Below are 229977 nucleotides of genomic sequence, written 5' to 3'. Positions count from 1 at the left end.
CGACCTGGTCACCAGGGACATCGCCGCCAGCCACGGCCTGTCGGCGAGCACCTATGATGTCGAGGACCTCGGTCCGTCGCTGGGAACGGCGAAGTGGGCCCGCGATCTCGACGGCCAGGCGCGCGCTATCCTGGAACAAATCCTCGCCGCCGACGTGCTCGTCGTGGGCTCGCCGACCTACAAGGGTAGCTATACCGGTCTGTTCAAGCATTTCTTCGACCTGATCGATCCGGCAGCGCTGCGAGGAAAGCCCATCGTGTTGACCGCGACCGGAGGTGGCGAGCGCCATGCCTTGATCGTCGAGCATCAGCTGCGGCCGCTGTTCGGCTTCTTCGAGGCTTTCGCGCTACCCACCGCCGTCTATGCCACCGACAAGGATTTCACCGACGGCGTGCTGCGCTCCGAGGCGATCCTGAAGCGTGCGGCGCAGGCGGTCGACGAGGTCGGCTTCGTGCTGGCCAACCGCTCGGCCGGCAGGATCGCCGCCGAATAGGCTTTGTCATCAGATAGCGTTGGGAATAGGCGAGGGCAGCGTCCTCGCTTACGCGCAATTTACGACCGCCCGCTAAAAACGTTCCTGTCTGATTCGTCTGGGACAGGAACGTCATGAGCAAAGCCCTCACATCCTTCGCACTGGTCGCCGTGCTGACCGCCTTGCTCATGGCGTTGAGCCTGGCTGTCGCCAGGCACGGCTATCCCTATGGCGCGATCGGCGTCAGGCGCCTTGACGGCATTGCCGACGCGGGCGTGTTCATCCCGATTGCCGCTCTCTATTTCTTCAGCGCGATGCTGATGATGATCCTGCCGATCAGGGCGGCCGGAATCGTCCTGACCCATGCCGCCGACGCCCTCTTCTGGACCGTGATCGCGCTGTTTGCGACCATACTCGGCTGTCTGGTCGCCAGATGGGCGTTCGGCCAGGGCAGTGCCGTGTGGGCATTGCTGAATTGGCGGTTCCTGTTTGCAGCGGCGATCGTCGGTTGTCACTTCGTCATGAACGAGCTGCGCCGCAACGTCCTGCTGCGCAGCCTGTTCTTCGTGATCTTTGCCGCCGCGACGCTGGCCTGCCTGTTCTGGTCGTTCACGCTCTGACGTGTCGCCGGCTAGTCGTCTGATCCGGCGGCGATGTTGCCGGCCGCCGTTTCCATCCATGTCCAGAGATAGGCGGCAAGACCACGGTCGACATGGATGCGCAGCTTGCCGTCATGACGATAGACGACGGCGCTGATGCCGGCGAAGGAAAGCGCTGCACTGGCACTTGGCTTCGCGGGATCGAGCGTTGTCCCGCGCGCGATGAAAGCGTCGAGCGCCATGCCCTCGACTTCGAACATTTGCAGCCCGGCGCTGATCGCCGTCACCGCGAACCCTTCCGCGTGCCAGCCCATGGCGATGGCAAGCGGGCTGTTCGAGACGACAAGCAGCCGGTCGCGCGCCAGCCGCGCCGCATAGCGGTCGCCCTGTGCGGGACCAAAAGCGCCTACGCCAGTTCCGTCGACACCGGAAGCCCGTGCCCACGCGTCGAGGTCGCCGCTGACCAGCAACTGGTTGAGGTCGAGGACTGCTCGTATCGCAAGGCCTGGCGTAGCGATGACTGCGTTCTGCCAGTCCGGCGCAACGGACCATTTTTCCGCGAGATCACGCATGCAGCCGGTCTCCTGCCGGGTCGAAGGCGCAAGGGGCGGTAATCGTCGCCTTGCTGATTTTGCCGAGATGCTGGGTGTCGATCGTCTCGCCGTGCCGCGTCGCGCCGCGCTCGATCAGCCCAAGCGCAACCGGGCGGCCGAGCGTCGGGCTTTGGTAGCTCGAGGTGACAAAGCCCTGGCTGCGCAATCTGCCGTCGATCCGTTTGATGCCATGCGCGCCGGTCGGCAGCGGCGCTTCGCCTTGCGGCACCGCTAGCCCGACAAGCTGCATGCGGTTGTCACACGAGGCCTCCTCTGTGAACAGCGAGCGGCGGCCTACGAACTCGGTCTGGCGCTTGACGCGCGGGCCGTCGACGCCGAGATCACGCGGCAGCGTGGTGCCGTCAGTGTCCTTGCCAATGACGATAAAGCCTTTCTCGGCCCGCAGGATCATCAGCGCTTCGAGGCCGATGACGACGGCGTCGAACGCCTGGCCCGCCTGGCGCAGTTGCGCCCATAACGGCTCGGCGCGATCGGCCCGGATAGAAATTTCGTAGCTCCTGTCACCGGTGAAGCTGACGCGGGCGACGCGGACCTCGTCACCGGCATAGCTGCCATGACCGATCGCCATATGCGGCAGGTCGGCGTCGTCGAGCGAGAGGCCGAGGCCAAGCGTCTCGAGCAGTTTTCGAGAGTTTGGCCCCGAGACGGTCAGCGTCGCCATCTCAGCGGTGGCGTTGTGGATGTAGACGGCGCCGCGGCCAAAACGGTCCTGGCGCCATTCCTCCAGCCGCGCATGCACGGCTGAGACATGCGAGGACGAGCACGACACGACGAAGCGATGCTCGTCCAGCCGCACCAGAACGCCGTCGTCGAAGACCACACCGTTCTCCGACAGCATGAAGCCATAGCGGCAGCGGCCAGGCTTCAGCGTCGACATGGTGTTGTAGTACAGGAAATCCACGAATGCGGCCGCCTGCGGCCCGATCACCTCGATCTTGCCGAGCGTCGAACCATCGAACAGCGCCACGGATTGACGGGCGCGCCGTGCCTCGTCCGCGATCGAACGCTCCGCATCTGCGTAGCCGCCATAGTGGGCCGGGCGCAGCCAGCCGCCATACTCCTGGAAGACGGCGCCGCTGGAACGGTGGACGTTTTCGAGCGGCAGCCGGCGCACCGGCGCCATCAATTCACCGACGCGCGCGCCGGCAAAGCTTGCCAGCGGCACCGGGGTGAACGGCGGACGATAGGTGGTGGTGCCGACCTCCGGCACGGTGCGGCCGGTGATGCCGGCCATCAGCGCCAGGCCAGGCAGGTTGGAGGTCTTGCCCTGGTCGGTCGCCATGCCAAGCGTGGTGTAGCGCTTCAGATGTTCGACCGAGACGAAGTTTTCGCGCGCTGCCAGTTCGACGTCCTTCACCGTCACGTCGTTCTGGTAATCGATCCAGATGCGGCCTTTCGAGCCCAGAATCGGCCATGCCGGGAGAATGCCTCCCGTCGCCTCCGGTCCGGTGCTGCGCGGTAGGGGAGCCTTCGTCTGACCGAGCGGTGCAAAGGCGGGGCCGGCGCCGGTAAACACATCCGACAAGGAGACCGCGCCGGCTGCGGCGCCGACCACGGCGATGCCATCGACCGGATCGCCCGGCAGGAAGGCCGCGCGCGCCTCGCTCCAGGCGAGCTTGCCCCTGGCTTGGCCGAAGAGATGGATGGTCGGCGTCCACCCGCCGGAGACCAGAACGCAATCGGCATCGAACCTCGTGCCGTCGTCGAGCGTCACGCCGTCGACGCGCAGCTTGCCGCTGGCGGAAGCGAGAGAACGCCCTTTGACCAGCGGGACATTGGCCGGCGCGGCAGGCATGCCGTCGCGCCGGATGTCGACAAGCCTGACTTCGGCACCGACCTCGGCAAGCGCCCCCGCCACCTCATAGGCGCTGTCATTGTTGGTGGCGACGACGATGCGGCGGCCGACAAGCACAGCGTGGCGCCTCAGATAGGCGAGTGCCGCATCCGCCGACAGGATGCCCGGCAGGTCGTTGTTGGCGAAAGGCAGCGGCCGCTCGATGGCGCCGGCCGCCAGCACGATCTGGCGCGGCCTGACCCGCCACAGCGTATCCGGCCGGCCGTTGAAATGGCGTTGATTCAACCCGGCCAGATTGTGGTCGTAAATGCCGAAGGCGGTGGTCGAAGGCAGGATGAGGTGACCGCCAACGGCAAGCTCGTCAATCGTCTCCTTGACCCATACGGCCGCCGGCTTGCCGTCAATCTCACCGGCACGGTGGCCGAGCGATCCGCCGGGGCTCTGCTGGTCGTCCACCAGTGTGACGGTCAGGCCAGCACCAGACGCCAGTCTTGCCGCCGCCAGCCCTGCCGGTCCCGCGCCCACCACCAACACGTCGCAATGATGGTTGATCTGGTCGGCCGTACCCGGCGAGGTCCAGTCCGCATCGACCGTGCCCAGCCCCGCCATGGCGCGGATGCGCGGCTCGAACCTGTGCCAGTCCGGCCACATGAAGGTCTTGTAGTAGAACGCCGCCGGAATGAAGCGCGCGAAACGGTCGAGGAAGGCGTTGCGGTCGGTCAGCGCATTGGGCGTCGCGTTGACGCTCTTCGCCACCAGCCCGTCGCGCGCCGGCTCGGTCGTGGCGCGGGTATTCGGCGTCGCCCGCGGGCCGCCGATATCGACCAGCGCGTTCGGCTCTTCCACACCCGCGCCCCAGATGCCGCGCGGCCGGTGGTATTTGAAACTGCGGCCGACGACCGCGACATCACCCGCCAGCAGCGCCGAGGCGATGGTGTCGCCGGCAAAGCCGTGCACGGTGGCGCCGTCGAAGCTGAAGCGGATCGGGCGCGAGCGGTCGATGGCGCTGCCGCCAGTGGCAAGGCGCGAGGCGGTCAAGCGACGTGCTCCCCGTCGAGAGCGGCCGAGGACAACACCTTGTGCGTGACCGTGTCGCGTTCCATGACGAAGAACTCGCCGCAGTTCATGTGAACCCAGATCTCGCGCGCCGCGCCTTTCGGGTTGCTGCGCAGATAGAGATAGTTTGCCCAGCGATCGATCGGCACGTCGGCGCCATCCGGTCTGATGTTGCCGGCATCGCCACCATAGTGGAATTCGGTTTCGTCGCGCGGACCACAGAATGGGCAAGGAAAGAGCTGCATAGGAACCTCTAGTGCGCGATGCCGGAGCCGGCCGCTTCGTCGATCAGCCGCCCGCTGGCGAAGCGATCAAGGTCGAACGGACGGCTGATGTCGTTGTGCTTGCCTGATGCCAGCAGGTTTGCCAGCAGCGTGCCGCCGGCGGGAATGGCCTTGAAGCCGCCCGTGCCCCAGCCGCAATTGAGGAACAGGCCAGGCAGCGGCGATTCGCCGATGATCGGCGAGGAATCCGGCACCACGTCGACGATCCCAGCCCATTGCCGCATCAGCTTGAGCTGGCCGAAGATCGGGAACATCTCCAGCAGGCCGGCAATCACCGTCTCCAACGTCGGCAGGTTGCCGCGCTGCGCATAGGAGGGAACGCGGTCGAGCCCGCCACCGATGACGATCTCGCCCTTGTCCGACTGGCTGACATAGACGCCGCAGCCGGGCGACAGCACGACCGTGTCGAGGATCGGCTTGACCGGCTCGGAAACGCAGGCTTGCAGCGCATAGGAATTGATCGGAAGCCGGAAGCCGGCCTTGGCCGCCAGCACCGAGGAATGCCCGGCTACCGCCATGCCGATGCGCTCGGCACGGATCGCGCCACGCGAAGTCTGGACGCCGCGGCAGCGGCCGCCCTCGATGATGAAATCGGTGATCTCGCAGTTCTGGATGATGTCGACACCGAGCCGGCTCGCGGCCCGCGCATAGCCCCAGGCGACGGCGTCATGGCGCGCCGTTCCGGCCCTGCCTTGCCAGATGCCGCCGAACACCGGGAAGCGTGCGTCCGGCGAAAAATTGTAGATCGGCGCCACCCGGCGCACATCGTCAGGTGAAAACAGTTCCGCATCGATGCCGTTGATCTGCATGGCGTTGACGGTGCGCGCGCCGATCTCCATCTCGGCGGTCGAGTGGCACAGATTGACCATGCCGCGCTGCGACAGCATGACGTTGTAGTTCAAATCCTTGGCCAGCCCCTCATAGAGCCGGTGCGCCAGCCCGTAGAGCTCGACGCTTTCGGGATAATAATAGTTGGAGCGCACCACGGTGGTGTTGCGGCCGGTGTTGCCGCCGCCGATCCAGCCCTTTTCCAGCACCGCCACCCTGGCGATGTTGTGGTTTTTTGCCAGATAATAGGCGGTCGCCAGTCCATGGCCGCCGCCGCCGATGACGATCGCGTCGTAGGACGGCTTCGGCTCGGGCGAGCGCCAGGCCGGCTGCCAGCCGGTCTGGCCGGCCAAGCCCTCCTTGAAGAGCGACAGAGCGGAATAGCGTCGGGTCATGGCGTGCCGGACAGGCCTGATTTTCGGAAAGGAGCGTGGATCATCGAATGGTCTTTTACAGGGATGGCGCCGGTTCGATCGGTCATGCCCGCATCGCCTTGCCCAGTGGATCGTATGGCGACGAAGCGATGACGCGCGCACCTCTTTCGACGCCGACGATGTGGGTTGTCAACTCAGTATCGATATCGGCCGCCTCGCGCTCGACCAGCGCCATGACGAGGCTCTTGCCGACCGTATGGCCGTAGCCGCCGGAGGTGACGAATCCGGCCAGCTTACCCTTGTTCCAGACCGGCTCGTAGCCGCTGGCATCGGCATCCGCCGCGTCGATTTCGAGCGTCACCAGCGTGCGCCTGGATGGAGCCTTCTGCTCTTTCAGCGCCGCCTCACGGCCGATGAAATCGCCCTTGTCGAAGGCAATCCAGCGGTCCATGCGGGTCTCATCAGGCGTATAGTCCTGCGTGAACTCGCGCGACCAGATGCCAAAGCTCTTTTCGAGCCGCAGCGAATTGACCGCGCTGAAGCCATATTCGGCCACGCCCAGATCCTTGCCTGCCGTCAGCAGAACGCGGCGCAGCGCCGAATGCTCGTTGGCCTGGCAATGAATCTCGTAACCAAGTTCGCCGATGACCGACAACCGCCCGACCTTGGCCCGCACCAGTCCGACATCCAGCGTCCTGCAGGCGAGGAAGCCGAAGGCCTCGTGCGAGACATCCTGATGTGTCAGCCGCTCAAGCAGAAGGCGCGCATTGGGACCGGCGAGCGAGAAACCGACGACGGCGTCCGAAATGTCGCGGACGGTGACGCCGTCGCTGAGATGCTGTTCGAACCAGCGCATATGCCACTGGCGCAGATAATAGGACCCCATGATCCACCAGGAGCCATCGCCCCAGTTGAAGACGGTGAGGTCGCCCTTGAGCTTGCCGTTTTCACCCAGCATCGGCGCGAGTTTGGCACGGCCCGGCTTGGGCAGCGAACAGGCAAGCAGCCGGTCGAGCCAAGCCTCGGCCCGCGGGCCGGTGATCTCATAGCGCGAGAAGGCGGATATATCGAGCAGGCCGACGCCTTCGCGCACCTTGCGGCACTCTTGCGCGACGATGTCGAAGGCGTTGGAGCGCTTCAGCGTCGGCGTCTCGACGAAGCCTTGCGGCGCGAAATAGAGCGGCACTTCCATGCCCCAGGAATTGCCCCAGCGCGCGCCCGCGGCGTCCATGGCGTCATGCGCGCCGGCCGTCTTCAAGGGTCGTCCCGCCGGCAGCTGCTCATTGGGATAGCTCATGACGAAGCGGCGCGAGTAGAACTGGCCAGTGGTCTGCTTGATGTATTCGCGGTTGGAGGCGAAGTCACCATAGCGGGCGATGTCCATGCCGTAGACATCGGCTTCCGGCTCGCCATGGATCATCCATTCGGCAAGCGACTTGCCAACGCCGCCGCCTTGCAGGAAGCCGGCCATGACGGCGCACGCCACCCAGTAGTTGGGAACGCCGCGCACCGGGCCTACCAGCGGATTGCCGTCCGGCGAGAAGGTGAAGGCGCCGTTCACCCAGCGCTTGATGCCGGCATTCTCCAGGCAAGGGTAACGGCTGAACCCGAGCGCCAGCTCGTCGGCGATGCGGTCAGTGTCTTCCTGGATCAGCTCGATGCCGTAGTCCCACGGCGCCCCGTCCATGTTCCAGTGCTTGTGGTTGATCTCGTAGATGCCGAGCAACAGGCCTTTCTGCTCTTGGCGCATGTAGGTGAAGCCTTCGAGATCGACGATCAGCGGCAATTCCTTGTCCAGCGCCTGGATTTCGGGCAGCGCCTCGGTGACGAGGTAATGGTGCTCCATCGGCGACACCGGCAGGTCGATGCCGGCCATCCGGCCGACCTGCTTGGCCCACAGACCGCCGGCATTGACGACGTGCTCGGCGATGACCGTGCCCTTCTCGGTGACGACATCCCAGCTGCCATCGGCACGGCGGTTGAGTGCCAGCACGCGGTTGTGCTCGATGATGTCGGCGCCGCGCAACCTGGCCGCCTTTGCATAGGCGTGCACGACGCCCGAGGGGTCGATATGGCCTTCGCGCGCGGCATAAAGCCCACCCAGCATGCCGTCGGTGTTGAGGATCGGGCAGCGCTGCTTGATCTCATCGACACCGACCAGGTGGACATCGTCGATGCCCATGGTCTGGAAGATGCGGTAGGAGGCCTTCAGCCATTCCCAGCGCTCCGGTGCCGAGGCGACGGAGATGCCGCCGGTCATGTGCATGCCGATGCTCTGGCCCGATTCCTTCTCGATCTCGGAGAGCAGGTCGATCGTGTAGGCCTGCAGGGCGGCGATGTTGGGATCGGCGTTCAGCGTATGGAATCCGCCGGCCGCATGCCAGCTCGATCCCGCTGTCAGTACCTCGCGCTCGATCAGCGCGACGTCGCTCCAGCCGAGCTTCGCCAGGTGATAGAGCACCGAGGCTCCAACCACGCCGCCGCCGATGACGATCGCCCTGTATTGGGATTTCATCCTGTCGCACTCCACCCAGTCAGTGTGGTGTACCCTATCGGTATTGTACATATGTGTCTAGAGCTTGGCGGACGACGGAATGAACGGCCCATGACGCCGCTCTGCGCCGATGCGGCAGAGGGGCGCCTCTGCTGCTGCCGGCAGGAACCGTGCTTGCTATTGGGCCGATGCGCTAAGCGAAATCGCCAGGCCGCGGCGGCCGAGCGGGCCATGCTATCGGTTGCGTGAAAGCGTCTTCTCGACATAGCGCGAGAAGTCCTCGACATCCTCCGCCGGAGGCTCCTGGCCGGTGAAGCTGCGCAGATAACCGGCGACGTGAGGCAGGCGGCTGCTCATCGGCTCGTTGAGCTCAAGCGAGTAATAGCCGATCTGCATGAAATACAGCACACGGGCGCGCACGAAGGCGTCCTCTTCCTCATAGCCGTGGCGCGTGAACATGTCGCGAATGGCGTTGACGCGCTCCTCGTCGGCCTCGTCGAGCGCGCGCCGAATGGCGGGCGAGCGGCGGGCCCAGGCCCTGATCGCGAAATCCAGCTGCGGATCGAACAGCCTTTCGTCCACCCAGCATTCGAAAATGCTCATCACCCCGCGGATGACGGTCGCGGAAGGCCGCCTGGCCCGTTCGACGATGAATTTGGTGTTGGTCTGCCGCCAGTAATCCAGCAATTGGTCGAGCAGATCCTGCCGGCTCTTGAAATACCAGTAGAAGCTGGAACGCGACACATCGAGCTTCTGTCCAAGCGTCAGCACGCGGACGCGTTCGACACCGTCAGAGATCAACGTTTCAAGCGCAAGCTTCAGCCAGTCTTCGCGAGTGGCCTTGATGTTGCCGGTGGCGCCGGCGCGCTGAATCGTCGTTTCAAGAGCTGCCATCGACACGACGCATGACACGCTGCCTCAGGCAAATCAAGGCTATGGACATGAGTGTGCAGAGTAAATCGGCCCAAGCCGAACGATGCGTCATGGATGTAGGCCGCATCGAGGCTCGATGAGGCATTGTCGTCACCCCGCCATCCGCGCGGCGCAGGCGGGGGATTTTTGTCGCGGCTGCTGGTTCACTGTTTGCTTTCCCGCGAGGCAATTGTCTGGCAAATACCAGTTCAGACAGATGCCCGCGCGGCCAACAAGCAGGAACACACGATATGACGCTGTTTCGAAAGAACCTCATCGATGGCGAGTGGGTCGGCGACGCCGGTTCGCGCAACATCAACCCCTCGGATACCGGCGACATCGTCGGCGACTATGCCTCGGCGGGTGTCGAGCAGGCCAAACAGGCGATCGCGGCGGCCAAGGCGGCGTTCCCGGGATGGTCCCGTTCCGGTCCGCTGGCGCGCCACGCGGTGCTGAAAAAGACCGCCGACGAGATCATGGCGCGCAAGGATGAGATCGGCCGCAATCTGGCGCGTGAGGAAGGCAAGACACTGGCCGAAGGCATAGGCGAGACCATTCGCGCCGCCCAGATATTCGATTTCTTTGCCGGCGAAACATTGCGTTTGACCGGGGAGGTCGTGCCGAGCGTGCGGCCGGGCGTCGGCGTCGAGATGACGCGCGAGGCCGTCGGCGTGGTCGGCATCATCACGCCATGGAATTTTCCGATCGCCATTCCGGCCTGGAAGATCGCCCCGGCGCTGACACACGGCAACACCGTCGTCTTCAAGCCGGCTGAGCTGGTTCCCGAGAGCGCCTGGACCATCGTCGACATCCTGCATCGCGCCGGCCTGCCAAAGGGCGTACTCAATCTCGTCATGGGCAAGGGCTCGGTCGTCGGCCAGGCGATGCTCGACAGTCCCGATGTCAACGCCATCAGCTTCACCGGCTCGGTCGGCACCGGCAAGCGCGTTGCCGCTGCAAGCATCGAGCACATGCGCAAGTTCCAGCTTGAAATGGGCGGCAAGAACCCGCTGGTCGTGCTCGACGATGCCGACCTCGCGATCGCCGTCGATTGCGCGCTCAATGGCGCCTTCTTCTCGACCGGCCAGCGCTGCACCGCGTCGTCCAGGCTGATCGTGACCGAGGCCATCCATGACCGTTTCGTCGATGCCCTCAAGGATCGCATGAGCAAACTGATCATCGGCGATGCACTCGACGCGCAGACCCAGATCGGTCCTGTCGTCGACGCGACGCAGTTGAAGCAGGATGAGGACTATATCGCCATCGGCGTCAGGGAAGGTGCCACGCTCGCCTTCGGCGGCGAGCGGCTCGACCGCAAGACGCCGGGCTTCTACCTGCAGCCGGCATTGCTGACTGAGGCCACCAATGCCATGCGCAGTTCGCGCGAGGAGATTTTCGGACCTGTCGCCAGCGTCATTCGCGTCAAGGACTATGACGAGGCGCTTTCCGTCGCCAACGACACGCCCTTCGGCTTGACCTCGGGCATCTGCACCTCGAGCCTCAAGCATGCCACCCACTTCAAGCGCAATTCGGAGGCCGGCATGGTGATGGTCAACCTGCCGACGGCGGGTGTCGATTTCCATGTCCCCTTCGGCGGCCGCAAGGGTTCGAGCTATGGCCCGCGCGAGCAGGGCCGCTATGCGGCGGAGTTCTACACCACGGTGAAGACGGCCTATACATTCGCAGGCTGATCGGCCACTGGCGGATCATGCCGGGCTGATCGGCCGTCGAGTATGCCGGCAACCCGCCATGCACATCTGGATTGGAGCGGCGCGAAGGGATGACAGTGCAGAACCTGACCTGGCTTAACCCGCCGCCGCACCATTCTATCGACGGCGACAGCGTTCGTGTGCGCACCGGCAAGGAGACCGATTTCTGGCGCGAGACCTTCTACGGCTTCTGGCGCGACAACGGCCACTTCCTGCACCGGCCGGTCGAGGGCGATTTCAGCGCCGAAGTCACGGTCAAAGGCGACTACGAGGTCCTCTACGATCAGGCCGGGCTGATGATCCGGCTCAGCGAAACGCACTGGATCAAGGCCGGTATCGAGTACACCGACGGCCTTGCCTATTTCTCCGTCGTCGTCACCAACGACACGTCAGACTGGTCGCTGGTCGCCATTCATGCCGGTCCGGACGGCGTCAGGATTCGGTTGACCCGTCACGCCGAGACGATCCGTGTCCAGTACCTCGATGCTTCCGACGGCCACTGGAAGCCTGTGCGGCTCGCCTATTTTCCGATCTCCAGGACGGTTGATGTCGGCATGATGTGCTGTTCGCCGCAGCGCGAGGGTTTCGAGGTCACGTTCTCCGATTTCTCCGTCGGTCCGCCAATATCGCGGGAATTGCACGATTAACGCCTGGCGTTGATGCATCCAGGCTAGGGGTTGTCGATGGCCAAGTTGCGATGGGACCGCGTGAAAAGAGCCGTCTATCCCAAGGCGCTGAGGTTTCTCGGCGTTCCGCCCGTGCTGTGGTCCCAGGGCATCGGGCATTTCTGCGATTTCGCCGGGCCACCCTGGTACCGCTGCGCGCCAACTGCATCGACACAGAGCGAGGCATTTTTCCGCCAACACTTTAGCGGTGCGCACGGCATCGTCTGGCTGCGCCTGAGCACCTTGTCCAGGGATGCTCAAACCTGCGACCTCGACACGTTCGTCAGGATCGTGCTGCCGACGATCACGGCACCGTTCACGCTGCTGACGACCGATGGGGATGCTTCGGTGCCGTCGGATCTGGCGAAGGGCACCGTCGACCAGCTTCTCGCCAACCCTTTCCTAGTCTCCTGGTACAGTCAGAATTGTGATGGCACTCATCCAAGGATCAAGCCTTTTCCGATTGGGCTCGATCTTCACACACCTCGGTCCCTTACCACGCCGGCAGCGCTTGTGAAGCAACTGGAAATCATACGCGCCCGGCAGGATCATGTGGGCCGCCGCCCGCCGAGGCTGTTTTCTGATTTCAGCATCAGCAATGGCTCGAGACAGCGCCGGGAACTGCTTGATGCCCTGGGCGGATGTCCGCATGTCGATTTCCTGACGAAACGCGTCTCGCAGCGCTCGATCTGGCAACTGTACTCGCAATACCCGCTTGTGCTGTCCACCGAAGGCAACGGCCTGGACTGCCATAGGACGTGGGAGCTGTTTTATCTCGGCTGCATCGTCGTCACCAGGACCTCGCCGCTCGACCCGCTCTACCAGGGCCTGCCGGTCATTATCCTCGACGACTGGCACGAGGTCAGGGACCCCGATGCGCCGAGGCGCTGGATAGAGCAGGTCGCGCATCTGACTGACCGGGACCATGTTTGGGGGCGCTTGCATCCACAAGCCTATCTCGAGCCCATTCGGCAAGAACTTCAGCGCGCATCCTGATAGGGCAGGCCACGAAATTCCGGTCAAACGCTGTGCGAAGCGGGGCTCCTGCAAGCATGTAGAGCGATGTCGCTCCTCCATATCTGGTGGAGGCAGGGATCATGCGCCAGCCTCGTCCACCCCCAGCCCGCCGCGGACGGCATCGCGGATGGCTTGGGGGCCGAACCTTGCCCAAACCGCTTGATGCGATGGCCGATGAACAGGACCAGCGGAAAGCTTTTGCCGGATCCGGGCTCGGCGGGCAGCGTTTCGGGACTGTGCCCTGCGTGAGGAATTCCGTTTGGAACGACATCGATCGGCAGCTTGTGCCGGGAAAGCGCCATCAGCCGCTCTCAATCCTGGCTTGAGCTGCGGCAGGCTGCCGGAATGTCACCATCGCCTGGACCACGCCAACCAGCGGCCGGCCAGATGCTTCCACGATGAGGTGAGCCTTGTCCGCCGATAGGCGTCGCCGGCCATCTTGATGCCTTGCGCCTGCGTCGGAAAGGGATGGATGACGTCGGCCAGCGCGCGCAATCCCATGCCCGATTTGATCGCCAGCGACACCGCATTGATCATCTCGCCGGCATGGCTGGCGACGACCGTGGCGCCCAGGATGCGGTCGGAGCCCTCCCTGACGTGGATTTTCACGAAACCCTCTTCCTCGCCGTCCATCACCGCACGGGCGACATCGTGCATCAGCACTGTATAAGTCTTGACCGGGATGCCGTTCTGGCGTGCCTCCGCCGGATAGAGGCCGACATGGGCGATCTCCGGATCGGTATAGGTGCACCACGGAATGACCAACTCGCTCAGTTTCCTGCGTCCGAGAAACAGGGCATTGCGCACGACCATGCGGGCTGTCGCCTCGGCGGTATGGGTGAATTTGTAGGCGAGGCAGACGTCGCCCGCCGCATAGATGCGTGGATTGGCGGTTCGGAGATAATCGTCCACCTTGATGCCGTCGGCATCATATGCCACCCCGGCGTTCTCCAGGTCGAGACCGTCGACATTGGGCGATCGGCCGATGCCGGTGATGATCTCGTCGACGGAAATCGTTGTCGTGATGTCGTCGCACACCAGGTCGGCGAGCTTCTTGCCGCCTTCCGTTCGTACCGCCACCACCTCGGTGTTGAGGCGAACCTCGACACCTTCGCGCGCCAGCGCGTCCGAAAGGATCTGGGCGGCATCGCGTTCCTCGCCGGGCAGGAACATCGGTTCGCGCTGCGCCTGGATGACCTTGGCGCCCAGCAGGCAGAAGGCCTGCGCCGCCTCGCAACCGAGCGGCCCGCCGCCGATGACCAGAAGCCGCTTGGGACACTCCGTGAGATCGAACATGGTTTCGTTGCTGAGATAGCCGGTTTCGGCAAGGCCTGGAATCGTCGGCAGGCTCGCCCGCGCCCCCGTCGCGACCAGCGCCTTCCTGAAACGCAAGGTTTGTCCGGCGACCGTGACAGCGTCCCGTCCGGAAAACCGCGCTTCGCCGAAATAAAGGTCGATGCCTTCGGAAACCAGGCCCGCTGCCGAATCGGCACGGCTGATCCGCTGCCGGATCTGCCGCATCCGCGTCATGGCGCGCTGAAAATCGACGTGAAGACGGTCCGGCATGTCGCCGCCGAAATTCTGGGCATCGCGCATGTCGGCATAAAGCCTTGCGGTGCGGATGATCGACTTCGACGGGATGCAACCGACATTGACGCAAGTTCCGCCGATCAGGTTGCGCTCGATGAGCGCGACCTTTGCGCCGAGGCCGGCCGCCTCGTAGGCGGCGGTCAGCCCAGCCGGCCCGGCACCGATGACGACGAGGTTGTAGGGACCGTCCGGCTGCGGGTTCTTCCAGTGCGGCGGATGGGCGCTCTTGATCAACTCGATGTCGTTGTGATCGACAGGAAAGGCGGTGGTCCTGGTCCGGTCACGCGACATCGCCGCCACCTGACGCCGGGCTTGCCGGCTGAGACAGCCAGCCGCCATTGAATCCGGCCTTGCGCAGGCCGTTGCGGATGTGCCGGTTTGACCGCATCAGTCTCCAGATCAACCCCGACCGATGGTTCTCGATCATCAACGCCACGATGCCTTGATCCAGCCCGTAGTGGCCTTCCGACACCCAGCCGTGCCTCCCGAATTTACGCCGGTTCGCCAATGTCGGATTGAAGCCGCTCGGCAACCGGAAATTGTCGATCACCTCGGGGTAGCGATCACCGAGATGGCGCAGCGCCGCCAGGCAGATCTCCGGGGCGAAAGGCAGTGATGCCGGATAGGACCAAGGCGCGATCGTCCCGTCATCGGGCCCGAACGGCGCGCCGCGCGCGGCATAGCCGGAAAACCGTCGGCGCTGTCGCTCCACGCTGGTGCGAAAACCGCCTGGCCCGTCGCCCGCCGAAAGCCCCCAAAGGTTCTCGTCGTAGCCGCTATAGCTGTAAGGGTTGTGGCGCGCATAGTCGCGATGCAGATAGGTCGAGCGGCGGCTGTTTTCGAAATAGTCCGAGTTCTTCTCGCGCATGAAGGCGTCGCGGATGCCGGCGAAATCGATCCAGGCATGCGAGAACTGGTGCATGAACAGCGGACCGCCATACAGCACGTCATAGCCGTAGATGTTTTCCCACTGATAGGTCGCCGTCCAGCCCTCGTAGCTGTTGTCCGAAGTCGGGCTGTCGGGCGAGGCCATCGACAGCACGTACAGGATCGTCGCTTCGTTGTAGCCCTCCCAGCCATAATGCAGAAAGCCGCTCTTTGGCTTCCAGCCTTGCCGGAGCGTCGGGCTTGAGCCTTGTGCCCACCGCCAGTCGACGCGCCGGTAGAGCGTCTCGGCCAGTTGGCGGATTTCGGCTTCTTCGCCATTGTCGCCGGAGAAATAGGCGCTAGCCACCAGCATGCCTGATATCAGCAATGCCGTATCCACCATCGACAGTTCGCAGCGCCAGACGCGCAGGCCGGTCCGCATATCGAGGAAATGATAGTAAAAACCCTTGTGACCGGTGACCTCGTCGCCATTGCCTTGCGGGCTGGTCGAGAAGAAACGCAGCGCTGCCAGCGTCAGCTTCGCGGCGGCATCGCGCGCCATCCAGCCGCGCTCGACACCGACCGGATAGCAGGACAGTGCGAAGCCGACCACAGCGATGCTGGCCGGCGAATTCGGCCGCGACGTGTCGGCGACCAGTCCGTTTTCGGGGTTCACGTTCTCGATGAAATAGTCGAAGGCGGCGCGCTGATAGCGGTCCAGAAGCTCGTCATCGGACAGTGCGGCAGGCTCCGCTCTAAGCAAAAGAAGCAAGCTCCCGCCGGATGGCTGCATCCCCTGTCATGATTTCCCATCTTAGCTTCGTTGCGTCATTGTCGATTCGAAGTCTGGGACTATACGCCCGTGCGCTCCCGTTCGTTGCACCGTCACGCGGAATTGAGATTCGCTCTGCCTCAGTAGGTGGCGCGGCCGCCGGAAACATCGAACACGGCGGCCGTCGTGAACGAACACTCTTCCGAGGCGATCCAGCAGATCAGCGCCGCCACCTCGTCGACCTCGCCAAAGCGCGCCATCGGGATCTTGGACAGCATGAAGTCGATGTGTTCCTGGCTCATCTGCTTGAAGATCGCGGTGCGTACGGCCGCCGGCGTCACGCAATTGACCGTCACCCTGGTCTTGGCCAGTTCCTTGCCGAGCGACTTGGTCAGGCCGATCACCGCGGCCTTCGAGGTGCTGTAGGCGGAGGCGTTGGGATTGCCTTCCTTGCCGGCAATCGAGGCGATGTTGACGATGCGGCCATAGTTGCGCTCGAGCATGTGCGGCACGAGTGCCTTGTTGCAGTAGAAGACGCCGTTGATGTTGATGTCGATGACCTTCTGCCAATCCTCGGTCGTATAATTCCAGGTCGTCATGTTGGGGCCGGTGATCGCGGCACTGGTGACCAGGATATCGACACCGCCAAGCGCTTCGAGCGTCGATCGTGCAGCGCGCTCCACACCGGCGGCATCGGCAACGTCGATAGCGATACCGTGAAGGCTGGGGATGACGGCCTTGGCCTGTTCGATCTGGGCAGGATCGCGATCCCACACCGAAACCCGTCCACCCTCCTCGACGATTCTCTGCGCCACTGCCAAACCAATGCCCGATGCGCCGCCGGTGATGACCGCCGCCCGACCGTTGAATCGTCCTGCAAAATTCATCGGCATCCAATTCCCCCCGTCACCTGAACCCTATGGACACTGACGACGCGCGACCGCCATACCATCGACTGCGACTGTGCGGTCACCATCAGGCAAGTTCAAGCCGGCATGCGAGGCCCATCGTCTGGGCCAATCCCGCTATCCGGGATTTCCCTCAAGTTCACTGCCCAGTGCTTTCACCATCGCCACCAGCGCCGGTCCGATCTCGGCATGCGCGCGGTCCTCGGTGATGATCTCGCCGATGCCGCCGCAGGTGATGGCAACCAGTGGCGAGCCGTCACGCGGGCGGAACGGCACGCCGACTGCATGGATGTAGCTGTGCCAGGCGCCGAACGACGTCACATAGCCCTTCTCTGCATATTGGGCGATCGCATCGTCGATCGCCGTCGCGATCATAGCTGTCTTGTCCGGCTCCGCCTCCTGCAAAGCCCGCACAAGGTCGGCGCGATCCTCGGGTGAAAGGGCCGCCGCATAGGCCAGTCCCATCGATGTCTTCCAGATAGGCAGATAGGAGCCTGGATTGAGCCGCAGCGTGACAAGGCTCTCCGACCGGCAGTTGGCGAGATAGACCATGTTGAGGCTGTCGCGCGTGCCGAGCGCCACCGCCGCACCCGTCAAATCGGCCAGCGGCTGCATCAGCGGCCTGGCGACGTGAACGACGGCGCTCGAACTGAGCGCCGAATAGCCCAGCGCCACGGTAGCCGGTCCCAGGCTGTAGCGGCCGAGGTCCTTGTCGTAGAGGAGATAGCCGAGCGCGCTCAGCGTATAGGTGATGCGCGAAACCGTGGCTTTAGGCAGGCCGGTGCGGGCAATGATGTCCTGGTTGCCGAGCGAGGCGTCGCCCGGCCGGAAGGCGCGCAGGATGCCGAGCCCGCGCACCAGCGACGACGAAAGCTGCCCGCCTTCGCCTTCAAGCTCCGTCTCGTCCCTGGTCGCTCGTTTGCGCACGCTGCTGGTCTTTCTGGCGGCGTCGTCCGCCTGTCGGGCCGGTGCCACCGGCGCAATCGATCAAAAATGAAATTAAATTCCATTTATATTGACAGCGGCTTTCGCGGGCTGTCAATATGCTTCCATCGATGGCATGTCCCAGCGCCTTGTGCCATCTTACGAAGCCCCTCCTTGTGAAGGTAGCCACGTGTCTCGCTATATTTTGCGCCGGCTTATCGCAATGCCGTTTCTGGTGCTCGGCATCGTCACCATCGCCTTCCTGATCACCACGGTGACCAAGGGCGATCCCCTGACCGCCATTGTTGCCGAACAGCAGATGAGCAACCCGGAAGTCGTCGCCGCGGCCAAGGCGCGCTGGGGTCTCGATCGGCCCTTGCCGGAACGCTATATGATATATCTCGGTAATCTGCTGAGCGGCGATCTTGGCACCTCCTTCATCACCAAGCGCAATGTCGGCACCGACATTCTCTACCGCTTGCCGGCAACGCTCGAACTGGTTTTCGCCGCGATGATCTTCGGCACCACGCTCGGCATCGTGCTTGGTGTGCTGGCCGCCTATTTTCGCAACAGCCTGATCGACCATGGCGCGCGGCTGTTCGCCTTGTTCGGCTCGTCGCTGCCCGTGTTCTGGTCGGGGCTCGGCCTGTTGTTCATCTTCTCGGTCACGCTGAACTGGCTGCCGGGGCCGGGCAGGGTCGATGCCCGCCTGGCATTGCCGCCCGGCATCACCGGTTTCCTCACCATCGACTCGCTGCTGGCCGGCGACTGGACCGTCTTCAAGGACGCCCTCTGGCACCTGCTTCTGCCGGCCTTCGTCCTCGGCTGGACGGTTTCCGGCACCATATCGCGGCTGGTGCGCGCCAACATGCTGGATGTGATGAGCCGCGAGTTCGTGCTCACCGCGCGCGCCAAGGGGGCGAGCGAATTCCGCGTCGTCATTGTTCACGCATTGCGCAACACCATGGTGCCGACCTTGACCGTCATCGGCTATTCCTTCGCCTATCTGATCACCGGCGCGGTGCTGACCGAAACCATCTTCTCCTGGCCGGGCATGGGCTCCTATGCCGTCGAGGCGGCGCGCGCGCTCGACTTCCCGGCAATCATCGGCGTCACCATCGTCGGCGGCCTTGCCTTCCTGATCACCAACCTCATCACCGACATCCTCTACGTCGTGGCCAATCCGCGTGTGAGGTTGAGCTGATGTCGGCGGTCACAACCAAATCCCATTCCGCCGCTGTTCCTGAATGGCTGACCGCGCCATTGGTCATCGGCACGGTCGTCATCCTGTTCTGGCTGTTCATGACCGTCTTCGCCAATCTGGTCGTGCAATTCGATCCGCTCGAAATGGTGGCGCGCCGCTTGCAGCCGCCGAGCTGGGCGCACTGGCTGGGCACCGACGCACTCGGCCGCGATGTGCTGGCCCGCACCTTGCACGGGGCGGCGCATTCGCTGCCGATCGCGGTTCTGGTCGTCGTTTCGGCCGTCATCATCGGCTCGCTGCTCGGCGCCATTTCCGGCTTCGTCGGCGGGCTGACCGGTGCGGCGATCATGCGGCTTGTCGACGTCACCTTGTCGTTCCCGCCGATGCTGCTGGCCATGGCCGTCGCGGCGTCGCTCGGACCAGGCCTCGGCAATGCGGCCATCGCCATGGTGCTGGTCTGGTGGCCGGTCTACGCCCGGCTGATGCGGGCGCAGGTGCTGGAGGTGAAGGAGCGCGAACATGTCGAGGCGGCGATCGCCGCCGGCGCCAGGCCGCGCCGCGTGCTGCTCACGCACATATTGCCGCTTTGCTGGACCCCGGTGCTGATCAGCGCGACCATGGATCTTGGCCAGGTCGTGCTGCTTGCCGCGTCGCTCAGCTTCATCGGTCTCGGCGCCACGCCGCCGACCCCCGAATGGGGGTCGATGATCTCCGATGGCGCCGTCCATTTCTACCAATGGTGGATCGCCTTCGGTCCGGGCGTCGCCATCCTCACCATCGTGCTCGGCTTCAACTTCATCGGCGACGGCTTGCGCGACATTCTCGATCCAAGGTCGGACTAGGCGATGAGCGCACAGATATATTCAGCGCAGTCCGGCGCAGTCGACAAGGCAGGCGAGCGCGCGCCGCTGCTGTCCATACGCGGCCTGCGGGTCGGGTTCAGGCGGGCGGGCGATCAGTTCGAAGCGGTGCGCGGCATCGATCTCGACGTCGCCAAGGGCGAAGTGGTCGGCATTGTCGGCGAGTCCGGCTCGGGCAAGTCCGTCGGCATGCTCGCCGCGCTCGGCCTGACGTCGAAGAACGCGGTCGTCACCGGTTCGGTCCGCTTCAACGGCGACGAACTGGTCGGCAAACCGGCGCGCGAGATGCGCAAGATCAGGGGCGCGCGCATCGCCATGATTTTTCAGGACCCGCTGTCCTCGCTAAACCCGGTGATGACCGTCGGCGCCCAGATCGCCGAGGCGGTCAGGCTGCATCAGCGTGTGACCCGCAAACAGGCCATGGCGCGCGCCGTGGAACTGCTCCATCTGGTGGCGATCCCGCAGCCGGAGCGCCGGGTCAACCAGTATCCGCACGAATTCTCCGGCGGCATGCGCCAGCGCGCGGTCATCGCCATGGCCGTCGCCAACGATCCCGATTTGCTAATCGCCGACGAACCGACCACGGCGCTCGATGTCACGGTGCAGGCGCAGATCCTGTCGGTGCTGCGTTCGTTGCAGGAGCGGCTCGGCCTTGGCCTGGTGCTGATCACCCATGATCTCGGCGTCGTCGCCGGCCATGCCGACCGCGTCGCGGTCGTCTATTCCGGCCGCGTCGTCGAACAGGCTGGCGTATCCGAGCTGTTCGCCGATCCGCGCCACCCCTATACGCGCGGCCTCATCGCCTCGATCCCCAATCTCGAGGAAAGCCGCGAGCGGCTGTTCTCGATTGATGGCTCGCCGCCGGCACTCGGCCGCTTGCCGGGCGGCTGCGCGTTCCATCCGCGCTGCATCTACGCCGAGGCACGCTGCCGGGCCGAGGATCCGCCTTTGCACGATATCGGCGGCCGGTTCTCGGCCTGCCATTTCGCGACGACCTTGCCGCCCTTCCACAGTGCTGTGCTGGCGACGGCAAGCCTGGACAATGGAAGCGTGGCCCCATGAGCGCAGCGGAGCAACTCCAGGCGGAAAGCAAACCGGCGCCGGCATTGTCGGTGCGCCATCTCGTCAAGGACTTTCCGGTTCGCGGCGGCCTCGTCTTCGACCGCGCCGTTGCCCATGTCCGGGCGGTCGCCGATGTCTCGTTCGACGTAGCGTCAGGCGAAACGCTGGGCCTCGTCGGCGAATCCGGTTGCGGCAAGTCGACCCTCGGGCGCTGCCTGATGCGGCTGATCGAGCCGACCAGCGGCGAAAGCTGGTTCCGTGGCCAGAACCTGCTCGCGCTCAACCACGAAGACATGCGCCTGATGCGGCGCTACATCCAGCTGGTCTTCCAGGATCCGTACGGGTCGCTGCATCCACGCATGCGCATTGCCGACAACATCGCCGAGCCGCTGCGCATGAGCGACATGTCGGCGGCCGATCGCCGCGCGCGCGTCGCCGAATTGCTCGAACTGGTGCGGCTCAATCCCGAGCATGGCAAGCGCTATCCGCACGAACTGTCCGGCGGCCAGCGCCAGCGTGTCGTCATCGCCCGCGCGCTCGCGCTCAATCCGCAAGTGGTGATCCTCGACGAGCCGGTTTCGGCCCTCGACGTTTCGGTGCAGGCCGGCGTGCTCAACCTGCTCAAGGACATCCAGCAATCCTTCGGCACATCCTATCTATTCATCGCCCACGACCTCTCGGTCGTGCGCCACATCTCACATCAGGTCGCGGTGATGTATCTCGGCAAGATCGTCGAAATTGCGCCAGCGGCCGAACTCTACTCCAGGGCGCTGCATCCCTACACCCAGGCGCTGCTGTCGGCGGTGCCGCTCGCCAATCCCGAGAAGGAGCGCAAGCGCGAGCGCATCGTGCTGAGCGGTGACGTGCCCAGCCCGCTCAACCCGCCCTCCGGCTGCCGCTTCCGCACGCGCTGCTTCAAGGCGCAGGCGATCTGCGCAGCCGTCGAACCACCGCTCGATCCGGCTGGCGGTTCGCATCGCGTAGCCTGTCATTTTCCGGAGCCGGTCAACACGTTCAAGACCGTCTGATCGGTCCTCACGGTTGCTGTACCCACGAAGGATATTATCGTGACTGAAGCCCAGACCGACGATGCCAGCACGCCTGACCGCGCGCGCTTGCCGCTCGAAGGCATCAAGGTCCTCGATCTTTCGCGCGTTCTGGCCGGTCCATGGGCGACGATGAGCCTTGCCGATCTCGGCGCCGAAGTCTGGAAGATCGAGAACATCGATGGCGGCGACGACACCAGGGCGTGGTCGGTTCCAAGCTACAAGGGTGTCTCGACCTACTATCTCTGCGCCAATCGCGGCAAGCAGAGCATCGCGCTCGACATGAAAAGCCCGCAGGGGCTGGCGATCGTGCGCGAGCTGGCGGCCAAGGCCGACATCGTCGTCGAGAATTTCCGCTCCGGCACCGCCGATCGCCTCGGCGTCGGCTTCAAGCAACTCAGCGCGTCAAACCCGCGCCTGATCTACTGCTCGATCTCCGGTTACGGCCAGACCGGACCCGATGCCGGACGGCCCGGCTATGATTTCGTCATGCAGGCCGAAAGCGGCCTCATGGCCATCACCGGCGAGAGCAATGGCGAACCGATGCGTGTCGGCGTCGCCATCACCGATATCGTCTGCGGCATGGTCGCCACGCAGTCGATCCTGGCGGCGCTTTACGAGCGCGCGACGACCGGCAAGGGCCAGTTCCTCGACCTGTCGCTGATCGACTGCGCGCTCAGCCTGCTGATCAATGTCGGCAGCGGCTACCTTAACACCGGCCAAGAGGTCGCCCGCTACGGCAATGCGCATCCGACGGTTGTCCCCTATCAGATATTCGAGGCCTCCGACGGCGGCTTTGCGCTGGCCGTCGGCAATGACCGCCAGTTCGCGGCGCTGTGCGAGAAGGTCGTTGATCTGCCACATCTGGCTGGGGATGCGCGCTTCATCAAGGCAGGCGCGCGCGCCACCAACCGCGAGGCGTTGATCCCGCAACTTGCCGCCGTCTTTCGGACGCGGACGCGCGCGCACTGGATGGCAGCCTGTGCCGAGGCCAGTGTGCCGGCCGGCACTGTAAAATCGATACCGGAAGTCTTCGACAGCCCGAATGTGCGCGAGCGCGGCCTTGTCCAGACCTTGCCGCATCCGCATCTCGGCTCCGTTGCCATGGTGCGCCCGGCACAGGGACTTGCCGCGCAGCTGACCGCCGACTTCACCGCGCCGCCGATGCTGGGCCAGGACACAGCTGCCGTGCTGGCCGACGTGCTCGGCTACAGCGCCGAGACCATCGACCAGTTGATCGGCTCCGGCGCTATCGGCGTCTACACGCCCGCCGCCGAACCGATCCCCGCCTGATCTTCCACGGAGCGTGACAGCCCTCGTCTCGCATTTGCGGGTCGACTGAGTGGTTCTTCACTTCATGAGCGCGAAGGGCCGTTCCCGGAATTGCTCGGCCGGCTACTTCTGCTGGCCGTAATTCTTGTAGCGCCCGCGAATGGCGGCGAGCTCGCTGCCCTTGATCAGCACCGGCGTGCCGGCGCTGCGCGCCAGAAGATATTGCCGCGCCAGGGTTTCCAGCTTGATGGTGCGGATTAGCGCTGTGTCGAGATCTGCGCCGAAGGCGATCATGCCATGATTGGCGAGCAAGCAGGCTGATCTGTCCTTGAGTGCGACGACGGCGACCTTCGCCAGTTCGCTTGATGCGAACAGCGCATAGTCCGAGCAGCGCACATCGTCGCCGCCGAACCCCGCCACCATGTAGTGGAACAGCGGCAGTCCTTCGCGTAGGCACGACAGCGCCACGCAATGGTCGGGATGGGCGTGCACGACGGCGCCGGCCTCGGGAAACGCCTTGTAGATTTCGGCATGCATTTCCCATTCGCTCGACGGCCGGAACGCACCTTCCCAGGATCCATCGAGCTGCATCGCCACCATCTGCTCCGGCCGCAAGGCGCTCGTGGCTATTCCCGTCGGCGTGATCAGCATGCCGCTTGTCGTGCGCACGCTGATGTTGCCGGTGGTGCCGACATTCATCCCGCTGGCGTCCAGCGTCTGCGTCGCGTTGATCAGGCTCGTGCGCTCGATTTCGAGATCCATCACGATGCTCTCCTTGCCGGGGGCCATGTGTCGATTGCCGGCGCAATAGTGCTCGGCCGTGTCATGTCTTGCAAAACGTCGGTGAAGATATCGGGGCCGCCGAGCTTTCCCGATTTCAGCATCAGCGCCAGCGGATCGGAGGGCCGGCCGGGGAGGTGGGCTATGGCGCGCGACAGTCCGGGGCCCTCATAGGCGCCCATGGCGATGCGGTCGATGCCGAGCGCCTTGACCACCGAACCGGCGGTCTCGCCGCCGGCGACGACCAGCCGCCGCACACCGAGATCGAGCACAAGAATTTGTGCGATCCCGGCTAGGATCTCTTCCGCCCTTGTTGCCACCACATCGCGGCCGTGCGCCTGCTGCAGCGCTTCGACCGTCGCTTGCGGCGCTGTCGTGGCAATGGCGATCATCGTGCCGGGCAAATGCCGCTGGGCGAAGGCACGCGCTTCGGCCATGACATCGGCGCCGGCAAAGGCGCGGGCAAGGTCGATCGTCAGCAATGGATTGTTTTGCGCAAAACGCTCGAGCTGTTCGATGGTGCGGTCGGCGACGCTGCCGGCCAGCACCGCTGCCGGCCCTTCGACGGCCGGCAGGCTGGCGGCAACCAGATCATCGGCCTTGATCAAACCATGTGCGAGCCAGGCCGGCGGCAGATGCGCGGCGACCGAGGAATTGCCGGTCATCAGCGGCAGGTCGAAGGTGGCTTCCGCGATCGCCGCCAGGTCGCGTTCGCGGATCGTGTCGGTGACCAGCAGCGTCTCGCCGCGCCCGCTGCGCTCTCGTACGGCGCTGCGGATGGCCCCGGCGCCGGCATCGACGACGAGATAGGGCACCAGTCCGACCTTGCCCTTGCTCTGCGCCTGCAGCACGCGAACCAGATTGGAATCGATCATCGGTGTCAACGGATCGAAGCGCTTGGGCGATTCACCCAGCAATTGGGCGCCGCCGAACATGTGTCCCTGATAGACGGTGCGGCCGGTCTCACACAGCGCCGGAGTGAACAGCGTGACGCCGCCGCCAAGGCGCTCGAGCAGCGCCTCGGCGCAAGGACCGATGTTGCCGGCGGGCGTCGAATCGAAGGTAGCGCAATATTTGAAGAAGATCTGCCGCGCGCCCGCTTCCACCAGCCGGTCCGCGGCCTCCAGCACCTGGCGCACCGCATCGCTGGCCGCGATGACGCGGGTCTTCAGCAGGATCACATGGACAAGGTTGCCTGATGGGATCGGCGCGTTCAGCCCGACCGTGCATCCCGTTGAAATGCCGCGCGCGACCAGCATCGACGCCAGTTCTGTGCCGCCGGTCAGGTCGTCGGCAATGGCGCCGAACAGCAGGGAAGGCATCGACGCGGTCATGCGGCCCGTCTCATGTCTGTCGGTTTCGGGGTGGCCCGTCTCTTGACTGCTCGCCTCATGTCGGTGGTCAGGCCATTCGTGGTATCATATACACAGCCCACGCGACGCAGGCGACGCCTGCGCTGTTGCAAGAACGGAGAGCGGATGTGACTGCTTCTATCGCGCCGATCGCGCGCGACAATCTGACGACGCGTGTCTACGAGGAGCTTCGCCGCGCCATGATGGAAGGCCGTTTCTGGCCGGGCCATCGCTTCAAGATCCGCGACCTTGCCGCCAGCCTTCAGGTGTCCGAAACGCCGGTGCGCGAGGCGCTGATGCAGCTGGTGCGTGAAAAAGGCCTTGAGATGGAGGCGGGCCGCTCGATCACCGTCGCCCAATTGTCGCTGGCTCAGTATCTGGAACTGCGCAGCATAAGATTGCATCTCGAAGGCATGGCCGGTGCCGCGGCAACGACGCGCATCGAGCCGCGCGAAATCGACCGTCTGGCTGCGGTGCATGAGAAACTGATTGCCAACGAGGACAATGGCCATTGGTTCGAAGCCGTCCGCGACAATTGGGAATTCCACCACTCTATCTACGAGGCGGCGCAAATGCCGGAGCTGCTGGCGATCATCGAGGGCATCTGGCTGCGCAACGGTCCGCTGGTGAACTATCAGTACCCGCACGCGAGGCCGACCTATGACGGCCGCCACCGGCATCTCGACATCCTCGACGCGCTGCGCGCCCGCGACGAGAACGGCGTGCGCAAGGGCATTCAGCAGGACATGATCGAAGGCGGCCGCCTGTTGGTCAAGGTGCTCGAGCGGCTGAACGACGGTGCGGTCACGCCCGAGGAACTGCGCCGCGCGGCGCAGAACGGCCGACTGGTGTCGGCCGCCGGCTGAATGAACTTTTTCTCCGAACCGCATCGGCGCCGGTCACGCCACTTGCGCGGCTGCGGCCATGCCCGCATCGGCAGCCTGCAGGGCGAGATCTATGTCTTTTGCGGTGTGCGCGGCGCTCAGGAACATGTTGTGCCGGGGATGGAAATAGGCGCCTTCGCGCAAGGCGGCCGAGCAGAAGGCATTGGCCAGCTTGAACTCGGCATCGCCGTCGAAAAGCACCATCGGCATCGACACCGGGCCGGTCTGGCGAAGCGACAGGCCATGCTTCCTGGCAGCCGCATCGAGGCCTGAGCGCAGCCTGTCGCCGGCTTCAGTCATCCTGGCGATGGCGTCGGTGTCGCGCAGCGTGTTGATGGTGGCGATCGCGGCGGCCATGGCGACGGCGCCATACCAGAACGACCCTGTCACATAGACCTTGGTCGCGGCTTCGCGGAACCGGTCGGTGCCGGTGATCGCGGCCAGCGGATAGCCATTGGCGATCGCCTTCGAGAAGGCGGACAGATCCGGCCGTACGCCGAGCGGCTCCCAGCTGCCGGCGAGGTCGATGCGGAAGCCGGCCCTGACATCATCGACGATCAGCGCTGCATCGGCGGCGGTGGTGAGTTCGCGCGCCCGTCTGGCGAAGGCGGCGGTCGGCAGTTCCTGATCGCGGGCGATGTCGTGCCGGAAGGCGGTCACCACGACCGCTGCAAGATCATCCCCGGCCTGCTCGACGGCTGCCTCAAGGCTGGCAACGTCATTGTAGTCGAAATGGATGAGATGGGCGCGGTCCTCGGCGGTGACGCCGGCCAGCGAAGGCGTGCACCACGGCACGGCGCCGTGATAGGAGCCGCGCGCGACCAGCACCTTGCGCCGGCCGGTGCCGGCGCGCGCGATCGTCACGCAGGCCGTGGTGGCGTCGGTGCCATTCTTCTGCAGCATTGCCCAGTCGGCATGCGCGACGGTCTTGACCAGCAATTCCGCCAGTTCGACCAGCACTTCACCCGGGCCGTTCATCGCATCGCCTAGGCGACGCTGCCGCGCGGCAGCCTCTTCGACTGCTTGATGATGGTGGCCGAGGATGTTGGGACCCCAGCTGCACATCAGGTCGATGTATTCGCGCCCATCGACGTCCCAGACCCGGCAGCCGTCGGCACGCTCGAAGAACTGCGGATAGGCGGAGCCGAGATAGCGCGTCGCCATGTGTCCCCACATGCCGCCCGGAATGACCGAGGCCGCACGCTCGCGCAGCAACTGGTCCTTGGAGTTGATCAGGGAAGGCATCGCGAGGTCTCCGCACATTGATATATCATATATTGAATTTGGCGCTGGAAGAACAGGATTTGCTGATCGTCCAGGAGGAGGAAGCGGGAGGCGGCTGGGCCGCCTCCCGCTTTTTTCGCTCAGTGGCTGAGTTCTGCCAGCGGCAGGTTGCAGCAGGCGCTGTAGCGCACGCCCTTGACGTCCGACTTGTAGGCCAGGATCAGGTTCGGGCTGATCAGCGGCAGGATGATCCTGTCCTTGATCATCTCCTCGCCAGCCTGGTGCCACAGCTTGGCGGCCTCGTCGCCGCTTGCCGCAAGGGCTGCCTTGTAGATCTCCGCTTCCTTCGGATTGAGCACCGACGGGTCGCGCTCCGCGCCGGCGCGGCGCGCCCACGGGCTGCCCTTGGTCATGGCGAAATAATCGATGTATTGCGAGGTGCCGTAATAGTCCGGCGCGTAGAACACCGCCGTCATCGGGATGCCGTCGCCATTGACGCGTTCGCGCCAGTTGGCGAAGGGGATCGGCTGCAGGTCGAGCTTGATGTTGATCTTGGCCAGATCCTGCTGGACCTTCTGCATCAGAAGCGACAGATCGACGCCATAGACGTTCATGCCGGGGAACGCCGCTTCCATCTCGAAGCCGTCGGCATGGCCGGCCTTGGCCAGAAGTTCCTTTGCCTTGGCGACGTCATAGGGCTGCGCCTCGAAGCCCGAACCGCCGGGGAAGCCAAGCGGGATCGGCGCGCTGATCAGCTGGCCCTCGGAGCCGATGGTGAAATCGAGGATAGCAGGACGGTCGAGACCGAGCGAAATGGCCTCGCGCACTTCGGGCGTCAGCGGAACCTTGTTGGCCTTGGCGCCGGGCGACAGCGCCACATAGATGAAATTGTAGGACGGCACGGTCTCGATTTTCACGTCGCTGCCGGTCATCGTCTTGGCCGTGTCCGGATCGATCTGCATGGCGATGTCGGCGGTGCCGCTCTGCAGCATCTGCGCCTGCGCCACCGCATCCTTGGTCTGGCGGATGACGACTTCGCTCAGCGCCGGCGCCGTGCGCCAGTACTTGTCGTTGCGCGCCAGCCGCAGTTCCGAATTGGGCTCATAGGATTTCAGCACGAACGGCGCGCTGCCGGCCGAATGCGCCAGGAACCAGGCCTCGGCATTGTCTGTCGTCGAAGCATCCGCATCGGCCTTGGCGCCGGCTTCGGAAGCGACCTTGCTGTTGACGACCGCCGCGTAGGGTGCTGCCGCGATGTTGAGGAATTCGGAGCTCGGCGCGACCATCTTGACGACGACCGTATGCGCGTCCGGGGTCTCGATCGAGGCGACATTGTCCATCAGGAACGAGGCGCTGCCCTTGAGGTTCTTCAGCCGCTCCCAGGACCATTTCACGTCCTTGGCTTCGACCGGCGAACCGTCCGAGAATTTGGCGGCCGGGTCGAGCGTGAAGGTGAAGCTGCTCTGATCGGCATTGCCTTCCCACTTCGAGGCGAGCAGCGGGATCAGCTTGTTGTCCTTGTCCAGCGTCAGCAGCGATTCATAGACGCTGGAATTGTAGATCTGGCAGGTGTCGCAGAAGGCGCGGTGCGGATCGAGCGAGTTGAGGTCGATGTTGCGCGCGATAACCAGCGGCTTGCTGTCCTGCGCGAAGGTGGCCGGTGCCCAGAAGGCGCTGGTGGCCAGCAGCATCGCTGCCAGCATCGTCGCCCTGGTCTTGTTTCTCGGTAGGATGGTCATGTCAGTTCTCCCATTTTCTTGTCGGATCTTGTGGCAATGCGTTCGCTCTATCCACCCACGGCAGTGAGGGATTGAAGCGCGGCCTTGAGCTTTTCAGCGCCGCCCAGTGCGGCGCGGTTGAGCGGGGCCGATACGACGGGAGCCGAGAGGCTTCCCGTCACATGCAGGATCTCGTGATCAAGATAATCGAACACGCGATCCTGAATCTCTTGTGTCAGCCGCCCGCCAAGCGACAGCCCACGCTGCACCTGTTCGACGACGGCCACCCGGTTGGTCTTGCGGATCGAGGCTTCCACGAGCGCCCAGTCGAGCCCGGTCGGATCGAGGCTGCGCAGGTCGATGATCTCGGCATCGACTCCGGTCTCCTCGACCACTTGGCCAGCGACGGCAACCATGCTGGCACTGGTGAGCAAGGTGCAGGCGCTGCCCGGCCTGACGATCTTCGCCTTGCCGAGCCGCACGCAATAGTCACGGTCGTCGGTTGGAACAGGACCCTCGCTCGGGAACAGTCCGACATGCTCGATGACGACCACCGGATCGTCGCATTTCAGCGCTGAATTCATCAGGCCGATATAATCGAAGGGCGTCGTCGGGGCGACGATGCGCCAGCCGGGGAACAAAGCGAACAGGCCGGACGGATCGCCGGAATGCTGCGAGCCGTAGCCGGTGTGTGGCGAGACGCGCACCCTGACCACGATCGGCACTGGAAAGCCGCCGCCGAACATGTGGCGCACCTTGCTGACTGCGTTGAACAGTTGGTCGGCGGCCACCAGGCAGAAGTCGCCGAACATGATCTCGACGATCGGCCGCAGGCCGCAAAGCGCTGCACCCAGCGCCACGCCGACAAAACCGTTCTCGGCGATGGGCATTGCCAGCACGCGCTCCGGCCAGCGTTCCAGCGCACCTTTTGTGGCGCCCGAAACGCCGCCGCGCAGCCGGTGTACATCCTCGCCCATGATGATGATGCGGGCATCCTGCTCCATGGCGCGCGCAATCACCTCGGACGCGGCAACCATGAACTTGACCGGCCTGGTGTCGGCCGGCGGCACGTCCTCGATCTCGAGGAAGCGCTCGCCCTTCAGTTCGGAAAGATTACCGCGTATCTGGTTGTCGACGCCGCCTGGGTCTGGCCACAGATGGTCGGGAATGCGCAGCGCGTTGCCGCTCATTTCGGTGAGCGAATCGGCAGCGGTGTTGACCACCTCCATGACGCGCTGGTCGAGTGTGCCGAGGTCGGAAGCGTTCAAAATGCCCATCGTCTTCAGACGAGCGGCCATCGTGACCAGTGGATCGCGCGCCTTCCAGGCGTCTTCTTCGGCCCGCGTGCGGTAGCCGAATTCGCTGCCCGGGCGGGCGCCGCTCTGGTGTAGAAACCGGTAGCAGAGCGCCTCGACCAGCACCGGGCCGCCGTCTTCCTCGATCGTCCGGCGCGCCTCGCGCATGGTATGGTGGACTGCCACCACATCCATGCCGTCGCATTCGATGCCGCGAAAGCCGAGCATAGGTCCGCGCGAGGCCAGCCGCGTCTCGCGCGTCTGTTCGTTGATGTGTGTCGAGACCGCATAGAGATTGTTTTCGGCGAAAAAGATCACCGGCAGCCGGTAGAGCGCAGCGATGTTCATCGCCTCATAGGCCGGTCCCGCCATCATCGTGCCGTCGCCGAAGAAGGCGACCGAGACGGTGCCGGTGCCGAGCAGCTTGTCGGCGAGCGCATAGCCCGCCGCGTGCGGCAGGTTGCCGCCAATGATCGCACTGGTGCCCGGGATGCCGGAGGCATCGTCACGCATATGCATCGAGCCGCCACGGCCGCCGCAATAGCCGGCATTGAGACCCATGATCTCGGCCATCAGGCCGCGAACCGATCCCTGCATGTCCGGGTTGAAAGCGTCATGCAACGGGTCGAATCCGCCGGGCGTCTGCGCGTTGACAAGCTTGGCCAGCACCTGGTGATGGGCGCGGTGGGTGCCGTTGATGCGGTCGCCCGTACCGAGCACGGACATGGCGCCGACCGCCGTCGCCTCCTGGCCGATGCTGGCGTGTGCCGGACCATGCACCAGCCCGGCATTGGCGAGGTCGAGCACTTTTTCCTCGAAACGGCGGATGAGCAGCATCTGGTGATACCAGCGCACTAGGCTCGAAACCTCGGCATCGTTCCAGTCCGAATCGTCGACGTCTAGCCGCAACCAGGGCGCCGATGGCTGGATCGATGTCTGCTGGACCATGTCGGCTAATTCCGTTCTGGTAGATGATATATCAAATATTTTCTCAGTCGATCGCGGTCGGCATTTTTTCTTCGAACGGGCACGGTCTGCAGACTCGTCAACAAATGGAATTAAATTTCATTTTCTACCCGAGGCGAGACTAAGCCGGGACGCCGCCGTTCCGCAAGAGGAATTTTGAGGCCTGCTTTCGGGTCATTCGACTCTTGAAACCGAATGCCGGATTGGTGAAAGCAACACCCATAAGCAAGCATGTCGGCATCCTCGCGGGATGACGGCGCCAGATTTTCGGGTGCGGTCCCGCGTCGGTGTGATATAATCATACCGACGCTGTAGGAGAAATCATGGCCGCTACCGAAAAACGCACCTTCAGCCTGCCAACAGAGCAGGCTGCCTTCATCGACCGCCTCGTTGAATCAGGAACCTATGCGACCAGCAGCGAAGTGATCCGCGCTGGGCTTCGCGCCCTGCAAGAGCGCGACGCTGCCGTAGAGCGCTGGCTCCGCGAGGAAGTCGTGCCGACCTATGACAAATGGAAGGCAGATCCTTCCCGAGTGATCCCAGCCGACCAGGGTTTTGACAGTATCCGCGCTCATCACGTTGCCCGTCTCAAGGGGGATGTGTGAAGCGCCGGCATGTTGTTCTGTTGCCGGAAGCCCTAGCGGACTTACGATGGATATACGACACCATTGAGATCGCCGCCGGCAACGTCACGGCCATACGCTATATCGAGCGGCTCGAAGCCTACTGCCTAGGCCTCGATTACGCATCGGAGCGCGGAACACGCCGTGACGATCTGCGGCCAGGGCTTCGGATCATCGGTTTCGAGCGCCGTGTGACGGTGACCTTTACCGTGGAATCCGACCAAGTGGTGATTTTCCGCGTGTTCTATGGCGGTGCCAATTGGGAGGATGAGCTCTAATCCGCAACAGAAAAGAGCAGTAACCGCCTAGCTGCCCGAAACTCGACTACCGCTCCGCTCGATGTTGAAAAAACTGCAAGAACAATTCCCGCTCCGTGGTGATGTCGAGCTTCTCATAGATGCGCCGGCGATGGTTCTTGACGGTGCCGACTGTGATGCCGAGGCGCTCGGCGATGTTCGCTGTCGGGTGACCGGCCAGGATCAGCTGGACAAGTTCGCGCTCGCGCAGCGACAGCTCCGGCCACAGGCTGGCCGGGATGGTCGGCTCCTGCCGGGGCGAGGCGCCGGGGCCGGTCGGCGCCGACGTGCGGGAGAACTCGGCTCCCCGCGCTTTGATGTCGAGCGCATGCAGCGCTGCGAATACCGGCAGCCGCTCATCCAGCAGGGCAATCTCGCTGTCCTTGAAGGAAGTGGTCGAGCGGTCGAGAAAGATGCCGAGGCACCAGTCGCCGCCATCCGCCAGCATGATGCCGACCTCGTCGCAGATTTCCGACTGCGCCAAGAAGCCGGCAATGTACTGGCCGCGCTTGGCCTCGTCGTCGGCAAGCCGTTTCAGCGGCATTATGCCCAGCCTTCGCTCGCGCCGCCACGAAGCATAGAACGGGTCGAAGACGTAGTAGTTGTCGAGATAGCGCCGGACCATCTCGTCCGAGAAGCGCCGGTGCTTGATGAATTCGGGTGTCTGCGTCGCTGAATAGCGCGTCACCGTGACGAGGTCGTGCTCGATGTCCGCGCCGATCAGGTCGATCAGGCAGTCGACATGCCTGTCCGAGCCGGTGGCGGCGATCGCCCTGGCGAGCGGCGCCCAGATGGTCCCCATGCGCATGCCCTTTTCTCGGCGATGTCAGCCCAACCGTCATTGTGTCTTTAGGCATATGGCGCGAAGCCGCCCATCGAATCTAGCCTAGCGTCAACCTAGACCAGATCCCGAGGCGACCGTGACCCAACCCAACCTCACCGCCCCCATCGTCGGCAATCCAATCGTCATCGGCATCGACGCCGGCGGCACCATGACCGACACAATCCTTGTCGATCAGGACGGCCACTTCAAGATCGGCAAGTCTGCAACCACGCCGAAGAATGAAGCCGAAGGTTTCCTGGCCTCGGCCGAGGACGCGGCGGATGCCTGGGGCATCTCGCTGGAATCACTGTTTTCCGGCGTCAACGTCGTGCTCTATTCCGGCACCGGCATGCTCAACACGCTGTTGTCGCGCACCGGCCGCCGGCTCGGCCTCATCACCACCAAGGGTCTCGAGGACATGATCCTGATGGGCCGCGGCCTGCAGGCCTGGGCCGATTATTCCTACGCCGACCGGCTGCATGCGGTCACCCACCATCATCCCGATCCGCTGGTGCCGCGCCGCCGCACCCATGGCGTCACCGAGCGCATCGACCAATTCGGCGACATCGTGCTGCCGCTCTACGAACATGAGGTCTCCGCCGCCGCGAAAAAATTGATCGCCGACAAGGTCGAGGCGATCTGCATCATGACCATCTTCTCGCATGTCAATCCGGTGCACGAGAAGCGCATCGCCGAGATCTGCCGTGAGGAGGTCGACAAGGCCGGCGCCGACATCATTGTCTACACCAGCCACGAGGTCCGCCCGGTCATTCGCGAGCAGTCGCGGCTGAACTCGGTGCTGATCGAGGCCTACGCCACCTCGCGCGGCCGCAAGCAGCTTAGGGGCATTGAGGACGTCTCGAAGAAATACGGCTTCAAATATGGCGTGCAGACGCTGCTCTCCTTTGGCGGCCTGACCTCGATCAACCATCCGCGCCTGCATGAAACCATGATCTCCGGCCCGATCGGCGGCATCCTCGGTGCAGCCTATGTCGGCAAGCTGATCGGCAACGACTCGCTGATCTGCTCGGACATGGGCGGTACCTCCTTCGATATGGGCGTCATCTCCCGCGGCCAGACGCGCATCGAGAACGAGCCGCTGATGGACCGTTTCAAACTCAACGTGCCGACGCTGCATCTCGATACGATCGGTGCCGGCGCCGGCATGATCCTCAAGGTCGACCCGCTGACCAAGAAAGTTTCGCTCGGGCCGGAAAGCGCCGGCTCCGATCCCGGCCCGATCTGTTTCGATCGCGGCGGCACCGAGCCCACCATCGCCGACTGCGACGCCATTCTCGGCCGCCTCAACCCGCACTATTTCCTCGGCGGCAAGGTCGTGCTGCAGGTCGAAAAGGCCCGCCGCGCCTTCCAGGAGAAATGCTCCGACATCCTTGGCGTCGGGCTGGAGGAAGCCGCCGAAGGTATGATCGACATGCTGGAGTCCGATGCCAACAACGCGCTGCGCCGCGTCATATCGGGCCAAGGCATTCACCCGTCGGAGTTCACGCTGCTGTCCTATGGCGGCTCCGGCCCTCTGCATCTGGCCGGCTGCTCCAGGGGCATCGGCTTCAAGGACATCATCACCTTCCAGTTCGCCGCCGCCTTCTCCGCCTTCGGCTGCACCACGGCCGATTTCATGCGCCGTCATTCCGTCTCGACGCAGCACGACATTCCGTCACGCGCCGACGAGGCAACGCTGGCCGCCTTCGGCGCCAAGGTCACCACGGTCTGGAACGACCTGACCAAGGCAGCGGTCGACGAGATGATTGCCGACGGCCATGCCCGGGACAAGATCAAGACCGTGCCGTTCCTGATGATGCGCTACACCGGCCAGCTCGAGGATGTCGAAGTGATGGCGCCGCTGGCCGAGGTCAGTTCGGCCGACGACATGCGCAGAGTTATCGACGAATTCGAGGCGGTCTACGCCAAGGTCAACCACCGCGTGTCGCGCTATGGCGAAGCCGGCTTCACCATCACCGAACTTGGGCTGATCGCCACCGCCGACAAGGTCAAGCCGGTGCTGCTCAAGCGGCCGCTCGGCAAGTCAGATCCGGCAGCCGCCCACAAGGGCGTGCGCGAGGCCTACATTGGCGGGCGCTGGCACAAGGCCAATCTCTACGAGATGGATCTGCTTCAGCCCGGCCATGAAGTCATCGGCCCGGCCATCGTCGAACATCCCGCCACCACGCTCGTCGTTCATCCGCAGGACCGCGTCCATGTCGATGAATGGACGCTGCTGCACTACACCCACGCTTGAGAGGGCGACCGCCATGTTGGACAAACCTGCCTCGGCCCTGCGCCTTCGCGAACGCCTGCTCGATTCCGAGCGGCTGATGGAAGAGACCGGCTGCTATGACGGCATCACGGAACTCACGCTGCGCAACCAGGATCCGCTGAAATTCGAGACGCTGCACACCAAGCTGCGCGCCTATTGCGTCTCGGCACGCGAAATGGCCCGCCGCATCTCAGCCTCGCCCGGCGTGCGCGAGGTCGGCGAAATGGTGGTCGCCATCTACACGCCCGAGGGCGACGCCATCGCTCTCTCCAACGGCATTATGGTGCACGTCCATACGATGAGCCGCTTCATCAAATGGATGATCAAAAACGGCTACGAGGACAACCCTCGCATCCGCGAAGGCGATATCTTCGCCAACAACGACGCCTTCATCGGCACCGTGCAGGTGCCCGACGTCATGGACGTGGTGCCGATCTTCCATGAAGGCACGCTGGTCGGTTGGGCCGGCGCCGTCTGCCACGAGTTGGAAGCCGGCGGCATCACGCCGGGCGGCGACGTCTGTCTCGCGCAGGAGCGCTTCACCGAAGGCCTGTTCGTCTGCGCCGAGAAGATCGGCGAGAACGACGAGATCCGCCGCGACTACGTCATCCGCTGCGAGCGCAATCTGCGCATGCCGATCTACTGGGTGCTGGACGAGAAGGCCAAGGTTGCCTCCTGCATCGACATGCGCGAAAGCGTCAAGCAGCTCATCTCGGAGATCGGCCTAGACTACTGGATGAAGGTGTCGAAGGAGTTCATCGAGGAGGGCCGTCGCGCCCAGCTCGCCCGCACCCGCCAGCTCACCGTGCCCGGCATCTATCGCGGCCACACTTTTTACGGCCACGTCACGGCGGGAAAGCCCGGCTTCCAGCTGCTCGGCGACCCCGACTGGCTCTACAACATCCCGATCGAGATGGAGATCACCACCGACGGCAAGATCACCATGGACTTCGAGGGCACGCAGCCCTGGGGCTACCATTCGATGAACTGCACGCCGGCCGGCATGGATGGCGGCATGTTCGTCACCTTGACCCAGCACATGAATTTCGAAGGGCTGGTCAATGACGGCGCCTGGATGGCGACCGAGCTGAAACTGCCGCACGGCACCTGGACCAACCCCGACAACGAGATGGTGGCGACCGCCACCTCATGGGCGCTGCTGCTGCCGGCCTATGGCGTCTTCCAGCGGCTTTTGTCGCGCAGTTTTGTCGCGCGCGGCTTTGTCGAGGAGGCCTTCGTCGGTCAGGTCAACAGCCCGATGATCGAGATGGGTGGCGAAAGCCAATACGGCACGCCTTTCGGCATGGCGCATTTCGAATGTGCCGCCGCCGGCTCCGGTGCGCTCGCCATCAAGGATGGTCTCGACACCGCCTATGTCGGCTGGAATCCGGAATCCGACATGGGCAACATCGAGGTCTGGGAACAGTCGATGCCGATGGTCTATATCGGCCGCTCGATCGTGCCGAATTCCGGCGGCGCCGGCAAATATCGCGGCGGCTGTTCGTTCGTCTCGACCTGGCTGATCAACAAGACCTCGCACCTGCGGCTCCACACCTCGGAGCACTCCTCGCGTGTGTTCGACAACGCCGGCATGTGCGGCGGCTATCCGGCGCCGACCTGCCAGAAGCATCGCGCGGTGCGCAACTCCAACATTCACGAGCTGGCAGCAAAGGGCGAACCGCTGGCGCATGCGCCCGGCATCGACCCGCATGTCTCGGATTACGAGCGGAACATCGGCGGCGACCATGTCGTGGTCGAGGGGCCCTACATCACCTCGCCGCACAAATCCGGCGACATCTTCAGCCATTCCTACAATGGCGGCGGCGGCTATGGCGACGTGCTGGAGCGCGATCCGATCAAGACGGCCTGGGATGTCGAGAACGGCTTTCTCACCCGGCAAGCTGCGGACCAGGTTTTCGGCATCGTGCTGAAGGACGACGAAGACGGCTATCCCATCGCCGATATCGACGCCACGGCCGAACGCCGCGTGGCCATGCGCAAGGAGCGCCTGGCCAGGGCGATTCCGGTGGCGGACTGGATCGCCAAGGAGCGTGGTCGTGTCGAGAAGGCCGCTTTCGCCCCCGAGGTGAAGAAAATGTATGCCAGCGCGATCAAGCTGTCGTCGCGCTTCACCAGGGAATTCAGCGATTTCTGGAACGTCCACGCCAGATCGATCTTCACGCCGGGAGCAAGGCCATGACCTCATACAGCAAGGAAGTCCTAGGCGATCTGGCTGCCGGCAAGCTGCCTTGGCCACAGACAAGGCGGATCATGAGTGCCTACAAGGACGATGACCGTTTCTTCAAGATGGTTGCCGTCTATCAGGATCGTGTCGCCTGGAAAGATCCGATCCTGCTGCCGGTTTCCGACCATCTGTTCATCTGCCAGAGCGGCGATGAGCGGATCACCCGGTGCGAATGCGGCCATTCCTTCGGCGACTATCGCAAGAACTGGAAGCTCAACGCCGCGATCAACGTGCGCAACACCGAGGAGGCTTTGCGCGAGATCTATCCGAACAGCGATCTCCCCGATCCCGAATGGATGGAAATCCGCGAATTCATCTGCCCTGAGTGCGGCACGCTGCACGAGGTGGAAGCGGCGGCACCCGGTTATCCCATAGTTCACGATTTCGAGCCCGACCTCGAGGGGTTCTATCGCGAATGGCTGGGCAAACCACTCCAGGAAACATGAACCGTCGTCGATGGAGCCTGTGCCGGTGTGATTGCCAAATCCTGTCAGGCCTGATTGCCTGCCCGGAACGAAGCGGAGAGCGTGCGCCATGAACAATCTTTCCGGCCGCAGTGCCATCGTCACCGGCGGGTTCTCGGGCATGGGCTTCGCCATTGCCACCGCCTTGGCCGAGGCTGGGGCCAATGTCGCCGTCGGCTCCTACATCGCGCCCGCCGGCTCCGACAGATCAGACGCCGCCTACTATCCAGGCGCGGACGAGATCGGGCGCGTGCGTTCGGCCCTTGCCGCCCACGGAACCAAGGTCCACGCCGCTCACCTCGACGTGCGCGACAGCGACGTCACCAATCGGTTCGCGGCGGACGCCGAAGCCGCCATCGGCCCCGCCGACATTCTGGTCAACGCCGCCGGCACCACCGCCGAGCAGCCGGTCTGCGGCCATTCCGACGCGCTGTGGGACAAGATCGTCGACACCAACCTGACCGGCGCCTTCCGCGCCACCCGCGCGGTACTGCCGGGCATGATCGAACGCGGCTGGGGCCGCATCGTCAACATCGGCTCGACCGCCGCCTCGGTCGGTTGGAAGGACAACCCGGCCTACTGCGCGTCCAAAGCGGGGCTTCTCGGCCTCACACGCTGCGTGGCGCTGGAAGGGGCAGCGCATGGCGTCACCTGCGTGATGATCAGCCCGACCTGGGTCGAGACCGAACTGATGCGCCGCAATGTGGCGCAGGTCGTCGAGCGCGAAGGCAGGGGGCGCACCGCTGAGGAAGCGATGGCCGAGATCGCCAAAGGCAACCCGCAGCAGCGCATGCTGCAGCCACAGGAGATTGCCGCACTGGCGGTCTTCCTGTGCTCAGATCTTGCCAAGGGCATCACCATGGAGAACATCCAGATCACCGGCGGAGCGCTTTGGTAGCGTCTCGGACGCGCAACCGGCTGATCTCTCCGCAGATGCCTCGCTGTAAGACAAGGTGACCGGATTTACCATTGAGCGCCGGGCGCAATAGGTTATATTGCACTGCACAATGGAGACGCCGTTTATTGCACGCCCATATTTGCGAAGATTCCGGCCGGATCATGGCTTGCCGGCCCTGGGTCGTGTCGGCGGGACTCTGAGATGAAGATTCCAAAGTCCCTGCTGATCGATCGCGAGAAGAATTCGGTCTATGGCGCCTTTGCCGTAGCCGTTTCGATCTGGGCATTTTCCTATTCGGTCATCTTCGGCCAGATATTGATCCTGGCCTATTATGCGGTCTGGCTTCCGCTCATCCTGGTCGACTACCGGCGGTTTCTGCGGCATCTGTCCAGCGCCTGGCTGCCGCTGCTGTTTGCGGCCTATGTCTGCTTCTCGGTTTTCTGGTCGCAGGCTCCCGGCGTCACCGCAAGGACGTCGGTCCAGTATTTTTCCCATATTGCCTGCGCCTACATAGCTGCGCGCACCGTCAGCGTGCGCACGCTGACCATAGGGGCGCTGATCGGGATATTCGTCGTCCTCATCTATTCGCTGAAGGTCGGGAACTATTCCGAGGATGTCCTCGACGGCACCGTGAACTTCGTCGGCGCCTTCGCCTCCAAGAATCAGATCGGCTTTGTCGGCTCGCTCGGCATCTATTTCTGCGTTGTCTTCCTTGCCTTCTACAGGCGCGGCCGGCTGAGCTTCATCCTGGCGGTGCCCGTCGTGCTGCTGTCGGCCTATGTCTTGGTCGCCTCGCATTCCGCCACCTCGATGGCCTCGATACCCGCGGTTCTGGCGCTGGTGGCGCTTCTTGCGATGAGCAAACTTCTGTCACGCCGCTATCGCCGGGTCATCTTCCTGATCGGCGCCGGCCTGCTGGTCGTGACGGCCTTCGTCGCCTTGAATCTCGGGCTGATGGACTTCGTCCTCGGCCTCTTCGGCAAGGATTCGACGCTCACCGGGCGAACCTATCTGTGGGAGCAAGGCTGGAACGCGGTGCAGAAAGCACCGATTCTCGGCGTCGGCTATGCCGCCTATTGGGTGCAGGGCTTCGCCGAAGCCGAGCGGCTGTGGAACGAATTCTACATCACCACCCGCACCGGCTTCCACTTCCACAACACCTATATCGAGGCCCTCGTCGAACTCGGCTTCGTCGGAGCGACGCTGGTGTCGCTGATCATGCTGCGCACGCTCTACGGCCACGTCTCGGCGGTGATCTTCAAGGCATGGCAGGCGGACTCGGTGATCCTTTTCGGCGTGATGGTGCTGCTGCTGATCCGCTCCTTCGTCGAGGTCGAGATTCTTAACCCCTACATCATGGGTTCTTTCCTGATGTATTTCAGCTTCTTCAAGCTGGCGCGGCTGCCCGTTACCCGCAGGCGGCGGTCACCGGCTCTGGAGCCGGCTGACGCGGCCGGGGGCGAGACTGACTGGCCTCGGTATGCCGGCCATCCGGCGGGCGCAGGTCCCTCATAAACTATCATCTCGCGGGCTGAGGGAGCGGCGGCTTCCTTTTTTGAGCAAGCATGTGCTCGGACGGGAAGCCTCGATCCCGAGACGGCTATTATGGTTTCCGCAGGGAGATGTTCAAACAACTGAGCCAGAGCCTCATCCCGATTTGTCGGGTGAGGCTCTGGCTCGAAACACTGGATCGTGTTGGAAGTCGGTCTACTGGCTGGCCAGCGGCGCCAGCTTGATCTTGATCACATCGCCAGGCAGCACCGGCGTGTCTTCCTTGGCGGCTATTTCGGTGGTCTTGCCATCAAGATTGCGCACCAGTGAATAGAGCAGGGTAGGTTGCTGATCGTTTGTGATAGCGGCCGCCATCGCGGGATCGCTGGCCTGAGCTATCAGGCCTTTCTGCATATTCACCTTCAGCGCGGCTTCGTTCAAGTCGGCTTCGGTCTGCTGCCGGTCAGTGGCGAGACTTGAACTCAAGGTGTTCTGCGCATCGATGGCGTCCTGCTTCGCCTTGCTGATCGCCTGCTTGGCGGTGAGGATGGCGGTTTCGTAGTCCAGGATCTTGCCCTGCAGGTCGGCCACGGACTGGCGCGAATCCAGCAGTCGGGCATTGGCGATCAGGCCCTTTTGCGCGAGCGGACCGATGCTGGCGAGTTGCTGCTGTGCCAGGTCGACCTGCTGCTGCTGATTGACGATCTTCTTCTGCAGCGATTCGATCTCGGACTCCAAGACACCTTTCAGATCGTCGAGCGCCTCGAGTTTCAGCTTCAGCGCCTTTTGGTCAGCCGTCAGGATCGTCATCTCGTCCGCGACGATGGCTGGCAGCCTCGGATCGCCCTCGACCTCCTTCGGCACGTCGAAACTCGCCTTGCCGGCCATATCCGCATCGATGCGGGCACGCCTGACGATCAGTCGAATGCGCTGGTCGTCGGAGATGTCGAACATGCCCTTGGCGGTGACCAGGTCCTTGCCGAGCTGGGGGCCGTAATCGGCGTTGCGCCTGATGCCGCCGGCGACGCTGATTGCCTTCAACACCGTCAGGTCCGGGACATAAGGAAATTGGCCTGGGTTCTGGACTTCGCCCGAAATGTAGAATGGCCGGAACTGCGCCATCTCGACCGAGGCCTCAGGTCTGTCCGACAAAGCGAGCTTTTTCTGCAGTGCCTCGCCGATCGCCGCCGCGATTTCGGACGTGGTCTTGCCGGATGCCGGCAACTCGCCGGCGAACGGCACCGACAGTGTACCGGATGGACCGACCGTATACTCGCCATTCACCGCCGACCAGTCACGAAATGTGCCTTCGACGGTCTGCCATTCGGCGACGCGGATGGTGAGCTTGTCTTGCGAGCCGAGGCGATAGTCGCCGGCGGCTGCGATGTGGGGAACGACGAGCGACACGGCAAGGCATGTGGCCAGCAAACGCGCCCGCCGCAGCCGGCCGGAATCCGGGCTGCTGCGAAAGGCTTCGAACAAATCTGTTTTCAACTCAACGTTCCGATCCGCTATAGCCCCATCGCCCGATGAGCTTGCGTCGAATGACCGATGCCGATGTCCGGCATTGGCCACCGGCCGGTCAGTAAGAACCGCGCGACATCCAGACGGCCGGGACGGTCTTGATGATGATGCGAACGTCCTCGAACAGCGACCAGTTCTCGACATAGTGGCGATCGAAGGCGACGCGGCTGTCATACGACACATCGTTGCGGCCGCTGACCTGCCACAGGCCAGTCAGGCCCGGGCGGGATTTCAGGTAATAGACGGCGGACGTTCCATAGATCTCCAGCTCGTCGCGCACGACCGGACGAGGGCCGACAAGGCTCATGTCGCCCTGCAGGATGTTGATGATCTGCGGCAGCTCGTCGAGGCTGAGTTTCCTCAACACGGCTCCGACACGGGTAACGCGCGGATCGTTCTTCAGCTTGCGGGTGGCGATCCATTCCGCGTTTGCGTCCGGGTTGGTGGTGAGATAGGCTGCCAGCACCTTGTCGCCGTCCGGAACCATGGTGCGGAACTTCAGGCACGGAAAAATCCGCCCGCCGCGTCCGATTCGCCTGTGGCCGTAGAAAATCGAGCCGCCGTCGGAAAACTTGACGAGCAGCGCTATCATGACAAACAGCGGGCTGAGAGCGATCAAGCCAATCAGTGAACCGGTGATATCGAAGCTGCGTTTGAGCAAGCCGCCGATCGGTGGCGGAAAATCGATGTCAGCCTGCGAAAAGCTCGCCGTGGCCGACTTGGCAACGTCCCTCATGCCGTAAACTCCATGCGTTGAACGAATGGTTCACTGCACGATACCAAAAAAATGCTGCAGCGCAACACACAATTTACCACCCCATTGAAATAGTCACGTCATGAATTGACTAAATAATAAGCTTGCCATGCACAAATTTCGGCATATTTAGCACATTTGTGACAATAAATGGGCACAGTTGAAAAAATAGAGGCCTTTGTGGGGCGGTTTTTAGGCGGACCTACCTATCTGCCAAGGCAACGCGCAAACTAGTGCTTTATCATGCCGTGATACTTAGTGGAAACCGTATAAAATACTACTCAATATTGCTAATTTTACTGAAAAATGCCGAGCAGAGGATATCGGCTTAGCTCCCGTTGCGTGCATTGCAGCATGGCGGAGTCGATCGCAAAAGCTCGATCAAAAATATCCGAAGTTGCCCTTGCCGCCTATTGCTCGCCTTAATAGAATTGCAAATTATACCTGTCACGGTGACGACAGGTGGAAAAGGCCGGAAGCAACCGGTCGAGAGTGGGCGACCTTAACAAGCCCACGTGACAAGGGACGGCGCTCGGGTGGGGCAATCGCGATAATACCCGAGCCGGTTTATGGGCTGTTGGGTATGGCACTTCCAAAATTCATCCTCGGGATGATTTTCGCTCTGGCGATCGTCGTCGGCTGGTCCTGGCTTGGCGGTGCGTCGATAGGCACGATATTGGTGCGCGTCATCATCTGCGCCGTGATCATTCAGGCGGGCTATTTCGTGCTCATCTACACCATGATCGCCAGGAGCGCGCCGACGCCTGCCGACATAGCTCGTGACGCCGAGCGCAAACTGAGCGCACCCGAGGTCGCCGAAGGCGAGAAGCTGGGCAGCGCCAGGCGCAGCCTGCATTGATGCAGACTGCTCAAACGTGGCCTGGTTTGGAGGCAACGGCATGCTTCGAAACAAGAGACTAAGCGCCGCGTGAATCCGTTTCGGCGCGACGCGTCTGGTCGCCGGCTCACGCCACATCAGCGGGTTCGCTCTCCGACTGTTCCCCCGACAGCATCCTCGACAGCCGGCTGCCGTTTTTTTCCTTCAGCCGCTGATATTGGCCGACCTCGACGATACGGCCGTTTTCCATCGCCACCACCCAGTCGGCGAAGGCGATCATCGACGGCCGGTGCGCGATGGTCAGGATCGTCATCGTGCCGCGCAATCCGTCGATCGACCTGGCGATCAGCGACTGGTTCTGCCAGTCGAGCGCGCTGGTCGCCTCGTCCAGGATGAGCAGCGACGGCTTGCGCAGCAGCGCGCGTGCGAGCGCGATGCGCTGGCGTTCGCCGCCCGAGAGCCGCACGCCGCGATCGCCGACCACCGTCTCGAGCCTGAGGTCGAGTCGTTCGACAAACTCGCCGGCGTGCGCCTGACGCAGCGCGGCCCACAGATCGCCATCGCTTGCCCGCGGCGCGGCGAGGCGCAGGTTCGCCGCGATCGTGTCGTGCAGGAGGAACACGTCCTGCGGCACATAGGCCACCTGGTCGCGCCAGCGACGGCGGTTGCTGGCATCGATCTCGACGCCGTCGACAAGCATCTTGCCGGTGGTGGGCTCTAGCAGGCCAAGCAGCATGTCGGCGATCGTGCTCTTGCCCGATCCGGACGGACCGATCAGGGCGGTGACCTTGCCGGCCGGCAGGCCGAAGGTGATGCCGCTCACCACCACCTTGTCGGCAGCATCTCCGTAGGCAAAGGAGACGCCGCGAATATTCAACCCCGTATTGAGGGAGAGTGTCCCGGCGTCGGCGAACTCGGTATGGCCTGGTTCGCGTTCGGCGTCGAAACGTGCCTGCAGGCTGCGCATTGCCGTAAAGGCGGGCAGGTTGATCAGCACTTGCTGGGCCTGCGTCTGCATGTCCATGAAGCGCGGCGCGATGCGCATGAAGACCAGGAGCAGGACGACGATCTCGGCCAGCGACAGGTTGAAGCGGACCAAAGCCACATAGATGAACAGGCTCAGGCCCACGACGCTCGCCACCTGGAATACCGCGGTGCCGATGGTGCTGTTGCGCACATAGTCGATGTTGTCGGCCTTCATCCTCTCAAGCGTCGACCGCAGCTGCGCGAAATAGCTGTCCTCGACGTTCAGGCTCTTGGCCACCTTGATGCCGCCGAGAAATTCCGAGACCGTCCGGTACTGATCCTGCCGATTGGCGGTCAGCACACGGCCGAAGGCAGTGGCCCGTGCCCGGAAGGGCCGCAGCGCCACGAACATCAGGATGCCGATGACGACGGCAAACAGCGTCATGACCGGCGAGATGAACACGGAAACCAGGAGATAGCCGGCCAGAAGAACGGCGATCTGCACCAGCATCAGCAGTGCGAAAGCCGCGCCCTGGACGCGGTCGATGTCGCCGGTCAGGGCATGGTCGAGGTCGGAACTGCGCATGCGTGTAAAAACGCCCCAGCGCGCCTTGCCGATGCTTTCGAACAGGTTCATGCGAACGCGATTGATGAAATCGAACAGCAATTTGGCCATGTAGACCGACTTGAAGCGATTGAACGCCGCCTGCGCTGCAACAAGCCCGACCAGCGCGCAAAGCACGGTCGTCAGCTGCAGCGTGCCATCAGGCACCAGCCAGCGCACGAAATCATTGTTGGGCAGCCGAACAGCGAAATCCTGGTCGGGGCGTCCGACCAGATGCAGCAGCGGGACGAGCAGCAGGATGGAGATGCCCTCGGTCAGGCTGCCGAGGGTGAGGAAGAACAGCGCCGTCCATGTTCGCCGGCCGCCGATCCGGGCAATGGCAGCGCCGAATGCGGCAATTTCCCGAAACAGCGACAGGCGAAGGATTGGGGGCTTCGACATGGTTGCGCTCACGACCGCCGGCTGCCAGCCGACAGATCCTTTTCGATCAGTTCCACGGCTTCGCCGATCCTGTCCAGGCCCGTCGGGACTTCCAGCCGGTACACGCCGATATGGTTAGCAATCCATGAACATTGCCGAAGATGCGCCGCCGCGAAGTCGTCTGGCAGGGCCGCGCGGCCGAAGCGCGTCACATAGGAGAATTTGATGACGGCCGGCAGGGCGGCAATGGCGGGCAATGGCGTGATGTCAGCCCTTTCGCCGCGCTTGAGGATATAGATCCTGGTCGCCGGCACCTTGTCGCCCGAAAAGCCACCGTTCAGGCGATGCTGCATCTTGTCGATCGCTGGATGCACTTGCGGCCGCACTTCGGCTTTCTCGAGCGAGATCGCCGCCGCGGCGTCGGCCGCCAGCTTGATCTGCGGAAAGCCCGGAACGGTCATTGGCTCCCTCGGATTGGTGAGGTCCAGCGCCACCACGTCATCGGTAAGCAGTCGATGCCCGGCCCGGATCATCGCACTTGCGGTCGTCGACTTGCCGGCTCCCTTGTCACCCATGAAGATCGCGCTCGTGCCGGCGACGGCGATGGCACTGGCATGCAGGACAAGCAGGCCGCGCCGGTGCAAGAGCAGCGCCATGACCGGGCCGAGCAGCGGAAACGCGAGCAGCGCATCGTCGACGCCGGGCGCCGGTTCGATGTCGATACGGCTGAAATCGCTGATCAGGAACGCGCCCACTGCATGCCAAGCCAGATATTGCCGGTCCGGCTCGAAGCGAAAGTCGGTCGCGGCTTCGGGCGAGGGCTTTGGCAGGTCGATCGCGCCGACGGCGATCACGACATCCGCCGCCCCCGGCGCCGCCGGCTGCAGTTCGGGCAACATCACCTCCGACGCGATGGTCAGGCCATAAGCCCGGTAGAAGCGGCGTTCTCGCTTGGCCCGGCCATGCGAAAAGGCATCATCATTGCATAGAGCGAGCGGCTCGTTGCGCGGCATCACGTGGGGCTCCCGCCATGCTGGAGTTGCCGCAGCCAGAGCGACAGCGAGGCCGAGCGCCAGACATACTGGACATCCAGGGGGGCTGCCTGATCGGGCTGGCGCAGCAGCCGCGCATAGGCAGCACTCACTTGAGGCAGATTGACGTAAGGCGCGATGCGGTTCGCATCCGAAACCAGCAGCTGTTCCAGGAGGTCGCGATGGTTGCGCAGCATGCCGTTGACGAGATTGGCGGTGAAGTCGATCTTGTCGCGCCGCCACTGCACCGCCTCCGGCAATACGCCTTGCATGGCGCGGCGCAGCACATAGCGGCCAAAACCGTGGCTCAGCTTCTCCTCGCCCGGCAGTGCCAGGCAGAATTCGACCAGCGGTTTGTCCCAGAAGGGGTAGCGCGGCTCGACCCCGAAATTGGCGGCGGCCTTGTCGAGAACCTCGAAAGCATGCGGGACATAGCCGTTCGACAGGATCCAGCGATGGCTCAAGGCATCGCTGGCCTGGACGCCGGGCGGCATATAGCCGGCCCGGTGAAACCGGTCGACAAGCTCGGTGCGCTTGGCCAGGTCCGGATTGATCAGGTCGCGCCAGCTTCGTGCGCGCGGCACTTGCGCGGGCTTGCGGATCTTGTTCAGGGCACGGTTGGCCATACGCCTCAGCCTGGCGATGCGCCAGGCCGGCCCGTAGAGGGTCAGGAACTGGAGATACAGGCCAAGCGTGCTGTCGCCATAGGTGTTGGAGGCGCTGCGGACCTCGCGCCACAGATCCATCCATCGGCCGCCATTCGCAAGCTCGTGCAAGTGGCCGTGGCCTTGTGAAACGACCTCGTCGCCGCCGTGGCCGTCCAGCAGCACCTTGATGCCCTTGGCGCCGGCGGTCCGGTAGATGCCGCGGGTGAGCGTCAGGCCCGGCGCCAGGAACGTTCCTTCCTGTTCTTCCAGCACGCGCTCGAATTCGGCGAATGGGGCATAGTTGCCGACCGGGATCAGCGTCGCGTCGACCTTCTGCTGGTCGAGAACGGCATCGATGAAGGGCCGCTCGTCCATCGGCGAGCCCTTCTCGAAAATCAGCGAGAAGGTCGGCAGCTTCGGCTTGCGCGCGGCGGCATTCTGCAGGCCGGCGACACAGGCGATAGACGAGGAATCGAGGCCGCCACTTAGCATTGCCCCGACGGCCGAGGTTCCCCGCATGCGGTTGCGCACCGATTGCGAGAACAGATGGGCGAATTCCTCCGAAGCATCCGACCGCAAGGGCCGCGCCGACGGCTCGATCTGCCAGTATCGGCGCAGCATCACCTGTTGCGGGGTGACGGTTAGGCTGTGGCGGGCCGGCAGGCTGAATATATCGCTGTAGGGGGTCGACTGCGGGTCGTCGGGAAGCCCGGCCAGGAAGCCGGAGATCTGGCGCTCGCTGACACGTGCGCGGATACCCTCGACGCCCAGGATAGGCCCGATCTCCGACGCAAAGGCAAAACGCCGATCCGCCGCGTGGTAGTAGAACGGCTTGACGCCAAAATGATCGCGCGCGCAAAACAGCGATTGCCGCTCGTCATCCCAGATGGCGAACGCGAAATCGCCTTGCAGATGCTCCGGACAGGCTTCACCCCAGCGCAGATAGGCCCGCATCAGCACGATCGCGTCGGCCACCGACGGGTCCCGGATACCGAGCCTGGCCAGCAACTCGTCACGGTTGTCCAGCCGGCAATCGGCAGTGATGGCGAGCCGGCCGCCAGCCATCGTCAAAGGGCCTGGACCGACCTCATCCAATGTGTTGAGCCAAGCGTGGCCAAGGGCGATGCTGGTGTCCAGCCACCATGAACTGCCGTCAGGACCACGATGGCGCATGCGCGCCAGCATTTGCTGAATGTCGGCCGCCGCGACCGCCGGTGCGTGTGCTCCGCGCAGCAGGATTCCGGCGACGCCGCTCATCGACTGCCGTGGTCGACGAGATGGGCGAAGCCGTCGATCGATCCGCCAAGCACGATATGGTTGTCGCTGACCAGCCAGGCATGTGCTTTCAACTGCTCGCCCGTGCCACGTTCGATGCCGATGCGTATTGTCGATTCATTGCCTTGGCGGGCGAGAATATACTGGCCGGAAAGCGCCTGGGTCAGGCACGTGGCGTAAGGGACGAAACGGGCCGCGGCGGCAACACCCCAGGCGACACGCCGCAGTTCGCCCATTGAAGCGCACTGCGGCGTGTCGAGGCGCGTCACCAGGCTGCGGACACGATTGTAGGACAGCAGCGTCAGCCCCAGCCGGACTGCCGCCACCACCAGCAGGCAATGGCCAAGGAAGATCATTTCCGAGCCACTCAGGGAGAAAATCCTGACCAGCCCGCGCCGGCTTCCGCCGCGCTTCGTCTGCTTGAAGTTTGTTTCCCTCGCGGGTTCCTGCCGTAAAGCCGTGGCCCGCGAAGCCAAGGCCCGCGAAACCAGTGCCCGTGGAACCAGGACCTTGTGCTGGACCGGCTTAGACAAGTGCCTCATGGTGCCGTCTCGCAAGCCCATTTTCGACCAGGCCCTTCAGCAATGCGTCGACATCGGCCTGGCAGCGCACCGGGTCGACATTGTAGCGCGCAAGCACGGCGCCGCGGATGTCGCCGATCGACCGGGGTTCCTGGATCAAATCCCAGATGAAGGCGCCGACGCCATTCAGACTGTAGTAGACATTGGATTTGAGATTGAGCAGCGCCAAGCCATCGCCGAACTCGCAAGCCACGGCATCCTTGGTCGCACTCACGCTATCGTGGTCGCCCAGATCATCGTCGGATAGCTTCCGGTACATCCCCAGACCTCGCTGACAAAACGCTTCGACATCTCCAGGTGGCGCAGGAGAAGTCGGGAGGCTGGCCCCCCGACCCCTCTTACGTCTGCTTTTGATTCCAGAGTCCCAACATGTCACTCTGGAATCGGCTATAAGTCTCAGGAGAACGTCAGGTCGCCGATCGGCGTATGCGCGGGGAACGATGCGTCGATCGCCGTGCTGCCGCCGCCGCCCTGGGTGATGGTCTCAATCGAACCATGGACCGTCAGGCTTGGCGTTTCGTATTCATGCTTTTCAACATTCTGTTCCATTTTACTCTCCGATTTAGGACTGGAAACGGCCTGTCGAGTGCCGGCAGCACTTTTATGCTGCAACGCAATAGCTGCATGGCAGCATTTATGAGTCAAGGCTGTTTTACTTTCTGTTAATCAATTACGGTTGCTGGCGTCCCCATATGAGCGGCAATGCCTAAAACTTGTCATTTTTTAGCCGATTCCTTGTGCATGACGGTCGTGTCTGCGCTGATTCTTTAAGCATTTGATTTTGCATGCATAAACCGTTTGCGCTGTGCCTATATTTAGGCCTCGCTAATGAAAAGAATTTCCATCTGAAAATCGGCCGGAGATGGGTTAAAACGACGTGGCAAGGGCCATTTCAACCGCGGTTCTCACTCCTTCCGACGCGACCGCAATAGACGTTTCTGGTTGCAAAAAACCGCTCGGCAAAAGGAAAGGCTTTACGGCATCGAGGTTTTTGGTGATGCTTGCTTCGCACTTGCAGCATAAGTGTCCGCGCGAACCGCTTTCTTGGGAGATTGTGCGCTAAATGGCCTTGCCGGATGGCTCATACGAACGATTGCGCGCCGCCGGCTGTGCCGACGAGGTGGCCTATGTGCAGGCGTGCCTGCGATTGTATTTCGCCGGGCCGCGCGCGGGCGACGTTTCGATGCGCGATCTTGACGGTGAAAAAATTGCCGACATTGCCAGGCTGAACAAGGTCGCCGTCTTTGTCCTCAAGGCCCTTTCGCGCGCACCCGCGCCAAGGCCGCCTGAGCTTTTCCAATGGCTCGACACCTACCGCAGGAAAACGGTTGCGATGAACGCGTCTTGCATCATGGATTCGATGGCGATCCATGACGTGCTGTGCGCCAGCGAGATCGATTTCGTTTTTCTCAAGGGTCCGTTCCAGCAGCAGCTTCTCTATGACGACCACTTCATGAAGCCCTCGGGCGATGTCGACATTCTGGTTTCGCCGCTCGGATTTTTCAGGGCGCGTGATGCCCTTCGCAAGATCGGCTATGAGGTATCCGGCAAGTCGAGCTCCGTCTGGTGGGTCCGCTTTCTCGGCGAACAGCACATGACCCGGGGCGACGGGCCGAGGTCGTCCACCGTCGATCTCCACTACCGCCTCCAGCAGCCAGGCTCGCCAAGCCCGCGCGACGCGGACGGGTTCCTGCGGCGCAAGCGACAGGTCGAAATCGCCGGTGCGACGGTGCCGTTCACCTCGGTGGCCGATACTTTGCTTTTGTCCTGCATCAGCGTCGCCAAGGCACTTTTCAACCGGGAACCCTGCGCCGGCTACGTCTGTGATATCGGCGCCAGCGCTGGCCGCCTCGACGAGGCGGATCAGCAGCGTTTGCTCGATGCTGCAACCGCGCAAGGTTTGGACGACACGCTGCTGCTTGGCCTGCGCGCCGCCGATGTGCTACTCGGCGGTGCCGGCACGCTGCTGTCGCAGCGCGCGACCAGGATCCTGTCGCGCATCGGCAATGAGGATCTGCTCAGCATGGTCATCGCGCCGTGGCTGCCGTCGCTGCGGTGGCCACAGCGGCGAACGGTGCTTTGGGAACTGTGCGGTCGCGCGCCGGTCCGCTATCTGGCCGAAGCAGGCTGGGCGGCGTCCGCCGATATCAGCCGCCGCATCTTCGAGCGGCCGGGCAGTCGCTGAATGAAGGCAAATTGGGTGCGGATGACAATTCTGTAGGGCATCGAACGAGTACGGGGCGAGGGCAAATCGATATTACCTGTACGAGAGGCAAATCCATGTCGATGACGAAATCCGAGGTCTGCGTGATCATCGCGGCAAAAAACGCCGCAGCGACAATCGCCGTGGCCATCGCATCCGCGTTGCGCGAACCGGAAGTGGCGGAGGTCGTCGTCGTCGACGATGCCTCCACCGACGACACCGCCGATGTCGCACGATCCGCCGATGATGGCAGCGGACGGCTCTCCGTGATGCGCCTCGATGTCAATCGCGGCCCCTCCTTTGCCCGCAACGCAGCCATCGCCGGCTCGAAATCGCCGTTCATCAGCATTCTCGATGCCGACGATTTTTTCCTCGAAGGCCGGTTTCGCAACCTGTTTGCCGGCGCCGATTGGGATTTCGCGGCCGACAACATCATGCTGATCAGGGACGATGCGACGGGCGACGCGACGAAAATCGTCGCGCCGCAATTTGCCGCCGATCCGGAATTCCTCGATTTCGAGCGCTTCGTCGAAGGCAACATCTCCAGGCGCCGCGTGCAGAGGGGCGAACTGGGCTTTTTGAAGCCGGTGATCAGCCGTGCCTTCCTCGACCGCCATGGGTTGAGCTACGACGAGAGCCTGCGGCTGGGCGAGGACTATGAACTCTACGCCCGCGCGGTCGCCTGCGGGGCGCGGTTCAAGGTCATTCGCTCCTGCGGCTACGGCGCCGTCGTCCGCGCCGATTCCCTGAGCGGCCGCCACAAGACCCAGGACTTGAAGCGTTTGGCCGATGCGGATCTGGCGCTGCTGGCCATCGACAGTCTGCCGGAAGGCTCGAAGGCGGTGCTGCGGCGGCATGAACGGCACGTGCGCGACAAATATCGGCTGCGCAATTTCCTTGACGTCAAGGCCGAGCGGGGGCTGGCATCGGCCGCGGCCTATGCTTTCGCCAGCCTGTCCAACCTCGTCCCCATCGTCCAGGGCGTGGCTTCCGACAAGCTCGAGGCGCTGTTTCGTCGCGTCGGCCTTGTGTCCAGCCAAAAGCCTGTGCCGCCACTGCGCTTTCTGATGGCCGGAACCAGCACGGGCAAGGAACGCTGAGAGCGGACCCCGGTGCTTGCGATTTGCCCGCTCGCGGCACGTCATCACGCAAACCATTTCGGCCGGATTTATGAGTTTACGAATTGGGTGGTTGCCTCGCGGCTCCGACGATGGCAGTCTATGTTGCGGTGCAGCATAGTGGACGACCAGCCGAACTGGCCCCCGATCGGATTGGTCATGCCTCTCCCTCAAAAGGAGCAGGACAACGCAACACGAATTTTTGAGCCCCGGCTGCGGGGATCGGCCAGAAGCCCGGCCCACAAGCCGGCGATGACAGGAACCTGAGTTCATGGCCTCGATATTCGGTTTCAGATCAAGGGATCCGGCCCGCGACCGGCAGGCCGATGTTTCACGTCTCGATCGTCTGGCAAAGCTGTTCGAGCAGATTGCGGCCGAGATCGAGGCCGAGAGAACCGGGCTTGAGAATCGCTACCGGACGACGTCGACCAACGCCGCCTTTCTGGTCGAAGCGATGGAAAACGGCTCCGCTTCCGACAAGCGGTCTTCGGAAGTCAGCGCACTGACGCAGTCGATCCTGAATTGCGAGCGCCGCATCGCGGCGCTGTCACGCCAGGACGGCATGATGAAAGAGCTCCGTCATTCGCTGGATACGGTCTTCGACGAGGATGCAGATTCGGCCGCCGCGGCGGAATTCGCCTGGCCGGCAGGCGCCGGCAGAGGTTGAACGTGAAGGCTCGGAACTGTTGCAACAGATTTGATGCAAGGCGGGAAGCAATCGAGAGGGTCACAAGGGAGGTCAAGGTTGGCCCGTTCAGGAGCGGTTCGAACGTCGACTTTGGGTTGGGGACACACAGCGCAAAGGTGAGTTTGGTATGAATTCGAATTCGAAACCTACGACAGGAATTGACGCACCGCCTCTCGCATGTCGGAACGGACAAGCCGCCCGGCGGCGGCTGGGGTCGCTCGGTGCGTTGCTGCTGGCTGCTCTTGGCGCTTTCGTGGCAACCCCTTCCTATGCCCAGGACATTCCGACATCGCCGTCCTTTGTCGACGATTTCAAAAGCTTCGACCGCGCGCGCTGGTATGTTTCCGACGGCTGGAACAATGGCAGCCATCAGAATTGCACCTGGTCGAAAAATATGGTCGACCTGTCGAATAATGTGCTGTCGCTCGGCTTCGAAAAGCAGACGCTGAAGGATCGCGACTACGTCTGCGGCGAGATCCAGACCAAGCAGCGCTTCGGCTACGGCACCTATGAGGCACGGCTGAAGACCGATACCGGCTCCGGCCTCAACGCTGCGTTCTTCACCTATATCGGTCCCAGCGACAAGCAGCCCTGGGACGAGATCGACTTCGAGGTCCTGACCAAGGACACCTCCAAGGTGCAGGTCAACGCCTATATCGCGGGCAAGGGCAAGAACGAGAAGCTGGTCGACGTGCCAGGCGGCACGGAGAACGCCTTCAACGACTACGCCTTCGTCTGGCAGAAGGACAGCTTGCGATGGTACGTCAACGGCCAGCTGGTGAACACGATTACCGACCCGGCGAAGCTGCCCAGCCATGCACAGAAGATATTCTTCAGCTTTTGGGGCAGCGATACGATGAAGGGTTGGATGGGAGCGTTCGCGGATCCGGGCCGCAAGCTTTCCCTGCAGATCGAGCGGGTTGCCTTCACGGCGCTCGGCGAACCCTGTCAATTTCCGGAATCGCTGGCATGCAGTGTAAAGTAGTTGGGAAAGTCGATTTGAACCGGCGGGACCGAAAACGGTCCGCTGCCTTGCATGGGAATGAAACCGAATGAATTTGACGGTGTTTGGAATTGGCTATGTCGGCCTCGTGCAGGCGGCGGTGCTTGCCGAAGTCGGGCACCAGGTGGTGTGCGTCGACATCGACGCCGCCAAGGTCGAGCGGCTCAACCAGGGCCTGGTTCCGATTTTCGAACCCGGTTTGGAAAACCTCGTCAAGGAGAACCATGCCGCCGGCCGCATCAAGTTCACCACCGATGCCGCCGCCGCTGTCAGGCACGGCGAGATCCAGATGATCGCGGTCGGCACGCCGCCGGGCGAGGACGGCTCGGCCGACCTCAAATATGTGCTGGCCGTCGCCGAGACCATCGGCCGCGAAATGGACAAACCCAAGATCATCGTCGGCAAGTCGACGGTGCCGGTCGGCACCTGCGAAAAGGTGAAGGCCAGGATCGCCGACACGTTGAAGAAAAGAGGCCGCGAGGACCTGGCTTTCGATGTCGCTTCGAATCCGGAATTCCTCAAGGAAGGGTCCGCGGTCGCCGACTGCATGAAACCGGACCGCATCATCGTCGGCACCGACAGCGAGGACACCGAGGCTGTGATGCGCGAACTCTACGCGCCGTTCAACCGCAACCACGAGAAGATGATCGTGATGGACGTGCGCAGCGCCGAATTCACCAAATATGCCGCCAACTGCATGCTGGCGACCAAGATCAGCTTCATGAACGAGATGGCCAATTTGGCCGAACAACTCGGCGCCGACATCGAGGAGGTCCGCAAGGGCATCGGCAGCGATCCGCGCATCGGCTACCATTTCATCTATCCGGGCCTCGGCTATGGCGGCTCGTGCTTCCCGAAGGACGTGCGGGCGCTGATCAAGACCGCCGAAGGCGTCAAGTTCGACGCCAAGCTGCTGCGCGCCGTGGAGGAGCGCAACAACGCACAGAAATCGGTTCTCTTCGACAAGGTGGACCGCTATTTCAAGGGCAACCTCAAAGGCAGGACCTTTGCGCTCTGGGGCCTGGCCTTCAAGCCCAACACCGACGATATGCGTGAGGCGCCGGCGCGCGTCCTGATGGAAGCGCTGTGGAAGGCCGGCGCCAATGTGCAGGCCTATGATCCCGAGGCGATGCAGGAATGCCAGGCCATCTACGGGCTGCGCGACGACCTGCTTCTGTGCGGCACCAAGGAGGCGGCGCTGCGCGGCGCCGATGCGCTGCTGATCGCCACGGAATGGAAGAGCTTCCGCGCTCCGTCCTTCGACGCGGTGAAGGATGCGCTGACCACGCCGGTCATTTTCGACGGCCGCAACCTCTATGACCCCAAGGTCATCGCCCGCCACGGCATTGAATATCACTCGATCGGCAGAATGGCGGCATGAGACCGGGCCCTGGCGGACGGATGCAAGACCGATCCGCACACGGCCTGCGGGCGCTGGGACTGAGCGCGTATTTCTGTGTGGAGTTGTAGCTGATGGTGCTGGACGTAAAGCCGGAGCAAATCACCAAGGATCATTTCGATCTCGTCGCGATCGGTTCCGGCTTCGGTTCGGCCTTCTTCCTGCATGAGTTCGCCAAGCGCCGAAAGGCGCGCATTCTGGTGCTGGAGTGGGGACGCCACAACACCCATGAATGGCAGCTCGAACAGAACGTCAACACCGACATCGAAGACGAGACGACCTACAAGACCAATTCCGACAAGCCGTGGAACTACACGATCGGACTCGGTGGCGGGACGAACTGCTGGTTCGCGCAGACGCCAAGATTTCATCCCAATGATTTCCGGCTGAAAAGCAGCTACGGCATCGGCAATGACTGGCCGATCAGCTATGACGACGTCGAGCCGTTCTATTGCGACGCGGAAGACATCATGTCGATCTCCGGCGATCCCGACATGGCGGCGATGCTGCCCCGCTCGAAGCCGTTTCCGCAACCGCCGCATCGCATGTCGACACCGGACAGGATGATGAAGGCGGCGCAGCCCGACCAGCACTTCGTCATGCCAACCGCGCGGGCTCGCGTGCCGACCGCGCAGCGCAGCTCGTGCTGTGCCAATCTGCGTTGCTGGCTGTGCCCGGTCGACGCCAAATTCACCGTCAACAACGGGTTGATGCACGTCTTCGAGCATCCCGACGTCTCGGTCTGCCTCGGTGCGGAAGTCCGCCGGCTCGATCACGTCGGAGGCGCTGTCCGTTCGGTCACGTTCAGCCATGACGGCAAGGAATACCAGGTCAGCGGCGATCTCTTCATTCTCGGCGCCAATGCCATCCAGAGCGCGGCGATCATGCTGCGATCCGGCCTGGGCGGCGAATTCGTCGGCAGCGGCCTGCACGAATCCTACGGCTGGAATTTCGAGGTCTATCTCGACGGCGTCGACAATTTCGACGGCAGCACCATCACCACCGGCCTGAATTTCGGCCTCTATGATGGTCCTCACCGATCGGAGCATGCGGCGGCACTGGTCTATTTCGAGAACCGCTGGCAGCACGGATTGCGTGCCGAAAAAGGGCGGCTGCGCCAGGCGCTGCCGCTTGTCGTGGTCACCGAGGACTTGCTCGATCCCGAGAACTTCGTCACGCTTGACGCGGATGAGAATGCCTTCGTCAGCTTCAAGGCGCCATCGGACTATGCGGTGAAGGGCATGGCGCGCGCTCTGGAGAAATTGCCTGACCTTCTGGCGCCGCTGCCGGTCGAAAAGCTCTTCGACCGCGGCATCCGGCCCACCGAATCGCACGTCCAGGGCACGCTGAGGATGGGCACTGGCCCGGCCGATTCTGTGGTCGACAGCGGCATGATCCACCACCAGCTCAGAAACCTGGTCGTCGTCGGCACGAGCACCTATCCGAGCTGCTCCTGCGCCAACCCGAGCCTGACCGCGGCAGCGTTGTCCCTGCGGGCGGCGAGCCTGATCGCGTGAAAGGAGGTACGGGATGATCGAGATTTCCAGACGCTCGGCCCTGGCCGTCATGGCCGGCGGAGTGGTCTCGACAGGGGTCGCCTACGCCACTGTTTCCTCCTTCTCGGACGAAGATCTGGTGCGCGTCACGCTGGAAAAATACCTTGGCAAGTTGAACATCCGCATCGAGCATCTGCAGCAGTTCGTGCTGGCGTTCCGCAACAGGAATCCGTGGAACTTTCCAAGCGAAAAACTAAGCGACGCCGTCACCCTGGTGGAGGAACTCAAATTGGGTGCCGCACGCCGCTTGCTGCCCCAGCGGAAGCGGGAAGATCTGGTGCATTTCGACCGCTGGGTGGTCGCCGAATTCCATATGCTGACGGACTACGCCTGGCGCAGTTCGCCCAACGACACGATCCGATTTACCGGCTGGCAATCCTGTACCAATCCCTTCGCCAATCTGGAGCCGCCGAAACTTGCCTGACGTCGAAAGCGAGGCGGCGGACTTTGCCTGTTGTCTCCGAGCAAGGATACGAGATGCGACAAGGAGCCCGATCATGAAAGTTCTCTTTGCAGGCGGCAACGGCTACCCGCCCGAGTTCAGTGGCGGCGTTCAGTCGAGCACGCATCATCTGGCCGAACAGCTGATCGAGCACGGTCATGAAGCCGCTGTGCTCGCCGCCCTGTTCGGTGACGGTGTCTTCGGCTTCAAGGCGCGCGCCAAGATGAAGCTGCTGCGGCAGCCGGCGGTTGTCGACAGCTATCCCGGCTATCCGGTGGTGCGGGCCTGGTTTCCCTGGGAAGCGGCGGCCTTTGCCGTCGACAGGCTGAAGCCCGATGTCGCCGTGGTCCAGTGTCACAAATCGGTTCCGATCGGCAAGGCGCTGCAGGCGGAGGGCGTGCCTCTGGTCGTCTATCTCCGCAATGTCGAGTTCCATGAACTGGGCGGCGATCTGCGCGAATTGCATTCAGCGCTTTACATCGCCAATTCTGACTTCACCGCGCGTACCTACAGACAGGAATTCGGCATCGAGGCGGTGGTGATCCCGCCCACCATCAACCCGGCGCACTACTCGACGCCGACGACGGGCCAGTTCGTCACGCTGATCAACCCTTATGAGGAAAAGGGGTTCGAGCTCGCGGTGCGGATTGCCGGCGCCTGCCGCGAAATTCCATTCCTGTTCGTCGAAAGCTGGAAGCTCGACGACGATCACCGGGCGCGGATCGAACAGACGATCGCTCCCTTGGGCAATGTCGTCCTGGAGAGCCGCACCAGCGACATGAAGACGGTCTATGGCCGCACGAAGATCCTGCTTGCTCCCAGCAAGTGGGAAGAGGCCTGGGGCCGCGTCGCGTCGGAGGCCCATTGCAGCGGAATCCCCGTTGTCGGCTCGCGGCGCGGCGGTCTGCCTGAAGCGATCGGCTCCGGTGGCGTGGTGCTGGATTACGATGCACCGCTGGCCGATTGGGTTGCGACCGTCAGGCGGCTGTGGAACGACAACCAGGAATATGACCGGCTTTCAAGCCTCGCCCGCAGCTTCGCCGGGCGCCCGGAACTCGATCCCGATCGCCAGTTCATCACCTTCTTCTCGATACTGGACAGGGCCATGCAGCAGCGTGCGCGACAGGCGGCCTAGAGCAGTTCACCGTTTCCACGGAAACGGCGAACTCCTCTAACTCTTTGTTTTGACGCAGTTCCCAAGGGAAAGCGCTATGCGCTATTCCCGGGAAAACCGTTTCACACTTTTCCTGGAATTGCTCTAGCGGCACGGCCTGAGCATGTCAGGCCGGGCGCTTGACCCGGCTTTTCAGCGTCTCGTAGCCGCGGGCGCCAAGCAGCGCGCGGGCAATGGTCTTGGCGGCGCTCTTGCGGCCCTCTTGCGACTTGATCTGCCGCAGCCTTGCCGGCAGGTTGCGGGCCGCCTGGCCAAGTGCCGGCAGCGACAGCGCGTCGGGAAAGCTGACCATATGCGTTTCGACGCACAGCACCGGCTTGCCTGACAGTTCGGTGATCTTCAGCGCCTGTTCGTGCTCGCTCTCGATGAACAGGATGGCATCGGATTTGCGGTAGAAATCGGCCTTGAAACTGCCATGCGCGCCAAGCCGTTGCCGTTCCGCCTTGCTCGGCAGATCGAGCATGATCAGCTGGTCGTATTTGATCTCATGCTTGGCCAGCCATGCCTCGGTGAGCGCGCGGTATTTCTCCAGCCGGCTGGTGACCAGCCAGCCGATTCTGTGGGTCGCGACATGGAGCGGCCGCGCTTCGCTGAGGAATTTCTTATAGGCCGGGCCGTCGTCGTTTTCCGCCTCTGTCGGATCGAGGCACAGAACGCCGTCAATGTCGACGCAGCATTGCGCCAGGAATTTGTGATGCATGAAGTTCCACTGGAACATGCGCGGATGCGGCACGACCTCGAAGACGAGGTCGGTTTCCTGGTGCAGGGGCTCAAGGCCGAACACGGCGGCAAAGGTGAAGTCCGCCTCGATGCCCGCAGCCCGGATGCGGGCGCGTGCGTCGCGCATGGCGTTGCCGCCGGCGACGCTGTCGTCGATCACCAGCACCTTGCGCATCTCGGAAACCTTGCGGTCGAGAGCTGCACGGCGCTTGGTGACGCCAGACGTATAGATCCGACCTGCCAGGAAGCTGTCGAGATCGGTCATCGGGATGTTCGCGGCAAGGCTGACCAGCGTCGCTGCCAGAACGCCGCTTCTCGGCACACCGACGACCAGGTCGATGTCGCGCGGCAGCCGGTGCAGGCCCCTGACGATGGCGTCGTTCATATCGGAGATCGATCGGTAATGCATGGTTCAGACCTGGTCTTGGAGGAGATGTCCGTAGCAGTCGAAGACGCCCAAATTATTGCGCTTCGCGCGCCGCCGCCGCGGGCAGCCTTGCCGGCAGCATCTTGAGCGCCTCGCGCAAGGCTTCGCGGCCGGAGGCGAATGCCAGTGCGATGACGACGGTGATGAGGTAGGCGAGCACGGCGCCGCTGGCCAGGGCGACGACATGCTGCTGCGGCAGCGCTGGCTTGATGAACCAGATCGCGGCCAGCGCCAGATGGGCGCCAAGCACGAACGGCGCTGCCGCGCGAAGCACATGGTGCGCCTGCAGCGGCCCGCTCTTGCCGACATACAGCCACAGGAACGGCGTCCGCAGATACTCGCTGATCGCATAGGCGATCGCCACGCCCAGCGCGCCATAGGGCAGGCCGAGCATGAAAGCCAGCACCGACGTCACGGCCGTTATGATGCCCCAGCGCATGAAATCGCCGGAGCGGCCCTGGCTGACGAAAAGCCACCCCGCCGGATTGTTGAGCGGCTGCAGCAGCCCGGCAAAGCCGAGCGCCAGGAAAATCGAGGCGCTTGCGCGCCATTGCTCGCCGAGCACGAAGGGGATCAGCACATCCGACATCGCGGTGGCAAAGGCGACACCGGGAAGCGCCACCAGCAGGATCAGCGGCATGACGCGCAGATAGGCGCTGCGGTAGCGATCCGGCTCGTCCTTCAGCCTGGAAAGCGCCGGAACCATCACCTTCGACAAAGGGTTGGTGATCTGGCTCAGCGGAAACAGAAGCAGCTTGTAGGCGCGGTCATAGAGGCCGAGTTGCGCCTCACCCCAATATTTGCCGATCAGCACATTGTCGAGGTTGCGGGCAAAGAAATTGGCGAAGTTGAAGCCGGTGATGCCGGCGCCGAAATTGATCAGTTCGCCGATGCCGGCGACCTTGCGCGGCAGGCCCGGACGCCAGCGCGAACTCGCCCAGTAGCAGAGCGTCGGCAGCACGGCGCCGGTCAGCGTGCCGGCAAACAGGGCCCAATAAGAGCGGTCGATGAAGGTCCAGGCGATCGACACGGCAAGCCCGGCAATGGCGCTGGCGACGTCGATGACGGCCAGCCGGCCGAACTGCATGCGGCGCGTCAAGAGCGCCAGATGCTGGGCGCCCAGCCCATAGGCCATGATCTGCAGCCCGAACGCAGCCACCAGACCCGTCACGCGCGGCTCGCCGTAGAAGGCGGCAACCAGCGGCGCCGCACCCGCAAGCACGCAAGCCAGGATCGCGCTGACCGCGACATTGATCCAGAAGAGGTAGTTCACCTCCTCATGCCGGATGCCTGACTTCTGGATCGTCGCCTGGGTCAGGCCGAAATCCTGGAACAGGGCGATAAAGGCAAGCACCGGGGCGCACATCGCCACGACACCGAAATCCTGTGGCGACAACAACCGCGACAAGACGATAACGGACAGGATCTGTGTCGCGACCCGCACCGATTGCGCCATGGCCGTGACAACCGCGCCGCGCCCAACTGATTTGCGCAAGGAGCCTTCTGGCGGATCGAATGCATTGGCTTCCAAATTCAGGATTCCTGATTTTTTACGTGGATTTCCGAGCCCAAAAATCCACGACCGCCGCCGACCACAAACTACGGCAATAATTTTGCAGTGCAACAGAAAACGTCGATTGGTGCAGCAAAAATGTTGCGATGCAGCAAGAGCTGTACTAGCATTCCCTCGGGTGGGCCAACAGCGGTCGAGTTGTTATGCTGCATGTCTTGTACCTTGTGCACGACGTTTCCGACCCGGCGGTGCGCCGGCGGATCACGATGCTCAGGGCAGGTGGGGCCCAGGTCACCTTGGCCGGCTTCCGTCGCACCGCGAATCCGATTGTGGATATCGAGGGACTGCGGCCGATCGACCTCGGCGCGACGCGTGACGGGCGATTCGGCCAACGCCTTGCGGCCGTAGCCAAAGCAGCCGTTTCGATAGGCTCGAAGCTGGGCGGCATGCCAAAACCGGACGTCATCATCGCGCGCAACCTGGAAATGCTGGCGCTTGCCCGCCGCGCCAGGTCAGCCTTCGGTGCATCGGTTCCGATCGTATACGAGTGCCTCGACATTCATCGGCTTGTGCTGCGCAACGATGTCCTGGGCAAGGCGCTGCGCGCCACCGAACGCTTTCTGGCCAGGGATGTGAAGCTGCTGGTGACCAGTTCTCCCGCCTTCATCGCCAATTATTTCAAGCCGTTCGGCCAGGTCGCGGCACCCATCGAGCTGGTCGAAAACAAATATTTCGAGGCCGCGGCGATTGTGCCCGGCGCTGCCGAGGCCGAAGGGAGCCCGGTCGGCCCGCCATGGCGGATCGGCTGGTTCGGTGCGCTGCGCTGCCGCCGCTCGCTCGAGCTGCTGGCTGATTTCTCCCGCCGCATGGAGGGCCGCTTCGAGATCGTGCTGCGCGGCCGTCCGGCTTTGTCGGAATTCCCGGATTTTCACGGCTTTGTCGAAGCCGAGCCGTGGCTGTCGTTTCTCGGACCCTATCGCAATCCGGAAGACATGGCGTCGATCTACAACGATGTCCATTTTTCCTGGGCGATCGATTTCTTCGAAGCGGGGCAGAACTCCGAATGGCTTCTGCCCAACCGGCTCTATGAAGGCTGCCGTTTCGGCGCGGTGCCGATCTCCATGGGCAACACCGAGACCGGGCGGTTCCTCAAACAGCAGGATATCGGCGTGCTGTTGCCGCAGGCTTCGCCCGAGGCACTCGAAGCCGCGCTAGGCAAGATGGAAGAGCATCGCTTCGCCAGGCTGAAGGGGCGTGTTCTGGCGCGCAACCCGAGAACCTGGAGCTACGATCGCAGCGATTGCCGTGCGCTTGTTGAGCGGCTGTGCAGCCTGACGGCCGTGCCCGGTTCGTTTGCCGCCGAGGCATTGGCGTAGGATGGCCGGGAATGGACAGAGGCAAGATGGACAGAGGTTGATGACGCAGACGGAAAAACCCTCATCCAGCCTGATCGTTATCCCGTGCCTGAACGAAGCCGCCCATATCGGTGCGCTGCTCGATCAATTGCGGCCCGCAGCCGCCCGGCTTGGCGCCCGGATCATCGTCGCCGACGGCGGCAGCACCGATGGCACGCTTTCCATCGTAGAGGACGTCATTGCCCGGGACCCGCGGGTTATCCTGCTCCACAACAAGCGGCGCATCCAGAGCGCGGCGATCAATCTCGCCGTCGGTACCTTCGGCGATGGTGCCGACTATCTCATCCGCATCGATGCGCATGGCGGTTATCCCGACGATTATTGCGACCGGCTGGTCGAGGAAGCCCTGGCTACATCAGCGGATTCGGTCGTCGTTTCGATGCTGACCAGCGGCAGCGGTGCCGTGCAGAAGGCGGCCGCCGCGGCGCAGAACTCCAAGCTCGGCACCGGCGGTTCGAAGCACAGGCATCTTTCGCAGGGACAGTGGATCGATCACGGCCATCATGCACTGATGCGGATATCGGCGTTCGGCGCCGTCGGCGGCTACGACGAAACGTTCAGCCACAACGAGGACGCCGAGCTCGATTATCGCCTGCGCAAGGCCGGCTACAAGATCTGGATGAGCGGTAAGACGCAGATGGTCTACTATCCGCGCGCCTCGCTCTCAGGCCTCTATTTCCAGTATCTCGGCTACGGTCGCGGGCGTGCCAAGAATGTGCTGAAGCATCGCGTCATCCCGAAGGTGAGGCAGATGGTGCCGCTGGCGGTCTTCCCGGTGGTGCTGCTGGCGGCCTTCTCCTTCGTGCACTGGCTGGCGGCGGTGCCGCTGCTGCTGTGGGCGTCGGTGTGCCTGGGCTACGGGCTGGTGACGGCTATCCGCCAGCGCAAGGCCGACGTTGCGCTGGCCGGCGTCTCGGCCATGGTCATGCATCTTGGCTGGTCGGTCGGCTTCTGGCTGCAGCTTCTCGGCCTCGGCTCGCGACGAGGAGTGGCCTGATGGCGGTGTCGGCAAAGAACCGCAGCATCGACATCGGCGTCTGCACGTTCCGCCGGCCGGAGCTGGCCGACACGCTGCGCTCGCTCGACGCCATGGAGATGCCGGCGGGATTCGATATCCGCATCGTCGTCGCCGACAATGACGACACCCCGACGGCCCGTGACCTGGTGGCGGCGCTATCGCGGGAATTGACGGTGCCGATCCACTATCAGCATGCCCCGGCGCGCAACATCTCGATCGCCCGCAACGCCTGCCTCGATGCGAGCACGGCGGATTTCGTCGCCTTCATCGACGACGACGAGACGGCCACGGCTCCATGGCTCGCCCAACTGGTCGCGATGGCGCAGCAAAGCGGTGCCGCCGCCGTGCTCGGCCCGGTCAGGGCGCGCTATCGCCCGGATGCGCCGGACTGGATGCGGCGCGGCGATTTCCATTCGACCTTGCCCGTCTGGGTGCGCGGCGAGATCCGCACCGGCTACACCTGCAATGTTCTGCTGCGGATGGGCTCGGACAGCTTGCGCGGCCGCCGCTTCAGCCTGGCGCGTGGCCAGACCGGCGGCGAGGACACCGAATTCTTCGACCAGATGCATAAGGCCGGCGGCCGCATCGCCTTCTCGCCCGAAGCGTGGGTCGACGAGGTGGTGCCGCGCTCCAGGGCGGCATTCGATTGGCTCGGCCGCCGCCGCTTCCGCGTCGGCCAGACGCATGGCCATCTCCTGGGCAGTAGCGCCAGCGGCGTCGGCCTGGTCAAGCAGGTCGGCCTGGCCTCGGCAAAGGCCATCTATTGCTTCGCCTCGGCACTTCCGGTCGTCGTCAGTCCGGTACGCAGGAACCGCAGCGTGCTGCGCGGCATTATGCATGTCGGTGTCGTCAGCGGCCTCGTCGGCATCCGCGAAATCCGCCTCTATGGCCAGCCTTCGCCACAGGAGGGAGGCAAGCGTGCAGCCTGACGTCAGCTCTGTCCCCGATGTTTCCTTCGTTATTGCCGCCTACAATGCCGAGGCGACCCTTGATCGGGCGATCGCCAGCGCCATCGCCCAGAAGGGTGTCAGCGTCGAAATCATCGTCGTCGACGACAAGTCGCGCGATGCGACGCTCGACGTGGCGCGGGCCTACCCCGGGGATATCGTCCGTGTCGTCGCCCTGGCCAGCAACCGCGGCCCTGGCGGCGCCAGGAATGCCGGGCTCGACGCCGCCCGCGGCAGATGGATCGCGGTTCTCGATTCCGACGACGCGGTCTTTCCCGACCGGCTCGCCAAGATGATCGCGCGCGCCGAAACGGCCGGTGCCCAGATCGCCGTCGACAATCTGCAGGTCGTTCGCGAGGACGGCGTCGTCGAGGACGCGATGTTTCCGCGGCAATATCTGGAAGGCTTGCGCGAGATTTCGCTGGCCACCTACATCGCCGGCAACGTCGTCTTCGAATCCAAGTTCAACCTCGGCTATCTCAAGCCGATCTTCCAGCGCGAGTTCCTGAACGAACACCGGCTTCGCTATGACGAGAAGCTGAGGATCGGCGAAGACTACATCCTGTTTGCCGGCGCCCTGGCCAAGGGCGGAAAATGCGTCGTCGAGCCCGATATCGGCTATGCCTATCATATCCGCAGCGGCTCCATCTCACGCGTGCTCGAGCTTCACCACGTCGAAGCGATGCGCAGGGCGGATGCCGTGTTCGCTCAAACCCATCGGATGGATGAGGCCGCGCAGGCCGCGTTTGCCCGGCGCGGCCGCAGCCTGCGCAAGGCGGCATCGTTTCTGTCACTGGTACAGCACATCAAGGCGCGGTCCCCGCTCAAGGCGATCCGGACGGCGCTCAGCGACCCGGCGGCGGTCAGGCATATGGGCATGCCGATCGCCGTGCGGTTGCGAAGAATGGCGGCACAATTTGCCGTTGGGGCGGGGAGGTGAAGATGCAGGCACATGGAGGGATTTTTCGTGGCCTGTGAACGGATTGAAGTCGATCTCCTCAGAAGGAATTTGCGATGAAGAAAATCAGGAAGGCCGTGATACCGGTGGCGGGGCTTGGAACACGGTTCCTGCCGGCGACCAAGTCGATGCCGAAGGAAATGCTTCCCGTCGTCGACAGGCCTGTCGTGCAATATGCGGTGGACGAGGCCTTCGAAGCGGGCATCGAGCACATCGTCTTCGTGACCGGTCGCAACAAGGCGGTGATCGAGGACTATTTCGACCTGCATCCGGAATTGATCGGCACCCTGGAGCAGACCGGCAAGAAGACCCAGCTCGAGGCGCTCGAAAGCATGCTGCCTGTGGCCGGTGCCACCAGCTTCATCCGCCAGCAATCCCCGCAAGGCCTCGGCCATGCCGTCTGGTGCGCGCGCGAGGTTATCGGCAACGAGCCCTTCGCCCTGCTGCTGCCGGACATGGTCTCCTTCGGCGGGCGCGGATGCCTCGCCGAAACCGTCGAGCTTTATGAGCGCACGGGCGGCAACGTGATCGCCGTCGAGCGTTGCGAACCGAGCGAGACCAACAAATACGGCATCGTTGGCCGTGGCGCCGAGATCGGCGGCGGTTTCGAGGTGACGGCCATGGTCGAGAAGCCGGCGCCGGCCAATGCGCCGTCGAACTTCTACATCAACGGCCGCTACATCCTGCAGCCCGAGATTTTCGCGCTCCTGGGCAATCAGCAGCGCGGCGCCGGCAACGAGATCCAGTTGACGGATGCCATGGTTCGTCTGTCGAAGGATCAGCCGTTCTTCGCCCAGCCTTTCCTCGGCCGCATGTTCGACTGCGGTTCCAAGGAAGGGTTCATCCAGGCCAACATCGCCTTCGCGCTGGCGCGCGACGACATGAAGGGTCCGGTTTTCGAGATGCTTCAGGAGTTCGTCCGGTCGCATGAACGCCAGGAAGAAGCCGCATAATGCCCATTTTTCGGGAGCATTGTCGGACGGCCGGCGAAGAGGGGCCGGCAGGTTCTCGCCGTCTGGCACGACGCTTGCTTCGCTTCTGGCGATGCTCCCGATCTTCGAGGCGCCTGCAAGCCAAGGCATGATCCCGGAAAGTGGCTCCCGGTTTCCGGAAAAGATCATGTTGAAACAGTGAGATAGAGCCCATTGCGATCAATCGGAATAGGACCGGCTCTAGAATTGGACCGAAGATGAATTATGCCAACTTTCCTCTCGACAAGAGGATGCCATTGCCGAATTCGGACGCAGGAGACGGCGAAGACTTCATCGATATCGAGCGGCTGCTTGGCATGGCCGCACGGCAGGCCAAGGTGGTTGCCGTGTGTGCCGTCATCGGTCTCTTCCTAGGCCTGCTCTATTTGCAGACAACGCCGCCCAAATATCAGTCGATCGCCAGCGTGCTGATCGACGAGGGCTTGAACAAGATCGTCGACGACATTTCGGCGACGTCGACAACCATGCAGACCGATTCCGCCATCCTGAGCCAGATCGAGATCCTGACCTCGACGCGGCTTGCCGCCGTGGTCGTCGACAAGCTAAAGCTCGACCAGAACGACACGTTCATGAATCCGCCCCAGTCGGCGCTCGCCCAAGGCATAGGCCTCGTCCGCGGCCTGATCCAGTATGTCCGCCCCAGCTCTTCCATGCCGGGTGGCACTGACTTCAGCAAGCTCGACCCGGCCGCCCGCGATGCGCTGATCGCCACGTCGCGCCGCGACTACGCGATCCTCAAGCTGCAGAACGAGATCCAGGCGGCGCGCATCGGCCGAAGCTACGTCATCGCGCTCGGCTACCAGGCCACGGATCCGGCCTTGGCAAACGCCATCACCAAGGCCTATGCCGATGCCTATCTCGCCGATCAGCTCGATGCCAGCTTCGATGCCACCGAACGGGCTGCGGTCTGGCTGCAGGGCCGGTTGACCGAACTGCGCCAGAGCTCGCAGGTAGCCTCGCTCGCGGTCGAGAAATTCAGGGCCGAGCACGGGCTCGCCGCCAACAGCGATGGCCAGCTGATGAGCGACAAGCAGCTTTCCGACCTCAACGCCCAGCTCATCGTGGCGCAGGCCGACACCGCGCGCGCCAGCGCCCGCTATCGGCAGTACAAGGCGATTGTCGACAGCGGCTCCGAAAACGCCTTCAAGGATGCCGCCATATCGAGCGACCAGCCAAGCAGCTCGGTCATATCGGCGCTCAAGACCCGCTACCTCACGGTGGCCAAGCGGCTGCAGGACGTCGAGGCGAATTTCGGCCCCGAGCACCCGCAGGCGGTGGCTCTCTCCAAGGAGAAGGCCGACATATCGACGCAGATTTTCGGCGAGCTGAAGCAGCTGACCGAAAGCTATCGCAACGAATATGAGGTGGCGCAGGCACGCGAGACCGCGCTCCGAGCCAACGTCGCGGCCGCACAGGGCAAGAGTTCCGTCGACAACCAGACGCAAGTCAAGCTGCGTGAACTCGATCAGCAGGCGACGGCGCTCACCACGCTCTACCAGACATTCCTCGGCCGCTATGAGGAAGCCGCGCAACAGCAATCCTTCCCTGTCGGCAAGATCCGCATCATCTCCGACGCTTCGATGCCGATGGCGGCCTCGAGCCCGCGCACCATCGTCGTGCTCGGACTTTCGCTGGTGCTTGGCCTGCTGATGGGCGCCGGCTTTGGTGGCCTGAACGAGTTCAACGAACGCTTCTTCAGGACCGGCGAGGACGTGCGCGACCGCGTCAACCTGAAATTCCTCGGCTATCTGCCGACGATCGGCGGCAAGCTCGGCAAGGAAGAAAAGCCGGGCGAGACCCGGGTGGACGCCAAGACCACCCAATCGCTGTCGGCGGCCGAAAAGCGTGCGCGCATGCGGGTCAGCATCGATTCTCCAGCCTCGATGTTCTCCGAAACGCTGCGCAGCGCCAAGATCGCCTTCGACGTCGTGATGGAAGGGCAAGGCAGCCGCGTCATCGGCGTCATCTCGGTGCTTCCCGGCGAAGGCAAGTCGACGGTCGCGGCAAATCTCGCCGGCTTGCTCGCCGCCAATGGCTCCAAGACGCTGCTGATCGACGGCGACTTGCGCAATCCCGGCCTCAGCCGAGGCCTTGGCATGGAAACCGAGCAGGGCTTGATGGAAGCGGTGGTCAGTGGCCAGACCTGGCAGTCCGTCGGCAAGATCGACAGGCAGACGAAGCTGGCGATCATCCCGGCGGTGCTGCGCGGTCACTTCTCGCATACCAGCGAACTTCTCTCCTCGGCCGGCATGCGTCGCTTCATCGAGAACGCCAAGGAGACGTTCGAATACATTGTCGTCGATCTGCCGCCGCTCGGACCGGTGGTCGACGCCAAGGCCTTCGCGCCGTTGGTCGACGGTTTTGTACTGGTCACCGAGTGGGGGCGCACCCCGCGCGCGATGGTCAGGTCGATGCTGGAATCCGAACCCTATGTCGCCAACAAGATCGTCGGCGCGGTGCTTAACAAGGTCGATTTGAAGAAATTGGCCAAATACGGATCGTTCGGCGGCTCGGAAAAATTCTTCGATAAATATTCGAGCTACTATCTGGAAAAGTCGGAAGTGCGCGGCAAGGCGCCGGTCTGACGTCGACCGTTGCGCGAGTGGGTCCACTCTGAAGTGTATCGATCTTCTGGCCAGCACACCTGAATATCGCTGCACGTCAGGAGAAGATCAGCCTGCCTTGCTTGTCGGCGATCCTGACGGCGGTCAGGCGTCCGCTCTGGAAGGCGGCTGTGTCGATGCCGAGCCGGCGCCCTTCGAGCTTCGGGACATCCACCGGCGTATGCCCATGCACCACCCAGCGGTCGAGCAGGTGCGTTGCTTCGAAGAAGTCCGAACGGATGTTGATCAGGTCATGGTCGGTTTGCGCCGCAAGGTCGACGCCGGGCCTGATGCCGGCGTGGACGAACACGAACTTCCGCGAACGGACCATGATCGGCAGCCCGCGCAGGAAGCTGACGTGATCGTCTGGAATGATCTCCCTTATGCGCCGATCGATCTGCGCGCTGCTCCCGTAGAGGCTGGTGAGGCGCGCCGGATCGATGCCATAGGAAAACAGGGTTTGCAGTCCGCCCGTCGCCAGCCAGGGTTCGCGGGACAGATTTCCGTCGAGATAGTTCAGCATCGCCACTTCGTGGTTGCCCGCAAGACAAATGCGCTGAAATCCTTTCGGCGGCGGCGCCAGGAGGTGATCGAGCACCCGCGCCGACTGTAAACCCCGGTCGATGTAGTCGCCAAGCATGACGATGATCTTGCGGCTCTGGAAGCGCAGCGAATCGAGCAGGATCTTCTGCTCCAGGGCACGGAGTTCCTTGTAGCAGCCATGCACGTCGCCGATCGCATAGACGACGGCGTCCTGCATGTCGATATCGAGGCGCGCACGCGCCGCGATGCGGGGTTTTCGCTGGAACAGGTTCACGTGCGGGGCGTCTCGAGGCAAGCTCTCATACGGAAGGCATAAGTGCCTGTTATCATGCCCGAAACGGAGAATTCCGCAATCGTGGAAAATGCAGCCCCGCCGGGTCGGGACCGCAATGCATGTCGCTCAGAAATGAGCTCGGTTTTGGGACAACGATCTGTGGAAACAAAGGCCTGAAGCGGGCCTGAATCGCTCAGGCGCGATATGCTTTAGGTCGGCAGCCGGCCCGGTCTGCCGGATCGTCGTCAGGCTGCCTTGAGCCGATAACGGAAAACGGTGTGGTCGAGCAGCAGCCGGATGCGTGGTTCGGCCTCGATCGCCACCAGCCAGCTTGCCGCGATCATCGTCGCGCCGACGACCGCCATCGAGAACAGATGTGGCAGACCGGCGCGAACCAGGATGCCGAGCAGGGCCGCGCCGACGACATCGTGCAGCAGGTAGAGCGGGTAGGTCATCAGCCCGATCCGGCGCCAGCCGCTCCAGGAGAGGTCGAGCCGCAGGGACCATGCCATCAGCGCGATGCCAATGAGGAAGATGAGGATCGGCGGGGCGAACGGCATATCCCGCCCGACCTTCAGGATATGAACGTCGACCGAACTGGCGATCTGCAGCACACCACCGGCCAGGAACAGGGCGCAGAAGGCAAGTCGGGCGCCTGTCACCGCCTTGATGCGCATCAGCCACAGCATGACGCCGGTGGCGAAGAAAACGCCGTGATGCACCAGCAGCAGGTCGAGTGTGCGTGTTTCGGCAAGATCGGCCCAGCCGAGCGGATAGTAGAGGCACCAGAACAGCGTGCTGACCAAGCCGATGGCGACGGCCACAATCTCCATCAGATGGAAGCGGCCAAAGCTGAGCAGGATCCAGACGATGGCATAGAAGGCGATCTCGATGCCCAGCGTCCAGTAGACGCTGTCCACCCAAGGCGCGTACGGAACGAACAGGCCGGTGCGTAGGAGCCTGATGACGGCATCGGTCGGCCAACTGAGCCCGACAAGCAGCAGCACCACCGCGGTGACCGGTGCGCAGATCCAGACCGCCGGCGCCAGCCGTTTCACCCTTGCTTCGAAAAACTGCAGGGGTGTCGACCTTTCGGCGCTGAAGGCGATGACGAAACCGCTGATGACGAAGAAGATCTGGACGCCGACCCAGCCGGATTCGACCCAGGCGCCTATTGCCGGCTGCGGGGGAACGCCGCCCGTGGCGCGCGCCGAAACACCGTCCGGATACGCCCACACCCAGAAGCCATAGTGGTAGACCATGACCATGACGGCGGCGAGAAAGCGCAGGATGTCGACGCCGCCAAATGTAATCTTCTGCTGAGCCATGCGACCTTTGTCGATGGCCCCCCGTCAACGACTTTAGGGTGCATTGCTGCGTCGCACAATAAAAGTATTGCTTGCCGATCGAAAAGGTCGTCCGCGGCCCACCCTTCAGTGGCTCAAAGTCCGATGCCGCGTTCCTTCAAGGCGGCAGTGATCTCGTCGAGGATGACCGGATCGTCGATCGTCGCCGGCATGGTCCATTCTTCCTTGTCGGCGATCTTCTGCATGGTACCGCGCAGGATCTTGCCCGAACGCGTCTTGGGCAGGCGCTTGATCGTCACCACCATCTTGAAGGCGGCGACCGGGCCGATGCGTTCGCGCACCAGGCCGACCACCTCGTTCTCGATGGAGCCGATATCGCGGGTCACACCCGCATTCAACACCACGAAGCCCAGCGGAACCTGGCCTTTCATAGCGTCGGTAATGCCGATGACCGCGCATTCGGCGACATCGGGATGGGCCGAAAGCACCTCTTCCATGGCGCCGGTCGACAGCCGGTGGCCGGCGACGTTGATGATGTCATCGGTGCGGGCCATGACGTAGAGATAGCCGTCCTCGTCGACCATGCCGGCATCCGCCGTCTTGTAGAAGCCGGGGAACTCGTCGAGATAGGCTTGGCGGAACCGTTGATCGGCGTTCCACAGGGTCGGCAGGCAGCCGGCCGGCAACGGCAGTTTGATCACCACATTGCCCAGCGTGCCGCGCTGCACCTCATGGCCAGCATCGTCGAGCACGCGGATGTCGTAGCCGGGCATCGGCACGCCGGGCGAGCCGTATTTCACCGGCAGCAGGCCAAGGCCGGCGGGATTGATCGTCATCGGCGAGCCTGTCTCTGTCTGCCACCAATGGTCGACCACAGGCACATTCAGCTTCTGCTCCGCCCATTTGATGGTTTCCGGGTCGGCGCGCTCGCCGGCAAGAAACAGCGTGCGGAACTTCGAGAGGTCGTGTTTGGCAATGAACTCGCCCTTCGGGTCCTGCCCCTTGATGGCGCGGAATGCGGTCGGCGCGGTGAACAGCGCGACCACGCCATGCTCCGCTATCACCCGCCAGTAGGTGCCGGCATCGGGCGTGCCGACAGGCTTGCCCTCGAACAGGATGCTGGTGCAGCCATGCAGCAGCGGTCCGTAGACGATGTAGGAATGGCCGACCACCCAGCCGACATCGGATGCCGCCCAGAACACCTCGCCCGGCTTGACGCCGAACTCGTTTTCCATCGTCCATTTCAGCGCGACCATATGGCCGCCATTGTCGCGCACGATGCCCTTGGGCTGACCGGTCGTGCCCGATGTGTAGATGATGTAGAGCGGATCGGTGGCCAGCACCGGCACGCAATCGACATTGGCGCCCGCTGCCCGTTCGCGGGCGACGGCATCGGCGTAGTCGATGTCGAAATGCTCCTTCAGCTCGCAGCGCAACTGGTCGCGCTGCAGGATCAGGCACGCATCCGGCTTGTGGCGGGAGATCTCGATCGCCTTGTCGAGCAACGGCTTGTAGGCAACGACGCGGCCCGGCTCCAGGCCGCAGGATGCCGAAATGATCAGCTTCGGCTTGGCATCGTCGATGCGGGTGGCAAGCTCATGCGCGGCAAAGCCGCCGAAGACCACCGAATGCACCGCGCCGATGCGGGCACAGGCGAGCATGGCGATGGCCGCCTCGGCCACCATCGGCATGTAGATGATGACGCGGTCACCCTTGCGGATACCACGGTTCTTCAGCACCGAGGTGAGTGCAACCACCTCGCGCTTCAACTCGGCATAGGTGAACTTCCTGATCGTTCCCGTGATCGCGCTGTCATGGATCAGTGCGATCTGGTCGGCGCGCCCGCCGGCGACATGGCGGTCGATGGCGTTGTAGCAGGTGTTGCAGGTGGCGCCGGTGAACCAGCGGCCATAGACGCCGGCCGTGGCGTCGAACACCTTGTCCCAGGGCGAATACCAGTCGATGGCGCCGGCCGCGTCCGCCCAGAAGCGTTCCGGGTCGCGTTTCCAGCCTTCATAGACCTCGTGATAGCGTGAAGCCATCCGTTCCCTCCCCAGGAAATGTTTTTCTTCCTTCCAGATAGCGCGCTCTACCCTTGGCCGCAAATCCACGCCATTGTGGCGACGGCATCGACCTGGCGCTCGGGGGCAAGCAGCTATGAACTGCGAGACAGGACTGGGGTGGTGATGTCTGCTGCTGTGCGGATCATCGGGCGCTTTTCGCTATCATCGGTCATGGGCGCCGTACTTGCTATGTCCACCAGAACCGCTGAAGCCGGCGATGCCGCGGCACGGCACATCATCGGCTTTTCGCCGGATGGCGCTTATTTTGCCTTCGAGCAATACGGAACGCTCGACGCTGGCGTCTCGGACTCCGGCTGGTCGCAGATCGACATCATCGATACCCGTACGGATCAGTTCGTTGGCGGTAAGCCGATCCTCGTCGTCGACGAGACGGAGGAGGCGACACTGACGCTGGAGCAGGCGAGGGCGCAGGCCGCCGCTCAGGCGGCGCCCATTCTCGCCCAATATGCAATCACATCCCCAGCCGAGCAGGCGGCTTCCGACAAGTTTACCTTCCCGGGCGAAATGGTTGCCTACAACGACATCTCCCGCCTCGAACAGGTGTCGCAGAAATGGCTGGCGACGCTCCATGGCGAAACAGGCATTTCGACCATCCAGCTCGACGAGATCCTGGCGGCCAGCGCGAGCGATTGTTCGGCGAGTTTCGATGTGACGCGGCAGGGCGACCAGTTACTTCAAGGTGAAAAGCCACTTCAAGGTGAGAAGGCGGGCAAGGCACTCGGCTTCCGGCTGACGCTGCAAGGCCAGGATGGCAGGCCGTTCAAGATACTGCACGAGGACAAGACCGTGCCGGGCTCAAGAAACTGCCCGACCTCCTACAGCCTGTCGCAATCCTACGAACTCACCCCGGCCGGCAAGCCGGCCGTGATCGTTGTGCTGGTGCAGCGTTTCAGCCAGGGTTTCGAGGGGCGCGATCGCCGCTTCCTCGCGGTGACCGGGCAGCCACGCTGAGAGGTCACGCCCAGGCGCCGGCAGCCGCCCTGTCTGAAGGTTGTTTCTAGATCGGCAGGGCCACAAGCATGAGGCCAATGCCGCCAGCGATCAAAATGGCTGTAGCCAGCGCTTTTCTGTGACGTTCGAAGCTCGTCGGAGCTCGCTCCCAATTGTAACGCATACGCTATCTCCCCAATACCCGGACAGGTTTTACCTTACTTAAGGGAAGAAATGCAACGTCCGCTGCCGGCAGGCCCACTGCTTGTCACGTTTCATCGATGACTATTTCTGGGACGAATGCGGCCGGGAAGACGCAACCGAGCAGGTTCTAACGCGGCTGGCGCGGAGAATCTGTCAGCAAAGTCGTTGGTCCCGTACGCTGGGCTCTCATGATCGGCTGATAGACAGCGCTCCACCTCCGCGCTATCTGATTTCCGGGATGAACATGGCTTGGAGGGGCGCGGTGGAAATAGTCTCTGGAACCGTTCTGCGGCTGGCCGAGGATGCCTCCGTGCAGCATGTGGGCGATGGCGCAGTCGTGCTTTTGGCGCGCAGCGGCCAGCTTTATACATGCAACGGCACGACCGAAGCCTTCCTCGACAAGGTGGACGGCGCGCGCAACCTCGACCAGATCGTCGACCTGCTTTGCGAGGAGTTCGAGGTCGACAAGGGGACGCTCGATCAGGACATGGCGGCATTGGCCACGGATCTGATTTCGGAAGGTATCCTCGCCGCGCCAGGTGCTTGATGGCTGACGGCCCGCTCCTGCGCGCTCTGTTTCGCTGCCATCTCTGGGCAAGCGCGCGGCTGATGCCGGTCCTTGTCACCAACCGGAGCTTCGAGGAGGTGCTCGAATGGGCCCCGCTCGCCTCGTCGACGCCCTATCGCGGTCTGCCTTCCGCCTACATCGTCGCCAGCGTCAACCGCGCCGTCCGCCGTCCCTGGCTGATGCGTGACCGCAGGTGCCTGAGGGAAGGTCTGCTCGGTCATCGTTTCCTGCGACTGGCCGGCTTCGATCCGGACCTGCGCTTCGGCGTTGATCCGCAATCGATGCAAGCGCAGCGTCTGTCGGCGCATTGCTGGGTCTGCCTCGACGGCAAGCCGGTGGTCAGCGACAAGCTTCCCGGCATGGTCGAAATCTATCGTCATCATGCCGATGCCGTAAAGGCGCGTCCCGCTTGACCAGACCTTCAGCCTGCTATGGCCTCAACGACCTGATCCTCGGCGTATCGGCCGAGCGCCCCGAGCTGTGGCAGGATTTCGACCGGATGCTGGGCATCCTGCGCATAGCGGAACCCGTCGAGCCGGAGTTTCGCCTTGAGATCGCCGAGACTGACACGCTGGACGAGACACCCAATGGATCCCTCGTCTTCGATGGCGAGGTGCCGGAGGATGGTCCCTGCCGGATGATCGAGGATGGCGGCATTGTCCGTCTGATCTTTCCCGGGCGCCAAACCGTTGCGATCAATGGCGGGGAGGGCTGGGCCGAACTCCGGATTCGCACCGGAACGAAAGCCGCCTGGACGCCGTCGATGCTGGTCCTGGACGCTGCGCTCGACGCCGGCGGCCAGCATATGCTGCACACGGCCGGGCTGACCCTGCCTGACCGCGATGCGGTGGTGCTGATCCATGCTCCGAGCGGCACCGGCAAGACCACGACGTCGCTGGCGCTGGCAACACAGGGCTTTGGCCTCTGCTCCGACGATGCCATGATCGTGAAGGTCGCTTCGGGCAAGGTCGTCGCCTGGGGTTTGCCGCGCGCCGTCAAGATCCACCATAAGACTGCCGAAATGATCCCGCAGGTGGCGCCATGCCTTGGCCAGACCTGGGATCGCAACGGCGAACAGCCAGTCTCCCTTGAAAGGCTGGCGGGGATCGTGCGGGTGGAAAACGCATCCGCCCGGCCGGTGGCGGCCCTTCTGCACCTGGCGCGTTCCGGCGACGGCCAGACCCGGCTCGTCGCCATGGCCAGGACCGACGCGATGGTGGCGCTGGCAGTGGACAATGTCCGCACCGGCATGACCGGGCTGCTGCCGATGCAGAAGCGCCGGCTGGCGACCATCGCCGGGCTGGTCAATGCGGTGCCGACCTTTCGCCTCGAAGTGGGCGCGCGCCCGGCTGACGCGGCGGCACTGATCAGCGCCACCCTGGATTGACGTCAGTCAGGCTACTTGCGGCCTGGCCTTGGCCAATCTCTGGATCCACCGGAAGGCGTCGCGGCGCAGGCGCGAGCCCAGTCTGTCCCTGGAATTGACGCCAAGCAGCGTATTCGTGGTGATCAACCGCCTGGCCAGCCGTATGGAGAGATCGGGCTTGATGCGGCCGGCGAGCTCAAGCGCGCGGCTCTCCTCGAACAGCTGGCCGGTCACATTGAGCACAACAGCCAGTTCGAGCTCGATGCCGGTCATGCGGGCGGCGTCGAAGAGGCGTACTTCCGCTTCCGGAGACTGCAGTGCCCGTACGCCTTGCAGCACGTCGACGCAAAGCTGCAGCCGGTGGAATTTGTGGCCGCCGGCGGCGTGCACGATGGCGATCGTCAAAAGGGCCGCCGGCGTGTCCGTCGCTTCGCCGTCGATGACGCGCAATTCAGGGAAACCCAGCGACAGGCGCCGCCGCATGCCGGTGTCATGCACGAGGTCGCCATGCAGTTCGACCAGCAGGCTGGAATTCTCCTTTTCGAGCCATTTGAATTCCTGCAATTCGTAGGATTCGGCCTCGTTGCTGCCAAGCTCGAAGCCGCATGCCGCGATCACCTGGTTTGCCCGCGCCAGGTTGGCGGGTTCGACCAGGATATCGATGTCGGTGAACGGCCTGTCGGCGACGTTGCGGTAGAGCTTTCGCGCGAAGACGGGTCCCTTGACGATCCGTGCCGGAATATTGTCCGCCACCAGTCCCTTCATGATGCGGTCGCCATGATACTTCAACAGCATCGACTGGCCGGTGGCGATCGTCGCCTTCTGGCGCAGGTCCTCCAGCTTGCCGTGCAGGTCCGCATCCGCTGGCAGCCGCGCGTCCCCGCTGAGCTTGCGCAACATGATCGGCAGCACGCCGTGGAACTCGGCATTGTCGAGCAGCGCCGTCAGCGTCTTTGCCGACAAATCTTCGCCGCCTGCCGCAGCCTCGGGGTCAGCGAAGCGCAGCAAGAGTCTTTCTTCGGCTGAAGTAAGTGGTGGCAGCATCAACCCAGCTAGCGTGCGAGCAAGTCAGGAATGGTTGCAGAAAAGCCTGATGTAAGCCAGCTTTTACATACCCCAGCGCAGCGCGACGGTGTGTACCGGCGCATCCCAGAATGCGGTCGTCTCGTCGTCGAGCATGGTGAGTGTGATCGAGCAGCCGGCCATGTCGAGCGAGGTGACGTAGGAGCCGACCAGTGAACGGGTCACCGTGACGCCCTGCTTCTCGAAAATCGCCCGCGCGCTGTTGTACATCAGATAAAGTTCCATCAGCGGTGTACCGCCGAAGCCATTGACGAACAGCAGCGCCGGGCCTGTCGCCCTGTCGCCGAGATCGCCCAGGATCGCGACGCAAATCTCCTGCGCGATCACATCGGCGCTTTTCAACGTGTCGCGCCGGCGCCCGGGCTCGCCATGTATGCCGACGCCGAATTCCATCTCGCCGTCGCCGATGTCGAAAGTCGGCTTGCCCGCCGCCGGCACGGTGCAACTGGTCAGCGCCACGCCCATCGAGCGGGTCGCCGTGTTGACGCGGTCACCAAGCGCCTTCAAGGGCGCCAGCGCCAGCCCATGCTCGGCGGCCGCGCCGACGATCTTTTCCACCACCAGCGTTCCGGCGACGCCGCGCCGGCCGGTCGTATAGGAAGAATTCTCGACCGCGACATCGTCATTGGTCACGATCTGCTGGACACCTTCCGACATCTCGGCCGCCATGTCGAAGTTCATCACGTCGCCCTCATAGTTCTTGACGATGAACAGGCAACCGGCCCCGGTGTCGACGGCTTCCGCCGCCGCCAGCATCTGGTCCGGCGTCGGCGAGGTGAACACTTGGCCGGGGCAGGCGGCGTCCAGCATGCCGTGGCCGACAAAGCCGCCATGCAGCGGCTCGTGACCAGAGCCGCCGCCCGAGATCAGCGCCACCTTGCCCGGCCGCAAGGTCTTGCGGCGGATGAATTTGTGCTCGTCGCCAAGCACGAGAATCTCGGCATGGGCGGCCACGAAACCGTCGAGGCTCTCGGTCAGCACCGTGTCCACCGAGTTCATAAATTTCTTCACGGCCGTCTCCTCCCGAAATAGGCCTGACATCGAAGCAATTCCAGGAAAAGTGTAACGGTTTTCCGTCCGGAATTGCGTACAAACTCCAAGGGGTCAGCCACCCTTGCCGGTGATGCTGGTGATCTTCTGGATGAAGTCATTGACCGCCCTGTCGAGCGCGGCGTTCTGTTTGTCGTCGCCGAAATCCGGCACGACAAGCGAGACATGCCTCGTCTTGCGCATGCCTGCCGCGACCGACATTTTTCCGGGATGCGCCTGGTGGTAGGCGGCGAGGAACTGATCGCGTTCGGCCGGACTGAAGTGGCACACTGAAAATATAGCCGGCAAATGTTTTGACGGAATCGGGATCGAATAGGCTGGACTGGAGATCTGCGTGACGAAGCTTCGATGTTTGCCGAGCGCATCGGCGAGGCGCTGGCGCATGCCGGACGGCCGCTGGTCGATGACCTGCGACAGGATCGTCTTGTAGGCGCGGATCGCCTCTTCGGAACCGGGTTCGGGTGTCCTGTCGACCATATCAGCCACGCCTAGACAGAAACGTCCGCGATGGCTGCCTTGGCCATGGCGAGTTGCGCCGGAGCGACGGAAAGATCGCGCAGGCCGGCCTCGAGCAGTGACGGTATCGAGGCGGGATCGCCGCCGGCATCGCCGCACAGGCTGACCGGTATTTTTTCACGCTCGCCGAAGGCAGCCAAGGCAGTGATTAGCCGCAGCACGGCCGGATTTCGGACCGAATTGAGATGGGCCACGGTTGCGTTGTCGCGGGCGGCCGCCATGACATATTGGGTGAGGTCGTTGGAACCGATCGAGAAGAAGGCAGCCGCGGCAAAGGTGTCCGGCACGATCGCCACCGAAGGCACCTCGACCATGATACCGAGCGGCGGCATCTTGTGAACGATGCCGCGCGTGGCCAGCACCGCCTGCTCCTCGGCGAACATCGCCGCTGCCTGTCTGTATTCCTCCACAACGGCGATCATCGGGAACATCACTTTCAGGCTGCCATGGACCGCGGCGCGCAGCAGCGCCCGGATCTGTACACGAAACACCTCGGGTCTTGCCAGCGACAGCCTGATCCCGCGCAGGCCGAGGAACGGGTTGCCTTCCGCGACCGTGAAGCCGGGCACCGGCTTGTCGCCGCCGGCATCGACCGTGCGGATCGTCACCGGCTTGTCGCCGGCCCATTCCAGCACCTTGCGATAGGCGCGATACTGCGTCTCCTCATCCGGCAGCGTCTTGCCGAACAGGAATTCGGTGCGCATCAGCCCGACCCCGTCGCAGGTGGCGATATCGATGCCGTCGACCTCGGACGGGTCGGCGATGTTGACCTGCATCCGCACCGCCGTGCCGGCCTTGGTCACCGCCGGTCGCGCCAGGAAGGTCCCGGCCCGATCGCGGCGCGCCCGGAATGATGAGGAGGATTGCCGGAAGGCAGCGATTTCGGCCTTCGAGGGCGAAAGCACGATGCCGCCATGTTCGGCGTCGAGCAGGGCGAGGCCGGCAAGGTGAGCCGGGGAAGCACCGAGCCCGACCACCATGGGCACGCCGCGCGAGCGCGCCAGCATGGCGACATGGCTGGCCGTGCTGCCCGCCCTCAGCGCGATGCCGCCGCCGCTACTCCAGTCGGTTTCGAGAAAACGCGTCGGCGCGATATCCTCGCCATAGAGGATGGCGCCGGCGGGCGGCTCGACGTTGCCAACCTCCGACAGCGCCCGCAGCACCTGGTCCCTGATATCGCGTATGTCGGCGGCGCGCGCCCGGAAGTAATCCTGCTCCGAAGCATCATAGCCGGCGATTTCAGCGTTAAGCGCCTGCCGCCACGCCGTGTCGGCCGGCAGGCCGGTGCGGATCGCGGCAAAGGCTGGGCTGCTCAGCGCATCGTCTTGCAGCATGGCGATCTGAAACTCGAGAATGTCGGCGGCATCGCCCTCGGCCATCCCGATCATTGCAGTGAGACGGCCCGTGGCAATGCCGATTGCGGCTTCGAGCGCGGCCTTCTCATCGTCGGCTGTTTCTTTGCTGACATACGAGCCGACAGTCTGGTCGAGGTCGAAGAGCGGCCCTTCGGCATAACCGGCCGAGGCCGAAATGCCTTTAAGCCTAAGCGGTTCGGGCATGGTCCGCGCCTTCGTCGAAATCGCGCCGCACCAGTTCGACCAGCGCGTCGACGGCATCATTGGCGCCGTCACCGCTGGCCCTGATGTGCAGCACCGTACCCTTCGGCGCCTTGGCCGCCATCACCTTGACGATGCTCTTGGCGTCGAACCACGGGCCGTTGGCGGCAAGCGCTATCTCAACCTCGGCGGCAAAGCTCTTGGCCAACTTGGTGAACTTCACCGAAGGACGCGCGTGCAGACCCACCTCGTGGGTGATCACAACAGTCGCTTCGGCGGATGCGGACATGTCTTTTAAAATTCCCGTTCACTCACGACGGCGACAATTCATGCGCTGTCGCCACCACTTCCCGCAGTGACGCGCCGCCGGAGGCCTCGGTCGCCGCCATCACCGCGCCTTCGACGATCGGCGCGTTGCAGACAATGATCTTGTGCGACCGTGGCTCTCCGATCATCTCCACCGCCATTTCCGAGTTGGTCTCGGCGCCGCCGAGATCGACCAGAATGGCGACACCGGCCTCCGACCAGGCCTTGTCGATGGCGCCCATGATCGCCTCGACATTGGTGCCAAGCCCGCCATGGCCGTTTCCGCCGCACCATGCAAGCGGCACTTCGTCGCCCACCATCTGCCGCACCATGTCGGCTGTGCCCTCGGCAACCAGCGGCGAGTGCGAAACGATGACGATGCCGACATTGCTCATGGCTGACCTTCCAGCGTTTCGACGATCGTGCGCACCAGAAGCGCGGTCGAACGTGCACCGGCATCCATGTGGCCGATCGACCGGTCGCCAAGGAACGAGGCGCGACCACGCAGGGCTTTCATCGGCACGGTCGCTTCGGCCGCCGCGTCGGCGAAATCGGCGATTTCCGGCGCCGTCTTTCCCCCAGTCAGCGCGTCATGCACCGGCTGCAGCACGTCGAGCATGGTTTTTTGTCCAATCTGCGATTTGCCCCGCGCGGCCACCGCTTCGATCGCCTTGCCGAACGCCGCCGTCAGATTGGTGCGATCAGGCACCGCTGAAATCTCCTTGCCGAGCGCCAGGAACAGGGTGCCGAACAGCGGGCCAGAGGCGCCGCCGACCGTCATCACCAGCTTGGTGCCGATTGCCTTCAAGGCATCGGGCAGCGGTTTGGCCGAAAATGCTTCGGCTTCCGCGCGCACGGCCTCGAAGCCGCGCTTCATGTTCAGCCCGTGGTCGCCGTCGCCGATCGCCTGGTCGAGCGCCGTCAACTCCTCGGCGTGAGCGGCAATGGTATCCGCAGCGGCCGCGATCAGCCTGGCAAGGTTCATCGCCGCCATGTCACCCGCATTTCCGGTTTCCATCTTGCCGGCAGTATCGAAAGAACGATCATTCGACAACTGGAGCATGAATCAGGCCGCTTCATGCAGTGCGGCGGCGGCCGCGAAGACTTCGGCCACCGCGTGAGCGCCGGGGTCGACCACACCCTGCAATTTGCTGCCGACATAGGCGGACCGTCCGGCCTTAGCTTTGTCCATGGCGGAGGTGGCTTCGGCACCGCGTCGGGCCGCCACAGCCGCTTCGTCCACGCCCTTGGCATCGAGCGCTTTGAGCGCTGGCTCCAAGGCATCGACCATGGTGCGGTCACCCATCCTTGCGCCGCCATAGAAAGTCATTCGTTCGAGGCCGGCAAGCAGCGCCTTGGCCAGGCTCGCGCCGCTATTCAAAGCCTGCGCCGCCGCTGTGAAGAAGATCGACAGCAGCACGCCGCTGGAGCCGCCCATCGACGCGCTCAGAATGTCGCCTATCGCGCCAAGGGTGGCCGCGGGCTCGGCAAGCGGCAGCGCATCAAGCCGCTCAAGAACACTGCGCGCGCCGGTCGCCACCGTCGAGCCGGTGTCGCCGTCGCCTGTCTTGGCGTCGAGCCCGTTCAACGTGGTTTCCAGCGCGATCAGCCGTTCGCAGATAGTGACGAGAAGAGAGCGGGTCCGTGCATCCTGGCTGGGCTTGCGTGCCGCGCTCTGTCCGGCCGCTTTCGCCATCGGCACGACGGCAGGTGAAACAACCGGCTTTGCCGGCATCCAGGCGTGCGGACCGACCGGCGCCTGCAAGGCCGTCTCGCGCGCGGGGTCGAGCCGGATCAGCGACAGCGAGAAGCCGTTCATGTTGAGCGCCGTCATCAGCGGGCCCGGGCCGACCGCCAGCTTGATGGTTTTGGCCAGCGGCGAGGCAAGCACCGCATTGGCTATAACAGACATTTCGAGCGGCGGCACGGAGCCGAGATTGTTGATCAGCAAGGCGTAGGTGGCCTTGGGATCAAGCCGTGCCGCGAGGCGCTCCGCCATGATCGCCACCAGCCTGTCGGCGCTCTGCACCGCAATCCGCTCGACGCCCGGCTCGCCATGGATGCCGAGGCCGAGCTCGCCAGCGTTCTCGCCAAACCTGTCTTCGTGCGGCTGGCCGGGGATCGAGCAGGATGACAGCGACATGCCGAGCGAAACGATATCCTTCGCAGCCGCCCGCGCCGCTGCCGCAACTGACGCAAGATCGTGGCCGGTCTCCGACAAATGGCCTGCGATCTTGTGCACGAACAAGGTGCCGGCAACGCCGCGCGGCTGCGCAATGTCGGGCAGCGCGATGTCGTCGGCGACGATCACCATCTCGACGCGAAAACCCTCGGCGCGCGCCTTCTCTGCCGCGAGGCCGAAATTGAGACGGTCGCCGGTGTAGTTCTTGACGATCAGCAGGCAGCCGGCCGAACCGGTCACCGCGCGAATGGCCGCCAGCACCGCCTCGACGCTCGGCGAGGCAAAGATCTCGCCCGAGACAGCCGCCGTCAGCATGCCCTTGCCGACGAAGCCGGCATGGGACGGTTCGTGCCCCGCGCCGCCACCGGAGACGACGCTGACTTTCGTCCTGTCCCAGTCGGTGCGCAGGATGACCTTGATCTCGGGATAGCCGTCGAGGCGCGCGAGATCGCCTAACCCGATGGTCCGTAACAGACCGTCGAGCGCCTCGGTGACGATCGTTTCCCTGCGATTGAAAAAGTGCTTCATCGAATTCGTCCCGTACTGGCAAAGTCAAAACCGGTGCTGAATCACCGAAAACCGCTCACATCAATCGCTGTCCATCGGCGCCGAAATACAGCGGCGCCCGGTAGCGGATCACCACTTTGTCGCCCTGCGCCAGATCCGTATCCGGATCGGTCAACGTCACCAGCTTCTTGGTCCCCACCGTCACATGCAAATGGTTCTGGTCGCCGAGATGCTCGACCCAGTCGACAACGCCGTCGGCGTGACCATTCGCGGCCTTCGCGATCGTCAGATGCTCGGTGCGCGCGCCGATCGTCTTGGTGCCGGCCGGTGCGCCGCCATCGGGTAACAGCCCGGTTGGCAGAAGATTGATCGCCGGCTGGCCGAGCCTTGCCGCGACATGCAGGTTTGCCGGCTCTGAATAGATGGTGCGCGGCGAGCCGATCTGCACCAGCACGCCCTCGGTGAGGATGCCGATGCGGTCTGCCATGGTCATCGCCTCGATCTGGTCGTGGGTGACGTAGAGCATGGTGGCGCCGAGCTCGGTCTGGATGCGCTTCAGCTCGAGCCTGAGATCGCCGCGCAGCTTGGCATCGAGCGACGACAGCGGCTCGTCCATCAGATAGATCGAAGGCTTGCGCACCAGCGCGCGGCCGATGGCAACGCGCTGCATTTCGCCGCCCGAAAGCTTGGTCGAGCGATTGGTGAGCTTGTGATGGATGCGCACCATCCTGGCCACCTCCTCGACCCGGCGGCGGATCTGGTCCTCCGGCATTTTCCGCGCCGGCGAGCGCAGCGGGAAGGCGAGGTTGTCGAATACCGACAGATGCGGATAGAGGGAGTACTGCTGGAAGACGAAGGCGGTGTCACGCTCGGCCGGCGACAGCGTCGTGGCATTGTGTCCGCCGATCTCGATCGTGCCGGTATCCGGCCGTTCCAACCCGGCGATGAGCCGCAGCGTCGTTGTCTTGCCGGCCCCGGTCGGCCCGAGCAGCACGACGAATTCGCCATCTGCTATGTGCAGGTCGAGGCCGTCGACGGCGACATGGTCGCCGAAACTCTTGGTCACGTTCTTGATGTGCACCTCAGCCATGCTGGGCCCTCCGCTCCGAGGCGACATCGTGGATCGCGGTTCTCACCGCGCGGCCCGATCCCTTCTCGAACAGCGACAGCCGCGCGCTGCTCAGCGTCAAACCGACATGGTCGCCGGTGGACAGTCGGATTTCGGCCGGGACCCGTGCCTTGATGATGCCGTCCGCCGTTTCGACCGCGACGATCTGCGTCGTGCCGAGATATTCGGTGCCGTAGATGGCGCCGCGGAGTTTCGAGCTATCGTCGAAGCGTATGTGTTCCGGGCGGATGCCGAGCGCCATGTCGCTAGGTGCGATGTCCTCGCGCACCTCCGGCACCGCGACCTTCGCACCTTGCACGATGATCTCCCTGGCGCCCTTGGCGAGCCCGCCGCCAAATCCCAAAAAGTTCATCGGCGGCGAGCCGATGAAGTCGGCGACGAACATGGTCGCCGGGCGGTCGTAGATTTCGCGTGGGCTTCCAAACTGTTCGATGACGCCATGGTTCATCACGGCGATCTTGTCGGCCATCGACATCGCTTCCATCTGGTCATGCGTGACATAGACCGTCGTGGCACGGATGCGGTTGTGCAGCTCGCGCAGCTCATGGACCATCAAATCGCGGAATTCGGTGTCGAGCGTGCCGAGCGGCTCGTCCATCAGGAAGCATTTTGGCCGCCGCACGATGGCGCGGCCGAGCGCGACACGCTGGCGGTCGCCGCCGGCAAGTCCAGAGACGGATTTGTTGAGCAGATGATCGATGCGCAGCAGCTTCGCCGTTTCCTCGACCCGCGTGCGGATTTCGGCCGAAGGCATGCCTTGCGCCAAGAGCGGGAAGCCGATGTTCTTGCGCACATTCATGTGCGGATAGAGCGCGAACAGCTGGAAGACGAAAGCGATGTCGCGCTCGCGGGCCCGCAGCATGGTGACGTCGTCACCGCCGAGCAGGATCTGGCCACCAGTCGGCAGCTCGAGCCCGGCGATCATGCGCAAGGTCGTCGTCTTGCCGCAGCCCGACGGGCCGAGCATGACGAAGAACTCGCCATCCTCGACGACGAAGTTGGAATCCTGCACGGCGACGAAATCGCCGAAGGCCTTTCTCAGGTGCTGGACGCGGATTTCGGCCATGATTATTCCGGGAACTTGGAGACGATGATGAACATCACGGTGCCGGCGAGCATGGTGATGAAGGAGTAGGTGTAGAGCGACAGCGCGAAGGGCTGGAACAGCATCAGGAAGCCGATGGCGATCAGCGCCGTGGCGATGTTTTCCATCGATCCGCGCCGTGCCCAGCGAGGCCATGATGATTTCCTGGAGATGGCGGCGCGCGTCATACGTAGCCTTCCTTTTCCATGTCCAAAGGGAGAGATGGCTGCCAGGTGGTTCCCCCGCTCCGTCGCTGCTTCGCAGCGCCACCTCTCCCCCCTCCGGAGGGAGAGGAAGGGAGCCTGGCTGAATTAAGTTCGCGCCCTTCCTCTACCCCGTCGATCGGGGGAGAGGTGTCGAGCGAAGCTCGACGGAGTGGGGGTCGACTTATTCCCACATCAATCATTTGCGCACCGCGCCGAAGGTGATGCCGCGCAGCAATTGCTTGCGGAGCAGGATGGTGAAAACCAGGATCGGCACCAGGAAGATCGTCGTGCCGGCCGCGACCGCCGGCCAGTCCTGGCCGCCTTCGCCGATGATGGTCGGGATGAAGGGCGGCGCGGTCTGTGCCGTACCGGAGGTCAGGAGTGCGGCGAAGGCATATTCGTTCCAGGCGAAGATCAGGCAGAAGATGGCGGTCGCGGCAATGCCGGTGGTCGCCTGCGGCAGCACAGTGCGCCAGAAGGCTTGCAGCCGCGTATAGCCGTCGATCATCGCCGCTTCTTCATATTCGCGCGGGATCTCGTCGATGAAGCCTTTCAGCAGCCAGACGGCCAGCGACACGTTGACGGCCGTGTAGAGCAGGATCATGCCGAGCGCGGTGTCCGACAAGCCAAGCTCGCGGTACATCAGATAGATCGGAATGGCGACGGCGATCGGCGGCATGAAGCGCGTCGACAGGATGAAGAACAAAAGGTCGTCGGCGAGCGGCACCTTGAAGCGCGAGAAGCCGTAGGCCGACAGCGTGCCGAGGAAGACGGCGCAGAAAGTCGAACCGAAGGCGATGATCAGCGAATTGACGAAGCGCGGCAGGAAGTTGGACGGACCGGCGATCACCATGTTGCGCTTGCGCGTGGTCTCGTCGCAGAAGCCTGTCGCCGGCCCCAGCGAGTTGATGTATTCCGGCGTCTGACGGGTCCGCGTCGTGAACAGATTGCAGTAGCCTTCGAGGCTGGGCTGGAACAGGATCTTGGGCGGATAGGCGATCGAATCCGGCGGCGTCTTGAAGCTGGTGGCGAAGATCCACAGCAGCGGCACGATCGAGATCAGTGCGTAAAGCACGATGATCGTGCCGGCGATCCGTTTCGAGTTGCTGCTCGGTGCGACGACCGAATGGGCTGTGGTCAGGCTCATCTCTGCTTCACCTTGTTGAGCGCCTTGACGTAGATGTTGGCGAGGCCGAACACCGCCACGAAAAGAATGATGGCGAAGGCCGAGGAATAGCCGGTGCGCCAGCTTTCGAAAGCCTGCCGCTTCAGCGTGATCGAGGCGACCTCGGTGGTCGAGCCCGGCCCGCCGCCGGTCAACAGATTGACCATGTCGAACATCTTGAAGTTCTCGATGCCGCGAAACAGCACCGCCAGCATGATGAAGGGCAGCGCCATCGGCAGCGTGATCGACCAGAACTGCCGCCAGTTGGAGGCACGGTCGACCTCGGCCGCCTCGTAGATGTATTCGGGGATGGAGCGTAAGCCGGCGAGGCAGATCAGCATCACGTAGGGTGTCCACATCCAGGTATCGACGATGATGATCGACCACGGCGCTAGCGACACGTTGGAGAGCATCTGGATATCGGTCGGCGGGATTCTCGTGACGAAGGAAATCGCGTAGGCGAACAGGCCGATCTGCGGCTCGTAGAGGAAGCGCCAGAAATTACCGACCACCGCCGGCGACAGCATCATAGGCACCAGGATCAGCGTCGTCCAGAAGGCGTGGCCGCGGAACTTCCTGTCGATCAGCCAAGCCAGCGTGAAGCCGATCAGCGTCTGCAACAGGATGGTCCAGAACACGAAATGCGCCGTCGTCTGCATGGCGATCCAGATATCCTTGTCGCCGAGGATGCGCTGGTAGTTGGCAAAGCCGAGGTTCTTCACCACCTCGTTCGGGCGGTTGGCGCGGTAGTTGGTGAACGACAGATAGATCGCCCAGAACAGCGGGAAGATGTTGATGGCGAGCAGCAACAGGATCGTCGGCGAGATGAACAGCCAGGCCAGGCCCTTGTCGCTGATGCCCCGGACCTTGCGGGCCAACGGTTCCGGGGTCGCCCGGGCAACGTTCTCCGCGGTCCGATTGAGCATGGTGAGTCCTGCTTCGGTCACTTGGTCGTCTCTGTCATGGAATTTATCTGAACTGCATCCCGTGCCAAGGCGGCACGGGATGCTTGGGCTTAGCTCGGGAGGAGCCGGTTACATTTTGCCATCGTCCTGGAAGACCTGTGTCCAGTCCTTGACCAGGCCGTCGAGAGCGTCCTTGGCCGAACCCTGGCCGGCGACGACATAGTCGTGGAAGCGCTTCTGCGAAGCCTGCAGCAGCGGGGCGTAGCTGGGCTCGGCCCAGAAGTCCTTCACGATGGCCATCGAGTCGAGGAAGGTCTGCGCGTAGGGCTGGCTGGCCGGAAAGCCCGGATCCTTGACGACGGCGTTCAGGCAGGAATAGCCGCCAAGCGACCACCACTTGGCCTGCACGTCCTTGTTGGCGAACCACTTGATGTATTTCAGCGCCGCCTCTTGCTTGTCGGAATAGGACACTACCGAGATACCCTGGCCGCCGAGCTGCGCGAACTGCTCGCCGTCCGGACCCTTCGGGTTGACGAAGTAACCGATCTTGTCGCCGCCGACATTCTCGTCCTTCTGCAGGCCCGGCCATGTGAAGGCGAAGTTCATGTGCATAGCCACCTGGCCGGATTTGAAGGCGTCGACGCCTTCGCCCATGTAGCTGTTCGAGGCGCCGGGCGGCGTGCAGCAATCATAGAGCGCCTTGTAGAATTCCAGCCCCTTCACCGACTTGTCGGAATTGACGAAGCCTTCCATTTCGTAGGGTTTCTTGGGGTTTTCGTACTGGAAGCCATAGCTGTAGAGCACGTCCATGGCGCCCATGGTGATGCCTTCAGAGCCGCGCTCGGTGTAGATCGAGGCGCCATAGACGGTCTTGCCGTCGATCTCGCGCTTCTGGAAGAACTCGGCGACCTGCTTCAACTGGTCGAAAGTGGTCGGCGGGCCGAGATCCCAACCGTACTTCTCCTTGAATTCCTTCTGCAGCTCCGGCTTGGAGAACCAGTCCTTGCGATAGGTCCAGCCGACGACGTCGCCCATGGCCGGCAGCGCCCAGTAGTTCGGCGTGTTCTTCGGCCATTCCGAATAGCCGACGACGGTTGCCGGCACGAAATCGTCCATGCTGATCTTCTCCTTGTCGAAGAAGTCGTTCAGCTTGACGTAATGGCCGTTCTCGGCGGCGCCGCCGATCCACTGGCTGTCGCCGATGATCAGGTCGCACAATTTGCCGTGCGAGTTGAGCTCGTTGAGGAAACGGTCGGCATAGTTGGTCCACGGCACGAACTCGAATTTCATGCCGATGCCGGTTTCCTTGGTAAAATCCTTGGACAGTTCGACAAGCGCGTTGGCCGGGTCCCAGGCGGCCCAGCACAGCGTCAGGTCTTCAGCGTGCGCGACGTTCGAGACGGCTGTCGACGCGGTGATCGCCGAGGTCAGTCCCAACGCCAGTTTCAAGCTCGATTTCATGACTTCCTCCCATTTGCGAAACGCGCCCGGATGACGGTTTCAAAAACCCTCAACCCCTCTCCTCAGGGGCCCAAACATGGCTGCGCGGTTACGCTGCGGATGTTTAGTAATTTGTTTAGTGATGCAATTTTTACTAAACAAGGCAAGCGAATTCGTTGCTGCGCCGCAGCATGCTTGTGGCGGTCTCTGAAAACGTTGGGAAAAGTGCGGATCACTGGTCGGATCCGCGCGGTCTATCGAAGCCGTGCGGGCTCGTTCCGACCTGGCTCCAAAATCGTAGCGGCTCTCAGTCGACCCGTTTGGTGCTCACCATGACCTTCCGGATCGGCGGCGCCGGCGGCAGCAGCATACGGATATCGGCGAACGGGAACGACGGTTCGAAGCGGAACGCTTCGGCCAGCGAGCCTTGCACGCCGTTGCACTGGCCGGCGCGAAAGGCGTTCTGTGTCCGCGCGATGTCGACGAAGCGGTCGGGATCCTGCGACTGATGCATTCGGATCGCCCCGGCCTTGACGTCGGCATGGGCGGAAATGTCGACATAGTGCGTCGGCGAAAAACCGGTGCCGCCCATCGTGTCGGCATGCAGCACCGGGACGGCGAAAGACGCCGCGATGCGCACGCCGTCCGACAGCGCGCGATGGTCGGCGTGATAGTCGTTGGGCGCATGCGTGATCACCAGATCCGGGCCGGTTTGACCGATCAGTGCTTTCAGAGCTCCAATCAGCGCCGTATCGGCCACCAACTCGCCGTCCGGGAAGTCGAGGAAGCGCAGCTTTGCGCCTACCAGCGCGGCCGCGGCCGTTGCTTCATCGCGACGGACACGAGCGAGAACAGCGGGATCACTCGTGCCGCCCCTGGCACCATCCGTGGCCATGGCAAAAGTGAGTTCTGCGCCTTGCGCGGCATAGGCGGCCATCGTACCGAACATGAAGATCTCGATGTCGTCCGGATGCGCACCGAGCGCCAGGATTTTCAAATCACTCTCTCCCCGGAACTGGAACAACGTGACGAACGGAATCCTGCTCGCCCTGATCGCCTACGCAAGCTATTCGGGCAGCGATGCCGTTGTCAAAAGCCTGGGTGGTCAGCTCACGATCTTCGAGATCGGCTTTTTCATAACCTTGTTCGCGGGCTTCTTCCTGTTCTTCACGCGGCCTGCGGGCGAACGCTGGCGCGATTTCTGGCGCACCAAAAGGCCATGGGCGGTGCAGGCGCGTGCCTGGGCGGGCATCGCTTCCGGCGTGCTCAGCGTCTACGCCTTCACCACCATTCCGCTGGCCGAGTCCTATGCGCTGATCTTCCTGGCGCCGCTCTGCGTCACCATTCTCTCCATGGTGATCCTCAAGGAGAAGGTCGGCCCCTGGCGCTGGCTGGCGGTGGTCGCCGGTTTTGCCGGAGTCATGCTGGTGGTGCGGCCTGGCTTTCGCGAACTCAATCTCGGCCATCTTGCCGCCTTCGGCGTTGCCTTCCTCGCCGCCACCAGCGTCATCCTGATGCGCTCGCTGGCGCAGCAGGAAAAGCGCACCACCATGCTCGGCGTGCTGGTCGGTTGCGGGCTGCTGTTCAACGGCATCGGTGCCGCCGCCACCGCCTTCACTGTTCCCAGCGGAAAGCAGTTGCTGTGGCTGGTGATGGCCGGTGCCTTCACCGCGGGCGGACAATTCCTTCAACTGCTGGCCATGAAATACGCGCCTGCCAACCGGGTCGCGCCGACGCATTATTCGCAGATCGCCTGGGCGGTGATCCTCGGCGCGTTGTTCTTCCAGGAATATCCGGACGGGTTGTCGCTGGTTGGCCTGGCGGTCGTTGGCGGCGCCGGCCTGTTGACCATGGTGCGGGAGGAGGCGCGGCTGGGCACGGTGCGCTGGAACCCGTTTTCGCGCACCAGGCTTTGAACCGACTCTGGTTGCGCCGTGACCGTAACCGCTGATATGCGGGCGCCATGACCACAAAACCCCTGCCGGAGCTTCCTGTATCCGCCGTGCTGCCGGCGCTGAGGGAAGCGCTTGGCGATGGCAACAGTGCCGTGCTGGTGGCGCCGCCGGGCGCCGGCAAGACGACGCTGGTGCCGCTGGCGCTGCTTGACGCGCCTTGGCTCGGCGCCGGCAAGATCATCCTGCTTGAACCACGCCGCCTCGCCGCCCGCGCCGCCGCCCGCCGCATGGCTGAATTGCTTGGTGAGGAACCCGGCGCCACGGTCGGCTACGCCATGCGCATGGAAAACCGCATTTCGGCAAAGACCAGGATATTGGTCGTCACCGAAGGCGTGCTGGCGCGCATGATCCTCGACGATCCCGAATTGCCTGGGATCGCGGCTGTCATTTTCGACGAATTCCACGAGCGCTCGCTCGACGGCGATTTCGGTCTCGCTCTGGCGCTCGACGTGCAAGGGGCCCTCAGGCCGGATCTGCGCTTAGCTGTGATGTCGGCGACGCTCGACGGCGCGCGTGTCGCCAAACTCATGTCGGGCGCGCCGGTGATCGAGAGCGAGGGCCGCGCCTTCCCTGTCGATATCCGTTATGACGAGCGCCCCGCCGGCATCGCTATCGAGGACGCCATGGCCAAGGCGATCCGCGCCGCCCTTGCCGACGAAAGCGGCAGCGTGCTTGCCTTCCTGCCCGGCCAGCGCGAGATCGAGCGAACCGCCGAGCGGCTGGCCGGCAAGGTCGGCACTGAAACCGACATCGTCCCGCTCTACGGCATGCTCGACGGCAAGGCGCAGGACGCGGCGATCAAGCCGCCGCCGGCCGGCCGCCGCAAGGTGGTGCTGGCCACCTCGATCGCCGAAACCTCGATCACCATCGACGGCGTTCGCGTCGTCATCGATTCGGGCCTGTCGCGGCTGCCGCGCTACGAACCGGCCAGCGGCCTCACCCGGCTGGAGACCGTGCGCGTCAGCAAGGCTTCCGCCGACCAGCGCGCCGGCCGTGCCGGACGCACGCAGCCAGGCGTCGCCATCCGGCTGTGGCGGGCCGAGCAGACGGCTGCACTTCCCGCTTTCACGCCGTCGGAAATCCTCGAGGCCGATCTGTCCGGACTGCTGCTCGATTGCGCTGCCTTTGGCGTTGCCGATCCGGCAGGGCTCGCCTTTCTCGATTCGCCGCCGGCTCCGGCGCTCAATGAGGCGAGGGCACTCCTGCGCGCGCTGGACGCCATCGACGAGACGGGGCGCCTGACGGAGGCGGGTGCAGCGATGCGCAAGCTCGCTCTGCCGGTGCGGTTGGCGCACATGGTTGCCGAGGCAGCCGGCAGCGGCCATGCCTTCGAGGCGGCGATGCTTGCCGTTCTGCTCACCGAACGCGGCCTCGGTGGCGACGGCGCCGACCTGGAGCGACGGCTGATGCGCTTTCGTGGGGAAAGAGCTCCGCGCGCTACCGCCGCCAAGCAGCTCGCCGAAAGGCTGGCAAGGCAGGCCGGCGGGGCGAAGGCCAGCGAAGCTGCGGCCGCCGGTCCCCTGCTCGTCCACGCCTGGCCGGATCGGGTGGCGAAGGCGCGTGGCGAGCGTGGCCGTTTCGTGCTGGCCAATGGCTCCGGCGCCATGCTCGACGCCGCCGACCCGCTGGCGGGCGAGCCGTTTCTGGTCGTCGCCGACCTGCAGGGCAAGGCACAGAATGCGCGCATCACGGCGGCAGCGGCGATCGGCGAGGACGATGTCCGCGCTGCGCTGGCGGACAGGATCGAGGCTCGCCGCGAAACGAGCTTCGACCGCGACAAGCGCGCCGTGCGTGTGCGTGAAACCGTGCGCCTTGGCGCCATCACGCTCGCCGAGCGCATGCTGCCGCCGCCAACGGGGCTCGACGCCGACCGCGCCGTCCTCGATGCGGTGCGCCAGCACGGGCTGTCGCTGCTGACCTGGAGCAAGGAGGCGCAAACGCTGCGCCAGCGGCTTGGCTGGCTGCATCGCGGCCTTGGCGCGCCCTGGCCCGATATGGCGGATGCCGCCCTCATCGAGCGCCTCGACGACTGGCTGCTGCCTTACCTCGCCGGCGCGGCATCGCTTGCCGCCATCGATGCGGGCGTTGTCTCGGCCGGACTGGCCAGCCTCGTGCCGCATGATCTGCAGCGCAGGATCGATACGCTGGCGCCGACCCATTTCGATGCCCCGTCGGGCAGCCATGTGCCGATCCGCTATGACGGCGAATGGCCGGTGCTGGCGGTTCGCGTGCAGGAGCTGTTCGGCCTCGACCGCCATCCTTCGATCGCCAATGGCGCCGTGCCGCTGACGCTCGAACTCCTGTCGCCGGCGCACCGGCCGATCCAGACGACGCGCGACCTGCCCGGCTTCTGGCGCGGCTCCTGGGCCGACGTGCGCGCCGACATGCGCGGCCGCTATCCCAAGCATGTCTGGCCGGAAAATCCGCTGCTCGCGACCGCTACCGCCCGAGCCAAACCGCGAGGTACCTAGCGTTTGCCGCTTCGCGGCTGTAATTCATGGCCATGATCAACGTTTTGCGTTCGCCCGATTTCCAGCAGAGCCAGAGACTGCGCCTCAACACGCTGATCCGGTTGCGCTGGCTTGCCATTGTCGGTCAGAGCCTGACGGTGCTCGTCGTCGCCTATGGGCTGAAGTTTCCGCTGCCGGTCAGCCTCTGCTTTGCCCTGATCGCCTGTTCGGCCTGGATGAACCTGTTTCTCGCCTTTCGCTTTCCGGCGGCGCACCGGCTGACCCCGCTTGCAGCCTTCGGCATCCTCATCTTCGACAGCCTGCAGCTTGCCGGCCTGCTCTACATGACCGGCGGCCTCACCAACCCGTTCTCGTTGCTGATGACCGTGCCTGTCGTCATTTCGGCGACATCGCTGCCCCTGCGCCTGACCGCCATCCTCGGCGGGCTGGTCATGTCGGCGGCGACCTTTCTGGTCTTTGTCCGTCTGCCGCTGCCCTGGCATGAGGACGCGCCGCTGGCGATGCCTTTTCTCTATGTCGCGGGCATGTGGATGGCGGTGCTGTCCTCGATCGCCTTCACCGCCATATACGCCTTCCGGGTGGCCGCCGAAGCCCGGCTTCTGGCCAATGCGCTCGCCGCAACAGAGCTGGTGCTGCAGCGCGAGCAGCACCTTTCGGCCCTCGACGGGCTGGCCGCCGCGGCCGCGCACGAGCTCGGCACGCCGCTCGCCACCATCGCGCTTGTCGCCAAGGAGATGGAAAAGGCGCTCGGCAAGGATCCGAAATATGGGGAAGACGTGACGCTGCTGCGTTCGCAGAGCGAGCGTTGCCGCGAGATTCTCAAGCGGCTGACCAGCCTGTCCTCCGAGGGCGAAGCGCATCTTTCGCGGCTGCCATTGACCTCGCTGGTCGAGGAGGTCACCGCGCCGCACCGGGACTTCGGCATCTCGATCAAGCTTCGGCCCGGCGAACGCATCGGCCCAGAGCCGGTCGGGCGTCGCAATCCGGGCGTCATCTACGGCCTCGGCAACCTGGTCGAGAACGCCGTCGATTTCGCCCGCAAAAGCGTCACCGTGCGCTGGAGCTGGGACGAGGCCACCGTCACCTTCTCGATCATCGATGACGGCCCCGGCTTTCCGGCCGAGATCATCGACCGCATCGGCGAACCCTACATGTCGACGCGCCAGGGCAATGAAACCGGCGGCGGTCTGGGCCTAGGCCTGTTCATCGCCAAGACCCTGCTCGAACGCTCTGGCGCCGTGCTCGATTTCCGCAATTCGAGCGGCCTGGGCGAGGGCGCCATGGTCCAGATATCGTGGCCGCGTGGTGTGTTCCTCAATCCGGAAATCACTTCGGCCAGCATGTTCGACACCGCCTGAGAGCCTTGAAGGAGCTCTAAAAATTGGACAATCGGGCTCAGGAACTATATTTGCGTAAAATTAAGGCAGCAGGAATTTTGAGACTATGACAGGCGACGAAAATATTGGCGCAATGGTTGAAGGCGAGGACACCTCGCTACTTGTCGTCGATGACGACAAGCCGTTCCTCACGCGTCTGGCCCGCGCCATGGAAGCCAGGGGCTTCGTGGTCGAGACGGCCGAGAGCGTCGAGGAGGCGGTTGCCAAGGCGCGCGCCAATCCACCCGCCTACGCCGTGGTCGACATGCGGCTCGGCGACGGCAACGGCCTCGATGTGGTCGCGGCCATCCGCGAAAAGCGCGAGGATTCCCGCACCATCATCCTGACCGGCTATGGCAACATCGCCACTGCGGTGACCGCGGTGAAGCTCGGTGCGGTCGATTATCTCTCCAAGCCCGCCGACGCCGATGATATCTTCGCCGCACTCACCCGCACCGCCGGCGAGCGCGCGGCGCCGCCGGAAAACCCAATGTCGGCCGACCGCGTCCGATGGGAGCATATCCAGCGCGTCTACGAGATGTGCGAGCGCAACGTTTCCGAGACAGCGCGCCGGCTCAACATGCACCGCCGCACCTTGCAGCGCATCCTGGCCAAGCGCGCGCCGCGTTAAGGCCGCCGTTTGCCATCTTGCCGATTGAAACCCGCCGAAACAGGCGGCATGACGGAGGCGACATGCAGGATCTGAAGCAGCGGCCGATTTCCGTTTTCCGCGAATTTCTAGATAGCGAAGCGGCCGGCGGCATCATCCTGATGGTGGCAGCGGCACTGGCGCTGATCGTCGCCAACTCGCCCCTCGCCGAAACCTATTTCTCCGCCCTCCACGCCTATCTCGGCCCGCTCAGCGTCTCGCACTGGGTCAATGACGGGCTGATGGCGGTGTTTTTCCTGCTCGTCGGGCTGGAGATCAAGCGCGAAATGCTGGACGGCCAGCTTTCCACCTGGCCCCGGCGTGTGCTGCCCGGCATCGCCGCTGCCGGCGGCATGCTGGTTCCGGCACTCGTCTATGTGGCCGTCAACCGCAACAATGCGGCCGCCCTATCCGGCTGGGCGATCCCGACCGCCACCGACATCGCTTTCGCGCTCGGCGTGCTGTCGCTGCTCGGCAGCCGCGTGCCGGCTTCGCTGAAAGTGTTTCTCACGGCACTGGCCATCATCGACGACCTCGGTGCCGTCATCATCATCGCCATCTTCTACACCAGCGGCCTTTCGCTGGCTTATCTGGGTGCCGCCTTCGCCGTCATTGCCGCGCTTGTCGTGCTCAACCGCATGCGGGTGATGACGCTTGTGCCCTATCTCGTTCTGGGCGTCGTCCTGTGGGTCCTGGTGCTGAAGTCGGGCGTCCATGCAACGCTTGCCGGCGTGGCGCTGGCGCTGACCATCCCGCTCGAGCGCTCCGCCGGGATCGGCCACGATCTCGACCATTCGCCGCTGCACAGGCTCGAGCACGGCCTGCACAAGGTTGTGGCCTTCGTCGTCATCCCGATCTTCGGCTTTGCCAATGCCGGCGTTTCGCTCGCCGGCCTCAGCGTCAGTGCACTGATCGAGCCGTTGACGCTGGGTGTCGCCGCCGGCCTGGTGGTCGGCAAGCTGGTCGGCGTGTTCGGCTCTTCGGCACTTGCCATCCGGCTCGGTCTTGCCGACCTGCCCGCCAATGCCGGCTGGACGCACATGATCGGCATATCGCTGCTGTGCGGCATCGGCTTCACCATGAGCCTGTTCATCGGCCTGCTCGCCTTCGCCGGCGACGTGGCGCTGCAGGACGCGGTCAAGGTCGGCATCCTCGCCGGCTCGTTCATCGCCGCCATCCTTGGTGCTGCCGTGCTGCTCATGGCGCCCGCCAGGGGTGGCGTGGAGGACGATGAAGAGTAGAGCCGGTCATAGAGACTGAAGGACGGCCGTTACTCGCTCTCACCCTCCAGCGCCGGCACCGACACGCCGGCAAGCTCTGCCGCCAGCAGCCGCGAAGCACCGGCCCGCGCGATCCGCAGCATCAGCGCCTTGCGCGTTGCCGCAGCCATGCGGTGCTCGGGCGCATCTCGCAGGATCTCGGCGCCATAGCCGTCGGAAAGGATGAAGCCGCATTCCTGCGGAAAGATCTCCGAGGGTACGCCGGGATGGGTGGCGAAGAAGAAGCGGTCGGAATGCAGCCGGTAGTCGGGCCATTTGCGGTCGACCCTGAAATCCTCGATCGAGGATTTGATCTCGATGATCCAGATATCGCCCTGCCGGGTCAGTGCGACGAGGTCGGCGCGGCGGCCCGTGGCCAGCGACAGTTCGGGCAACACATGTGCGCCCATATCCATGAGCAGCCGCTGTACACCGCGCCGCACCAGCATGGCGCGTTCGGACTGGCGGCCGTCGATGAGAGGATTGATGAGGATGGGGGAGATGATCGGCATGCCAGGCACCATGCCAGATTTTGTTCACGGTTTGAACCTGCTTATTATGGGCGATTATCCGGTTGACAAACCTAGGGCCAATAAAGCTAAACCGACTCATCGGCATGTGGGGCCGGGTGCTGCTGATTTAGCAGTGTAGACAGGGCCGTAATGACTTGTGGTATTACAAACGGCTTGGAGATCATGAAGCTGTCGGGCACGCCTTCCGCAGCCCAATGGGGCGCGCTATCGCCGCTGACATAAACCACGGGTATTGCCAAGTTCGCTCGTCTTACATGCCTGGCTAGTTGCCAACCGTTTTTACCAGCCCCAAGCCGAACGTCCGTAACGAGGGCGCTAAAGCTTTCCGGGGCCCTGTCAAACGCCTCTATGGCCGCTTCAGCCGTTCGCGACCCGACCACCCGAAAGCCAGCCTCTTCCAACCCTGTTTCAAGGTCGAGCAAGATCAGCGGTTCGTCTTCGACGACCAGAACTGCGACATCATTCATTGGAAAGCACCCCTACTCCGGCCACTGCAACGGCTGAACAGAGCTTTAGTTCCATCTAATGTATCACCATTAAGCGCTACCCAAATGCACGTTTGAATTCAAAATAGCGAGGCCGAAACCGGGTTGGCATTGTCACAATAAGGTCAGTGACCCGTATCCACTTGCTGCAACCGCATCGCAGAGTAACCCTCTGCCCCAGCGCCTTCTCTGCTGCCTCAAAAGGCGTTCGCCCTTGTGCGTCGATCGTCGAAACAATGGATTCCCCGTCCATTTCTTCAACACGGTAATTCTTCATCGAGTTGCCTTCAGGCGATGAAACCAAGCGAATCGTGCGGATGAAAAATATAGGAATATTAGAGAGCTCTCAACTAAAGCCCGAGGCGCCTCTAGGCGCGGACCAGCCGTTCTGATGGGGGCGGGCGCCGCAAAATTGAACAGCACTGATGGTGAACAACTGTGGGCCTTTGACCTTGACACTCTGCGCAAGGCTTTCAGAAAGTCCGTTCAGGAGCACAAGGTCACGGCGGCTGATTGGGCGGAACACGCCAAGCAGTTCCTCGAAAAACAAAGAGATCGTCAGCGCGAATCGACGTGATATGCCGCGCAGATCAACTTCCATTGGGTAACTTTACGATAGCAGGAAAAAGTCTTTGCGCGTCACCAACCAAAGTCAGACGCAACCGCTTTAGCTCCGCGAATGTCGAACGGCATAAGCAGGGAGACGTCACTTCGACACTTCCGTGGAGTGCGCAACCCATCTGCGGGTGATGCATGGCTCTGTGTAAATTAGCTAAAGCGAATATAAGCGAAAGGTGATATTTTGGAAGCAGCCGGGGCTCCCCCAATACACCCCGCTCCGGTCAGGCCCGGTGGCGGTCCACCCAAAGGAAGCTACCGGGCCGATCCTGCAACCAACCCCTGCTCCGTTCGTTGATCCCATGCCGGGTTGATCCCCCGGCACTCCAGGACCTGCCCGCTGCCGAGGGGCGGCGGGCCTTTTTTGCCGATTGGATTCAAGCCCGCAGCGATAGCGAAGGCTCCGGCGGATGCCGGAGCCTTCGCGTTTGGTGATCCCGTCAGAAGTGGATCCAGAAGGATCTGCGGAAACATCTGCGGCGCCAAGAACCATTGCGCCAATAGCGACGGCAGACCCGCCTCCACCCGCGTCGGCGACGGCGGCGGTGCCATCTGCGGTGCCGCACGAACTCGACGCCGTCCTGGACATCAGGACCATCCGGGTCGAGAATGTCGTCGGACGGTTTGTCGAGCTCATCGAGAATGCCGGGCCCCGTATTCGGGATGCCGGCCAAGGCGGTGGCAGGACGCGCGATTGCGACGACGGTCGCAGCCCCTGCCAGCCCAAGCATTCCAGTCAGAAACAATCGCCGATCCATGCCAACCTCCATCGTTGATCATTGCGACAAGGGGAGACATAGAGCGGCAGATTGACGCGCCCAGATGCCGAAGAAAATTAGGTTAATCGCTCTGCCGTGCTGGCGGTGGGCCTTTTTAGCGATCTCTGACAATCCACGCGGCCAAATGCGCCTGTTCCCGCTGATCATTCCTCCGACAAGCCGGTCGCCGTTGCGGCCGTTTCGATGCTCACCGGCACGCCCTGGCGCAGGGAGTTGCTGACCGTGGAAATCGCCGCGGCCCTCGTGATGATCTCCGCCGGGTCGGAGCCGTCCAGCGTCGTGCATGAAACCGTCATGGTTGACGAGGTCGCAAGCAAAGGCTTGCCTTCGAGGTTCAGCGTCACGGTCACGGCGATCTTGTCGAGCGTTACGCCCATTTCCGCGGCGACGTAGCGAAGGTCGTTGCAGAAGCAGCCGCCGATCGCCAGGGCGAGCAACTGGCCGCCATTGAAGCCCAGGCCCATGCCGCCGGCCTTGCCTTCGGGCCGGTCGACGATGATCGTGTGGCCGCCGGCCGAGCCCATGGCCGCCTGCGTGTCCTCCACATTGCGCAGTTCGACGGTCATCGAGACCATTGCGGATGTCCTCCCGGCAGGAGTCGACCAGGCGTCGGGCCTCGTCGACGTACGGTCATTGTGCAGGCGCAGAGGCGCCCTTGTCGCTGGGCAACGCCGCGCCCGCCATGTCATCAAGGATCGGACAATCCGGCCTTTCGTCGCCGTGGCAGGCATGGATCAGTTTCTGCAGCGTCGAGCGCATCGACTGCAACTCGCGCACTTTCTCCTCGATCGCCGTGACATGGGCGGCGGCGATTTCGCGCACGTTGTGGCTGGCGCGGCTGCGATCCTGGTAAAGCGCCATCAACTGGCGGCAATCGTCGATGGAAAAGCCGAGATTGCGCGCGCGGCGCAGGAAGGCCAGCCGATGGATGTCGTCTCCGGAATAATCGCGGTAGCCGTTGGCGGCGCGCGCCGGGGCGATCAGGCCGATCTCTTCATAGTAGCGGATGGTCTTGGCCGGCAGGCCGGAGCGGTGGGCAGCATCACCGACATTCATGACGGTTCTCCTCGATTTCCAGGAACCCATGGAGCAGGCCCTTTGAATTTGCTTCACAATCCTGTGAGTCCTGTGGCCAAAATGCCATAGTGATACGCTTACCGGTACGTCAAGGCAGGCATATAGGCATCGCGCGCTTGGCAAGCAAAGCAAATGCCAGCATGAATGACGATGAGAGAGCGGCCGACTCGTGCCGCCGAGTTTGGGCGGGGCACCGGATCACCTGATGCGCATGAAGTCGTTTGCAATCATCGCCGCACTGGCGCTCTCCACTGCTATCGCCGGTTGCAGCACCATCGGCTCGCAGATATTCTCCAACGACTACGGCGCGGTCACCGACGCGGGTTATCAGCTGCCGCGCATCCCGATCGAGAAAGTGCCGATGAAGTACCATCGGCAGGAAGTGAACTATGACAGCCCGGAAAAGCCGGGCACGATCATCGTCGATACCCAGAACAAGTTCCTCTACTTCATCGAGGGCGACGGAAGGGCCATTCGCTACGGCATCGGCGTCGGCCGCGAGGGCTTCGAGTGGCATGGCACCGCCCACATTGCGCTCAAGCGCGAATGGCCGACCTGGACGCCGCCGAGGCAGATGATCCAGCGCCAGCCGGAATTGGAAAAGTTTGCCGGCGGCATGGAGCCGGGCCTGAAGAACCCGCTCGGCGCGCGCGCCATGTACCTGTTCAACAAGGGCGGCGATTCAGGCTATCGCCTGCATGGCAGCCCGGAATGGAATTCGATCGGCAAGGCGATGTCGTCTGGCTGCATCCGCCTGATGAATCAGGACATTATCGACCTCTATGACCGCGCCTCGGTCGGCGCCAAGGTCATCGTTCTCTAGAGGCAGTTTTCGTACGCGGACCGTCTAGGCAACAACGGACGTCCCAAGCAGAAAACCGGGCAATTCGGCCCGGTTTTTTGTTGTTTGCGCGATGCGACGCCTGCTCGATGGTCAGGACACCGCCGAGAACGAGGTGGGAACCAAAATTTGGTTGGTGATTGTCTCGGTGATCTGGCCATCACGCTCGGAATCTTCCCGCGCCTGCGTCCAGGCGGGGTCCTTCACGAACGCCGTCCAGCGCTCTTCGCGTTCGGCCAGCGATTCCCATGCCAGCATGTAGGTCAGTTCGTTGTTCGAAGCACCGATCAGCGTGGTAAAGAAACCCGCTTGGCGGATACCGTGCTTTTCCCACAATTTGAGGGTGATCTTGTCGAAGCGATCAAGAAGCGCCGGCAAGCGTCCCGGCAAAGCCCGGTAAACCCGAAGTTCGTAGATCATTTTGGAGTTCCTTCTGGCCGATGCGCCGGAAGCGAAGAAAATCGGACCAGATGGTCAGCAGGGTAGAATTATCAAAGGGGGCGTCAGGAAACCTGCTCGACCTGCTGTACCTCCGGCACGAAATGGCGCAGAAGGTTCTGGATGCCGTGCTTCAGCGTCGCCGTCGAGGACGGGCAGCCGGCGCAGGCGCCCTTCATGTGCAGGAACACCGTGCCGTTCTCGAAGCCGCGGAAGGTGATGTCGCCGCCATCCTGGGCGACCGCCGGGCGCACCCGCGTGTCGAGCAGTTCCTTGATGGTGATGACCAGCTCCTCGTCGGCCTTGTCGTAGAACTCACCGGTCTGGCTGGTCTCGGCGGCCGGGCCAGCCTTGGCCATGACGGGCGCGCCGGACATGAAATGCTCCATGATGGCGCCGAGGATCGCCGGCTTCAGATGCTGCCAGTCGGGGCCATCCTTGGTCACGGTGATAAAGTCATAGCCGAAGAAAACGCCGGTGACGCCAGGAATTTCGAACAGCCGGCCGGCCAGCGGCGAGGCGACGGCGGCGCTGTCGGCATCGCGGAAATCGGCGGTGCCTTCCAGAAGCACTTCCTTGCCGGGCAGGAATTTCAGCGTCGCCGGGTTTGGCGTCGATTCGGTCTGGATGAACATGGCCGTCTCCGTGCCCGTTTGGGCATCTAGTTTGGAACAATTCTAAATAGGCTCAATTGGCTGGACATTCAAGCGAAACGCATCGCCGGAACAGCTGGCTGGCGGAATGTTTTTTCGAACCCCAGGGACGCGCCCGAAGGTGTGTTGAGATTCAGGTCAGGCCGGCTCACCTGAATATCAGCACACCTCAGGCCAGGCTGTCTATTTCCTCATCCGACAGGTTCTGCGGCACGACGGTCACCGGGATCGGGAAGGCGGCACCCTTGCCGGCGACGGCGCCGACCAGCGGCCCCGGGCCTTCCTTGCCCGCACCGGCGGCCAGCACCAGGATGGCTATGTCCTGGTCTTCCTCGATCAATTTGTGGATCTCTTCCGTCGGCTTACCTTCGCGCACCACCATCTCGGGCTCGATGCCGAGCTTCTGGCGCACCTTGTTGGCATAGCTGTCGAGTGCGGCGCGCGCCGTGGCGTTGGCTTCCTCGCGCATGATCTTCTCGACACCCAGCCAATGCTGGAAATCGTCCGGCACGATGACATAGAGCAGCACCAGCGTGCCGCTGGTGCTCTGCGCCCGTTTCGAGGCATAGGCGACGGCCCGCTCGCATTCCGGCGTGTCGTCGATGATCGTCAGGAATTTCCTGCGATGGCCGGCTTCGCGGCTGAGGCGTTTCGAGACCATGTCTATCTACTCGGTGTCTTGCGGCCGCAATCTGCCACTGCGGCGGACCGGCGGCAAGCCGCCGGCCTTGTGCCAGTGCAGCCGATGTCGCGATCAGCCCTGCAGCAGGCCGATAATGTCGCGCACCGTCTTCATCGTCGCTTCGGCCAGCACGCCGGCGCGCTCGCCGCCATCCTTGAGCACCGCGTCGACATAGGCGCGGTCATCCGAAATGCGGCGCATCTCGCTGGCGATCGGCGCCAGTTTTTCCACTGCAAGATCGGCCAAGGCCGGCTTGAACACGGAAAACTGCTGGCCGGCGAATTCCTTGAGTACATCCGCCTTCGACATCTCGGCGAGACCCGCATAGATGCCGACCAGGTTCTCCGCCTCGGGTCGGCCGGCCAGGCCGTCCAGCTCGCTCGGCAACGCTTCCGGATCGGTCTTGGCCTTGCGGATCTTCTTCGAGATGTCGTCGGCATCGTCGGTCAGGTTGATGCGCGACAAATCCGACGGGTCCGATTTGGACATTTTCTTGGAGCCGTCGCGCAGCGACATGATGCGCGCGGCCGGCCCGCCGATGACCGGCTCGGTCAGCGGGAAATAGCCGTTCACGGTCTCTTCGCCGACCTGCATCTCGACGCCGACGCCAAGGGCCGCGATGCGGTCGGAGAAGTCATTGTTGAACTTCTGCGCGATGTCGCGGGTGAGTTCCAGATGCTGCTTCTGGTCCTCACCGACAGGGACGTGGGTGGCACGGTAGAGCAGGATGTCGGCCGCCATCAGCGACGGATATGCGAGCAGGCCGAGCGAGGCGTTCTCGCGATCCTTGCCGGCCTTGTCCTTGAACTGCGTCATGCGGTTCATCCAGCCGATGCGCGCCACGCAATTGAAGATCCAGGCAAGCTCGGCGTGCTGCATGACCCGCGACTGGTTGAAGACGATGTGCTTCTTCGGGTCGATGCCCGAGGCCAGGAACGCAGCGGTGATCGACCGCGTCTGATCGGCCAGGTCTTCATAAACGAGCTGGGCTGTCAGCGAATGCAGGTCGACGACGCAATAGATGCAATCGGAGGTGTCTTGCAGGGCAACGAATTTCTTGATGGCGCCGAGATAGTTGCCGAGGTGCAGATTGCCGGTCGGCTGGACACCGGAAAAGACGAGTGGCTTGAAGGCGGTCATGATTGTCCTCATGGCTTGTGGAGGGCCGTATAAGCGTGATTCCGAAAAGTTGCAGACTTTTCGGAGCCAATCACGCGGCTGGAAACCGCGCGCGGCGAAAGTCTTGCGACGGCGCGCTTATGGACGAAGACGGCGCTGCGATCAAGGCGGCGCTGCGGGCGTGTCGGGCGCTCTACTCGTCCAGGTCGGTCTTTGCGACCGGTGGCGCCGACTTGCCCGATCCCCGCTTGACGTTGCGCCGGATCATGCCGAAATCGGCGCCGCCTGTGGCAAAGGCCGTGATGAAATAAAGCAGCGCTCCGCCGGCAACCAGCGACAGCAGCGTCGTCGCCTTGACGACCAGCGGCGAACCCGGCCCGAGCCTGACGGCGAACCAGTGTTCGGCAAAATAGAGCGCCGCTCCCATCACGATCGCCGACAGCACCAGCCGCGGAATGCGTTTCATCAGCGGCACGTCGCGGCCCCAATGGCCGCGCCGGATCAGGACGCCGAGCAGCATCACCGCGTTGACCCAGCCGGCGACGGCCGAGGCCACCGCAATGCCGGGCGCGCCCATCCGTGGAAACAGCGTCAGCGCCGTGGTGACGTTCACCGCCACCGAGATGGCGGCAAAGATCATCGGCGTGCGCGTGTCCTCTCGGGCGAAATAGCCCGGGGTGAACGCCTTGATCAGCACGAAGGCCGGCAGGCCGAGGCCGAAGATCGCCAGGATCGCCGCCACTGTCGGCGTCGAGCCGTTGGCGGCGAACGCGCCGCGCTCATAGACCAGCCGCACGATCGGCTCCGACATCACCCAGAGTGCCGCGGCTGCCGGCAGCGTCAGGAACAGCGTGAACTCGACCGAGCGGTTCTGCAGATTGGCCGCCTCGATCAGATTGCCCGACTTCAGCGCCCGCGACAGTTCGGGCAACAGCACGATCGCCACCGCAACACCGACCACGCCGAGCGGCAACTGGTAGATGCGGTCGGCATAGGCGAGCGAGGAGACCGCGCTGTTCTGCGCCGAGGCGATTGCCGTGCCGATCAACTGGTTGATCTGGGTGATGCCGCCGGTGATGGCCGCCGGCAGCGCCAGGATCAGCAGCCGCTTGACGGCGGGCGTCATTTTGGGACGACGGAAGCCTATCGAGATGCCGGCATGGCGCACCGCCACCCAGACGATTGCCAGTTGCACCAGTCCGGCGGCAAGCACGCCCCAGGACAGCCCGTAGCCGACGGTGAGGGCATCCGAGCCCTTGTACCAGGCATAGGCGAGCACGCCGATCAGGATGATGTTGAGGAACACCGGGGCCACCGCGGCGGCAAAATAGCGGCGCAGCGAATTCAGCATGCCCGCCATCATGGCGCCCAGCGACATGCAGATCAGATAGGGGAACATGATCGTCGCCAGCGTCACCGTGGTGTCGAACTTCCCCGGCGTGCCGGCAAAACCCGGCGCCACCAGATAGCGCACGATCAGCGGCATCGACAGTTCCATGATGATGGTCAGCGCCAGCAGCGCCGTGAACAGCACGCCGAACACTTCCTCGGAAAAGCGCTTGGCGCCTTCGGTGCCGTGGGTCTCGATCTCCTTGGCGAACAGCGGCACGAAGGCGGCGTTGAAGGCGCCTTCGGCAAACAGCCGGCGAAAGGTGTTGGGAAACTGGAAGGCGGCGTTGAAGGCATCGGCGACCGGTCCGGTACCGAGTGCGGCAGCCATCAGCATCTCGCGGCCGAAACCGAGCGCGCGGCTCATCAGCGTGCCGGAAGCGACCGTTGCGAATTTCTTGACGAGGCTCATGCTTTTGGGAACTGCCTGCGCAATTGGGACAAAGTGATGGTCGTTGTCACTCGGCCGCCGCCCTGGACTTGCCGCCGCGCTCGGGCACGATGCCTTCGAGCGTTGCCATCAGCCGGTTGCGGATGGTGGCGATGCGGGCCGGGCTGTCTATCTTCTGGCCAGTGAGATCGGTGACATAGAAAGTGTCGATGACCTTTTCGCCGAAGGTGGTGATGTGGGCCGATGCGATGTCGAGCGACAGGTCGGAAAGCGTTCCGGTGATCTCCGACAGCAGCCCCGGCCGATCGAGGCCCTCGACCTCGATGACCGAAAAACGGTTCGACAGCGTGTTGCGGATTTCGGCGCGCGGCGGGATCTTGAACACCTTGGAGCCGCGCCGCGGCTTGGTGCGCTTCTCGATCATTTCCGGCAGCCAGCTCTTGCCCGACAGCACGTCCTCGATCAGCCGGCCGACACGCTCGGCACGCCGGCGCTCGTCCTCGTCGCGATCGAATTCTCTGCTGATCAGGATCGTGTCGAGCGCGCGGCCATCCGACGTCGTGAAGATCTGCGCGTCGACAATGTTGCCGCCGGCTCCGGCGCAAGCCCCGGCGATGACCGAGAGCAGGCGGGGGTGGTCCTGCGCCAGCACGGTGATTTCGGTCACCGCCTCGAACTGGTGGGTCTTGACCATGGTGGCAAGCTTGTTGCCTGACACGTCGGCTTCGCGGATGAACTCGGCATGGCGCAACTGGTCTGCGAGATCGACGGTCAAAAGGTAGTTCTCGTAGTGCTGGCCGACATAGCGCTTGCGGGCCTTGTCCGGCCAGTCGGCAAGCGCCTCGGCCAGACGCTCGCGCGCCGCCGCCGTGCGCTGGGCGCGCGACACTTCCGAAAACCCGCCGGTCAGCAGCAGTTCGGTCTCGTAATAGAGTGTGCGCAGCAGCTGGCCCTTCCAGCCGTTCCAGACACCGGGTCCAACGCCCCTGATGTCGCAGACGGTGAGGATCAAAAGCAGCTTCAGCCGCTCGACCGACTGCACGATCGCAGCAAAATCCTCGATGGTCTTGCGGTCGTTGAGGTCGCGGGTCTGCGCCGTCATCGACATCACGAGGTGGTTCTCGACCAGCCAGGCCACGGTTTCGGTATCGGCAGGCGACAGCCCCATATGCGGGCAGATGCGACGGGCGATCCTGGCCCCGGCCTCGGAATGGTCCTCCGGCCTGCCTTTGGCGATGTCGTGCAGCAGTACGGCGACATAGAGCGCCTCGCGGCTCTTCTTCAGGCCCGGCATCAGCGTGTGCGACAGGGGGTGGACCTTTTCGCCGTCGCCGCGCTCGATCTCGGCCAGCACGCCGATGCAGCGGATCAGGTGCTCGTCCACCGTATAGTGGTGGTACATCGAGAACTGCATCATGGCGACGATCTTGCCGAAATCCGGGATCAGCCTGCCGAGCAGTCCGGCTTCATTCATGCGACGCAGATTGAGTTCGGCATTGCGATCCGAGGTCAATATGTCGAGGAACAGCCGGTTGGCCTCCTCGTCGCGCCGCAGCGACTTGTTGATCAGGCCGAGCGAACGGGTCAGCAGCTTCAGCGCGTCAGGATGGAATTCCAGACCGTGCTTGTCGGCGAACCAGAACAGCCTGAGCAGATTGACCGGATCGCGCTCGAACACCTGGTCGTCGGCGATGTTGATGCGGTGGTTGTCGACAATGAAGTCGGAAGTGCCGGCCAGCTTGCGTTTGCGCCTGGAGAAAGTCAGGAAGATGCGGTTGAAGCCAGGCACGTGCTTGGCCTGCTCTTCCTCCAGCGCCGCGCAGAAGATGCGGGTCAGGTCGCCGACGTCCTTGGCGACGAGGAAGTAGTGCTTCATGAAGCGCTCGACCGCCGACAGGCCGGGGTGCGTGGTGTAGCCGAGCCTTTCGGCGATCTCGCGCTGGATGTCGAAATGCAGCCGTTCCTCGGCCTTGCCGGTGAGGAAATGCATGTGGCAGCGTACCGCCCACAGGAAATCCTCGGCCTTCTGGAATTCGCGGTACTCGCCCTCGGTGAAGACGCCCTTGTCGACCAGTTCCTCGCCGGTGCGCACCCGATAGAAATATTTGCCGATCCAGAACAGCGTCTGCAGGTCGCGCAGGCCGCCCTTGCCGTCCTTGACGTTGGGCTCGACCAGATAGCGGCTTTCGCCGGCCTTGGCATGGCGGTCATCGCGTTCGGCAAGCTTGGCCTGGACATATTCGGGGCCGGTCGTGCGCACCACCTCATGGTCGAACCGCAGCATCAGTTCATCATAGAGCTTTTCCTCGCCCCACAGGAAACGTGCTTCGAGGATCGAGGTGCGAATGGTGACATCGGTGCGCGACAGGCGCAGGCATTCGTCGATATTACGGGTGGCGTGGCCGACCTTCAGCCCCAGGTCCCACAGCATGTAGAGCATGTATTCGACTGTCTGTTCGCCCCACGGCGTCTGCTTGTAGGGCAGCAGGAACAACAGGTCGATGTCGGATCCGGGCGCCAGCGTTCCACGGCCGTAGCCGCCCACAGCGACCACGGCCATGCGCTCCGCCGAAGACGGGTTCTTGACCCGGTAGACGTGGGTGACGGCGAAATCGTAAAGCGCCCGGATGATCTCGTCCATGAGATGCGACAGCCGCGCCGCGCAGGCGCTGCCGCCGCCATCGTCCATCAGCATGCGTTCGGCAATGGCGCGCCCTTCCGCCAGCCGTCCCTTGAGCAGTTGGAGCACGCCGTTGCGCGCGGCCTGCCCTGAGCCGTCGCCCGCCGTGGCCGCGGTCAGCGCGGTCATCTCGCGGCGCAAGGCTTCGCCGTCGATCAATTCATCGAGCTTCAGGGAGATTCTTGCCATATACCCAGCCGGCCTTGCCGTTTCGGCGGCGTCTATAGCGCGTTTTCGCGGCGCTGGGTATGGGGCGTTGAAAGCCGGTTCAAGACCCGGCTGAACTTTGGCTCGGATAGATAAATGGAATGACCATTCTCCGCTTCAGCCGACAGAAATCGACAATGCGCTTGCCTATACGCCGAGCCTCGGCTTTTCCCTTCGCTATGACTGTCTTTCTGCGTCTCGCGGTCCCGGCGGCGCACTGGATATCCCGCTTTTCCCTGAGCAGGCTTGGCAATTGGAGCGCCCTGTCACCAAGGAACTGATCTTGCGCGCAGAGCGCAGGAACAAGCTGGTAGATCGTCTCGCCTCGCAAAACCGAAAACTCCGGGTTGAAGACAAGGTCGTCGACAGCGATGCCGATCTCCTCGGTGGCCTTGATCAGGTCGAGCGCGGTTTGCCTGGAGATGATGTAGCCGGCGGTTCCTATATGTCCGGCGTCGAGTTTGGATGTGGAAAAGCCGTGACCGATGGCAATGCGCTTGCGTCGGATCACGGTCTTACAGAAGTAGCTTTCGAGCTTGACGACTTCGGCATCGGCTGGGATCCAGTCGCTGTCGCGAAGCAATGCGCCGGCTTTTGCGGCAAAGACGATGTCGTCCTCGAAAATCGCCCCGTAGCGAGCGTCGCCTTGCGCGATGGCTGCCCAGCAGGCCCGGTGACTGAGCAGGCAGGCGATCTCGCCGTCAGTCAATGGCAGCCTGTTCCGATATCCGACATTTTGCGGCAGCTGGTCCAGCTCCGGCCGATCCCGTGCGTCGATGGCCTGAACGCGTTCGAATGGGACGCCGATGCGGGCAAACTCCGCCGTCACGCGGGCAAGGCGATCGGGAGACCGATCGAGATTGATGACCAGACGCTTCATTGCCAAAGAAATCTCACCCCCCGGGACGCTCGCTCTCTAGCAGGCGTGGTGTTGCCGCGTGAGACTTTTTCTGGGGTGGATGGACGCGCCGTGAACCGGAGAAGAAAAGTCGAAACAGCCCTTGACCTTCCAGTTACTGGAAGCCCTATCTCCACGTCACACACCGATCCATCGAGGCATTTTCGAATGACGCATTCCGATCACGATCATCACGCGCACGGTAGCTTCTGCTCGACAAAAGGCGCCGTGCCCACCACGAAGAGCGTCGTCCGCGACCCGGTCTGCGGCATGACTGTCGATCCGGCCGCCGGCAAGCCGACGGCCGAGCATGATGGCCAGCTCTATCATTTCTGCAGCCAGGGCTGCCGCACGAAATTCGTCGCCGAACCGGAAAAATTCCTGACCGCCACCGATCCGGTCTGCGGCATGAGCGTCGACCGCGCGACAGCCAGTCACTTTGCCCGCCACGAAGGCCAGGGCTTCTATTTCTGCTCGGCCGCTTGCCAGGCGAAATTCGAGGCGGAGCCGCAAAAATATCTCGGCGGCAGGCCAGCACCGCAGCCGATGCCCAAGGGCACGCAATACACCTGCCCGATGCACCCGGAGATCGTCCGCGACAAGCCCGGATCCTGCCCGAAATGCGGCATGGCGCTGGAGCCGATGGGCGTACCAACGGGTGACGAGGGTCCCAATCCGGAACTGGTCGATTTCACCAGGCGATTCTGGGTCAGTGCCGCTCTATCCGTCCCTTTGCTGGTCGTCGCCATGGCGCCGATGCTCGGCCTGACTTTCCAGGCTTTTGTCGACGAGCGGACGAAGGTCTGGCTTGAGCTGGCATTGGCCAGCCCCGTCGTGTTGTGGGCGGCACTGCCTTTCTTCCACCGCGGCTGGGACTCGCTGGTCAACCGCAGCCCCAACATGTGGACGCTGATCTCGCTCGGCGTCGGCGCTGCCTATCTCTACAGTGTCGTCGCCACGCTGTTTCCCGACATTTTCCCGCATCAGTTCCGCGGCCATGGCGGTGCGGTGCCGGTTTATTTCGAGGCTGCCGCCGTCATCGTCGCGCTGGTCTTCCTTGGCCAGGTGCTGGAGCTGCGCGCCCGTGAAAAGACCGGTTCGGCGATCCGCGCCTTGCTCGATCTCGCACCGAAGACAGCGCGGCTGATCGCCGCCGATGGTTCCGAAAACGACGTGCCCCTCGACGCCGTCAAGGCCGGCGATCGCTTGCGCATTCGCCCCGGTGACGCCGTGCCGGTCGATGGCACGGTGCTGGAAGGGCGATCCTCGCTCGACGAATCGATGATCACGGGCGAGCCGTTGCCGGTCGAGAAGGTCGAGGGCGATGCGCTGACCGGCGGCACGCTCAACAGACAAGGTTCGCTGATCATGCGCGCCGAGCGGATCGGCGCCGAGACGACGCTGGCGCGCATTGTCGAACTCGTCGCCAAGGCGCAGCGCTCACGCGCCCCAATTCAAGGGCTGGCCGATCGCGTTTCTTTCTACTTTGTCCCGGCCGTCGTCCTTGTCGCGATTGCCGCCTTCATAGCGTGGGCCGTGTTTGGACCCGAGCCCAGCCTGATCTTTGCCATCGTCTCGGCGGTGTCGGTGCTGATCATCGCTTGTCCCTGTGCGCTCGGCCTCGCCACGCCGATGTCGATCATGACCGCCACCGGGCGCGGGGCGCATGCCGGCGTGCTGATCAAGGAGGCCGCAGCACTCGAACGCTTCGCTTCCGTCGACACGCTGATCGTCGACAAAACGGGTACGCTGACCGAAGGCCGGCCGAAACTGACCGATGTCGTCGCGGCAAACGGCGTCTCCGAAGACGAATTGCTGGCGCTTGCCGCGGGCCTGGAGAAAGGCTCGGAGCATCCGCTGGCCGAGGCCATCGTCGACGGCGCTGCTGCGCGCGGTGTGACCGTTGCCGAGGCCACCGCCTTCGAGGCGGTCACCGGCAAGGGCGTGTCCGGTTCGGTCTCGGGAAAGACGGTCGCGCTCGGCAATGCCGCGATGATGGCGGACCTTGGCGTCGACATCGCATCCATCTCGGCCAAGGCCGAGGCGTTGCAACTCGAAGGCAAGACGGCGATGTTCGTCGCTGTCGACAAGAAGCTGGCCGGCATCGTCGCCGTCGCCGACCCTATCAAGGCAACGACGGCCGAGGCGATCAAGGCGCTGCATGAAAGCGGCTTGCGCATCATCATGGCGACCGGCGACAATGAACGCACGGCCAACGCGATCGCCAGAAGCCTCGGCATCGACGAGGTCCGCGCCGGCCTGCTGCCGGAACAGAAGGCAGCCCTTGTCGAGGAACTGCGCGCAAAGGGCGCCGGCGTTGCCATGGCCGGCGACGGCGTCAACGACGCACCGGCGCTTGCAGCTGCCGATGTCGGCATCGCCATGGGCACTGGCGCCGATGTCGCTGTCGAAAGCGCCGGCATCACTCTGGTCAAGGGCGACCTCAATGGTATCGTGCGCGCCCGCACGCTGGCCCAGGCGACGATCCGCAACATCCGCCAGAACCTGTTCTTTGCCTTCCTCTACAATGTGCTTGGCGTGCCGGTCGCCGCCGGCGTGCTCTATCCGCTCACCGGCACGCTTCTGTCGCCGATGCTGGCAGCGGCGGCGATGAGTCTGTCCTCGGTGTCCGTGATCGCAAACGCATTGCGGCTGAGAACATTGAAACTCTGATCCAAACCCCCAAATACGAAACCATCCAACAGGAGACCATGAATGACCTTCGCCAAAAAAATCGTGCTGCTGCTGATGGCGGCTGGAATGCTGGTTGCCGTCTTCCTCGAAAGCGTTCCGGCGCAAAGTGAGGAAATGAAACACGACATGGGCGCTATGGCGGATCCGACCAGCCCTTCGACGGAAGGCTACAAGGCGGCGATGGACAAGATGCATGCCGACATGATGGCGTCCGACTATACCGGCAATGCCGACGTCGATTTCGTCAGAGGCATGATCCCGCACCATCAGGGTGCGATCGACATGGCCAAGGTCGAACTTGCCAACGGCAAGGACCCGGAAATCCGCAAGCTCGCCGAAGGCGTCATCGCCGCGCAGGAAGCCGAGATCAAGCAGATGCAGGCCTGGCTCGCCGCCCATCCGGTGAAGTAAGTCTTCAGCCATCGCCGGCGCGGCGAGAACGCCTCTGGATTTCTCGTCCAGCCTGTGATGCGATCGGCCCAAATGGAGCGCGCCATGCCGTCGACCATCAGAACCACCAAACTGCCGTCAGGCGAAGCCGTTCAGGTGCTTGGCCAGGGCACATGGAAGATGGGCGAGGATATCAGCCGCCGTGCCGATGAGGTCAACGCCCTCAAGCTCGGCCTCGACCTCGGCATCACATTGATCGACACCGCCGAAATGTATGCCAGCGGCGGCGCCGAGGAGGTGGTGGCCGAAGCCATTGCCGGGCGCCGCGACGAGACGTTCCTGGTTTCGAAAGTTCTACCATCGAACGCTTCGCGCGCGGGCGTGCAGCGCGCCTGCGAAAACAGCCTGAAGCGCCTGCGCACCGACCGCATCGACCTCTATCTGTTGCATTGGCCCGGCAGCGTGCCGCTGGCGGAAACGGTCGCGGCCTTCGAGGCCCTGAAAAAGGCCGGCAAGATCCGCCACTGGGGCGTCAGCAATTTCGACACCGACGAGATGGAAGAGCTGATTGGCGTGCCCAATGGCAACAATGTCCAGACCAACCAGGTGCTTTACAATCTGGTCCGGCGCGGCCTCGAATTCGACCTGGCGCCCTGGAGCCGGCAGCGCAACATTCCGCTGATGGCCTATTCGCCGGTTGAGCAGGGCGCGTTGGCGCGCAATGCCAGGCTCGACGCGGTCGCCGCTCGCCACGATGCGACCTCCGCGCAGATCGCCCTGGCCTGGGTGGTGCATCAGGAGGGCGTCATCGCCATCCCGAAGGCCAGCAGCCAGGAGCATGTCCGCCAGAACGTCGCGGCGCTCGACATCAAGCTGACGCCGCAGGACATCGCCGATCTCGACCGCGCCTTCCCGCCACCAGCGCGCAAGCGCGGGCTGGAGATGATCTGACTACGTCCCCGCCAACCCTTTTAGCCGGTAGAGCGCTTCCAGCGCCTCGCGTGGCGTCATTTCGTCCGGGTTGATGTCGCCAAGTGCCGCGCCCAGCACGTCGCTCTTGATCGGCCTCAGTGCTTCCCGCTTCACCGCCACCGAAAACAGCGGCAAATCGTCCACCAGCCGGTTCGTCTTGCCCGAAACCTCACCTTCCTCAAGTTGGTGCAGCACTTCCTTGGCCCGGTCGACCACCGCTTCCGGCAGGCCGGCCAGCCGTGCCACCTGCACGCCGTAGGAGCGGTCGGCGGCCCCCTTGCCGACCTCGTGCAGGAAGACGACGTCGTTTTCCCATTCCTTGACCCGCATGGTGACGTTGGAGAGCCGCGCCAGCTTGCCGGCCAGCGAGGTCATTTCGTGAAAGTGAGTAGCGAAGATCGCCCGGCAGCGGTTCTTCTCATGCAGATATTCCACGGCCGCCCACGCGATCGACAGGCCATCGAAAGTGGCGGTGCCGCGGCCGATCTCGTCGAGGATCACCAGTGCGCGTTCACCGGCCTGGTTGAGGATCGCCGCCGTCTCGACCATCTCGACCATGAAGGTCGAGCGGCCGCGCGCCAGATCGTCCGAGGCGCCGACCCGCGAGAACAGCCGGTCGACGACGCCGATATGGGCGGATGTCGCCGGCACGAAGGAGCCGGTCTGGGCCAGGATGGCGATCAGTGCGTTCTGCCGCAGGAAGGTCGATTTACCGCCCATGTTCGGGCCGGTCAAAAGCCAGATCGCGCCGTTCCGGGCAGCTCCCTCCGGCGACAGGTCGCAATCATTGGCGACGAACGGGCCTTCGCCGGAGCGGCGCAGCGCCTGCTCCACCACCGGATGCCGCCCGCCGGCAATCTCGAAAGCAAGGCTCGAATCCACCACCGGCCGGCACCAGGCTTCGCTTTCCGACAGAAGCGCGAGTGCCGCCGATACGTCGAGCACGGCCAGCGCATCCGCACCGGCGCGGATCTTTTCCGCCTCGCCAACCGCTTCCGCCGTCAGCGCATCGAAGGCGGCAAGCTCGATGCTGAGCGCCCGGTCTGCTGCATTGGCGATCTTGGTCTCGAGTTCGGCAAGCTCGGTCGTGGTGAAGCGCATGGCGTTGGCCATGGTCTGACGATGGATGAAGCGCGCCTTGGCGCCATCGCTGCCGGTCATCACCGCATGGTGGTTGGCGGTCACTTCGATGTAGTAGCCGAGCACATTGTTGTGCCGGATTTTCAGCGAGCGGATGCCGGTCTCGTCGATCAGCGAGCGCTCCAGCCCGGCGATCACTTTTCGCGATTCGTCGCGCAGCGCCCGCATCTCGTCGAGATCGGCATGGTAGCCGCTGCGCACGAAGCCGCCATCGCGCTTGAGCAGCGGCAGCTCGTCGCCGAGCGCCTGCGTCAGATGCTGGGCCAGCGCTTGGGGCAGTGCATGGATGGCGGCGAGTGCGGCCGTCAATTCCTGCGGCAAGGCGGTCGCGGCGAAAATCTCGGCGATCGCGCCTGCCGCCTCGAAGCCGGCGCGCAGCGCGCCGAGGTCGCGCGGCCCGCCCCGGTTGAGCGCCAGCCTGGACAGCGCGCGCGGCATGTCGGCGACGCTCTTCAGGCTTGATCGCACCGCCTGGCAGAGCCGCGTTTCGGAGCGGAAGAACGACACCGAATCCAGCCTGGCGCCGATCGCCACCGGGTCGGTCAGCGGCGCCATCAGCCGGTCGGCGAGCAGCCTTGCGCCGCCGCCGGTGACCGTGCGGTCGATCGCCTTGAACAGCGAGCCTTCGCGGCTGCCCGACAGCGTGCGTAAGAGTTCGAGATTGCCGCGTGTTGCCGGGTCGATGAACAGGGTCGAGCCCTGCTCTTCGCGTTCGGGCCGCGACAGCGGCGGGCGCTCGGCCTTCTGCGTCTTCTCGACATAGGCGATGGCGCCGGAGATCGCCGACAGTTCGGCGCGCGAAAAGGCGCCAAAGCTATCCGGTGTCGCCACATCGAAGAAGCGGGCGATGCGTCCGGTGGCCGACGCCGAGTCGAACAGAGACGGCGGCTGCGGGCTGGCAACGCGGCCGAGCACGTCGAACACCGGCTTCAGCTCCGGATCATGGAACACCGGCTCGGCAACGATCAGTTCGCGTGGATCGACACGGAAGATGTCGGCCAAAAGCCGGTCGGCAGTGGTATCCGTAACGCGGAAGGCGCCGGTCGAGATGTCGATCCAGGCCAGCGCGAAGCTGTGATCGGCTCCACCCTTCACCCGCCCCAGTGCCATCAGGAAACTCGATTCCGACGGCGCCAGCAATTTGTCCTCGGTGATGGTGCCCGGTGTCACCAGCCGCACGACGTCGCGGCGCACCACCGATTTGCCGCCGCGTTTCTTGGCCTCGGCCGGATCCTCGATCTGTTCGCAGACGGCGACGCGGAAACCCTGGCCGATCAGCTTTTGCAGATAGTCGTCGGCGGCATGCACCGGCACCCCGCACATCGGAATGTCGAGCCCTTGATACTTCCCCCGTTTGGTCAGAACGATACCCAGCGCCCGGCTCGCCTTCTCGGCGTCGTCGAAGAACAGCTCGTAGAAATCGCCCATGCGATAGAACAGCAGCGAATCGGGGTTCGCCGCCTTGATCTCGATGAATTGCTCGATCATCGGCGTGGCGCCGGCGTGGGCGGTGGGCACCGGCGTCATCGCCTCGGGGGCGTCTGGCTCGTTCGGGCTGTGCATGTTCATGCGCGGCACGCTAGCAGATGTGATGATGCGGTTTAATGCCGGCGCTTCGAAAAACAGGGGACGACGGGAGGCAGCTTGTCCGCAATTGCCGATGCGGACGGCGATTCCGGCGCACTGGCGGTTTACACGCGGCGGCGCGTGGTCTTAATTCGGACCGAAACAAAGCACCCGCTTCAAGGAGGTGCTGCACCGGCGAGGAAATCAAGAACATCATGGCCAGGAAAACCGAGAACAGCGGTCCGTCCGTCAGTGCGCAGGAAGCGCTCGAATTCCACGCCATGGGTCGGCCGGGCAAGCTGGAGGTCGTCGCCACCAAGCCGATGGCGACGCAGCGCGACCTCAGCCTCGCCTATTCGCCTGGTGTCGCGGTTCCGGTCCTGGCCATCGCCGAAGATCCCTCGCGCGCCTTCGACTACACGACGCGCGGCAACATGGTCGCCGTCATCTCCAACGGCACCGCCATTCTCGGCCTTGGCAATCTCGGCGCGCTGGCCTCCAAGCCGGTGATGGAGGGCAAGGCGGTGCTGTTCAAGCGCTTCGCCGATGTCGATTCCATCGATCTCGAGGTCGATACCGAGGACGCCGACGAGTTCATCAACTGCGTGCGTTTTCTCGGCCCCTCCTTCGGCGGCATCAATCTCGAGGACATCAAAGCGCCGGAATGCTTCATCATCGAGCAGCGCCTGCGCGAGTTGATGGACATTCCCGTCTTTCACGACGACCAGCACGGCACCGCGATCATCTCGGCGGCCGGCCTGATCAACGCGCTGGAGATCACCGGCCGCGACATGAAGACCACAAAAATGGTCTGCAACGGCGCTGGCGCCGCCGGCATCGCCTGCATCGAGCTGATGAAGGCGATGGGCTTTGCGCCGGAAAACATCATCCTGTGCGACACCAAGGGCGTCGTCTTCCAGGGCCGCACCGAAGGCATGAACCAGTGGAAATCGGCGCATGCGGTCAAGACCGAGGCGCGCAGCCTCGCCGAGGCGCTCGACGGCGCCGACGTCTTCCTCGGCCTCTCCGCCAAGGGCGCGCTGACCACCGCCATGGTGCAGTCGATGGCCAACAACCCGATCATCTTCGCCATGGCCAATCCCGACCCGGAAATCACGCCGGAGGAGGTCGCCGAAATCCGCACCGACGCCATCATGGCCACCGGGCGTTCTGATTATCCCAACCAGGTCAACAACGTGCTCGGCTTTCCCTACATCTTCCGCGGCGCGCTGGATGTCAGGGCAACCACCATCAATGACGACATGAAGATCGCGGCCGCGCAGGCGCTGGCGGCATTGGCACGCCAGGATGTGCCCGACGATGTCGCCGCCGCTTATCAGGGCAACCGGCCGAAATTCGGCCCCAACTACATCATCCCGGTGCCGTTCGACCCGCGCCTGATCTCGGCCATTCCGATCGCGGTCGCCAAGGCGGCGATGGATTCAGGCGTCGCCCGCAAGCCGATCCTCGATCTCGACCGTTACGCGCAGGAGCTGTCGGCCCGCCGCGACCCGATCGCCTCGACCCTGCAGCGCATTTACGACCGCGTGCGCCGCCAGCCCAAGCGCATCGTCTTCGCCGAGGGCGAGGAGGAGCAGGTCATGCGTGCCGCCGTCTCCTATGTGAACCAGCGGCTCGGCACCGCCATCCTGCTCGGACGCGACGACGTCATCAAGGAGAACGCCAAGCACGCCGGCATCGACCTCAACAAGCAAGCATCGAGATCATCAATGCAAGGCTGTCGCGCCGCAACGGCATCTACACCGACTATCTCTACGAGCGCATGCAGCGCAAAGGCTTCCTGTTCCGAGACTGCCAGCGGCTGATCAACAACGACCGCAACCATTTCGCCGCCTGCATGGTGGCGCTGGGCGACGCCGACGGCATCGTCACCGGCGTCACCCGCAACTATTCCACCGCACTCGACGACATCCGCCGCGTCATCGACGCCAAGCCCGGCCACCGTGTCATCGGCGTCTCGATCGTGCTGGCGCGGGGCAAGACCGTGCTGGTCGCCGACACCGCCGTGCACGATATGCCGAATGCCGAGCAGATCGCCGACATCGCCGAGGAGGCCGCAGGCTTTGCCCGCCGCATGGGTTATGAGCCGAGGCTCGCCATGCTCGCCTATTCCACCTTCGGCCATCCGCAGGGCGAGCGCTCCGAACGCGTCCAGGAAGCGGTGCGCATCCTCGACAAGCGCCGCGTCGACTTCGAATATGACGGCGAAATGGCCGCCGACGTGGCGCTCAATGCGCGGGCGATGGCGCAATATCCGTTCATAAGGCTCACCGGCCCGGCCAATGTGCTGATCATGCCGGCGTTCCACTCGGCCTCGATCTCGACCAAGATGCTGCAGGAACTCGGCGGCTCCACAGTGATCGGCCCGCTGCTGGTCGGCCTGAACAAGCCGGTGCAGATTGTTTCGCTCAATGCCAAGGATTCGGACATCGTCAACATGGCGGCGATTGCGGCGTATACGGCGGGGACTTGAGAGGCGAGCCTTAGCGGTGAGTCCGCGAGGTGTTCAGTCCGGCGCGAACACGCGCGCGGCCTCGACGACCTCGCCCACCTGATCCTGCCGCAGCAGGTCGACGGGAACGCGGCCGTCGAGCTGTGCCGAGGGGCGCGTCAGCCACAGCCACGCCAGTCTTGGATTGGTGATCAGCGACAGCACGTCGCGAATGCCTGCAACCGGCCGTCCATCGACGAACTGCGCCAGCGGGAAGACATGTTTGCGGCCGCCCTTGCGCAAGGCGATGACCTCACCCCGCCGCTGCCAGCGATGCAGCGTCGAGCGGGCAATGCGCAAATTCTCTTCTAGGTAGGTCGAGCCGGCGACGCGGCCCGCCCAGTCCTCGATCAGCATCGATTCGAGGTCGTCGGACTTTGGCAGCGAAGAGGGCTCGACATCGGCCGACAGGGTCGCCGTCGGATTTGTCGCGCCGGCAATACCGGCTTCGCTGCGCCGCGCGGCCTCGGCTGCCAGGGCGCGCACGAATTTCGATGCCAGGCCGGGAAGGTCGGCATGGATGGCGTCGATGGCGCGCTGGTGCTTCGGCGACAGCAAGGTGACGGCGGACGCTATGCTGCCGGCGATCTTGCCGACCGAGACCATGGTGGGCTTGTTGATGGCCTCGTCATAGTGGGCAAGCGCGCGTTCGACGTCCTCCGCGACCATCTCCGCGAAGTCGTCCTGCTTGAGGCCCTGGATCTGGAATCTGTTCATGCATCTGTCTTCCGGGTCGCGCGCTCCTCCCACGGATGCGGCCGATTGTTGAATTTCTAATGCGGAAAACGGAAATCGCGGCGGCAACGAATCCGGCCGCCAGACAGCATGCTGTCTAGCATTCTTGACACCCCAACTGACTGAGGGCGCACCGAAATGTCAGTCGCGGGACGCCCAGATTGCGTGTAGGTGCGATGTGTGACAGCCGCGCGACGGTGAGGGGCGGAGGCGGCCTTCCCTTCTCCCCCTGTGGGAGAAGGTGGATTGGCGCGCAGCGCCAAGACGGTTGAGGGGTGTTGGACGGAGTGCCGTCAGTGCCAAGCTGGAGCACCCCTCATCCGTCGCCTTCGGCGACACCTTCTCCCACAGGGGGAGAAGGGAAGAGTTCGCCCTACAGCAACCCCGCCTGTTCAGCCTCGCGGCGCAGATTCTGCCGTGGCCTGGGGCCGATCTGCTGGATCACCAGGCCGGCCGCCAGTGAGCCAAGGTCGCCGCAGGTCTGCAGGTCGCGGCCTTGCGTGTAGCCATGCAGGAAGCCGGCGGCATAGAGATCGCCTGCGCCCGTCGTGTCGACCAGTTCCTTGATGGCGGTCGCCTTGATCACCACGGTCTCGTCGCCGCGCACGATCACCGAGCCCTTTTCCGAGCGGGTCACGGCGGCGATCCGGCAATCCTTGCGGATCTGCGCCAGCGCCTCGTCGAACGACGATGTCTGGTAGAGCGACTTGATCTCGTGGCTGTTGGCAAAGACGATATCGACCGTGCCCGAGCGCATCAGGTCAAGGAACTCGTCGCGGTAGCGGTCGACGCAGAACGAATCCGACAGTGTCATCGACACTTCGCGGCCTGCCGCGTGCGCCAGCTTCGCCGTCTGGCGGATCGCTTCCTTGGCGCGCGGCGGGTCCCACAGATAGCCTTCGAAATAGGTGACCTTGGCGCCAGACGCCTTGTCGGCCTCGACATCCTCCGGTCCAAGCTCGACGCAGGCGCCGAGATAGGTGTTCATCGAGCGCTCGCCGTCGGGGGTGACGAAAATCATCGAGCGCGCCGTCGGCGGCTCGCCCTTGAGCGGCGTGGTGTCGAAGGCGACGCCCTGCGCATGGATGTCGTGCGCGTAGATTTCGCCCAGCGCATCGTTGGAGACCTTGCCGAAGAAGGCGGCGCGGCCGCCAAAGCTGGCGACGCCGGCCGCCGTGTTGCCGGCGCTGCCGCCGGAGGCCTCGATCGCCGGGCCCATGCGGCTGTAGAGCAGTTCGGCGCGTTGTGTGTCGATGAGGTTCATCGCGCCCTTGATGATGCCGTTGGTCTCGAGGAATTCCTCGTCGCACTGGGCGATGATGTCGACAATGGCATTGCCGATGCAAAGCACGTCATAATCCGGCATCAAAATCTCCGCCAAAAACCCGAGCCGGCTTCTTGCCACGCCGGCCCGGCGCGGGTCTAGCGATTTGAAACCGGTTTGCCTAGGGCGTGACACGCAACTTTGGCCGAACAGGCAAGGCGCATCAGCCGCGAGGCGCTATGACAATTCGACCGTGGCCGAAGCATTTCATCGCCGGATCGCCTACAAGCCTGACGCACCCGATCCCGTTCCAAGGTGAGCCATGTCGACAATGAACGAGCCTGCAAAGAACGACATGACCACCGACCTTGCGCTGCTCGTCGTGCTGGCGGTGCTCTGGGGCGCCTCCTACACCTTCATCAAGATCGGCGTCGAAACCATCCCGCCGGTCACCTTCATTGCCGCCCGCACCCTGATCGCCGGCGGTATCCTGTTCGCCATCCTCCGCTGGCGCGGGCTCGCCATGCCGGGCGATGCGGCAAGCTGGCGCCGCTTCGCCTTCCAGGCCTGCCTCAACAGCGTTATTCCGTTCACCCTGATCGCCGCGGCCGAACGTTCGGTCGATGCCGGCCTCGCCACCATCCTGAACGCGACCTCGCCGATCTTCACCTTCCTCTTGACCGCGCTCATCACCCGCCATGAGCCGGTCACGCTGCGCAAGCTGATTGGCGTCGGCGCCGGCATTGCCGGCATCTGCCTCATCATCGGCACACAGGCGCTGGGTGGCCTCGGTCATGAATTGTGGGCGCAATTGGCCATCGTCGCGGCGACGATCTGCTATGCGGGTGCGGCCATTTTCGGCCGTGGTTTCAAGGGCCTCGACCCAATGCTGCCTGCCGCCGGTTCCATGCTGTGCGGCGCCGTCATACTCGTGCCCCTCAGCCTTGTGTTCGACCAGCCATGGACGCTGGCGCCCTCGACCGCGTCGATCCTGGCCTTGCTCGGCCTGTCGGTCTTTTCCACCGCGCTGGCCTTCGTCATCTATTTCCGCCTCATCCACACGCTGGGTTCGGTCGGCACCACCTCGCAGGCCTATCTGCGCGTACCGATCGGCGTCGGCATCGGCGCTCTCTTCCTCGGCGAAAGCCTTGGTTCGACGGCATGGCTGGGCATGGGTTTTGTCGTGGCCGGGGTCGCTGCCATGACCATACCGGTTCGCAAGCCGGCGTTTGCACGGTAAACACTCGCCCGCTTGTGCTCATGGGCTGCGCTGCCTATCTCGGAAGCATCCGCCTTCTAGGCGGCGTCCGCTAACCGGGGGTGTGACAAGGTGATTTTCGACGCTGCCCGCACTGCGGCCCTCGAGCTGCTCTCGCCTCCCTTTCGGGCCGTGTTCCTCAAGACATTGGGTCTGACACTGCTGGCGCTGGTGGCTCTGTGGTTGGGCTTGACCAGCCTCCTCGAGTGGCTGGCCCTGCCATGGCTGCAGACGCTGTTGCCCGGCATGCCGTCTTGGGCCGGCTGGCTGGGCGGCATCATCGCGGCAATAGCGCTTGCCTTCGGCATGGCGTTGCTCATCGCGCCGGTGACGGCTGTTGTCGCCGGCCTGTTCCTCGATGATATCGCCGAAGTGGTCGAGCACACCGACTATCCCGGCGATCCGACCGGCCGCGCCATGCCGGCGCTGCGCTCGCTGGTGCTGTCGGCGCGATTCCTCGGTGTCGTCATTCTTGGCAACATCGTCGCACTGCTGCTTCTCCTGGTGCCGGGCGTCAACATAGCCGCCTTCTTCATCGTCAACGGCTATCTGCTCGGGCGCGAGTTCTTCGAATTCGCCGCCATGCGCTTTCGCGGGGAAGACGAGGCCAGGGCCTTGCGCAGGCACTATGCCGGCACGGTGTTTCTCGCCGGGCTGCTCATCGCGGCTTTCCTCGCCGTGCCGTTGCTCAACCTGCTGACGCCGCTGTTCGCCGCCGCCATGATGGTGCATCTGCACAAGGCGATCTCGGTGCGGGAAGTGGCTCGCCGCTCACGCGGCTGAGCATTTTCGTCAACGCAACAGGAACCCGCGGCCCAGTTCGTCGTCTGCCTCGACGATGAACTCCGATCGCCCGCAATAATAGGCGCGGCCGCCGACACGGGCGATGATCGCCCCGTGCGGGCCAGCCTTCGCCGTCCGCACCACGGCTCCCGAAAAACGCGAGCCGGCAATGCTTTCGAATGTGCGCGTCTGCCCGATCGCGATCTCGCCCTTGGCATGCATGGCCGCCAGCCTTGCGGTGACGCCGGAGCCGGTCGGCGAGCGATCGACCTCGGCTTCGGCGAAGACGCAGATGTTCTTGGTCACCTCGGCGGAAAACGTGTCGTGGCCATCGGTCAGGATGGTGCCGTAGAGGAAGGCAAGGTCGCCGTGGTCGGGATGCGACAGCGGAAATTCGGCCTTGAGCCTGTCCGTCAGCGCCGTTGCCGCATCGACGAAATCGCGCACCCGGCTTCTGCCGAATTCGAGCCCGAATTGGTGACAATCGGCCAGCGCATAGAAGGCGCCGCCATAGGCGACGTCGAAGCCGATCGTGCCGTGGCCCGCCAGCTCTATCGTCTGCCTGCCGGCGAACAGGAAGGCCGGCACGCTTTCGAACGACACCGCACCGGCCTTGCCGTCCCTGACCTCGACCGAGGCGACGACCAGCCCGCACGGCGCCTCGATATTGACTGTCGTGACTGGTTCCTGTTTCGCCACCAATCCTTCATCTACGGCGTAGCGGCCGAGCGCGACGATGGCGTGGCCGCACATCGTCGAATAGCCCTCATTGTGCATGAACAGCACGGCGAGGTCGGCGCCGGGCAGGTCCGGCTCGACCAGCAAGGCGCCATACATGTCGTAATGGCCGCGCGGCTCGAACATCAAGATTTTCCTGAGATGATCGAGATGGTCGCGCACATAGGCCCGCTTTTCCAGGATCGTGCCCTTGGGGATACCGGGGTAGCCGCCGGTGACGATCCTGAGCGGCTCGCCGCCTGTATGCATGTCGACGACGGTCAGCGTCATGCGATGGGCCCCGTTCAAGCTGAAGACTTGCCGAAGAGGGCCTGCAATTTGTCGAACGGCATGGCGGCGCGGGTGAAGCCGAAGGTGCCGTCCTGCTGGATTTCGCGTGCCGCTGTCTCCAGCATGCCATAGGCGAAATTGGTCAGCCACGGCCCGAGCGAGATGCGCTTGACGCCGGCCATGGCGAGGTCGGCGATGGTGAAGCCAGGCTTTGCCATGACATTGACCGGCTTGCTGACCGCCGAGCAGACAGTGCGGATCATCTCGACGTCGCCGATGCCGGGCGCATAGAGCACGTCGGCGCCGGCCTTCTCGAAAGCCTGCAGCCGCTTGATGGTGTCGTCGAGGTCGGACTTGCCCCATAGGAAATTCTCAGCCCGCGCCGTGAAGACGAAATCGCGCTTCAGCGCCCGCGCCGCCTCCACCGCCGCCGCAACGCGCTCGACAGCGTGCGCGAAATCATAGATCGGCTTGTCCGGATCGCCGGTGTGGTCCTCGATCGAGCATCCGGCAAGACCGGCCGCTTCCGCCGCGAAGATGGTTTCGGCGGCCTGCTCGGCGCTGTCGCCCTTGCCCCTCTCGAGATCGGCCGAGACCGGCAGGCTGGTCGCCGCCGTCACCTCGCGGCAATGATGGATCATCTGGTCGAAGGTCACCGCGCCGTCCGGCAGGCCGCGCGAAAAGGCAAAGCCGGCGCTGGTCGTCGCCAGCGCGGTGAAGCCGAACGAGCCGAGCAGCTTCGTCGTGCCGATATCCCAGGGATTGGGCATGACGAAGGTCGAGGCATGCAGGTCGCGAAAGATCTTGCCCTTGTCCATGGTAGTTCCCCCATCATGTGCGGTGTGGCCAAGCGGATTTTATCCTGCTCCATCTGGCCGGGCAAACGAATGCGGTTGGTTCAGAAGCGTTTGGCGTTCTCTCCTGCCAAATTGTTCAGCGCGTCGGAATCCTTGGCGTAGTGCGACTTTGTCTTGTCCCAATGATAGGTGACGGAGATATCGTGAGATTCAGGCTTGGGCGGCTGGTCATCGCAGCTTTCGTCGGCCACTACGGTGGCATCGGTCACCGTTACCTTGATCGCCGCATGGCGCCGGCCCTCTGCGATGGCTTTAAAGGCAATGTCCTGCGTCCGGCTATAGGCACACACGTGCTCGTCGAACAAATAGATGATGTCGATCAGCTTCAACTTGTCCCTGGCGACCATAATCAGCGGGACGATCATATAGTTCTGGTTTGAATTGGAATGCGAACTCTCGATCATGAGGATATCGTCATTGGCGCCGATGCCGAGCTTGCCGGGCTCGCGGAAATAGGTGTTGCGGTCGAGGGCGACATTGGCGGCGTCGAGCAGCCTTGGTTTGCCCGTAATGTCGTAGAGCGCCAGCACCGCATAGCCTTCGGCGCTGTCTGAGGAATCGCCGAGATCGAACAGCATGGTCAGGCGGTCCTTGCCTCTCACCTTGATGGCAAGCACGGAGGCATTGGAAAAGCCTGAGGTTTCGGGCGGCGAGCCACCGCTGTCGGGTCCCTCGATATGGCGCATCTCGATCGGCAGCCCGCCCCTATAGAAGCCGTCCTTGTCCGCAGCGAGATCCGGAATGACCATCCTCGCGAGGTCGAGATAGGTGACATCCGTGCGGCCGGGCAGAGCGCTGCCGAGCTCCGGAAAGCTGATGGCTTGCGCGCCGGCCGCGGTCCATAGAAACGGCGCCAGCATCAAGGCGAGGATGAGGCGGAGCAGGCTGGGGTTCATGCGTGGCCTCGAGTTGGCGGCGCCAAGCTAGCACGGACAATCGAGGCGTACAGCTGCAGGCTGAAGATCAGGTCAGTGGATCGGCACCAGCCCGGCCAGCTCGCGCATGTCGTCGAACAGGATGCCGCCGGCCTGGATCAGGCCGGCGCGGTCGGAATAGGGATCGGCATGGTAGGAAAACACCCGCATGCCGGCGGCGATCCCGGCCTGCGTGCCGGCGACGCTGTCCTCGATGACGATGCAGTCGGCAGGCGCGAAGCCCATGGTCTTGGCCGCATGCAGGAACAGGTCCGGGAACGGCTTGCCACGCCCGACCATGGTCGAGGAAAACATCGCGTGTTCGAACAGCGGCAGCAGCCCGGTCTGGCCAAGCGTGATGTGCATCTTCGACACCCGGGCCGAGGTGGCGACGCAATAGGCGATACCGGCTGACCGCACGGCCTCGACGAACTCGCGGACATAGGGGATCGCTTCGACGCCGTGGGCAAACAGGTCCGGCAGGCCGGCGTTCCAGCGATCGACGAAATCGGCGCCGAGCCTGACGCTGGTTTCTTCTTCGATGTCTTTCTGCACCGATGCCATGCTGCGGCCGGAGAAATTCTTGCGGCAATATTCGAAGCTTGTCGGATAGCCGGCAGCGGTCAGCCATTCGGCAAGGCGTCGATTGGCCAGGTTCTCTGTATCGACCAGGATCCCGTCGCAGTCGAAGATGACAAGTTTAGGCAGTTCAGGCATCAGGCGGTGCCGGTCGATCCGAACCCGCCCGCGCCGCGCGCCGTGCCGCCGGCCAGGTTGCGCTCTTCCACGGCGGCTTGCGTCACCGCGGCGAAGACGATCTGGGCGATGCGCATGCCGCGCGTCACGGCAAAGTCCTCATCGCCGAGATTGATCAGCAGCACCTTCACCTCGCCGCGATAGTCGCTGTCGATGGTGCCGGGCGTGTTGAGGACGGTCAGGCCATGCTTGAAGGCAAGGCCGGAGCGGGGCCGCACCTGGCCCTCCATGCCTTCCGGAATTTCCAGGATCATCCCGGTCGGCACCAAAGCGCGTTTGCCCGGCAGGATCAGCAGCGGCCGGTCCTCGGGCACAGCGGCGCGCAGATCCATGCCGGCGGCACCGGTGCTTTCATAAGCAGGGAGGGGAAGTCCTTCAGCATGCGGCAACCTGACGAAGCCGACGGTCGGACCGATGACGGAGGGAGTTTGAAGGGCTGCGCGCATAAAATCGATCCTATCGGCGCGAACGGCGATTCGGTCAACTCGACTGTAATTCTATCAACGGCTTTCTTTTGGGCGGCACTGTGACCTGAGGGGTGTTGAGATTCAGGTCAGGCCGGCATCACCTGAACATCAACATACCTCAACGCAGTTCCATCGGAACGACCGTCGTCTCCTTGATCTCCTCCATCACGAACGACGCTGAGACGTCTGACAGCGCCACCTTGGCGATCAGCCGCTGGTAGAGCCGGTCATAGGCCTTCACGTCGGCGACGCGGGCGCGCAAGACATAATCGAGGTCGCCGGACATGCGGTAGACGCCGATGATCTCGGGAAAGCCGGTCACCGCCGCCCGGAACTTCTGCAGCCACTCCGGATCGTGGTTGGACGTGCGGATCAGGATGAAGACGGAAAGGCCAAGCCCAAGCTTTTCGGCATCGACCAGCGCCACCCTGCCGGTGATGACACCAGCCTCTTCCAGCCGCTTCACCCGGCGCCAGCAGGCATTGCGCGACAGCGCCACCCGGTCCGACAGCTGGTCGACCGACAGCGTGCCGTCGCGTTGCAATTCGGCGAGCAATTTCCGGTCGATTTCGTCAATTTCCAGAAGCATGTGGGATGTTTGTCCCATGGATCGCCGAAATACAAGGACATTTTGAGACCGATGAACCAGCGAAGCGTGTCAGGATACTCATATCAGGAACTTGAAGCGCTGAAGGGGAACCAGCATGTCGGTCGCAAGGATTTTCACCTCTCATCCGGCCAAGGTCGGCGAAACCTATTTCAGCCACATGGGGTTTGCCGCCTGGTTTTCGTCGCGCCTGTTGCTGGCGGCTTGTGCTGCGCTCGTTCATGCTTTCTTGCCGTTTCTGTTTGAAACTACCGCCAGCCGAATCGTTCGCGAGCTTTACGAGCGGACGCACAACAGAGGCACACACGCGATCAAGGAGCCTGCGGCTCTTATGGATCGCGCCTAGGGGACGACAGAAGCGATGTGCCGGTGGGCGGCCTATCTCGGTGAAGCGGTCTTTCTCGAAGACATCCTCACGGCGCCCTGTCACTCGCTGATCGCCCAGAGCCATTGTGCCCAGGAAGCGAAATCGCCGACCAATGGCGACGGCTTCGGCCTTGCCTGGTATGGCGACCGCCCCGAGCCGGGGCTCTATCGCGATATCCTGCCGGCCTGGTCCGATCCCAATCTGAAAAGCCTGTGCCGGCAGATCAAATCCGGCCTGTTCCTCGCCCATGTTCGGGCGTCGACCGGCGGCGCCACCAGCCGCATGAACTGCCATCCGTTCATCTCCGGCAACTGGTCGTTCATGCATAACGGCCAGATCGGCGGCTTCGAGAAGATCCGCCGTGCGCTGGAGAACTCGCTGTCCGACGCCGTCTTCGACCAGCGCGAAGGCACCACCGATTCCGAACTGTTCTTCCTGCTGATGATCGACGAGGGATTGGCCACCGATCCGCAAGGCGCCGTCTCCCGCGCCACCAGCCGCGTGCTCGAAGCCTCGCGCCGCGCCGGCCTCGAACCGGCGCTGAAGCTCACCGCAGCCTTTTCGAATGGCCAGGCGCTGCATGCGGTGCGCTACGCCACCGACGCCCATGCGCCGACGCTCTACACTTCTGTCCTGCGCAAGGGCGGCGGCCGCTGCATCGTTTCCGAGCCGTTCGACCGCGAGGGCGGCGACTGGCAGGCGATCCCGCCGGCGAGTTTTGTCACGATCAGCGGCGATGGCATCAGCATTCGCCCGTTTGCTCCGGGTGTGGCGAAGCTGGCGCTGGTCGGGTAGTTGCAAATCGCGGCAACGCCGCGGGACAGCGCCCCCCTCTGTCCTGCCGGACATCTCCCCCTCAAGTGGGGAGATTGGCAGCTTCGCCGCCCGCGCGTTCTTGCAACATTGGAGATTGGCGAAAGCCGTGACGCTATCCAATCTCCCCACTTGAGGGGGAGATGGCCGGCAGGCCAGAGGGGGGCGCCGTAGAGCGCCGACCTCAACAGACTATTGGCACAATTCCGATCCAGCGCAGGCGATCCTCGAATGCTCAACTCCGCTTGAAATCGCGTCGCTATCCGCCATTTTGACCAGGCGAGCGCCGCCAAGCCGGAGCATTCACCATGGACATCGCCTTCTCCTCAACCGTCGATCTCGCCGCTGCCATCGCCACGCGGAAAATCTCCGCTGTGGAAGCACTCGACGCCCACCTGGCGCAGATCGATGCGCACAACGAGGTCGTCAGCGCTGTCATCTCGCTCGACAGGGAAGGCGCCCGCGAGCGTGCCAAGAAGGCGGACGCCGCCCAGGCGCGCGGCGACGCTCTCGGACCTCTGCATGGTGTACCGTTCACGCTGAAGGACATGCACGAAACGTCAGGCATGAGGACAACGGTCGGCTTCCCGCCCTTCGCCGATTATGTCGCCAAGCAGGACAGCCCGGTCGTCATCAGACTGAAAGCGGCCGGCGGCGTGCTGATGGCCAAGACCAATGTCGCGACCATGCTGGGAGGTTGGCAATCGAACAATCCGCTCTTCGGCCGCACCAACAATCCATGGAATCTCCAGCGCACGGCGGGCGGTTCCAGCGGCGGCGCGGCGGCGGCACTTTGCTCGGGAATGACGCCGTTCGACGTCGGCACCGACATGCAGGATTCGATTCGGCTGCCGGCCAGCTTCTGCGGTGTCTATGGCCTGAAGCCGACGGAGCACCGCGTCTCGTTGGCCGGCGCCTTCCCCGATCCTGGCGGTGCTGCGCGCAGCGTGCGGCTGATGTCTTGTCTTGGGCCGCTGGCGCGCGGTGTGGAAGATTTGGCGCTGATCTACCAAATCATCGCCGGCCCGGACGGAAGCGACACCGATCTTGCGCCGGTGCCGGTCCAGGACATGCCGAAGCTCGACCCTAGGACATTGCGCATCGCCTTCGCGCCGTCCTTTCCCGGCTTTCCGGTGGCAGGCGAGATCAGCGCTGCGGTCGAAAATCTCGCAAGGCAGCTGCAGGGCGCCGGCGCCGTCGTCGAAGCAGCAAAACTGCCGAAACTCGACCTGGACGACGATCTGGAGCAGGGCGGCGCGCTGATCGGCATGATGATGGAGGCCGCGCAGGCGGAGCCGCCAGAGGGACCGACACCGGTTTCGCGCTGGTTCGAGGCGCTCGCTCGCCGCGACAGGTCCATTCTCGCCTGGGACCGATTTTTTGAGGACCATGATGCGCTGCTCTGCCCGGTCGCCATGACCACCGCTTTCCCTCATTGCGAGCCGGGCACGCCGATCAAGGTCGATGGCAAGGAGCAGAGCTACTGGATGCTGCCGGCCTATGGCGCTGTCTTCAACTACAGCGGCCATCCAGCCCTTTCCATCCCATGCGGACAAGACAGCGCCGGCCTGCCTGTCGGCCTGCAACTGGTCGGCAAACGCTGGTCGGAGTCACAGCTGCTCGGCATCGCCAAGGCAATCGAACCACTGGCCGGTGGCTTTCACCGTCCGTCGGGCTATTGAGCGAAGCGTGACGATCCATAAGGGGCAAGCAGCGGGTCGCGCTCGCCATCGAGGATTTCCCTTGTGGCGAACAGGCCGACGGCCGGCGCCAGCGTGATGCCGGAATGCATGACGGCGACATAGACACCGTCCACGCCCTCGGCGCGGCCGATGATCGGAAAGCCGTCGATCGGCGTCGGCCGGTAGCCGACCGTGCGGAAATCGAGTTCCAACCCATCGCTGTCGCGCAGCATGGCCTTCATGGCCGCAAACAGCGCGTGGGCGGTGGCTTCGGCATCCATACCCGGATCGGCGCCTCCAAAATCCGAGCCGGCGATGATGCGGCCTTCCGCCGTCTGGCGCATGTGCAGCCGCTCGGCCAGCACCAAGCCGTTGAGCAGTCGTTTGTGGGGCCGCGAATGGACGATCAGGCCGGGCGGCGTTTCTATCGGCAGGTTGATCCCGGCGGTTGCGGCGATCCCCGACGAGCCAACGCCGGCAGCGATCACCACCTCGTCTGATGCAATCAAGCCGTGCGATGTGTCGACACCGGTGATCCTGCCGCCGGTCTGGGCCAGGGCCGTCACCGTGGTGGAGATGATCTTCGCGCCATGCCGCTCGGCGTCGTCCAGCAGCGCTTTTGTGGCTGCAACAGGCTCGGCCACGCCCTCTTCGGCGACATGCAAGGCAAAATCCGGAAGCTCGGTGAGATTGGGCTCGATGCGCGCGGCACCGGCGCGGTCGACTTGGCTGATGCCATAGCCCCAAGCGGAATGTTCCGTGGCGTAGGTTTCCATGTCGGCCGCTGGTAAATCCCAGCACAGGCCGCCGCACCAGTTCAGCGGCAGGCCGGGCAGGTCCTGTGCCAGCCGCGACCATTCGGCCATCGCGCGGGTGCGCAGCCGGAAATACGGCTCCGGATTGCCCCAGCTGGCGTTGATCCAGGCGAACGAGTTTGGCGTTGCCACTCCGCCAGCAGCACTGTCGGCAATCACCGTCACTTGCGCACCCGCTCTGCTCAGATGCCAGGCGATGGAGGCGCCGATGATGCCGGCGCCGATGACGATCACATGTTTCGCCGCAGTCATGATTGCTCCTCTGCCTCGTCATCCCGCGGGATGTTCATCCAGTGCCATCCCGGCAGCCGCTTGCCAACATCGCGCAGCGCAAAATATGCGGCAATGCACTGGCCAGAGCCACAGCACGACTGAACTGTACGCTCTGACGTGACGGTGCGGCGGCGATCGGCAGCGTCCGAGCCGCCGGAGCGGTCGACAGCCTGCCACTGCGCTGCTAGAAGCCCGGCCTGTCACACGGAAATCCCAGAGAATGCCCGAAGCAATAGAAGAAGAAGTGGCGCGCCGCCGCACCTTCGCGATCATCGCGCACCCGGACGCCGGCAAGACCACGCTCACCGAAAAGCTGCTGCTGTTCGGCGGCGCTATCCAGCTTGCCGGCGAGGTCAAAGCCAAGAAGGACAAGATCCAGACCCGCTCCGACTGGATGAAGATCGAGCGCGAGCGCGGCATTTCGGTCGTCACCTCGGTGATGACCTTCGAGTATGAAGACAATGTCTTCAACCTGCTCGACACGCCCGGCCACGAGGATTTCGCCGACGACACCTACCGCACGCTGTCGGCGGTCGACTCGGCGGTCATGGTCATCGATGCCGCCAAGGGCATCGAGCCGCGCACACTGAAGCTGTTCGAAGTCTGCCGGCTGCGCGACATTCCGATCATCACCTTCATCAACAAGATGGACCGCGAAAGCCGCGATCCGTTCGAGATTTTGGACGAGATCGAGCAGAAGCTGGCGCTGGATACTGCCCCCGTCACCTGGCCGATCGGCCGCGGCAAGAATTTTGCCGGCACCTATCATCTGGCGCTGAATGCCGTGCGCAGGGGCGACGCGGAGAAAGAACGCACGCCGGTCAACGGTCCCGATTCCAACCGCGTTGCTGGCCTTTTGCCAGAAAACGAACGCGAAGCCTTCATCGAGGAACTGGAGCTCGCGCGGGAAGCGTGCAGACCCCTTGATATAGAAGCCTTCCGCGAGGGCCATCTGACGCCGGTCTATTTCGGTTCGGCGCTGCGCAACTATGGCGTGCGCGACCTGATCGAGGCACTCGGCGCTTTTGGACCGCCGCCGCGCGCGCAGGAGGCCGACACCCGCAAGGTCGAGGCGACCGAGGAGAAGATGACGTCGTTCGTCTTCAAGATTCAGGCCAACATGGACCCCAACCATCGCGACCGCATCGCCTTCGTCCGCGTTTGCTCCGGCAAGCTCGAGCGCGGCATGAAGGCCAAGCTGGTGCGCACGGGAAAACCGATGTCGTTGTCGGCGCCGCAGTTCTTCTTTGCCCGCACCCGCGTCACCGCTGACGAGGCCTTTGCCGGTGATGTCGTCGGCATTCCCAACCACGGCACGCTGCGCATCGGCGATACACTGACCGAGGGCGAGGAAATCCTGTTCCGCGGCGTTCCGAATTTCGCGCCCGAAATCCTGCGTCGTGTGCGCCTCGGCGACGCGATGAAGGCGAAAAAACTTAAGGAAGCGCTGCATCAGATGGCAGAGGAGGGCGTCGTGCAGCTGTTTTCGCCCGAGGATGGCTCGCCGGCCATCGTCGGCGTCGTCGGCGCGTTGCAGCTCGATGTCCTGAAGGAACGGCTGAACTTCGAATACACGCTGCCGGTCGAATTCGAGATGTCGCGGTTTTCGGTCTGCCGCTGGATATCGGCCGACGACAAAGCCGAGACGCTTCGCTTCATCGAGGCGCATCGCGGCGATATCGCCCGCGATCTCGACAACGATCCGGTGTTCCTCGCCCAGCACGCTTTCTCGCTGAACTACGAAGCGGAACGCTGGAAAGCGATCACGTTTGCCACGATCAAGGACTATCAGGTCCGCGACAGAGCGGCTTGAGCGCTGACTTCCCCTTCTCCCCCTGTGGGAGAAGGTGTCGCCGAAGGCGACGGATGAGGGGTGCTCCAGGGAACGCTAACGCCTCACTCCGCTGGAACACCCCTCAACCGTCTTGGCGCTGCGCGCCAATCCACCTTCTCCCACAGGGGGAGAAGGCAAGATCGCGCAGTTCTCACCCCCTAGCCGCCTCTTCGATCTTGGCGATGTCGATCTTGCTCATCTGCATCATCGCCGACATCACGCGGCCGGCCTTGGCCCGGTCCGGATCCAGAAGCAGGCGCGGCAGCTGCTCCGGAACAACCTGCCAGGAGACGCCGAATTTATCCTTCAGCCAGCTGCATTGCGACGGTTGGCCGCCACCTTCGATGAGCTTGTCCCAGAAATAATCCACCTCTTCCTGCGTCTTGCAGTCGATCGACTGCGACATCGCCTCGGTGTGCTTGAACTGCGGTCCGCCGTTGAGCGCCTGGAATTGCACGCCGTCGAGTTCGAACGTGGTCACCAGCACCTTGCCTTCATCGGCGTGGCCCTCGGGCCAGCGCATCACGCTCAGCACCTTCGAATTCTTGAAGATGGAGACGTAGAAATTCATGGCCTCTTCGGCCTGGCCGTCGAACCACAGGCAGGTGGTGATCTTTTGCATGTCGTGCTCCTCGTGCTGTTTCGGTCGCTGTTGCTGTGAAACGGCTGACTCCGAACATGGTGCCATCTCCTTGCCGTCTGTCCAAGGACGGGCATGCAGCGCGCCATCCGACAGTGCCACGCATTTTTTCTGAGAGAATCTGGCGCATTGCAAAATTGTGGCCAGACCATACTTGCGCGTCTATAACGCCTGCGGTCCGAACTCAGCTCCGCCGCGCCATTCCTGGGCTGCGGGCAGCCACCAAGGAAAAAACATGCCTGCCTATCGCTCCCGCACCACCACCCATGGCCGCAACATGGCCGGCGCTCGCGGCCTCTGGCGCGCCACCGGCATGAAGGACAGCGATTTCGGCAAACCGATCATAGCGGTGGTCAACTCCTTCACCCAATTCGTGCCGGGCCATGTTCACCTGAAGGATCTCGGCCAACTGGTGGCGCGTGAGATCGAGAAGGCCGGCGGCGTTGCCAAGGAATTCAACACCATCGCCGTCGACGACGGCATCGCCATGGGCCATGACGGCATGCTCTATTCGCTGCCGTCGCGCGAGCTGATCGCCGATTCCGTCGAATACATGGTCAACGCCCACTGTGCCGATGCCATGGTCTGCATCTCCAATTGCGACAAGATCACGCCTGGCATGCTGATGGCCTCGTTGCGCCTCAACATCCCGACCGTCTTCGTCTCCGGCGGGCCGATGGAAGCCGGCAAGGTGGTGCTCGCCGGCAAGACGCAGGCGCTCGACCTGGTTGATGCCATGGTGGCGGCCGCCGACGACAGGGTCTCCGACGAGGACGTCAAGGTCATCGAGCGCTCGGCCTGCCCGACCTGCGGCTCCTGCTCGGGCATGTTCACCGCCAATTCGATGAATTGTTTGACCGAGGCGCTTGGCCTGTCGCTGCCGGGCAACGGTTCCACGCTGGCCACGCATGCCGACCGCAAGCGCTTGTTCGTCGAGGCCGGCCACCTGATCGTCGATCTCGCCCAGCGCTATTACGAGCAGGACGATGAGACGGCGCTGCCGCGCAACATCGCCTCCAAAGGTGCCTTCGAGAACGCTATGACGCTCGACATCGCCATGGGCGGCTCGACCAACACCGTGCTGCACATCCTGGCTGCCGCGCATGAGGGCGAGATCGATTTCGATCAGGACGACATCGACGCCCTGTCGCGCAAGGTGCCGGTGCTGTGCAAGGTTGCTCCGGCCAAGTCCGACGTCCACATGGAAGACGTCCACCGCGCCGGCGGCATCATGGCCATCCTCGGCCAGCTCGACAATGCCGGCCTGCTCAACCGCGACCTGCCGACGGTGCACACGCGAACGCTGGGCGAAGCGCTCGACCATTGGGATATTTCCCGCACGACCAGCCAGAGCGTGCGGGATTTCTTCCTCGCCGCCCCTGGCGGCGTGCCGACACAGGTCGCTTTCAGCCAGGACCGCCGCTGGGACGAACTCGATCTCGACCGCGAGAAAGGCGTCATCCGCTCGACCGAACATCCCTTTTCCAAAGATGGCGGCCTCGCCGTGCTGAAAGGCAATCTGGCTCTCGACGGCTGCATCGTGAAGACCGCCGGCGTCGATGAATCGATCCTGAAGTTCACCGGCCCGGCCCGCGTCTTCGAAAGCCAGGATTCCAGCGTCAAGGCGATCCTGTCAAACGAGATCAAGGCCGGCGATGTGGTCGTCATCCGCTATGAAGGGCCGCGCGGCGGCCCAGGCATGCAGGAAATGCTCTATCCGACCAGCTATCTGAAGTCGAAAGGCCTCGGCAAGGCCTGCGCTCTGGTCACCGATGGCCGCTTCTCCGGAGGCACCTCGGGCCTGTCGATCGGCCATGCGTCGCCGGAAGCCGCTGAAGGCGGGCTGATCGGGCTGGTGCAGGAGGGCGATACGATCGAGATCGACATCCCGAACCGCAGCATCCGCCTGGCTGTCGATGAGGCGGAACTCGCTGCGCGCCGGGCGGCCATGGAAGCCAAGGGCGCCCTGGCCTGGAAGCCCGAGGAAAAGCGCAAGCGCAAGGTGACGACCGCCTTGCGCGCCTATGCCGCGATGGCCACCAGCGCGGCCAAGGGCGCGGTGAGGTTTGTGCCGGAATAAGGTTCGCGCCCAGGCCCCCTCATCCGGCCGCTACGCGGCCTCTTCTCCCCGCTGGGGAGAAGAGGCTGGCGCCCGGCGCTGACGATCTCTTCTCCCCTCGGGGAGAAGGTGGCCGCGTAGCGGCTGGATGAGGGGGCCCGGCTCCAACATCCGGAACACCATCACGGCATCAACTGATACTCATAAAGCTTCTGGTAGAGCCCGCCCTGCTTGAGCAAGGTCTTGTGCGGGCCGCTTTCCACCACCTTGCCGGCTTCGAGCACCACGATCGTGTCTGCCTGGTGCACGGTCGACAGACGGTGCGCGATAACGATCGTCGTGCGGCCTTCCGTCAATTGCTGCAGCGCTTCGCGGAACAGCGCTTCCGATTCGGCATCGAGCGCGCTGGTCGCTTCGTCCAGCAGCAGGATCTCGGCATTGCGCAACATGGCGCGTGCGATCGAGATCCGTTGGCGCTGGCCGCCCGACAGCAGGCCGCCATTCTCGCCGACATCCGTCTCGTAGCCTTTCGCCTGCGCGCTGATGAAGTCATGGGCGTTGGCCGCCTTGGCGGCGGCGATCACCTCTTCGTCGGTCGCACCCTCGCGCCCAAGCCGGATGTTGTGCATGATGGTGCCGGCAAACAGGAACGTATCCTGGCTGACATAGGCGATCTTTTCCCGCAGCGATGCGAGCGTCGCATGGGAAATATCCTGACCATCGAACAGCACCTTGCCGCTCTTCGGGTCGTACATGCGCATGATCAGGTTTAGAATCGTCGACTTACCGCCGCCGGAAGGCCCGACCAGCGCCGTCATCTTGCCGGGCTCAAGCGTTAGATCGAAGCTGTCCAGCACCGGCGGCCCGTTCTGATAAGCGAAGTCGACGGCGTCGAATCGGATCTCGCCCGGTCCGGCCAGAAGCGGCTTCGCGTCCGGCTTCTCGACCAGAGTCAGCGGCTGGTCGGCGAGCTCGAACATCATGCGCACGCCGACAATGCCGCTTTCCAGCGATATGCGCACGCGCGCAAGGCGCTTTGCCGGCTCATAGGCAAACAGGAGCGCCCCGATGAAGGCCATGATGTTTCCCGGCATCTGGCCGCCCTGCAAGACCAGGAAGCCGCTGACGAAGATGGCCCCGGCAATTGCCAACCCGGCCAGCGTCTCCATCACCGGGCTTGTCGCAGCCTCCAGCGTCGCGATGTTGTTGGCCCGGTTCTCGACGTCCGACACGGCCTTGTACATGCGGTTGCGCATTGCGCCTTCGAGGTTGAAGGATTTGACGACGCGCACGCCGATTGCCGTTTCCTGCATAACCTGCACGATCTGGCCGACCGAGCGAAACTCCATCGCGGCGAACTTGCGAACACGTTTGAGGATGCGGTTGACCCCGTAGATAGCCAACGGGCCGACGACGAAGCAGATTATAGACAGGGCTGGCTGCTGCCAGACCATGACCCCTACCAGGACAACCAGCGACAACAGATCGCGCACATAGGACGTGACAACGAGGTCGAGCACGTTGCGCGCCGCCTGCGCATTGTTGGTCATGCGTGTGATCAGGTCGGACGACGAGGTCGAATGGTAGAATTCGATGCCTTGCGCCAGGATGCGGTCGTAGATCTTGCGCTGCCGGTCGGCGATGATGGCGTTGCCGACCCGGCTCATGAAATAGGCCTGGATGAAGTTGGCGAGACCCTTGAGAATGAAGATCGTGGCGACCCCTGCCGCAATCAGGTTGACGCGGTCAATCCGTTTGAAGACCACGAATTCGTCGGTGATCTCTTTGAGAATCCAGGCGCTGGCGCCGGTCGTGGCGGCCACCACAAGCATCGACAAGATCGCGGCGCCGTAGCCAAACCTGTGCTGGTAAAAGGATTCCCGGATCAACCTCGCAACGAGGCGCTGGTTTTCCGTCGAGCGGAAGAAACGAAACAAACGGCGGATCCTTGAAACCGGGACAACGAAGGCGGCTTATAGAGGGAGTTGCGGCCGGATGGAACCATCCACGGCCGCCGCGGACAAACCGCTGTTGCAAGTGGCATCGACGGGATGCGATTTTCAGCCTCGGCGATATCAGATGATTCTTTTGACGGGATGACGACAGATGGCTTTCGACCTTATCGTTCGCGGCGGCACGCTGCCTGATGGCAGGGTTGCCGACATCGGCATCAACGGTGAGACGATCGCGGCGATCGAGCCCACTCTGCAGGATTCTGCCCAGACCGAGGTTGACGCCAGCAGCAATCTGGTCTCGCCGCCTTTCGTCGATCCGCATTTCCACATGGACGCGACGCTCTCCCTGGGCATTCCGCGCATCAACGCGTCGGGCACGCTGCTCGAAGGCATTTCGCTGTGGGGCGAGTTGAAGCCGCTTTTGACGCATGAGGCGGTGCGTGATCGCGCATTGGCCTATTGCGACTGGGCGGTGTCGATGGGCCTGCTTGCCATCCGCACCCATGTCGATGTCTGCGATGACCGCCTGCTGGCGGTCGAGGCGCTGCTCGAGGTCAAGAAAATGGTCGCCCCCTATATCGACCTGCAATTGGTCGCCTTCCCGCAGGACGGGTTTTATCGCTCGCCGACGGCACGGGAGAACACCATCCGCGCCTTGGACATGGGCGTCGATATTGTCGGCGGCATCCCGCATTTCGAGCGCACCATGGCCGACGGCACGCGCTCGGTAACGGAGCTGTGCGAAATCGCGGCCAAACGCGGCCTGATGGTCGACCTGCATTGCGACGAGACCGATGATCCGCTGTCGCGCCATATCGAGCAGCTTGCCTATGAGGCGCAGCGCCTTGGTCTGCACGGCAAGGTCGCCGGTTCGCACCTCACCTCGATGCATTCGATGGACAGTTACTACGTCTCGAAGCTTTTGCCGCTGATCGCCGAGGCCGGCGTCTCGGTCATTCCCAATCCGCTGATCAACATCATGCTGCAGGGCCGCCACGACACCTTCCCGAAGCGCCGTGGCCTGACTCGGGTCAAGGAAATGCTGGCGCTCGGCATTCGCGTCGGCTGGGGCCAGGATTGCGTGCTCGATCCCTGGTATTCGCTGGGCACCGCCGACATGCTCGATGTCGCCTTCATGGGTCTGCACGTCGCTCAGATGTCGAGCCCGGCCGAGATGGCGCGCTGCTTCGACATGGTCACCAACGTCAATGCCGCGATCATGGGCCTCGATCATCTCGGCCTGGCGGTCGGCAAGCGCGCCAGCCTGGTCGTCCTCGATGCCGGCAATCCGGTCGAAGCCCTGCGGCTGCGCGCCGAGCGCCTGTGCGTCATCGCCAGGGGCAAGGTGGTGGCGGAGCGGACGAAGCAGGAAACCAGGCTGTCCGTCGACGGAAGGCCGGGAATGGTGAACCGGCGGCACATGTCCAGCTAGATACAGCCGATTCCCGGCGCTGGTCTTACCCATCGCCCGAATTCTCCTCGTCAAGGCAGCCGCTTCCGTCTACGACCCGGCTTACCAGGGAGGAATCGGGATCGGCATGACGCAGCCCGTGGCGCAGAATTCAACGATCAGGAATGTGCTTTTGGCCGGCATTCTGCTGATGCTGGCCGGCGACTTCCTGTTTGCGCTGAACGACGCCATGGGCAAGTGGCTGGTCGCCAGCTTTTCCGTCGGACAGGTGGTGCTGATCCGCTCTATTGGCGCCTTTTTCGTGCTCGGCCCGATGATCGCCAATCAAGGCACGGCCAAGCTGTTTCGCATGGAACGCCTGGAACTGCAGCTGCTGCGGGTGGTGATGACGACACTCGACACCGCGCTCTTCTACGCCGCCGTGATCCATCTGCCGCTTGCCGATGTGATGAGCTTCTACATGGCCGGGCCGATCTATGTCGCGGCACTCTCGCACCTCTTGCTTGGCGAAAAGGTCGGCTGGCGCCGCTGGATGGCGATCCTGCTCGGCTTCTGCGGCGTGCTGATCATGCTGAAACCGTCCTCGGCGGCGTTCTCGCTGTCATCGGGTTTTGCGCTGGTAGGCAGTATCTCCTTCGCCTTCGCCATCATCCTCAACCGCCGGCTGCGCGGCACCAGCGACACCAATCTGGTGACATGGCAGACCATCGGCACGCTGCTGGTCGGCGGCGTCCTGACCATCGGCGCCTGGCAGACGCCGTCGGCGCTCGATCTCGGCGCCATGCTGCTGCTTGGCATCGTCTCCTGCGGCGCCCATCTGATGATCACCAGGGCGCTCAAGCTGGCGCCGGCCTCGACGCTGGCGCCGCTGCACTACACGCTGCTGCTGTGGGCGGTGGTGTTCGGGCTGGTGTTCTTCGGCGACGTTCCCGGCCCGCGCATCCTGATCGGCTCGGGTATTGTCGTCCTCGCCGGCCTGTTCATCTTCCACCGCCAGAAAGTGGTCGAGACCACGGTGCCGCCGGAGAATGTGCCGAAGGGCGTGAATTAGTCCAGGCTCAGCCCTGACGTACAGCCGCCAGATGCCGCGAAAACTCCGGCGTCTCCATGAGCGCCTTGCAGCGAGCGAAACGGCCATCGGCATAAGCGCGAAAATCATCGACTGGGTTGTTGTTGGCGAGCTGGATCAGTCCCCATAGTGTCCACAGCAGATCGCACATTGCCTTGTAGATGACGATGCGGCCGCGCTCCGCCGGCCTGGCCTCGCCGCCGAAATAGGCGCGCATCATCTCTTCGTCCTGCGCCGTGTCGAATCTGCCTTCCACGCTGAGGTCGCCAAGGTCCCAGAGCGGATCGTTCATGCCCGAATATTCCCAGTCGACGATCCACATCCTGTCGCCCGTATCGAGAAAGTTCTCGCACAGCGGGTCGCAGTGGCAGGCGACGATCGGCAGCGGATGGGCGGCCAGCGCCGAGCGCACGCTCTCGGCGTCGTGCACCACGTCATGATAACCGGCGGGCAGGGCGACCTCCTTGGTGGACAGCACCTTGAGGTAATCGTCGATCATCGCGAACAATTCGAAGCGGAAGGGAAACACCGCGCCTGAATTGTGCAGCTTGCGAAAGGCCTCGCCGGCGCGGGCTGGACTGCCCGGCCGTGTCTGGAATTTCTCCGGCGACATGGTTTCGGCGCCGGCGATGTAGCGTGTCACCATCACCCCGGTGGCGGCATCGACATGCAGCACCTCGGGACTGACCCCTGCTTTTGCCGCTTCGCGCGCGGCCACCGCTTCGTTGGCCCGGTTGATGTATTCCTCGGTGCCTTTGCCGGGAATGCGCAGGCAGAAGTCGCCGGCCTTGAAGACGAGGTTGGTGAGGCCACCCAGCCGCTCCAGCGGCTCGCTGTAGCCGGCCAGGATGGGAATGTCGTCCAGCGCCGCACGTGCCTCGTCTGTCACCATGCCTGCGCCCCCACGCTGTTATTTGTCGCAGCGACGGTTCCACAATTTTCGCGCTTTGGCTATCATCACTGCGAGATCAAAAATTGGCGGACTGGATAAAAGTGGCGGACAGCAAACATCAGGGCGCGCTCGGCGCGGCCTACGCGGCAAAGCGGCCCGAAGAGGTGGCCGCACTCTATGACCGCTGGTCGGAAACCTATGACGCCGACATGTCGGCCGCCGGCTATCGCCATCCGACGATCTGCCTTGCGTTGCTGGCCCGCCATCTGCCGCGCGGTTCAGCACCGCTGCTCGATGCCGGGGCCGGCACCGGGCTCATCGGTGAATGGCTTGATATTGCTGGTTACCCGCAAGTCGAGGCACTCGATATTTCACAAGGCATGCTGGATCAGGCGGCCCGCAAGGGCGTCTATTCCGCGCTCCATTGCCTGGCGCTGGGCGGTCATTTGCCCTTTGCCGACGATGCCTATGCCGGGATCATCTCGGCCGGCGTCTTCACATCGGGTCATGTCGGCACTGAGGGGCTGGACGAACTGATCCGCATCTGCCGGTCGGGCGGAGTGATCGTGCTGACGGTCAAGAACACGCTGTGGGATCAGGGTTTTGCCGCGCGCATCGCTGAGCTCGAGGCGCAAGGCCTCGTCACCCGCGTCGAGGAAACGCGCCCTTACGTCTCCATGCCTGGCGAAGCCGACACTGTGCCAAGCCGCGGTCTCGCACTGCGCGTGACCTGACCTACGTTTTGACCCTGGCGCCTGCCGGGTCGTACATCGGCTCGAGATGGATCTTGGCCGGTGTCCTCTCCATCGCAACCACCAATTCATAGTCGCCCGAGGCGAGAAAATCGTCGCTCACCCCGTCGGCGTTGCGCACATAGCCGTAGCCGATGGTCTTGCCCAGCGTGTAGCCGTAACCGCCGCTGCTGAGATAGCCGACCGGTTCGCCATTGCGCAGGATGGTTTCGCGGCCGAGCAGCACGATCTCGGGGTCGTCGACCGTGAAGCCGGCAAGGCGTTTCTTCAGTGCCGCGCCGCTGGTCTTCTCGAGCGCGCGCCGTCCAACGAAATCGGTGTTCTTGCGCAGCTTGACCGCCCAGCCGAGCCCGGCTTCCTGCGGCGTGTCGTTGGGCGTGATGTCGGAGCCCCAGGCGCGATAGCCCTTTTCCAGCCGCAGCGATTCCAGTGCCCGGTAGCCGATCGGGCGGATGCCGTGCTTCTCGCCTGCCGCCATCAGCGCGTCGAAGACTTCGCCGGTGGCCGCGATCGGTACATGCAGTTCCCAACCAAGCTCGCCGACATAGGTGACGCGCAGCGCCCGAATTGTGTGGCCGGCGATGGCAAGCTCGCGCACATGGCCGAACGGGAATGCGGCGTTCGACACGTCGGCTTCGGTCGCCGCCGAGAGCACGTCGCGCGCTCGAGGACCCATCAGCGACAGCGTGCCGAAATCCTCGGTGACGTCGATCAGCGTGGCATCGAGCCCTTCGCCGATATGGTCGCCGATCCACGAGGAATCATGCGTGCGGAAGCCTGTGCCGGTGACGATGTAGAACTTCTCTTCGGCCAGCCGCGCCACCGTCAGATCGGCCTCGATGCCGCCGCGTGTGTTGAGAAGCTGGGTGTAGGTCAGCCGGCCGACCGGCTTGCTGACGTCGTTGGCGCAGATCCAGTCCAGCGCCTTCAGCGCATCGGGCCCGCTCAGCTCGTATTTGGCGAAAGACGATTGATCGAAAATGCCGACTTTTTCGCGCACATGCCGGTGTTCGTCGCCGACCGCCGCGAACCAGTTCTGCCGGCCCATCGAATAGATGTCCTGCGGCTCGACGCCTTCGGGCGCGAACCAGTTCGGCCGCTCCCAGCCGAGCTTCGAGCCGAACACGGCGCGCTGCTGTTTCAGCCGCTCGTAGAGCGGCGAGACGATGCGCGGCCGCCCGCTGGCATATTCCTCATGCGGGAAGCCAATCGTATAGTGTTTGCCATAGGCCTCCAGCGTGCGGTCGCAGACCCACTGACGGTCGCGGTGCAAATTGGAAAAACGCCTGATGTCGACCACCCACAGGTCGAGCGGTGCTTCGCCATCGACCACCCACTGCGCCAGCACCCAGCCGGCGCCGCCGCCCGAGGCGATGCCGAAGGCGTTGAAGCCGGCGCCGACAAACATGTTGGCGCATTCAGGCGCTGTGCCGAGAATGAAATTGCCGTCCGGCGTAAAACTCTCCGGCCCGTTGATCATCTGCTTGACGCCGACGGTTTCCAGCGCCGGCACGCGCGCGATCGCTTGGCTCATGTGCTGCTCGAAATGGTCGTAGTCGTCGTCGAACAGCCTGAATTCCCAATCATTGGGAACGTCGTCGCCGGGGAGACCAGTCGCCCAGGCCTGCGGGTTAGGCTCATAGCCGCCCATCACCAGCCCGCCGACTTCCTCCTTGAAATAGGTGCGTCGGTCCGGGTCGCGGATGGTCGGCGCGTCGGTCGCCAGACCGTCGATCTTCTCGGTGATGATGTACTGGTGCTTCACCGGCTGCAGCGGCACGTTGATGCCGGCCATGGCGCCGACCTGCCGCGCCCACTGGCCGGCGCAGTTGACCACCTTGTCGCAAGCAATGTCGCCCTTGTTGGTTTTCACCGCCGTGATGCGGCCGTCCTTCATCTCGAAGCCGATGACGCGGACATCCTCGAACAGTTTGGCGCCATGCATGCGCGCGCCCTTGGCCAGCGACTGCGTGATGTCGGAGGGGCTCGCCTGGCCATCGGTCGGCAGCCAGGAGGCGCCGACGAGATCGCCGGTCTCCAGCAGCGGCCACATTCTTTTCACCTCGTCCGGCGACAGCAATTGCATGTCCATGCCGAAGCTTTTTGCTGTCGTCGCCAGCCTTTTGTACTCGGTCCAGCGGTCGGCATTGGTGGCGAGCCTGAGGCACCCGGTCATCTTCCAGCCGGTGGCAAGGCCGGTCTCGGCCTCCAGTCCCTTGTAGAGGTCGACGGAGTATTTCAGCACGCGGGTGATAGACGCCGACGAGCGCAATTGCCCGACAAGGCCGGCGGCATGCCAGGTCGAACCCGAGGTCAGCTTACCCTGCTCGAGCAGCACCACGTCGGCCTTGTGGTCGCGCGCCAGATGATAGGCCGTCGAACAGCCGATGATGCCGCCGCCGATGACGACGATGGCGGCCTGGCTCGGCAATGTCATGATTTCTGTATCCCGTATTTTGTCCGGTAGTTTTCCAGTGCCGCGTCGAGCCGGGCGAGGTTTTCCTCGGTGTAGGCGACGTAGTCGATGCCCGGCGCGTCGAGATAGAGCTCGGAGACCATGCTCCACATCGCCTCGCGCAGCAGCGAGGCGCATTGCATGGCCGCGTGCGAACGGCGGATCGCCTCGTCCGGTTCCTTCATGAAATAGGCGGTCAGGAAGGCGAAGGATTCCTCGTCGCTCATGCCGGCGTTGGAGGCGGCGCCTGCGAGATCGAACATCGCCGTGTTGAAGCCGGCATATTCGAAGTCGATCAGCCACAGCCTGTTGCCATCGTCGAGAATGTTGGCCGGCAACAGGTCATTGTGGCCAAAGACGATAGGCAGCAGTTTCTGCGCGCGCTCCAGTTCGTCGGCCAGTGTCAAAAGGCGCGGCAGGTCGCTGCGCTTGCGGCTGCCGCCCTCTTCAAGCGTGCGCGCATAGTCGCGGATGACATGGAACACCCAGAACATGAAGCCGGCGCCCGAGACGTGATTGGGCATCTCCCGGTGGAAGCCGCGCATCAGGGCCGCGACGCGGCCGAGATTGGCGCGTACGTCCTCGGCGAGATAGGTCTTGGCGTCGAGAAACTCCGTCACCAGGATGCCCGGTTCGGCATGGCGGACGGCTGGCGCGAAACCGGCGGCATGCGCCGCCCGCGCCGTCATCACCTCGCGCTCGCGAAAGACATGGTGGAACGGATAGTCCTTGCCGAAGCGCACGACATGTCGTCCGGCCGCGTCCGTAACCACATAATTCGCGTTGCTCAGGCCGCCGGGCAGCGGTGCGATCTCGATGCCGCCGGTCCAGCAGGGCAGGGCGCGGATGCGGTCTTCGGCGGTCACGGAACATCCCTTGTTTGCTGGATTTCGACAAGGCGCCGTGAACAGCGCAACGACGGCGGGGAGAAACGTAAATAATCTCGTCGGTGCGGGACGCCAGGATCGGTATCCCGCACCGCACCGACGAGCCCCTTGGCCAGGTTTTTGAGCCCGGCATCCGCCCCCGCGGATCTGAAATTCCTTGTACAGGCACGTTCCAAACGGCCTGACCACTGAGTTGCGGCTCTGCCCCCAGTCGCAGATCTGAAGCCTGTTGATGTCTTTGATTTCACGCCGGGGTTGCCCGCTTGTCAACAAAAAGGTGTGACTTTTTTTGGGTATTTTGCCCGAAAGGATAAGGTAGTTCCTTTAAAAGCACTTGGATTACCTTAAAATCGGTCACGAGCATCAGTTCGGGAAACCAGATGGCCCAGTCCAAACGACACGGCGAGATCCTGCGGCTCCTGCAGGAAGAGGGCACCGTCACCATCGCCAGTCTGGCCGACCGGCTGGGCGTGTCGCTGGAGACGGTGCGTCGCGACGTCAAGCCGCTGACTGGTGATGGCTCTGTCCTCAAGATGCATGGCGCCATCGGCCTGCCGTCGATGATCGGCGAAGCGCCGTTCGAGCGGCGCATGCGTGAGAACGCCGACGCCAAGCGCGTCATTGCCCGCATGGTCGCCGCCACCATCCGCGACGGGGAATCGATCATGCTCGACACCGGAACGACGACCTCGTTCCTTGCGCGTGAACTGCTCGGCCACCGGCGCCTGACGGTCGTCACCAATTCCTCGGACATTGCCCGCACGCTGGCCACCATCAACGGCAACAAGGTCTATATGGCCGGCGGCGAGCTGCGCAGCGATTCCGGCGCTGCTTTCGGCGCCTCGGCGATCGATTTTGTCAGTCGCTTCTCGGTCAGCCACGCCATCATTTCCACCGGGGGCGTCGACGCGGTGATGGGCGTCATGGATTTTGATCTGGATGAGGCCGAGTTCGCCCGCATGGTGCTGTCGCGCGGCCAGCGGTCCCTCGTCATCACCGATCACTCGAAATTCGGCCGTCTTGGTCTGGTCCAGGTCTGCGGCTTCGACAGCTTTTCCGAACTCGCCACCGACCGCTCGCCGCCGCACGACCTGGCTGCCGCCCTGGCCCAGGCCGGCGCGCGGCTCAGCATCGCCGGCGAGGAAGCCGGGTTCTAGCCGAAGACCAGCGATTGGTGGGCGCAGACGCCCGCAAAGGTGCCAGCCGATACCGCAAAGGCAATATTGTGCATCGAACGTGCCGCGTCGCCGGCGGCGTAGACGCCGGGCACGGTCGTCTGCTGCCTGTCGTCGACTGATATCACCGGGCCGAGGAGGCCTTCGGTGAAGCCGCAGCCGAGCTGTTCGGCCAGCGGGCTGGCCATGATGTTGCGCGGCGCGGTGAACATCGCCCTGACGCCGGCCTTTCGGCTATCGTCGAGGTGGACGATCAATCCGCCGGAGCCGTCTTCCCGCAGCTCGGCAACGCTGGTGGGCTCAAACCGCACCTTTCGGCTCTCGAGCGCGCGCATCTGCTCTGTGTCAGGCTCGAACAGGCCATTGCCGAACAGCGTGACATCGCCCCAATCGGTGATCAGCTGTGCCTGATGCATGGACATCGGGCCGGTTGCGAGCACGCCGAGCGGCCCGCCCGAGACTTCGTAGCCGTGGCAATAGGGGCAGTGCAGCACGCTCTTTCCCCAGAGCTCGGCAAGACCGGCAACCTCCGGCAGGATATCGCGCACCCCGGTGGCCAGCACCAGCCGTGCGGCGCCGAATGTCTCGCCGCCGTCGGTGGTGATTTCGAAATCGTTGCTGCCGGCGGCAACGGCCTTGTCCGCGCGCCCGCTGACAACCCTGGCTGTCGGATAGGCCAGCAGCTGCCGCATTGCGTCACCCAGGATTGCGCCAGGCGAGCGTCCGTCCTGTCCGAGGAAGCCGTGCGAATGCTCGGCAAAACGGTTGCGCGGCTGGCCGGCGTCGATCACCAGCACCTTGCGTCCTGCCCGCGCCACCTGGATGGCGGCGGACAGGCCGGCAAAGCTGCCGCCGACGACGGCAAGATCATACTGCATGGCTGGAGACTCCAATGAGATCAAAACGGCGGCGGAAATCGGCGGTCAGGTCGGCCAGCGTGATGCTGCGCAGCTTCTCCGCCAGCAGCCTTTCGGCGGCGATGCGAAAATCGTCGAGGACGGCGATCACCGCCTGCTCGACGAGGCAGCCGGGGCTTTCCGGCTCGGTGCTGAACGGCAGCAGCGTCTCGCCAAGGGCGACGCTGATCTCGGCCAGAGATATTTTCTCGGGCGCCCGCCCGAGCAGCCAACCGCCACCGTGCCCGCGTGACGAGGTGACGATGCCGGCATCGCGCAAGCCTGCGATGGTGCGGCGGACCACAACCGGATTGGTGTGGATGAAGGTGGCAAGCTGCTCGGAGGTCAGCGCCTGTTCGGGCTTCTCGGCCATGTGGACGAGAATGTGCAAGGTCGAGGACAGTCGGCTGTTGCGTTTCATGTAACTTACTTAGTTACGATTGAGGGAGCCGTCAAGTGTTCGCCGGCCGCCACTTCCCAGCGTCGCCTCCGCCGTGTTTAGTCCGACCATGGCTTTCACCATCCGTCAGCTGCAGTTCTTCATCGCCGTCGCCGAGCAAGGCACGGTCTCGGGCGCCGCGCAGAACCTGTCGATCTCGCAATCGTCGGTCACCGAAGCGATCAAGGAGCTCGAAAGCGATCTTGGCGTCGAACTGTTCGAGCGCCATCCGCGTGGCCTCAACATCACCCATAAGGGCCACCAGTTCCTGCGCCACGCGACGAAGATCCTCGCGGACGTTTCCGACGCGCGCCGCTCTTTCTCCGGCGAGCAGGCGGTGGCGGCCGGCCGGCTGCAGCTCGGCGTTACCTCGCTGGTCGCCGGTTATGTGCTGTCGGATCTGCTCGCCCGCTACCGCCGCGCCTATCCCGGCGTCGAGGTCTCGGCCATCGAGGACAATGGCGATTATCTCGAACACCTCCTGATCGGCGGCAAGCTCGACATTGCCGTCATGGTCACCTCCAATCTGCGCGACCGCACCGCGTTGCAGTCGGAAATCCTCGAAGTCTCGGCCTATCGGCTGTGGCTGCCACTCGGTCATCCGCTTGTCGGCGCCGACATCATCAGCATTGGCGACATTGCCTCCGAAACGCTGATCATGCTGACCGTCGACGAGATCGAGGAGAATACCGGCAAGCTGCTGACGGCGATCGGCGCCAAGCCGCATGTCGCCTTCCGCACCCGTTCCGTGGAGGCCGTGCGCAGTCTGGTCGCCACCGGCGCCGGCGTGGCGCTGCTGCCCGACCTCGTCTACCGGCCCTGGTCGCTGGAAGGCGACCGCATCGAATCGCGCGATATTTCCGGCTCCTTGCCGGTGGTTCAGGTCGGCATGGTCTGGCGGCGTGGCTCCGGTCTGCCGCAGGCCGCGCGCGATTTCATCGGCCTTGCCCAGTCGCAACGGACGGTCCGCCAGCGTCCTTGAGAGATCGGCTGCCCACCTATCGGAAAAACCGATATCGCCCTTCTGATAAATGAATTTGCGAAACCGGAGTTTTCAAAGCACTTTCGGTCCAGGGACCAAAGCCGCCATCAGAGCGGCATCAAGCCCAACGGACGAACTGACAGTTTTCAGTCCGCGCGTGACCCCTAGCGAAGACCGAAACCGGCTTTCAGGGTCAGGCGCCTAAATGGGAGATCGACAATGAATTCATTCCTGAAGTCGTGCACTGCTCTGACGGTCGCGCTGACCTTTTCCGGTCAGGCCGTCCCCCAGGTCAAGGAGCTTGGCAAAGGCGAGGGCCAGGTCAACATCGTTGCCTGGCCGGGCTATATCGAGCGCGGCGAAACCGACAAGGGCTATGACTGGGTGACCTCCTTCGAGAAGGAGACCGGCTGCAAGGTCAACGTCAAGACCGCCAACACCTCCGACGAGATGGTCTCGCTGATGAATGAGGGCGGCTTCGACCTCGTCACCGCTTCAGGCGATGCCTCGCTGCGCCTCGTTGCCGGCAAGCGTGTCCAGCCGATCAACACCGATCTCATCCCGAGCTGGAAGACGGTCGACGAGCGCCTCAAGGATGCGCCGTGGTTCACCGTCGGCGGCGCCCACTACGGCGTTCCTTACCAGTGGGGCCCCAACGTCCTGATGTACAACACCGACGTGTTCAAAGAGGCTCCCAAGAGCTGGAACATCGTCTTCGAGGAAATGAAGCTGCCCGACGGCAAGTCCAACAAGGGCCGCGTCCAAGCCTATGACGGGCCGATCCACATTGCCGACGCCGCCAACTATCTGATGTTCCACAAGCCGGAACTCGGCATCAAGGATCCCTACGAACTGAACGAGGACCAGTACAAGGCAGCGCTCGAATTGCTGCGCGTCCAGCGCACGCTGGTCGGCCGCTACTGGCATGACGCCGCCATCCAGGTCGACGACTTCCAGAACGAAGGCGTCGTCGCTTCCGGCTCGTGGCCGTATCAGGTCAACACGTTGGTCGCCGCCAAGAAGCCGGTCGCGTCCACCATCCCGGAGGAAGGTGCTACCGGTTGGGCCGACACCACCATGATGGAAGCCGACGCCGCCAATCCCAACTGTGCCTATATGTGGATGGAGCATTCGCTGTCGCCCAAGGTGCAGGGCGATGTCTCGGCCTGGTTCGGTTCGCTGCCCGTCGTGCCCGCCGCCTGCAAGGGCAATGAGCTTTTGACCGACGAAGGCTGCAAGACCAACGGCTACGAGAATTTCGACAAGATCAAGTTCTGGAAGACGCCGGTGTCGAAATGCGCCACCCAGAACGATCAGTGCGTGCCCTACTACCGCTGGGTATCCGACTATATCGGCGTCATCGGCGGGCGGTGATTTTTCTTACCCTCCCCCTTGTGGGGAGGGTCGACGCATAGCGTCGGGGTGGGGTCGGCTCGGCGTTTTTCGAGGCACCCCCACCCGCGGCTTTGTCGCGACCTCCCCCGTCGCGGGGGGTAGGACGTCGCGCGACATCAACGCATCAAACCGGCAACGGACTGACAGCCCATGACCTCCGCCGTCTCCTTCCAGAAAGCCTCGCGCCATTTCGGCAGCGTGCGCGCCGTTGATGCGGTCGATCTCGACATTGTGCCGGGCGAGTTCTTCGCCATGCTCGGGCCGTCCGGTTCCGGCAAGACCACCTGCCTGCGCCTCATAGCCGGCTTCGAGCAGCCGACATCGGGCTCGATTTCGATCTTCGGTGAACGCGCCGAGGGCGTTCCGCCCTATCGCCGCAACGTCAACACCGTGTTCCAGGACTATGCGCTGTTCCCGCATCTGAATGTGCTCGACAACGTTGCCTACGGGCTGATGGTCAAGGGCGTCGGCAAGGCTCAGCGGCACAAGGCGGCGGAAGAAGCGCTGTCACTGGTGCGGCTGCCCGGCTATGGCGCCCGCCGCCCCGGCCAGCTTTCCGGCGGCCAGCGCCAGCGCGTGGCACTGGCCCGTGCGCTGGTCAACCAGCCAAAGGTGCTGTTGCTCGACGAGCCGCTCGGCGCGCTCGATCTCAAATTGCGCGAGAACATGCAGGAGGAACTGAAGTCGCTGCAGAAGGCGCTCGGCATCACCTTCGTCTTCGTCACCCACGATCAGGGCGAGGCGCTGTCGATGGCCGACCGCGTCGCCGTCTTCAACGATGGCAAGATCATGCAGGTCGGCACACCGGAGGATATCTATCAGCGCCCGAAGACGCGCTTCGTCGCCGACTTCGTCGGCTCCTCCAACGTGCTGCCGCCGGATTTCGTCCAGCGCTATTCCGGCCAGCATCGCTGGGGGAGTCTCCGGCCTGAATCCATTCGCGTCGGCCGCGCGGCCAAGGGGGTCGCAAGTGGTGAAGGCGTATCCGCCCGCCTTGTCTCGACCAATTATCTTGGTGCCACGACAAAGCTTGCGCTCGACGCCGACGGCCTGCGGCTGCACGCCATCGTCCCGGCCGGCACGGCCTTGCCGACAGAAGGCGAGGCGGTGGTGCTGACCTTCAACCGCGAGCACCTGCATCTGATGGACGAGCCGGCATGAGCCTTGACGCCGCCATGATGCGTGCAACAGCGCCCGCCATCCTGCCGGGTAGCGGCGGTTTGCGCGGCGCGCTGTCGGACCTCTTCTGGCGCAAGCCGAAGGTCCTGCTGCTGCTCATGCTGCTGCCGCCGGTGCTGTGGCTGGGGATCGTCTATATCGGCTCGCTGTTTGCGCTGCTGGCGCAGAGCTTTTTCTCGATCGACGAGTTTTCCGGCCTCATCAACCGCGAGTTCACCTTGAAGACTTATGGCGACCTGTTCCAGGCCGCCAATCTCGACATCATCCTGCGCACGGTGACGATGGCGGCCCTGGTCACGCTGGCCTCGGCCGTCATCGCTTTCCCCATCGCCTATTACGCGGCGCGCTATGCGCGCGGTCGCTGGAAGGCGCTGTTCTATCTCGGCATCATGCTGCCGCTGTGGTCGAGCTATCTGGTCAAGATCTACGCCTGGAAGCTGATCCTGGCCAAGGAAGGCATCCTCACCTGGCTGCTCGCCAAGCTGCATTTGTTGTGGGTGCTCGACGCATGGCTGTCGCTGCCGATCGTCGGCGGCAATTCGCTGTCGGTGTCGTTCACCGGCACCTTCATCGTCTTCGTCTATGTCTGGCTACCGTTCATGATCCTCCCCGTTCAGGCAGCGCTCGAACGCGTGCCGGGCAATCTGGTCGAGGCCTCGTCCGATCTCGGCGCCTCTCCGGGACAGACCTTTCGCAACGTGCTGTTCCCGCTGGCGCTGCCGGGCATTGTCGCCGGTTCGATCTTCACCTTCTCGCTGACGCTCGGCGACTACATCATCCCGCAGATCATCGGCACTTCGCGGCTGTTCATCGGCCAGGCGGTCTATTCGCAGCAAGGCACCGCCGGCAACATCCCGCTCGCCGCCGCCTTCACCGTGGTGCCGATCGTCATCATGGGCTTCTACCTCTGGGGCGCCAAACGCATGGGGGCCTTCGATGCGCTCTGATGGTTCCCAATCGGCTCCGATCGGCCTGAAGATAGCCGCCGCCTGCGGGCTGCTGTTCCTGCACCTGCCGATCCTGCTGATCTTCGTTTATGCCTTCACCACCGAGGAGAAGAGTTTCGTCTGGCCGCCGCCAGGGCTGACCACGCAGTGGTTCGCCGTCACCTGGAACCGGCCCGACGTCTGGCAGGCGCTGTCGCTGTCGGTCAGGGTTGCCGCGATCTCGACCGCGATCGCTTTGATCCTCGGCACGCTCTGTTCGGCGGCGGTGTCGCGGACAAGATTCTTCGGCCGCGAAACCATCTCGCTGCTGGTCATCCTGCCGATCGCGCTGCCCGGCATCATCACCGGCATCGCGCTGCGCTCGGCCTTTTCGCTGGCCGACATCCCATTCTCGTTCTGGACGATCGTGCTCGGCCACGCCACCTTCTGCGTGGTCGTCGTCTACAACAACGCCGTCGCCCGTTTCCGCCGCACTTCCGGTTCGATGATCGAGGCCTCGATGGATCTCGGCGCCGACGGTTTCCAGACCTTCCGCCATGTCGTGCTGCCCAACATCGCCACGGCACTGCTTGCCGGCGGCATGCTGGCCTTCGCGCTGTCTTTCGACGAGGTCATCGTCACCACCTTCACCGCCGGCCAGCAGCAGACACTGCCGATCTGGATGCTGGAAGAACTGATCCGTCCGCGCCAGCGCCCGGTCACCAATGTCGTCGCCATGGTCGTCATGCTGGTGACGCTGCTGCCGATCCTTGCCGCCTATTACCTCACCCGTGACGGCGACCAGATCGCGGGAAGCGGGAAATGAAAAACAGCGAATAGGGAGTAGCGAATAGCGAATAGGGAAGATCGACGGTCAAACTCTACTCGCTTTCAGCTACTCCCTATTCGCTCCTGCCAAAGGAGAATCCAATGGACACCCAGATGCTGATCGGCTCGAAATTCGAGAAGGGCACCGAGACCGAGGAGCCGATCCTCAATCCAAAGACCGGGGCGACCATTCTCAATCTGCCTGAGGCCAGCCAGGCGCAGGTCGAGGCGGCGGTGGCTGTCGCCGAACAGGCGTTCGTCTTGTGGTCGCGCACCACGCCGGCGCAGCGCTCCGGCTATTTGCTGAAGATCGCCGACCGCATCGAAGCCGATGCCAAGGAATTCGCCACGCTCGAGGCGCTCAATTGCGGCAAGCCGATTAATGCCGTGCTCAATGACGAAATCCCAGCGATCGTCGATTGTTATCGTTTCTTCGCCGGCGCCGTCCGTTCGATGCGGGGCGTCGTCGCTGGCGAATACATTCCCGGCCATACCTCGATGGTCCGCCGCGACGCCATCGGCATCGTCGCTTCCATCGCGCCGTGGAACTATCCGCTGATGATGATGGCCTGGAAGCTGGCGCCGGCGATCGCCGGCGGCAACACGGTCGTTTTCAAGCCGTCGGAGCAGACGCCGCTGACGGCGCTGAAGCTGGCAAAAATCCTTGCCGAAATCCTGCCCGAAGGCGTCGTCAATGTCGTTCTCGGCCGCGGTGACAGTGTCGGCAACACGCTGATCAACCATCCCAAGGTCAACATGATCTCGATCACTGGCGATGTCGCCACCGGCAAGAAGGTGCTGCAGGCAGCCGCAAAATCGGTCAAGCGCACGCATCTCGAACTCGGCGGCAAGGCGCCGGTCATCGTCTTCGACGACGCCGATCTTGGCGCCGTGGTCAGCGGGCTGCGTGCCTTCGGCTATTACAATGCCGGCCAGGACTGCACCGCCGCCTGCCGCATCTACGCCGGCAAGAAGATCTACGACAAACTCGTCGCCGATCTCTCCTCGGCCGTCTCGACCATCAAGTACGACCGTCCCGACGACACTGAAAACGAGATCGGCCCGCTCATCTCCCGCCGCCAGCGCGACCGCGTGTCGAGCTTCGTCGAGCGGGCCTCGGAACTGAAGCACATAGAGATCACCACCGGCGGCAAGCCGGGCGAGGGTTCCGGCTTCTATTACCAGCCGACTGTCGTTGCCGGCGCGCTGCAGGAAGACGAGATCGTGCGCCGCGAAGTGTTCGGACCGGTTGTCTCCATCACTCGGTTTTCGGAAGTCGACGAGGCGGTGAACTGGGCCAATGACAGCGACTACGGCCTGGCGTCATCGGTGTGGACCAAGGACGTTTCGCGAGCCATGGCGACGGCTGCCCGCCTGCAATATGGCTGCACCTGGATCAACACCCATTTCATGCTGACCAACGAGATGCCGCATGGCGGGTTGAAACAGTCCGGTTACGGCAAGGACATGTCGCTGTACGCGCTCGAAGATTATACCGCCGTGCGCCATGTGATGATTGCGCATGGGTGAGAAGTGGTCCGCGTAGCGGACGAAAAGCCAATTGCTTGGCTTCTCGAGCTTCGAACGCCCGGAGCCTGCGAAGGGCCGGGCGTGGCTATTTTCCCTTCTCCCCGTTCACGGGGAGAAGAGTCGCTACTCCACAATGCGATAAATATTCCACAGGCTGGTGCCCGACACGACATAGGGCTCGATCTCCTTGCCCCATTTGGCATGCGCGTCGATCTTGCCGATCTTGGCGAAGAACGCCTCCAACTGGGCCAGGCTTTCGACCTGGTGATGGGACTCGACCGTCGCCTCCCGCGCCCCGATGGAACCGGTCATGATCTGGAACTCCAGCTCGGCGAGGCCGACCTGCGAGCCGATCTCGCGTTCCCATTTCTTCAACAGGTCGAGCACGGTCTGCTTGTGTCCGAACTTGGCGTCGATCTGCCATCTGGCGCTGAACATTGTCTTCTCCTCCAGGGGTTAAACAGAGCCCCATCCCGATTCGGTCGGGATGGACAGCTCCATGGTTGACCTACTCGTCCCAGGCCTGCACGACGGTTTGCCTTGCGATCCGCCCGTCCTTCAGCTCCAGCATCGCCGCGCAGAACACCTTGGTGCCGTCCGGATAGGCGCAGGCCTGGGTGAAGGCGAGGCTGTCGCCGTCGGCGATGGTGGTGTCGACCTTGTGGGTCATCGCCCGGCTGCAGATGTCGTCCCAGAATGTGGTGATCGCCGCGCGTCCGCGGATCTCGCGCGGCTTGCTCGGCGGGTTGTTGCGGTCGATCACCCGCACCAGCGCGTCTTCGGCGTAAAAGCTCGACAGCATCTTGCCGTCACGGGTTTCGATGGCCTTCTTGATCGATGCGCCATCCACTGTTTGGGTCTTGGTCAGCATGTCATCCTCCATTGGCCCGTCTTCCGGGCGGTTGATGGTCGAAGTGCTGCCCGGCGCTTGTCGCCAGGCAGTGGTTTTTACTGCGACTTCGCCTTGACGGCCGCGAACACGTCGTCGGCCTGCTTCTTGAAGGTCGTCAGATCGACCTGGCTGCCGTTGAGCATCGTCGACCAGTGGCGCACGATGGCGGACATCGCGACCGCCTCCTTGATCTCCTCGTCGCTGGCGCCGTTGAGCTTGGCCGCCTCGGTGTGGAAATAGATGCAGTACTGGCACGGGATCTGCGCCGCGACGGCGAGGCCCAAAAGTTCCTTGGTCTTGCCGTCAAGCGCCGTCTTCGGGTTGAGCTGCACGCCCTTGATCTCGGCCCAGGCGCCGGCAACGGCCACATCCGGCAGCGTCCTGAACATGTCCGGCACCGAGCCGAGCGTCGCCTCGATGTCCTTGTAGGTCGCCGCCGCGGACGCGTCCTCGGCCTTTGCCGGAGCGCTGGCGAACAGCGCTCCAATGCCTGCCGCTATCACAAGCGATTTGAGTGTCCGGTTCGATATCAGCATTTCCTCCTCCGTTCGCAGCACCTTCCCGGCGACATCCGCCTGGCCTGCATGGAGAGAATTGATAGCGCTTACCCGCCCAAGGCCGCTTCCCCCGAAAGCGCCATGGCTCTCATGGCCCGTGCGGGCCAGGGTGCCTGACTGAGAACGCCGCCGCCGCCGCCCGCGACGGCAGGTCCAGCTTGAGCAGTATGTTGGCGACATGGCGCTTGACCGTGTGTTCGCTCAGCCTCAATTCGGCGGCGATCGCGGCATTGCTCTTGCCGTCGGCGACGAGGCTCACCACCTCGCTTTCGCGCGCCGTCAATGCGGCCGGCTCGGCAGGTTTGGGTTTGGGCCGGCAGGCGGGTTCCAGATGCTGTTCGGACGTCGCATGGACCAGCGCCAGCGGCTCCTCCAACTCGTCGACGCTGATGCGCCCGGCGTCGGTGAAATGCAGGCCCGACCCAGCCGCCAGATCGGCGATCAGACGCGACGCGATAATGTCGCCGCGGCCGGCATGGGCGGCCAGTTGCATCGCCACCCGCGCCGTCATCCCGACGGGCGGACCGCGCATTTCGATCTCGCCGACATGCGCCCCTTGCGCGCTTGCCACGCCGATTTCCTGCGCCGCCTCGCGCAGCGCTGCCGCGCAGCGAATGGCGCGTGCCGGGCCATCGAAGCGCGACATCATCAACTCGCCATGCAGGCCCGCAGAACGCCCGCCATGGCGCCCGACCAGCAGCCGCCAGGTTTCCTGGAAGCGCAGGCTGCGTTCGCTCCACATGCGGTCGCCGAGCCGCGCCGTGTCGTAGATGCGTGTCACCAGCAGTGCGGCCAGCACGCGGTCCACTTCGCACACGGCGCGCTCGCCGGTCAGGAATTCCTCGATCAGGTCGGCCACCCCATCGACATCGCCGGTCCAGATCGGATGGTCGCGTCCGGGAATCTCGACCAGCCGGGCACCGGGGATCTTCTGTGCAAGGAAGCGGCTGGCATCGGGGTCGACCCGCGCATCGTTGCGGCGATGAATCACAAGCGTCGGCGCGCTGATCACGCTCAGGATGTGGCGGATGTCGACGTCGGCGTTCATGCGCGCCAGCGCCGCCGCCGCCGTCGGGCTCGCCGACAATCGTTCGAAACGTGCCCACCACTGGGTGAAATGCGCGTCGTCGACCCGGCTCGGCGCGAAATGGGGCAGCGTGGCGCCAGTGCCCCAGGCTGTCTCCGCCATCTCGATGAAAGCGTCGAGGCGTTCGGGCGACATCACCCATTTGTGGAAATGCGCATAGCCGCCATAGAGCGCCAGCGCCCGCGTCCGCTCCGGATAGGTGGCGGCGAACAGCATCGCCATCGGCGCGCCTTCGGAGGAGCCGAGCAGGGCTGCACGGCCGCTGCCGGCGGCGTCCATAACCGCGCGCACATCGTCCATCCGCGTTTCGAGACTTGGCAGGTTATGCGTGTCGACGCGGTCAGACAGACCCGTGCCGCGCTTGTCGAACAGGATCAGCCGCGAGAATGCCGAAAGCCGCTTCAAGAGCCTGGTATAGCCCTCGTCTTCCCATTGCAGGTCGAGGTTGGAAATGAAGCCCGGCACGAAGACCAGGTCGAACGATCCCTGCCCGACCACCTGATAGGCGATCCGCACATCGCCGCTACGGGCGTATCGCGTCTCGATCGGCCTCACGAGATTTCCATCCCGGCCTGACGACTTCTGATCGTCAAACCATAGCAGAACAGCGCCGATTGCGGCAGCTTAAACTTTAGCGATGACGAATGTAATCCGGCGCGGCTTGGCGATTATTCCTGCGAGACGGCGACGTCGGCAGGGGAGGGCTCGAGTCCGAGTTTGAGGTCGGCCGCAGCCGGCGTGATCGGCCGCCTGATCCTGGCGGAGGCGGCCACCACCAACTCGTTGAAGTTCCCGGTGCCGTCGTCCAGCATTTCGAAGAACTGCCGCCGCATCCTCGGCTCCCAGAACTTGTTGATGTGCTCGGCGACGCCGGCAATGCCTTCCTCGCGCGGCTTGGAATGGAAGAAATCGGCAATCTGGTTTGCCATGCGCACCAGCTTCTCGGCGGTGCTCATAATGTGTTCTTCGTCATGCGACATGCTTGGCAACTCCGCAAACCACCCGGTCGGGGTGGGTGAAAATATCAAAATCGTCGCCGCGAACCAGCGCCACCAGCGTCATCCCAGCCTCTTGCGCCGTGCGGATGGCCAGAGCGGTCGGTGCCGAGACGGCGATGATGAAGGCCGAGCCGATAGAAGCCGTCTTCTGCATCATTTCGACCGAAACCCTGGATGTCACCACGACAGCACCGGATGCGCCATCGATGCCGGCTTTGGCCAGCGCACCGGCCAGCTTGTCGAGCGCATTGTGACGGCCGACATCTTCGCGCACCATGACGATGCCCTTGCCAGGCACATAGAAACCGGCGGCGTGTACCGCTCCGGTCTCGGTGTGCAGCGGCTGCACCTTAGAGAGGAGCTTGACCGAGCGGACGATGTCGTCGGCATCAAGCGTAAGTTTTAACGCACCAACCGCATCGACCGAGCGCATCGCTTCCTCGATCGATTCGATGCCGCAGAGCCCGCAGCCGACCGGACCCGCGAGCCTTCGCCGCCGCGCTTCGAAACGTGTGTTGGCCCGGTCTTTCAGCCGGATCTGAATGTCGATGCCGGCGCCATGGTCCTCGACCTCGATGGCTTCGATCTCGTCAGGCAAGGCGATGATGCCTTCAGTCAGCGAGAAGCCGAGCGCGAAATCCTCGAAATCCGCCGGGCTTGCCATCATCACCGCATGCGTGGTGCCGGCAAAGGAGAACGCCACCGGCGTCTCTTCCGGCACCATGCGGTTCGCGGCCGTCGTCCCAACCGCGCGGTGCGCCAGCCGCGATACCTGCGTCGTGGCTTTGCGGCGCGCGCTCAAGACTACTCCGCCGCCTGCAAAGATGCGATGCGCCGGCTCTGCTTGGCTTGCTCGTCATAGTCGCGCTGCCATTCCGACGGCCCGTTGGAGGCGCCGACCTGTACCGCCGTCACCTTGTATTCCGGGCAGTTGGTCGCCCAGTCGGAGAAGTCGGTGGTGATGACGTTGGCCTGCGTGTCCGGATGATGGAACGTCGTGTAGACGACGCCGGGCGACACCCGGTCGGTAATCAGCGCGCGCAGCGTCGTCTCGCCCGAGCGGCTGGTCAGCCGGACCCAGTCCCCGTCGCGCAAACCGCGGTTTTCGGCATCGTGCGGATGGATCTCCAGCCGGTCCTCCGAGTGCCACATGCTGTTGTCGGTGCGCCTTGTCTGCGCGCCGACATTGTACTGCGACAGGATGCGGCCGGTGGTGAGCAGCAGCGGGAAGCGCGGCCCCGTCCTTTCGTCGGTCGCCACATATTCGGTGCGGATGAACTTGCCCTTGCCGCGCACGAACGCATCGATGTGCATGATCGGGGTGCCGAGCGGCGCCTTCTCGTTGCAAGGCCATTGCACGGATCCGACACGGTCGAGCAGCTCGAAGGAGACGCCGGCGAAGCTCGGCGTCGTCATCGCGATCTCGTCCATGATCTCGGAAGGATGCTGATAGTTCCAGTCCAGCCCGATGGCGCGAGCAAGTTCCTGCGTCGCCTCCCAATCGGCGTAGCGCGCCTTCGGCTCAAGAACCTTGCGCACCATGTTGATGCGGCGCTCTGCATTGGTGAAGGTGCCGTCCTTCTCCAGGAAGGTCGAGCCCGGCAGGAAGACATGCGCGTAGTTTGCCGTTTCGTTGAGGAAGAGGTCGTGCACGACGACGCATTCCATGGCGGCAAGGCCGGCGGCGACATGCTTGGTGTCGGGGTCGGACTGAAGGATGTCTTCGCCCTGGATGTAGATGCCCTTGAAGCTGCCGTCGACGGCGGCATCCAGCATGTTGGGGATGCGCAGGCCGGGTTCGTCGTCCAGCTTCACGCCCCACAAGGTCTCATAGATATCGCGCACGGCTTCGCCGGAGATGTGGCGATAGCCCGGCAGTTCGTGCGGGAACGAGCCCATGTCGCAGGAGCCCTGCACGTTGTTCTGGCCGCGCAGCGGGTTCACGCCGACGCCGGGCCGGCCGATATTGCCGGTGGCCATGGCGAGATTGGCGATCGCCATCACGGTGGTCGAACCCTGGCTGTGCTCCGTCACGCCGAGGCCGTAATAGATCGCGCCGTTGCCGCCGGTGGCGTAGAGCCGCGCGGCACCGCGGATCAGCTCGGGATCGACGCCGGACAATTTGCCGACGGTTTCGGGGCTGTTTTCCGGCAAGGCGACGAACGATGCCCAATCCTGGAACTCCGTCCAGTCGCAGCGTTCGCGGATGAAGGCTTCGTCGAACAGGCCCTCGGTGACGATCACATGCGCCAGCGCCGTCAGCACGGCCACATTGGTGCCTGGCTTCAGCGGCAGGTGGTAGTCCGCTTCGATATGGGCCGACTTGACCATCTCGGTACGGCGCGGATCGAGCACGATCAGCTTGGCGCCCTGGCGCAGCCGCTTCTTGAGGCGCGAGGCGAACACCGGGTGAGCGGAAGCCGGATTGGCGCCGATGATGACGGCGACGTCGGTGAAGTCGACGGAATCGAAATCCTGCGTGCCGGCCGAGGTGCCATAGGTCTGGCCGAGCCCGTAGCCCGTCGGCGAATGGCAGACGCGTGCGCAGGTGTCGACATTGTTGTTGCGGAAACCCTGCCGCACCATCTTCTGGACGAGGTAGGTTTCCTCATTGGTGCAGCGCGACGAGGTGATGCCGCCGATTGCGGTGCGTCCGTACTGGTACTGGATGCGGCGGAATTCTTTCGCCGTATGGGCGATCGCCTCTTCCCAGCTCACTTCGCGCCACGGGTCGGTGACCTTTTCGCGGATCATCGGCGACAGGATGCGGTCCTTGTGGGTGGCGTAGCCATAGGCGAAACGGCCCTTGACGCAGGAATGGCCGTGGTTCGCCTTGCCCTCCTTATAGGGCATCATGCGAACGACTTCGTCACCCTTCACCTCGGCCTTGAACGAGCAGCCGACGCCGCAATAGGCGCAGGTGGTGACAGCCGAGCGCTCCGGCAGGCCCTTGGCAAGCACCGTCTTCTCGCGCAGCGCATCGGTCGGACAGGCCTGCACGCAGGCGCCGCAGGACACGCATTCCGAATCGATGAACGCCTCGTGCATTCCCGCCGAAACCCGGGATTCGAAGCCGCGTCCCTCGATGGTCAGCGCGAAGGTGCCTTGCACCTCTTCGCAAGCTCGCACGCAGCGCGAGCAGACGATGCATTGCGAGGCATCATAGGTGAAATAGGGGTTGGATTCATCGCGGGCGATGTAGTCGACCGCCAGCGAGCCATGGCCAGGCGCCACGCCACCTTCCGGCTTGACGTGGTTGCGGCCCTCGATGCCGTAGCGGTTCTCGGTCAGGCCGATGGACTTCGCCACCGCATCGAACTCGCTGCCGCCAGTTCCGGCCGTTTCATTCCAGCCGGTCGGATGATCGGAGACGTAGAGTTCCATGACGCCACGACGAATGGCATCGAGCCGCTCGGTCTGCGTGCGCACGATCATGCCTTCGCCGACAGGCGTCGTGCACGATGCCGGCGTGCCGCCGCGTCCTTCGATCTCGACAAGGCAGACACGGCACGAACCGAAAGAGTCCAGCATGTCGGTGGCGCAAAGCTTCGGGATCTCGACCCCGCCTTCCATGGCCGCACGCATGATCGAAGTGCCTTCCGGCACGGTGATGCTGCGTCCGTCGACGTTCAGCGTGACCTGCTTCGGCGCCTTCGATTGCGGGGTTCCGTAGTCGATCTCTTCGACGAGGGAAGGGAAGTCGGCCTTGATGTTCATCTGCCAGCTCCTATTCGGCAGCCACGCGCACGGGCGCGGGCTTGAAGTCGTCGGGGAAATGGGTGATCGAGCTCATCACAGGGTAGGGCGTGAAGCCGCCCAGCGCGCACAGCGAACCGAATTTCATCGTGTTGCAGAGGTCGGTGACCAGAGCGAGGTTCTTCTCCGGCTCGATGCCCGCAACTATTCTGTCGATGGTCTCGACCCCGCGCGTCGAGCCGATGCGGCAGGGCGTGCATTTGCCGCAGCTCTCGATGGCGCAGAATTCCATGGCAAAGCGCGCCTGTTTCAGCATGTCGGCGGTGTCGTCGAACACCACGATGCCGGCATGGCCGATCAGCCCGTCCTTGGCCGCGAAGGCTTCATAATCGAATGGCGTGTCGAACAGCGCGCGCGGGAAATAGGCGCCGAGCGGGCCGCCGACCTGCACGGCCTTGACCGGCCGCCCGGTGGCCGTGCCGCCGCCGATCTCGTCGACGATCTCGCCCAGCGTCATGCCGAAAGCGGCTTCGAACAGCCCTGCATATTTGACGTTGCCGGCGATCTGGATCGGGATCGTGCCGCGTGAGCGGCCCATACCGAAATCCTTGTAGTAGGCCGCACCCTTGTCCATGATGATGGGTACAGAGGCTAGGCTGATGACGTTGTTGATCACCGTCGGCTTGCCGAACAGCCCCTTATGCGCCGGCAGCGGCGGCTTTGCCCGCACCATGCCGCGCTTGCCTTCGAGCGAATCGAGCAGCGCCGTCTCCTCGCCGCAGACATAGGCGCCGGCGCCGACCCGGATCTCCATGTCGAACGCGTAGGGTGAACCCAGCACGCTGGCGCCGAGAACGCCGGCCTTGCGGGCCACTTCGACGGCCTTGTTCATCACCGCCACCGCATGCGGATATTCCGAGCGGACATAGACGAAGCCCTTCGTCGCGCCCGCGGCTATACCGGCGATCGTCATGCCTTCGATCAGCACGAAGGGATCGCCCTCCATGATCATGCGGTCGGCGAAGGTGCCTGAATCGCCCTCATCGGCGTTGCAGACGATGTATTTGCGGTCGCCTGCGGTATCGAGCACCGTTTTCCACTTGATGCCGGTCGGGAAGCCGGCGCCGCCGCGCCCGCGCAGGCCCGATTCGGTAACCTGGGCGACGATGGCGGCAGGCGTCAGCGCCAGCGCGTTCGTCAGCCCGTTCAACCCGCCATGCTTCTTGTAGGATTCCAGCGACAGCGGATCCGTGACGCCGCAGCGCGCGAAGGTCAGCCGCGTCTGCTTGGCCAGGAAGGGGATCTTGTCCGGCGCGCCCAGCCAGCGCTTGTGGTGGCCGCCGGTGAGGAAGCCGCTGTCGAACAGGCTTTTGACGTCGGATGGCTTGACCGGCCCATAGGCGATGCGGCCATTGGCTGTCGCGACTTCGACCATAGGCTCGAGGAAATAGGCGCCGCGCGACCCGTTGCGCACGATCTTGGCTTCGATGCCGCGCTCGGCGAGTTCGGCGGCGATCGCCTTGGCGACCTTTTCGGCGCCGAGCGCCAGTGCACCGGAATCGCCGGGAATGTAGATACGCGGGATCATGAGCGCACCTCTGCAACGATCTCGTCAAGCTTCTCGTCATCGAGCCGCCCGATCACCTCGCCATCCAGCATTGCGGCGGGCGAACAGGCGCAAAGGCCCAGACAATAGACCGGCTCCAGCGTCACCGAACCGTCGCGGGTCGTCTCATGGAAGCCGATGCCCAGCAGCTGCTTCAGCTTGGCGGCGATGGCGTCCGAACCCATCGACTGGCAGGATTCCGCCTGGCAGAGCTTCAGCACATGCCGGCCTGCCGGGTGGCTGCGGTAATCGTGATAAAAGCTGACGACGCCGTGCACCTCGGCCCTGGAAATGTTCAGCGCCTCGGCGATGACCGGCAGCGCATCCTTGGGCACATGGCCGAACTCTTCCTGGATGCCGTGGAGGATCGGCAGCAACGGGCCTTCGAGGCCCTTCATCTCCTGGATGATCGCGACCGTGCGCGACGTGATCTCGGTACTTGCAGGCTGCATTGTCATGCAGCGCCCTCCCTATCGTAGCGACCCACACATATCGGCCAAAAGCATCAAGCTGTTTTGGAACAACGACATGCGCGTGCCGCTTTATCGCTAAGTGCTTAAGAAAACAGAGAAAACCTCTGAAATCAATAAAGCGGTTTCGTTGAACGATAGAAATTCTCTATCGTTCCGTTCGGCTAACTCTGTCTAGCGGAACGGTTGGCATGGAAATCGTCCGCCAGCGCCATTGCCTCGTCCAGCAGCGCCGAGACCAAAGGTGTGTGCGGTTCGCGCGGTGTCGCCACCAGGCCGACCGTGTGGCTGGCGTCTGGTTCGATGATTGGAATGGCCCGGATCGGCTCGGAAAAGCCGAATGTTTCCGCCAGGTTGAGTGGCATGATCGACGACCATTTGCCGGTGCGGATGTGCGAAAACAGCACGATCATCGAATTGGATTCCAGCGTCGGTCGCACCTGCACGCCGGCTTCAGCCAGATGCTGATCGATGATGCGGCGGTTCTGCATGTCCGGCGTCAACAGGCACAGCGGCAGGCTTGAGAGCTCCGCCCATGTCACTTTGTCGCGGTCGGAATAGGGATTTCCCATCGCGGTGATCAGTTGGTAGCGCTCGTCATAGAGCGGCACGCTGGTCACCCGCCCCAGCGGCTCGTTGTCGAGATAGGTGATGCCGGCATCGATGTCGAAATTGCCGAGCAGCGACAGCACCTCGATCGAGGTCCGCGACAACACCGAAAAGGTGACGCCGGGATGCTTTTCGCGAAAAGGCGTCGTCAGCCGCGGCAGCATGGCGAGCGCCGTCGGGATGGCGGCGATGCGGATACGGCCCGAAAGTCCGTGGCGCGCCGCGCGCATTTCCTCGCGCATGGTCCTGGTGTCGCCGACGATGCGGCGTGCCCACACCAGCACCTGTTTTCCCTCCGGCGTCAGCCCCTGGAAGCGCGAGCCGCGCAGAACCAGCATGACGCCAAGCTGGCCTTCCAACTGCTTGATGCCGGCCGACAGCGTCGGCTGGGTGACGCCGCATACCTCCGCCGCCCGGCCGAAATGCTCCTCCCTGGCGAGCGCGATGAAGAATTCCAGCTTGTCGATCATGCGATCTTTCCGGTCGTTCGCTGCAAGGTCGGGGAAATCGCGCCTCACCGCAAGCGCGATGCACAATTGTCCTGCATCCACACCTTTAAGCCGGCTACCTGTTTCCCGCGGCGCGATGCGGCGCTATGTGGATGAAACTGGGAGATCGACCATGCTGGGCTGGTTCCGCAAGCTTTTGCCGCGCGAAGATCGCTTCTTCGACCTGTTCGAACGACATTCGCGCACCGTGGTCGGCGGCGCCGAGGCGCTGGAGCAGCTTCTTCAGGGCAGGGATATCGACCTCTGGTGCCAGAAAATCATCGATCTCGAAGATGAGGCCGACCACATCACCGCGGAAGTCCTGCTGGCGGTGCGGCGCTCCTTCATCACGCCTTTCGATCGCGGCGACATCAAGGACCTGATCCAGTCGATGGATGATGCCATCGACATGATGCACAAGACGGTCAAGACGGTGAAGCTGTTCGAGCGCAAGGAGTTCGATCCGCTGATGCAGGAAATGGGTGGCGTCATCGTCGCCGCCGCCAAGCTGGTGGCCGAGGCCATCCCACTGCTCAACAAGGTCGCGACGCACACGGTGCGCCTCAACGCCATCGCCGAGGAGGTGATGCGCGTCGAAAGCCGGGCTGACGACCTGCACGAGCAGGGGCTGAAGGATCTCTTCAGGAAGCACGGCAGCAGCGATCCGATGGCGTACATGATCGGCAGCGAGATTTATGGCCAACTGGAAAAAGTGGTCGACCGCTTCGAGGACGTCGCCAACGAGATCAGCGGCATCGTCATTGAGAATGTCTAGGTGATGGAAGCCACCATTGCCTTTCCCGTGCTGGTCGGCCTCGTCGCCGTCGCACTGTTCTTCGACTTTCTCAACGGCTTGCACGATGCCGCCAATTCCATCGCCACCATCGTCTCCACCAGGGTGCTGCGGCCGCAATATGCGGTGCTGTGGGCGGCATTCTTCAATTTCATCGCCTTCATGTTCTTCGGCCTCCACGTTGCCGAGACCATAGGCAAAGGTATCATCGACGTCAGCATCGTCACCCCGGCGGTGATCTTTGCAGCCCTCGTCGGCGCCATCGTCTGGAACATCGTCACCTGGATCGCCGGCATCCCTTCGAGCAGCTCGCATGCGCTGATCGGCGGCCTGGTCGGCGCCGGTGTGGCAAAGGCAGGCGTGGGCGCCATCGTTTGGACAGGGCTTGGCAAGACGGTTGCGGCAATCGTCCTGTCGCCGGCGACCGGCTTTATCCTGGCCCTCGTCCTGATTTTCGCCGTCTCGTGGCTCTTCGTGCGCCAGACGCCGTTTGCGGTCGACAGCACCTTCCGCGTCCTGCAGTTCTTTTCCGCCTCGCTCTATTCACTCGGGCACGGCGGCAATGACGCCCAGAAGACCATGGGCATCATTGCCGTGCTGCTCTATTCGCAAGGCATGCTCGGCACGACTTTCCATGTACCGCTCTGGGTCGTCCTCACCTGCCAGTCGGCATTGGCGCTCGGCACCTTGTTCGGTGGCTGGCGCATCGTCCACACCATGGGCTCGAAGATCACCCGGCTGAACCCGATGCAGGGTTTTTGCGCCGAGACCGGCGGGGCGATCACGCTGTTTGCGGCGACCTGGCTCGGCGTTCCCGTATCGACCACGCACACCATCACCGGCGCCATCATCGGCGTCGGCGCCGCCCGCCGCGTCTCGGCCGTGCGCTGGGGCATTGCCGGCAACATCGTCATTGCCTGGATCGTCACCTTGCCGGCCACAGCTTTGATTTCGGCGCTCACCTACCTCGCGGTTGGCCTGGCGAGGTGACGTAAAGAAATCTACCTGTCCACAAGGTTCAGGATGTTGCCGTCCGGGTCCTTGAACCAGGCGACCTTCATTCCGTAACCGACGTGGAGATCGCCCTCCAGCGTCAAGCCCGGCATCTGATAGTGCTCGAAGGCGACGCCCTTCGACTTCAGCTCCTTGACGATGTTACCGATCTCGTCGCCAACCATCCAGGTTACCGCTGTCGCCTTGTTGGTTCCAGCAAATTGGGAATGATAGACATTGAGGGTGGTATCGCCGCTTTTGTAGACGATCAGTTCGCCGCCCTCATCGTGCACCTGTTTCAGGCCCAGCGTTCCCTCATAGAAAGCCTTGGCTTTCGCGAGATCCTTCACCGCGAGATTGGCCGTTGCGTTGCTGTTTGCGAGCATGATGGTCTCCTTTCCTGGTTATCGACCCCGTGCTGGTCACCGAAATAGGTCGCCGCGATCGTTTGACGACTGTCGCTTGACCTGATTGTTGGCCGCATCGGCGTTCGATTATCTGGAAGACGTCTGGCGCGGATGAAATCCGACAGCCCCTGCCGCTTTTTCAGACACGCCAGGGCAGCCATTGCTCCACGGCTTGGTTCTGCCCGGAAACTGCATTATCTCAGGTGCAAGCTGCATCTCAGGCGCAAGCTGCGTAAGGAAAAACTGCCATGTCCGTCACCAAGGAAATCGTCACCGAGCGTCTGAAGACGGTCAACGGGCCGGATTTCACCGGCAACATCGTCGACCTCGGCATGGTTTCGGAAATTTTCATCGCTGACGGCAAGGTCTTCTTCTCGATCACCGTTCCCGCTGCCCGTGCCCAGGAAATGGAGCCGCTGCGCGCCGCCGCCGAGCGTGTGGTCAAGGCGATCCCCGGTGTCGCCGGCGCCGTCGTCGCGCTGACGGCCGAAAAGAAGGGCGGCGGCATGGAGGCGCCGGTTCCGTCGCGCCCCGCACCCAGGCCCGTTCCACCGGCTGCGCCCGCTGCCGCCGCGCCGCGTGCGGCTCCGCACGCGCCGGCCTCGCACAGCTCGGGCAAGCGTGGCGTGCCCGGTATCGAGGCGATCATTGCCGTTGCCTCTGGCAAGGGCGGCGTCGGCAAGTCGACCACCGCCGTCAGCATCGCGCTTGGCCTCGCCGCCAACGGCTTGCGCGTCGGCGTGCTCGATGCCGACATTTACGGCCCTTCCATGCCCAGGCTGCTCAACATCCATGGCCGGCCGCAGACCGTCGATGGCAAGATCCTGAAACCGATGGAGAATTACGGCCTGAAGGTGATGTCGATGGGTTTCCTCGTCGACGAGGAAACGCCAATGATCTGGCGCGGCCCCATGGTGATGTCGGCGCTGACGCAGATGCTGCGCGAGGTCGAATGGGGCCGTCTCGACGTGCTCGTCGTCGATATGCCGCCCGGTACCGGCGACGCGCAGCTGACCATGGCCCAGCAGGTGCCGCTGGCCGGCGCCGTCATCGTCTCGACGCCGCAGGACCTGGCCCTGATCGACGCGCGAAAAGGCCTCAACATGTTCAAGAAGGTCGACGTGCCGCTGCTCGGCATCGTCGAGAACATGAGCTATTTCATCGCCCCCGACACCGGCAAGCGCTACGACATTTTCGGCCATGGCGGGGCACGCCGCGAGGCCGAGCGTCTTGGCGTCACTTTCCTTGGCGAAGTGCCGCTCGAGATGGGCATTCGCGAAAGCTCGGATGCCGGCACGCCGGTTGTCGTCTCCAAGCCTGACGGCGCCGAGGCGAAAATCTACCGCGACATCGCTTCGAAGGTCTGGGACCGGGTCAACGAAGAGCGTGGTGCTGCGGCAGCCGCCGTGCCGAGTATTGTGTTCGAGTGATGCCCGCTTGAGGGCTCAGCCGCCGACCTTTTCGCCGAACGACGAAAAAAACTGTCCGGCCAGTTTCTTCGAGGTCGATTCGATCAGCCGGCTGCCGAGCTGGGCGATCTTGCCGCCGACATCGGCCTTGGCCGCGTAGTTCAATATCGTGGCGTCGGGTCCGTCTGCCGTCAGCGTCACGTCGGCGCCACCCTTGGCGAAGCCTGCAATGCCGCCCTTGCCTTCGCCCTGGATGGTGTAGGAGTGCGGCGGCTTCAGGTTCTTCAGCGTCACTTCGCCGTTGAACGTCGCCTTGATCGGTCCGATCTTCACCACCACGGTTGCCGCCATCTCGGTCGGCGACTTCATCTCCAGGCTCTGGCAGCCGGGAATGGTCGCCTTCAAGATCTCGGGATCGTTCAGCGCTTCCCACACTTTTTGCAGCGGTGCGGCAATGCGCTCCTCGCCTTCGATCACCAAAGCCATGAAAACCTCCCGGACAAGACTGTCCGAACCCGTAACGCACGGCTTGGTGCGTGTCTATCGCACCAAAGTCCGGTTGCGACCGCACGCCCTCTTGCCTGCTCCCGCGCGTTGCCATATCGATTTGTCTTACAAATACGGAGACCATGATGGCAGGCGCCCCTACCCATAAGAAAAAATTTCGCTCGCAGGAGTGGTTCGACAATCCCGACAATCCGGGCATGACGGCGCTCTATCTCGAGCGCTATCTCAATTACGGTCTGACGCGCGCCGAACTGATGTCCGGCAAGCCGTTGATCGGCATTGCCCAGACCGGCTCGGATCTGTCGCCTTGCAACCGTCACCATATCGAACTCGCCAAGCGCGTGCGCGAAGGCATCGTCTCGATGGGCGGCATTCCTTTCGAATTCCCTTGCCATCCGATCCAGGAGACCGGCAAGCGCCCGACCGCGGCACTTGACCGCAACCTTGCCTATCTCAGCCTGGTCGAAGTGCTCTACGGCTATCCGCTCGATGGCGTCGTGCTGACCATCGGTTGCGACAAGACGACACCGGCCCTGCTGATGGCGGCGGCCACCGTCAACATCCCGGCGATCGCCCTGTCGGTCGGCCCGATGCTCAATGGCTGGCACAAGGGCAAGCGCACCGGCTCCGGCACCATCGTCTGGGAATCACGCCAGCGCCTGTCGGCCGGCGAGATCGATTATGACGAGTTCATGGATATCGTCGCCTCGTCGGCGCCGTCCACCGGCTATTGCAACACCATGGGCACCGCCACCACGATGAACTCGCTGGCCGAGGCGCTTGGCATGCAGTTGCCGGGCTCGGCCGCCATTCCCGCGCCCTACCGCGAGCGTGGCCAGATTTCCTATGAGACCGGAAAACGCATCGTCGAGATGGTGCATGAGGATCTGAAGCCGTCCGATATCATGACGAGAGAGGCTTTCGAGAACGCCATCGTCGTCAATTCGGCCATTGGCGGCTCGACCAACGCGCCTATCCATCTCAACGCCATCGCCCGCCACCTTGGAGTCAAGCTCGACAATGACGACTGGCAGACGGTCGGCCTCAATGTGCCGCTGCTGGTCAATTTGCAGCCGACGGGCGAATACCTCGGCGAGGACTACCATCATGCCGGCGGCGTGCCGGCGGTCATTGCCGAACTGATGAAGGGCGGGCTGTTGCCGCATCCCGGCGCGCGCACCGTCAACGGCAAGTCGATCGGTGAGAACAGCGAGGGCGTTGCCAACGAAAATCCCGACGTCATCCGCTCTGTCGCCAAGCCGCTGAAGGCCAATGCCGGCTTCATCAATCTTCGGGGCAATCTGTTCGATTCGGCGATCATGAAGACCAGCGGCATCTCGCCGGAATTCCGCGAACGCTATCTCTCCAACCCCAAGGATCCCGAGGCTTTCGAAGGCAACGCCATGGTTTTCGACGGGCCGGAGGATTACCACGCCCGCATCGACGACCCGGCGCAAGGCATCGACGAACACACCATCCTGTTCATGCGCGGCGCCGGCCCGGTCGGCTATCCCGGCGGTGCCGAGGTCGTCAACATGCAGCCGCCGGCCTATCTTATCAAGAAGGGCATCCACGCGCTCGCTTGCATCGGTGACGGACGCCAGTCGGGCACGTCGGGTTCGCCGTCGATCCTCAACGCCTCGCCGGAAGCCGCCATCGGCGGCGGACTGGCGCTGCTCAAGACCGGCGACCGTGTCCGCATCGACCTGCGCAAGGGCACGGCCGACATCCTCGTCACCGACGACGAGATCACCCGGCGCCGCGCCGAGTTGCAGAACAATGGCGGCTTCCACTATCCCAAGCACCAGACACCCTGGCAGGAGATCCAGCGCGGCATGGTCGCGCAGTTCTCGGAGGGAATGGTGCTGAAACCGGCGGTGAAATACCAGGATGTCGCGCACACAAGCGGCGTCCCCAGAGACAATCATTGATCTGAATCGACGGATGGCGGCTTGATCAAATCAGGCCGCCGTCGGTTTTCCGGCCAGCGTGTTGCATCCCGGCCGGGTAGGTCGAGAACGGTCACCGTCCTTGACAAGCGCGCCCAACAAATCCACCATCATGACAAGGGGTGCATCGCGACGACCCCGTGAGGCGTCAGCCCAACGTTCGCGTCCAAGCTTCTCTTTTCAGGAAGGTGGACGCCATGCCGTCAACAACCGCTATCACCGTACCGCAATTGTCCCGGCTCATAGGTCTGCCGGGTGCACCTGTCATCATCGATGTTCGCATCGAAGAAGATTTCGAAGCCGATCCGCGCCTGTTGCCGGCCTCGTGCCGGCGCGATTTCAAAACCGTTTCAACCTGGGCCGCCGCGTTCGCCGGCAAGCCGGTGGCCGTCGTCTGCCAGAAGGGGCAAAAGCTCTCGCAAGGCGTCGTCGCATGGCTGCGCCATGAGGGGATATCAGCCGAATCCCTTGAAGGCGGCTTTGAGGCCTGGCGCGATGCCGGGGGGCTTCTGGTCCGCACCGCCAAGTTGCCGCCACGCAATGAAAAGGGCGCCACCGTCTGGGTGACGCGATCCCGCCCGAAGGTCGACCGCATCGCTTGCCCATGGCTGATCCGACGTTTCCTCGACCCCGACGCGGTGTTCCTGTTTGTCGAACCCGCTGAAGTACTGGCTGTTGCCGACCGCTTTCAGGCCGTGCCGTTCGACATCGACAATGTGTTCTGGAGCCATCGCGGCGAACGCTGCACCTTCGACACCATGATCGAGGAGTTCGGGTTGAAATCCGGGGCGCTCGATCGCCTGGCGTTGATCGTGCGCGCGGCCGACACCGCAAGCCTCGACCTGGTGCCCCAGGCGGCCGGTTTTCTGGCTGCCTCGCTCGGTCTGTCGCGTATGTTCCGCGACGATCTGGAACAACTGGAAGCAGGCATGCTGCTCTACGACGCGTTCTTCCGCTGGTGTCGCGACGCCACCGACGAAAAGCACAACTGGCCGGCAGCGGGTAAGCCGTCATGACCATTCTTGTCCCCGACAATAAGGCGGTGACTATCGAGCCGCCGGCTGCGCCGACCTTCGCGGAGGCCACGAAGGTCTGGGCGAGGATCGGATTGCTCAGCTTTGGCGGTCCGGCCGGGCAGATCGCGCTGATGCACAAGGAGCTGGTCGAGGACCGGCGCTGGATCGGTGAACAGCGCTTCCTGCATGCGCTGAACTACTGCATGCTGCTGCCTGGCCCGGAAGCCCAGCAGCTCGCCATCTATGTCGGCTGGCTGTTGCACAGGACGGTCGGCGGCCTTGTCGCAGGCATCCTGTTCGTCATACCGGGCGCGCTCGTCATGCTCGCCTTGAGCAGCCTCTACGTCCTCTATGGCGACATGCCGCTGGTCGCGGCGCTGTTTTTCGGGGTGAAGGCGGCGGTGCTCGCCATCGTCATCGAGGCGGTGATCCGGATCGGGAGGCGCGCCCTGAAAAACCGGGTCATGGTGTCGATCGCGGTCGCGGCGTTCATCGCCATCTATGCGTTGAATGTGCCCTTTCCGCTCATCGTCCTGTTCGCCGGCCTGACGGGATGGCTGGGAGACCGCGTTGCTCCCGGCCTGTTTTCCGGCTCGGCCCATGGCAAGGACAGTGTTGCCGACTTCAAGGGAGCGGTCGACCTGATGTTCGAGCGTGGCGAACTGGCCCATGTCAAACCGACCAAATGGCATGCACCGCGCACCCTCGCCATATGGCTGCCGCTCTGGCTCGGGCCTGTTCTTTTGATCTGGTGGTTCACCGGCTCTGCAAGCGTCTGGACCGAGATAGGCCGGTTCTTCAGTCTCATGGCCGTCGTCACCTTCGGCGGCGCCTATGCGGTCCTCGCCTATGTCGCGCAGGCAGCCGTCCAGTCCTTCGGCTGGCTGGCGCCGGGTGAAATGGTCGACGGTCTTGGACTTGCAGAAACGACGCCAGGACCACTCATCCTGGTGTTGCAGTTCGTCGGCTTCATCGCCGCGTTCCGCCATTCCGGCTCGCTCGACCCGTTGCTGGCCGGATCGCTGGGGGCGCTGCTCACCCTGTGGGTGACGTTCACGCCCTGCTTTTTCTGGATATTCCTCGGCGCGCCCTACATCGAGACCCTGCGCGGCAACAAGGCATTGTCGGCCGCACTGGGCGCGATCACCGCCGCAATTGTCGGGGTGATCATGAATCTGGCCCTATGGTTTGGCTTGCACGTCATCTTCCGTGAGGTGCACGCGACGGGCCTTGGCATGAACATGCCGGTGCTTTCGTCCATCGACTGGCGTGCGGCCTTGCTTTCCGTGGCCGCCATGGTCGCCATCCTGAAGCTGAAAGTCGGCATGCTGCCGACACTCGCGCTATCCGCCCTTGCAGGGGTCTTGCTGGCGGCGGCTGGTTAGACAGCACCGCCTTTGTAATCCGCTTGCCCACCACCTAAGTGGGCTGGAAACGGAAGGAAACATCATGGCCGGACGGCGCTCTTCCCTCGGCTTCCTCGGAATGTTCGGCCGTTCGGGCGACTTGAGGCAGCTCGACGATGCATTGCGCGGCGCCGATCTGCATCCAGCCCTTGTGCCGGAGGGCGTGAAGCTTACCCTCGTCAATCTCATGAAGGATCGCTGGCCCGACGAGCCGCCACCGGCCACCTATGCGTCGGTGGCACAATTATGCAGCTATTGCATCGCGGGTCCCGAAACCTTCGAGCAAGCCAATGGCCGTGAGCGGACGCTGGAAGCCGAGCGCCGCATCGAGGCGGCGCTTGAAACCGGCGACAGCCTCGACGCGCAGATCGTGCTGATGACGCTGCATGCCAAGCTCATCAACGCTGAAGTCGTCGACCGATACGGGCTCAGCGCGGAATGACGCGAAAGGCAAGATCTGCCTGATTCTCCCGCGGCAGCCGAGCCGTTCAGGCCCGGCTCAGGCCCGGCTGATCTCCTCGAGATACCAGCCGATGTAGCGCAGTTCGTTGTATTCCATCGGCGCGATAGGTCCGGGCACGAAATAGTGCGAGCGCACGCCGCGCGCGGTGTGCTCGATGATCTTCTTGTCTTCGTCGGTGGTGACCTTCCACAGCCAGGTCAGCTTCTCCAGATCGTAATCCTGCCCCTCGACCGCGTCGCCGCGCACCAGCCAGATCAGCTCCATCTCGCATGTACCAGCCGTTTTCGGGATAAATCGGTAGATCATGCCGTGATCGGGATAGCAGACGAGGAAGGTCGTGCCGCCGAGATGGATGGAGGTGACGCCACCGTCATAGTCGGTGAAGCGGCCCATCAGCGGGGCCACCGGAGAGCCGTCCTGGCTGCCGCTCGAAACGCCGTCATAGAGCGCGTAGCGGAAGGTGTGGATTGCTTCCTGACCGGCGGCCGAGTTCTGCCAGCGGTTGGCGCTGCCGATCTCGATGCCGAGCGCGCAGGTGCGCTGCTCCATCGCCGCATTGAGTTGCTCGATCATCTCGGCCGGCTTTTCCAGCGCATGCGTCTGCGAATATTCAGGATGCGCCGGCCCACAATGGTAACATTCGACATAGTTCTCGACGGCGAGCTTCCAGTTGGCGTCGAGCGGATAGGACTGACGATACGCCACCTTGGCGTCGCCCCAGCCATATTGGCCGCAGCTCGTGCGCAGCGACTGTTCGATCGGATCGAAATCGAGCGGCGTCTCGGCGAAGGAAATGAAGACCAGCCCGGAGGCGACGCGGACATGAAGCTTCTTCAGCCCGTGCGCCGAGCGGTCGAAATCCTTTGGCATCAGGCGGGCAGCGCGCAGCGATCCGTCATTGGAATAGGCCCAGGCGTGGTAGGGGCACACGAACATCTTCGCGTTGCCCTTCTCCTTGGTGCAGACCTCGGCGCCGCGGTGGCGGCAGACATTGAGCATGGCATGCACGGTGCCATCCATGCCGCGTGTCAGGATGACTGCCTCGTCGCCCAGTTTGAACAGCTCGAAATCGCCGGGGTTAGGGATAACGCTGGCATGGGCCAGGCAATGCCAGTGGCGGCGAAAGACACGTTCCATGTCGCGCTCGAAGATCGCCGGGTCATGATAGAAGGCACGCACCAGGCCGTGGCCTGGGCGATGAGATGCCACCAGCCGATCGATCGCGTCGCCATCGGCGGGGGCTTGCTGGATAGGATGCACACTCATTTGTCATTCTGCCCGATGGTTGGTCGTGTATGGCTGTATGGCTGCACGAATTCGTCTCCGGTCAGCCGCCCATATGCGTGCGCGGCAGGTGGATCAGGTTGCCGAAGCGGGCACGCAATCTGTCGTCGACCTGTTTTGGCACGTGGCGCGGAAATCGTTCGGCAAGAATGCGTTTCTTCTCGGTGATCGCACGCAGCAATATATCAGGCCGGCCTTTTTCGTTCCATTCCTTCGGTGAGGAACGATCGCCGAGGGCGGGATAGAAGTGCTCGGTCTGCATCAGCTTGAGCGTTTGTTCGTTGTCGAGATAGTGGCCCGGACCCTTGAGGCAGACCTCGGCGATGCTGTCGATCGACAGGGCCTCGTCAGTCACGTCGATGCCACGCGCGCAGCCCAGGCAATGACCGAGCATGTCGTTGTCGATGACCAGGCTCTCCAGGCAGAAGCCGAGCAGCGAGGCATGCATGCCGGCCGCCTCGTAGACGAGGTTGAGGCCGGAGAGGCCGGCCATCACATTGGTGATGCCTTTTTCGTAGCCGGACTGAATATCGGGCAATTTCGAATCAGTCATGCCGGCGGCGGAGCCGCCGGGCAGGTCGTAGAATTGCGCCATCTGGGCACAGGCCGCCGTTGCCACCGACTGCTCGGCCGACCCGCCCGCCATGGCGCCGGTGCGCAGGTCCGACATGAACGGCCAGGCGCCGAAGATCGCCGGATGGCCGGGCTTGAGCGCGTTGACATAAACCAGGCCGGCCAGCACTTCGGCCACCGCCTGCACGACGGCGCCGGCCATCGCCGCGGGTGCCGTGGTGCCGGACTGGCCGGTCGACAGCAGCAGGATCGGGATGCCGCCTTCAACGCAGGCCTCAAGCACGCCGCAGGCATCCTCGGCGAATTTCATCGGCGGCACGACGAATGAGTTGGAGTTGGAAACGAATGGCCGGGCACGGAAATTCTCCTCGCCGCCGGCGATGGCGTACAGCATTTCAAGCGCAGGCTTCACGTTCTCACGCACGGTGAAGGATGTTCCGACGTGCTTCGAGGTTCCCATCACACAGGCATAAAGCGTGTTGAAATCCATCTCGAGCGGATCGGCGATGTCGCGCGCCACCATCGGCCGCTGGAAGAAATGGATGTTGTCCAGCCCGTCGACGATGCGGGCGGCATCATAAATATCCTGCAGCTTGGACTCGCGGTACTCGCGCTTCTCGAGATCCACCAGGTGCACGGCGATGCCTGCCGTGCCGTAGTGGACGCGCTTGCCCTGGACCACCATGTCGTGCCTGGGGTCCTGGCCATGAAGCGTGAAATGTCGTGCCGCCCGCTTGATGGTGTCGAGCACGAGCGCGCGCGGAAAGCGGACGCGGCCATCGTCGCCATGGACCGCCCCCACCTTGGTCAGCACCTTTATGCAGGAAGGAATGGCGTTGGCGAAGCCCACTGTCTCCAGGAGCGTCAGCACGCCCTCGTGGATACGCTCGCGGTCATCCCCGCGCAGCGGCCCGTAGCCGCCGCCCTCGATGGCCTTGTGCTGTGGTCTGGTATCCTCCACCAGGGGAGATGATCGCATGGCATGTCCTGTTTCGCGAAGACCGGAGCGCTGCGGACGACGGTTCGCCGGCGTGTCCTGCTGTTCGACAGCCACTGGCATGGAAGCACTCCACCTTCGTCGGCAGGAACTCGTGGCGGTTGGTCCACCATCGGCCTGCTTCTTCCCCTGACGCCGACTATGCCGCCGGCACTGGCCCATCGTATGGGCCAGCTGGCCCAGTTCCATGTGCCAGAACTAAAATACCGGAGCCGCTGCGAGCGGCTCCGGTCACGAGAGATCAACGATGGATCAGGCGGCTGCGGGTCTGCGTCCGGCGGCCGTGGCCAGTTCGCGAATGCCTGGCTCGATGTGCTGCAGTGCGATCGACGAGATGCCCAGCCGCATGAAACGCGAAGGCTTTTCAGTGCGATCGAAGAAACGGTCGCCTGGCTCGATGATGACGCTGCGCGAGGCGGCCGCCTCGGCCAGCCCACGCGAATCGGTGCCGCGCGGCCCTTCGAGCCACAGCGACGTGCCGCCGGCCGAATCGGTCGAGCGCCATTCCGGCAGGAAGGCGGAAATCGCATGGACCAGCCGCTTGCGCCGCTCGTCGAAGGCTGAAGACAGCCGCCGCACCAGCGCCTCGTGGTGGCCGAGCGACAGGAACAGCGCGACGGCGCGCTGGTTGTTGGCCGGCGGGTGACGCAGCATGAAGCGGCGCAGCGCCCTGAGCTCCGCGATCAGTCCGGCGGACGCCACGATGTAGCCGAGCCGCAGGCCCGGAGCCAGCGTCTTGGACATCGAGCCGACATAGACGACGCGGCCAGAACGGTCGAGGCTCTTCAGCGCTTGCTGCGGCGCCTCGTCGAGAAGCTGGCTGTCATAGCCGTCCTCGATGATGATCTGGTTGTAGCGGTTGGCGCGCGCCAGAAGATCCTGCCGCCGCTCCGCCGACAACGGCACCATAGTCGGGCAATGATGGCTTGGCGTGACGAAGACGAACCCGGAATCGTTGGCAATAGAAGTAGTTACGATGCCGGACTGGTCGACCGGCACCGGCTGTATCTCAGCGCCCGCAAGGCGGAAGATCGAGCGCGCGTCGGGGTAGCCGGGGTCCTCCATCGCCACCTTGGAGCCTTTGGACATCAGCAGCGTCGCCAGCATGTAGAGCGCGTTCTGAGCGCCCAGCGTGACGATGATCTCGTCCGGATTGGCAAAGATGCCGCGCCGGGGCAGGAGCCGCGCCTGGATCTGCTCGATCAGCAGCGGATCGTCGCGGTCGACCATGTCGGACGCCCAGTTGCGGATTTCCAGCACGGCAAGCGCCATGCGGTTGCACTCGCGCCACTCGGCGGTCGGGAACAGCGCCGGGTCGAACTGACCGTAGACGAAAGGGTAGGACGACTTGATCCAGTTCTCGTGCTTGGCCGGCGGCGGCATGTCGCTTGCGGCGATCTTGCGGCGTGCCTTCCAGTCGATCTCGTTGGCCTGGTCGGGCGCCTTCTGGTGCGGCTTGGCCGGTGTCGCCAGCACATCGGGATTGACAAAATGACCACGCCGCTCGCGCGCCACCAGGAAACCCTGGTCGACGAGCTGCTGGAACGCCAGCACCACGGTTCCGCGCGCCACGCCGAGTTTTTCGGCCAGGATCCGGCAGGAAGGGAGCGGCATCGAAGCGGCGATCTGGCGGTCGAGAATGGCCGCTACGATGGCCTGGCGGATCTGCGCCTGCAGGGTTTGGCCGGATTCAGCCGAAATCCGGAACAGGCCGGACCATATCGCCGTGTCGTTTCGCTGTGGCATGGGAGATTTCCTCGATGGCCAGCCTTTTTCGCTTGGCTGGACCAGCCGAACGTAACCGTGGCACAAGGGGTTGCGCCAATCAATTTTTCTGATCGTTGGGATTTATGCCAGTGATCCTTCACGCCATTTTGATGCTGCGCTGTGGGCTGACTGCGTGACTCCGTGCGTCATCGCTGCGCATTGAAACGGGCGGAGTTCGGCCCGATAGATTGTCGCGACGACACGCGCCGGAAACATCCGGTCCGTAATGATGGCTCGAGGTCTCGGAGTTTGGCAGTGGATCAATCGTCCTTTCAAAAGCAGCTCGCCGCGTTGCGCGATCATCGCGCCGCCGCGCCCGCCAGCATGCGCCAGGCCTTCGCCGCCGATCCCAAGCGGTTCGTGGAATTCTCCGCCACCGACGGCGATCTGCTGCTCGACTGGTCGAAATGCGCGGTCGACGCGACCACCATGGATCTGCTGGAAAAACTCGCCCAGGCCGCCGATCTCGAAGGCCGCCGCGCCGCCATGTTCGCCGGCAAGAAGATCAACGTCACCGAGGACCGTGCCGTGCTGCACACGGCGCTGCGCAACCTGACCGGCAAGGGCGTCACTGTCGATGGCCAGGATGTCAAGGCTGACGTCATCGCCGTGCTCGACGCCATGGGCGCCTTTGCCGATGCCGTGCGCTCCGGCAAGGCGGCCGGCGCCACCGGCAAGAAGATCACCGACATCGTCAACATCGGCATCGGCGGTTCCGATCTCGGCCCGGCCATGGCGACGCTGGCGCTGGCGCCCTATCATGACGGGCCGCGCGCGCATTACGTTTCCAACATCGACGGCGCCCATATCCACGACACGCTGAAGGGGCTGTCCGCCGAGACCACGCTTTTCATCATCGCTTCCAAGACCTTCACCACCGTCGAAACGATGACCAACGCCGAAACCGCTCGGAAATGGGTGCAGGAAGCCCTGGGTAAGGAAGCGGTCGGCAAGCATTTCGCCGCCGTCTCCACCGCGCTCGACCTGGTGGCCAAGTTCGGCATCGCGCCAGATCGCGTCTTCGGCTTCTGGGACTGGGTCGGTGGCCGCTATTCGCTCTGGGGCGCCATCGGCCTGCCGGTGATGATCGCTGTCGGCCCGCGGAATTTTCGCGCCTTCCTCGATGGCGCGCATGAGATGGACGAGCATTTCCGTACCGCACCCGTGCAGGAGAGCCTGCCGGCGCTGCTGGGGCTGGTCGGCTGGTGGCATCGCGTCATCTGCGGCTACCCGGCGCGCGCCGTCATTCCTTACGACCAGCGCCTGTCCAGATTGCCGGCCTATCTGCAGCAGCTCGACATGGAATCGAACGGCAAGAGCGTCACCCTCGAAGGCACGGCGGCAACGACGCCGACCGGACCGCTGGTCTGGGGCGAACCCGGCACCAACGGCCAGCATGCCTTCTTCCAGCTGCTGCACCAGGGCACCGATTTCATCCCGGTCGAGTTCCTTGCCGCAGCCGTCGGCCACGAGCCCGATCTCAAGCACCAGCATGATCTGCTGCTCGCCAACTGCCTGGCGCAGTCGGAAGCGCTGATGAAGGGCCGCACGCTGGACGAGGCCCGCGCCCAGATGCTGGCCAAGGGCATGAAGCCGGCCGATGTCGACAAGATAGCGCCGCACCGCGTCTTCTCCGGGAACCGGCCCTCGGTGACCATAATCTACCGCAAACTCGACCCGCGCACCTTCGGCCGGCTGATCGCGCTCTACGAGCACCGCGTCTTCGTCGAGGGCACGCTGTTCAACATCAACTCCTTCGACCAGTGGGGCGTCGAACTCGGCAAGGAACTGGCCACCGGCCTTTTGCCTGTCGTGGAGGGCAAGGAAAGTGCCGCCAAGCGGGACGCATCGACCGCTGGCCTTGTGGGATTCATCCACCATTTGCGTGGCTCGGAGTGAAAAGTTTGGCAGACATCAAGGGAATATTGTTCGACAAGGACGGAACGCTTGTCGACTTCAACGCCACCTGGCTCGGCATTGCCGATTTCATGGCCATGGATGCGTCCGAGGGCGATCGCTGGAAAGCCGACAGGCTGCTGGCCGCCGCCGGCTTCGATTTCGCCAACAAGCGCTTCAAACCGGACTCGATCTTTGCGTCCGGCACCAATCTCGACGTCGTCGAATTGTGGTTCCCACGCCTGTCCAACGAGGACCAGATGCTTGCGGTTGCCCGCTTCAACGAAATCACCTCGATACAGGGCTCGACAATGGCTGTGGCATTGCCCGGCATCGTCGACACGCTGACGGCACTGCACAGGAAGTCCTACCGGCTTGGCGTCGCCACCAACGACTCGACCAGCGGTGCGGAAAAGACGCTGGTCACGCTCGGCGTCGCCCAATTGTTCGACGCGGCCTATGGCTACGACGCGGTGGCCAATCCGAAGCCGGCGCCCGACACCATCCTGGCCTTCAGCGACCTCACCGGCCTCAGGCCGGCGGAAATCGCCATGGTCGGCGACAACAGGCACGACCTCGAAATGGCACGAGCCGGCGGCTGCGGGCTGGCGGTCGGCGTGCTCTCCGGCACCGGTACGCGCGAATCGCTGGCTGGGATTGCCGACGTTGTCCTGGATTCGGTTGCCGATCTGCCGGACTTTCTTTCGGCACGGGTCAAGGAGACGATCTGAGTTCAACGCCGGGCAAATCAACTTGGGCTTTCCCGCCAACGGCTGAGATTGGTGGAAAGCGGGCAGATTTCGGGGAAGCAGCTCAGGAAGCAGACGTGCAGTTCGCTCGCTTCGTCTGTCATGGGCCGTGACCCGACCGGCAGCTTTCGGGTTGAAGTTTTCAGCAAGCGGACGATCCGCAGTCGAGCCCCAACTCGCCGGGACCTAAATGCATGCCGGATCAAGCGTCCCATAGGATCAAACTATCTGATCAAGCTGACGCTCAACGAGGTCGCCGCAGCATCGGGATGAGCGTCGGCGACGAACCGACCTGGATCGCGCCGAGCGGTTCGAAGCCGTGCCGCTGGTAGAATGATATGTTGCGCGGGTTCGAGGATTCCAAATAGGCCGGCGCGTGATCGCGGTCGCACTGCGCGAGTGCGTACGCCATCAAGGCATCGCCGTGACCTTCGCCTTGATGCGCCGGGTCGACGCCGATCAGGGGCAAGTACCAATGCGGTTCGGTCGGGTGGTACGTGGCCATCTGCTCGAATATGGCCGCGGTTTCAGGGGCGAGAGAGGATTCAACCGTGCTCTCGAGCACGGCGCCAAGCTCTTCCTCGTCGGAATGCACGCCGGGCGGCAGCCACAGCGCCGTCCCGGCGTAGCCGTCGGTGCAAAAGGCGCTTCCGTTAGAGAATGCCCTGCGCCCGAACGCGCGGGCCATTCGCGGCATGGCTGCAAGGTACGGGTGTGCATGCGGCCAGGTCCACCGCGCCATAGGGTCCGCTGCAAACGCCAGCACGATTATCTCGACCGCTGAATCTTCATCGGCTGCGGCCATAACTCTCACTGTCGGCGATTTCACGCTGCCCTCCTGACGTAGGTGGTTCGACAAGGCGCCCGCGCCCGTTCTCAGCCACGCATCGTAACCCGGATGGAGTGGGAGCGATACCGGTTGCTGTCGGCTCAGCGGTTCTGGAAAAGCTGAAGCGTCCTCCTGATCACCACCGATGTCCGCTTCTGGAGGACGGCAGGGGCCAACGGAATAACCGGGATCAGGCGCAAAACGGCCAACGCGATGCCGCAGTCGAATGTCTGCTTCAGGTAACGGCCAGCAACGTCGTTGCGGCAAAGATGGAGGTCGAACCCGGTCATTCCGAGTGACTGGGTTTTGATCTCAGCGTCAGCGCTCTTCCGCCTCAAACGAAAAAACACCGCTTGGCTTGCTCGCGACACCCTTGGCGTCGCCGAAATCCGGCACCTGATATTCGGCGAGCAACCGCAGGCGTGACAGCGGCAGATCGGCGCGACGGGGATCGCCGGCCAGCACTTCGATGCCGGCTGCCAGGCAGCGATCGAGGAACGAGGTAACCCGCAGAGCGACTTCAGGACCGTAGAACACATCGCCCGCGAGCACGAGGTCGACCGCCAGCGGGGGACCCGTGGTGATATCCTTGTCGACAATGATGATCTCGACGCCGTTGGCAGCCGCGTTGAGGCTGATCGCAGCAACGCCATTGCGGTCAATCTCTGCGGCGATGACTTCGCGCGCGCCGGCCTTGGCGGCGGCAATGCCGACAAGGCCGGAACCGGCGCCAAGGTCGAGCACGCGGCGACCGACTACCGTTTGCGGGTGATCCAGTATGTGGCGCGCAAGCACCGCGCCGCCGGCCCACACATAAGCCCAGTAAGGCGGCTGTGGCTCAGGTCCATCGTTGTCCGCCTCGATCGTGTCGTCATCGTCGTTAGCGCTTTGGTGCGGATCTATGAGCCGTCTCAGGCCACTGGCCGGATGCGGTGTATAGAGCTGGATCTCAGGCACCGACGGCACCGGGGCGAGGCGCATGTTCGTCCTGATGAATTCTGCCGGGTCAGGACGGCAAGGTGCATTTACGGCATCCGCGCCGCCGGCTGCAATCATTCGCGCAGCGCTCGCCGCAGGATCTTGCCGACCGGCGTCTTCGGCAGCTCGGTCCTGAATTCGATGTATCTGGGCCGCTTGTAGCCGGTCAGGTTCTCGCGGCAGAAGGCGGTGATTGCTTCGGCGGTCAGCGCCGGATCTTTCTTGACGATGAACAGCTTCGGCACCTCGCCCGAATGCTCGTCCGGCACGCCGACCGCCGCCACTTCGAGCACGCCCGGATGCATGGCCACGACTTCCTCGAGCTCGTTGGGATAGACATTGAAGCCCGAGACCAGGATCATGTCCTTCTTGCGGTCGACGATCTTGGTGTAGCCGCGTTCGTCCATGAAGCCCATGTCGCCGGATTTGAAGTAGCCGTCCTTGGTCATCACCTTGGCGGTCTCATCCGGCCGGTTCCAGTAGCCCGCCATCACTTGCGGCCCCCGGATGCAGACCTCGCCGACCTCGCCGAGCGGCAAATTGTTGCCGTCGTCGTCGCGGATGGCGATCTCGGTCGAGGGCAGCGGCAAGCCGATAGTGCCGGTGAAGTCGCCGGCGGTGAACTTGTTGGCGGTGGCCACCGGCGAGGTTTCCGAGAGGCCGTAGCCTTCGGTGACCGAACAACCGGTCAGCGCCTTCCAGCGCTCGGCGACGCCCTTCTGCACCGCCATGCCGCCGCCCAACGTCAGCACCAGCGGCTTGAAGTCGAGCTTGCGGAAATCCTCATTGTTGAGCAGCGCGTTGAACAGCGTGTTGAGGCCCGGAAAGATGTGCACCGGATATTTCTGCAGTTCCTTGACGAAGCCGGGAATGTCGCGCGGGTTGGGAATGAGCACATTGCGGGCGCCCTGCTGCATGCCCATCAGCGCGTTCACCGTCAGCGCGAAGATGTGATAGAGCGGCAGCGCGCAGATGAAGTTGGGGTGCGCCGGTTTCGGCTTGATCGTGTAGGCGTCCTCCATCCACTGCGCGTTCTGCGCGACATTGGCGAGCACGTTGCTGTGCAGCAGCGTGGCACCCTTCGACACGCCCGTGGTGCCGCCCGTATATTGCAGGAAAGCGACATCGCCGGCTGCCACATTGGCCGGCTTGAAGCCCATGCCGGCGCCGGCCTTCATGGCCGCATTGAACTTGACATGGCCGGGCAGCGACCATGCCGGCACCATCTTCTTCACGCGGCGCACGACGAAATTGACGATGGTGCCCTTCAGGCCGCCAAGCATGTCGCCCATCGCGGCGACCACCACATGCTTGACCGGCGTCCTGGCGATCACCGCCTGCAAGGTGTTGGCGAAGTTCTCCAGGATGACGATGGCTTGCGCACCGGAATCCTTCAACTGGTGTTCGAGTTCGCGCGGCGTGTAGAGCGGATTGATGTTCACCACGACATAACCGGCGCGCAAGACGGCCATCATCGCCACCGGATATTGCAGCACGTTCGGCATCATTAGCGCGACGCGCGCGCCTTTCTGCAGGCCCTTCGATTGCAGGTAGGCGCCGAAGGCCGCCGACAGCCGCTCGACATCGGTGTAGCTGATGGACTTGTCCATGCAGGTGAAGGCCGGCTGCGCGGAAAACTGCTTGCAGGCGGCGACGAGGAAATCGCCGATCGAGCTGTAGGGCAGGGCGCCGATCTCCGCCTGCACGTTTTTCGGATAGCTCTTGAGCCAAGGCTTTTCCGGCAAGCCGGCGGCCAGTGCCGTCAGCGCTTTCGGCAATCGGTTGGCGGTGGCGTCGGCCGGCTTTGCCGCTGGTGGGGTCTTCACCGCCGCCGCGGCCTTCGACGCCGGCCTGGCAGCGGGCTTTGCCGCCCCCGCTTTATTCCCCGGCGCCGTCTTTCCGGCCACAGCCTTGGCCGGGGCTTTCACCGCCGGCTTGGTGTTTGCCCTTACAGGCGCCGCGGCCGCCTTCGGCGTGGCGACCTTGGCAACGGGTGCTTTCGGCTTGGCAGTACCGGCTGCTTTCGACGGCGCCTTGGCTCCCGCTTTCACCGGCGTCGTCGTCCTTGATGCTTTTGCCACCCGTTCCTCCCTGGACAAGTCTTGTTCATTCGCGCCGCGCTCGCCCCTGAATTGACAAGGGCGCCCTCCGCTGCGGCCGCTGCACCCTATGTATTGCCTCCCTTGTTGACCGTGCAAGTCTTGCCCTTGCGGCAACATGGCGAAAGATTTGCCGTCGAAAGTCCTTGCCGCCGCCAGCGCTGCCAAACGGTATCCTGGCGCATCCCTCGGCCGCTCGGAAGCACGCGGAACATTTATATCGTCAGCTTGGTGATCAATAAAAAAATTCGGTTGTTAATAATCTCGTGAATGGAAGAAACTGCTAATTTTTTCTGCAATTTGGCAAAATAGCGGATTTTTTTCCTGCTTCCCGCGGGGTAAGCAAACGGGGTGTTCCAAAGCCGGAAAAACGGTGCTTATATGCGCGCTTCGCGAGCCTGATAGAGGGGCTTGGAAGAACATCAGGGAGTGCTCAATGAATAAGAAGCTGACTTTTGCAGCCGCGTTGCTGGCTGCAAGCGTCCTGGGCGGCATGGCCAATGCGAAAACTCTGGTCTACTGCGCGGAAGCTTCGCCGGAAGGTTTCGACCCGGCGCCGTATACCGCAGGCCAGACGTTCGACGCGTCATCGCGCACCGTCTTCAACCGCCTTGTCGAATTCGATCACGGCAAGACGACGACCTCGCCGGGCCTGGCCGAGAGCTGGACGATCTCCGACGATGGCAAGGAATATGTCTTCAAGCTGCGCAAGGGCGTCAAGTTCGCCGCGACCGACTATTTCACCCCGACGCGCGACTTCAACGCCGACGACGTGGTGTTCTCGTTCGAACGTCAGGTCGACAAGAATGGCCCCTGGTTCCAGTACATTCCGGGCATTGCCTACCAGTATTACAATGACCAGTTCGGCGACAACATCACCAAGGTCGAGAAGGTCGATGACCTGACGGTGAAGTTCACCCTCAAGGAGCCGGCGATCACCTTCATTCCGACGCTGGGCATGGATTTCGCCTCGGTCGTCTCCAAGGAATATGCCGACAAGCTGCAGGCCGACAAGACGCCTGAGCTGTTCAACCAGAAGCCGATCGGCACCGGCCCGTTCATCTTCGTCGACTACCAGACCGACGCCGCCATCCGCTACAAGGCCAACCCGGACTATTGGGGCGGCAAGCAGAAGATCGACGATCTGGTCTTCGCCATCACCACCGATCCGGCGGTGCGCGCGCAGAAGCTCAAGGCCGGCGAATGCAACATCATGTCGTACCCGGCACCGGCCGATATCGCCGGCCTGCAGGCCGATGCGAACCTGAAGGTCGAGGAGCAGGAAGGCCTCAATGTCGGCGCGCTGATGTACAACACCCAGCAGAAGCCGTTCGACGACGTGCGCGTCCGCAAGGCGCTCAACATGGCCATCAACAAGAAGGCCATCATCGACGCCGTCTTCCAGGGCGCCGGCCAGGTGGCGATCAATCCGATCCCGCCGACCATGTGGTCCTACAACAAGGAAGTGAAGGACGATCCTTACGATCCGGATGCAGCCAAGAAGCTGCTTGAAGAGGCCGGCGTCAAGGACCTCAAGATGAACGTCTGGGCCATGCCGGTGTCGCGCCCCTACATGCCGAATGCGCGCCGCACCGCCGAACTGATCCAGGCGGACTTCGCCAAGGTCGGCGTCACCGTCGAGATCGTCAGCTACGATTGGGGTGAATACCTCAAGCGCGCTTCCGCGGTCGATCACGACGGCGCCGTCATCGTCGGCTGGACCGGCGACAATGGCGATCCGGACAACTTCCTCGGCGTGCTCCTGAGCTGCGCTTCCGTCGGTTCGAACAACCGCGCGGAATGGTGCAACAAGGACTTCGATGCGCTCATCAACAAGGCCAAGACCGTTTCGGACCAGGCCGAGCGCACCAAGCTCTATGAACAGGCACAGGTCATCTTCAAGGAACAGGCACCCTGGGCGACGCTCGCTCATTCCAAGGTGTTCATGCCGATGCAGAAGACCGTCACCGGCTTTGCGATGGATCCGCTCGGTATCCATCGCTTCGACGGCGTCGATATCGCCGAATAAGGTTGCGAAACGGGGGCGCCACCATGTGGTGACGCCCCCACTCGCCCGCCATGCTGCGTTATATCCTCGGCAAGCTCGCCCTCATCATCCCGACCTTCATCGGGATAACCATCCTCGCCTTTGGCTTCGTGCGCATCCTGCCCGGTGATCCGGTGCTGGTGCTTGCGGGCGAACGCGGCCTGTCGCCCGAACGCCACACGGCGCTCATGCACCAGTTCGGTTTCGATCTGCCGATCTGGCAACAATATCTGACCTATCTGACCAACATCCTCGGCGGTGATTTCGGCACCTCGTTTTCCACCAAGACGCCGGTGCTCAGGGATTTCCTGGTGCGCTTTCCGGCAACGGTCGAACTCGCCATCTTCGCCATGATCTTTGCCGTCATCCTGGGTGTCGCCGCCGGCATTTTCGCCGCCATCCGCCGCGGCTCCTGGTTCGATCAGCTGACCATGGGCACGGCACTCGCAGGCTATTCCATGCCGATCTTCTGGTGGGGCCTGCTGCTGATCATCGTGTTTTCCGGCACGTTGCACTGGACGCCGGTTTCCGGCCGCATCGACCTTCTCTATTTCTTCAAGCCGGTGACCGGCTTCATGACCATCGATTCCCTGATCTCGGGCCAGAAGGGCGCCTTCCGTTCGGCGCTGTCGCACCTGATCTTGCCGACCGTCGTGCTCGGCACCATCCCGCTCGCGGTCATCGCCAGGCAGACGCGGTCGGCCATGCTCGAAGTGCTGGGCGAAGATTATGTGCGCACCGCGCGCGCCAAGGGCCTGACCCCGTTCCGGGTCGTCGGCCTGCATGCTTTCCGCAACGCGCTGATCCCGGTCGTGACCACCATCGGCCTGCAGGTCGGCACGCTTTTGACCGGCGCCATCCTGACCGAGAGCATCTTCTCGTGGCCCGGCATCGGCAAATGGATGATCGACGCCATTTCCAAGCGCGACTATTTCACCGTGCAGGGCGGGTTGCTTTTGATCGCGCTGATCGTCATGTCGGTGAACCTGATCGTCGACGTGCTCTACGCCGTCATCAACCCACGCATCCGGGCCAATTGACATGAGCAACGAAGGCCCAGCCACCATCGAAGCCGCCACCGTCGTCAAGCCGCAGGACGCCAGGCTGCAGATGTTCGGCGAGTTCTGGCACTACTTCTCCGTCAACAAGGGCGCGGTGATCGGGCTCTTCGTCTTTGCGCTGCTGATCCTGATCGCCATCTTCGCGCCACTGCTGGCGCCGCATTCGCCGGACGATCAGTTCCGCGACTTCTTCCTGACGCCGCCGGCCTGGCAGGAGGGCGGCAACGCGCAATTCCTGCTCGGCACCGACGCCGTCGGTCGCGATATGCTGTCGCGGCTGATCTACGGCTCGCGCTTCTCGCTCGCCATCGGCTTCGTCGTCGTCACGTCAGCGCTTATCTCAGGCGTCATCCTCGGCCTGCTCGCCGGTTACTGCCGCGGCTGGGTCGATACGCTGATCATGCGCATCATGGACATCATCCTGGCGTTTCCGTCGCTGCTGCTGGCCCTGGTGCTGGTCGCGGTGCTCGGCCCTGGCCTGGTCAACGCCATGATCGCCATCGCCTTCGTGCTGCAGCCGCATTTCGCCCGGCTCACCCGCGCCGCCGTGATGGCCGAGAAGACCCGCGAATACGTTGTCTCGGCCAAGGTCGCCGGGGCCAGCCATCTCAGGCTGATGCTGGTCACCATCCTGCCCAACTGCATCGCGCCATTGATCGTGCAGGCGACTTTGTCCTTCTCCAACGCCATCCTCGAGGCGGCGGCCCTTGGCTTCCTCGGCATGGGCGCGCAGCCGCCGACGCCGGAATGGGGAACCATGCTGGCCGAAGCGCGCGAGTTCATCCTGCGCGCCTGGTGGGTGGTGACTTTCCCCGGCCTCGCCATCCTGATCACCGTCTTTGCCATCAATCTGATCGGCGACGGCCTGCGTGATGCGCTCGACCCCAAGCTGAAGAGGTCGTGAGCATGCCTCTGCTCGAGATCAAGAACCTCACCGTTTCCTTCGACACCGCGGCCGGACCGTTCATGGCCGTGCAAGGCATCGACCTGTCGGTCGAGCCGCGCGAAGTGCTGGCGATCGTCGGCGAATCCGGTTCCGGCAAGTCGGTGGCGATGCTGGCGGTGATGGGCCTGTTGCCCAACACGGCAACCGTCAAGGCAGACCGCATGGCCTTCGACGGCGTCGATCTCCTGAAGCTCAGCCCGTCCGAACGCCGCAAGATCGTCGGCAAGGACATCTCGATGATCTTCCAGGAGCCGATCGCCAGCCTCAATCCGTGCTTCACCGTCGGCTTCCAGATCGAGGAGGTGCTGCGCTTCCACATGGGTATGGATCGCGCTCAGCGGCGGGCGCGGGCCATCGAATTGATGAAGCTGGTTGGCATCGCCGACCCGGAAGAGCGGCTGAGCTCGTTTCCGCACCAGATGTCGGGCGGCCAATGCCAGCGCGTCATGATCGCCATAGCCATCGCCTGCAATCCGAAGCTGCTGATCGCCGACGAGCCGACGACGGCGCTCGACGTCACCATCCAGAAGCAGATCCTCGATCTGCTGGTTTCGCTGCAGGCCAAATACGGCATGGGCCTGATCATGATCACCCACAATATGGGCGTGGTCGCCGAGACCGCCGACCGCGTCATCGTCCAGTACAAGGGCCGCAAGATGGAAGAGGCCGACGTGCTGTCGCTGTTTGAATCGCCGAAAAGCAATTACACGCGTGCGCTGTTGTCGGCGCTGCCGGAGAACGCCGTCGGCGACCGGCTGCCGACCGTTTCCGACATGCTGTTCGAGCCGGCCCCCTCTGCTGCGGGAGTGGCCTCATGAGCACCACGGTCCTCGAAGGCAAGAACATTGTCCGCGACTACCACATCGGCGGCGGCCTGTTTACCGGGCCGCGCACGGTACATGCGGTCAAGGGCGTCTCCTTCAAGGTGGACAAGGGCAAGACGCTGGCCATCGTCGGCGAAAGCGGCTGCGGCAAGTCCACGCTCGCCCGTATCATCACGCTGATCGATCCGGCGACGTCAGGCGACCTGTTCATCGACGGCAACAAGGTCGATATCGCCAAGGGCGGATTGACCAAAGAGATGCGCCGCAAGGTCCAGATCGTCTTCCAGAACCCCTATGGATCGCTCAATCCGCGCCAGAAGATCGGCGACGTGCTGGGCGAGCCGCTTTTGATCAACACCGACAAGTCGGCGGCCGAGCGGCGCGACCTGGCGATGAAGATGCTGAAGAAGGTCGGCCTCGGTCACGAGCACTACAACCGCTACCCGCACATGTTCTCGGGCGGCCAGCGCCAGCGCATCGCAATCGCCCGCGCGCTGATGCTCAACCCGAGCCTGCTGGTGCTCGATGAACCGGTCTCGGCGCTCGACCTGTCGGTGCAGGCGCAGGTGCTCAACCTGCTTGCCGACCTGCAGGACGAGTTCCAGCTGACCTATGTCTTCATCAGCCACGATCTGTCCGTGGTGCGCTACATCGCCGACGATGTGATGGTGATGTATTTCGGCGAAGCGGTCGAATACGGCTCGCGCGACGAGGTCTTCGCCGACCCCAAGCACAGCTACACCAGGACGCTGTTCGCCGCGACGCCGCGTGCCGACGTCGCCTCGATCAAGGCGAGGCTGGCGAAGAAGAAGGCGGCTTAACGTCTCTTCGTCATCCTAGGGCGGAGCGGCGCGAAGCGTCGCGCAGACCCTAGGATCCATGCCGTTTACCTCAGCCGAAAGGTGCAGCGGAGCAGAATTCTGCACCGTGGCAACACTCGAACGTCACGGCATGGATCCTCGGGTCTGCACTGCGTCGCTACGCTCCTTGTTCCGCCCGTGGATGACGACGCTGGAGAGGCCGCCGCTCAGGACAACTTCGCGATGATCGCGCGCAGTGCTTCGCCGAAGCGCCGGACTTCCTCGATCGTGTTGTAGTGGACCAGCGAGGCGCGGATGGCGCCACTGTCCATCGAGAGGTTGAGACGCTTCATCAGCCGTGGCGCGTACATGTGGCCGTCGCGGATACCGATCTGCATCTCGGCCATTTCCTCGACGATCCGCTGCGGCGACAGCTTGCCGATGTTGAAGCAGAAGGTCGGCACGCGCTCATTGATGCGGGCCTCGTCGGCAACGCCGTAGATGGTCGCGCCGCAACTTTTCAGCACGGCCAGCATCTCACGCGCCAGCACCAGCTCATAGTCGCGGATGGCGCCCATGCCGGCGACGATGTTGTCGCGCCGCGAGCGGTTGTTGGACGGCGCAAGATTGCGGCCGATCAGTTCGAGATACTGCACGGCCGCATCCATGCCCGAGACGTTCTCGTAGATGAAGGTGCCGGCCTCGACCTTGTAGGGCGGCTCGTCGGGGATGAAATCCTCGCGGAAGGTAGGCAGCCGCTTCAGCGTTTCGAAGCGGCCCCACAGGAAGCCCATATGCGGCGAGAAATTCTTGTAGCCTGAGCAGACGAGATAGTCGCAATCCCAGGCCTGCACGTCGATCAGCCCGTGCGGCCCGTAATGCACGCAATCGAGGAACACTTCGGCACCGGCCGCATGCGCGATCCCAGCCACTGAAGCCACATCGACGATCGAACCGATCGAATGCGCGGTGACCGTGCAGGCGACGAGGCGGGTGCGGTCGGAAACCAGCGGGCGCAGATCGTCGACATGCAGATTGCCGTCCTCGCGCATCCGCCACCATTTGAATTTCGCACCGGCCGATTCCAGCGCCAGCCAGGTCGCGATGTTGGCGTCGTGGTCCATGTCGGTGATGACGATCTCGTCGCGCTCTTGCAGCATCTGGCCGATGCCGAGGCTGACCAGGCGGATGAACGAGGTGGCGTTCATGCCGAAGCAGATTTCCGCCGGGCTATAGGCGTTGATGAGCAGCGCGACGCTTGTCCGCGCATCGGCAACCGACTGGTCGACAGTGACGCTGCGGCCATAGCGGCCGCCACGCTGCACATTGTGCGAAACCAGATGGTTGGTCACCGCGTCGAGTACGCTCTGCGGAATTTGCGCGCCGGCGGCATTGTCCAAGAAGATGAAGTCGCCAGCCCGCTGTAAAGCTGGAAACATGGCACGGATGGCGTCGACGGGGAACGCGGTGGCATTCGCATTGTCGGTTTGATGCTTGTTCACGGGGTAGGCTCCTGCAAAGGACTTGGGCGGGGATCAGATGGCGGAGGTTAGCGCTTCTTTTCGGTCTTGAAGCGCTCTTCAAGCAGGCTGACGAGGCGGACCATCGGCCAGAGGAAGATGAGATAGACGAGGGCAGCGCCGATCAGCGGCGAGGGGTTGGCGTAGAGCGACTGCGCGTTTGTCGCTTCCTTCAAGAGTTCCGGCAGCGCCACGGTGGAGGCGAGCGAGGTGTCCTTGAACATCGAGACGCAGTTGCTGGTCATCGGCGGGATGACGACGCGGATCGCTTGCGGCAACACCACCTTGCGCAAGGTCAGCAGGAACGGCAGGCCAAGCGCCTGCGACGCCTCGAACTGGCCACGCGGAATGCTTTCGATGCCGGAGCGGAACACCTCGGCCGAGTAAGCCGACATGATGAAGGCGAAGGCCGTCACGGCGGATGCCCAGGACGACAGGCGTATGCCGAGGAAGGGCAGCGCATAGTAGATCAGGATCAGCACGACCAGCACCGGCAGGGCGCGGAAGATGTCGGTGTAGCCGACCGCGAGCCACCGCAGCGGCTTCGGCGCATAGAGCCGCACCAGGCTGATCCCAAGGCCGATCGGGATGCCGATGCCGATGCTCAAAATGCCAAGCAGCAGTGTGTTCAGGAAGCCGCGCAGCAGCGCCGGCAGGCTGGACATGATGACGTCGGGGTTGAAGAAGGTATCCAGCAGCGACATGGGAGCGTTCCCGAACCCGAGAGCAATCATGCTCAGGTTAAAACCAATATGCCTCGCAGATGGCGAGGCGGTCTGTGCGGAAGCCGGCGCTGGAGCATGAAATGAATCGTGCCGGCCTGGAAAGCCGGCACGATGTCAGCGCAGCTTTCAGCTCAGGCCTTCGGCAGCGGCATTTCCTTCATGGTCGAAGAGTCGGCGGGCGCGTCGCTGCCGAACCACTTCTTGTGGATGGCGGCCAGCGTGCCGTCCTTCTTCATCGCGCTCAGCGCGTCGTTCAGCTTGCCGAGCAGGGGATGGTCCTTGGTCATCATCAGGCCGTATTGCTCACCGGTCTTGATGCGCTCCTTGACCACCAGGTCCTTCATCTTGGTGAAGGAATATTCCATGCCCGGAATGTCGCTGACTGCCGCATCGACGCGGCCGGCGCTGAGGTCGAGCAGCAGGTTCTGCTGCGTGTCGTAGCCCTTCACGTCGCTGAAGCCGTCGGCTTCCTGATGCGCCTTGACCCAGGTTTCGCCGGTCGAACCGGACAGGACGCCGATGATCTTGCCCTTGAGGTCGGCCTCGGCCTTGATAGCGCTGTCGGTCTTGGTGGCGATGCCCATGTCGGAATCATAATAAGGCTGCGTGAACGACTGCGACTTCAGCCGCTCCGCCGTGATGGTGATCGACGAGATGGCGACGTCGATGCGCTTCGAGGTGGTGGCGGCGAACAGCGCCTGGAAACCGAGATCGGCGATGTCGGTGGTCATGCCGATGCGCTTGGCGGCCTCGTTGACGATGTCGACTTCGAAGCCTTCGAAGGTACCGCCCTCGTTCTTGAATTCGAAGGGCGGATTGGTCGGGTAGGCGCCGACATTCAGCACATCCGCGGCATAAGCGGTGGCGGGGCCGGCGGCGATGCCGATGGCGGCGGCAAGAAGAAGCAATTTGCGGCGCGTGAAGCTCATTTGTGTTCCCTCTGTTGTTGATCGGGCGGGTTGCTCCCGCACGGTTTTTTGCCGCCCCGCTTTACGCAGGGCGTCAATTCATGGCAGCGACCATGCGGTCACGGTTGGCGATGTTGTGTGTTGCAGACCGCGAATCCGCGCGCACGTCATCGAAGGCATGGCGCGTGTTGGATGATGACTGGGGCAGTATGAACGACAAGAACTGAGACTCCCACCCGAAGCACCCACGATGGACTGGCCGGCACGATGGACTGGTCTGCGCGATAGACTGGCCGGCAAGCCCGTCCCGCACGGCAATCGCCATTGACTCCGGAATGCTTATCCAAAGTGCGGCGCTTTTCAAGGCGAAAGTTTTAAGCTTAAAAAGCTGCGGTGTCCGTTGCGTCGCGGACACGGTGCGGACCGCTGGAACCAATACCCGCAAGCGATGGCGACGCGAAGCTATTTCAGGCTTGAAATATCTTCGCACGGGCCTAGCGTGCGATCTTCGCCGGGAGGTCGCGACATGAACAAACCACATCCCTTGCACGGCCCGAACAGACTGAAGCTCGGCGTCTTTTCGACCAATGCCGATGGCGGGCTTGCTATCACAGACGTGCCGGAACGCTGGACGGCGAGCTGGCAGGACAATGTGACGGCGGCGCAGATCGCCGACCGGGCAGGTCTGGAGTTCATGCTGCCGATCGCGCGCTGGCGCGGCTTCGGCGGCCGCAACAAGGTGCGCGAATGGTCGTTCGAGACCTTCACCTGGGCGGCGGCACTCGCCATGGCCACCGAACAGATCGGCCTGTTCATGACCGTGCATGTGCCGCTGGTGCATCCGCTCTATGCCGCCAAGGCGCTGGCGACGGTCGACCATATCAGCCAGGGCCGCGCGGGCTTGAACATCGTCTGCGGCTGGAGCCCGAAGGAATTCGGCATGTTCGGCACGCCGCTGGTCGAGAAGGGCTACGACCAGGCGGCCGAATGGATCGAAATCCTGGAAAAGCTTTATGCCTCGGCCGAACCGCTCGATTATGAGGGCACCTATTATCGCCTCAAGGAAGCCCTCAGCCGGCCGGCCAGCCTGCAGGTTCCGCGCCCGGTGACCATGAACGCCGCTTTCGGCGGGCCGGGACGAGATTTTGCTGCCGCCAGATGCGATTATCTGTTCACGACCTTTTCGGAAATGAGCGATGCCGGCAAGCATGTCGCCGATATCAGCGAGCGGGCCGACAAGGCAGGTCGCGATGTCGGCGTCTACACTGTGGCGCATGTCGTCTGCCGCCCGACGATGGAAGAGGCGCAGGCCTATTATAACAGCTATGCGGTCGATATGGCCGATCACGAAGCTGTCGATGCCCATATGGCGGGCAAGAAGGAATTCTCGCAGTCGCACGACCCGCATGCCTATGACCGCTACCGGCAACGCTTCGCCGGCGGCGCCGGCACCTACCCGCTGATCGGAACGCCGGAAACGATCGCCGCCGACATGGCCGCCATCACCGAGCATGGCTACCAGGGCATCGCGCTGTCCTTCGTCAACTACACCAGGGAGTTGCCCTATTTCTGCGATCACGTGCTGCCGATTTTGCGGCAAGCGGGACTGCGCGCATAGTAGCATTGCTCCGGGAAGCCATCGGGCTGCCTGTTGGCGGTCAGGGATTTCATCATCAGTTTGGATAGAGAATTCGGAATTTGCCGAACCCTTCCCAACTTCGTCATCCACGGGCGGAGCAGGAGCGAAGCTCCGTCGCGGAGACCCTGGGATCCATGCCGCGACTTCGGCCGTGGAGTGCAGGTGCAGAATTCTGGACCGTGGTGACGCTTTGGAGTCCCGGTATGGATTCTCGGGTCTGCACCGCGTCGCTTCGCTCCTTGCTCCGCCCGTGGATGACGAAGCGAGGGCGTTTATTCCTGACGAACGAATTCCTTAGTCCGGGATAACCGCAGTCGCCTGAATCTCCACCTTGGCCCGATCCTCGACCAGCGCCACCACCTGCATGGCGGCCATCGCCGGAAAATGCCGGCCGATCACCTCGCGATAGGCCTCGCCGATGCCCCTGAGGTTGGCCAAATACTCGGCCTTGTTGGTGAAATACCAGGTCATCGAGGTGATGTGCTGCGGTCCGGCACCGGCTTCGGCCAGCACCGCGACGATGTTTTCGAGCGTCTGCTTCACCTGTCCGACAAAATCGTCGGTCTCGAACTGGCATTGGCCGTTCCAGCCGACCTGTCCGCCGACGAAGACGAACTGCCCGCGCGCCGCGACGCCATTGGCGTAGCCGACGGGTTTTGCCCAGCCTTCGGGCTGCAGAATCCTGTGCATTCAAAACCTCCCGGTATTCCAAAACCCAATTTTCAAAATCGAACGCTCGTCAAAATCTCTGCCGTCAGGCCGCGCCCATCACCTGCCGCGCAATCACCACTTTCTGCACGTCGGAGGCACCTTCATAGATGCGCAGCGCGCGGATCTCGCGATACAGGCTTTCGATGATGTGGCCCTTGCGGACACCGTCGCCGCCATGCAACTGCACCGCCTTGTCGATCACCTCTTGCGCCTTGTCGGTGGCAAACAGCTTGGCCATCGCCGCCTCGCGGGTAACCCGCGCGGCACCCATGTCCTTGGTCCACGCGGCGCGGTAGACCAGCAGGGCTGCCGCGTCGACATCGAGCGCCATATCGGCGATATGGCCCTGCACCATTTGCAGCTCGGCCATCGGCGCGCCGAACAGTTTGCGCTCGGCCACCCGTTTGATGCTTTCATCCAGCGCGCGGCGGGCAAAGCCGAGTGCCGCCGCACCAACGGTCGAGCGGAACACGTCGAGCACCGACATAGCGATGCGGAAGCCGTCGCCGGGTCTGCCGATCAGCGCAGCGGCCGGCAGGCGGACCTGATCGAAAGACAGCCGCGCCAGCGGGTGCGGCGCGATCACTTCCAGCCGTTCGGCGATGCCGAGGCCCTTGGCGTCGCCAGGCACGAGGAAGGCGGAAAGCCCCTTGGCGCCCGGCGCCTCGCCGGTGCGGGCAAAGACGACATAGAGGTCGGCGATGCCGCCATTGGAGATCCACGTCTTCTCGCCGGACAGGACATAGCAATCGCCGTCGCGGGTCGCCGTCATTTCGGTGTTGGCGACATCCGATCCCGAGCGCGGTTCCGACAGGGCGAAGGCTGATATCGCCTTGCCGGCACGTGTCTTCGCAAGCCATTCCTGTTGCTCCGGCGTGCCGAATAGGCTGAGCGCGCCGGTGCCAAGCCCCTGCATGGCGAAGGCGAAATCGGCCAATCCGTCATGGCGGGCAAGCGTCTCGCGCGCGATGCACAACGTGCGGACGTCGAGTGGCCCCGGATTGTCCGTGTCGAGCGCCGTCGGCTTCAGCCAGCCGTCTCGCCCGAGCTTGCTGACCAGCTCGCGGCAGGCGGCGTCGACATCATGGTGGGAGACGGGCAGGTTTTTCGCGCACCATGCATCGAGGCGCTCGGCGAGCTGACGATGGCGGTCTTCGAAGAACGGCCAATGGAGGAAGGAACGATCAGGCATGGGTGCTTCCACCACTATTCCCCAGGCCCTGCGCTCCACGGCGCCCCCCTCTGTCCTGCCGGACATCTCCCCCTCTAGGGGGGAGATTGGCTGCGTCGGCGTCGGCGCCCTTCTTGAGACGTTGGCGATTTGCGAAGGCGTGCGTGACAGCCGATCTCCCCCCTAGAGGGGGAGATGTCCGGTAGGACAGAGGGGGGCGCTGTCCCGCCGACGTCTCCACGGAATGCATCATCCTCAATCCCCCTCGAACACCGGCTTTTCCTTGGCCACGAACGCCTTGTAGGCGCGCTCGAAGTCGCGGGTCTGCATGCAGATCGCTTGCGCCTGCGCTTCCGCCTCGATCGCCTGGTCGAGACCCATCGACCATTCCTGGTTGAGCTGCGTCTTGGTGATGCCGTGCGCGAAGGTCGGGCCGGAGACGATGCGCGCCGCCATGTCGAGCGCGTCGGCCTCCAGCGCTGCGGCATCGACCAGCCTGTTGTAGAAACCCCAGCGCTCGCCTTCATCAGCCGTCATCGTGCGACCGGTGTAGAGCAGTTCGGCGGCGCGGCCCTGGCCGATGATGCGCGGCAGGATCGCACAGGCGCCCATGTCGCAGCCGGCGAGGCCGACGCGGGTGAACAGGAACGCGGTCTTGGCTTCCGGCGTGGCGATGCGGATATCGGAGCTCATGGCAATGATGGCGCCGGCGCCGACCGCGACGCCATCGACGGCCGCAATGATTGGCTTGCCGCAATTCAGCATCGCCTTGACGAAATCGCCGGTCATGCGGGTGAAGGCGAGAAGCTGCTTCATGTCCATCTTGACCAGCGGGCCGATGATCTCGTGGACATCGCCGCCGGAGCAGAAATTACCGCCATTGGAGAGGAACACCACGGCGTCGACGTCGTCGGCATAGACGAGGTCGCGGAACGTGTCGCGGAGTTCCGCATAGCTGTCGAAGGTCAGCGGGTTCTTGCGCTCCGGCCGGTCGAGCCGGACCTTTGCGATCCTGCCCTCGACTTCCCACAGGAAATGCTTCGGCTTGCGCCCGGCCATTGCGGTCATTCGCGTCCCTCCCAGTTGCTGCGGAACGAGGTCAGCATGCCGGTCAGCCGGCGCGCGTCGTCCTCGCTGACCTTGCCCAGCAATTCACCGATCCAGCCCTCATGCGCCGCAGCGATGGTGGCAAAGGCCTGCGTGCCTTCCTCGGTTAGCCGCACCATCGACGTGCGGCGGTCGCCATTGCGCCGCGCGCGCGCGACAAGTCCTTCCGAAACCAGCCGGTCGACGATGCCCGTGACATTACCGTTCGAAACCAGCAGGAAGCGCGACAGGTCGCTCATCAGCATGCCTTCCGGCGCGCGATAGAGGGCGGCCATTACATCGAAGCGCGGCAGCGTCGTGTTGAAGTCCTTCTTGAGGCGCTCGCGCAGCTCGGCCTCGATCGTGCGCGACGCACGCAGCAGCCTGATCCACAGACGCAAGCGGTCCTTGCCGGGTCCCGACGGCGCGGGCAGGGGGCCGGCTACCATGTTTCGCCTCCTGAGATGGAAATCGCCTGTCCGGTTATCGACTGGGCGGCGTCGCCGCACAGCCACAGCACGGCGGCGGCAATTTCATCCGGCTGGATGAAGCGGCCTTGCGGATTGGTCGAGGCAAGGCTTGACCGTGCCTGCTCGACCGAGCGGCCGGTCTTCTGGATGATGCGCTGGATGGACTCCTCCAGCATTTCGGTCTCGACAAAGCCTGGGCACACGGCATTGACAGTCACGCCGGATTTCGCCGTCTCGGCCGCCAGCGCCCGCATCAGGCCGACGACGCCATGCTTGGCGGCGACGTAAGGCGCGACATAGGCGTAGCCTTTCAGCCCTGCCGTGGAGGCGATGAAGACAATCCGGCCCGTCTTGCGCGCGGCCATGCCGGCCAGCGCCGGTTTCACCGTCAGGAAAGCGCCGGTCAAATTGACGTCGACCGTCCGCTGCCAGTCGCTGAGCGCGGTTTTGTGCGCCGGGGCGCTGCCGGCCATGCCGGCATTGGCGACGACGATGTCGAACGGTCCGCGCGCTGCTTGCGCCGCCTCGTAGAGCGCCGCCACTGCCGCCTCATCGGTGACGTCCGCGGCGATGCCGTAGATGCGGTCGTTTTCCCCGGCCACCTTGGCGAGCTCCGCTTCCCGGCGGCCGCAGATGGTCACGTCGATGCCGGCACCCGCCAGCGCCAGCGCGATAACCCTGCCGACACCGGAGCCGCCGCCGGTGACCAGCGCGTGCTTGCCGGGGATCGTCGAGACGCTACTCATACTTTCAGCCCCGCCGCCGCGTCGCGCTCGGCCAGACGGTAGAGCTGGTCGCGTCCGGGCAGATAGGGATCCGGCCACTTCACGCCACGGTCGCCGAGCGTGACTGCGGCATGCAGCGTCCAGTAGGGATCGGCGAGATGCGGCCGTGCCAGCGCCACCAGGTCGGCGCGGCCGGCCATCAGGATCGAATTGACATGGTCCGGCTCGTAGATGTTGCCGACCGCCATCGTCGCCATACCGACCTCGTTGCGGATACGGTCGGAAAATGGCGTCTGGAACATACGGCCGTAGACCGGCTTTGCCAGTGCCGATGTCTGGCCGGCCGAGACGTCGCAAATGTCGACGCCGGCCTCATGCAGCAGCCGGGCGATCTCGACCGCGTCGGCTGGTGTGACGCCTTCGATGCCGACCCAGTCATTGGCCGAGATGCGCATCGAGATCGGCTTCTCCGCCGGCCAGGCGGCGCGTACCGCACGGAAGATTTCGAGGGGATAACGCATACGGTTTTCCAGCGAACCGCCATATTCATCCGTGCGCCGGTTGGTGACCGGCGTGATGAAGGACGACAGCAGATAGCCGTGCGCGGCGTGGATCTCGAGCATGTCGAAGCCGCAGCGATCGGCCATCTCGGCCGAGGCGACGAATTCGTCGCGCACTTTGTCCATGTAGGCGCGGTCCATCGCCTTCGGCACCTGATTCCCAGGCGACCACGCGACGTCCGAGGCCGCCATCACCGGCCAGTTGCCCGAGGTCAGCGGCACGTCGGTGCCCTCCCAGCCGAGCCGGGTCGAACCCTTGGCGCCGGAATGGCCGATCTGGGCGCAGATCTTCGCCTCGGTCTCGGTATGGACGAAAACGACCAGCCGCTTCCACGCCACCTCATGCTCGGGCGCATAGAATCCGGGACAGCCAGGCGTGATCCGCCCTTCCGGGCTGACGCAGGTCATCTCGATATAGATGAGCCCGGCGCCGCCCTTGGCCCGCTCGGCATAATGGGTGAAATGCCAGTCGGTCGGACAGCCGTCTACGGCCTTGTACTGCGCCATCGGCGAAACGACGACGCGGTTCTGCAGCCTCATGTCGCGCAGCTTGAACGGCGCGAACATCGGCGCGCGGCGCAGGCTGTTGCCGCCGGCGCCCGCCTGGCGCTGGAACCATTCTTCGGCGCTTTCAAGCCATTCGGCATCGCGCAGCCGCAAATTCTCGTGGCTGATACGCTGCGAGCGGGTCAAAAGCGAATAGTTGAACTGCACCGGATCGAGGCCGAGATAGCGCTCGACCTCCTCGAACCATTCCAGCGAATTGCGCGCCGCCGATTGCAGCTTCAGCACCTCGGTGCGGCGGGCGTCCTCATATCTACGGAAAGCAGCCTCGAGGTCCGGCTCGGTTTCGACATACTCGGCCAGCGCTACGGCGCTTTCCAATGCGAGTTTGGTGCCGGAGCCGATCGAGAAATGCGCCGATGCCGCCGCATCGCCCATCAGTGCGAGGTTCTTGTAAGACCAGCGCTCGCACAGCACGCGCGGGAAATTGATCCAGGCCGAACCACGGATGTGGTTGGCATTGGTCATCAGCGCGTGGCCGCCGAGATGTTTTTCGAAGATCCGCTCGCAGACGGCGATCGATTCCTGCTGCGACATCGCGCCGAAGCCGAAGGCAGTCCAGGTCTGTTCGCTGCACTCGACGATGAAGGTCGCGGTGTCGCTGTCGAACTGGTAGGCGTGCGCCCACACCCAGCCATGCTCGGTCTTCTCGAAGATGAAGGTGAAGGCGTCGTCGAACTTCTGTTGCGTGCCGAGCCAGACGAACTTGCATTTGCGGGTGTCGATGTCGGGCTTGAAGATGTCGACGAAGCTGTTGCGCGCCCTGGAGTTCAGGCCGTCGGCCGCGACGACCAGATCATGCGTCTCCATGTAGGGCTTGGGATCTGCAATGTCGGTCTCGAACATCAGCTTGACGCCGAGTTCGCGCGCCCGGCGCTGCAACAGGACCAGCAGCCGCTTGCGGCCGATGCCGCAGAAACCGTGCCCTGACGAGACCGTGCGCACGCCGTCATGGATGACGGCGATGTCGTCCCAGTAGGCAAAGTGCTTCTTGATCCAGACGGCGCTGACCGGGTCGTTTTTCGACAGATTGTCGAGCGTCTCGGCCGACAGCACGACGCCCCAGCCGAACGTGTCGTCGGCGCGGTTGCGCTCGAACACCGTCACATCGTGCGCGGCGTCCCTCAGCTTCATCGAAATGGCAAAGTAGAGGCCGGCTGGTCCGCCGCCGAGAACCGCAACCTTCATGTCTGCGATCTCCTCTTCGCTTGCTGGAGTTCAGTATCGCGCCGGCGACAAGATATTTCAAGCTTAAAGTTTTATATCAAAACGATTGTCCTGACATGGCGAAAGCGCGCCTGCGTGTCATCGCGCAAGCGCGCTGCCGGATCACTTTTCCGGGTTCTTCGGGCTCCACAGCACCGTCTCGGCGTCCTTCTCATAGGCCATTCCGTCGGGATAGCTGATCGCTTCCAGTTGCAGCCCCCACGGCGCCTGGAAATAGAGGATGGTCTGGCCGGCGGCCGGCCCTTCCTTGACCGGCAGCGGCCCCATCCGCGTCTTGACGCCCTTGCCTTCGAGATAGGCTTTGGCGGCAGCGACGTCGTCGACATAGAAGGCTATGTGGAAGCCGCCAATGTCGCTGTTCTTCGGCGTCAGGTCCTTCTGGTCCGGTGCGGTGTATTTGAACAGCTCTATGTTCGATCCATAGCCGCAGCGGACCATGGTGACCTCTTCGATCACCGCCTTCGGGTCGACGCCCAGGAGATCCTGCATGAAGGTGCCCTTGTCGTCGGCGAACGGACCGAACGACATCGCCTTCTTGCAACCGACCACTTCGGTGAAGAAGTCGACCGCTTGCTTCATGTCGGGAACGGTGATGCCGGTGTGGTCGTGGCCGCGCATGCCCGGGATCGAATCCGCCGAGGCTATGCTGGCGCTGCCGAGCATCGCGGCGGCGAGCGTTGCAATTGCGATTGTCGTCTTCATGTCAGTCCTCTCCATTTGACGGGACTTGGGTCTTTGTGGTCGCACGTCCGAGGCCCGCTCTTCGGCGTGCGTATGCATTCATGTCGGCGCCTTGGCGGCGGCGGGGATGTCCAGCCATCCAGCATCGATCTCGGGCAGCGGAATGGCCGCGATGAGATCGCGCGTGTAGGCCTGCTGCGGCTTGTCGAATAAGGCGTCGGTGGCGCTCGCTTCGACGATCACGCCTTCGCGCATGACGATCACTTGCCGGCACAGCCGCCGAATGACAGACAGATCGTGGCTGATGAAAGCGACGGTCAGCCCCATTTCCGCCGCCAGCTTCTCCAGCAGGGTCAGGATCTGCGCCTGGGTCGACACATCCAGCCCGGAGACGATCTCGTCGGCCAGCACGAATTTCGGGGACAGCGCCAGCGCCCGCGCAATGCCGACGCGCTGGCGCTGGCCGCCCGACAGTTCGTGCCGATAGCGGCTGGCGAAACTTTGCGGCAGGCCGACACGCTGCAGCGCCTCAGCCACGCGCGCCTTGAGATTGTCGCCGAGGCCATTTTGCTTGAGTGGCGCGGCGATAATGCTGGCAATGGTGCGGCGCGGGTTGAGCGACGACATCGGATCCTGGAAGATCATCTGCAGATTGCGGCGCAGAGGCCGCAGTTCCGCTTCCGGCAGATGGGTGATGTCGCGGCCGTCGAAAGTGATGCTGCCTGCGCTGGGTTCCAGCAGGCGCACCAAAGCGCGGCCGAGCGTCGACTTGCCGGAACCGGATTCGCCGACAATGCCGGTCACCGAGCCCCGCGGCAGGTCGAAGTCCAGGCCCTTCAGGATTTCGACCAATGGCGCGCGGCCGATCAGTGGCTTGCGCGTCATGTCGGGCAGCGCGACCTTCAGCCGACGCACGGAAAACAGCGGCTCAGCCATGCGACCGCCTCCAGGCCTGGTCTGCGGCGGCGATCTCCGAGGCAAGCCCGGCCAGAACCGCCTCGTCCACCGGCTTCAGCGAGGCGAAAGGATCGGTGTAGCGCGGCGTCGCCGCCATCAGCGCTCGCGTGTAGGGGTGCTGCGGTGCTGCGAAGAGGGCAGCCGTGTCGGCCTCCTCCACCACCTTGCCGGCATAAAGCACCGAGACCCTCTGGCTGATCTTGGCGACGACGCCGAGATCATGGGTGACGAACAGGATCGCCGTGCCGTGTTCGCGCTGCAATTGCACGATCAGCCGCAGGATCTGCTTCTGCACTGTGACGTCGAGTGCCGTCGTTGGCTCGTCGGCGACGATCAGCCTTGGCTCCGCGGCGAAGGCGGCGGCGATCAGCACGCGCTGGCGCATGCCGCCGGAAAGCTCGTGCGGATAGCTTTTCAGCACGCGGTCGGGGTCGCGGATCTGCACCTCGTCGAGCAACTGCCGAATGCGGGTATCGGCCTTCTCGCCGCTCCAGCCGAGGATGCGCACCAGCCGGTCGGTCATCTGCGGGCCGATGCGCCGCGACGGGTTGAGCGCGGTCAGCGGATCCTGCGGGATCAGCGCCGTGCGTGCCCCGATCAGCGTGCGTCGCGCCTTGGGCTGAAGCTTGCCGAGGTCTTCGCCTTCAAGCAGCATGTCGCCTTCGACAATGCGCACGCTTGACGGCAGCACACCGAGCACCGCCTTGCCGATCATCGTCTTGCCGGCGCCGCTTTCGCCGACCAGCGCGCGAACCTCGCCGGGCTGGACGGCAAGCGACACCGAGCGCAGCACGCGCTGGCCGTTGGGCAGCACGGCGCTAAGATCCCTGATGTCCAGACAGATCGCACTCATCGCAGCACCGGATCGAAGCGCGTCTTCAACGCCTCGCCGAACTGGCTGAACGACAATACGGTCAGGATCAGCGTGACCAGCGGGAACACCAGCACCCACCAGGCCTGATGGATCGACAGCCGGCCCTCGGCGATGATGCCGCCCCAGGTCGGATCGTCGGTCGAGATCGACAGATTGACGAAGGACAGGATCGCCTCGACGATGACGGCGATGCCCATTTCCAGCGACAGCAGCGCGACGATCGACGGCACCACATTGGGCAGCACCTCGCGCAGCATGATGCCGATGCGGCCATAGCCGGCGATGCGGGCATTCTCGACATAGTCCATGCGCGACTGGCCCATCGTCTCGGCACGGATCACCCGGCAAAAACGCGTCCAGTCGATGATGGCGATGGCCAGGATGACGGAACTGAGGCCGGTGCCGAGCACCGCCACCAGCAGGATGGCGAACAGCACTGGCGGAAATGCCATCCAGACATCGACGATGCGCGAGATGATGCGGTCGGCCCAACCGCCGAAATAGCCGGCGATCAGGCCCAGCGCCGAGCCGACCAGGCACGCCGCAATGGCCGCGGCGAACGCGACGATAAAGGCGATGCGGCCGCCGAAGATCAGCCGGGACAGAAGATCCCGGCCAAGGCTGTCGGTGCCGAGCCAGTAGCCGGGATCGGCACCGGCCATCCAAAACGGTGGCAGCCGCTCCAGCATCAAATCCTGCGCCAGCGGATCCTGCGGCGCGACCAGCGGCGCGAAGATCGCCGCCAGAAGCGCCAGCAGCAGCCAGCCGCCGGCCAGCCACAGGCGTGGCGGCACACCTCGCCTTCGAGCACGGCCCTCATCCATGGCGCAGCCTCGGATTGAGCAGCGCGTACATCATGTCGACGCTGAGGTTGATCAGCACGAACAGCAGCGCGAAGACCAGCACGATGCCCTGGATCAGCGGCAGGTCGCGGTTGATGACGGCATCGATCGCCATATTGCCGAGGCCTTCATAGGAGAACAGCCGTTCGACGATGACGGTGCCGCCGATCAGGAAGGTGAACTGCACGCCGACCAGCGTCAGCGTCGGCAGCGCTGCGTTCTTCAGCGCCTCGCGCAGGATGACCTGCGTTTCCGAAAACCCCTTCACCCGCGCCAGCACGACATAGTCGAGGTCGAGCACTTCCTTCAGCGACTGTTTCAGCAGCTGCGAGATGATCGCCGCCAGCGGCAGTGCCAGCGCCACGGCCGGCATCAGCATGTGCTTCAGGAGATCCCAGGTCAGGTCGAGGCGCAGGCGCAACAGGCTCTCGAACAGATAGAACTGGGTGACGAAGGGCAGGTCCAGTTGCGGCGACACCCTGCCGGAAATGTCGAAGATCGGCACCAGCACGCCGAACAGCAGGATCAGCACCAGGCCCCACAGGAAGTCGGGAATGGAAAGCGCAGCGCCGCTGGCGATGTCGATGCCGGCCTCGACCGCCGTGCCGCGTTCGCGCGCGCCGATGATTGCCGTCGTGCCGCCGATCGCCACCGCCATCACAAGCGCGACGATGGCAAGTTCCAGCGTCGCCGGCAGCCGGTTGAAGACGAGGCCGAGCACATCCTGCCGCAGCGAGATCGAGGTGCCGAAATCGCCCCTGGCGACGCCGGACAGCCAGATGAAGAACTGCTGCACGATGGTCTTGTCGAGGCCGTAGAGCGCGCGCAGCCGGGCGATGTCGGCATCCGTAGCACCAGGTGGCAGCATCATGGCGATCGGATCGCCGGGCGCGACGCGGATCACGACAAAGACGACGACGGCCACGCCGAACAGCGTGATCAGCATCGTCAGCAGACGGATCAGGAATCGTTGCAGGAGCATTCCGGCGTAGGCCTACTGCGTTTCGGTGGCTGGAACGAAAACCCCCTCATCCGGCCGCTTGCGGCCACCTTCTCCCCGAGGGGAGAAGAGGTCGCCGACGGCTGAGCCAGTCTCTTCTCCCCAGCGGGGAGAAGGTGGCCCGAAGGGCCGGATGAGGGGGCCTGCGTCGTTCAAGAAGACACGCCGTCTCGCGAACGGCGTGCCCTCCCATATTGGTCAGGCCGGGGTCATCAGCGCCGGCAGCAGCGCGCCGGACACATGCTGCACCACATTGACGCCCTTGGCATGCACGATCGGCTGCGCATACTGCATCAGCGGCAGCACATAGGCCTGCTCGGCGATGTATTTGTCGACAGCCTTCCAGCCGGCGATGCGCTTGGCCTCGTCCTTTTCGCCCCACAGCGGGTTGATCATGTCGATCAAATCCTGGCTGTCCCACACCGAATGCGGGCTCGGGCCGTACATGGCAAAGCCGGTCGAGGTGGTCGGATCGCCGATGGCGTTGCCCCAATTGTAGAAGGCGGCCGGCGCCAGCTTGTCGGCGGCGCGCAGCTCGTAGTGCTTGGCGATCTCGTAGACTTCGATCGTCGCCTCGATGCCGACCTTGCGCCACATGCCGACGATCGCCTGGATCATCTCATAGTCCTTGGGCTTGAAGCCCTTGGTCGTCTGGATGGTGAACTTGACCGGCTTTTCCGGCGAATAGCCGGAAGCAGCCAGCAATTCCTTGGCCTTTTCCGGATTGTGCTCGACCTTGATCGACGCGTCGTAGGATGCGTATTCCGGCGTTTCCAGCGTATCGATCGGCTGGCCGTAGCCGCGCAGCAGGCGATCGACCAGCAGCTTCTTGTCGACGGCCATCACGGCGGCCTGGCGGACGTTCTTGTCCAGCATCGCCTCGATGTCGTTGAAGAAGATCATGCCGATGTCGGAGACGTTCTTGCAGGAGCCTGCCAGCCCGTCCTTGGCGATCAACCGGTCATACTCCTCATAGGGGATTTCCAGCGTCACTTGCGAGGAGCCGGATTCGATCTCGGCGACGCGGCTCGCCGCGTCGGCGACGAACTTGATCGTCACATTCTCGAAGGCCGGCTTGCCGCCCCAATAGTTCGGGTTTGCCTTGAGCCGCAGGAAGGCGTTGCGCTCGAACTTTTCGACCATATAGGGGCCGGTGCCGATCGGCGCCTTCTCGAAACCTTCGGCGCCGACCTTCTCGTAATAGGCCCTCGGCATGATGTAGCCGGTCAGGAACGACATCCATTTGAAATAGACCGGGTCGAACTGCACGACGTCGCCGGTGATCTTGTTGCCGTCGATCTTGAAGTTGTTGACGTTCTTCCAGACGAACTGGATCGGGTTGCCGGTCTTTTCGTCGCCTGCCCGCTGCAGCGACCAGACGACGTCCTCGGCCGTGAACGGCGAGCCGTCATGCCAGGTCACGCCTTCGCGCACCGTCATCATGATCTTGGTGCGGTCATCGTTCCAGCCCCATTCGGTGAGCAGGCCAGGCGCGAAGGACAAATCGGGCTTCTGCGGGATGAACTGGTCGAACACCGACTGGTAAAGCCCCTGGATGGTCGGGTTGACGGCCGACGGGCCGGTGGTCGGATCCCAGGATGGCAGGTTGACGTTGTAGGCGATGGTCAGTTCGCCGGCCGCTGCCTTGGCGATCTGCGGCAGGCCGACGGCGGCCGCCCCGAGTGCCGCGGCGCTGTATCCCAGCAATTCACGTCTGTTGATTGTCATGGTCGTTCCCCTTGTTGGTTTTGTTTCTGCGCGGCGTCTTAGGTCATCGGTTCAGGCTTCTTGGGCAGCAGCGCCTTGCCCCTCGTAGCCTCAAGGAAATCCTCGGCTCCTACCTCCCGCCAAGCTGTTGTGCGAGCATGAAGCCCGACGCCGCACCGGTGCCGGCGCCCGGCCATGTCGCGGCCCCGGTGAGGTGCAGATTGGCCACCGGCGTGTTCCATCCGGCATAGCCACGCGCCGGCCGGAACAAGAAATTCTGCGCCAGATGATGGCTGCCGCAGACCTGATCGCCGCCGACGAGGTTCGGGTTCTCGCGCTCGAGATCGATGGGCGAAAACACGGCCCGGCCAAGGATCTGGTTTCGCAGGCCGGGCGCATAGGTCTCGATGATGTCGAGGGCACGCTCGGCGTAGGCTTCCTTCACCTTGTCCCAATGGTCCGGTGCGATCTTGCCGGCGGCATCGCCCAGGATTTCGGCGGGCAACATGCGCACCTGCACCCACAGCACATGCTTTCCCTCAGGCGCCCGCGATGGGTCGATCGCCGTCGGCTGGCCGACGACCAGCACCGGCTCGTCCGGCAGCATGCCCGCCATCGCCTGCTGATAGGTGCGCGACATGGCGTCGAGCGACGGCGACAGATGCACATAGGCGAACTGCCGAAGCTCCGTTCCGGCGCGCCAGTCGGGCAGATCGTCCAGCGCCAGATGGATCATCATCGTGCCCGGCGCATGGCGGAACTTTTGCATCGCCGTGTCGAAGCCGGCGTCGCCCGAACCATTGGGCAGCAGCTTACCAGTCAGCGCCTTGGGCGCGACGCTGGCAATGACCGCCTTGGTGGCGGTATGCGTCTCGCCCGAAGCGAGCCGCACGCCGGTCGCCTTGCCGGCGGAAACCGTGATCTCGGCCACTTCGGCATCGGTGACGACCTTGCCGCCGGCGGAGGTCACCATGCCCGAGATGGCCCGGATGATGGTGTCGGCGCCGCCCTTGCCCAGCACCATGCCGAAACTCTGGTTGGCCATCGATTCCAGATAGGGGAACACAGCACCGCCGGCGATGTCGGGCGCGAAGTCGAGATGCATGCCCCAGGTGGCGAGCGTTGCCCTGATATGCGGCGACTCGAAATTCTCCTCCAGCCAGGCGCGGGGCGAGGACAACAGCAGGCGGCCCGTATCGAGCGCCCCGGACATGCCCTTCTTGCGCCACAGGTTCCACGCCGTCCCGGCAAGCGCGCGGGCGCTCATCGGCGATCCCAGCAGCCGGGACAGGTGTTCGGCCTCAGCCGGGAAGGCGGCAACCAGCCTGCGCCATGTCTGGGCGTCGGCGGCGGAGAAGGCGGCGATGCGCGCGGCGGTCTTTTCCAGGTCGTTGCTGACGCCGAACCAGCGTCCGTCGGGGAAGGCGCTGGCGAAACAGTCGGCGACCGGGGCGAATTCCAGCCCCTGCACTTTCAATTCATTTGCATATTTCCGGTGGAAGGCCGAGCCGGCGAAGAGGCTCAGATTCATCGCGCCGAAATCGTGGCGAAAGCCAGGGAGGGTGAATTCGCGCGTCTGGACGGCGCCGCCGATTGCTGCGCTGCGCTCGAAAATCCCGGTTTTCCAGCCTTTGAGCGCCAAATGCGCGGCGCATGCCAGACTGTTGTGGCCCGCCCCAACAAAGATGGCGTCGAACTCGCTCACGCCCCGTCCCCATTTCCTTTATGCTTAAAGATAATTGCAGATGCATATGTTTTCGTCTAGTAGGATATTAAAGGGCCGAGACGAGCCTTGATCATCACACGAAAGAGGGAACTTCAAACCATGGATACGCAAAAACTCCTCGGCGAAGTCGCCAGCCAGCTTCTTTCAGGCGCCATCAAGGTGGTCGACCTGTCGGCGCCGCTCGGGCCGGACACGCCGTTGATCAAGCTGCCGCCGGAACTCGCCGTCGACACGCCGAAGGTCGAGATCCACAACATCTCCCGTTACGACAAGAACGGTCCGTGGTGGGCCTGGAACTGGCTGAAGCTCGGCGAACATTCCGGCACGCATTTCGACGCGCCGCAGCACTGGATCTCCGGCAAGGATTATCCGGACGGCGCCACCGACACCATTCCGGCGCAGAATTTCGTCGGCCCGGTCAATGTCATCGACTGTTCGAAGGAAGCCGCCGCCGACCACGATTTCCTGCTCACCGTCGACCACATCAAGGCCTGGGAAGCCAAGCATGGCGCGATCAATGCCGGCGAATGGGTCGTGATGCGCACCGACTGGTACAAGCGCAACGGCTCGGAAGCCGAGTTCCTCAACGCCAACGAGACCGGCCCGCACACGCCCGGCCCGACGGCCGAAGCCATCCAGTTCCTGATCAGCAAGGACATCAAGGGCTGGGGCTCGGAGACGATCGGCACCGATGCCGGCAAAGCCGGTGGCATGGAGCCGCCGTTCCCGGCGCACACGCTGATGCACAAGGCCAACCGCTACGGCCTCGCCAGCCTTTGCAACCTCGACCAGTTGCCGCCGAAGGGCGCCATCCTGATCGCGGCGCCGCTGAAGATCGAGCACGGCACCGGCAGCCCGATCCGCGCGCTGGCGCTGGTTTCGAAGGGCTAAGCGAAAGCGTTTGCCGTGAGCCAGCCGGATCACATCATCGTCGGCAGCGGCATCAACGCGCTGGTCTGCGCGGCGATGCTTGGCGGCAAAGGGGCGCGTGTGCTCGTCCTGGAGCGCAACGACCGCATCGGCGGCTGCCTGCGCACCGAGGAGATCACCGCGCCCGGCTTCATCCATGATGTGATGGCGACGACCTTCGTGCTGTTCATCACCTCGCCGGCCTTTGCGGCACTGGGCGCCGACCTCGCACGGCACGGGCTGGAGTTCTGCCACACCGGCACGCCGACCGGCGTGCTGCGGCCGGACGGCAGCCATGCCGTGCTCAGCATAGACCGCGCCGCCAACGTCGCCGCCCTCAACGCAATCGCGGCAGGCGACGGTGACCGGCACGCGGATGATGTCGGCGGCATCGAGCGCAATGCCGGCCTGCTGTTCGGCCTGCTCGGCGGCAGCCTGTGGTCCTACCCGACCGCCAGGCTGCTGGCCGGTGATGGCTGGCGGCGTGGCCCGCGCGGCCTTGCCGCCTTTCTCGGCGAGGCACTGGTACCGGCGCGCGGCTGGCTGGAAAGCACCTACCAATCCGAAACCGTCCGTGCGCTGTGGGCACCCTGGGTGCTGCATGCCGGACTTGGGCCGGAAGACGCATTCTCCGGCCAGATCGCCAAGGTGATCGCCTTTGCACTTGAGGCAGCCGGCGCGCCGATCGTCAAGGGCGGGGCGCAGAACCTGCTGGCCGCCTTCGAGGCCCTGATCCGGGAACGCGGCGGCGACATCCGCACGGGAGCCGATGTCAGTTCGATCGTTCAAAGCAATGGCCGGGCAACCGGCGTGCGGCTGGTCTCGGGCGAGACAATCACGGCCAACAAGGGCGTCATCTGTTCGGTTACACCGACGCAGCTCTATGGCAGGCTGCTTGGCGCGGATGCTCCCAAAGCCGATGTCGAGGCGACGCAAAAGTACCGCTACGGCAAAGGCAATTTCCAGATCCACTACGCCTTGGACAAACCGCCCGCATGGCGCGGCGAAGGCCTGGACAAGGTCGCGCTGCTGCACCTGACGCCGGGGCTGGATGGCGTCTCGAAAGCCTGCAACGAGGCGGCGCGCGGCATGCTGCCGGAGGTGCCGACCATCTGTGTTGGCCAGCCGCATGCGCTCGACCCGTCGCGCTGCCCCCAGGGCAAGGCGATCCTCTGGCTGCAACTGCCCGAGGCGCCTCGCCACATCAAGGGCGACGCCGCCGGCAAGCTGCTGGCACCGGCAGATGGGCAATGGACCGATGCGCTGCGCGAAGCCTATGCCGATCGCGCCGAGGCGATCCTCGCCGGCCACATCGACGGCTTCAAGGACAGCGTCATTGCGCGGCGTTCCTATTCGCCGGCCGATCTGGAGGCGATGAACATCAACCTGGTCGGCGGCGACCCCTATGGCGGCTCCTCGACCATCGACCAGTCCTTCCTGTGGCGGCCGTTCAAGAGCAGCCGCAACCATCAGACCGGCATCAAGGGTCTCTACCATATCGGCGCCTCGACCCACCCGGGCGCGGGTCTCGGCGGCGGTTCCGGCTTTCTCCTGGCGGGGAGGCTGTGATGGAAGAGAAGGTCGCGGAAAAGCGCCAGTGCATTTCGACCCTGGGACAGATCGGCCTGCAGCAATTCGCGCCCTATCTGATGAACCGCATCATGGGCCGCTACAACGCCACCTTGCGCGACGATTTCCGCAAGCAGGGCCTGACCATTCCGCAGGTGCGCACGCTGGCCGTGCTGTCGGTCACCGACGGCATCACCGTCAACGACCTCTCGGTCTATACGGTGATCGAGCAGTCGACCTTGAGCCGGACGCTCGACTCACTGGAGGGCCAGGGCCTTGTGCGGCGCGAGCAGGGCGTCACCGACAGCCGCATCCGCCATGTGTTCCTGACCGATGAGGGCCGCGCCGAATTCGCGCGCGCCTGGCCGGCCATGCATGACGCCTTCGAGACGATGTTCGACGATATCGACGACGCCGAATATTCCGCGCTCATCTCGACGCTTTTGAAGATGCTGAAGAACATTCGCAAGCACGATATCTAGCATGACCCCGAAAAGTGGATCCCGGTTTTCGGAAGAGGTCATGCTCAAGCAGATAGACCTACGCGCCGCCAACCCCGGGCGGTAACGGAAGGGAGAAAAAATGGCTGAACGGTCTTTTGCCAAGGAAGTCGAAAAACTCCGGCTCGGCGCCGGCGAGGAATTTGCCGGCGAAGGCATCCTCGCCATCACCAAGGCGCTGCTGCAATGCGGCGTCGGCTATGTCGGCGGCTATCAGGGCGCGCCGATCAGCCATCTGATGGACGTGCTGGCCGACGCGCAGGACATTCTGGGCGAGCTCGGCGTGCATTTCGAGGCCAGCGCCTCGGAAGCCACCGCCACCGCCATGCTGGCCGCCTCGGTGCACTACCCGATCCGTGGGGCGGCCACCTTCAAGTCGACCGTCGGCACCAATGTCGCCTCCGACGCGTTGGCCAATCTGGCTTCCGGCGGCGTCACCGGCGGTGCGCTGATCATTGTCGGCGAGGATTATGGCGAAGGCTCCTCGATCATGCAGGAGCGCAGCCATGCCTTCGCCATGAAGAGCCAGGTCTGGCTGCTCGATCCGCGACCCAACCTGCCATCGATCGTCAAGGCGGTGGAGGATGGTTTCGAGCTGTCGGAGATTTCCAACACGCCGGTCATGCTGCAGGTTCGCATCCGCTGCTGCCATGTCCACGGCCATTTCATCGCCAAGGACAACAAGCGGCCGCCGATGACGGTCGCCGATGCACTTGACGCCCCGCGCCGCGACACCGGCCGCATCGTGCTGCCGCCCGCTTCCTTCCTGCATGAGAAGGAGAAGGTGCAGAAGCGCTGGCCGGCGGCGGTGGACTTCATCGCCAGGAACAAGATCAACGAGTTCTTCGGCTCGGATCATGGTTCGGTCGGCATCGTCATGCAGGGCGGCATGTACAACTCGGTCATCCGCGCGCTGCAGCGGCTCGGCCTTGCCGACATTTATGGCGACACCGACGTGCCGCTCTATGTGCTCAATGCCGTCTATCCCTTGATCGATGACGAGTTCCTGTCGTTCTGCGAGGGCAAGCAGTCGGTGCTGGTCGTCGAGGAAGGCCAGCCCAACTACATCGAACAGGCCTTTGCCTCGATGCTGCACAAGGCGGGCCGCGGCACCAGGCTGGTCGGCAAGGAGTACCTGCCGATGGCCGGCGAATATACCGGCCAGGTCATGCTCGACGGCATCGGCGCCTTCCTGCGTGCTGAGGCGCCGCATCTGTTGCCGGGCGAGGTGCGGGCGCCCAACAAGGTCGGTGACGGCGTCGACGCAGCCGACCTGATCAACGTCGTGCCGGGCCGGCCGCCGGGTTTCTGCATCGGTTGCCCGGAACGTCCGATCTTTGCCGCGACCAAGCTGGTCGAGCAGGAACTCGGCAAGCACCACATCGCCTCCGACATCGGCTGCCATCTGTTCTCGATCATGCCGCCTTTCGAGCTCGGCGCCACCACCATGGGCTATGGGCTGGGGCCGGCTTCCGCCTCGGCGTTCAATTCGCCTGATGCCAAGCGCCGCTCGATCTCCTTCGTCGGCGATGGCGGCTTCTGGCACAACGGCCTGACCTCCTCGATCGGCAATGCGGTGTTCAACAAGAACGACGGCGTCATCGTCATCGTCGACAATTTTTACTCGGCCGCGACCGGCGGCCAGGACATCCTCTCGTCCCGCGCGGGCAACAAGACCAAGTCGACGAAACATCCGATCACCGAGGCGGTGAAAGGCATGGGCGTCAAATGGCTGCGCCATGTCGACCGCACCTATGACGTGACCAAGATGCAGGACACGCTGCGCGAGGCGCTGACGACGGAGGAGAAAGGGCCGAAGGTCATCGTCGCTTCGTCCGAATGCATGCTCAACCGGCAGCGCCGCGAAAAGCCGCTGGTCGACAAGGCGATCAAGGGCGGGACCCGTGTCGTGAAACCAAAGTTCGGCGTCGACGAGGACATTTGCACGGGCGACCATGCCTGCATGCGGCTGTCCGGCTGTCCCTCGCTGTCGGTCAAGTCAACAGACGATCCGCTGCGCGACGACCCGGTCGCGCATATCGACCAGAGTTGCGTCGGCTGCGGCAATTGCGGCGAGGTCGCCGATGCGGCAGTGCTGTGCCCATCCTTCTACCGCGCCGACGTCGTGCACAATCCGAGCCGCTGGGATCGCTTCCTGGAAGCCGCGCGCCGCGCCACCATCAGCCTGTTGCAGCGCCGCCGCGAAAGCCGGCGCCTGACCTTCGCCGATGCTTGACGCCGTCCCCCCACTTCGCGCCCACGCCGGCGCTCAGGATAGTGAGCGCGTCATCAGGCTCGCAGTGCTGGCGGTCGGTGGCCAGGGCGGTGGCGTGCTCGCCGACTGGATCACCGACGTTGCCGAGCGCAACGGTTTTGTCGCGCAATCGACCTCGGTCGCCGGCGTCGCCCAGCGCACCGGTGCCACCATTTACTATGTCGAGATGGCCCGCGATACCGGCCGTCTGCCGGTCTTCGCGCTGTCGCCCTCGCAGGGCGATGTCGACATCCTGATCGCCGCTGAACTGATGGAAGCCGGCCGCGCCATCATCCGCGGCTTCGTCACGCCCGAGCGCACCACGCTGATTGCCTCGTCGCACCGCATCTCCGCCGTGTCGGAAAAGATCGAGCCGGGCGACGGCCGGGCTTCGTCCTCCAAGGTGCATGCTACGGCGGAAGCCGCATCGAAGCGCTTCATCGCTTTCGACATGGAAAAGATCGCAGCCGACAATGGCTCGATGATCTCGGCCAGCCTGCTTGGTGCGCTGGCGGGGTCCGACGCGCTGCCGTTCACCCGCGAAAGCTACGAACAGGCGATCGGTGCTGGCGGCCGGGGCGTCAAGGCCAGCCTCGCCGCCTTCGGTGCTGCGTTTGACCGCGCGCGCGGCACGGCAGCACCGGCGCCGAAGCCGGCTGAGCCCGCAATTGTCGAATCTGCCTCGGGCACAGGACAGGTGAGTGGCCCGCTAAACCTGCTTCAGGGCTGGCAGGCCTTGGCCGCCCGCATCGATCTGTTGCCGGTGGCCGTGCGCGACATGGCGCTTCGGGGCTTGAGAAAGGTCGTCGACTATCAGGACATCGCCTATGGGCGCGAGTATCTCGACCGGCTGGACAAGGCCGTCGCGCTGGACGGGCCGGTTCAGGGCTACGGCCTGTCGATCGCTGCCGCAAAGCATCTGGCCAACGCGCTATGCTACGACGATATGATCCGCGTCGCCGATCTCAAGACGCGCTCGACGCGCGGCAAACGCGTGCGCCGCGAGGTTGGCGTCAAGGATGGCTCGATCCTTCAGGTGACCGAGTATTTCCACCCGCGCATCGAGGAGTTCTGCGGCACGCTGCCAGCGGGTCTGGGCAGCTACATCGAGGACCGGCCGAAGCTCGCCGCCTTTCTCGATCGCCGCATCAACCATGGCCGCCGCATCCGCACCGACAGTTTTGCCGGCTTTGCAGCCTTGTGGTTCATCGGCGGCCTGCGCCGCTGGCGCCGCAGTCTGCTGCGCCACAAGGTCGAGGTCGCGCATCTCGACCGCTGGTACGCGCTGGCACTCGGCCATGTTCCCCAGGATTACGCACTGGCCGTCGAAATCCTCAATTGCCGCCGGCTGATCAAGGGCTACAGCGACACCCATGTCCGGGCACAGTCGAAATTCGACCGCGTGCTGTCCGCACTCGATCTGGTCAAGGGCCGCACGGATGCCGCCGACTGGATCCGCCGCCTGCGCGAGATGGCGCTGAAGGACGAGAAGGGCGACATGCTGGACGGTGCGCTGAAGACAGTGGCGACACTGGGGCCGGATACGATCTAGCGGGCATCCACAGATTGGACTGGCGCCAGCCCGCGCAACGGCACCGCTTCCGGGAACAGATGCAAGAGCCCTGAATCGACGCGCCGACGCAGATGCGCATCCACTTCGGCTCGATCCTGACAACCATGGAACCTGCCGCCGCAATGGTCGCGCAGGCGCACGAGATCGGCCATGACAGGCGACATCGGCAGGCCGGCGGCGTCGAGCAGGCTTGCGCTGAGGAAGCCGACGTCGAGCGGCGCCAGGTCAGGCATCGGGTGGCGCAGTGGATGGTTGAAGGTGGTGAGCGTGTAGAAGGTGCGGTAGGCGAGCGAGCCTGGCGTCGCCAAGGCGTCGTCGCCGGCGATGGCGTCGACGAACGGCTTGGTCGCCGACGACTGGTGATCGCCGAACTCGAGCACCACGGCGCCGCGTTGGCCGGCATCCGCTTGCCTGTTGTCGAGGAAATCCTGGAAATCGCCGCGCGCCACCGCCATCCGGCGCAGATATTCATTGGCCTGGAAATCGCCCGAGAAAGGCTCGCCCTCGACCTTCATTTCAGGCTCCATCCGCCCCTCATAGGGTGAGTGCGGAAACATGGTCTGGATTTCGAGGAACAGCGGCCGGCCGTCTTCCTTGCGGTGCCTGGCGATGAACGCCTCGGCTGCGTGATAGTAGAAGTTGTCGCGCAGGTGATAGAAGGGCGCGGCGATGTCCTTGATGTCGAGCACGGTCTCGAAACCGATCGATTTCAGGAACGGCCCTTCATTGACGAACGAAAAGTCCATCGGCGTCATCACGACAGTTCGATAGCCGCAGCGCGCCAGCACCTCCGGCAGGGCTCCTGCGACCTTGTCCTGCAGGGTGATGGTCAGATAGGGGCTTCGCCAGCCGAAATCGGTGGCCGACAGGCCGGTCATCAGCGACAGATTGGTGATCCAGGTGCCGCCGCCAAACGTCTCGACCTGCATCGGATGCGGCGTGCCGGCCCCCGGTGCGAATCTTTGCAGGAATCCCGCGCCGTTGCCGACCTGCGGAAAATAGCCGGGATCGGACTGGCTTTCGCTGAGCACGAAAAAGACGTCGGGAAGATCAGCCCGCTCGCCGCAATCGACCGTGTCGGCAAAAGGCGGCTGCGGCGCGACGGCTTGCAGCCGCTTTTCGAAGCCCGATTCAACAACCAGGTTGTGCAAATCCAGCAGCGAAACGAAGAAGGCCGACATGTGCCGGCCCTGCATGTAGTAGAAATAACGGTCCTTCGAGGCCTCGGCCGGAAAGGTCAGCGGCACCAGAACGACGAGCGCCGCCATGACCAGGACGCGTGCCGATACCGGCCAGCCGATTTTTCGATCGATCCGGAACAGAAGCACCGCCGCCGTAATGCCGAGCCCCAGGGCAATGACGACCGGTGCGATCAGATGGAGGTAGGAGCCGAGCAGGAAGCGGTACACTTCCGGATCCTTCGACACGAAGACCGTGTCGTAGAAGTGCAGCGAAAACCCCTTCATCCTGAACTTGATCGCCGAAACCACGGTGACGAAGGCAATGCCCATCCAGGCGAGATAGACGGAAAAGGCAAGGCGCCCCGAAGCCAGGAACAGAAGTCCGGCAAGGGCTGCCACCAGCGCCAGCGAGAACGGCACCGACAGCCATTCGTGCTCGGCCCGTCCGGCGGCGAAGACACCGGCTAGGCTGACCACGGCCAGCGTCAGCGGATGACAGAGCAGCCGACCAAGATTGTGAAGCTGAGCCACAGATTTTCCCATGAATATGCCTGAGCATAGTTTCGGGAAACTCTTCGATTATTCGTAGGCTAAGAACAAATGTATAGTGAATTTAACCTTAACTCGGCTGGTCGGGATTGTCCGGTGCGCGCCAGCGCTCGCGCGGGGCCGCCCCGAAAGGTGCCTGGCCCCGCGGTGCTTTGATCAGTAATGGCGCCAGTGGCGCCAGTGATGATGCGGGTGCCAGACGTAGGCCGGACCGTGCCAGTAATGGTAGCGCGGGCGCACGACGACGACGCCGTTCGGCACGCAGCGGCCCCATCTGTTAGGGTGCCAGCCGATGCCGCAGCCCCAGCGGATATGCTCGACCAGTGCCGGGGTGGCTGGCTTGGCAACGGAGACGATGGGCATTGCGCTGGACGCGGAGGCTGTCACGACAGTTCCACCGATGGCCAGGATAGCGGTTGCTGCATAGTTTTTCAGGCGACTCATAATTGGACTCCGAGTGCTTTCGATGATGAAGATGGCCGTCCCGTATGATGCACAGGGCAGGCTTGTCCCTTCTCTTCGTTAAACGGCGTCTCCGGCCTTTTCCGTCGGTCGTCATGGCGATTTTTTTGGCGCAACGGTGGCGCGGCGTTCCATATGGCGCAGCAACGCCTGTGCCAGCACGCTCCGGTTTTCGGGCGATGTGCTCGCCGCGAAGTCGACAATGGCCTGTTCGAGCCGGGTGCGCACCGTCACATCGGCATTGCGTGCCCGCTCCAGGGCGGCGGACAAGGCGGCCTTGTCCATGACAGGCTGCTGCAACAACAGGTCGGCGGCCTCCTGCCTCGCCTGCTGGCCATCGAGAATGATCTGGCGGGACTCCACGCGAACCTGGCGCAGCGCCAGGCGGAACGCCTTGCGGTCCTGGTTGGGAAGCTGTCGGCCAGCCGATTCCAGCGAGACACCCGCGCCCGCTTTGGCATTTCTCAGCCAGACCGCACTGCCAGCAAATGCGCCTGCAAGAAAGACGTTCAGCACCACGGAAGCAATGACCAGGCCACGGATCCAGCGCGGGCTCATAGGTTTTCCTCACCGTTCTCGGCATCGGGGCCGGCATCGCCAAACGCCGTCACATTGGCATCCAGCACATAGTGGTCCGGCTGGACCTCCGGCGTGACGATGGTCACCAGGGCCAGTCCTGCCACGGCGCCGGCCAGACCAATGCCGGCAAGTCCAAGTCCCAGCCACCAGAACCACTGACGCCGGCGCTGGACGAGGTGCCGGCCGGCGGCCTGCAGAATGCTGCTGTGCAGTGCCTTGTCCGGGGCGTCGACGCGGTAGCTGTCGAGCCGCGCGTCAAGTGTCCCGGCCTGCTTCAAGATGGCCTTGCCCGCGTCGCTTGCGGCAAAGACCGTGCCGGCCATTCGCTCGGCCTCGGGCCATCGCCGCAAGTCGCCGCCATAGGCCTGCGCCAAGGCGGCAAAGCGCCTGGCATCCATTGCGGGTTCGTTCCTGGACCTTTCAGCCATGTGTCGCCCCCTTGCCCGCCGGCGCCGAGCGCCAGGCGCCACCAGCAAGGCGCAATGGCCGTGCTGCGTTGGTGCTTGCCCGGTGCTTACTCATCGGCGCCATCCCCCGCCAGGATCGCCTGCAGCGACCGCCGGCCGCGCGCGAGCAGACTTTCCAGGGCATCGACGCTGACCTGCAATGTCGCTGCCGCCTCGATATTGGACATCTCCTGATAGTAGACCAGAACGATCGCTTCGCGCTGGCGCGGTGCTATGGCTTGCAGCGCCCGTTCGACCCGAAGCGCGTCCTCCTGGTGAGGGGCGTCGGGAAGTGCTGCGGGGTCGACCATTTCCGGCAGGTCGCCGGTCACCCACTCGCGTCTGCGACGCAGCCGGTCGTAGCAAAGGTTGAGCGTCACCCGGTGGATCCAGCTGTCGAAGCGCGCATTGCCGCGCCGCCAGCTCGCGGCATGGCGCCAGATCCGCACGAAGGTTTCCTGCGCGACATCCTCGGCCTCCGTCGCATCGCCGAGCATGCGCACGGCAAGCGCCAGGATACGCGGCAGCTTGCGCGCGACGAGCGTTTGCACGGCTGCCGGCTCGCCGGCGCCAACACGGCGAACCAGCTCCTCGTCCGGATCCGGAGCCATCAGTCGGCGCACTCCCGATGTTCATCGCGCGTCATTGCCTCTTGGTCATTGCTCTTGCTTGGGAGCGGTTTTGTGGCCCGGCAGTTCGTCGGCCGTCAAAATGCCGTCGGCATTCTTGTCCAGCCGGGCGAAGCGCTTGGCGAAGAATGCATTGAGTTCGGCACGATCGATGAAGCCGTCATGGTTGGAATCGATCCGCGCGAAGGATTTGGCGGCGTCGCCCTTGACGTTGCGCTTCGCCTGAAAGGCCTCCCATTCCAGCAGGCTGATCTTGCCGTCGCCATCCGTGTCGGCCGCCATGATCGCCTTTTCGCGCCGCTTCTGGAATTTGGCCAGTGTGACGTCGGACCTGGTCCCCGAGGCGCCTGGCGCGGCAAGTGGCGCGGCGGTCGGAGGTGGCGTCGTTGCCTGGGCGAGAGCCGCAACGGTCTGCAAACTCAAGGCAACGACTAATATCGAACGGCTGATCATGTTGTGCGTCTCCAGCTTGGCGCGACGCAGACGGCTTATGCCGCCATCGCGCTTCAACCGTTAAACGCCGCGACCCGGAAAATCCGTCGGTCGCACGTGCTGATCCGTTCATCCCAGGACAACAGAGGGTGCCCATCCCGACCTGATCGGGATGGAAGGAACTCTAGTCCGACTGGTCGGCCGCAATCAGTTGTTCGGGCTTGAACCCGGCATGCTGCGGGGTCCACACCTCGCCCTCGCGATTGAACCAATGGCACAGATACATGCCCGAGGCCGCGCCATCGCTGACCGTCATCCTGGGGCCTCCGGATTTCAGCTTGACGACGTCTCCGGTCTTGAAATTGTTGGGCATTTTTTGACCTCCCATGCTGAGGCCATGAGTTTCACACCAAACCGGGGTCTCGACAATGGCAGATCTGCCAAGCCGGCGCCGCAATCCTTTGCGCCAGATGCGAAGGGGTAGACGACGAAACGGAGGGGGAAATGGTGCCGCTTGCGTGACTCGAACACGCGACCCCCGCATTACGAATGCGGTGCTCTACCAACTGAGCTAAAGCGGCCCGGGAAGCCAAGGCCTCCAAGATGCGGCGGTGATAGACGCAACCGGGCGCGAATTCAAGATGCGACTTGGCAATTCCTGCGGCGTCATGGCACCCTCGAAAGCCTGCCGCCGCCTTGTCCGCCGATCAATCGCCAAGGAATGCGGCGCACGGTGCGTGCGCTCCCTGCGCGTGAAAATCGGCCAAACATGCTGATTTTGTTGCCGGAACAGCGCCGGAATGGACTTTGCACACCTCTGCGAGGCAGAATGCGCCGCTCGCCCGTTGATTGATTGGTCGCCTGCGGCTAACGATCACGGCAAGGTTGGCAAAGACAGAGGGACCCGCTTGGACGCGATCGAAAAAGCGATCCGGAACGCCTTGGAGAAAGGCAATGCCGAGGACCGCGCGTTTCGCGAGAGGGTCTATCGCTCGGCTTTTGCCGCGCTTGATCGCGCGCTCCAGGCCAATCCCGGTGTGACCGTTGAGGTCGCCATCAAGCGCCGCAAGGCAATCCAGGCGAAAATCACCGAAATCGAATCCGAGTTCCTGCCGGCGGTGCCGGATGTCGGCCCGCAGGGCGATGCACCGGCGGTCGAACTCGGAGCGGACTCGGCGCCCGCGGTCGAAACCGGCCGACAGGCATCATCCCCCGATGTCGTCGTCGACGGACCCGTGCAATCTGCTGCCGATGCACCGCGCTCGCGCGTCCTGCCGGTCGTTCCCGACATCATGCCGGACGCCACGCTTCCCGATGCTCCGGCCATCGACATGTCGGTTCCGGCCTCGGCCGGCGCGACGACGGAAGTGGCGCCCGACCGCGATGAACGGCGCATAAGGGGGCGTCGCCTGCCGCTGACCGCCATCTTCCTGACCGTGACACTGCTCGCCGCTGTCGGCATCGGCCTGTTCTTCGCCGTGCAGACCGGCGTGTTCAAGACATCCGCGCAACTCGACACCGCCCCGCCGCAGGCGCCGCCGACCGTCGAGGACGACGATTTCACACCGGCCGACGGCGGTCCGGCAAAACCCGGCGCCGCGGACCAGGCGCGCGACTGGATCAATGTGTTTTCGCCGGCCGATGCATCGCATGTCAGCGCGCCGTCGGACGCCAGGGCCGAGGTGATGAAGGACGATACCGGTTCGTTCCTGCGCATCCGTTCCGGTGCGTCCGGTTCGGCGATCAGCTTCGACGTCGGACAAGGCGTGCTGGAGAAACTGGCCGGCAAACATGCCGTGTTCGACATCATTGCCCGCTCCGAAGAAGGCAAGGAGACGCAGATTTCGGTCGACTGCAATTTCGGCGAACTCGGCGACTGCGGCCGCAAGCGCTATGCGGTCGGCCAGCAGCAGAACGAATATCTGTTCGATGTGCAGTTTCCCGACAAGCGTCCGGGCTCGGCCGGCACCATTGCCATCAATTCCGACTTCGACAAGCAGGGCAAGGCCGCGGACATCTACGAAATCCGCGTCTCGATCGAGCCGTAGCGCACCCGGCACCGCGCGAAATCAGCGATCGAGCAGCGCCTGCAGCGTTTCGATGCGGTCGGCCTCGTTGGCCGGCTTGTCCCAGCGCAGCCGCGAAATGCGGGGAAAGCGCATGGCGACGCCGGATTTGTGCCGGGTCGAGCGGTTGAGCCCTTCGAAGGCGACTTCCAGCACCAGGCCGTTGTCGCGGTCGGCCCGCACCGAGCGCACCGGCCCGAAACGCTCGATCGTGTTGTCGCGGACATATTTGTCGATCTGCTTCAACTCCTCGTCGGTGAAGCCGAAATAGGCCTTGCCGACCGGCACCAGTTCCTCCTCGCCTTCGGCACCTGTCCAGACACCGAACGTATAGTCGGAATAGAAGCTGGAGCGTTTGCCGTGGCCGCGCTGGGCATACATCAGCACCGCGTCCACCGTGTGCGGATCGCGTTTCCATTTGAACCATGGACCTTTCGGCCGGCCGGCGACATAGGCCGAGTCCCAGCGCTTCAGCATGACGCCTTCGATGATCGGATGCGGCGGCGCCCGGCGCAGCTCCTCCAGCGTTTGCCAATCCGTGAAGTCGACGAATGGCGACAGATCGAAACGGCTCGGATCGAGCGTCCCGACAAAGCTCTCCAGCCGGCCGCGCCGCTCGCGAAACGGCAGCGCGCGCAGATCCTCGCCGCCGACCTGGAGCAGATCGTAGCAGCGCATGAAGGCCGGGTATTGCTGCTGCATCTTCGGTGTCACCGTCTTGCGATTCAGCCGTTGCTGCAGATCCGAGAAGGTTCCCGTCGCCTCCCGGGGATCGCCGACAAGCAGTTCGCCGTCCAGCGTCGCGGAAAAATGCATGGCATCGGCGAGGTCCGGAAAGGCACCCGAAACGTCATCGCCGGTGCGCGAATAGAGCCGGCGGATGCCGCCCTCGGCCACCGCCTGGACACGGATGCCGTCCCATTTCCATTCGGCGGCATAATCCGCCGGATCGAGCTTTTCGAGATCGCCGTCGCCAACCGGGTTCGACAGCATCACCGGGCGAAACAATGCCAACGCCGTGTTCCTGGGTTTTTCGGCCTTGCCCTCCAGCCACGCGAACAGCGCTGTGTAAGGCGGCGTCAACCCGTGCCAGAGCTCCTCGATCTCGGCGACGTCGATCTTGCCGAAATCGGCCAGCGCCTGTTTGGCCAGCCGCGCCGATACGCCGATGCGCAGCCCGCCGGTGACCAGCTTGATGATGGCAAAGCGCGCTGAGATGCCGGCGCTGTCGAGCAGCCCTGCCAGCACCTTGGGCCCGTCGGAGCGGCTTGCCGCCTGCAGTTTGGCAACAACCTCGCCAAGCGTCGGCTCGCGGTTGGCGATTTTTCCGGGCGTTTGCGGCCAGACCAGCGACACCGTTTCGGCGAGATCGCCGACATAGTCGTAGGAATAGCCGAACAGCACCGGATCCATGCGTTCGGTGACCAGCATGCGCAGCATCGCCGGCTTGACCGCGGCGATATTGAGATCGCCGGTGATGGCAGCCAGCGCCAGCCCGCGATCGGGATCCTCCACGGCTCGGAAATAGTCGGTCAGCAAGGTCAGCTTGCCATTGCGCGACGGCGTCAGCACCAGGCGGTCGAGAAGCTCGGCGAAGCGGTTCATGGGCGTGTGGACCAGGCCAATGATGGCGGCTTGCGTTCTGTGGCGCCCCCCTCTGTTCTGCCGGACATCTCCCCCTCAAGGGGGGAGATTGGCAGCTTCGCTGACGGCTCTCCCTTTACGAGGTTGGAGATTGGCGAAAGCCGGCACGGCAGCCGATCTCCCCCCTGGAGGGGGAGATGGCCGGCAGGCCAGAGGGGGGCGCCGTAGGGCGCCAAATCGGCCAAACGTGCCATCAATCGCCCTCGTCCTCGTAGCCGACCAGATGCAGCGGCCGCGCCGCGATGCCTTCGAGCTCGCACCAGCGCACCAACGCTTCCTCGCGGCCATGCGTCACCCAGATCTCCTCGGCTCCGGTCTCCTTGATGGTGGCGGTCAGCTCATCCCAGTCGGCATGGTCCGAGATGATCAGCGGCAGTTCGACGCCGCCTTGCTTGGCGCGCTGGCGGATGCGCATCCAGCCGGAGGCAAAGCAAGAGATCGGATCGGGAAAGCGCCGCGCCCAGCGATCGGCGAAGGCCGATGGCGGGCCGACGACGATGGCGCCTGTAAAATCATCCTTGCCGCCGCTTTCGACGGTTGCCGGCTCCAGCCGCCCAAGGTCTATGCCTTGGCTCTGATAGTACTCGCTGAGCTTGGCCAGTGCGCCATGGATGTAGAGCGGCCTGTCGTAGCCGGCGTCGCGCAACAGCCGCATCACCCGTTGCGCCTTGCCCAACGCATAGGCGCCGACCAGATGCGAGCGTTCGGGAAACTGCGCCGCCGATTTCAGCAGGCGGGCGATTTCTTCTGTGTCGGGGGGATGGCGAAACACCGGCAGGCCGAAGGTCGCTTCGGTGATGAACACATCGCACCGGATCGGCTCGAATGGCGCGCAGGTCGCGTCTCTCTGCCGCTTGTAGTCACCGGACGCGACGATGCGCGTGCCCTGATGCTCGACGGATATCTGCGCCGAGCCCAGCACATGGCCGGCCGGATGGAAACTGACGCTGACACCGTTGAGGACAATCGTCTCCCCCAGCCTGGCCGCTTGCGTCGTGCCAGCGAAATCCTCGCCGTAGCGCAGGCCCATAATGTCGAGCGTCTGCCGCGTTGCCAGCACAGAGCGGTGGCCGGAACGCGCATGGTCGGAATGGCCATGCGTGATCAGTGCCCGATCGACCGGCCGCACCGGGTCGATGAAGAAATCGCCCGGCGGGCAATAGAGGCCCTCGGGCCGGGGATGAAGCAGGTCGCTGGCGCGCATGATCCTCAAGATAGGATATAATTCCGCGGCGGGAAGCCTGTTGTAAGTCACTGCTGACTCCCGCATAGAGCACCGCCGGCACGATCCTCCGGCAGGACCCATCGCCATGAAACCGCTTCAGGCCTCGTCCGGCGACTTGAACGCCGATCGTCGCGCCGACTATGCCGAGATGCTGCATGCGGACGGCGATCATGCGGCGGCGGCGGAATTGCTGCTCGGCGCGCTGGAAATGACACCGCAATGGGCGATGGGCTGGTTTCGCCTCGGCGAGATGCAGCAGGCGGCGGGCGCGGCGGATCTGGCCGCACAGGCCTGGACGATGTCGTTGCAACTCGATCCATCGGATCGTCAGGGCGCTGCGCTGAACCTGCAATTGATCGGCAAGGCGCCGGCGGTCGATGCGCTCCCCAGCGCCTTCGTCGAGACACTGTTCGACCATTATGCCGAGAGCTTCGACGAGTCCCTGGTCGGCAGGCTGGGGTACCGGCTGCCTGAGATGCTCGACCAGGCCATTCGAGCGGCAAGGCCGGGCCGCTTTGCGCTGGCGCTCGATCTCGGCTGCGGCACCGGCCTGATGGGGCAGAGGCTGCGGCCGATCGCCGACCGGCTGGAGGGGTATGACATTTCGGCCAAAATGCTGAGAAAGGCGCGGGCCAAGGGCGTCTACGATTTCCTCGATAAGGCCGATCTGCGGGATTTTCCCTATGCCGGTCCGAAAGCCGATCTGGTGACGGTGGCCGATGTTTTCATCTATGTCGGCGCGCTGGACGGCGTGGTGAAGACGATTGCCGGCTTGCTGGCCATGGATGGCCTGTTCGCGTTTTCCGTCGAGACGCTGGCCGGCGATGGCGATTTCGTGCTGCTGCCGTCGCGCCGCTATGCGCATGCGCAACGCTATGTGCGCGACGTGCTGGCCGCCAACGGGCTTTCGGTCCTGTCGCTGGAACCAACCGTGATCCGGCAGGATCGTGGGGAACACGTCAACGGGTTGGTCGTTGTGGCCAGGGCTCCGAACTCAGCTTGACAAAGACCTGGCGACAGCCGGTTTGGCGGTGTCGGCAGCTTTTTGCCGGGCAACGTGATAGGAATTTTTTCTTGACACATGACCTCAGCTATGGTACATATTTGGCTATGGTGCTGATTTGCGCCGGTGACCCGCCGCACAGGCGGTTTTTTTGTTTGACGCTCCGTCAGCCACGCGCCGGCGAAGGGTCCGTCGCCGCCCCGCAAACATTCTTGCTGTGAAAAAGTCCGATTTGCATGCGCGACTGATATTTGCGATCTGCTCGCATCAGGGCGGGATATCAGGAGGAGCATAGCCGATGCGCTGGAACATGATGATCTTGGCCTCTTGCCTGCTGACCGCCGGCTGCGTCGGCGGCACTTCGATGTCGGAACAGCAGGATGCGAACGTCCAGTCCTCGCTGCAATATGACACCGTGCCGTGCGACCAGTTGCTGGCGCAGCGCAATGGCTTGGCGCAGCAATACAACCTTGCGACGAAGGCCAAGCCGACCTTCTCCAATCCGGCGATGGGCTTCGGCCCGTTCACGCCTGACATGCGCTCCAAGGCCAAACGCGATACCGACAAGGCGAGCGGTGAGATCGATGCCATGAACCGGTCGATCGACCGACGCGACTGCGGCCAGCCGGAGAAGCAGAAGAAGATCGCTCTGCCTGGCTAGTACCCCGCCTTGCGGTCCACCAGATTGTCGAGCTTTTCGCCGCGTTCGAAGGCGTCCATCTGGCGTAGCATGATGGGCGCCAGATGCACCGGATCGGAGGTCGCCGCCGCGTGCGGCGTCACGAACACTTTTGGATGCCCCCACAGCGGACTGGTCTTCGGCAGCGGTTCGACCTCGAACACGTCGAGGCTTGCCTCCTTCAATGTGCCGTCATCCAGCGCCCGCAAAATGTCGGTATCCTTCTGCAGGCGGCCGCGCCCGGCATTGATCAGCACCGAGCCGCCGAGACCGTTGCGTTTCCGCAGCTCCTTCAGCACGCCGTAGTTGATGATGCCCTTGGTCTCAGGCGTCAGCGGCAAGAGCACCACCAGGATGTCGGTTGCCTTGAGGAAGGGGATAAGTCCGGCCTCGCCGGAATAGGTCGCGACGCCTTCCATGGCCTTGTCGCTGCGCGACCAGCCATTGACGGCAAAGCCGAGCGAGAGCAGCACCGATGCCGCGGCCCGGCCGAGGCTGCCGAGCCCCATGATGCCGACCGAAATGTCACCGGCAGGTCTCTGCTGCGGCTCGTGCCAGATCTTCTTCGGCTGCTGCGACCGGTAGAGCAGGCCCTGGCGGTGATGGTCGAGCACCCGCCAGACGACATATTCGGTCATGTACTGGGTGAGGTTGTCGGCGACGACCTTGACGATCGGCACATCGGGCAGGCCGGGATCGGCGAAGATATGGTCGACGCCGGCGCCGATCGAGAAGATGGCGCGCAGATTGGGCAGCGACGCCAGAATGTTCGGCTTCTGCTTCCACACCACGGCATAGGTGATCGAGGGATCGCTGGCGCCGTCCGGCTCCAGCACCACCTCGCGTTCGGCCGACAGCAGTTCGCGCCAGCGCTGCGGATGAAAGCCGGTGACGGCAAGCAGGATGCGGCCTTTTTCCATTGCGGTCTTTTAGTCCCTCTCCACGCAAATCACTCGCTGACGATGCCGACCGGCGCCGTCTCGATCTTGAAGGCGGCCGAGATCAGCGCCCGAGTATAGTCGGTTTGCGGATTTTCAAAAATCTGCTGGGAAGGGCCGGCTTCGACGATCCTGCCATTGCGCATGACGATGACGTCGTTGGCCAGCGCGCGGATGACTTTCAAATCATGGCTGATGAAGAGATAGGCGAGGTCGTGCTTGGCCTGCAGGCTGCGCAGGAGGTCGACGACCTGCGCCTGCACGCTCATGTCGAGCGCCGATGTCGGCTCGTCCAGCATGACGAAGCGCGGGTTGAGCACCATGGCGCGTGCGATGGCAACGCGCTGGCGCTGGCCGCCGGAAAACTCGTGCGGATAGCGGTTGCGTGTCGCCGGATCGAGCCCGACCTCCTTCAGCACGGCGGCCACCTTGTCGTCGCGCTCGTCGGGCGACAGCTTCGGCTCGTGGATCTTGAGGCCTTCCTCGATGATCTCGGCGATCGACATGCGCGGGCTGAGCGAGCCGAACGGATC

204 protein-coding genes, 1 tRNA gene and 3 pseudogenes (2 of these 208 cut by a window edge) are annotated in these 229977 nt (G+C 63.6%); 87 read left to right on the top strand and 121 right to left on the bottom strand.

The features are described 5' to 3' along the window. Together msuE and MESCI2_RS0130625 are read left to right on the top strand one after the other, a co-directional pair. Nucleotides 1-493, top strand: partial view of an FMN reductase gene (msuE, locus tag MESCI2_RS0130630; RefSeq protein ID WP_027039804.1) — the 3' portion only. 68 nt of this gene lie to the left of the window's left edge; 493 of the gene's 561 nt are visible here — the last part of the coding sequence; the start codon falls outside the window, past its left edge; the stop codon is at nucleotides 491-493. 113 nt (nucleotides 494-606) lie between these two features. Further along, the gene (locus tag MESCI2_RS0130625) at nucleotides 607-1092 is read left to right on the top strand and encodes a hypothetical protein (protein WP_027039803.1); all 486 of its coding nucleotides are present in this window, start codon (nucleotides 607-609) and stop codon (nucleotides 1090-1092) included. Between the two features lie 11 nt (nucleotides 1093-1103). Here the strand turns inward: MESCI2_RS0130625 and MESCI2_RS0130620 are convergent, their stop codons facing one another. The 6 genes from MESCI2_RS0130620 to MESCI2_RS0130595 all read right to left on the bottom strand — a co-directional run bounded on the left by MESCI2_RS0130620 (nucleotide 1104) and on the right by MESCI2_RS0130595 (nucleotide 9410). After that, a complete protein-coding gene (locus tag MESCI2_RS0130620) occupies nucleotides 1104-1643 on the bottom strand; it encodes a hypothetical protein (protein WP_027039802.1) in 540 nt (179 codons plus the stop codon). Then, nucleotides 1636-4518, bottom strand: a complete 2883-nt coding sequence (locus MESCI2_RS0130615) for a sarcosine oxidase subunit alpha family protein (RefSeq protein WP_027039801.1) — start codon at nucleotides 4516-4518, stop codon at nucleotides 1636-1638. The genes MESCI2_RS0130620 and MESCI2_RS0130615 overlap by 8 nt, the downstream gene beginning before the upstream one ends. Then, nucleotides 4515-4781: a sarcosine oxidase subunit delta gene (locus MESCI2_RS0130610; RefSeq protein WP_027039800.1), complete on the bottom strand. Its 267-nt coding sequence runs from the start codon at nucleotides 4779-4781 to the stop codon at nucleotides 4515-4517. The genes MESCI2_RS0130615 and MESCI2_RS0130610 overlap by 4 nt, the downstream gene beginning before the upstream one ends. Before the next feature lie 8 nt (nucleotides 4782-4789). After that, a complete protein-coding gene (locus MESCI2_RS0130605) occupies nucleotides 4790-6043 on the bottom strand; it encodes a sarcosine oxidase subunit beta (RefSeq protein ID WP_027039799.1) in 1254 nt (417 codons plus the stop codon). A gap of 82 nt (nucleotides 6044-6125) precedes the next feature. Next, entirely contained in the window at nucleotides 6126-8537 is a 2412-nt protein-coding gene (locus MESCI2_RS0130600; RefSeq protein WP_027039798.1) for a GcvT family protein, read from the bottom strand. A gap of 213 nt (nucleotides 8538-8750) precedes the next feature. Then, nucleotides 8751-9410, bottom strand: coding sequence for a TetR/AcrR family transcriptional regulator (locus tag MESCI2_RS0130595; protein ID WP_032901429.1), 660 nt, complete (start codon nucleotides 9408-9410; stop codon nucleotides 8751-8753). Nucleotides 9411-9679: 269 nt separating this feature from the next. Here MESCI2_RS0130595 and MESCI2_RS0130590 point away from each other — a divergent pair, with 269 nt between their 5' ends. From MESCI2_RS0130590 to MESCI2_RS0130580, 3 genes are all read left to right on the top strand, one after another. Then, nucleotides 9680-11119, top strand: a complete 1440-nt coding sequence (locus MESCI2_RS0130590) for an aldehyde dehydrogenase family protein (protein ID WP_027039796.1) — start codon at nucleotides 9680-9682, stop codon at nucleotides 11117-11119. Nucleotides 11120-11208: 89 nt separating this feature from the next. Then, entirely contained in the window at nucleotides 11209-11784 is a 576-nt protein-coding gene (locus MESCI2_RS0130585; RefSeq protein ID WP_027039795.1) for a DUF1349 domain-containing protein, read from the top strand. 36 nt (nucleotides 11785-11820) lie between these two features. Further along, complete coding sequence (locus MESCI2_RS0130580) at nucleotides 11821-12798, top strand: hypothetical protein (protein WP_027039794.1); 978 nt, start codon at nucleotides 11821-11823, stop codon at nucleotides 12796-12798. A gap of 369 nt (nucleotides 12799-13167) precedes the next feature. On the opposite strand, the gene MESCI2_RS0130575 is transcribed toward MESCI2_RS0130580, so the two are convergent. From MESCI2_RS0130575 to MESCI2_RS0130560, 4 genes are all read right to left on the bottom strand, one after another. Further along, nucleotides 13168-14700: a mercuric reductase gene (locus MESCI2_RS0130575; RefSeq protein WP_027039793.1), complete on the bottom strand. Its 1533-nt coding sequence runs from the start codon at nucleotides 14698-14700 to the stop codon at nucleotides 13168-13170. Continuing rightward, a complete protein-coding gene (locus tag MESCI2_RS0130570) occupies nucleotides 14690-16039 on the bottom strand; it encodes a glucoamylase family protein (RefSeq protein ID WP_032901502.1) in 1350 nt (449 codons plus the stop codon). Before MESCI2_RS0130570 ends, MESCI2_RS0130575 begins: the two co-directional genes overlap by 11 nt. 149 nt (nucleotides 16040-16188) lie before the next feature. Next, nucleotides 16189-16941, bottom strand: a complete 753-nt coding sequence (locus MESCI2_RS0130565; protein ID WP_027039791.1) for an SDR family NAD(P)-dependent oxidoreductase — start codon at nucleotides 16939-16941, stop codon at nucleotides 16189-16191. Nucleotides 16942-17073: 132 nt separating this feature from the next. After that, nucleotides 17074-17883 (bottom strand): IclR family transcriptional regulator, encoded by an 810-nt coding sequence (locus MESCI2_RS0130560; protein ID WP_027039790.1) that lies wholly within the window; start codon nucleotides 17881-17883, stop codon nucleotides 17074-17076. Nucleotides 17884-18070: 187 nt separating this feature from the next. On the opposite strand from MESCI2_RS0130560, the gene MESCI2_RS0130555 reads away from it, so the two are divergent. Genes MESCI2_RS0130555 through MESCI2_RS0130535 form a run of 5 tightly spaced genes read left to right on the top strand, consistent with a single transcriptional unit; the run spans nucleotide 18071 to nucleotide 23345 of the window. Continuing rightward, nucleotides 18071-19084, top strand: a complete 1014-nt coding sequence (locus MESCI2_RS0130555) for an ABC transporter permease (RefSeq protein WP_027039789.1) — start codon at nucleotides 18071-18073, stop codon at nucleotides 19082-19084. Further along, nucleotides 19084-19926 (top strand): ABC transporter permease, encoded by an 843-nt coding sequence (locus tag MESCI2_RS0130550; RefSeq protein WP_027039788.1) that lies wholly within the window; start codon nucleotides 19084-19086, stop codon nucleotides 19924-19926. Before MESCI2_RS0130555 ends, MESCI2_RS0130550 begins: the two co-directional genes overlap by 1 nt. Before the next feature lie 3 nt (nucleotides 19927-19929). Next, nucleotides 19930-21006 carry an ABC transporter ATP-binding protein gene (locus tag MESCI2_RS01000000135915; RefSeq protein ID WP_050596721.1) on the top strand — a complete coding sequence of 359 codons (1077 nt, stop codon included), beginning with the start codon at nucleotides 19930-19932 and terminating at the stop codon, nucleotides 21004-21006. Beyond that, nucleotides 21003-22034, top strand: coding sequence for an ABC transporter ATP-binding protein (locus MESCI2_RS0130540; RefSeq protein WP_050596720.1), 1032 nt, complete (start codon nucleotides 21003-21005; stop codon nucleotides 22032-22034). Before MESCI2_RS01000000135915 ends, MESCI2_RS0130540 begins: the two co-directional genes overlap by 4 nt. 39 nt (nucleotides 22035-22073) lie before the next feature. Then, the gene (locus MESCI2_RS0130535; protein ID WP_027039786.1) at nucleotides 22074-23345 is read left to right on the top strand and encodes a CaiB/BaiF CoA transferase family protein; all 1272 of its coding nucleotides are present in this window, start codon (nucleotides 22074-22076) and stop codon (nucleotides 23343-23345) included. Nucleotides 23346-23447: 102 nt separating this feature from the next. Here the strand turns inward: MESCI2_RS0130535 and MESCI2_RS0130530 are convergent, their stop codons facing one another. Both MESCI2_RS0130530 and otnK read right to left on the bottom strand, forming a co-directional pair. Then, nucleotides 23448-24086: a class II aldolase/adducin family protein gene (locus MESCI2_RS0130530; RefSeq protein ID WP_027039785.1), complete on the bottom strand. Its 639-nt coding sequence runs from the start codon at nucleotides 24084-24086 to the stop codon at nucleotides 23448-23450. Further along, nucleotides 24086-25438: a 3-oxo-tetronate kinase gene (gene otnK / locus MESCI2_RS01000000135910; RefSeq protein WP_081738940.1), complete on the bottom strand. Its 1353-nt coding sequence runs from the start codon at nucleotides 25436-25438 to the stop codon at nucleotides 24086-24088. The genes MESCI2_RS0130530 and otnK overlap by 1 nt, the downstream gene beginning before the upstream one ends. A 146-nt stretch (nucleotides 25439-25584) precedes the next feature. On the opposite strand from otnK, the gene MESCI2_RS0130520 reads away from it, so the two are divergent. Continuing rightward, nucleotides 25585-26322, top strand: a complete 738-nt coding sequence (locus MESCI2_RS0130520) for a GntR family transcriptional regulator (protein ID WP_027039784.1) — start codon at nucleotides 25585-25587, stop codon at nucleotides 26320-26322. A 33-nt stretch (nucleotides 26323-26355) separates the two neighbouring features. On the opposite strand, the gene MESCI2_RS0130515 is transcribed toward MESCI2_RS0130520, so the two are convergent. The 3 genes from MESCI2_RS0130515 to MESCI2_RS0130505 all read right to left on the bottom strand — a co-directional run bounded on the left by MESCI2_RS0130515 (nucleotide 26356) and on the right by MESCI2_RS0130505 (nucleotide 31525). Then, nucleotides 26356-27585 (bottom strand): aminotransferase class III-fold pyridoxal phosphate-dependent enzyme, encoded by a 1230-nt coding sequence (locus MESCI2_RS0130515; protein ID WP_081738939.1) that lies wholly within the window; start codon nucleotides 27583-27585, stop codon nucleotides 26356-26358. Nucleotides 27586-27704: 119 nt separating this feature from the next. Then, a complete protein-coding gene (locus tag MESCI2_RS0130510; protein WP_197031623.1) occupies nucleotides 27705-29267 on the bottom strand; it encodes an ABC transporter substrate-binding protein in 1563 nt (520 codons plus the stop codon). Between the two features lie 83 nt (nucleotides 29268-29350). Next, on the bottom strand, nucleotides 29351-31525 hold the full coding sequence (locus MESCI2_RS0130505; protein WP_027039781.1) for a dehydrogenase E1 component subunit alpha/beta: 2175 nt from the start codon (nucleotides 31523-31525) through the stop codon (nucleotides 29351-29353). A 341-nt stretch (nucleotides 31526-31866) separates the two neighbouring features. Between MESCI2_RS0130505 and MESCI2_RS0130500 the strand changes: the two genes are divergently transcribed. Together MESCI2_RS0130500 and MESCI2_RS0130495 are read left to right on the top strand one after the other, a co-directional pair. Then, the gene (locus tag MESCI2_RS0130500; protein WP_027039780.1) at nucleotides 31867-32148 is read left to right on the top strand and encodes a type II toxin-antitoxin system ParD family antitoxin; all 282 of its coding nucleotides are present in this window, start codon (nucleotides 31867-31869) and stop codon (nucleotides 32146-32148) included. After that, nucleotides 32145-32444, top strand: a complete 300-nt coding sequence (locus MESCI2_RS0130495; protein WP_027039779.1) for a type II toxin-antitoxin system RelE/ParE family toxin — start codon at nucleotides 32145-32147, stop codon at nucleotides 32442-32444. The genes MESCI2_RS0130500 and MESCI2_RS0130495 overlap by 4 nt, the downstream gene beginning before the upstream one ends. 46 nt (nucleotides 32445-32490) lie before the next feature. Here MESCI2_RS0130495 and MESCI2_RS0130490 read toward each other — a convergent pair whose 3' ends face one another. Then, on the bottom strand, nucleotides 32491-33270 hold the full coding sequence (locus MESCI2_RS0130490; RefSeq protein ID WP_027039778.1) for a helix-turn-helix transcriptional regulator: 780 nt from the start codon (nucleotides 33268-33270) through the stop codon (nucleotides 32491-32493). Nucleotides 33271-33382: 112 nt separating this feature from the next. Here MESCI2_RS0130490 and MESCI2_RS0130485 point away from each other — a divergent pair, with 112 nt between their 5' ends. The 5 genes from MESCI2_RS0130485 (at nucleotide 33383) to MESCI2_RS0130465 (ending at nucleotide 40682) form a co-directional block, all read left to right on the top strand. Further along, the gene (locus tag MESCI2_RS0130485) at nucleotides 33383-35542 is read left to right on the top strand and encodes a hydantoinase/oxoprolinase family protein (protein ID WP_081738938.1); all 2160 of its coding nucleotides are present in this window, start codon (nucleotides 33383-33385) and stop codon (nucleotides 35540-35542) included. A gap of 13 nt (nucleotides 35543-35555) precedes the next feature. Then, nucleotides 35556-37760 (top strand): hydantoinase B/oxoprolinase family protein, encoded by a 2205-nt coding sequence (locus MESCI2_RS0130480; protein ID WP_027039776.1) that lies wholly within the window; start codon nucleotides 35556-35558, stop codon nucleotides 37758-37760. After that, entirely contained in the window at nucleotides 37757-38251 is a 495-nt protein-coding gene (locus MESCI2_RS0130475) for an acetone carboxylase subunit gamma (protein ID WP_027039775.1), read from the top strand. Before MESCI2_RS0130480 ends, MESCI2_RS0130475 begins: the two co-directional genes overlap by 4 nt. A gap of 88 nt (nucleotides 38252-38339) precedes the next feature. After that, nucleotides 38340-39167, top strand: a complete 828-nt coding sequence (locus MESCI2_RS0130470) for an SDR family NAD(P)-dependent oxidoreductase (RefSeq protein ID WP_027039774.1) — start codon at nucleotides 38340-38342, stop codon at nucleotides 39165-39167. Nucleotides 39168-39368: 201 nt separating this feature from the next. Then, nucleotides 39369-40682, top strand: a complete 1314-nt coding sequence (locus MESCI2_RS0130465) for an O-antigen ligase family protein (RefSeq protein ID WP_027039773.1) — start codon at nucleotides 39369-39371, stop codon at nucleotides 40680-40682. Nucleotides 40683-40874: 192 nt separating this feature from the next. Here MESCI2_RS0130465 and MESCI2_RS0130460 read toward each other — a convergent pair whose 3' ends face one another. Together MESCI2_RS0130460 and MESCI2_RS0130455 are read right to left on the bottom strand one after the other, a co-directional pair. Next, nucleotides 40875-42140, bottom strand: a complete 1266-nt coding sequence (locus MESCI2_RS0130460; protein WP_027039772.1) for a polysaccharide biosynthesis/export family protein — start codon at nucleotides 42138-42140, stop codon at nucleotides 40875-40877. 100 nt (nucleotides 42141-42240) lie between these two features. Then, the gene (locus MESCI2_RS0130455; protein ID WP_027039771.1) at nucleotides 42241-42918 is read right to left on the bottom strand and encodes a sugar transferase; all 678 of its coding nucleotides are present in this window, start codon (nucleotides 42916-42918) and stop codon (nucleotides 42241-42243) included. 601 nt (nucleotides 42919-43519) lie between these two features. Between MESCI2_RS0130455 and MESCI2_RS0130450 the strand changes: the two genes are divergently transcribed. Beyond that, nucleotides 43520-43795, top strand: a complete 276-nt coding sequence (locus MESCI2_RS0130450; protein ID WP_027039770.1) for a hypothetical protein — start codon at nucleotides 43520-43522, stop codon at nucleotides 43793-43795. A 106-nt stretch (nucleotides 43796-43901) separates the two neighbouring features. Here MESCI2_RS0130450 and MESCI2_RS0130445 read toward each other — a convergent pair whose 3' ends face one another. The 6 genes from MESCI2_RS0130445 to MESCI2_RS1000000137645 form a co-directional block, all read right to left on the bottom strand. Then, nucleotides 43902-45746 (bottom strand): ABC transporter ATP-binding protein, encoded by a 1845-nt coding sequence (locus MESCI2_RS0130445; protein WP_032901427.1) that lies wholly within the window; start codon nucleotides 45744-45746, stop codon nucleotides 43902-43904. Between the two features lie 8 nt (nucleotides 45747-45754). Then, complete coding sequence (locus tag MESCI2_RS0130440) at nucleotides 45755-46741, bottom strand: serine kinase (RefSeq protein ID WP_027039768.1); 987 nt, start codon at nucleotides 46739-46741, stop codon at nucleotides 45755-45757. Beyond that, the gene (locus MESCI2_RS0130435; protein ID WP_027039767.1) at nucleotides 46738-48660 is read right to left on the bottom strand and encodes a lasso peptide isopeptide bond-forming cyclase; all 1923 of its coding nucleotides are present in this window, start codon (nucleotides 48658-48660) and stop codon (nucleotides 46738-46740) included. Before MESCI2_RS0130435 ends, MESCI2_RS0130440 begins: the two co-directional genes overlap by 4 nt. Continuing rightward, nucleotides 48657-49034 (bottom strand): lasso peptide biosynthesis B2 protein, encoded by a 378-nt coding sequence (locus tag MESCI2_RS0130430; RefSeq protein WP_245270500.1) that lies wholly within the window; start codon nucleotides 49032-49034, stop codon nucleotides 48657-48659. The genes MESCI2_RS0130435 and MESCI2_RS0130430 overlap by 4 nt, the downstream gene beginning before the upstream one ends. A gap of 169 nt (nucleotides 49035-49203) precedes the next feature. Continuing rightward, nucleotides 49204-49518 carry a PqqD family protein gene (locus tag MESCI2_RS0130425; RefSeq protein WP_027039765.1) on the bottom strand — a complete coding sequence of 105 codons (315 nt, stop codon included), beginning with the start codon at nucleotides 49516-49518 and terminating at the stop codon, nucleotides 49204-49206. Between the two features lie 137 nt (nucleotides 49519-49655). After that, nucleotides 49656-49808: a lasso peptide gene (locus MESCI2_RS1000000137645; RefSeq protein ID WP_010913078.1), complete on the bottom strand. Its 153-nt coding sequence runs from the start codon at nucleotides 49806-49808 to the stop codon at nucleotides 49656-49658. 514 nt (nucleotides 49809-50322) lie between these two features. Here MESCI2_RS1000000137645 and MESCI2_RS0130415 point away from each other — a divergent pair. From MESCI2_RS0130415 to MESCI2_RS0130380, 8 genes are all read left to right on the top strand, one after another. After that, entirely contained in the window at nucleotides 50323-51444 is a 1122-nt protein-coding gene (locus tag MESCI2_RS0130415; RefSeq protein ID WP_027039764.1) for a nucleotidyltransferase family protein, read from the top strand. Nucleotides 51445-51539: 95 nt separating this feature from the next. After that, a complete protein-coding gene (locus MESCI2_RS0130410; RefSeq protein WP_027039763.1) occupies nucleotides 51540-52562 on the top strand; it encodes a glycosyltransferase in 1023 nt (340 codons plus the stop codon). Nucleotides 52563-52851: 289 nt separating this feature from the next. Continuing rightward, nucleotides 52852-53247, top strand: a complete 396-nt coding sequence (locus MESCI2_RS0130405; RefSeq protein ID WP_027039762.1) for a hypothetical protein — start codon at nucleotides 52852-52854, stop codon at nucleotides 53245-53247. 148 nt (nucleotides 53248-53395) lie between these two features. After that, nucleotides 53396-54253, top strand: a complete 858-nt coding sequence (locus tag MESCI2_RS0130400; protein WP_027039761.1) for a family 16 glycosylhydrolase — start codon at nucleotides 53396-53398, stop codon at nucleotides 54251-54253. 67 nt (nucleotides 54254-54320) lie between these two features. Further along, the gene (locus MESCI2_RS0130395; protein WP_027039760.1) at nucleotides 54321-55652 is read left to right on the top strand and encodes a UDP-glucose dehydrogenase family protein; all 1332 of its coding nucleotides are present in this window, start codon (nucleotides 54321-54323) and stop codon (nucleotides 55650-55652) included. Nucleotides 55653-55744: 92 nt separating this feature from the next. Next, nucleotides 55745-57187, top strand: coding sequence for a GMC oxidoreductase (locus MESCI2_RS0130390; protein WP_027039759.1), 1443 nt, complete (start codon nucleotides 55745-55747; stop codon nucleotides 57185-57187). 13 nt (nucleotides 57188-57200) lie between these two features. Beyond that, on the top strand, nucleotides 57201-57650 hold the full coding sequence (locus MESCI2_RS0130385) for a hypothetical protein (RefSeq protein WP_027039758.1): 450 nt from the start codon (nucleotides 57201-57203) through the stop codon (nucleotides 57648-57650). 73 nt (nucleotides 57651-57723) lie between these two features. Beyond that, on the top strand, nucleotides 57724-58803 hold the full coding sequence (locus tag MESCI2_RS0130380; protein ID WP_027039757.1) for a glycosyltransferase: 1080 nt from the start codon (nucleotides 57724-57726) through the stop codon (nucleotides 58801-58803). 145 nt (nucleotides 58804-58948) lie between these two features. On the opposite strand, the gene MESCI2_RS0130375 is transcribed toward MESCI2_RS0130380, so the two are convergent. Both MESCI2_RS0130375 and MESCI2_RS0130370 read right to left on the bottom strand, forming a co-directional pair. Then, nucleotides 58949-59971, bottom strand: a complete 1023-nt coding sequence (locus tag MESCI2_RS0130375; RefSeq protein WP_027039756.1) for a phosphoribosyltransferase family protein — start codon at nucleotides 59969-59971, stop codon at nucleotides 58949-58951. Between the two features lie 52 nt (nucleotides 59972-60023). Next, a complete protein-coding gene (locus MESCI2_RS0130370) occupies nucleotides 60024-61520 on the bottom strand; it encodes an oligosaccharide flippase family protein (RefSeq protein WP_027039755.1) in 1497 nt (498 codons plus the stop codon). A gap of 185 nt (nucleotides 61521-61705) precedes the next feature. Here MESCI2_RS0130370 and MESCI2_RS0130365 point away from each other — a divergent pair, with 185 nt between their 5' ends. The 6 genes from MESCI2_RS0130365 (at nucleotide 61706) to MESCI2_RS0130335 (ending at nucleotide 69417) form a co-directional block, all read left to right on the top strand. Then, nucleotides 61706-62878, top strand: coding sequence for a glycosyltransferase (locus MESCI2_RS0130365; RefSeq protein WP_027039754.1), 1173 nt, complete (start codon nucleotides 61706-61708; stop codon nucleotides 62876-62878). Nucleotides 62879-62918: 40 nt separating this feature from the next. Next, nucleotides 62919-63914, top strand: coding sequence for a glycosyltransferase family 2 protein (locus tag MESCI2_RS0130360; RefSeq protein WP_027039753.1), 996 nt, complete (start codon nucleotides 62919-62921; stop codon nucleotides 63912-63914). Then, nucleotides 63914-64864: a glycosyltransferase gene (locus MESCI2_RS0130355; RefSeq protein WP_027039752.1), complete on the top strand. Its 951-nt coding sequence runs from the start codon at nucleotides 63914-63916 to the stop codon at nucleotides 64862-64864. The genes MESCI2_RS0130360 and MESCI2_RS0130355 overlap by 1 nt, the downstream gene beginning before the upstream one ends. Next, a complete protein-coding gene (locus MESCI2_RS0130350) occupies nucleotides 64854-65822 on the top strand; it encodes a glycosyltransferase family 2 protein (RefSeq protein WP_027039751.1) in 969 nt (322 codons plus the stop codon). The genes MESCI2_RS0130355 and MESCI2_RS0130350 overlap by 11 nt, the downstream gene beginning before the upstream one ends. Nucleotides 65823-65896: 74 nt before the next feature. Continuing rightward, entirely contained in the window at nucleotides 65897-66793 is an 897-nt protein-coding gene (locus MESCI2_RS0130345) for a UTP--glucose-1-phosphate uridylyltransferase (RefSeq protein ID WP_013528099.1), read from the top strand. A gap of 236 nt (nucleotides 66794-67029) precedes the next feature. Next, complete coding sequence (locus tag MESCI2_RS0130335; protein WP_027039750.1) at nucleotides 67030-69417, top strand: polysaccharide biosynthesis tyrosine autokinase; 2388 nt, start codon at nucleotides 67030-67032, stop codon at nucleotides 69415-69417. 76 nt (nucleotides 69418-69493) lie between these two features. On the opposite strand, the gene MESCI2_RS0130330 is transcribed toward MESCI2_RS0130335, so the two are convergent. The 3 genes from MESCI2_RS0130330 to MESCI2_RS0130320 form a co-directional block, all read right to left on the bottom strand. Next, nucleotides 69494-70252: a metallophosphoesterase family protein gene (locus tag MESCI2_RS0130330; protein WP_027039749.1), complete on the bottom strand. Its 759-nt coding sequence runs from the start codon at nucleotides 70250-70252 to the stop codon at nucleotides 69494-69496. A gap of 245 nt (nucleotides 70253-70497) precedes the next feature. After that, a complete protein-coding gene (locus tag MESCI2_RS0130325) occupies nucleotides 70498-71580 on the bottom strand; it encodes an acyltransferase family protein (RefSeq protein ID WP_027039748.1) in 1083 nt (360 codons plus the stop codon). Between the two features lie 113 nt (nucleotides 71581-71693). Next, nucleotides 71694-73601, bottom strand: coding sequence for a propionyl-CoA synthetase (locus MESCI2_RS0130320; RefSeq protein ID WP_027039747.1), 1908 nt, complete (start codon nucleotides 73599-73601; stop codon nucleotides 71694-71696). Nucleotides 73602-73811: 210 nt separating this feature from the next. On the opposite strand from MESCI2_RS0130320, the gene MESCI2_RS0130315 reads away from it, so the two are divergent. The 4 genes from MESCI2_RS0130315 to MESCI2_RS0130300 all read left to right on the top strand — a co-directional run bounded on the left by MESCI2_RS0130315 (nucleotide 73812) and on the right by MESCI2_RS0130300 (nucleotide 76732). After that, nucleotides 73812-74594 (top strand): DUF2259 domain-containing protein, encoded by a 783-nt coding sequence (locus MESCI2_RS0130315; RefSeq protein WP_245270498.1) that lies wholly within the window; start codon nucleotides 73812-73814, stop codon nucleotides 74592-74594. Nucleotides 74595-74838: 244 nt separating this feature from the next. After that, nucleotides 74839-75324 (top strand): PqqD family protein, encoded by a 486-nt coding sequence (locus MESCI2_RS1000000139105; RefSeq protein ID WP_245270497.1) that lies wholly within the window; start codon nucleotides 74839-74841, stop codon nucleotides 75322-75324. After that, nucleotides 75324-75758, top strand: a complete 435-nt coding sequence (locus MESCI2_RS0130305; protein WP_027039745.1) for a lasso peptide biosynthesis B2 protein — start codon at nucleotides 75324-75326, stop codon at nucleotides 75756-75758. The genes MESCI2_RS1000000139105 and MESCI2_RS0130305 overlap by 1 nt, the downstream gene beginning before the upstream one ends. Further along, complete coding sequence (locus MESCI2_RS0130300) at nucleotides 75755-76732, top strand: serine kinase (protein ID WP_027039744.1); 978 nt, start codon at nucleotides 75755-75757, stop codon at nucleotides 76730-76732. Before MESCI2_RS0130305 ends, MESCI2_RS0130300 begins: the two co-directional genes overlap by 4 nt. A gap of 6 nt (nucleotides 76733-76738) precedes the next feature. Here MESCI2_RS0130300 and MESCI2_RS0130295 read toward each other — a convergent pair whose 3' ends face one another. The 15 genes from MESCI2_RS0130295 to MESCI2_RS0130225 form a co-directional block, all read right to left on the bottom strand. Further along, complete coding sequence (locus tag MESCI2_RS0130295) at nucleotides 76739-77755, bottom strand: nucleotidyltransferase family protein (protein WP_027039743.1); 1017 nt, start codon at nucleotides 77753-77755, stop codon at nucleotides 76739-76741. A 63-nt stretch (nucleotides 77756-77818) separates the two neighbouring features. Then, nucleotides 77819-78805, bottom strand: a complete 987-nt coding sequence (gene dhaK, locus MESCI2_RS0130290; protein WP_027039742.1) for a dihydroxyacetone kinase subunit DhaK — start codon at nucleotides 78803-78805, stop codon at nucleotides 77819-77821. A 93-nt stretch (nucleotides 78806-78898) separates the two neighbouring features. After that, nucleotides 78899-79321 (bottom strand): hypothetical protein, encoded by a 423-nt coding sequence (locus MESCI2_RS0130285; RefSeq protein WP_027039741.1) that lies wholly within the window; start codon nucleotides 79319-79321, stop codon nucleotides 78899-78901. 11 nt (nucleotides 79322-79332) lie between these two features. Then, entirely contained in the window at nucleotides 79333-80919 is a 1587-nt protein-coding gene (ptsP, locus tag MESCI2_RS0130280; protein ID WP_027039740.1) for a phosphoenolpyruvate--protein phosphotransferase, read from the bottom strand. Further along, nucleotides 80903-81205, bottom strand: a complete 303-nt coding sequence (locus MESCI2_RS0130275; protein WP_027039739.1) for an HPr family phosphocarrier protein — start codon at nucleotides 81203-81205, stop codon at nucleotides 80903-80905. Before MESCI2_RS0130275 ends, ptsP begins: the two co-directional genes overlap by 17 nt. Before the next feature lie 22 nt (nucleotides 81206-81227). After that, complete coding sequence (dhaM, locus tag MESCI2_RS0130270) at nucleotides 81228-81617, bottom strand: dihydroxyacetone kinase phosphoryl donor subunit DhaM (protein ID WP_013528085.1); 390 nt, start codon at nucleotides 81615-81617, stop codon at nucleotides 81228-81230. Further along, complete coding sequence (gene dhaL, locus MESCI2_RS0130265) at nucleotides 81614-82216, bottom strand: dihydroxyacetone kinase subunit DhaL (RefSeq protein WP_027039738.1); 603 nt, start codon at nucleotides 82214-82216, stop codon at nucleotides 81614-81616. The genes dhaM and dhaL overlap by 4 nt, the downstream gene beginning before the upstream one ends. A 72-nt stretch (nucleotides 82217-82288) precedes the next feature. After that, the gene (locus MESCI2_RS0130260) at nucleotides 82289-83932 is read right to left on the bottom strand and encodes a dihydroxyacetone kinase subunit DhaK (protein ID WP_027039737.1); all 1644 of its coding nucleotides are present in this window, start codon (nucleotides 83930-83932) and stop codon (nucleotides 82289-82291) included. A gap of 55 nt (nucleotides 83933-83987) precedes the next feature. Next, the gene (locus tag MESCI2_RS0130255) at nucleotides 83988-85001 is read right to left on the bottom strand and encodes an ABC transporter ATP-binding protein (RefSeq protein WP_027039736.1); all 1014 of its coding nucleotides are present in this window, start codon (nucleotides 84999-85001) and stop codon (nucleotides 83988-83990) included. After that, nucleotides 84994-86106: an ABC transporter ATP-binding protein gene (locus MESCI2_RS0130250; protein WP_027039735.1), complete on the bottom strand. Its 1113-nt coding sequence runs from the start codon at nucleotides 86104-86106 to the stop codon at nucleotides 84994-84996. Before MESCI2_RS0130250 ends, MESCI2_RS0130255 begins: the two co-directional genes overlap by 8 nt. Nucleotides 86107-86108: 2 nt before the next feature. Further along, nucleotides 86109-86312 (bottom strand): hypothetical protein, encoded by a 204-nt coding sequence (locus MESCI2_RS0130245; RefSeq protein WP_027039734.1) that lies wholly within the window; start codon nucleotides 86310-86312, stop codon nucleotides 86109-86111. A gap of 214 nt (nucleotides 86313-86526) precedes the next feature. Beyond that, nucleotides 86527-87477: a carbohydrate ABC transporter permease gene (locus tag MESCI2_RS0130240; protein ID WP_013528079.1), complete on the bottom strand. Its 951-nt coding sequence runs from the start codon at nucleotides 87475-87477 to the stop codon at nucleotides 86527-86529. Further along, nucleotides 87474-88421 carry a carbohydrate ABC transporter permease gene (locus tag MESCI2_RS0130235; protein WP_032901495.1) on the bottom strand — a complete coding sequence of 316 codons (948 nt, stop codon included), beginning with the start codon at nucleotides 88419-88421 and terminating at the stop codon, nucleotides 87474-87476. Before MESCI2_RS0130235 ends, MESCI2_RS0130240 begins: the two co-directional genes overlap by 4 nt. 108 nt (nucleotides 88422-88529) lie before the next feature. Beyond that, entirely contained in the window at nucleotides 88530-89861 is a 1332-nt protein-coding gene (locus MESCI2_RS0130230; RefSeq protein WP_027039732.1) for an ABC transporter substrate-binding protein, read from the bottom strand. 286 nt (nucleotides 89862-90147) lie between these two features. Beyond that, nucleotides 90148-90837 (bottom strand): PIG-L deacetylase family protein, encoded by a 690-nt coding sequence (locus MESCI2_RS0130225; protein ID WP_027039731.1) that lies wholly within the window; start codon nucleotides 90835-90837, stop codon nucleotides 90148-90150. 28 nt (nucleotides 90838-90865) lie between these two features. Here MESCI2_RS0130225 and MESCI2_RS0130220 point away from each other — a divergent pair, with 28 nt between their 5' ends. The 5 genes from MESCI2_RS0130220 to nhaA all read left to right on the top strand — a co-directional run bounded on the left by MESCI2_RS0130220 (nucleotide 90866) and on the right by nhaA (nucleotide 97532). After that, a complete protein-coding gene (locus MESCI2_RS0130220; RefSeq protein WP_027039730.1) occupies nucleotides 90866-91756 on the top strand; it encodes a DMT family transporter in 891 nt (296 codons plus the stop codon). Between the two features lie 47 nt (nucleotides 91757-91803). Next, nucleotides 91804-94266 (top strand): ATP-dependent helicase HrpB, encoded by a 2463-nt coding sequence (hrpB, locus tag MESCI2_RS0130215; RefSeq protein WP_027039729.1) that lies wholly within the window; start codon nucleotides 91804-91806, stop codon nucleotides 94264-94266. Nucleotides 94267-94292: 26 nt separating this feature from the next. Further along, on the top strand, nucleotides 94293-95624 hold the full coding sequence (locus MESCI2_RS0130210; protein ID WP_032901426.1) for an ActS/PrrB/RegB family redox-sensitive histidine kinase: 1332 nt from the start codon (nucleotides 94293-94295) through the stop codon (nucleotides 95622-95624). A gap of 85 nt (nucleotides 95625-95709) precedes the next feature. After that, nucleotides 95710-96273 (top strand): ActR/PrrA/RegA family redox response regulator transcription factor, encoded by a 564-nt coding sequence (locus MESCI2_RS0130205; protein ID WP_013528072.1) that lies wholly within the window; start codon nucleotides 95710-95712, stop codon nucleotides 96271-96273. 62 nt (nucleotides 96274-96335) lie between these two features. Next, on the top strand, nucleotides 96336-97532 hold the full coding sequence (gene nhaA, locus MESCI2_RS0130200) for a Na+/H+ antiporter NhaA (RefSeq protein ID WP_027039727.1): 1197 nt from the start codon (nucleotides 96336-96338) through the stop codon (nucleotides 97530-97532). A gap of 29 nt (nucleotides 97533-97561) precedes the next feature. Here nhaA and MESCI2_RS0130195 read toward each other — a convergent pair whose 3' ends face one another. The 5 genes from MESCI2_RS0130195 to cueR all read right to left on the bottom strand — a co-directional run bounded on the left by MESCI2_RS0130195 (nucleotide 97562) and on the right by cueR (nucleotide 101021). Beyond that, on the bottom strand, nucleotides 97562-98062 hold the full coding sequence (locus MESCI2_RS0130195) for an MmcB family DNA repair protein (RefSeq protein ID WP_050596738.1): 501 nt from the start codon (nucleotides 98060-98062) through the stop codon (nucleotides 97562-97564). An 86-nt stretch (nucleotides 98063-98148) separates the two neighbouring features. Beyond that, entirely contained in the window at nucleotides 98149-98550 is a 402-nt protein-coding gene (locus tag MESCI2_RS0130190) for a response regulator (protein ID WP_027039725.1), read from the bottom strand. Nucleotides 98551-98914: 364 nt separating this feature from the next. Further along, nucleotides 98915-99169 (bottom strand): hypothetical protein, encoded by a 255-nt coding sequence (locus MESCI2_RS1000000138275; protein WP_155936703.1) that lies wholly within the window; start codon nucleotides 99167-99169, stop codon nucleotides 98915-98917. Nucleotides 99170-100108: 939 nt separating this feature from the next. Then, nucleotides 100109-100540: an OsmC family protein gene (locus MESCI2_RS0130175; RefSeq protein WP_027039722.1), complete on the bottom strand. Its 432-nt coding sequence runs from the start codon at nucleotides 100538-100540 to the stop codon at nucleotides 100109-100111. 55 nt (nucleotides 100541-100595) lie between these two features. Beyond that, nucleotides 100596-101021: a Cu(I)-responsive transcriptional regulator gene (gene cueR, locus MESCI2_RS0130170; RefSeq protein ID WP_027039721.1), complete on the bottom strand. Its 426-nt coding sequence runs from the start codon at nucleotides 101019-101021 to the stop codon at nucleotides 100596-100598. Nucleotides 101022-101247: 226 nt separating this feature from the next. Here cueR and MESCI2_RS0130165 point away from each other — a divergent pair, with 226 nt between their 5' ends. After that, entirely contained in the window at nucleotides 101248-101865 is a 618-nt protein-coding gene (locus MESCI2_RS0130165) for a L,D-transpeptidase (RefSeq protein ID WP_013528066.1), read from the top strand. A gap of 111 nt (nucleotides 101866-101976) precedes the next feature. Here MESCI2_RS0130165 and MESCI2_RS0130160 read toward each other — a convergent pair whose 3' ends face one another. From MESCI2_RS0130160 to MESCI2_RS0130130, 7 genes are all read right to left on the bottom strand, one after another. Then, nucleotides 101977-102303: an NIPSNAP family protein gene (locus MESCI2_RS0130160; protein ID WP_027039720.1), complete on the bottom strand. Its 327-nt coding sequence runs from the start codon at nucleotides 102301-102303 to the stop codon at nucleotides 101977-101979. 83 nt (nucleotides 102304-102386) lie between these two features. Continuing rightward, a complete protein-coding gene (locus tag MESCI2_RS0130155) occupies nucleotides 102387-102956 on the bottom strand; it encodes a NifU family protein (RefSeq protein WP_023811631.1) in 570 nt (189 codons plus the stop codon). A 187-nt stretch (nucleotides 102957-103143) separates the two neighbouring features. After that, complete coding sequence (locus MESCI2_RS0130150) at nucleotides 103144-103635, bottom strand: universal stress protein (protein WP_013528063.1); 492 nt, start codon at nucleotides 103633-103635, stop codon at nucleotides 103144-103146. 93 nt (nucleotides 103636-103728) lie between these two features. Then, a complete protein-coding gene (gene trpS / locus MESCI2_RS0130145; RefSeq protein ID WP_027039719.1) occupies nucleotides 103729-104796 on the bottom strand; it encodes a tryptophan--tRNA ligase in 1068 nt (355 codons plus the stop codon). Between the two features lie 172 nt (nucleotides 104797-104968). After that, nucleotides 104969-106576, bottom strand: a complete 1608-nt coding sequence (murJ, locus tag MESCI2_RS0130140; protein ID WP_027039718.1) for a murein biosynthesis integral membrane protein MurJ — start codon at nucleotides 106574-106576, stop codon at nucleotides 104969-104971. A 46-nt stretch (nucleotides 106577-106622) separates the two neighbouring features. Further along, nucleotides 106623-109424 (bottom strand): [protein-PII] uridylyltransferase, encoded by a 2802-nt coding sequence (locus MESCI2_RS0130135; protein ID WP_027039717.1) that lies wholly within the window; start codon nucleotides 109422-109424, stop codon nucleotides 106623-106625. 79 nt (nucleotides 109425-109503) lie between these two features. Further along, nucleotides 109504-110322, bottom strand: coding sequence for a glycosyltransferase family 25 protein (locus MESCI2_RS0130130; protein WP_027039716.1), 819 nt, complete (start codon nucleotides 110320-110322; stop codon nucleotides 109504-109506). A 186-nt stretch (nucleotides 110323-110508) separates the two neighbouring features. On the opposite strand from MESCI2_RS0130130, the gene MESCI2_RS0130125 reads away from it, so the two are divergent. From MESCI2_RS0130125 to MESCI2_RS0130115, 3 genes are all read left to right on the top strand, one after another. Next, nucleotides 110509-113013, top strand: a complete 2505-nt coding sequence (locus MESCI2_RS0130125; protein ID WP_027039715.1) for a heavy metal translocating P-type ATPase — start codon at nucleotides 110509-110511, stop codon at nucleotides 113011-113013. A gap of 42 nt (nucleotides 113014-113055) precedes the next feature. After that, complete coding sequence (copM, locus tag MESCI2_RS0130120; protein ID WP_027039714.1) at nucleotides 113056-113445, top strand: CopM family metallochaperone; 390 nt, start codon at nucleotides 113056-113058, stop codon at nucleotides 113443-113445. Nucleotides 113446-113529: 84 nt separating this feature from the next. Further along, nucleotides 113530-114375 (top strand): aldo/keto reductase, encoded by an 846-nt coding sequence (locus MESCI2_RS0130115; RefSeq protein WP_027039713.1) that lies wholly within the window; start codon nucleotides 113530-113532, stop codon nucleotides 114373-114375. Here the strand turns inward: MESCI2_RS0130115 and mutS are convergent, their stop codons facing one another. Further along, nucleotides 114376-117105 (bottom strand): DNA mismatch repair protein MutS, encoded by a 2730-nt coding sequence (mutS, locus tag MESCI2_RS0130110; protein WP_027039712.1) that lies wholly within the window; start codon nucleotides 117103-117105, stop codon nucleotides 114376-114378. Between the two features lie 212 nt (nucleotides 117106-117317). Between mutS and MESCI2_RS01000000135900 the strand changes: the two are divergent. Further along, nucleotides 117318-119596 (top strand): annotated as a pseudogene (locus tag MESCI2_RS01000000135900) (NADP-dependent malic enzyme). Nucleotides 119597-119629: 33 nt separating this feature from the next. On the opposite strand, the gene MESCI2_RS0130100 reads toward MESCI2_RS01000000135900, so the two are convergent. Together MESCI2_RS0130100 and MESCI2_RS0130095 are read right to left on the bottom strand one after the other, a co-directional pair. After that, the gene (locus MESCI2_RS0130100; RefSeq protein WP_027039711.1) at nucleotides 119630-120331 is read right to left on the bottom strand and encodes an antitoxin Xre/MbcA/ParS toxin-binding domain-containing protein; all 702 of its coding nucleotides are present in this window, start codon (nucleotides 120329-120331) and stop codon (nucleotides 119630-119632) included. 391 nt (nucleotides 120332-120722) lie between these two features. Beyond that, complete coding sequence (locus MESCI2_RS0130095; RefSeq protein WP_027039710.1) at nucleotides 120723-121715, bottom strand: adenosine kinase; 993 nt, start codon at nucleotides 121713-121715, stop codon at nucleotides 120723-120725. Between the two features lie 229 nt (nucleotides 121716-121944). Here MESCI2_RS0130095 and MESCI2_RS0130090 point away from each other — a divergent pair, with 229 nt between their 5' ends. Together MESCI2_RS0130090 and MESCI2_RS0130085 are read left to right on the top strand one after the other, a co-directional pair. Next, a complete protein-coding gene (locus MESCI2_RS0130090) occupies nucleotides 121945-122853 on the top strand; it encodes a DMT family transporter (protein ID WP_027039709.1) in 909 nt (302 codons plus the stop codon). A 90-nt stretch (nucleotides 122854-122943) separates the two neighbouring features. Continuing rightward, the gene (locus MESCI2_RS0130085; RefSeq protein ID WP_027039708.1) at nucleotides 122944-123654 is read left to right on the top strand and encodes a sulfate transporter family protein; all 711 of its coding nucleotides are present in this window, start codon (nucleotides 122944-122946) and stop codon (nucleotides 123652-123654) included. 9 nt (nucleotides 123655-123663) lie between these two features. Here the strand turns inward: MESCI2_RS0130085 and MESCI2_RS0130080 are convergent, their stop codons facing one another. The 6 genes from MESCI2_RS0130080 to MESCI2_RS0130055 form a co-directional block, all read right to left on the bottom strand. Continuing rightward, on the bottom strand, nucleotides 123664-124662 hold the full coding sequence (locus tag MESCI2_RS0130080; protein WP_027039707.1) for a proline racemase family protein: 999 nt from the start codon (nucleotides 124660-124662) through the stop codon (nucleotides 123664-123666). A gap of 14 nt (nucleotides 124663-124676) precedes the next feature. Continuing rightward, complete coding sequence (locus MESCI2_RS0130075; protein WP_027039706.1) at nucleotides 124677-125480, bottom strand: isocitrate lyase/PEP mutase family protein; 804 nt, start codon at nucleotides 125478-125480, stop codon at nucleotides 124677-124679. Nucleotides 125481-125560: 80 nt separating this feature from the next. Then, complete coding sequence (locus MESCI2_RS0130070) at nucleotides 125561-126415, bottom strand: hypothetical protein (protein WP_027039705.1); 855 nt, start codon at nucleotides 126413-126415, stop codon at nucleotides 125561-125563. Between the two features lie 72 nt (nucleotides 126416-126487). Then, nucleotides 126488-127150 (bottom strand): HAD family hydrolase, encoded by a 663-nt coding sequence (locus MESCI2_RS0130065; protein ID WP_027039704.1) that lies wholly within the window; start codon nucleotides 127148-127150, stop codon nucleotides 126488-126490. After that, nucleotides 127150-127635: a dUTP diphosphatase gene (gene dut / locus MESCI2_RS0130060; RefSeq protein WP_027039703.1), complete on the bottom strand. Its 486-nt coding sequence runs from the start codon at nucleotides 127633-127635 to the stop codon at nucleotides 127150-127152. The genes MESCI2_RS0130065 and dut overlap by 1 nt, the downstream gene beginning before the upstream one ends. A 139-nt stretch (nucleotides 127636-127774) precedes the next feature. Then, nucleotides 127775-128245 carry an Lrp/AsnC family transcriptional regulator gene (locus MESCI2_RS0130055; RefSeq protein ID WP_027039702.1) on the bottom strand — a complete coding sequence of 157 codons (471 nt, stop codon included), beginning with the start codon at nucleotides 128243-128245 and terminating at the stop codon, nucleotides 127775-127777. Between the two features lie 115 nt (nucleotides 128246-128360). Here MESCI2_RS0130055 and MESCI2_RS0130050 point away from each other — a divergent pair, with 115 nt between their 5' ends. From MESCI2_RS0130050 to MESCI2_RS0130040, 3 genes are all read left to right on the top strand, one after another. Continuing rightward, nucleotides 128361-128609: a DUF6356 family protein gene (locus MESCI2_RS0130050; protein WP_027039701.1), complete on the top strand. Its 249-nt coding sequence runs from the start codon at nucleotides 128361-128363 to the stop codon at nucleotides 128607-128609. A 15-nt stretch (nucleotides 128610-128624) separates the two neighbouring features. Then, a complete protein-coding gene (locus MESCI2_RS0130045; protein ID WP_027039700.1) occupies nucleotides 128625-129425 on the top strand; it encodes a class II glutamine amidotransferase in 801 nt (266 codons plus the stop codon). Nucleotides 129426-129751: 326 nt separating this feature from the next. After that, nucleotides 129752-131125 carry an amidase gene (locus MESCI2_RS0130040; RefSeq protein WP_027039699.1) on the top strand — a complete coding sequence of 458 codons (1374 nt, stop codon included), beginning with the start codon at nucleotides 129752-129754 and terminating at the stop codon, nucleotides 131123-131125. On the opposite strand, the gene MESCI2_RS0130035 is transcribed toward MESCI2_RS0130040, so the two are convergent. Further along, nucleotides 131119-132192: an NAD(P)/FAD-dependent oxidoreductase gene (locus MESCI2_RS0130035; RefSeq protein ID WP_027039698.1), complete on the bottom strand. Its 1074-nt coding sequence runs from the start codon at nucleotides 132190-132192 to the stop codon at nucleotides 131119-131121. The two genes, MESCI2_RS0130040 and MESCI2_RS0130035, sit on opposite strands and share 7 nt — an antisense overlap. Before the next feature lie 241 nt (nucleotides 132193-132433). Between MESCI2_RS0130035 and MESCI2_RS0130030 the strand changes: the two genes are divergently transcribed. After that, nucleotides 132434-134026: a peptide chain release factor 3 gene (locus tag MESCI2_RS0130030; RefSeq protein ID WP_027039697.1), complete on the top strand. Its 1593-nt coding sequence runs from the start codon at nucleotides 132434-132436 to the stop codon at nucleotides 134024-134026. Between the two features lie 172 nt (nucleotides 134027-134198). On the opposite strand, the gene MESCI2_RS0130025 is transcribed toward MESCI2_RS0130030, so the two are convergent. Further along, complete coding sequence (locus tag MESCI2_RS0130025) at nucleotides 134199-134669, bottom strand: VOC family protein (RefSeq protein WP_027039696.1); 471 nt, start codon at nucleotides 134667-134669, stop codon at nucleotides 134199-134201. A gap of 253 nt (nucleotides 134670-134922) precedes the next feature. Between MESCI2_RS0130025 and ilvD the strand changes: the two genes are divergently transcribed. Beyond that, nucleotides 134923-136767 carry a dihydroxy-acid dehydratase gene (ilvD, locus tag MESCI2_RS0130020; protein ID WP_027039695.1) on the top strand — a complete coding sequence of 615 codons (1845 nt, stop codon included), beginning with the start codon at nucleotides 134923-134925 and terminating at the stop codon, nucleotides 136765-136767. 161 nt (nucleotides 136768-136928) lie between these two features. Here ilvD and MESCI2_RS0130015 read toward each other — a convergent pair whose 3' ends face one another. Then, nucleotides 136929-138683 carry an ABC transporter ATP-binding protein gene (locus MESCI2_RS0130015; RefSeq protein ID WP_027039694.1) on the bottom strand — a complete coding sequence of 585 codons (1755 nt, stop codon included), beginning with the start codon at nucleotides 138681-138683 and terminating at the stop codon, nucleotides 136929-136931. A gap of 169 nt (nucleotides 138684-138852) precedes the next feature. Between MESCI2_RS0130015 and MESCI2_RS0130010 the strand changes: the two genes are divergently transcribed. Together MESCI2_RS0130010 and MESCI2_RS0130005 are read left to right on the top strand one after the other, a co-directional pair. Continuing rightward, on the top strand, nucleotides 138853-140133 hold the full coding sequence (locus tag MESCI2_RS0130010; RefSeq protein ID WP_027039693.1) for an amidohydrolase family protein: 1281 nt from the start codon (nucleotides 138853-138855) through the stop codon (nucleotides 140131-140133). A 106-nt stretch (nucleotides 140134-140239) separates the two neighbouring features. Continuing rightward, nucleotides 140240-141163, top strand: coding sequence for a DMT family transporter (locus MESCI2_RS0130005; protein WP_027039692.1), 924 nt, complete (start codon nucleotides 140240-140242; stop codon nucleotides 141161-141163). 7 nt (nucleotides 141164-141170) lie between these two features. On the opposite strand, the gene MESCI2_RS0130000 is transcribed toward MESCI2_RS0130005, so the two are convergent. Next, a complete protein-coding gene (locus MESCI2_RS0130000; RefSeq protein ID WP_027039691.1) occupies nucleotides 141171-142073 on the bottom strand; it encodes a phosphotransferase family protein in 903 nt (300 codons plus the stop codon). A gap of 101 nt (nucleotides 142074-142174) precedes the next feature. Here MESCI2_RS0130000 and MESCI2_RS0129995 point away from each other — a divergent pair, with 101 nt between their 5' ends. Continuing rightward, nucleotides 142175-142807 (top strand): class I SAM-dependent DNA methyltransferase, encoded by a 633-nt coding sequence (locus MESCI2_RS0129995; protein WP_027039690.1) that lies wholly within the window; start codon nucleotides 142175-142177, stop codon nucleotides 142805-142807. 1 nt (nucleotide 142808) lies between these two features. On the opposite strand, the gene MESCI2_RS0129990 is transcribed toward MESCI2_RS0129995, so the two are convergent. Continuing rightward, nucleotides 142809-145262 (bottom strand): GcvT family protein, encoded by a 2454-nt coding sequence (locus MESCI2_RS0129990; protein WP_027039689.1) that lies wholly within the window; start codon nucleotides 145260-145262, stop codon nucleotides 142809-142811. Continuing rightward, nucleotides 145259-146146, bottom strand: coding sequence for a phosphotransferase family protein (locus tag MESCI2_RS0129985; protein WP_027039688.1), 888 nt, complete (start codon nucleotides 146144-146146; stop codon nucleotides 145259-145261). Before MESCI2_RS0129985 ends, MESCI2_RS0129990 begins: the two co-directional genes overlap by 4 nt. Nucleotides 146147-146547: 401 nt before the next feature. Here MESCI2_RS0129985 and MESCI2_RS0129980 point away from each other — a divergent pair, with 401 nt between their 5' ends. Continuing rightward, the gene (locus tag MESCI2_RS0129980) at nucleotides 146548-147324 is read left to right on the top strand and encodes a DeoR/GlpR family DNA-binding transcription regulator (protein ID WP_027039687.1); all 777 of its coding nucleotides are present in this window, start codon (nucleotides 146548-146550) and stop codon (nucleotides 147322-147324) included. Here the strand turns inward: MESCI2_RS0129980 and MESCI2_RS0129975 are convergent. Both MESCI2_RS0129975 and MESCI2_RS0129970 read right to left on the bottom strand, forming a co-directional pair. Next, on the bottom strand, nucleotides 147321-148220 hold the full coding sequence (locus MESCI2_RS0129975) for an NAD(P)/FAD-dependent oxidoreductase (protein ID WP_027039686.1): 900 nt from the start codon (nucleotides 148218-148220) through the stop codon (nucleotides 147321-147323). The two genes, MESCI2_RS0129980 and MESCI2_RS0129975, sit on opposite strands and share 4 nt — an antisense overlap. Beyond that, complete coding sequence (locus MESCI2_RS0129970; protein WP_027039685.1) at nucleotides 148210-148659, bottom strand: RrF2 family transcriptional regulator; 450 nt, start codon at nucleotides 148657-148659, stop codon at nucleotides 148210-148212. Before MESCI2_RS0129970 ends, MESCI2_RS0129975 begins: the two co-directional genes overlap by 11 nt. Before the next feature lie 88 nt (nucleotides 148660-148747). Here MESCI2_RS0129970 and MESCI2_RS0129965 point away from each other — a divergent pair, with 88 nt between their 5' ends. From MESCI2_RS0129965 to MESCI2_RS0129940, 6 genes are all read left to right on the top strand, one after another. Continuing rightward, entirely contained in the window at nucleotides 148748-149659 is a 912-nt protein-coding gene (locus MESCI2_RS0129965; protein ID WP_013528025.1) for a LysR substrate-binding domain-containing protein, read from the top strand. Nucleotides 149660-149878: 219 nt separating this feature from the next. Next, complete coding sequence (locus MESCI2_RS0129960; RefSeq protein WP_027039684.1) at nucleotides 149879-151033, top strand: ABC transporter substrate-binding protein; 1155 nt, start codon at nucleotides 149879-149881, stop codon at nucleotides 151031-151033. Nucleotides 151034-151204: 171 nt separating this feature from the next. Beyond that, nucleotides 151205-152215, top strand: a complete 1011-nt coding sequence (locus MESCI2_RS0129955; protein ID WP_027039683.1) for an ABC transporter ATP-binding protein — start codon at nucleotides 151205-151207, stop codon at nucleotides 152213-152215. A gap of 14 nt (nucleotides 152216-152229) precedes the next feature. Then, the gene (locus MESCI2_RS0129950) at nucleotides 152230-153180 is read left to right on the top strand and encodes an ABC transporter permease (RefSeq protein ID WP_197031622.1); all 951 of its coding nucleotides are present in this window, start codon (nucleotides 152230-152232) and stop codon (nucleotides 153178-153180) included. Next, the gene (locus MESCI2_RS0129945) at nucleotides 153170-153985 is read left to right on the top strand and encodes an ABC transporter permease (protein ID WP_027039681.1); all 816 of its coding nucleotides are present in this window, start codon (nucleotides 153170-153172) and stop codon (nucleotides 153983-153985) included. Before MESCI2_RS0129950 ends, MESCI2_RS0129945 begins: the two co-directional genes overlap by 11 nt. A gap of 104 nt (nucleotides 153986-154089) precedes the next feature. Further along, nucleotides 154090-155517 carry a gamma-aminobutyraldehyde dehydrogenase gene (locus MESCI2_RS0129940; protein ID WP_027039680.1) on the top strand — a complete coding sequence of 476 codons (1428 nt, stop codon included), beginning with the start codon at nucleotides 154090-154092 and terminating at the stop codon, nucleotides 155515-155517. A 123-nt stretch (nucleotides 155518-155640) separates the two neighbouring features. Here the strand turns inward: MESCI2_RS0129940 and MESCI2_RS0129935 are convergent, their stop codons facing one another. The 11 genes and pseudogenes from MESCI2_RS0129935 to MESCI2_RS0129885 form a co-directional block, all read right to left on the bottom strand. Next, entirely contained in the window at nucleotides 155641-155955 is a 315-nt protein-coding gene (locus tag MESCI2_RS0129935) for a hypothetical protein (protein ID WP_027039679.1), read from the bottom strand. A gap of 70 nt (nucleotides 155956-156025) precedes the next feature. Then, nucleotides 156026-156388, bottom strand: coding sequence for a nuclear transport factor 2 family protein (locus tag MESCI2_RS0129930; RefSeq protein WP_027039678.1), 363 nt, complete (start codon nucleotides 156386-156388; stop codon nucleotides 156026-156028). A gap of 77 nt (nucleotides 156389-156465) precedes the next feature. Continuing rightward, complete coding sequence (locus MESCI2_RS0129925) at nucleotides 156466-156945, bottom strand: carboxymuconolactone decarboxylase family protein (RefSeq protein WP_027039677.1); 480 nt, start codon at nucleotides 156943-156945, stop codon at nucleotides 156466-156468. Between the two features lie 109 nt (nucleotides 156946-157054). Continuing rightward, the gene (locus tag MESCI2_RS0129920) at nucleotides 157055-158608 is read right to left on the bottom strand and encodes an alpha/beta fold hydrolase (RefSeq protein WP_027039676.1); all 1554 of its coding nucleotides are present in this window, start codon (nucleotides 158606-158608) and stop codon (nucleotides 157055-157057) included. 113 nt (nucleotides 158609-158721) lie between these two features. Continuing rightward, the gene (locus MESCI2_RS0129915) at nucleotides 158722-159033 is read right to left on the bottom strand and encodes a formate dehydrogenase subunit delta (protein ID WP_027039675.1); all 312 of its coding nucleotides are present in this window, start codon (nucleotides 159031-159033) and stop codon (nucleotides 158722-158724) included. Further along, nucleotides 159023-159853: a formate dehydrogenase accessory sulfurtransferase FdhD gene (fdhD, locus tag MESCI2_RS0129910; RefSeq protein WP_027039674.1), complete on the bottom strand. Its 831-nt coding sequence runs from the start codon at nucleotides 159851-159853 to the stop codon at nucleotides 159023-159025. The genes MESCI2_RS0129915 and fdhD overlap by 11 nt, the downstream gene beginning before the upstream one ends. A 2-nt stretch (nucleotides 159854-159855) precedes the next feature. After that, nucleotides 159856-162345, bottom strand: a pseudogene (gene fdhF / locus MESCI2_RS0129905) (formate dehydrogenase subunit alpha); the annotation flags it as partial. 59 nt (nucleotides 162346-162404) lie between these two features. Next, nucleotides 162405-162768 (bottom strand): annotated as a pseudogene (locus MESCI2_RS1000000139360) (2Fe-2S iron-sulfur cluster-binding protein); the annotation flags it as partial. A gap of 10 nt (nucleotides 162769-162778) precedes the next feature. Further along, nucleotides 162779-164335 carry a formate dehydrogenase beta subunit gene (locus tag MESCI2_RS0129900; RefSeq protein ID WP_027039672.1) on the bottom strand — a complete coding sequence of 519 codons (1557 nt, stop codon included), beginning with the start codon at nucleotides 164333-164335 and terminating at the stop codon, nucleotides 162779-162781. Further along, the gene (locus MESCI2_RS0129895; protein WP_027039671.1) at nucleotides 164332-164811 is read right to left on the bottom strand and encodes a formate dehydrogenase subunit gamma; all 480 of its coding nucleotides are present in this window, start codon (nucleotides 164809-164811) and stop codon (nucleotides 164332-164334) included. Before MESCI2_RS0129895 ends, MESCI2_RS0129900 begins: the two co-directional genes overlap by 4 nt. Before the next feature lie 176 nt (nucleotides 164812-164987). Further along, nucleotides 164988-165902, bottom strand: coding sequence for a LysR family transcriptional regulator (locus tag MESCI2_RS0129885; protein WP_027039670.1), 915 nt, complete (start codon nucleotides 165900-165902; stop codon nucleotides 164988-164990). A 151-nt stretch (nucleotides 165903-166053) separates the two neighbouring features. Here MESCI2_RS0129885 and MESCI2_RS0129880 point away from each other — a divergent pair, with 151 nt between their 5' ends. Together MESCI2_RS0129880 and MESCI2_RS0129875 are read left to right on the top strand one after the other, a co-directional pair. Then, nucleotides 166054-166695 (top strand): DUF47 domain-containing protein, encoded by a 642-nt coding sequence (locus MESCI2_RS0129880; protein WP_013528009.1) that lies wholly within the window; start codon nucleotides 166054-166056, stop codon nucleotides 166693-166695. A gap of 3 nt (nucleotides 166696-166698) precedes the next feature. After that, on the top strand, nucleotides 166699-167703 hold the full coding sequence (locus MESCI2_RS0129875; RefSeq protein WP_027039669.1) for an inorganic phosphate transporter: 1005 nt from the start codon (nucleotides 166699-166701) through the stop codon (nucleotides 167701-167703). Between the two features lie 11 nt (nucleotides 167704-167714). On the opposite strand, the gene MESCI2_RS0129870 is transcribed toward MESCI2_RS0129875, so the two are convergent. After that, entirely contained in the window at nucleotides 167715-168092 is a 378-nt protein-coding gene (locus MESCI2_RS0129870) for a VOC family protein (RefSeq protein ID WP_027039668.1), read from the bottom strand. 269 nt (nucleotides 168093-168361) lie between these two features. On the opposite strand from MESCI2_RS0129870, the gene MESCI2_RS0129865 reads away from it, so the two are divergent. Further along, a complete protein-coding gene (locus MESCI2_RS0129865; protein WP_027039667.1) occupies nucleotides 168362-169543 on the top strand; it encodes an Mrp/NBP35 family ATP-binding protein in 1182 nt (393 codons plus the stop codon). A gap of 15 nt (nucleotides 169544-169558) precedes the next feature. Here the strand turns inward: MESCI2_RS0129865 and MESCI2_RS0129860 are convergent, their stop codons facing one another. Further along, entirely contained in the window at nucleotides 169559-170008 is a 450-nt protein-coding gene (locus MESCI2_RS0129860; protein ID WP_027039666.1) for an SRPBCC family protein, read from the bottom strand. Nucleotides 170009-170154: 146 nt separating this feature from the next. On the opposite strand from MESCI2_RS0129860, the gene MESCI2_RS0129855 reads away from it, so the two are divergent. The 4 genes from MESCI2_RS0129855 (at nucleotide 170155) to MESCI2_RS0129840 (ending at nucleotide 174842) form a co-directional block, all read left to right on the top strand. Further along, nucleotides 170155-171960: an IlvD/Edd family dehydratase gene (locus MESCI2_RS0129855; protein ID WP_023811496.1), complete on the top strand. Its 1806-nt coding sequence runs from the start codon at nucleotides 170155-170157 to the stop codon at nucleotides 171958-171960. Between the two features lie 215 nt (nucleotides 171961-172175). Beyond that, on the top strand, nucleotides 172176-172994 hold the full coding sequence (locus MESCI2_RS0129850; RefSeq protein ID WP_027039665.1) for a chromate resistance protein ChrB domain-containing protein: 819 nt from the start codon (nucleotides 172176-172178) through the stop codon (nucleotides 172992-172994). After that, nucleotides 172991-174379 (top strand): chromate efflux transporter, encoded by a 1389-nt coding sequence (gene chrA / locus MESCI2_RS0129845; RefSeq protein WP_027039664.1) that lies wholly within the window; start codon nucleotides 172991-172993, stop codon nucleotides 174377-174379. Before MESCI2_RS0129850 ends, chrA begins: the two co-directional genes overlap by 4 nt. Nucleotides 174380-174443: 64 nt before the next feature. Beyond that, nucleotides 174444-174842 carry a hypothetical protein gene (locus MESCI2_RS0129840; RefSeq protein ID WP_027039663.1) on the top strand — a complete coding sequence of 133 codons (399 nt, stop codon included), beginning with the start codon at nucleotides 174444-174446 and terminating at the stop codon, nucleotides 174840-174842. A 57-nt stretch (nucleotides 174843-174899) separates the two neighbouring features. Here MESCI2_RS0129840 and MESCI2_RS0129835 read toward each other — a convergent pair whose 3' ends face one another. The 3 genes from MESCI2_RS0129835 to MESCI2_RS0129825 form a co-directional block, all read right to left on the bottom strand. Continuing rightward, the gene (locus MESCI2_RS0129835; protein WP_027039662.1) at nucleotides 174900-176129 is read right to left on the bottom strand and encodes an aromatic ring-hydroxylating oxygenase subunit alpha; all 1230 of its coding nucleotides are present in this window, start codon (nucleotides 176127-176129) and stop codon (nucleotides 174900-174902) included. A gap of 61 nt (nucleotides 176130-176190) precedes the next feature. Further along, nucleotides 176191-177780 carry a trimethylamine methyltransferase family protein gene (locus MESCI2_RS0129830; RefSeq protein WP_027039661.1) on the bottom strand — a complete coding sequence of 530 codons (1590 nt, stop codon included), beginning with the start codon at nucleotides 177778-177780 and terminating at the stop codon, nucleotides 176191-176193. A 189-nt stretch (nucleotides 177781-177969) separates the two neighbouring features. Beyond that, a complete protein-coding gene (locus MESCI2_RS0129825; RefSeq protein ID WP_027039660.1) occupies nucleotides 177970-179463 on the bottom strand; it encodes a PLP-dependent aminotransferase family protein in 1494 nt (497 codons plus the stop codon). A 270-nt stretch (nucleotides 179464-179733) separates the two neighbouring features. Between MESCI2_RS0129825 and pgi the strand changes: the two genes are divergently transcribed. Next, complete coding sequence (gene pgi, locus MESCI2_RS0129820; RefSeq protein WP_027039659.1) at nucleotides 179734-181383, top strand: glucose-6-phosphate isomerase; 1650 nt, start codon at nucleotides 179734-179736, stop codon at nucleotides 181381-181383. A 5-nt stretch (nucleotides 181384-181388) separates the two neighbouring features. Then, nucleotides 181389-182111: an HAD family hydrolase gene (locus MESCI2_RS0129815; RefSeq protein ID WP_027039658.1), complete on the top strand. Its 723-nt coding sequence runs from the start codon at nucleotides 181389-181391 to the stop codon at nucleotides 182109-182111. Nucleotides 182112-182373: 262 nt separating this feature from the next. Here MESCI2_RS0129815 and MESCI2_RS0129810 read toward each other — a convergent pair whose 3' ends face one another. The 4 genes from MESCI2_RS0129810 to MESCI2_RS0129795 all read right to left on the bottom strand — a co-directional run bounded on the left by MESCI2_RS0129810 (nucleotide 182374) and on the right by MESCI2_RS0129795 (nucleotide 186017). Then, the gene (locus MESCI2_RS0129810; protein ID WP_027039657.1) at nucleotides 182374-182958 is read right to left on the bottom strand and encodes a GNAT family N-acetyltransferase; all 585 of its coding nucleotides are present in this window, start codon (nucleotides 182956-182958) and stop codon (nucleotides 182374-182376) included. A 101-nt stretch (nucleotides 182959-183059) separates the two neighbouring features. Beyond that, entirely contained in the window at nucleotides 183060-183248 is a 189-nt protein-coding gene (locus MESCI2_RS01000000135895; protein WP_032901423.1) for a hypothetical protein, read from the bottom strand. Nucleotides 183249-183276: 28 nt separating this feature from the next. Further along, nucleotides 183277-184014 carry a class I SAM-dependent methyltransferase gene (locus MESCI2_RS0129800; protein ID WP_027039655.1) on the bottom strand — a complete coding sequence of 246 codons (738 nt, stop codon included), beginning with the start codon at nucleotides 184012-184014 and terminating at the stop codon, nucleotides 183277-183279. Then, nucleotides 184011-186017, bottom strand: a complete 2007-nt coding sequence (locus MESCI2_RS0129795; protein WP_027039654.1) for a long-chain-fatty-acid--CoA ligase — start codon at nucleotides 186015-186017, stop codon at nucleotides 184011-184013. The genes MESCI2_RS0129800 and MESCI2_RS0129795 overlap by 4 nt, the downstream gene beginning before the upstream one ends. A gap of 454 nt (nucleotides 186018-186471) precedes the next feature. On the opposite strand from MESCI2_RS0129795, the gene MESCI2_RS0129790 reads away from it, so the two are divergent. From MESCI2_RS0129790 to MESCI2_RS0129770, 5 genes are all read left to right on the top strand, one after another. Continuing rightward, entirely contained in the window at nucleotides 186472-188064 is a 1593-nt protein-coding gene (locus MESCI2_RS0129790; RefSeq protein WP_027039653.1) for an ABC transporter substrate-binding protein, read from the top strand. A gap of 50 nt (nucleotides 188065-188114) precedes the next feature. Then, entirely contained in the window at nucleotides 188115-189122 is a 1008-nt protein-coding gene (locus tag MESCI2_RS0129785) for an ABC transporter permease subunit (protein ID WP_027039652.1), read from the top strand. Nucleotides 189123-189192: 70 nt separating this feature from the next. After that, nucleotides 189193-190047, top strand: coding sequence for an ABC transporter permease subunit (locus tag MESCI2_RS0129780; protein WP_224618710.1), 855 nt, complete (start codon nucleotides 189193-189195; stop codon nucleotides 190045-190047). Between the two features lie 2 nt (nucleotides 190048-190049). Continuing rightward, nucleotides 190050-190907 carry an ABC transporter ATP-binding protein gene (locus MESCI2_RS01000000135890; protein ID WP_050596718.1) on the top strand — a complete coding sequence of 286 codons (858 nt, stop codon included), beginning with the start codon at nucleotides 190050-190052 and terminating at the stop codon, nucleotides 190905-190907. Further along, nucleotides 190904-191734: a dipeptide ABC transporter ATP-binding protein gene (locus MESCI2_RS0129770; RefSeq protein WP_027039651.1), complete on the top strand. Its 831-nt coding sequence runs from the start codon at nucleotides 190904-190906 to the stop codon at nucleotides 191732-191734. Before MESCI2_RS01000000135890 ends, MESCI2_RS0129770 begins: the two co-directional genes overlap by 4 nt. 206 nt (nucleotides 191735-191940) lie before the next feature. Here MESCI2_RS0129770 and MESCI2_RS0129765 read toward each other — a convergent pair whose 3' ends face one another. The 3 genes from MESCI2_RS0129765 to MESCI2_RS0129755 form a co-directional block, all read right to left on the bottom strand. Next, nucleotides 191941-193215 (bottom strand): cysteine desulfurase-like protein, encoded by a 1275-nt coding sequence (locus MESCI2_RS0129765; RefSeq protein ID WP_027039650.1) that lies wholly within the window; start codon nucleotides 193213-193215, stop codon nucleotides 191941-191943. A 47-nt stretch (nucleotides 193216-193262) separates the two neighbouring features. Next, nucleotides 193263-193937 (bottom strand): amino acid ABC transporter permease, encoded by a 675-nt coding sequence (locus tag MESCI2_RS0129760; RefSeq protein WP_023811481.1) that lies wholly within the window; start codon nucleotides 193935-193937, stop codon nucleotides 193263-193265. A 152-nt stretch (nucleotides 193938-194089) separates the two neighbouring features. Continuing rightward, nucleotides 194090-194887, bottom strand: coding sequence for an ABC transporter substrate-binding protein (locus tag MESCI2_RS0129755; protein ID WP_027039649.1), 798 nt, complete (start codon nucleotides 194885-194887; stop codon nucleotides 194090-194092). 505 nt (nucleotides 194888-195392) lie between these two features. Here MESCI2_RS0129755 and MESCI2_RS0129750 point away from each other — a divergent pair. After that, nucleotides 195393-196484: an LLM class flavin-dependent oxidoreductase gene (locus MESCI2_RS0129750; protein WP_027039648.1), complete on the top strand. Its 1092-nt coding sequence runs from the start codon at nucleotides 195393-195395 to the stop codon at nucleotides 196482-196484. Nucleotides 196485-196799: 315 nt separating this feature from the next. On the opposite strand, the gene MESCI2_RS0129745 is transcribed toward MESCI2_RS0129750, so the two are convergent. The 13 genes from MESCI2_RS0129745 to MESCI2_RS0129685 all read right to left on the bottom strand — a co-directional run bounded on the left by MESCI2_RS0129745 (nucleotide 196800) and on the right by MESCI2_RS0129685 (nucleotide 210785). Further along, complete coding sequence (locus tag MESCI2_RS0129745) at nucleotides 196800-197195, bottom strand: RidA family protein (RefSeq protein WP_027039647.1); 396 nt, start codon at nucleotides 197193-197195, stop codon at nucleotides 196800-196802. Between the two features lie 64 nt (nucleotides 197196-197259). After that, nucleotides 197260-198408 (bottom strand): acyl-CoA dehydrogenase family protein, encoded by a 1149-nt coding sequence (locus MESCI2_RS0129740; protein WP_027039646.1) that lies wholly within the window; start codon nucleotides 198406-198408, stop codon nucleotides 197260-197262. Nucleotides 198409-198642: 234 nt separating this feature from the next. Beyond that, on the bottom strand, nucleotides 198643-199455 hold the full coding sequence (locus tag MESCI2_RS0129735) for an enoyl-CoA hydratase family protein (protein WP_027039645.1): 813 nt from the start codon (nucleotides 199453-199455) through the stop codon (nucleotides 198643-198645). Beyond that, nucleotides 199452-199922 carry a MarR family winged helix-turn-helix transcriptional regulator gene (locus MESCI2_RS0129730; RefSeq protein WP_027039644.1) on the bottom strand — a complete coding sequence of 157 codons (471 nt, stop codon included), beginning with the start codon at nucleotides 199920-199922 and terminating at the stop codon, nucleotides 199452-199454. Before MESCI2_RS0129730 ends, MESCI2_RS0129735 begins: the two co-directional genes overlap by 4 nt. Then, nucleotides 199916-200689: an SDR family NAD(P)-dependent oxidoreductase gene (locus MESCI2_RS0129725; RefSeq protein WP_027039643.1), complete on the bottom strand. Its 774-nt coding sequence runs from the start codon at nucleotides 200687-200689 to the stop codon at nucleotides 199916-199918. The genes MESCI2_RS0129730 and MESCI2_RS0129725 overlap by 7 nt, the downstream gene beginning before the upstream one ends. Next, nucleotides 200686-202980, bottom strand: a complete 2295-nt coding sequence (locus MESCI2_RS0129720; protein WP_027039642.1) for a bifunctional salicylyl-CoA 5-hydroxylase/oxidoreductase — start codon at nucleotides 202978-202980, stop codon at nucleotides 200686-200688. Before MESCI2_RS0129720 ends, MESCI2_RS0129725 begins: the two co-directional genes overlap by 4 nt. Before the next feature lie 141 nt (nucleotides 202981-203121). Next, nucleotides 203122-203721 (bottom strand): VOC family protein, encoded by a 600-nt coding sequence (locus MESCI2_RS0129715; RefSeq protein ID WP_027039641.1) that lies wholly within the window; start codon nucleotides 203719-203721, stop codon nucleotides 203122-203124. 78 nt (nucleotides 203722-203799) lie between these two features. Then, nucleotides 203800-204636: an ATP-binding cassette domain-containing protein gene (locus MESCI2_RS0129710; RefSeq protein WP_027039640.1), complete on the bottom strand. Its 837-nt coding sequence runs from the start codon at nucleotides 204634-204636 to the stop codon at nucleotides 203800-203802. Beyond that, entirely contained in the window at nucleotides 204629-205510 is an 882-nt protein-coding gene (locus tag MESCI2_RS0129705) for an ABC transporter ATP-binding protein (RefSeq protein ID WP_027039639.1), read from the bottom strand. The genes MESCI2_RS0129710 and MESCI2_RS0129705 overlap by 8 nt, the downstream gene beginning before the upstream one ends. Next, nucleotides 205507-206355, bottom strand: a complete 849-nt coding sequence (locus MESCI2_RS0129700) for an ABC transporter permease (protein WP_027039638.1) — start codon at nucleotides 206353-206355, stop codon at nucleotides 205507-205509. Before MESCI2_RS0129700 ends, MESCI2_RS0129705 begins: the two co-directional genes overlap by 4 nt. Further along, a complete protein-coding gene (locus MESCI2_RS0129695) occupies nucleotides 206348-207355 on the bottom strand; it encodes an ABC transporter permease (protein WP_027039637.1) in 1008 nt (335 codons plus the stop codon). Before MESCI2_RS0129695 ends, MESCI2_RS0129700 begins: the two co-directional genes overlap by 8 nt. A gap of 216 nt (nucleotides 207356-207571) precedes the next feature. Further along, entirely contained in the window at nucleotides 207572-209101 is a 1530-nt protein-coding gene (locus MESCI2_RS0129690; RefSeq protein ID WP_027039636.1) for an ABC transporter substrate-binding protein, read from the bottom strand. A 109-nt stretch (nucleotides 209102-209210) separates the two neighbouring features. Beyond that, nucleotides 209211-210785, bottom strand: coding sequence for a phytoene desaturase family protein (locus tag MESCI2_RS0129685; RefSeq protein ID WP_027039635.1), 1575 nt, complete (start codon nucleotides 210783-210785; stop codon nucleotides 209211-209213). 120 nt (nucleotides 210786-210905) lie between these two features. Here MESCI2_RS0129685 and MESCI2_RS0129680 point away from each other — a divergent pair, with 120 nt between their 5' ends. The 5 genes from MESCI2_RS0129680 (at nucleotide 210906) to MESCI2_RS0129660 (ending at nucleotide 217590) form a co-directional block, all read left to right on the top strand. Next, nucleotides 210906-211697, top strand: coding sequence for a cyclase family protein (locus MESCI2_RS0129680; RefSeq protein WP_027039634.1), 792 nt, complete (start codon nucleotides 210906-210908; stop codon nucleotides 211695-211697). 15 nt (nucleotides 211698-211712) lie between these two features. After that, nucleotides 211713-213284 (top strand): phytoene desaturase family protein, encoded by a 1572-nt coding sequence (locus tag MESCI2_RS0129675; protein ID WP_027039633.1) that lies wholly within the window; start codon nucleotides 211713-211715, stop codon nucleotides 213282-213284. Then, a complete protein-coding gene (locus MESCI2_RS0129670; protein ID WP_027039632.1) occupies nucleotides 213284-213766 on the top strand; it encodes a MarR family winged helix-turn-helix transcriptional regulator in 483 nt (160 codons plus the stop codon). Before MESCI2_RS0129675 ends, MESCI2_RS0129670 begins: the two co-directional genes overlap by 1 nt. A 100-nt stretch (nucleotides 213767-213866) precedes the next feature. Next, nucleotides 213867-216020 (top strand): indolepyruvate ferredoxin oxidoreductase subunit alpha, encoded by a 2154-nt coding sequence (locus MESCI2_RS0129665; RefSeq protein WP_027039631.1) that lies wholly within the window; start codon nucleotides 213867-213869, stop codon nucleotides 216018-216020. Beyond that, entirely contained in the window at nucleotides 216013-217590 is a 1578-nt protein-coding gene (locus MESCI2_RS0129660; RefSeq protein ID WP_027039630.1) for an indolepyruvate oxidoreductase subunit beta family protein, read from the top strand. The genes MESCI2_RS0129665 and MESCI2_RS0129660 overlap by 8 nt, the downstream gene beginning before the upstream one ends. Here MESCI2_RS0129660 and MESCI2_RS0129655 read toward each other — a convergent pair. From MESCI2_RS0129655 to MESCI2_RS0129620, 8 genes are all read right to left on the bottom strand, one after another. Beyond that, on the bottom strand, nucleotides 217587-219323 hold the full coding sequence (locus MESCI2_RS0129655) for a sulfatase-like hydrolase/transferase (protein ID WP_245270494.1): 1737 nt from the start codon (nucleotides 219321-219323) through the stop codon (nucleotides 217587-217589). The two genes, MESCI2_RS0129660 and MESCI2_RS0129655, sit on opposite strands and share 4 nt — an antisense overlap. Nucleotides 219324-219497: 174 nt before the next feature. After that, nucleotides 219498-219785 (bottom strand): GCG_CRPN prefix-to-repeats domain-containing protein, encoded by a 288-nt coding sequence (locus MESCI2_RS0129650; protein ID WP_027039628.1) that lies wholly within the window; start codon nucleotides 219783-219785, stop codon nucleotides 219498-219500. A 111-nt stretch (nucleotides 219786-219896) separates the two neighbouring features. Continuing rightward, nucleotides 219897-220322: a periplasmic heavy metal sensor gene (locus MESCI2_RS0129645; RefSeq protein ID WP_245270493.1), complete on the bottom strand. Its 426-nt coding sequence runs from the start codon at nucleotides 220320-220322 to the stop codon at nucleotides 219897-219899. 35 nt (nucleotides 220323-220357) lie between these two features. Next, nucleotides 220358-220810, bottom strand: a complete 453-nt coding sequence (locus MESCI2_RS0129640) for a hypothetical protein (protein ID WP_027039626.1) — start codon at nucleotides 220808-220810, stop codon at nucleotides 220358-220360. 86 nt (nucleotides 220811-220896) lie between these two features. Continuing rightward, nucleotides 220897-221439: an RNA polymerase sigma factor gene (locus MESCI2_RS0129635; protein WP_027039625.1), complete on the bottom strand. Its 543-nt coding sequence runs from the start codon at nucleotides 221437-221439 to the stop codon at nucleotides 220897-220899. A gap of 45 nt (nucleotides 221440-221484) precedes the next feature. Next, entirely contained in the window at nucleotides 221485-221910 is a 426-nt protein-coding gene (locus MESCI2_RS0129630; RefSeq protein WP_032901493.1) for an EF-hand domain-containing protein, read from the bottom strand. Between the two features lie 163 nt (nucleotides 221911-222073). Then, entirely contained in the window at nucleotides 222074-222262 is a 189-nt protein-coding gene (locus MESCI2_RS0129625) for a YodC family protein (protein ID WP_013527958.1), read from the bottom strand. A 132-nt stretch (nucleotides 222263-222394) separates the two neighbouring features. Next, nucleotides 222395-222470, bottom strand: a tRNA-Thr gene (locus tag MESCI2_RS0129620). 327 nt (nucleotides 222471-222797) lie between these two features. Here MESCI2_RS0129620 and MESCI2_RS0129615 point away from each other — a divergent pair. Then, nucleotides 222798-223937 (top strand): hypothetical protein, encoded by a 1140-nt coding sequence (locus MESCI2_RS0129615; protein ID WP_027039623.1) that lies wholly within the window; start codon nucleotides 222798-222800, stop codon nucleotides 223935-223937. A gap of 21 nt (nucleotides 223938-223958) precedes the next feature. Here MESCI2_RS0129615 and MESCI2_RS0129610 read toward each other — a convergent pair whose 3' ends face one another. Together MESCI2_RS0129610 and MESCI2_RS0129605 are read right to left on the bottom strand one after the other, a co-directional pair. Further along, complete coding sequence (locus tag MESCI2_RS0129610) at nucleotides 223959-225560, bottom strand: cisplatin damage response ATP-dependent DNA ligase (RefSeq protein ID WP_027039622.1); 1602 nt, start codon at nucleotides 225558-225560, stop codon at nucleotides 223959-223961. Nucleotides 225561-225792: 232 nt separating this feature from the next. Next, complete coding sequence (locus MESCI2_RS0129605) at nucleotides 225793-226803, bottom strand: ligase-associated DNA damage response exonuclease (RefSeq protein WP_027039621.1); 1011 nt, start codon at nucleotides 226801-226803, stop codon at nucleotides 225793-225795. A 106-nt stretch (nucleotides 226804-226909) separates the two neighbouring features. Between MESCI2_RS0129605 and MESCI2_RS0129600 the strand changes: the two genes are divergently transcribed. Both MESCI2_RS0129600 and MESCI2_RS0129595 read left to right on the top strand, forming a co-directional pair. After that, nucleotides 226910-227827: a class I SAM-dependent DNA methyltransferase gene (locus MESCI2_RS0129600; RefSeq protein ID WP_027039620.1), complete on the top strand. Its 918-nt coding sequence runs from the start codon at nucleotides 226910-226912 to the stop codon at nucleotides 227825-227827. 298 nt (nucleotides 227828-228125) lie between these two features. Next, complete coding sequence (locus MESCI2_RS0129595) at nucleotides 228126-228488, top strand: hypothetical protein (protein ID WP_027039619.1); 363 nt, start codon at nucleotides 228126-228128, stop codon at nucleotides 228486-228488. Here MESCI2_RS0129595 and MESCI2_RS0129590 read toward each other — a convergent pair. Both MESCI2_RS0129590 and MESCI2_RS0129585 read right to left on the bottom strand, forming a co-directional pair. After that, nucleotides 228485-229426: a 2-hydroxyacid dehydrogenase gene (locus tag MESCI2_RS0129590; RefSeq protein WP_027039618.1), complete on the bottom strand. Its 942-nt coding sequence runs from the start codon at nucleotides 229424-229426 to the stop codon at nucleotides 228485-228487. The two genes, MESCI2_RS0129595 and MESCI2_RS0129590, sit on opposite strands and share 4 nt — an antisense overlap. A 29-nt stretch (nucleotides 229427-229455) precedes the next feature. Next, nucleotides 229456-229977, bottom strand: partial view of an ABC transporter ATP-binding protein gene (locus MESCI2_RS0129585; RefSeq protein ID WP_027039617.1) — the 3' end only. It continues 1110 nt past the right edge of the window; only the last 522 of its 1632 coding nucleotides appear in the window; its start codon lies off the right edge, out of view; the stop codon is at nucleotides 229456-229458.

Origin of the sequence: Mesorhizobium ciceri WSM4083 (assembly GCF_000519305.1) — a bacterium.
GTDB lineage: Bacteria > Pseudomonadota > Alphaproteobacteria > Rhizobiales > Rhizobiaceae > Mesorhizobium > Mesorhizobium ciceri_B.
Note: the sequence above shows the minus strand (reverse complement) of the source record. Positions and strands in the feature narration are given on the sequence as shown.

Coding starts and splice junctions, on each gene's coding strand:
- MESCI2_RS0130435 (WP_027039767.1), bottom strand. CDS start 48,660: ATGAGCGGCGTCGCCGGAATCCTGCTGCGCGGAGCACACGCACCGGCG.
- MESCI2_RS0130365 (WP_027039754.1), top strand. CDS start 61,706: ATGCTGCATGTCTTGTACCTTGTGCACGACGTTTCCGACCCGGCGGTG.
- MESCI2_RS0130080 (WP_027039707.1), bottom strand. CDS start 124,662: ATGACGCTGACCGTCGTCGACATGCATACAGGCGGCGAGCCGCTCAGG.
- MESCI2_RS0130030 (WP_027039697.1), top strand. CDS start 132,434: ATGCCCGAAGCAATAGAAGAAGAAGTGGCGCGCCGCCGCACCTTCGCG.
- MESCI2_RS0130165 (WP_013528066.1), top strand. CDS start 101,248: ATGCGCATGAAGTCGTTTGCAATCATCGCCGCACTGGCGCTCTCCACT.
- MESCI2_RS0130625 (WP_027039803.1), top strand. CDS start 607: ATGAGCAAAGCCCTCACATCCTTCGCACTGGTCGCCGTGCTGACCGCC.
- MESCI2_RS0130095 (WP_027039710.1), bottom strand. CDS start 121,715: ATGCCGGATTATGACGTGCTTTGCATCGGCAATGCCATTGTCGACATC.
- otnK (WP_081738940.1), bottom strand. CDS start 25,438: ATGACCGCGTCGATGCCTTCCCTGCTGTTCGGCGCCATTGCCGACGAC.
- MESCI2_RS0129600 (WP_027039620.1), top strand. CDS start 226,910: ATGAAACCGCTTCAGGCCTCGTCCGGCGACTTGAACGCCGATCGTCGC.
- MESCI2_RS0129630 (WP_032901493.1), bottom strand. CDS start 221,910: ATGATCAGCCGTTCGATATTAGTCGTTGCCTTGAGTTTGCAGACCGTT.
- MESCI2_RS0130010 (WP_027039693.1), top strand. CDS start 138,853: ATGGCTTTCGACCTTATCGTTCGCGGCGGCACGCTGCCTGATGGCAGG.
- MESCI2_RS0129785 (WP_027039652.1), top strand. CDS start 188,115: ATGCTGCGTTATATCCTCGGCAAGCTCGCCCTCATCATCCCGACCTTC.
- MESCI2_RS0130090 (WP_027039709.1), top strand. CDS start 121,945: ATGAACGAGCCTGCAAAGAACGACATGACCACCGACCTTGCGCTGCTC.
- MESCI2_RS0130065 (WP_027039704.1), bottom strand. CDS start 127,150: ATGCCTGAACTGCCTAAACTTGTCATCTTCGACTGCGACGGGATCCTG.
- MESCI2_RS0130115 (WP_027039713.1), top strand. CDS start 113,530: ATGCCGTCGACCATCAGAACCACCAAACTGCCGTCAGGCGAAGCCGTT.
- MESCI2_RS0130540 (WP_050596720.1), top strand. CDS start 21,003: ATGAGCGCAGCGGAGCAACTCCAGGCGGAAAGCAAACCGGCGCCGGCA.
- MESCI2_RS0129855 (WP_023811496.1), top strand. CDS start 170,155: ATGGCAGGCGCCCCTACCCATAAGAAAAAATTTCGCTCGCAGGAGTGG.
- MESCI2_RS0130465 (WP_027039773.1), top strand. CDS start 39,369: ATGAAGATTCCAAAGTCCCTGCTGATCGATCGCGAGAAGAATTCGGTC.
- MESCI2_RS0130320 (WP_027039747.1), bottom strand. CDS start 73,601: ATGGCTTCACGCTATCACGAGGTCTATGAAGGCTGGAAACGCGACCCG.
- MESCI2_RS0130620 (WP_027039802.1), bottom strand. CDS start 1,643: ATGCGTGATCTCGCGGAAAAATGGTCCGTTGCGCCGGACTGGCAGAAC.
- MESCI2_RS0129770 (WP_027039651.1), top strand. CDS start 190,904: ATGAGCACCACGGTCCTCGAAGGCAAGAACATTGTCCGCGACTACCAC.
- MESCI2_RS0129850 (WP_027039665.1), top strand. CDS start 172,176: ATGCCGTCAACAACCGCTATCACCGTACCGCAATTGTCCCGGCTCATA.
- ilvD (WP_027039695.1), top strand. CDS start 134,923: ATGCCTGCCTATCGCTCCCGCACCACCACCCATGGCCGCAACATGGCC.
- MESCI2_RS0130210 (WP_032901426.1), top strand. CDS start 94,293: ATGGCCATGATCAACGTTTTGCGTTCGCCCGATTTCCAGCAGAGCCAG.
- MESCI2_RS0129930 (WP_027039678.1), bottom strand. CDS start 156,388: ATGCTGACCAAGACCCAAACAGTGGATGGCGCATCGATCAAGAAGGCC.
- MESCI2_RS0129640 (WP_027039626.1), bottom strand. CDS start 220,810: ATGGCTGAAAGGTCCAGGAACGAACCCGCAATGGATGCCAGGCGCTTT.
- MESCI2_RS0130055 (WP_027039702.1), bottom strand. CDS start 128,245: ATGCTTCTGGAAATTGACGAAATCGACCGGAAATTGCTCGCCGAATTG.
- MESCI2_RS0129590 (WP_027039618.1), bottom strand. CDS start 229,426: ATGGAAAAAGGCCGCATCCTGCTTGCCGTCACCGGCTTTCATCCGCAG.
- MESCI2_RS0130070 (WP_027039705.1), bottom strand. CDS start 126,415: ATGAACCCCAGCCTGCTCCGCCTCATCCTCGCCTTGATGCTGGCGCCG.
- MESCI2_RS0129690 (WP_027039636.1), bottom strand. CDS start 209,101: ATGACAATCAACAGACGTGAATTGCTGGGATACAGCGCCGCGGCACTC.
- MESCI2_RS0130430 (WP_245270500.1), bottom strand. CDS start 49,034: ATGATCTTCCTTGGCCATTGCCTGCTGGTGGTGGCGGCAGTCCGGCTG.
- MESCI2_RS01000000135890 (WP_050596718.1), top strand. CDS start 190,050: ATGCCTCTGCTCGAGATCAAGAACCTCACCGTTTCCTTCGACACCGCG.
- dhaL (WP_027039738.1), bottom strand. CDS start 82,216: ATGGCGGCGATGAACCTTGCCAGGCTGATCGCGGCCGCTGCGGATACC.
- MESCI2_RS0130315 (WP_245270498.1), top strand. CDS start 73,812: ATGTCCACCAGAACCGCTGAAGCCGGCGATGCCGCGGCACGGCACATC.
- murJ (WP_027039718.1), bottom strand. CDS start 106,576: ATGAGCCTCGTCAAGAAATTCGCAACGGTCGCTTCCGGCACGCTGATG.
- MESCI2_RS0129875 (WP_027039669.1), top strand. CDS start 166,699: ATGGAAGCCACCATTGCCTTTCCCGTGCTGGTCGGCCTCGTCGCCGTC.
- MESCI2_RS0130025 (WP_027039696.1), bottom strand. CDS start 134,669: ATGCAAAAGATCACCACCTGCCTGTGGTTCGACGGCCAGGCCGAAGAG.
- MESCI2_RS0130230 (WP_027039732.1), bottom strand. CDS start 89,861: ATGAAATCGAGCTTGAAACTGGCGTTGGGACTGACCTCGGCGATCACC.
- MESCI2_RS0129955 (WP_027039683.1), top strand. CDS start 151,205: ATGACCTCCGCCGTCTCCTTCCAGAAAGCCTCGCGCCATTTCGGCAGC.
- MESCI2_RS0130285 (WP_027039741.1), bottom strand. CDS start 79,321: ATGGTCGACAGGACACCCGAACCCGGTTCCGAAGAGGCGATCCGCGCC.
- MESCI2_RS0130580 (WP_027039794.1), top strand. CDS start 11,821: ATGGCCAAGTTGCGATGGGACCGCGTGAAAAGAGCCGTCTATCCCAAG.
- MESCI2_RS0130050 (WP_027039701.1), top strand. CDS start 128,361: ATGTCGGTCGCAAGGATTTTCACCTCTCATCCGGCCAAGGTCGGCGAA.
- MESCI2_RS0130610 (WP_027039800.1), bottom strand. CDS start 4,781: ATGCAGCTCTTTCCTTGCCCATTCTGTGGTCCGCGCGACGAAACCGAA.
- MESCI2_RS0130480 (WP_027039776.1), top strand. CDS start 35,556: ATGTTGGACAAACCTGCCTCGGCCCTGCGCCTTCGCGAACGCCTGCTC.
- MESCI2_RS0130155 (WP_023811631.1), bottom strand. CDS start 102,956: ATGTTCATCCAGACCGAATCGACGCCAAACCCGGCGACGCTGAAATTC.
- ptsP (WP_027039740.1), bottom strand. CDS start 80,919: ATGCCCGAACCGCTTAGGCTTAAAGGCATTTCGGCCTCGGCCGGTTAT.
- MESCI2_RS0129735 (WP_027039645.1), bottom strand. CDS start 199,455: ATGACCGCAATGGCCGGGCGCAAGCCGAAGCATTTCCTGTGGGAAGTC.
- MESCI2_RS0129925 (WP_027039677.1), bottom strand. CDS start 156,945: ATGCTGATATCGAACCGGACACTCAAATCGCTTGTGATAGCGGCAGGC.
- MESCI2_RS0130600 (WP_027039798.1), bottom strand. CDS start 8,537: ATGAAATCCCAATACAGGGCGATCGTCATCGGCGGCGGCGTGGTTGGA.
- MESCI2_RS0130475 (WP_027039775.1), top strand. CDS start 37,757: ATGACCTCATACAGCAAGGAAGTCCTAGGCGATCTGGCTGCCGGCAAG.
- hrpB (WP_027039729.1), top strand. CDS start 91,804: ATGACCACAAAACCCCTGCCGGAGCTTCCTGTATCCGCCGTGCTGCCG.
- MESCI2_RS01000000135915 (WP_050596721.1), top strand. CDS start 19,930: ATGAGCGCACAGATATATTCAGCGCAGTCCGGCGCAGTCGACAAGGCA.
- MESCI2_RS0130195 (WP_050596738.1), bottom strand. CDS start 98,062: ATGCCGATCATCTCCCCCATCCTCATCAATCCTCTCATCGACGGCCGC.
- MESCI2_RS0129605 (WP_027039621.1), bottom strand. CDS start 226,803: ATGCGCGCCAGCGACCTGCTTCATCCCCGGCCCGAGGGCCTCTATTGC.
- MESCI2_RS0130100 (WP_027039711.1), bottom strand. CDS start 120,331: ATGAACAGATTCCAGATCCAGGGCCTCAAGCAGGACGACTTCGCGGAG.
- MESCI2_RS0130005 (WP_027039692.1), top strand. CDS start 140,240: ATGACGCAGCCCGTGGCGCAGAATTCAACGATCAGGAATGTGCTTTTG.
- MESCI2_RS0130190 (WP_027039725.1), bottom strand. CDS start 98,550: ATGAATGATGTCGCAGTTCTGGTCGTCGAAGACGAACCGCTGATCTTG.
- MESCI2_RS0129780 (WP_224618710.1), top strand. CDS start 189,193: ATGTTCGGCGAGTTCTGGCACTACTTCTCCGTCAACAAGGGCGCGGTG.
- MESCI2_RS0130500 (WP_027039780.1), top strand. CDS start 31,867: ATGGCCGCTACCGAAAAACGCACCTTCAGCCTGCCAACAGAGCAGGCT.
- MESCI2_RS0129700 (WP_027039638.1), bottom strand. CDS start 206,355: ATGGATGAGGGCCGTGCTCGAAGGCGAGGTGTGCCGCCACGCCTGTGG.
- MESCI2_RS0130260 (WP_027039737.1), bottom strand. CDS start 83,932: ATGAAGCACTTTTTCAATCGCAGGGAAACGATCGTCACCGAGGCGCTC.
- MESCI2_RS0130255 (WP_027039736.1), bottom strand. CDS start 85,001: ATGGCTGAGGTGCACATCAAGAACGTGACCAAGAGTTTCGGCGACCAT.
- MESCI2_RS0129965 (WP_013528025.1), top strand. CDS start 148,748: ATGGCTTTCACCATCCGTCAGCTGCAGTTCTTCATCGCCGTCGCCGAG.
- cueR (WP_027039721.1), bottom strand. CDS start 101,021: ATGAATGTCGGTGATGCTGCCCACCGCTCCGGCCTGCCGGCCAAGACC.
- MESCI2_RS0129610 (WP_027039622.1), bottom strand. CDS start 225,560: ATGAACCGCTTCGCCGAGCTTCTCGACCGCCTGGTGCTGACGCCGTCG.
- MESCI2_RS0129865 (WP_027039667.1), top strand. CDS start 168,362: ATGTCCGTCACCAAGGAAATCGTCACCGAGCGTCTGAAGACGGTCAAC.
- chrA (WP_027039664.1), top strand. CDS start 172,991: ATGACCATTCTTGTCCCCGACAATAAGGCGGTGACTATCGAGCCGCCG.
- MESCI2_RS0130405 (WP_027039762.1), top strand. CDS start 52,852: ATGGCCTCGATATTCGGTTTCAGATCAAGGGATCCGGCCCGCGACCGG.
- MESCI2_RS0129665 (WP_027039631.1), top strand. CDS start 213,867: ATGGCTGAACGGTCTTTTGCCAAGGAAGTCGAAAAACTCCGGCTCGGC.
- MESCI2_RS0130360 (WP_027039753.1), top strand. CDS start 62,919: ATGACGCAGACGGAAAAACCCTCATCCAGCCTGATCGTTATCCCGTGC.
- MESCI2_RS0130035 (WP_027039698.1), bottom strand. CDS start 132,192: ATGACTGCGGCGAAACATGTGATCGTCATCGGCGCCGGCATCATCGGC.
- MESCI2_RS0129800 (WP_027039655.1), bottom strand. CDS start 184,014: ATGATTGCAGCCGGCGGCGCGGATGCCGTAAATGCACCTTGCCGTCCT.
- MESCI2_RS0129595 (WP_027039619.1), top strand. CDS start 228,126: ATGCGCTGGAACATGATGATCTTGGCCTCTTGCCTGCTGACCGCCGGC.
- MESCI2_RS0130400 (WP_027039761.1), top strand. CDS start 53,396: ATGAATTCGAATTCGAAACCTACGACAGGAATTGACGCACCGCCTCTC.
- MESCI2_RS0130150 (WP_013528063.1), bottom strand. CDS start 103,635: ATGGTCTCGAAACGCCTCAGCCGCGAAGCCGGCCATCGCAGGAAATTC.
- MESCI2_RS0130565 (WP_027039791.1), bottom strand. CDS start 16,941: ATGCCGATGAATTTTGCAGGACGATTCAACGGTCGGGCGGCGGTCATC.
- MESCI2_RS1000000137645 (WP_010913078.1), bottom strand. CDS start 49,808: ATGGAACAGAATGTTGAAAAGCATGAATACGAAACGCCAAGCCTGACG.
- MESCI2_RS0130345 (WP_013528099.1), top strand. CDS start 65,897: ATGAAGAAAATCAGGAAGGCCGTGATACCGGTGGCGGGGCTTGGAACA.
- MESCI2_RS0129885 (WP_027039670.1), bottom strand. CDS start 165,902: ATGATCGACAAGCTGGAATTCTTCATCGCGCTCGCCAGGGAGGAGCAT.
- MESCI2_RS0129635 (WP_027039625.1), bottom strand. CDS start 221,439: ATGGCTCCGGATCCGGACGAGGAGCTGGTTCGCCGTGTTGGCGCCGGC.
- MESCI2_RS0130585 (WP_027039795.1), top strand. CDS start 11,209: ATGACAGTGCAGAACCTGACCTGGCTTAACCCGCCGCCGCACCATTCT.
- MESCI2_RS0130130 (WP_027039716.1), bottom strand. CDS start 110,322: ATGAAGCGTCTGGTCATCAATCTCGATCGGTCTCCCGATCGCCTTGCC.
- MESCI2_RS0130510 (WP_197031623.1), bottom strand. CDS start 29,267: ATGCTGGCAGCGATGCTGCTGGCCACCAGCGCCTTCTGGGCACCGGCC.
- MESCI2_RS0130245 (WP_027039734.1), bottom strand. CDS start 86,312: ATGACGCGCGCCGCCATCTCCAGGAAATCATCATGGCCTCGCTGGGCA.
- MESCI2_RS0130410 (WP_027039763.1), top strand. CDS start 51,540: ATGTCGATGACGAAATCCGAGGTCTGCGTGATCATCGCGGCAAAAAAC.
- dhaM (WP_013528085.1), bottom strand. CDS start 81,617: ATGAGCAATGTCGGCATCGTCATCGTTTCGCACTCGCCGCTGGTTGCC.
- MESCI2_RS0129940 (WP_027039680.1), top strand. CDS start 154,090: ATGGACACCCAGATGCTGATCGGCTCGAAATTCGAGAAGGGCACCGAG.
- MESCI2_RS0130515 (WP_081738939.1), bottom strand. CDS start 27,585: ATGCCTTCCCTGATCAACTCCAAGGACCAGTTGCTGCGCGAGCGTGCG.
- MESCI2_RS0129745 (WP_027039647.1), bottom strand. CDS start 197,195: ATGCACAGGATTCTGCAGCCCGAAGGCTGGGCAAAACCCGTCGGCTAC.
- MESCI2_RS0129835 (WP_027039662.1), bottom strand. CDS start 176,129: ATGAGTGTGCATCCTATCCAGCAAGCCCCCGCCGATGGCGACGCGATC.
- MESCI2_RS0129625 (WP_013527958.1), bottom strand. CDS start 222,262: ATGCCCAACAATTTCAAGACCGGAGACGTCGTCAAGCTGAAATCCGGA.
- MESCI2_RS0129900 (WP_027039672.1), bottom strand. CDS start 164,335: ATGATCCCGCGTATCTACATTCCCGGCGATTCCGGTGCACTGGCGCTC.
- MESCI2_RS0130530 (WP_027039785.1), bottom strand. CDS start 24,086: ATGGATCTCGAAATCGAGCGCACGAGCCTGATCAACGCGACGCAGACG.
- MESCI2_RS0130240 (WP_013528079.1), bottom strand. CDS start 87,477: ATGAGCCTGACCACAGCCCATTCGGTCGTCGCACCGAGCAGCAACTCG.
- MESCI2_RS0129975 (WP_027039686.1), bottom strand. CDS start 148,220: ATGCAGTATGATCTTGCCGTCGTCGGCGGCAGCTTTGCCGGCCTGTCC.
- MESCI2_RS0130490 (WP_027039778.1), bottom strand. CDS start 33,270: ATGCGCATGGGGACCATCTGGGCGCCGCTCGCCAGGGCGATCGCCGCC.
- MESCI2_RS0130395 (WP_027039760.1), top strand. CDS start 54,321: ATGAATTTGACGGTGTTTGGAATTGGCTATGTCGGCCTCGTGCAGGCG.
- MESCI2_RS0130335 (WP_027039750.1), top strand. CDS start 67,030: ATGAATTATGCCAACTTTCCTCTCGACAAGAGGATGCCATTGCCGAAT.
- MESCI2_RS0129840 (WP_027039663.1), top strand. CDS start 174,444: ATGGCCGGACGGCGCTCTTCCCTCGGCTTCCTCGGAATGTTCGGCCGT.
- MESCI2_RS0129790 (WP_027039653.1), top strand. CDS start 186,472: ATGAATAAGAAGCTGACTTTTGCAGCCGCGTTGCTGGCTGCAAGCGTC.
- mutS (WP_027039712.1), bottom strand. CDS start 117,105: ATGAACATGCACAGCCCGAACGAGCCAGACGCCCCCGAGGCGATGACG.
- MESCI2_RS0130445 (WP_032901427.1), bottom strand. CDS start 45,746: ATGTCGAAGCCCCCAATCCTTCGCCTGTCGCTGTTTCGGGAAATTGCC.
- MESCI2_RS0129960 (WP_027039684.1), top strand. CDS start 149,879: ATGAATTCATTCCTGAAGTCGTGCACTGCTCTGACGGTCGCGCTGACC.
- MESCI2_RS0129710 (WP_027039640.1), bottom strand. CDS start 204,636: ATGGCTGAGCCGCTGTTTTCCGTGCGTCGGCTGAAGGTCGCGCTGCCC.
- MESCI2_RS0130590 (WP_027039796.1), top strand. CDS start 9,680: ATGACGCTGTTTCGAAAGAACCTCATCGATGGCGAGTGGGTCGGCGAC.
- MESCI2_RS0130450 (WP_027039770.1), top strand. CDS start 43,520: ATGGCACTTCCAAAATTCATCCTCGGGATGATTTTCGCTCTGGCGATC.
- MESCI2_RS0129755 (WP_027039649.1), bottom strand. CDS start 194,887: ATGAGCTTCACGCGCCGCAAATTGCTTCTTCTTGCCGCCGCCATCGGC.
- MESCI2_RS0130375 (WP_027039756.1), bottom strand. CDS start 59,971: ATGCATTACCGATCGATCTCCGATATGAACGACGCCATCGTCAGGGGC.
- MESCI2_RS0129705 (WP_027039639.1), bottom strand. CDS start 205,510: ATGAGTGCGATCTGTCTGGACATCAGGGATCTTAGCGCCGTGCTGCCC.
- MESCI2_RS0129760 (WP_023811481.1), bottom strand. CDS start 193,937: ATGTCGCTGCTGGATACCTTCTTCAACCCCGACGTCATCATGTCCAGC.
- MESCI2_RS0130390 (WP_027039759.1), top strand. CDS start 55,745: ATGGTGCTGGACGTAAAGCCGGAGCAAATCACCAAGGATCATTTCGAT.
- MESCI2_RS0130385 (WP_027039758.1), top strand. CDS start 57,201: ATGATCGAGATTTCCAGACGCTCGGCCCTGGCCGTCATGGCCGGCGGA.
- MESCI2_RS0129715 (WP_027039641.1), bottom strand. CDS start 203,721: ATGAAGACGACAATCGCAATTGCAACGCTCGCCGCCGCGATGCTCGGC.
- MESCI2_RS0129740 (WP_027039646.1), bottom strand. CDS start 198,408: ATGCCTGATCGTTCCTTCCTCCATTGGCCGTTCTTCGAAGACCGCCAT.
- MESCI2_RS0130205 (WP_013528072.1), top strand. CDS start 95,710: ATGACAGGCGACGAAAATATTGGCGCAATGGTTGAAGGCGAGGACACC.
- MESCI2_RS0130295 (WP_027039743.1), bottom strand. CDS start 77,755: ATGCTGCCACCACTTACTTCAGCCGAAGAAAGACTCTTGCTGCGCTTC.
- dut (WP_027039703.1), bottom strand. CDS start 127,635: ATGCGCGCAGCCCTTCAAACTCCCTCCGTCATCGGTCCGACCGTCGGC.
- MESCI2_RS0129915 (WP_027039675.1), bottom strand. CDS start 159,033: ATGTCGCATGACGAAGAACACATTATGAGCACCGCCGAGAAGCTGGTG.
- MESCI2_RS01000000135895 (WP_032901423.1), bottom strand. CDS start 183,248: ATGACCGGGTTCGACCTCCATCTTTGCCGCAACGACGTTGCTGGCCGT.
- MESCI2_RS0130160 (WP_027039720.1), bottom strand. CDS start 102,303: ATGATCTACGAACTTCGGGTTTACCGGGCTTTGCCGGGACGCTTGCCG.
- MESCI2_RS0129860 (WP_027039666.1), bottom strand. CDS start 170,008: ATGGCTTTGGTGATCGAAGGCGAGGAGCGCATTGCCGCACCGCTGCAA.
- MESCI2_RS0129730 (WP_027039644.1), bottom strand. CDS start 199,922: ATGGTAGCCGGCCCCCTGCCCGCGCCGTCGGGACCCGGCAAGGACCGC.
- MESCI2_RS0130505 (WP_027039781.1), bottom strand. CDS start 31,525: ATGGTCCAGCAGACATCGATCCAGCCATCGGCGCCCTGGTTGCGGCTA.
- MESCI2_RS0129980 (WP_027039687.1), top strand. CDS start 146,548: ATGGCCCAGTCCAAACGACACGGCGAGATCCTGCGGCTCCTGCAGGAA.
- MESCI2_RS0129990 (WP_027039689.1), bottom strand. CDS start 145,262: ATGACATTGCCGAGCCAGGCCGCCATCGTCGTCATCGGCGGCGGCATC.
- MESCI2_RS0130455 (WP_027039771.1), bottom strand. CDS start 42,918: ATGAGGGACGTTGCCAAGTCGGCCACGGCGAGCTTTTCGCAGGCTGAC.
- MESCI2_RS0130355 (WP_027039752.1), top strand. CDS start 63,914: ATGGCGGTGTCGGCAAAGAACCGCAGCATCGACATCGGCGTCTGCACG.
- MESCI2_RS0129650 (WP_027039628.1), bottom strand. CDS start 219,785: ATGAGTCGCCTGAAAAACTATGCAGCAACCGCTATCCTGGCCATCGGT.
- MESCI2_RS0129950 (WP_197031622.1), top strand. CDS start 152,230: ATGATGCGTGCAACAGCGCCCGCCATCCTGCCGGGTAGCGGCGGTTTG.
- MESCI2_RS0130425 (WP_027039765.1), bottom strand. CDS start 49,518: ATGTACCGGAAGCTATCCGACGATGATCTGGGCGACCACGATAGCGTG.
- nhaA (WP_027039727.1), top strand. CDS start 96,336: ATGCAGGATCTGAAGCAGCGGCCGATTTCCGTTTTCCGCGAATTTCTA.
- MESCI2_RS0130325 (WP_027039748.1), bottom strand. CDS start 71,580: ATGGCTCAGCAGAAGATTACATTTGGCGGCGTCGACATCCTGCGCTTT.
- trpS (WP_027039719.1), bottom strand. CDS start 104,796: ATGACCGCCTTCAAGCCACTCGTCTTTTCCGGTGTCCAGCCGACCGGC.
- MESCI2_RS0129660 (WP_027039630.1), top strand. CDS start 216,013: ATGCTTGACGCCGTCCCCCCACTTCGCGCCCACGCCGGCGCTCAGGAT.
- MESCI2_RS0130250 (WP_027039735.1), bottom strand. CDS start 86,106: ATGGCCGAAATCCGCGTCCAGCACCTGAGAAAGGCCTTCGGCGATTTC.
- MESCI2_RS0129945 (WP_027039681.1), top strand. CDS start 153,170: ATGCGCTCTGATGGTTCCCAATCGGCTCCGATCGGCCTGAAGATAGCC.
- MESCI2_RS0129880 (WP_013528009.1), top strand. CDS start 166,054: ATGCTGGGCTGGTTCCGCAAGCTTTTGCCGCGCGAAGATCGCTTCTTC.
- MESCI2_RS0130000 (WP_027039691.1), bottom strand. CDS start 142,073: ATGGTGACAGACGAGGCACGTGCGGCGCTGGACGACATTCCCATCCTG.
- MESCI2_RS0129695 (WP_027039637.1), bottom strand. CDS start 207,355: ATGCTCCTGCAACGATTCCTGATCCGTCTGCTGACGATGCTGATCACG.
- MESCI2_RS0129830 (WP_027039661.1), bottom strand. CDS start 177,780: ATGCCAGTGGCTGTCGAACAGCAGGACACGCCGGCGAACCGTCGTCCG.
- MESCI2_RS0129725 (WP_027039643.1), bottom strand. CDS start 200,689: ATGAGTAGCGTCTCGACGATCCCCGGCAAGCACGCGCTGGTCACCGGC.
- MESCI2_RS0130380 (WP_027039757.1), top strand. CDS start 57,724: ATGAAAGTTCTCTTTGCAGGCGGCAACGGCTACCCGCCCGAGTTCAGT.
- MESCI2_RS0130575 (WP_027039793.1), bottom strand. CDS start 14,700: ATGTCGCGTGACCGGACCAGGACCACCGCCTTTCCTGTCGATCACAAC.
- MESCI2_RS0129825 (WP_027039660.1), bottom strand. CDS start 179,463: ATGCCACAGCGAAACGACACGGCGATATGGTCCGGCCTGTTCCGGATT.
- MESCI2_RS0130045 (WP_027039700.1), top strand. CDS start 128,625: ATGTGCCGGTGGGCGGCCTATCTCGGTGAAGCGGTCTTTCTCGAAGAC.
- MESCI2_RS0129750 (WP_027039648.1), top strand. CDS start 195,393: ATGAACAAACCACATCCCTTGCACGGCCCGAACAGACTGAAGCTCGGC.
- MESCI2_RS0130305 (WP_027039745.1), top strand. CDS start 75,324: ATGGCTGACGGCCCGCTCCTGCGCGCTCTGTTTCGCTGCCATCTCTGG.
- MESCI2_RS0130135 (WP_027039717.1), bottom strand. CDS start 109,424: ATGGCAAGAATCTCCCTGAAGCTCGATGAATTGATCGACGGCGAAGCC.
- MESCI2_RS0130550 (WP_027039788.1), top strand. CDS start 19,084: ATGTCGGCGGTCACAACCAAATCCCATTCCGCCGCTGTTCCTGAATGG.
- MESCI2_RS0130415 (WP_027039764.1), top strand. CDS start 50,323: ATGGCCTTGCCGGATGGCTCATACGAACGATTGCGCGCCGCCGGCTGT.
- MESCI2_RS1000000138275 (WP_155936703.1), bottom strand. CDS start 99,169: ATGGAAGTTGATCTGCGCGGCATATCACGTCGATTCGCGCTGACGATC.
- MESCI2_RS0130605 (WP_027039799.1), bottom strand. CDS start 6,043: ATGACCCGACGCTATTCCGCTCTGTCGCTCTTCAAGGAGGGCTTGGCC.
- copM (WP_027039714.1), top strand. CDS start 113,056: ATGACCTTCGCCAAAAAAATCGTGCTGCTGCTGATGGCGGCTGGAATG.
- MESCI2_RS0129680 (WP_027039634.1), top strand. CDS start 210,906: ATGGATACGCAAAAACTCCTCGGCGAAGTCGCCAGCCAGCTTCTTTCA.
- MESCI2_RS0130275 (WP_027039739.1), bottom strand. CDS start 81,205: ATGTCCGCATCCGCCGAAGCGACTGTTGTGATCACCCACGAGGTGGGT.
- MESCI2_RS0129670 (WP_027039632.1), top strand. CDS start 213,284: ATGGAAGAGAAGGTCGCGGAAAAGCGCCAGTGCATTTCGACCCTGGGA.
- MESCI2_RS0129935 (WP_027039679.1), bottom strand. CDS start 155,955: ATGTTCAGCGCCAGATGGCAGATCGACGCCAAGTTCGGACACAAGCAG.
- MESCI2_RS0130235 (WP_032901495.1), bottom strand. CDS start 88,421: ATGCTCAATCGGACCGCGGAGAACGTTGCCCGGGCGACCCCGGAACCG.
- MESCI2_RS0130470 (WP_027039774.1), top strand. CDS start 38,340: ATGAACAATCTTTCCGGCCGCAGTGCCATCGTCACCGGCGGGTTCTCG.
- MESCI2_RS0130040 (WP_027039699.1), top strand. CDS start 129,752: ATGGACATCGCCTTCTCCTCAACCGTCGATCTCGCCGCTGCCATCGCC.
- MESCI2_RS0129970 (WP_027039685.1), bottom strand. CDS start 148,659: ATGAAACGCAACAGCCGACTGTCCTCGACCTTGCACATTCTCGTCCAC.
- MESCI2_RS0129895 (WP_027039671.1), bottom strand. CDS start 164,811: ATGACAATGCAGCCTGCAAGTACCGAGATCACGTCGCGCACGGTCGCG.
- MESCI2_RS0130125 (WP_027039715.1), top strand. CDS start 110,509: ATGACGCATTCCGATCACGATCATCACGCGCACGGTAGCTTCTGCTCG.
- MESCI2_RS0129870 (WP_027039668.1), bottom strand. CDS start 168,092: ATGCTCGCAAACAGCAACGCAACGGCCAATCTCGCGGTGAAGGATCTC.
- MESCI2_RS0130595 (WP_032901429.1), bottom strand. CDS start 9,410: ATGGCAGCTCTTGAAACGACGATTCAGCGCGCCGGCGCCACCGGCAAC.
- MESCI2_RS0130075 (WP_027039706.1), bottom strand. CDS start 125,480: ATGGACAAGGGCAAGATCTTTCGCGACCTGCATGCCTCGACCTTCGTC.
- MESCI2_RS0129720 (WP_027039642.1), bottom strand. CDS start 202,980: ATGAAGGTTGCGGTTCTCGGCGGCGGACCAGCCGGCCTCTACTTTGCC.
- MESCI2_RS0130175 (WP_027039722.1), bottom strand. CDS start 100,540: ATGGTCTCGATGACCGTCGAACTGCGCAATGTGGAGGACACGCAGGCG.